The following is a 217,076-nucleotide window of genomic DNA, read 5'->3' as shown; positions in this document are numbered from 1 at the left end:
GAAGGCCGCTCGGATTTCTGCTATTTTTTTGTCTTTTTCTCATTTCATTCCAAAAAAAAGCGGTACCGGACATATCCGGCACCGCTTTTTGTTTCAAGAAGAGCTTTTTAGACAGCCCCTCATTTCTGCTTTCAGGATTATGTAGGAGTTTAACGTTTAAAATCAGCTGAAACCCGCCCATTGAGGCGGGTTTCAGCTTGTGCGTTTCCTTAATTGTCATCCATTGTAGAGAGGTCGCCTGTCGGTTCGTCAAGCTCCCAGGCCTTTAAGACCCGTCGCATGATTTTACCGCTGCGCGTTTTTGGAAGCTTATCCTTAAACTCGATCTCACGTGGGACTGCATGAGCAGCAAGTTCCGTTTTAATAAATTTTCGGATTTCTTCCTTTAGTTCATCTGATTCTTCTTCACCGGATCGCAGCGCTATAAACGCTTTAATGATATGTCCGCGAATTTCATCGGGCTTTCCGATTACGCCGGCCTCCGCAACAGCAGGGTGCTCTACAAGTTTGCTTTCGATTTCAAATGGTCCTACTCGCTCACCCGCTGTCATTATGACATCATCGTTACGGCCCTGAAACCAGAAGTAACCGTCTTCATCGCGGTAAGCTGTATCACCGGATACGTACCAGCCCTCAATAGCAAAATATTCATTAAATTTCGGTTCATTGTTCCAAATTTTTCGCATTTGAGAAGGCCATCCGGCTTTAATCGCGAGGTTGCCCATTTCATTTGGCGGCAGTTCATTGCCGTGGTCATCGATGATCGCAGCATCTACACCAGGAATCGGCCGGCCCATTGAACCAGGTTTGATCGGTTCGGATGGGTAGTTGCAAATCAGCATCGCTCCTGTTTCTGTCATCCACCATGTGTCGTGAATGCGGTGCTGGAACACATCCCATCCCCAGCGGACAACTTCAGGGTTTAGCGGCTCACCGACGCTTAAAATGTGCCTCAGCGAGCTGAGATCATGTTTTTCGAGCGTTTCTTTAGGAGCTGCCATCAGCATCCGGAAGGCAGTAGGAGCGCTGTACCAGACCGTTACTTTATATTTATCGATCGTACCGTACCAGTCATCTGGAGAAAAACGGCCGCCACGGACAACGTTAGTCGCTCCGTTAAGCCATGGGCCGAATATCCCGTAGGAGGTGCCTGTCACCCAGCCAGGGTCGGCAGTACACCAGTAAACATCGTCCTCCCGAAGGTCTAGTACCCACTTCGCTGTTTGATAATGCTGCAGCATCGCGTGGTGTACGTGATAAACGCCTTTTGGTTTGCCAGTTGAGCCTGACGTATAGTGCAGAATAAATCCATCTTCAAGGTCGACCCATTCCAACGCGCTGTCATCCGTTGAAGCCGCTTTCATTTTTTCGTCGAGTGAAACAAATTTATCTCCAGCAGGCAGGTCCTGATCGCCGGCTACGAGGATATGTTTTAATGCAGGCAAGTCCTCGTGCGGAATGCGGGAGACCAAATCCGGAGTCGTCACAATCGTCGTCGCTTCGCTGTCCTCAAGACGGGCGCGAACAGCGTCCTGCATAAATGCCTCAAATAGAGGACCAACCACTGCACCGACTTTGATTGCTCCCAGAAGAACAAAATACAGCTCTGGTGAGCGGGGCATAAAAATAAATACCCGTTCGCCTTTTTCGACACCCATTTCTTTAAACATATGCGCAGCCTGGTTCGTTTTCTCCTTCATATCCTGAAACGTGTAGCGTTCGTCCCGGTTCGCATCTGAATAAAGAAGAGCCGTCTTGTTGCCTCGCCCTTCGTCTACGTGCCGGTCAATGGTTTCATAAGCAATATTAACCTTACCTGTCCTGTGCCAGGAGAATGCTTCTTTTGTTTGCTCCCAGTCAAAGGATTCTCGCATTTTCTCGTAGTCTTCAAGCTGGTATGTACCTTGTTGCGCTTCTAGAACTTCCATGCGGACACCTCCAGTAAATGTTAATACTTACATAGCCATCATAACGATATCATTCAGAAAATTCAATCGTTACCATTGTTTTTTCTTTCCAAAAGACGGTGCTGTCTTGATTTTACAAGCAAAAATAGGTAACGTTAAAGATGTATTTTATCCATTGTAAGTGTTTACATATTATGTCTCGGGAGGCGTTAGAACGTGGAATTCAGGACAGAGAAGGATACATTAGGCGAAATCCAGGTGCCAGCTGACAAGTGGTGGGGTGCCCAGACGCAGCGAAGTACAGAAAACTTTAAAATCGGTGCAGAAACAATGCCGCGTGAAATTACAGATGCATTTTCCGTACTGAAAGAAGCTTGCGCTGCGGCCAACGCAGATCTGGGCAACATGGAGGCTGAAAAAGCAGACATGATTCAGACCGTCTGCCAGGAACTGCGCGAAGCTAAAAACTATGACCATTTTCCACTCGTTGTGTGGCAGACGGGAAGCGGAACGCAGTCCAACATGAATATGAATGAAGTAGTTGCTTTCCGCAGCAACGAAAAATTCCGTGAGGGCGGTTCTGAATTATCCATCCACCCTAACGATGATGTAAATAAGTCACAAAGTTCCAACGATACATTTCCGACTGCTATGCATATCGCAGCTCTACAGGAAGTGCATGCCAGACTGCTCCCAGCTGTTAAGCAGCTCAGAACAACCCTTCGAAAGAAAGCAGAGCAGTTTGACGATGTGATTAAAATTGGGCGCACGCATCTTCAGGATGCAACACCGTTGACGCTTGGGCAGGAAATGAGCGGATGGGTGCATATGCTGGACAAATCAGAGGAAATGATTCAACAGTCTGCAGAGCAGCTTCGCCACCTTGCTATTGGCGGTACAGCAGTTGGCACCGGGATAAATGCCCATCCAGAGTTTGGAAAACGGACGGCGGACCATATTTCCAGAATTACAGGCGTAACGTTCCACTCTTCAGAAAATAAGTTTCATGCATTAACCAGTCACGATGAGATCGTGTACACACATGGGGCGGTAAAAGCTCTGGCTGCAGACCTGATGAAAATTGCAAACGATGTACGCTGGCTGGCAAGCGGCCCCCGTTCAGGCATTGGGGAGATTACGATCCCTGCTAATGAACCAGGCAGTTCCATTATGCCAGGCAAAGTAAATCCAACACAGTCTGAAGCACTTACGATGGTTGCCGTACAGGTGATGGGGAACGATGCAGCGATTGGATTTGCTGCCAGCCAGGGAAATTTTGAGCTGAACGTCTTTAAACCAGTCATCATTTACAATTTCCTGCAGTCTGTCCGCCTCCTCTCAGACGCTGTTCTTTCCTTTGATGAAAAATGTGCAGCAGGAATTGAAGTGAATGAGGAAATTATCGAAAAGCATGTACGCAATTCTCTTATGCTCGTTACAGCACTGAACCCTCATATCGGATATGAGAAAGCGGCAGAAATTGCGAAAACGGCATTTGCAGATAATAGTACACTGAAAGAAACAGCAGTCAAGCTCGGCTACTTAACTGAAGAACAGTTTGATGAATATATTGATCTGGAAAAAATGGTAAGGCCAAAAGCATAATGATTCCAGTGATCGATCTACATTGTGACGCACTGCTGCAGCTTCATACGATGCAGCCGCCTTCATTCGAGAGCAGTCAATTGGCTGCGTCAGGACCGTCATTAATAAGCGGCGGCACGAAAATGCAGCTGTTCGCTATTTTTATTGAACCTGAAACACATAGCGAAACGAAGTTTATCCATGCGTTGGAGCAGGCAGAGCTGTTTCACAGCTGTGTCAGCCAGTATCCGGGCATGAGAGCTGTTCAGCGCTGGGAAGACGTTCACAAGCTGCAGAAGGGCGAGACTGGCGCGCTATTGACGCTTGAAGGCGTGGATGCAATCGGAGGAGACATAGGCAAATTGAGAACGCTGATTCAGCTCGGCCTACGTTCGTGCGGACTGACTTGGAATGATGCCAACTTAGCTGCCGATGGTGTAGGAGAACCGCGCGGAGGCGGATTAACGCTGTTTGGACAGGAGATCGTCAGTCTGCTGAATGAACATAAGCTCTGGACCGACGTCTCTCATTTATCCAAGCGAGGATTCTTCGATGTGATGAGGGACGCCGAGCTTCCAGTCGCTACGCATTCTAATGCAGATGCTGTTCATGCTCATCCCAGAAATCTGGATGACGAGCAGTTGAAGGCGTTGTTTGAGCGAAAAGGTTTGTGCGGAGTTGTCTACAGTCCCGAATTTATCGGAGGCGGCAAAGAAAAGCTGTTAAAGCATGTCGATCATATGCTCGAAATAGGCGGAGCGGAATGCTTAGCGCTTGGCTCTGATTTTGATGGTTTAACAGAATATCCCGTCGGTTTGGAGAATGCCTCGTGTCAACAGCTGATGGCGAAGCTGCTGGAGCGTGAGTTTGGTAAAGAAACAGCAGAAAATATTTGCTGGAGAAATGCTGAAGCTTATATGCTTCGATCTGTATAAAAGCTGCGGCTGCCTATTCTGGGCAGCCGTTTTTATTAGCTTAAAGAGCCTTATAAGGATGTGTATCAGGCTCGACTCTAAGAAGACGGAAGCTCAACGCAGATTGCATGCCTTGTAGCTCTGACCATGATAGGATGGAGCAAAGGAGGGGGCGCACATGGAAAAGAAAGCTATATTTGCCGGGGGCTGTTTTTGGTGTATGGTAGAACCATTTGAGACACAGCCGGGAATCGAAAAAGTGGTCTCCGGCTATACCGGAGGCAGAACAGAAAATCCAACGTATGAAGAAGTATGTTCAGAAACAACTGGCCACTTGGAAGCAGTGGAGATTACGTATGACCCTGAACAATTTTCCTATGAGCGGCTGCTGGAGCTGTTCTGGCAGCAGATTGATCCTACCGATCCGGGAGGTCAGTTTCACGACCGCGGTGAATCGTACACAACCGCTATTTTTTATCATGACGAGAAGCAGAAACAGCTTGCCGAAAAATCAAAGCAGCGTTTGAACGAAAGCAAACTGTTTTCTAAACCGGTCGTCACGTCTATCCGGCCTGCAGAAACGTTTTATGAAGCTGAAACCTATCATCAGCAGTATTACCGGAAACATCCGCTTCATTATAAAATGTATAAAAAAGGAAGCGGAAGGCAGGATTTTCAACTGAAACACTGGAGGGATCAGGCATGAAGCGCGATTTGAAACAAGAGCTCACGGATATGCAGTACAAAGTAACCCAGCAGGATGGTACAGAACCGCCGTTTCAAAATAAGCTCTGGGACTTCTTTGAAGAGGGGTTGTATGTTGATATCGTATCAGGGGAACCACTGTTTTTATCAACAGATAAGTTTCATTCTACTTGCGGCTGGCCGAGCTTTACAAAGCCGGTGAGCGAAGAAGCGGTGGTTGAAAAGACGGATACGACGCATTTCATGGTGAGAACGGAAGTACGGAGCGCCGGTGCGGACTCACATTTAGGCCACGTGTTTCCGGACGGCCCTCCGCCCGGGGGACTGCGTTATTGCATCAATTCGGCCTCACTCCGTTTTATTCCGCTTGATCAACTGGATGACGAGGGATTTGGAGATTATAAGTCAGCTATTGCAGCAGGACGTTCAGAATAACAAACACGGTGCTTTCTGGATGTGGCAGCATGCAGAGTCCGTGGCAGTGATGCAAATGTAAATAAACGCCTGTGCCATTACCGGCACAGGCGTTTATAAGTTATCCATAAAGTGGAATACGATTAAATGCGGCGTAAAGCTCATGTTTTCTCGGCAAGGCGGTATTGCCAGGGTGCTTTGGATAAAAAGGGGAAATTGATTCTAATCCTTCCCGCTTCATCGTTTTGTACAGGCGGTCAATGACAGCGGAGAGGGACTCGCCACGGCGACAATTCTGGACACACCAAATCATCATTTGGGCGAGGGCTTCTGTTTGGGAAGGGGAAACGAGCTGTTCAACGTTGTGTAAATCCACCGTCCCCTTTCCAAACAACAGCGTATTTTTTCCTTTAGCCTGAATTTTCTTTTTTGGGTGCCACCGCTTTTTCATGGCATTCGCTGGAAAAGGTCTGGACGTATTTACCGGGAAACCACGTCCTTCCGGGTGGAAGTGGTCTGCTGGAAAAGACGCGGCAATTGCTTTCGCTTCGTTCGTCCGGTCGAAAGGAACATATTCATCCATTACAATTACATGATCTGCAGGTTCAAAATAATCTCCAGAGCCCCCCAACACCAGAATGGATGAAATGCCATTCTCTTCATAAAGCGGTCTTATTCGGTCTACGAACGGAGTGATCGGCTCTTTATCCGGACTGACGAGCTGCTGCATTCGGGAATCACGGATCATAAAATTTGTTGCGCTTGTATCTTCGTCAATCAGAAACAGCCGGGAGGAGGCCTGCATTGCTTCTGCTATATTAGCTGCCTGAGACGTACTGCCGCTTGCATCCTCCGTTGAGAAATTAGTAGTTTCTTTATTGCCTGGAAGTGTGTTGATGAAGGCTGATATATCGACATTCCAAACGCTCCGTCTGTCTTCAGCCCTTATTTTTACGGCGGTTTCGTCTGTCCAGACGAGTTCTCGGCCATCTTCTGCTTCATGATTATAAACTCCTCGTTCCAATGCCTGCAGCAGCGTACTTTTTCCATGATAGCCGCCACCGGCTATCAGCGTTACTCCTTTTTTTATAAGCATCCCTCTGACTTTTCCGCGGTGTGGAAGATCAAGCTCTATCGCTTGAGAAGCGGGGCTGATAAATGGCACAGCATGTTTCATGGGCTTGGCAGAGATGCCGGAGGCGCGGGGAAGGATCGAGTCATCCGCAATGAACGCACACCCTCCAAGCGCCGCTAGATGTCTGCGCCCCTCATCCTGATCATCCTGCAGATGAATCGCATCCTGAATCTTTTCTCGCGTAACAGACGAAATAGCGTTGCGTGCGGTTTCCGGGAGCTGCTCAGTGAGTAGCTCTGCAGCTTTTATCCCAAGAATTTTCCGGCCTGAAGCGGGAAGGCCTGTCGACAGTCGAAATTCTACAGCGTCCGGTTGAAACGAAACAGAAGTTCGATCAATTACTTCCGGACCAGGTGCATCAATCATGATCATGCCGCTTTTACCGGTTCCGGATACGGACTTTTGATTTTTGGCTGCATCACTGCAAGCCTTTGAGAACAGATGCTTGAGGCTGATCGTCCTCGAAAGGGTGGAAAAATCCTCTTCCTGCAGTGCTGTCATTTTCAACGGAACCTTTATCCGTACTCGTGAAGGTGCAGCAAATGGGTCTCCCTGCACATAATCAACGGCAAGTTCGATTCCATCAGCTGTTTCGTACGAACCTGCAATCTGCTTAAGCTTCGCATAAGACTGGCGATCCAAATGCTCCAGTTTTTTCTTAATTTCGTTCATGTGTTTCATACGAGGACCTCCTTTGAAAATGAGAGAAATAGAACCAATACGTTTCTGTCATCCCCTGTGTTTTCTTATTTTCGATCATGTATAATAGAGACATGCGGGCTAGTCGTGAACGAGCCTGAGCATCCACTGGAATACCCTAATGAACTTCACCATAAACGCGGAGGAACAGCATGAAGAAACTTCGGATCATCTGGCAAAACCTTTTTGTCCTCGTTTCTGCAGTCCTGGCATTGTTTTTAGTTTTGACAGCAGCTGCCGTTTTTTTATGGCAGTCAACAGAAGAAGGAAGACTGCCGGCAAAAACAGCAGTCGTTCTCCACGCGATTAATCATAATCTGGTGGATTTGGATATTAATATTAAGCCGCCAAGGATTGTCACCGGCGACAGCCCCGGCGGTACAAGTTTATTAAGAGAGGATTTTTATATCCCGGTACAGGGGGAAGCACAGATTCCTGTCCGCATGTATCGTCCTCAGGGCGAGGGACCGTTTCCTGTCATCATGTATTATCATGGTGGTGCATTTATGGAAGGGTACGGTGGATTGGATACACACGATAATATTCTTCGCTCCCTTGCTTCTAGAACCGACAGCGTCGTAATCGCCCCGGCATACCGGCTCGCGCCGGACCATATTTTTCCCGCTGCTATAGAGGACAGCTACACCGCTCTCCAGTGGGCTTTTGCAAATGCAGAGTCGTTCCGGGGGGACAACAGCACGATTTCAGTTATGGGGGACAGCGCCGGAGGGAACATTGCAACGGTTGTCTCGCAAATGGCGAGAGACCGTGACGGGCCTGATATCGCTTCTCAAGTATTGCTCTATCCATTGACAACGTTTCAGGATATTCCGCTTGCTTCGAGGGATGTGTATGACAGCGGCTATTACCTGCTGTCCCGATCTGTCATGTATAAAGCACGCGATACGTACACGCCGGAAGAATGGATGTGGAACCATCCATATACGTCTCCGCTTCAAGCCGATGATTTAAGCGCTCTGCCTCCTGCTTTGGTACTTACTGCTGAGTTTGATCCGCTGCGGGATGAAGGGGAACAATACGCCCGCAGGCTGAGTGAAGCTGGAGTACCAGTAAAAGCATCGAGATACAGAGGCGTTATGCACGGGTTCGTATCGTTTTATGAAGTGATGCAGACTGGCAGAAACGGACTGCAGGAGGCGTCGGCTTTTTTAAATCAGGCGCATCACGGAGCACTCGTATTCAGAGACCAGTATGAACTGCAGGTCAAACAACCGCCACAAGGGATAGACAGAGTCAGGGAGCAGACCGAAGCTTTTGCTATTGCTGCTTACCTGCTCGGAAGAACAGGGGCGGATCTGCTTACTACACAACATATCAGGGGGCGAACATGGATCGAATAGACAGTCGTTATTTTCGAATGGGAATCCGCATTTTTGCGGTTTCCCTCCTCATATTTGTTCTTATTTACAGCGCCTATTATTTATATGTCTATATGAACTGGGGACTCCGTGAAGGAGTCGGCTATTTATTGCTTTCAGACGGCATTTTTCTGCTGCTCCTGCCAGTCGCAGTGCTGCTTTTCTTTTTGCACTGGGTGGGATGGTGGCTGGCAATGATTGTCTTTACATATTTTTTAACAGCAAAAGTAGTTGGGATCGCTGCTAACTTCTTTTTGCTCCAAGCCGGCTTTATTATAGATCAGGATGGCGGACTGCGATGGGGCATCGAATTATTTTATCTGTTTTTATATGCTGGAATTTTAATTTTTTTAGCATTGAGACCAATTAAATCAGAGTTAGGCGTACACACAGGAAAAATGAAAATTCCTTCTTTTTGGAAAATTTTCCCTCCAGCAGTGCTTTTGTATGCTCTGCAGTTTTATGCGGCGTTTCAATTGATGAATTAGAAAGGTGATAGGTAGTGATGAATCTGCAAATTAACAGGAACGTAGAAGCGATTCAAATTTCCGGAATCCGTCAATTTTTTAACAAAGTTCAACAGGTTCCGGATGCTGTTCAGCTTACGATCGGCCAGCCGGATTTTCCAACTCCAGAGCATATTAAACAAGCTGCAGTGAGGGCGATCGGCGAAAATAAAACGAGCTATACTGCGAACGCAGGGACTATGGCGCTTCGGAAGGCAGCCAGCAGCTGGGTCCATTCCCACTACTCGCTTACATATGAACCTGAGTCTGAAGTGATCGTCACAGCAGGTGCTTCTCAGGCAATCGATACGACTATGAGAACTATTTTACAGCCTGGGGATGAAGTGATTCTGCCAGCTCCGGTTTATCCGGCCTACGAGCCGATTATTCGGCAATGCGGAGCTGTACCCGTTTACGCTGACACGCGCGAAACGGCTTTTAAACTGACACCGGATCATATTAAGCAGCTGTATACTGCTAATACGAAAGCGGTTATGTTGCCTTACCCTTCAAATCCGACTGGAGCGGTACTCACAAGAAGCGAAATGGATCGTTTATATGATGTGCTTCGTGAGAAAGATTGCTTCGTCGTTACCGATGAAATTTACAGTGAACTCACGTTTGACGGACCGCATATTTCAATGGGAGCGTATCCCGGAATGAAAGGAAAAACAATCGTGATTAACGGGTTGAGCAAGTCACATTCCATGACGGGCTGGCGTATTGGTTTTATATTTGCTCCTTCTGAGATAGCGAAGCATCTGCTGAAAGTCCACCAGTATACAATCAGCTGTGCAAGCTCTGTATCTCAGGCTGCCGCGGAGCAGGCTTTAACAAAAGGACTCCGAGATCCTGAAGCGATGAGGGAAGTATATCAGGAGCGGCGCGATTACTTGTTTAACCGACTTCAGGCAATGGGAATGGAAGTACAAAAGCCTGGTGGAGCTTTTTATTTGTTTCCTTCGATTACAGGCTCAGGATTGGACGCAGATGATTTTGCGGAGCGGCTTTTATTTGAAGAAAAAGCGGCAGTAGTGCCGGGAACTGCTTTTTCTGCATGCGGTGATACATTTATTCGGTTGTCCAGTGCTTATGCAATGCCCGAGCTGAGGGAAGCAGCCGACAGGCTGGAGCAATTTTGGAATAAGGTGACGTAAGTATGCAATACTTTCGTCGTTCGGGGGCTTTTAGCGCAAATATGAAGAAAGCGTATGATCGAAACAGTCAGCATTATTACAGCGCGGAAATGATGCTCGCTGATTGTCTTATCCGAATATATGAAGACAAAGAATGAGAGGCTGCAGGTTTTTCATCTATTTATTAATATAGGAAAGAACTGAAACCCTTGTGCATAAAGGGGATATAAATACACAATTTAGGAAACTAACCTTTGAGGATGATCATGAATAATGGTAAAATAAGCTTGTAAACGCTTCACAACTTTACAGCGTCAGGAATACATATTTATTTTCACTGGAGGTAGCAGACATGGGAAGTGATTCAATCAACCACAGTCGTGGATGGACGCAGTTTTATGGTCCGAACCTCGGGTATATGCTGGAGCAGTTTGAACAGTATCAGCAGGACCCGGATGAGGTAGAGGAGGAGCTGCGGCAGTTTTTTAGAAAGTGGGGGGCTTATCGGGAAACGCCTGTTAACGGTCAGTCAGCTGTTCAGCCGGCAGAGGCTGGACCTGAAACTTACTACAAAGCTGTAAACGCGATGAAACTTGCCGAATCAATCCGCAGAAACGGACACTTAATGGCGGATATCGTGCCGGTAAGACTGGACGAGCAGAAAGAGATATTCAGCTATGATGAATTCGACCTGACAGAGGAGGATCTGCGTTCAGTACCGCCGGAGCTGCTCTCTCCACACTACCATGAACAGCTTTCCGACGGACTGGAAGCAGTGGAGCATCTGAAAAAGACGTATACACAAAGGCTTGCTTTCGAATTTAAGCAGGTACATGATATTGATGAACGCCGCTGGCTGTTTCAAAAAGTGGAGTCGGGTGACTATATACCGAACCTCACGAATGATGTTCGAAAGCAGCTGCTGCAGAGGCTGAATCAAGTAGAAGGCTTTGAACACTTTATTCATAAAACATTTAAGGGTCAGAAGCGCTTTTCGATCGAGGGTCTGGACACGATGGTACCGATGCTTGATGAAGCTGTCAGCGAAGCGGTCGCGGACGGTGCAGAAAAAATGATGATTGGAATGGCTCACCGGGGCAGACTCAATGTACTGGCACACGTTCTCGGGAAGCCGTATGAGCTCATCTTCAGTGAATTTCATGATGCACCGAACAAGGATCTAGTGCCTTCAGAAGGATCGGTAGGAATTAACTACGGCTGGACAGGTGATGTAAAGTATCACCTCGGTGCAGATCGAGAGATTCATGAGGAAAAGGCAGATGCGACGATAACACTCGCAAACAACCCGAGCCACCTCGAATTCGTTGATCCAGTTGTGGAAGGACTGACCAGAGCGGCTCAGGACGACCGCTCGAAGCCTGGCAAGCCGGTGCAGGATATGGATAAAGCGATGCCGATCTTAATTCACGGTGATGCAGCATTTCCTGGTCAGGGAATTGTGGCGGAAACGCTGAATCTAAGCAGACTGAACGGCTACGCGACAGGTGGAACGATTCACATTATAGCGAATAACTTAATCGGTTTTACGACAGTCAGCGATGATTCCAGATCAACTACGTATGCGAGTGATCCGGCAAAAGGGTATGAAATCCCCGTTATTCACGTAAATGCGGATGATATTGAAGCGTGTGTGGCTGCAATGCACCTTGCGTATCTGTACCGCAAAGAGTTCCATAAAGATATCGTGATTGACCTGATCGGCTATCGTCGCTACGGACATAACGAAATGGATGAACCGCTGGCAACACAGCCTCAGCTTTACAAAAAGGTAAAGCAGCATCCTACTGTTTATCACATATACGGAGAGCGGCTCGTCGATCAAGGCGTCATGTCGAAAGAGGATTTCGACAGTATGCGGGATGAGTTCCTTGCTGAGCTGACGGAGCACTTTGAAAATATTAAAGGCAATAAGCGTGAACACATTGACGGGGACATGAATCCGCCTGAATATGTGGAGGACAGACTGGAAGGCATCGAAACAGCGGTGCCGGAGGAAGAACTGCGCAAGATCAACGAGGAGCTGCTTGAATATCCGGAAGATTTTAATATCTTCCCAAAGCTCGAAAAAATTCTGAGCCGGCGCACAGAGTCGATGGAGTCTGATGGGAAAATTGACTGGGGCCATGCGGAAACACTTGCATTTGCATCGATTATTACAGATGGCACACCGATCCGTCTGACTGGTCAGGATTCTGAGCGGGGTACGTTCTCTCAGCGTCATCTCGTTCTGCATGATTATGAACAGGAAGGCGTTCACTATCCGCTTCACGCTTTGTCAGATGCGAAAGCCTCCTTCACAGTACACAACAGCCCGCTGTCAGAAGCTGCATGCGTCGGGTTCGAATACGGCTATAACGTACAGTCTCCTGAAACACTCACAATTTGGGAAGCACAGTACGGGGATTTCTCCAACGGCGCCCAGGTTCTATTCGATCAGTTCATTTCGAGCGGAAGAGCAAAGTGGGGCCAGAAATCAGGGCTTGTTCTCCTGCTGCCTCACGGCTATGAGGGACAGGGGCCAGAGCATTCAAGTGGTCGAATGGAGCGATTCCTTACGCTCGCAGCAGAGAATAACTGGCACGTAACGAATTTGACGAGAGCCAGCCAGTATTTCCATCTCCTGCGCAGACAGGCTAAAATGCTGAAAGAAGAAGTGATCAGACCACTCGTTTTAATGGCTCCGAAAAGTCTTCTGAGAAACGAAAATGTTGCCTCTTCTCTCGATACGTTCACAGAGGGAAGTTTCCAGCCGGTTCTCACAGTCGATGGATTGGCTGAAAAAGCGAAAAAAGTAAAGCGGGTCGTATTTGCTTCTGGTAAAGTAGCTGTCGATATGGAAGAGCACCTGGCAGAGCTTGACTCTAAACCGGACTGGCTGCAAATTATTAAAGTCGAGGAGCTGTATCCGTTTCCTCGCAGACAGATTAAAGAAATAATGGATGCCTATGAGAATCTTGATGAAATTATGTGGGTTCAGGAAGAACCTCAAAATATGGGAGCGTGGCACTACATCGCACCGCACCTGCAAAGCTTGACGAACAATGAGATTCCTGTAGAATTCGTCGGCCGCCGCCGCCGTTCCAGTACGGCTGAGGGTGACCCTAAAGTACACAAACTTGAACAAAATCGCATTATTGAAGAAGCAACAAGCCGAGAATCCGAAGGGAGTAATGATTGATGCTGGAAGTAAAGGTACCGGAATTAGCTGAGTCAGTCACGGAAGGAACGGTTGCCGAATGGTTGAAGCAGCCGGGCGATTACGTTGAAAAAGGTGACGACATCGTCGAGCTTGAAACAGATAAAGTAAACGTGGAAATTTCTGCAGAAGAATCCGGAGTGCTGAAGGAGACAAAAGCAGAAGAAGGAGATACAGTAAAAGTAGGCGACACTATTGCGGTGATCGATACCGATGCTTCAGAAGGCAGCGGCTCCGAAGCTCCTTCTGAAACGACAGAGGAAAAGCCGGAACCAAAAGAAGAGAAAAAAGAAGCAGAACAGAAAGAAGCGCCAAAAGAAGCGTCCGGATCCTCTGATGAGTCAGAGTCCGATGAGCGCGTGATTGCTTCTCCAGCAGCTCGAAAGTACGCTCGTGAAAAAGGAATTGATCTGCACGCGGTCAGCTCCCGTGATCCGCTTGGACGTGTACGTAAAGAAGATATCGACGCGCATCAGGCTGGAGGAGGCAAAGGGTCAGCTGAAAAGAAAGAAAGCAGCTCCAAAGAATCAGATGAAAATCCACTGAAGCCGGTTAAGCGTGAAAAAATGTCCCGCCGCCGTCAGACAATCGCAAAACGACTGGTGGAAGCACAGCAGACGGCTGCTATGCTGACAACGTTTAACGAAGTGGATATGACGAACCTGCTTGCTCTCCGCAAGCGCTGGAAGGATCGCTTCCAGGAAAACAACGATGTAAAACTAGGATTCATGTCATTTTTCACAAAAGCGGTTATCGGTGCTCTAAAGCAGTATCCTTATGTGAACGCAGAGATTGACGGCGATGAGGTCGTACTGAAAGACTTCTATGATATTGGAGTGGCGGTATCAACTGACGACGGTCTCGTAGTTCCAGTTGTACGCGATGCAGATCGCCTTGGATTTGCGGGCATTGAAAAGGAAATTGGCTCTTTAGCTACAAAGGCACAAAACAAAAAGCTGAAGCTGGATGACCTCCAGGGCGGAACATTCACGATTACCAACGGCGGTGTGTTTGGCTCCCTCTGGTCAACTCCAATCCTGAATTCACCTCAGGTTGGTATATTGGGCATGCATAAAACACAAATGCGTCCGGTAGCAATCGACAATGAGCGGTTCGAAAACCGTCCGATGATGTATATTGCTCTATCTTACGATCATCGAATTATTGACGGTAAAGATGCTGTAGGCTTCTTAGTAAAAGTAAAAGAATTAATTGAAGATCCAGAACAGCTTCTCTTGGAGGGCTGATTAGACCAATGAGAAATGCCTATTATCGATCATCGATAATAGGTATTTTTTGTTGGGGAGACATATACTAATTGCCCAAAGTTTTCAACATGGTTTCGGTCAAGCTGCTGTATTCGTTGCAAACAGGTGTACAGCCGGCCATAATAAGAAGCAGAGGTGATGACCGAATGGAACAGGTGGACGTACTCGTAATCGGTTCAGGGTTTGGCGGGTCTACTGCAGCTGCGCTGCTCGCGGCTGAAGGGCGCAGCGTGGCATTAGTCGAGGCTGCAGCTGAGTGGGGTGGAAGCGCAGGGAAGTTTCAACGAAAGAACTTTCGTTTTCCGGTAGGCGCCACTCTTGGTATGGGATATGAACGGGACGGCATCCACGACAAAATTAACAGGCGGCTGGGAATAGAGATTGAAAAACGTCCGCTCCACACCGTTATGAATGTAGCGATAGCGGACAGAGTCTACCCTTATTATCAGAACCGGGAGCAGTTTCTGCGAATGTGGGATGCAAAGCTGCCACACGCCGCACCAGCGATTCGGTCCTTTTATAGAGAAGTGTGGCATATAGCAGGGTTGCTGCGCCGTCATATGGTTCATTTTCCTGTTGTTCCGCCTGCTACTTTTCATGAAGCAGAAGCCCTCTTGAAAGGTTTCCACCCGGCAGTGCTCCGCTGCATCCCGTTGCTTCAAAAGCCTCTTGGATTCGTAATTGAAAAGCATGGTCTTCAGTATCAACAAGATTTTATGCATTTTTTAAATGGAGTGCTGCTGGACAGTATGCAAACAGAGGCAGACGCATGTTCTGCGCTGCTTGGATGCACGGCACTGGACATTTATCACAGAGGGGCCTGGTACATCGAAGGAGGACTTTACCGACAGATCGAAGCTCTGATACAATCCTGTAAATCAAATGGCGGGACTGTAAAAAAAGGAAGGCGCATCGTCGGCATTGCCCGAACTGAATCCGGATTATGGGAAGCGGAAGATCACAAAGGAGGACGCTGGCAGGCGGCAAATGTGGTGTTGAATACCACTGCTGAAGATGCTGCGTCGCTGCTGCCGGCAGAGGACCGGGTTAAGCTGAGCGGTCGATTGCGGCGTAAAGCGGGAGCCCAGTTTCAATGGGGCGCATTTACAATGTACCTTGCGTTAAAAGATACGCTGACTGAAAAGACGCCGCTGTTTCACCAGTTTTTAGTGAATCCCGACAAACCAGCAGAAGCCGGGAATCATTTTTTTGTATCGATTTCTGCTGTCTCTGATGCGCATCGGGCTCCGGCAGGGTATAGAACGGTAACGGTTTCTACACATATTAATCCAGACCACTGGAAAGACAAAACCGCTTATGACCGGTATGCCGCTGCGATAAAGAAAGCGGTACTGACAAAGCTTGAAGCAGTATTCCCCGGTTTTACAGACGAAGCGGTACACATGTTCACTGCTGGACCAATGGCATGGCAGCACTACACACGCAGAACCGGCGGTAAAGTAGGCGGGTTTCCGCAAACCCCTGACAATGCACTTTATCGAGCCATTTCTCACAGAAGCGGCATTACAGGGCTCTGGTTATGCGGAGACAACATTTTTCCAGGAGCTGGTTCGATCGGCGCCTCGAGCTCAGGAGTTCATTGTGCAAGATCCATAATCGGCCGCCAGCCCGTCTAATGACAAGTCGAAGCGGGAGTGACTATTTTTGACAGATGACCACAATCAGACTGGTAAGAATCAAGAGAGACAGGAAGAAAAAAAGGAAGAGCTGTTTTACGATGGGGAGAAGTATTTAACAAGAGAAGAATTTTTTAATCCCCCTGATCCGGTTGAACCGGAGCCAAAAAAGAAAATGAAACGTGGTTTAAAGATTACTATTGCGTCCATTGCAGCAATCGCTTTACTGGCGAATGTAATGGCGGTATGGCCGCAGCTGATAAACATTCCAGCTTTTCATTTTTTAAGCAATGCCTATGAACTGAGAGGCGACGAAGACGTGCAGGATTTTCAACAGTCAATTGTCGTCATTCGTTCAGGTGATGCCAAAGGAACCGGTTTTGTATTCGATGATGGCAGAGTCATGACAAATCAGCACGTAGTTGATCATGATGCTCCGATATCGATTCATTTTGAAGATGGCACGTCCTATCAAGCTGACATTGAGCTTGAGAATGAGGAGATTGATACGGCTGTGCTGGAAGCAGACTTTTCGACGGAGGAGCATCCCTCGCTGGAGATTGGGAGCGGTTTTCGTCAGGGGGAAGAGGTTACGATAATTGGAAATCCCCGCTTTTTCAATTTTGTACCGAACTCGGGCATTATAGCTGGTTACCTGGAATCTGCACAACCTGAGCCGGTGATCGCACTCGACGCACCAGTTTACAGAGGAAGCAGCGGAAGTCCGGTTATCAATGCCTCTGGAGAAGTAATCGGGGTTGTATATGCAACGACTAATAGAGACGGAGAACGGTTTGGGCTGGCTGTCGATATGGAAATTATTAATCAGGAGATCCTCAGGTGACTTGCATTTTCTCTGTGAAGCTGAGATAATGGCAGATGGTCAAAAAAGATTGGAACTACTGATTACGGTAGATTAGTAAAGAAAAGAGGGTTAACATGAATAAAGAGTCTATTTACAGCTATACGCTTCCGGCTCTTGAAGACTGGTTTACCGGGCGCGGGCATAAACCTTTCCGGGCAAAACAGCTGTGGGACTGGCTTTACCGCAAACGAATTGACGATTTTAATGAAATCACTAATATGAAAAAAGATGTGTTGGAGGAATTAAAAGAAACCTTTACGCTCCAAACACTTGAAGTCCATTCCAAGCAAGTCTCCAAAGATGGAACAATGAAATTTTTATTCCGTTTAAAGGATGGTAATCTGATTGAAACGGTATTAATGCGGTTTGATTACGGTTCCTCTGTGTGTGTCACAACTCAAATCGGCTGTAACATTGGCTGCAGCTTCTGTGCAAGCGGTCTTCTGACAAAAAGCCGCGATTTGAGTGCAGGCGAGATTGTCGAGCAGATCATGCATGTGCAAAAAGCAATGGATGAAGAGCAAAAAGAAGAACGTGTCAGTCATATCGTCGTCATGGGCATCGGAGAACCATTTGATAACTACGATAATTTGATGGCTTTCTTACGCGTTGTGAATAACGACAGCGGTCTTGCTATCGGCGCCCGGCATATTACCGTATCGACGAGCGGCATTATTAAACGGATCTATGACTTTGCAAATGAAAATCTGCAGGTGAATCTTGCTGTTTCTCTGCATGCGCCGAACAATAATCTGCGTACAAAAATTATGAAAATTAACAAAGCGCAGCCGATCGAGAAACTTATGGAGGCTGTTGATTATTATTTAGAGAAGACAAACCGCCGTATCACATTTGAATATATTTTGCTCGATGGTGTGAATGATGGAAAAGAAGAAGCACTGGAACTGGCTGAGCTTATTAAAGATAAAAAAAAGCTTTCCTATGTCAATCTGATCCCGTACAATCCGGTAGATGAGCATATTCAGTATGAGCAAAGCCGCAAGAGTAATATCCTCACCTTTTTTGATACGCTGATGAAAGCGGGGATCCAATGTGGAGTCCGTCATGAGCAGGGTTCTGATATCGATGCTGCCTGCGGACAGCTGCGAAGCAAGCAGATGAAAAAAGACCGTGAGAAGAAAAAGCAAATGCAATAAACTTCTATGAACAGTCCGCCCCGAGCGGTCTGTTTTTTTGATTCTGTCGTACTTAGTGGACTATCTCTATTATATCGGCATAAGAGGCGGAACAGGTCAGTATCTTCAATGGGAAAAATAGAACAAGCTTGCCTATGTATCCAGGAAAAGGAAGCTGATTTTTCAACGACGCAAACAAGAATATCTGCTAAACTGATGTAGAATATAAAATACACAGCAGTATGTCAGGAGTGGATGAAATGAAAGCAGTGTTATTTGATCTTGATGGCACAATGCTTCCAATTGATACAGAAGCGTTTGTAAAAGCTTACATGAAAAAGCTTGCTCCAGCTGTCCAGCACCTGGTTCATCCGGATCAGTTTGTTCAGGCTCTATGGAGAGGCACAGCAGCGATGCAGCAAAATCTGGATCCTGCCAAAACGAATGAACAAGTATTTATGGAAACATTTATTCCGGAAGCAGGGGTTTCGCAGCGTGAGATTGCACCCGTGCTGCATACATTTTATGAAGAAGAGTTTGCTTCATTACGGCCAGAGGGGCTTCCTTCCACAAAAGCAGCAGATATTATCGTTGCTGCGTCTCGACAGGGATTAGTAACAGCTGCTGCTACAAATCCTGTTTTTCCGGAAGCAGCCGTACGCCATCGATTGAATTGGGCAGGGATTGACTGCAGCTCTCTCGATTTCATCACGTCTTATGAGAACAGCTCGTTTACAAAACCGCATACACAATACTATGAAGAGCTCTGCGATCGAATGGAAGTAGCTCCGGAAGAGTGCATAATGGTGGGAAATGACGTTCAGGAGGATATTGTTGCTGGGAGCATCGGCATGAAAACGTACCTTGTTACGGGGTTTGTGATTGACCGGGGAAGCCCTGCATACAAGCCTGACGATACTGGTACGCTTGACGATCTGTTTCGAGACATTCAGTCAGGCACGGGATTGTTTAAATAATAGACTCTTTATGCAGCAGGATTTCCTGCTGTTTTTTCATCATTTAATCAAGAGACGTGGTAAACTAGCTTTAGAAGTCTGACATCTGAAAGGAGCTGGATAACATGAAAAAAATTGCTGTATTGACTAGCGGAGGAGATGCTCCGGGTATGAATGCTGCAGTCCGTGCTGTGGTCCGCGCTGCACTGTATTATAATTATGAAATTTATGGGGTGAAACGCGGATTTGAGGGACTGATAAAAGGAGATTTGGAGCAGCTCAATGCTTCTTCAGTGGGAGACATTATACATAAAGGTGGAACATTTTTAAAGACGGCTCGTTCTAAAACGTTTATGACGCCTGAAGGGCGAAAACAAGCGATCGATCAGCTTCATGCCTTAAATATAAGTGCGGTCATCGTAATAGGAGGGGACGGGTCGTTTCGTGGCGCAGAAGCATTAAGCCGAGAAGGAATTCAAACAATTGGTATTCCTGCTACGATTGACAATGACCTGGGTTATACAGATTTTACGATCGGATTTGATACGGCAGTCAATACGGTCCTGCGTGCAGTGACAAATATCCGCGATACGTCGAGCAGTCACGAGAAGACGACGATTATTGAAGTGATGGGAAGAAACTGCGGAGATCTTGCCCTTTATGCAGGAGCAGCTGGCGGTGCAGAGAGCATTATCGTTCCTGAAAAGCCATTTACGGTACAGGAGATTGCGTACAAAATTCGAAAAGGGCGTACAAGAGGCAAACTGCACCATATTTTGATGCTTGCTGAAGGTGCTGGAAGCGCTACAGAAATTCAACAGAAGCTGGAAGCGGAAACTGGGGAAAAATCAAGAATAACAGTGCTTGGCTTCATACAGCGCGGTGGTGATCCAACTGCAGCGGATCGTCTGCTCGCAAGCAGAATGGGATTAAAAGCAGTCGAGGCATGCAGGGACGGTGCAGACAGTGCTGTGATTGGCATCGACAAAAATGATTTGACGGTTACCAACATAGATGAAGCACTGAAGCGCGGTAAAAAAGATGACGGAGAATTGACAAGATTGACCACAATCCTTTCAACATGATGAATACAACATGGAGCAGCTCTGTGCCCGGCAGCTACCGGCAAGAGCATTTTTGCGAAATGTTTATGATTATCCTCAAGCGTGAATACTGTATGTATTCACCTATTGGAGGGAGCTATCAATCATGAATGAAAAAAAACAGGCTTATTTCAAAGACAAATTAGTAAAAAGGCGAAGAGAGATTTTGGCTGACTCTTCAGAAACAGAAGAGAGTGAAGAGCTTTCCAACTATGACAATCATCCGGCAGATCAAGGAACCGAATTAGCTGAGCGTCATACTGAGGCCGCCTTGGAGCAGCAGCAGCAGGATGAGCTGGCTGAAATTGACGAATCTCTCAACATGATCGAGAATGGGACGTACGGAACCTGCGTTGTCAGCGGAGAGCCAATTCCTGAAGAACGGCTGGAAATTATGCCGCACGCTAAAACGACGGTAGAGCATGCCGAAAAGCGGGACAAACGTCAACGGCCGGTAGAAGAAGAAGTAACAGACCCGCTGCATGAAACAACGGCAAGAGGATCGCTGCGTTCTGATTTTGCTGAGGAAGCCTATGGACACGGAAGCTCAGATTCAGATCAGGACAAATAATCCCCTTATTTAACATCATTTTGTTTAAGCTGCAGCCGCTGAATAAAAAAAGACTATGGCAGCATCAGCCATAGTCTTCCGTTTTTTGCACCCGCTTTTTTTTCCAAACGGAAAAAATAATCAAAAACAAAATGTATAAAATAATTGCGGCAATGATTAAATTGGAATATTCAATCATAGCATTGTAGCGGGTTACGGCTATCAATGATACGAGCATGACAGTGATCAAAATAGCATACTTGGGAACTGGAACGTTCTTAAGGCTAGGAACCGGGATCCGGCTTACCATCAAAATGCAAAGCAGCATATAAAGAGCGGAAATAGCTGCCTGTGGAATGGCGAAATTAAAAAATGTCAGCAGCGCAATAACGCCGCCTGCTGCTGTGATCGGCACGCCGGTAAAATAGTTTTTTTGAGTGCTGTCGGTATCAATATTGAATCTGGCAAGCCTAATCGCCCCAAAGATAGGGAAAATACCGGTGAGAATCAGCCCTGTCCAGCCGAGGTCGCTGAAGGTAGTCCCATAAACAAGCATAGCAGGTGCAACCCCAAATGTGACGATATCCGCGAGGGAGTCCAGTTCTTTGCCAAAGGATGATTCCACTCCCAGCTTCCGAGCTGTCCATCCGTCCATACTGTCTAACATCATGCCGATAATAATAAATACAGCTGCATTTTGATAATCACCTTTTGCTGCAGCTCCAATTGATAAAAATCCGAAAAATAAATTTGCAAGCGTAATGCCGTTCGGCAGATGACGAATCAACCTGTCTGCCTCCTTTCAACCGTTTAACTGGAAGGTATTTAAACTTCATTAAGGCCGGTAGTAGTCATTATACACGATCTACAGACTGGACGGTACAGAAGTTTAGTCGGCAAATGGATAATGCTGTGATAGGATAGAATAAACAGCATGTTGGAGGGATACGATGAAGGAGACAATGAAGTTATTTACATTAAATTCTAATCGGGAACTTTCAGAAGAGATTGCCCGCGAGCTTGGCATGACGCTCGGTAATTCTTCAATAACAAGGTTCAGCGATGGCGAGGTACAAATTAATATCGAAGAAACGGTCAGAGGCTATGATACATATTTAATTCAGTCTACCTCTGAGCCCGGAAGCGAATACATCATGGAGCTGCTGATTATGATCGATGCTTTAAAGCGTGCATCAGCTCAGTCGATAAACGTAGTGATCCCTTATTATGGCTACTCGCGTCAGGACAGGAAAGCACGATCGAGAGAGCCGATTACGGCCAAATTAATAGCAAATTTGCTGGAGGCAGCGGGCACGACGCGGATATTAACAGTAGATCTGCATGCTGCTCAGGTACAGGGCTTTTTTAATATTCCTGTGGACGAGCTGCGCGCAAACAATCTCCTCTCTGATTATTTTGCAGAGAAAAAATTGAATGATATTGTCGTTGTAGCGCCGGAAAATGCTGGAACAGCAAGAGCGCGCCGCTTAGCTGAACAACTGGATGCGCCGATAGCATTTATCGACAAACAGCGTAAGAACGCGCCGGACTCTGTTCACGGCATTAATATTATTGGGGATATTCAAAATAAATCAGCTATTATCATCGATGACATGATTGACACCGCTCGCACCGTAACTTCAGGCGCACAGGCACTGATCGAACTGGGAGCCGCCGATGTTTATGCATGCGCCACCCATGGTGTGCTTTCAGAACCGGCAGTTACCCGTATTCGGGAATCTGCTCTGAAAGAAGTTGTCCTAACGAACACTGTCCGGATCCCTAAGCAAAAGCGGGACGAAAAAATAACGGTACTTACCGTTGGTCCGCTTGTAGCAGAAGGAATCAGAAGGGTACAGGAAAACGAATCTGTCAGCACGCTGTTTGACTGACAGTCAGGAGGCGTTTGATGCCGAAGTCAAAGTGGTTCTTATTTTTATACAGTGTCGTGTTAATTCTTTTAGCAATAAATTTGGCAGTAGAAGTGCCGTTTGTTTTCCGGCCTTTTGCAATTGCCTTTTCATCGCTTGCCCCCGTCATTATTGTCGGAGGAGTTCTATACTACATCCTGCGTCCTCTCGTCAGGCTGCTTGAAAAGTGGATGCCCACGGTCGTGTCCATCTTACTTATATTTCTTGCTTTTTTAGGAGCGGGAGCAGGTGTCGCTGCATTGGTTGGTCCTATTCTGGTTCAGCAGACAGAAAACCTGATTGATAACTTCCCGAACATCGCTACCGGTGTCGAGAACTGGATCAATGATCTGTTGACGCATGAATGGGTCACGATGCTTCAAAATGAACCGATTCTGGAGGACTTCGATCCCTCTGTTATTACAGACAACCTAACGGATTTCGCGAGCCAGTTTGGAGGCAACCTGCTCAGTGCACTCGGAATGGCATTCAGCGTGGTGACAGTGCTCGTTCTTTTACCGTTTGTCCTCTTTTTCCTGCTGAAGGACGGCGGGAAATTTCCGGAGAGCGTTCTCAGCAAGCTTCCTTCAGATTCACAGGATGAAGGGCAGAAAATTATGAGCGATATGGATAGCACGCTCAGTGCTTATATTCAGGGACAGGCAATTGTCAGTGTGTGTGTCGGTATTCTGTCTTATATCGTATATTTGATCATAGGACTGGATTATGCGGTTGTTCTGGCGCTCATCGCAATGTTTACGAACCTGATTCCATTTGTAGGGCCGTTTATCGGCACGATCCCCGCCGTCATTGTAGCGTTGTTTGATTCGCCAATAACAGCACTGTGGGTCGTTATAGGTATTATCATTATCCAGCAGATTGAGAGCAACCTCATTTCGCCCAACGTCATGGGGCATAAGCTGAAGGTGCATCCGCTAACGATTATTCTCCTGCTTTTGATAGCGGGCAATCTGGCTGGATTGATTGGATTAATCCTTGCTATACCAACGTATGCTATTTCTAAAGTTATCGTTCAAAACGTTTATCGTCTTCTCAAACTTAAATATCCAGGACTTAACTAACCGGTTCGATTGATCCGTACAGGAGGCGAAGCTATGTGGGCAGTCTGGAAAGAGTATGCACTCGAAATCAAGGAGGAGTGGTCACGGGATGACGTGCCGCTGCTGGCTGCGGCACAAGCCTATTATTACGTGTTATCTGTCATCCCATTAATGATCCTTCTTTTAGCTATTTTGCCGTATTTTCAGCTGGATCCGGACCAAGTATTATCATATGCAGAAGAATTTTTACCTGGTGCGGCAGTCGATGTATTTGAAGACACAATAGTCGATGCTGTCTCTGAACCGAATGGAGGACTTCTTACTGTAGGAATATTAGGAACGATCTGGTCAGCATCCAATGGTATGAATGCGTTTATTCAAGCGATAAATACAGCTTTCAATGTGACAAAAAAACGTTCTTTTTTAAAGCACCGCGGCCTTTCTATTTTGCTTACGCTGCTTTTGCTTTTAAGTCTTATCACTACGCTGTTTTTGCCGATATTTGGTGAAGCCATTCTTGGAGCCGTTCAGCAAATGGCAGAGCTGCCTGCTCAAACGGAGCTGCTTATTCAGGCAGGCAGATGGATTATAGCCCTTCTCGTTGTTATCACCATTTTAACGGCGCTGTATACGGTGGCTCCTAATATGAAAATACCGTTTAAAAGCGTTATCCCCGGTGCAGTCGCTGCGACAATCGGGTGGATGGCTGCATCCTATGGTTTTTCGATCTATATTAGCAACTTCGGTAACTTTTCTGCTACTTACGGCAGTTTGGGCGGCATGATTATTCTAATGCTGTGGATGTTTTTAACCGGAATCATTTTGCTGATTGGGGCAGAAATAAATGCTATTCATTTCAGACGACAGCAAGGAAGATAGGAACATACAAAACCACCGCCGATTCGGCGGTGGTTTTGTTGATTATACAGCAGAGTGCAGAATGCGATTTGCTAGTACTCCTGCAACTACTTGCTCTTCAAGTGGTGTGAGCTTTGTAATCGGCAGTCTGACCGGGCCTGCAGAAACGCCGATCATGCTGAGGGCAGCTTTAACCGGAGCAGGGCTCGGTGCACAGAACATTGCATCCATAAGCGGTACGAGTTGTCTGTGGAGACTTCGGGCTTCCTGATGACGTCCCTCATCGAATAAATCTAGCATCTCTTTCATAGCGGAACCAGCTATGTGCGAAGCAACTGAAACAATACCGGATGCGCCTATTGCGTAGGCAGGAAGCGTCAAACTGTCATCGCCGCTGTAAAGAGTGAATCCTTCAGGAGCATCTGACATGACAGCGTTCATATGGTCCAGGTCTCCGCTTGCATCTTTTATCGACACGATATTGTCCGCATCCTGAGCCAAGCGGATCGTTGTTTCCGCCGTCAGGTGTACGCCCGTTCTGCCCGGGACATTATACAGCATAACCGGAAGCGACGTCGCTTCCGCGACTGCCATAAAGTGCTGATACATCCCTTCCTGATTTGGTTTGTTATAATATGGAGCAGTCAGCATAACAGCATCCGCGCCAGCCTGTTCTGCAAGCTGTGTCAGCTGGCAGGCAGCGTACGTGCTGTTCGTACCGGTGCCTGCAATAACCGGAACTCGGCCTGCTGCGGCATCTACCGTATTCTTGAAAAGAGCTGCTTTTTCTTCGTGGCTGAGGGTAGGGGCTTCCCCAGTCGTTCCGCCGGCAACGATCGCGTTTGAACCAGTGTCAATTAAGTGCTGAACGAGCTCCCGAAGCTTTTGAAGATCGATGTGACCATTCTCATCAAAAGGTGTAACCATTGCGGTGATAATTCTGCCAAAATTCATTGTATCCCTCTATTCAATAAGATAGTTGAATAGAGCTAAATCATTGGCCGAAAAGTTAAAAAAGCAGCAGGCGGAGGGCCTGCTGCTGAAAATAATCCTTCCAGCGTGAGATAGCCCTTCACACAGCATTAGCTGTATGACAGTGCTGCACCTGTTCGGTGTCAGCCCCAGCCTCAGCCTCCGGGAGAGGATCAGGCTTCGGCGCCGCTTCCTTTCAGCTGCTTTCAAAGAATCCCCTGATTCTCCGGCAGCTTACTCATAAAAGGCGCACCTCTAAACTCACTTCAAGTGTTGAAGTAATGTGTAACTGTTGACAGCGTATCAGACTGTGGCTGAAGTTGCAAGCAGGTAAATAAATTTGTCACGTCTACTCTGCTGTTTTAAAATAGCGATAGCCTGTCGGCACGAAAGGAGTTTCTTATGGAAAACTATTTTATTATCGGCGGAGGCATCCTGGGTGCTTCTACCGCTTATCATCTGACGCGCAGCGGCTGCAAGGTAACGCTGTTCGATGCAGGTCATAAAGGACGTGCAGCTGATGCAGCAGCAGGTATCATCGCACCATGGGTATCCCAGCGCCGCAATAAAAAATGGTATGCAATTGCACGTGGAGGAGCTGTCTATTATCCGGAGCTGATCGACATGCTGCGCGACAGCGGGCAGGAAGGCGCAGGATACCAAAAAGTTGGCTCTCTCCATCTGCATGATATAGATGAGAGGCTGGATCATAAGCACCGCCATCTGCTGAAGCGTCAAGAAACAGCTCATGAAATGGGGAAGATAACGCTGCTTAACCACGCAGAAACAAGAGCTTATTTCCCAGAAGCGCACGAGCGTTTTCAATCCGTTCATGTGGAAGGATCTGCCCGTGTGAACGGAGCAGAACTGAGAGAGGCCCTGCTGCAAGCAGCGGTCAATGAAGGCTTACATCTCGTTCATGATCATGCAGCTCTCCACCTGCAGAACGGCAGACCTGCAGTAACTGTCGGTCCTGAAACATTTTATCCAGATAAGCTGATCATTACTGCAGGTGCCTGGACTCGTCCTCTCCTCGAGCAAGCAGGCTTTGAGAGCAGAAGTTCTGTACAAAAAGGACAGATTATTCATCTCAAGAAACGGGACGAAAATAAGCACTACCCAGTTGTCATACCGCACGGAGAATACTATCTGATACACTTCGGAGGAGGAAACATGGCTTTTGGTGCATCGAAAGAAGAAATTACCGATTATAATACAGAGGTCTCTGCAGGCAGTCAGGCAGAATTGCTTCAAGCGCTCCTTCATGTAGCGCCAAGTCTTGAGAATGCAGAAATAACCGGTGTCCGTACAGGCCTCAGGCCGTTCACTCCCGGATTTTTACCTGTCTTTGGACCGTTGAAGGGCGGATCGGATATTATCGTAGCGGATGGACTGGGAGCTTCCGGCTTGACTTCCGGCCCATACCTCGGTAGAGAGCTTGCAAATCTGGCGACTGGACAACCGATGGAGCTTGATCCGGCTGATTATCCGCTTGAAAAAGCAGCAGCTGATACGATTTTAGATTAGAGAGCATCGAAAACGGATATAGGAGGAAAAGGAGCCACTTTATGAATGTTCAAACGCTAATTAAAGCCGCTGCAGTTATTGCGGCGGCTGCTCTTCTGATTTATATAAATGCTACTTATTTGAATTTTGAAGCGGAACAGCTGCAGGACTTTTTTCTGTCATTCGGACTTCTTGGTCCGGCCGTATTCGTGTTGATGTTCGCAATGAGGCCGTTTCTTCTCTTTCCCGCCTCTGTCATGGCAGTAGCCGGGGGACTGGCCTTTGGACCAATCATCGGTCCGGCTGCCACATACGCAGGGTCCCTAGCTGGAGCGCTGCTGTCTTTTCTGTTTATTCGTAAATTAGGGGGCAGAAAAAAGCAAAAACTTTCCGGAGCTAAACGAGAGGTTATAAAAAAACGAATTGAAGAGAACGGCATGTTTTACATCATTTCTTTGCGAATTCTTCCAGTAATTAATTTTGACTTGGTAACGTACCTGGCTGCAGCATCCTCTATTAAACTGAAAACGTTTCTCGGCGCTACAATGATCGGTATTATTCCGGGCACGCTGGCATTCAATCTCCTTGGAGCATCGCTTGCGGATTTAAGTGCAGGCATGATTGCTGCAACAGCCGGAGTATTCGCTGTCGCGCTTATTATTCCTTATATCGTAAAACGAATGCTGAAAAAGAAAAACGTTGACCTAGAAGAACTAACATGACAGCTTATGAAGAAGGTGGTTCTGTGGAACAATTCCAAGTAGTAGTGATTGGCGGAGGCGTTGGAGGGCTGACGCTTGCTCTCCGGCTTGCGCAGCAAAATACAAAGGTGCTCGTCATCGAAAAAGATAAAAACCCTGGCAAAATCTATAAAGGCGAGCTGCTTCAACCAAAGTCGCTGCTTCATTTCAGAGAAATGGGGATCGACCATCGTATTGTAAAGACGAGTCACCCGCTCCCGACTATTCATACCTATGAAATGAAAGAAGCAGCGGACGGGACGGTAGAGGAAAGCATGTACATTCCGCTTCATTATGACCGCCTGCCTGTAACCTTTCCGGAAGCACGCATGATACCTCACGAAAAGCTGAAAAACATCATTTTAGAGGAAGCAGTTAAGCATGATTCGTTTCATTACTGGAATCCAGCGGCTTTTCAAAAGTTTACGTCGATGGACAGTAAAGTGAAACAATTCAATCGGGCCATGGTGAAGAAGGATGGAGAGGAAGTTGAGATACAGGCTGATTTCTTTGTAGGAGCTGAAGGCAGGTCGTCGCTTATGCGCAAGGCAATGGAGCAGCAGCTTGTCACTACACAGTATAACCATCACTTTCTTACAGTAACATTCCCGAGACCGGAAAACTACACAGAAGCTAGAATGTACGCTTCACACAAATCGTTTATCGGATTGTTTCCGCTTCCTGATAATGAAGTACGGTGTGTCCTGCTGATCAAACCAGGTGATTATAACAGGATGAAAAAGGAAGGCCTGCACACGTTTTACGATCCAATTATTCAGTTTGAACCGGAGCTGAAAGACTGCGTCACGCAGATCGAATCATGGAAGAAAATACAGCTCATGATTCCGATCCGTCATAACATTCACGAATATGTTCAAGGGAATGCAGCGATTATTGGAGATGCCGCTCACGCCGTTCATCCGATGGCTGGTGAGGGAATGAACCTGGCTATTCAGGATGGGGCGATTCTTGGAGATTTACTGAACTGGATGTTTGAAACGAATAATCTTGAGCCTAAGCATTTGCGAATGTTTGAGAAAGTAAGAAAAAAGAGGGCAGACCGGCTGTCGCTGCTCAGCCATTTTTCTGCGCTCGGGTATGCTTGGTCATTTAAGTGGTATCAGTGGGGCCGGATGTTTGCGTTGAAGCGCTTTGAACGACATCCGATTCTCCACTATAAGCATATGCTGAATATCTCCGGGGTGGGCTGGTGGATGTATACGCCAATGGACGCTGCCCGGTTTTTAGGTCCTTCTTCTATGTACATGCGATCCAGGTTTAAAAAGCGCAGTCAAAAAGCAGTTTTCACTGATCAGGATGATTATCCATGGCGTAAAAAAAGACAAAGCTCTGAAGAGGACTGACCCCTTCTGAGTGAAAATGGTATTTGAATGATGACTGAAAAGCCGGTACAGCTTCCGACCTGTACCGGCTTTTCAGCGTATCGATCACATAGTTGCAAGTAAAGCACCCTTCATTAATCTTTATTTGGAAACACTCACTTACCGTCTGATGTCAACCGGATCTTTCCCTAACGCTGATCTTTAAGATATGAGCCAGCCGATTTCAGCAGCTGAGACGATTATTGAAACACTTGATAAAGGGTTGGCACGAGCTTGCAGCAGTCGAATTGCCGCTTTTGTGCGTCGTGATGTTTTCGAAAGGGTGCGCCAGTGTTCAGCAGCGTTCCCTAATGGTGTTACGAGCAGCCCGAGAACCCTTCGCATACGCATGACAGACGGCAGAACGTGGAAATAGCCGGACGGGGTGTCTAAGGCTTCTTAAGAGAAGCCTGTGCCCGAGTGAGGCTTTGCCCTCCTGTATGTTTGCTGATTTAATAAACGCTTAATACACCTTGTGAGGTAGCTGAAGATACGTCTACTGCAGGATAATAAGCCAAGAGGATTGGCAGGAGTACGAATAGCGGTTAGGCATAATGAGGTGGTTAACAGACTGGAAGAGTTCTCGCTCAGGCTTTTGACGTGAATGGTATGGATGAGCTGAACTGTCATCTCAAGTCGCACGGGCAAACGGAATATGCTAAACTGGAAGTACGAACGTATGCTTGTATAAGGCAGAGGGAGGTCGCCAAATGGCACTTACAGTTATAGGCGGAAGAGCAGGTACCGGCAAGACAGAAAATATGCTGCAGCGATTGATCAGTCACGTGAAGCAGGATCCTGCAGGCCCGCCGATTATACTGCTTGTTCCTGAACAGATGACGTTTCAAATGGAGCGTGAATTGCTTCAGCGTGCAGGAGGGGCCTTGACGCGAGTCCGTGTATTCAGTTTCACAAGGCTTGCCTATCACATTTTGGAGCTCGAAGGCGGCATGATCCATCCTCAGCTGAGTAAAGCAGGAATTCACGGATTGCTCAAATCAAATGCAGCTGAATCAGGAGATCAACTGAAGCTGTTCCGGACCTCCTATGAGGCTTCCGGATTTATTGATCAGGTAGAAGAGATGATGACGGAGTGCAGACGCTATTCGGTAACGTGCTCCAGTCTTGAAAGCTTATTTCACGAGCTTCAACAAAAGACAAATAGATCAGCACTGGAAGAAAAACTCGTGGCTAAGCTGCATGATTTTACATTGATTCAGCGTAAAACAGAAGAACAGCTGGAAGGCCGATTTATTGAGTCAGAAGATTTGCTGAGGCTGGCAGCTGAAAAACTTCAGTCAGGGCGAACAGCAGAAAATTGGCTTGTTTTTGCTGACGGCTTTCATGAACTGACGCCAATCGAATTAGAGCTGCTCGTACCAATCATCGCTCAGACAGACGTTTGGAGCGCTGTCGTTGCTGATGAAAATAGCTGGGAAGAACCGGATCCACTTCATTTGTTTTTCAGATCACATCAGCTCGTACATAAATTAAAAGCAGCTGCTGAAGAGGAAGGGGTTCCGTTTTCAATCGAATTTGCTTCCGGGGGGAGACGTTCAGAAAAGCCGGCACTTCAGCATCTTGAAACATCTGTCTTTCGCTACCCTCCGCAAACAGCGGAAGAAGGCGAAGGAGTAGAAATCTGGGAAGCGGTCAGCCGCCGAGCAGAATGTGAAGCAACCGCGCGTGAAATAGCACGGCTTGTCAAAGAGGGAAAACGGTACAGGGATATTGCGCTGATCACGAGAGATCTTGAGCTGTATGGTCCCGTTTTAGAAACAGCTTTTCAGCAGGAGCGTATTCCTTACTTTCTTGATCGAAAGCGGCCTGCTAAGGAACACCCGCTTTCCGAGCTGATCAAATCTGCGTTGGAAACAATTGAATTTAACTGGCCTTATGAAAGTTTTTTTCGAATGGTTAAAACCGAATTGTTTTTCCAAAAGGACGTGACACGTTCAGAAATCGATCAGTTTGAGAACTACCTTCTGGCAAGAGGCATCAAGAGCTGGCGTTGGCGAGAAGCTGTTAGCTGGGATGACGCTGTTGAATCGGCTGGGGAAGGTTCTGAGCGTACGATGGAAGATATCCGGCAGATAGCCTTGCATCAGATGACCGCTTTTGAAAAAAGTATGAAGCAAGCTGTGTATCTTTCGGATTATGTGGAAGCAGTCTATCAGTTGCTCACTGCATTGGGTGTGCCGGACAGACTCGCTTCATGGCATCGGTTACGAACAGATGAAGGCAAGCCGGAGCAGGCAGAGGAACATCAACAGATTTGGCGTGAAATTGTCAGGCTGCTGGACGATTTACACGCTGTCGGCGATGGACGGAAAACAGAGCTGCACGTCTTTAGAGAAACGATGGAAACCGCTCTTGATGCATTAACCTATTCGATCATTCCTCCAGCGTTTGATCAGGTGCTGATCGGAGATGCAGAGATATCCAGAGTTCAGCAAGTCGATGCGTTATTTTTGATTGGCATAAATGAGAATGTTTTCCCGAAAAAGCTTGAAGAGCATTCCTTTTTTCAGGAAGAAGAGCGTGAACTGCTGGAACAATCTGGAGTAGAGCTGGCTCCAGGCGTTAATGCACAGCTTCTGCATGAGAATTTTCTGTTTTACCGTGCTATTTCCCAGCCGGCTGAGAAATTATACTGTGCATATGCGATTGCAGACGATGCCGGTAAAAAGCTTCAGCCGTCGTTGTTCATCGAACAGCTGAAAGAAAGACTCCCAGCTGCTCCTCGCTATGTAAAGGGCACAGTCCCTGAGGATGAGAGCGGACCGGCAGCAACTTTCATTACGACACCGGAACGAACCGCGGGATTGCTTGCGCTTCAGCTGCAGCGTTATAAAGAGGGATACTCACTTGATCCGGTCTGGTGGTCAGCCTATAACTGGCTCGCTCGGAATCAGAATGATACACGCTTTGCGATGCTTCTCGGGAGTCTGCACCATGAAAATAAACCTGTCAGCCTCTCTCAAGGAGCAGCTACCGCTCTTTACGGAAAGAAACTAAAGGCGAGCGTTTCCAGGTTTGAACAGTTTAATGCTTGTCCATTTTCACAGTATGCACGGTACGGGTTAAAGCTGCGTGAACGTGCGCGCTATAAACTTGAGGCACCGGATATCGGGATGCTGTTTCATGATGCACTGAAAGAAGTATCCGAACAGCTCCAACAGCGCTCCACAGATCCCGAAAGCCTCCGTCAAGAAGAAATTATCCATCAGGCAGAGCAGACAGTAGAAAAGCTGGCACCGGCCATTCAGAGAGACATATTACGCAGTTCGGACAGATATGCCTACATTCTTCATAAGTTAAAAGCAGTTGTGGCACGAGCAGCGGTGATGCTGAACGAACAGTCGAAACGATCTCATTTTATTCCGGCAGGCTGGGAAGTCGGCTTCGGTTCAGGCAAAGAACTGCCGCCGTTGATGATTACACTCGATTCCGGAGCACTTGTGGAAATATCTGGAAGAATTGACCGCGTTGATCGAGCGGATATGGATACGGGCACTTATCTGCGTGTCATTGATTATAAATCCAGTGATAAAGATATTAAGCTGGAGGATGTCTATTACGGGCTGGCCCTGCAAATGCTCGTCTATCTTGACGTGGTGACGAGCTTTGCAGTCAACTGGCTGCACGTGGAAGCGGATCCGGCAGGCGTTCTGTACTTCCACGTTCACAATCCGATGCTGAGAAGCGATCAGAAAATGACGCTTGAGCAGATCGAAAAAGAACTGTTAAAGGCGTTCAAAATGAAAGGGCTTCTGTCTGCTGAAGAAGGAGCGGTGGATGCTCATGATCACACCTTGAAAGAAGGGGCATCTGATATAGCGCCTTTGTATGTTAAAAAAGACGGCTCTCAAGGGGCAAGGTCTAAAACGATTGCAGCTGAGCATTTCAATCTGCTTCGCGACTATATCAGGGGAAGCATGAAGCGCTATGCTGAAAAGATTATGGATGGCGATACATCACTGAAGCCTTACCGAAAAAAGCAGGAGGTACCGTGTACGTATTGTGCCTACCGTTCCTTCTGCCAATTTGATCAATCGCTTCCCGGTAACAGCTACAGAGTCCTTCCAGAAAAAAAGCAGGACGATATTATCGAGCTGATGAAGCAGGAAGGAGACAACAGCCATGACAGCTAAAAAATGGACTGTTTCCCAGCAGCAGGCAATTGAGCAGCGGGAAGGCCCGATTCTCGTAGCCGCCGCGGCCGGCAGTGGGAAGACAGCCGTTCTCGTCGAACGTATTATTCAGCGGCTTGTAAGCGGAGAGCTTGAAATCAGTGAAATTCTCGTTGTGACCTTTACGAATGCAGCAGCTGCTGAAATGCGCCAACGGATCAGCAAAGGACTGGAAAATGAGTTAAAGAAGCGGCCGAATTCACCTCTTTTACGAAGACAGCTGAGCCTGCTCTCCAGGGCAAGTATTTCTACACTTCATGCCTTTTGTAAAAGCGTACTGCAAACCTACTACTATGAAGCTGGGGTCGATCCGCGGTTCCGGCTTTTAGATCAAACAGAAGCCCTGCTGACGGAAGATGAGGTAATAGAAGAATTGTTTGAAGATGCATACCGGGACGATGACCGATTTTACAGCCTCGTTGACTATTTTACCGGTGACAAAGATGATGATGCGTTAAAACGGCTGATCTTGGATTTATATCATTTCTCTCGTGCTAATCCGTATCCAGAGAAGTGGCTCGCGAATATGGTTGACGTCTATCGGTCTGCCTCAGACGAGCCGGAGTGGCTTCATGACGCTCAGCAATTTGTAAAAGACCGGTTTCAGTCGCTCAGCGCATTATATGAGCGGATGCTTGTTCTTTGCCGGGAGGAAGACGGCCCGCAGGCTTATTTGCCAGTATTGGAAGAAGAGGCCGGGACCATAGACCGGATCCTTGCAGCAACAGACAGAGAAAGCATGAGGCTTCTTGCAAGTCCATCATTTAAGCGGCTGCCTGCGGTGAAAAAAGCGGATAAAGAGCTTCTTGATGCTGACAAACAACATGTGGTAAAATCCGGCCGCGATACAGTTAAGGACGAATGGAAGAAGCTTTATGAACAGTTTTTGAAAGAGGAAACAGAATTCGTACTTGATGACATGGCCGCTGCAGCACCACTTCTTGAGCTGCTGGCTGAGTATACAACCAGCTTTGCGGAGCGCTACGAAGCGAGGAAGCGATCGGTTAATGTGCTGGATTTTCATGATTTGGAGCACTACTGTCTGAAACTGTTCGGAGAAGAAACAGATGCTGTGCGGTCTTACCAAAGACGATTCAAGGAAGTCCTCGTTGATGAGTATCAGGATACAAATTTCGTTCAGGAAGAATTGCTGCTGCGAATTACCAGCGCAGACTCGATGTTTATGGTCGGTGACGTCAAGCAGTCCATCTATCGCTTTCGACTTGCGGAACCCGGCTTGTTTTTAAGTAAGTTTCACCTTTACGAAAAAGATGGCGCGGGGACCCGTATTGACCTTGCCGCCAACTTCCGAAGCAGGCATGAAATTCTGGGTGCGGTAAATGATCTGTTTCGAAAATTAATGAGTGAGCGTCTCGGAGAACTTGATTATGACGAACGCTCTTTTTTAAGGCAGGGGGCAGAGAATGAGCCGAGTCTGGAGAGGATGGAGCCTGAGCTCGTCATATGCAGCCGTGAAGGCGATGGGGATGAAGAGGACGCAGAAGCTGCACGATTAGAAGCAAGAGCTGCAGCGGTGAGAATACGCCGTATGATCGACAGCGGCTTTATGGTTATTGATAAAGAATTAGGCGTTCAGCGCCCGGTACGATACAGCGATATAGCTGTGCTGATGCGATCGATGCCCTGGGCCGAAACCTACGTTGAAGAATTCAGTCTTTATAACGTTCCGCTCTATGCAGATCTGTCTACCGGCTATTTTGATGCGGTGGAAATTCGCGTGATGCTGAGCTTGCTGCAAATTATTGACAATCCCTACCAGGATATACCGCTGGCGTCGGTTTTACGTTCTCCAATAGGCGGATTGGATGAAGAGGCGCTGGCTCATATCCGGGCCTGTCATCCGGAGGGGTCGTTCTTTACTGCTTTAAGAATGTACGCAGGAAACAATCCGGATAGCCGGGCAGCCAGCTTTTTATCTGAACTGGAGATCTGGCGCAGCGATGCGGTAGAAAAAAGCCTTGCCTCGTTTATTTGGCAGCTGTACAGTGACACCGGCTACTTAGAATATTGCGGAGGTCTGCCCGGTGGAAGGCAGCGCCGGGCTAATCTCACAGCTCTTTATGACAGAGCCGTTCAGTACGAAACGACCTCCTTTCGGGGATTGTTCCGCTTTTTGCGCTTAATCGAACGCATGAAAGAAAGAGGAGAAGATTTAGGCAAGGCGGGAGCAGCAGGCGAATCAGAGGATGTTGTTCGTTTGATGACGGTGCATAAAAGCAAAGGACTTGAATTTCCAGTCGTTATGCTGGCCGGATTAAATAAAGGATTTAATTTCCAGGATTTAAATCAATCGTATCTAAAACATAAAGAAATGGGACTGGCTGTCAGACTTGTTGACCCGGACAAGAGGACATCGTATCCAACTCTTTTTTATTACGTTATGCGTGAAAAACTCAGACGGGAGCAGCTGGCAGAAGAAATGCGTGTTCTCTACGTCGCCATGACCAGAGCAGAGCAAAAGCTTATTTGCACATTAAGTGTGAAAGATACAGCAAAAGCAGTAGAAGCTTGGAAGATGAGTGTGGAAGGCAGCAGGGTAGCGGAGGCTTCCTTGCTTAAAAGCGGCTCACCAGCTGACTGGCTCGTCCCTGTTTTAATGACGTACCGCGCTAATTTAACGCAGTTTGCTCCGGAAGCGCCGCTCCATGAAGCAGAGTCCGGTACTCGCTGGATTATTTCTTCAGAGAGCGTTCAGACCCTGCCTGCGCCTGAGACAGAGAATGGAGACGAGGAACGAAAAAAGCTTCTTCAACACGTTCAGAAGCTGGAACCGTTTGCAGCACCCGAAAAAGAAATTCAGCATTCATTGGAATGGCGGTATGAGCATGCTGCAGCAGTTCGCACACCGGTGAAGCATTCCGTTACGGAGTTGAAGCGGATGCAGGAGCCGGATCCATATGCGAAACTCATTACGACAAACAAACAGGAACTTGCAGAGAAACCTTCATTTGCTTCAGCTGAACAACAATCCGGTGCGGATATCGGTACGGCTGTGCACACCGTCATGCAGTTTATTCACTATGCTGATTTCGACAGGGATGGTATCCTGCAGGAGTTGGAAAGGCTCGTACAGGAGGAGAAGCTGACTAAAGCAGAAGCTGATGCAGTACCGCCCGAGTGGATTGAACGTTTTTTCAAAAGTGACACTGGTCTGGCGCTTAGAAAAGCCCGCTACGTCTATCGGGAGCTCCCGTTTAATATTCGTATTCCGGCATCCGGCTTTTACCCTAATTGGACGGGACCGGATGAGAATTTGTTTATCCAGGGGATTATAGACTGCGTTTACCAAAACGAAAATGGGGATTGGGTTATTCTGGACTATAAGACCGACCGCGCTCAGGATGCAGAAAGCTTAAGGGCTCGGTATCATTTTCAATTAAAGATGTACCAACAGGCACTGGAAGAAGCGTGGGGACAAAAGAACACGGAAGCCGTGATTATCGCCATGCGTACTGGAGAACGTATACGTTTGGAGGAAAAATAAATGCGTATCCTGCATACAGCAGATTGGCATATCGGCCGTACCATTGAGGGGCGGGATCGAATAAACGAACACGAAGCGATGATGGAGGAATTGCAGCGGATTTGCAGAGATGAGACGATCGATGCGGTCGTTATGGCAGGAGATGTATTCGATTCCGTTAACCCGCCTGCAAGAGGTGAAATGCTTTATTACGATGGCATGGAAGCACTAAGTGATGGAGGCCGCAGACCGGTCATCGTCGCAGCAGGAAATCACGACAGCCCGGAACGGCTGGAGGCAACAAGTTCTATCATGAAAAGGCTGAATGTGCACACACGTGCATTTCCGGGTATCGAACCTGTGAGTGTTCAGACAGAGCGCGGACTACTGCAGGCAGTGGTAATGCCGTATCCGTCGGAAGCGAGATTAAAGCGCAGACTTTCAGACGAACTTAACGAATTTGATTTGCGGGAGCAATACGACCAGGCTGTCAGCGGACTTTATCAAACTCAGCTCCGGCAGCTTGACCCCCGCGCTCCAATTATCGGAGTTTCCCATTTATTCGCAGCGGGAGGAGCTGAGACAGATTCTGAACGTCCGATTCAACTGGGCGGAGCTTACACGGTTAAAGGCACGAGCCTCCCAGCTGTGGATTATCACGCAATGGGACATTTACACCGCAGCCAGGCTGTCAAGACGGCGCCGGCTCCTTCTTATTATTCTGGTTCACCAATGGGTTTTAGCTTTTCAGAGCGTGCAGATATCAAATCTGTGTCTATCGTGACGCTTGGAGAAGAGGATTCTCCCAAAGTCAAAACCGTCCCGCTTTCCTGCGGGAAACCACTCGTGAGATGGAAGGCGGAAGCTGGCGCGCAGCAGGTGCTGCAATGGATGGATGAAAAGCGAGATGCTGGTTCCTGGCTGGAAATTGAAGTGCATACAGATCAGCCGCTGTCAGCTGAAACCGTTCATCACATGAAAAAAGCGTATAATGGCCTCCTATCTATCATTCCTATTTTTCCGGATAGAGACCGGGACGTGGAAATCAGGCGTCGGGAGCGTCCAATAGAGGATCTATTTACAGAATTTTATAAGAAACAGCTGGATGGTGCGGAACCGTCTGCTGAACTTAAAGAGTTGTTTTTGCGAATGGTGGAGGTGGAGGACCATGAGGCCGCTCAAACTGACGATTAAAGGGTTACACAGCTTTCGTTCCGAACAACACATTGATTTTGAAGCACTCGCAGGCAGCGGAGTATTTGGAATATTTGGCCCGACCGGCAGCGGGAAATCCAGTATTCTCGATGCTTTAACTCTTTCTTTATATGCAAAGGTAGAGCGCGCGCAGAAGTTTGATGGCATCATGAATCAGCATGAAAAAGAGATTTATGTCCGATTTGATTTCATGCTTGGAAGCGATACGTACGCAGTTGAACGAAATTTTAAAAAAGATAAGGAAGGCGCTGTTAGACAGACATCCGCCCGTTTTATGTGCAACTCTCTTGTAGAAGCAGAAAAAGCGAAAGACGTGAACGAGGCGGTTGGAAAACTTCTTGGGCTCTCCTCGGAGGATTTCACAAGAGCAGTCGTTCTTCCACAGGGAAAATTCGCAGAGTTTTTATCCTTAAAAGGGCAAGACCGCAAAAAAATGCTGCAGCGGTTGTTTCAGCTTGAAAAATATGGGGACGAATTAAATAGAAAAGTATCTGCTTCCAGAAAACAAATTGATGCATCATTAAAACAGCTGGAAAGTGAGAGGGACGGACTTGGTGCCGCCGATAAACGTGCAGTTGAAGAAGCTGCAAGCGCTCTTCATGAAGCCGAAGGTGAGAAAAATCTGCTTACGAGCCTGCATCAGCGTGCAGAGGAGCTCGCTGGTAAACTGGCTGACCAATGGAACAAACAGCATAAGCTGGATAAAGCTAAACAAGAGCTTCATCAGCTTCAGCTAAAAGAAAATGAGATGCAGGAGATGAAAGCCTGGATTGAGCGGGCCCGGCTTGCAGCGCGTTTAAAGCCCTTCGCTGATGAATGGACAGAAGCCAATCATGCCCAACAAAATATTGTAAAATTATTCAAACAAGCTGAGGCCGGTTTACAAACAGCGGAAAGAAAACGAACGGAGCTGCTTGCGCACGCAACGTATACGAAAAAAGAGCTTGAGCAGCAAAAAAGCGAAAAAGAGGCAGCTATTTTAAAGCTTGAAGCTCTTCAGGAAACGGACCGTGAAAAATCAGAATTGGAAAACCAGCTTCGAAAGATACACGATGAGCTCGACATCAGTCTTAAACGCGAGCAGGAAGAGGGGAACGAGCTTCAAGCTGCGGATACAAAATTTCAACAGGCTGAAGAGCTGCAGAACCAGTTGGAACGAGATGTACGTGCGTACGATGAACAGCTCAAGCCATTAGGTGACGTGAGGACTGCCTTTGAAGAGGCAGAGTCGGTGAGACAGGCGGAGAGCAAGGCTAAAGAAAAAGCGCAAGCGCTGGAGGAATCCGAAAAGAGGCGCTTTATGGCATCAAAAGCTGCAACCGATCAGGAATCAAGACAGCTTGAAGTGGAAAACCAGCTAAAAACAACCGGCAGACAGCTGATCGCCGCTTACAATCAAGTTTCTGAAATCGTTCATCACATTCATACACATTTTGTGAGCAGTCAGGAGAGCCAATGGATTGAAACACATCGAGAGCGCGTAGAACGAGGAAGCCCGTGTCCCATTTGCGGGCACTCGTCTCTTGCATCCTCAAACAACGTGTCTTCACGAGAAAAAGAAGATTTCCCTATGCAAAAGCTGTTAAAAATCCGGTCGGATATGGAAGTAAGAATCGAAAATTCCCCCGTTTTACTGCCTGAGGTAGTGCACCAAGAGGAAGAACCCGTTCTTGATCACATAGAAGAAAAAGTACAGGCCTGGCATCGATTAATTTCCATCTGGCAGCAGAAGGTAAAGGATCAGCAAAACGCGTCCCAAGCATATCGCGATTTGAGCCAGCGTCTTCAGACTGAAGACCAATCCTTGAAAGAAGCTCAAGCAGCACATTTGTCAGCTCGCAATGAAATGCAAATGAAGCGGGAGAAATGGCAGCAGACCTATCATGCACACAGCTTGGATACTATCGCTCAGGCGTATCAGACGCTTGCGGAATTAAAAGAGAAGCGGGACAATACGGCAGAACGGATACGGAAGAGCTACGATATTATTTCCGCTCTGCAAACAAAGAAATGGCAGGCTTCTGAAAAGAAAACTGCATCATCGACCAAGATCCATCAGCTGCGGGATAAAGAAAAAGATATTCATGAGCGCGTAGCTGTCTGTGAAGCACGGATAAAGTCTGTGGCCGGCAATGAACTACTTCAAACTAAATTGCTGAAGGAGAAACAAGCGTTGTCGACATGCTGCAAAAGCCTGTCAGACCTGGAAGAAAAAATCACTGCAGCTGCTGAAGAAATGGATGAAAAAAAACTGGCGTTCCACAGCGTATCAGAGCGTAAAACAGCGGCTGATGCAAGAATCAGCAGAGCTGAACAAGCGTGGCACAGCCACGCAGGAGAGAGGCTGCCTGATGATGTATTGTCTGCTTATGCAGAGCCGTCAGAAGTAGAACATCAGTTCGAGGCTGTGCAGCAGTATGAAGAAAAGATGAAGTTGATGGGAGACCGGGTCAATAGCCTGAAACGTGAAATTGGCAGCCCGGTTACAAAAGATGCCTGGATGCTTGCTGAGGACAGAAAAACAGCGCTAAGATCGGATCTGCGTGATGCAGAACATGCTGAAGGAAGAGCGCATCAGCTTTATGAAGACAGAGCAAAGCGGTTTGAGCGGTTTGCAGAAGTTGTAAAGGAAGAAAAGCGCCTTCGGCATGAGGCAGAGCTCCATCAGCAGCTGGAGCAGGTGCTCAGGGGCAAGCAATTTGTTGAATTCCTGGCGGAAGAACATCTTTATCACGTCTGCCGTGAAGCCACGGATGTTCTGAAAAAGCTGACGAGGAGCAGGTACGCAATTGAAGTGGATCAAAGCGGCGGCTTTTTGATCAGAGATGACAGCAGCGGTGGTATTCGACGCCCGGTATCCAGTTTATCAGGAGGAGAAACGTTTTTGACGTCCTTAGCGCTTGCGCTTGCGCTCTCAAAATCCATTCAGCTGAGAGGGCGCTACCCGCTGGAATTCTTTTTCCTTGATGAAGGATTTGGCACACTGGACAGCGGCCTTTTAGAGACTGTTATGGAAGCTTTGGAAAAACTGGAGCTTGAAGCGGGGTCGGTAGGTGTTATCTCACACGTACCGGAGCTGCAGGAACGCCTTCAAAAAAGGCTGCGTGTAATCCCGGCTGTACCTGGCGAAACCGGAACGCGGCTTGTAATAGACAATTAACGGCAGACTGGCTGACTGTGAAGGGTGAAAAGCAACTGACGGCAGCGATGTCTCCATAGAGAAAAAGACAAACGATTTAGCAGAAAACAAAAATGCCGGCTCCCATTCGGGAGCCGGCTACAGGCTGTTGATAAAGTCAATTTATTTACATGTTTATTCGATTGATTGACTTTCCCCTCTGTTTACCGGCGGAAGCTTGCCGTGGGCTTGCCTTCAGCTATTTCTCAGGATAAACCTCTGAGAAAGGATCTTCAGACTGCGCTAATTCCACAGGCGTCCCCGCCGGACACAAAGGGAAAATGAATTTGTTTGATGGAGAAAAACGTTTCATCCCGATTCGACATCGAAGCGCTGCCTAACGAAAGGTTCCCTCTAGATGGAACAAGCTCGTGTGAATCATCACCAGGGTTTTAACCGGACAGCCAGCTGCTAAATCGGAGGAAACTCGACTCCGAGAGGATCAGAACGAGGCGAAGATCCAGCGCTTCTGACGAAAGGAAGAAGCGGTTAGCTGAGGCCGTTCCCTCTGGAAAGCGAGTGTCCGCAGATGCAGGCAAATGCAAAGTCATTCACCTGAAATGACTTTATCAACACTCTGAAGCCGGCTCCCATTCGGGAGCCGGCTAAACCTGTTAGACGGTTTTTGCTTTCAGTCGTTCTTCCACGTATTCTTCATAGGTAATTTCTTTGTCATAAACGCCGTCATCTTTTAATTCAATGATGCGGTTAGCAAGGGACTGGTTAAACTGAAAGTCGTGGCTTGCAAATATCATAGACCCTTTGAAGTCGACAAGACCGTTGTTTAACGCTGTAATGGATTCTAAATCCAAATGGTTTGTCGGCTCGTCAAGCACTAGCACGTTTGCTCCGGAAAGCATCATTTTTGAGAGCATGCAGCGAACTTTCTCGCCACCAGAAAGGACAGCCGGACTTTTCTTCGCTTCTTCACCGGAAAAAAGCATGCGTCCCAGAAAACCACGTACAAACTGCTCGGACTGATCTTCTGGGGAATACTGGCGGAGCCAGTCGATTAAATCAGATTCCTTACCGGTAAAATAGCTGGTATTGTCTTTTGGGAAATAAGACTGACTGGTTGTAATCCCCCATTTGTACGTGCCTTCATCAGGCTCGATTTCACCAGTTAAAATTTGCATTAATACCGTTTTAGCTTGTTCATTCGGGCCTGCCAGAGCTACCTTATCACCAGGATTCAGCGTGAACGATACGTTTTTGAAATACGTCACACCATCAATCGTTTTAGAAAGGTTCTCCACCGTAAGAAGATCATTGCCGATTTCACGCTCCGGTTTAAAGGCAATATAGGGATATTTGCGGGAGGACGGGCGGATGTCTTCCAATTCAATCTTATCCAAAAGTTTCTTCCGGGAAGTGGCCTGCTTCGATTTAGAGGCATTTGCGCTGAATCGGGCAACAAAATTTTTCAGATCATTAATTTTTTCTTCTTTCTTTTTATTCCGCTCCTGAGCCATTTTAAGAGCGAGCTGACTGGATTCATACCAGAAATCATAGTTTCCGACGTAAATTTGTATCTTACCAAAATCAAGGTCTGCAATATGCGTGCAGACATTGTTCAGGAAATAGCGGTCGTGGGAAACGACAATGACTGTGTTCTCGAAGTTAATCAAAAATTCTTCAAGCCACTGGACAGCCTCCACATCGAGGCCGTTCGTCGGCTCATCAAGTAGAAGAACTTCCGGGCTGCCGAAGAGAGCCTGAGCAAGAAGGACCTTTACTTTATCGCCTTCACTTAAAGCATTCATTGTTACATAGTGCTTATCTTCTGAAATGCCTAATCCTTGAAGCAAAACGGCTGCATCAGACTCAGCCTCATAGCCGTTCATTTCTGCGAATTCACCTTCTAGTTCAGCTGCGCGCATGCCGTCTTCATCGGAGAAGTCGGGCTTCATGTAAATTTCATCTTTCTCTTTACGAACGTTATAAAGCTGTTCATAGCCCATCATAACGACTTCGAGAACCTGTTCCTCTTCATAAGCATAGTGATCCTGCTTTAACACAGCAAGCCGGGCATCTTTTGCCATGGAAACGTGACCGGACTGTGAATCTATTTCACCGGACAGCACCTTCAAAAACGTTGATTTACCTGCACCGTTAGCACCGATCAGGCCGTAGCAGTTTCCTGCAGTAAATTTGATGTTTACATCTTCGAACAATTTTTTATCTCCAAATCGGAGACTGATATCTTGAGCTTGAAGCATATTAGTTTCATCCTCTTTCCTTAGACATACTGATGAGGATTATACCATTTACGAGAGTAAATTACGACAGTGATTTATACATGGTTTTAAAATGACATTTTTCGGCTATAGTTTTAAAGTGGGTATTCTAAGGAGAAATGAGTGAACAAGATGAAGAGCATGAGTTATATACAGAGAGATCAGCTGCTCTTTTTAACTGAACAAATGGTCCATGCAGATTTAAACAGTTCGTGGCACGAATTTGCTATGCTGTGTGATCCTGGAACAACTGCCTCAGCATACGGTGATCTGCTTCAAAAAGAGCGAAGCTTTCAAATTTATTACCGTCATAAATTGACATACGAAGGAAGCTTAATATGGAAGGCTTCTGAAAGCCTTGAGAAGCCTGAAGATACGTATTTGCAGGTTCGTTACAATAAAATTCGCCGAGGCAGCACAGAAAATTCACTTGTAAATGATTATGTGTTCAGCATTCGTCTGGCAGATTGGCTGTCAGAACGGGGAACATCGCTTTCGTTCGGAAGCCTATACGATCCTGACGAACTGAACGATTACAATAAAAAGCGCATTGATGTTATTCTGCAAAAATGGGGATTTTCAAAAGAACTTGTTATTCCCTTTGAAGCTCCAGATGCAGGACTAATTGAACAGCTGATCCAACGAGTTATTTCAACCTCTATCCTCGTAGAAGCTTGCCGAAAACAAGCCTCTGCTAATGTCTCTGTAACCGGGTAACCAATCAAGCGTCCGAAACGTATCATGAACAGCCTGCGTCAGGTTAAAAGCCTGTTGCAGGCTGTTTTCAACGTTGATCCGCAGTTGCCCGATGTTCTAATAAACAGGTAAACTAATAGAGAAGGCAGGTGAAGAACATGCAAAGCTTAAATGAGAAAATAATGGACGTGCTTGAAAAAAGAAGGGTGTATGATAAGTGGCTGAAACATACGCTGCTCCTTTATGAGAAAAATCATTACGTACAGCTGCGTCAGCAGGCAGTTGAGCCGCGGCAAGAAACGTCATTTAGTCTATATGAAGCTGGATCAACAGCAGATGAGCACGCTGAAGGGGAGCAATTATACAGCCGGTACACGGATGCTCATATAAAAGAACTCCAAAAAGAGCTAATGGCTGAATATACGATGTACAAGGAGCATCTAAAGCAGGTGGAAACCGTTGAAGCAGAGGAAGAACAGCTTGCTGTCATGAAGGAATCGCTGATTGAAGACAAGGAGTCATTCTGGTCTGACAAGCTCTATGAAGCTGCTGCATCAGAGGTAAGAACGATGGGTGCCATACAAAATTTACGTGAAGCGGTTGATGCAGGGGAGCAGGCTTATTATTCCCTTGAAGAAGTGATGAAAGCATTTGACAAACAGGCGGATTGGACCCCTGCGGCGGATTATCTGGAAGGAGCCGTTCCTATCTTTTTAAAAGGTATTCATGTAGGAAATGTACTGAGAGCCCTTCACAGGGCAGACCGGCATTTGAGACAGTTCCGGGATGAGATCGAGAGTTTGCCGGATTACGGTTCAGATGTAGATCCGAGTGTCTTTCATGATCAAAATGAAGATGTTTTTGAAATAGTTCTCCGTATGTGGCTGTTGGAAAAGGATCCATCGAACGCATCGCTGCTTCCAGCTGAACTGCAGGATCTCGTCTCAACCTCCGTCAATCGTCTGAAAACAGATCTGCGGCAAAAAGAACAGGAGAAGCAGACTCTCTCTGAAAAACGTATCCAGCTCTTAAAGGAAGCTTGAGTCATGAAATTGTTTGTGTATGGAACGCTGATGACCGGAGAAGGAAACCATTTCTTTTTACGACGTGCCAAGCTGCTTAATCGTCAAGCAAGAGTAAATGGAAGCCTGTACGATACTGGACTAGGCTATCCAGCGCTTGTTAGAGGAGCGGGAGAAGTATGGGGCGAGCTGTATGCGATTACCTCATCACAGCTTCCCGCTATCGATGAGCTGGAAGGCTATCAGGATGGCCGCACATGGAATCTGTACTCCCGGGAGACAGTTGACGCTTTTACTGAAAACGGAACGGAGAGAGCGCTTGTTTACTATTACAATAAACCGGTAAAGGCAGAAAAAAGGATTGCGTCCGGGAGCTGGAAAACCCACCGTATATCCGGCAGCTGACAAAGCTTTAGTATGCTGGAAGTGCCGCTGTATTCCTGTTGAATAAACATCATCTGGGCGAAAGTGAACGCCTTTTGAAGCAAGATGAGCCAAAATATCCTGCTCAGAGCACCATCAATACCGAAAAGCTTCCGGCAGTCGCTGGAAGCTTTTCTCGTTTATGAACAGGGAGCCTGCATCAGTTGGTTACCGATTAATTGTCATGAGCGATACTGAAGAGATTTTTTGGAACTTGATTATACGGAGTTATTGAAATTATTGGCCGCGGGCCATTTGATTTGTCCTTCCCGTCCCGAGGAATCGAGCATAACAGAAAAAGAATGCTTCGTATAAAAATGAACTAAGCGATCTTGATGGTCATAATCCCGCTCTTTCAACTGTCCCCGGATCTCAGGAATGTTTTTTTCTTCGGCTTTTTTCTTTAAGTGTTTCATGATGATGGATCCAAATCCGGAATCAGCCTCTCCACGTATGTCGTCAATATAAAGAGCGTCCTGCTCATAAGTTCCATGCAGGGAAAAATCCCAATGGCCCCGGTGCGGAAACCGGCAGTCGTCAGCCATGATTCGAAACGTTTTCCCGTCGTCGTATTCATAAACGATTGTCATCACACTGTGCTTCGTCTGTTCGACACCGCGGATATCGAACCGTTTTGCGATTGTTTCAAGGTTTTGCTGCAGGCGTAAAAACTGCGTTTGAAGTTCATCATACGCGTGCGCCAATTCCAATTCGGGCAATTCGGTAGTTGGCTGCTGCTCAAATGCAGATTGCATATGCGGCACCTCCTGCGTAAAAATAGTACGTGTTCAGCCTCACACTCAAATATTGCATTCTACTAAAGGTGCGCAGAGTTTTCAAGTCAAAATCTTTTTCTTTTTCACACGTTGATTTTATAATGAACGGTGAAGAAAGCAGGTGACGTGATGAAAATCAGCATAGAAGCACTTGAAGGCAGGGGCGATGCCTACCAGTTTGGATTAAAACAGGCAGAGCGGTTAAAACAAACCGTTCTTTATCATAAGCACGTGCGCAGACGAAAAAAATCAATTCGACGGTATACAACGGATTTTCTTGCGACGAAAGCTTGGATACAGGAAATCTCGCCAGACCTTTGGGCTGAGCTTGAAGGCTTGTCGGAAGGACTTGGATGGAGGTTCGAGGATATTGTTCACGAATACGCCGGCTACCAGCAGTCGTGGATCAAAAGCGGCTGCAGTGCTTTAATGGGAGAGGGGATTTATGGGCGTAATTATGACTACCATCCGAAAACGTATGATGGACGCTTCGTCATGTATCAGCCGCTGTCCGGATATGCATCCGTCGGGTTTGCCCAGCGTATCATTGGCAGAATGGATGGTATGAACGAAAAAGGTCTCGCGATCGGTTATCATTTTGTAAATAGAATCTCTCCCGAAGACGGATTTATTTGCTGTTCTATTGCAAGGCTGGTTTTAGACTCCTGCGCCTCTGTTCCTGAAGCAGTCAAGCTGCTTCAGGAAATTCCGCACAGGCATTCATTTAATTATTCGCTGGCCGATTCGGATGGTCGTACGGCTGTTGTAGAGGCATCTGCGAAGGGTGCTGTTGAACTAAATCACAATGGCGGTGCCTGCACCAATCATTTCCGGGCAGAGGAAAAGCAGCGCGAAAATCGTCATATGACAATGGAATCGGAGCAGAGGCTGAGAAGACTGTTCGAATTAAAAAAAACAGCAGCTGCGCAAGCCGGCACGTTTGAGCTGTTGAACAGCACGAAGCATAAAATAGCAAAGAAAGAATACGGAAACTGGTCCGGTACGATTCATACGGCGGTCTATGATACGACTAATCTTCAAGTAACAATAGGCATTGGCACAGACGCTGTTCCCGTTGTAATCTCATTTTCCGACTGGCTGAAAGGCAGCCGTTTTATTGTAAAAAAGCTTAGAGGACAAATAGAATTTGAGGATGGCATGGAGCATCTGGGGATACAAGTCCCCGAAAGGAGTTAATCTCATGGCACAGCGCAGCGCTGAAGATATATTGAACTATCTTGATAAAGCTGAAGTCGCCTCTGTCGGCACCTCCAATATGGGCAAACCTCGGCAGCGAATGATGCACTTTGCTTCAGACGAGCGATTTCATATTTACCTGTCGAGTATGAAAGGTGATCCCAAGGTTATCCAGTGGAGTAACATTCCGGAAACGGCGATGCTGATTCATCAGGGCAGCACCTTTATGGAAATGGAAGAATGTGAAATAATCGGTCGCGCAGAGATCGTCCGCTCAAATGAGGAACGCGAACGAGCGGTTCACCTGCTCCAGCATCGTTCTCCGATTGTAGGAAGCTTTGTCGAGCAGGATGCTGTTGACAGGCTTGAATTTATTAAAATTGTCCCTTCTGTAGTGAAATACCGATTTGTTCCTGAAATTTTGCAGGGAGAAAAACCGACCGTGCTGGATGTTGGACAAGCGTCAGAAGCAGGCAGTGACATGCAGGATTTAATATCCAGAGCCTCAGTTTGGAAGGAGGCGCTCCGACCTCTATCACTGACAGCCTCGCTGGTGCCAGTCTTAGTAGGTGCTGCTGCGGCCTTCGGTCTTGCCGGGCTATTCAGCTGGACTTTATTCTTGTTAACGTTATTTGCAGCACTCGCGGTACAGGCTGGAACGAACATGATCAATGACTATTTGGATGCAGAAAGAGACGCTGAAAACACCGGCTCCCTTCGTCCATTTACAGGCGGATCCCGAATGATTCAACTAGGCCTTATTCAAAAACAGGACATGGGCTTTTTCGGGGTTTTACTTACTGCGGCAGCTGCAGTCGTAGGAATTGGTTTGGCTGCTGTCTCTGGACCGCTTCTGCTTCTGCTGATCGCTTACGGGCTGACAGCCGGCTTTTTCTATACTGGCAGGGAGGGACGATTTTCCTTCATTAACGCCTTTCCCGGCCTGGCCGAGTTCTTTATTGCGACAACGTACGGTGCGGCTATGACGGCCGGTACCTTTTATATTCAAACCGGGTATTTCTCGGCGGAAATATGGTTGTTATCGATTCCGATCGCGGCACTTGTTACTAATGTGCTCCTCATTAACCAGTTCCCTGATGCTGAGAGTGACAGCCGTACCGATAAGCGCACACTTGTCGTTCGGATTGGACGCCGTCAGGCAAAAAACGTAGTCTTTGGATTATTCGGCTTAGCTGTCGTATCCGTTCTTTTACTTCCACTTGTGACAGCTGTTTCGTTTAGCTTTTATCTCGTTCTGCTGGCTGTGCCGTTTTTATTTCAGGCTGTCAGGTATATTCGTGCACATTATGACAGCAGTGCGACTGATTTGGTGCCGGGCAACGCTCATACAGCTATATTTCACTTAATGACAGGACTTTTGGCTGCAATTACGCTGATTATGCCGAATATTGGAACACTGATATCCCTGGCACTTTTCGCAGCTGCAGCCGGATTTGTTTTCTGGGTATGGCGTTATATTGAGAGACAGCGAAAAGTGATGGCAGATTTTAAAAAGGCTTTCTCTACAGCTTAAATGAGCCAGCGTGCTGAAAGACCTCAGTCACATATGAGCTTGTCAACAATGAGTTATGATTTTCAGCCGGAGCCGTCCTGATCAGGACTCCGGCTTCTTTTTGTAAATACAGCTTTAACTCCTTAGCTGCGATAATCTCATCGTCACTTCCGATCAGCACGCTTATTTTCTCCCATGGCAGCTGCTTTAAAGCGGCAGGTTTCTCAATGAAGCGCCCCATCATGTATTCATACGTGATGGATTTTTTGATGACTTCAGAATAAGGGTTAAACGGCTCCAGTCTGGAGGGAATATCAATAACAGGCATACGCCGCAGCAGGTTTAGCCCCGTTCGATCTAAGATACCTGCGGCAGCCGCACGCTTCATATATAAGCGGTACATTCCGTCATCTGATTCATCATTTCCATTTTGATAAACGGGAAGCGTAGGATGAAGGAAAGGAGCCAACAGCACAAGGTGAATCACAGAGGCGGGCCAGCCGTGCTGTTCGATTAATCGTAAAATGGTTCCGCATCCCATGCTATGCCCGGCAAGTATCAGTCGTTTTCCTTTTGTATGACGCATTACCTCAGCTAAATCTTCAATCAGCCGGTTGCGGTTTGGAGTGTGAATGAGGCTGTCTTTACCTTCATATCCCCTCAACACAGGAAAAAAATGAGCGGCATTCCAACCTGCTCTTCCAAGTTCGAGCGCTCCGGCCTGCATCGTATCTAAATCTGACGTGATGCCGTGGACCCAAATCACTTGTATGTCAGGATTACGTTCGATTGTATAAAGTGTCAAATCGTTTTTGTCAGTAGTTTTAATAATATACCTGTTCACTGTTTTCGCTCCTCGTACTGAAATTGATGTTTACATTTCGATGGAAACGTGAATATAAAGAAGTGTTTCTACTATACCTCAGGAGGGATTTACGATTATGGCAGATAAAATGTTTTCCACAAAAGCAACCGCTCAGGGAGGAAGAGAAGGACATGTAACCTCTGACAACAAAGTAGTAGACGTTGATTTAAAAATGCCGGATAACAACGGCATTCCAGAAGATGCATCCAATCCGGAGCAGCTTTTTGCAGCCGGCTACAGCGCCTGCTATGATGGCGCCCTCAATTTAATGGCTTCAAAAGCGCAGAAGGACATTACGTCTGAGACGACTGCCGAAGTAAGCCTGCTGAAAGACCCGGAGGATAACGGATTTAAGCTCGGCGTAACACTTCATGTTCATGTGAGCGGAGTGTCTCAAGAAGAGGCAGAAGAACTGGCACACCGAGCTCATGATTTCTGTCCTTACTCCAAAGCTACCAGAGGCAATATTGAAGTCGAGTTACAAGTTACTTCCCGCTAGCAGAAGCTTGAAACCTTTTTTATAAGCAGTAGCTGCAGCCGTCCATTACATTGGGCGGCTTTTTCTGCTTCATTCCTTTTGTTTTTCTGAAATCCGAAAACAAAAAGAAGCAGGTCATGTAAAAGCTTATTCATGCCTTACAGCGATGAATGCTATATAATCAAGTTACGGGAAAAGAGGTGACATCATGAAAAAATGGCTTACGGGCGGATTTTTACTTCTGGTTGCTGTACTTGGCTTTATTTTTATTCCTATTATGTATGATTATTTCATGAATCGGTCTTACGGAAGCGAAGCAGTGGAAGCAGATGTGGAAGGACCATGGGAGACAGCGGTGTTTGCGGGAGGGTGTTTCTGGTGTATGGAGCCGCCCTTTGAAAAGGTAGAGGGCGTAGACAAAGCTGTATCAGGGTATACGGGCGGTCCGGAAGAAAACCCTTCGTATGAGGACGTCGCTTCAGGAGAAACTGGACATGTGGAAGCAGTCCAGGTAACGTATGATCCTGAGCTTGTCAGCTATGAGGAGTTACTGGAGATTTACTGGAGACAGATTGATCCGACAGATGATGAAGGGCAATTTGTAGACCGGGGCTACCAGTATTCGCCGCACATTTTTTATCAGAATGATGAAGAACGGGAAGCGGCTGAAGCTTCAAAAGAAGACCTGGAAGCAAGCGGCAGATTTAGTGATCCGATCGTCGTGGATATTCGGGAGCTGGATACATTTTATGTGGCAGAGGATTACCACCAGGACTTTTATAAAGAAAATCCTGTCCGCTATGAATTTTACAGGTCGAATTCAGGACGGGATGAGTTCATTGACGATCACTGGGGTGAAGAAGCAGAGTATGAAACAGCCGGATCATCGAACCTTCCGTTTTGGCGGCAATATGAGCCTGAAACAGAGGAAGAGCTGCGCGGAAGGCTGACAAACCTTCAATTCGAAGTAACTCAGGAGGATGCTACAGAGCCAGCCTATCACAATCCATACTGGGACAACACGGAAACAGGGATTTATGTTGACATCGTTTCCGGAGAACCGCTTTTTCGTTCAAAAGATCAATTCGATTCCGGCACTGGCTGGCCGAGCTTTACAAAGCCGATTGCAGAGGAGTTTATTGAAACGAAGGCAGACTGGTCCATGCTGATCAAACGGACGGAGGTACGGAGTGCCTATGCTGACTCTCATTTAGGGCATGTTTTTGAAGATGGTCCAGAGCCGGATGGACTTCGTTACTGTATGAACTCAGCGGCTATGAAATTTATTCCGGTTGAAGAGATGGAAGCTGAAGGGTATGGAGACTATATTGACATTGTGGAGCAATAACTAAAGGTGGGGTTGGATGTCTAAAAACGAATTTGCTACTTTTGCAGGAGGCTGTTTCTGGTGTATGGTACGGCCGTTTGATGAAGAGCCTGGTATTGTAAGTGTTGTATCTGGCTATACAGGAGGAGATACAGCAGATCCGTCTTATGAAGAGGTCAAGCAAGGTACGAGCGGACACAGAGAAGCAGTTCAAATTGAATTTGAACCGGCAGTTTTTTCCTATGAGAAGCTGTTGACCATTTACTGGCAGCAGGTGGATCCTACAGATGACGGCGGCCAGTTTTTTGACCGCGGCTCTCAATATCGTACGGCGATTTTCTATCATTCGGATGATCAAAAGGCCGAAGCTGAAGCATCGCGGGAGCACCTTGAGAAGCATGGACCATTTCAAAAACCTATTGTAACGGAAATTCTGCCTGCTCAAGCATTTTATCCTGCTGAAGAAGAGCATCAGAAGTTTTACAAAAAAAATCCGGAAGCGTACCAGCAAGAACGGATCGACTCTGGACGTGAACGTTTTATTCAGGAAACCTGGAACAAATAACATAGGTACCCAAATGAAAGCACAGGCTTCTGCCTGTGCTTTCGCGTGAATAAAGTCAATTTAAATGAATAACGTTGCATCTTTCTTTATCTGCGGACACCCGCTTTCCGGATGGACGGGCTCAGCTTTCCCTCCTGCTGTCGGAAGCTCCGGATCTTCACCTCGATCTTGATCCACCGGAGTAGAGGCCCACCGATGTCAGCAGCTGGCAGGACATTTCAAAAGCCTGATTATGTTAGGTTCGAGCTTCTTAGGAAGTGATGGAACCCTGCCTATGATAGACTTTATTCTCAAATTGATGATGACGAACGATTATGTAGATGGTTTATTCGGCAGGCTGTAGTTCAACTCCGTTCAACGAGTATGCCCGCCCAATAAAGTCGTAAGCGTTCATCATTGCATAAGAACAAAAAGAGCGATATACTATAAAAAAGTAAGTGGAAGGAAGGAAGATAGCATGAAGCTGATTAAAGGAATTCACCACGTTTCTTCGCTCACTGCAAATGCAGCCGACAATTATGCATTTTATACAAACGTCTTAGGCATGCGCTTAGTTAAAAAAACCGTCAACCAGGATGATCCGAGCATGTATCATTTATTTTACGCAGACCGCTACGGCTCTCCCGGAACAGATTTCACATTTTTTGAAATACCGATGGCCGGGAGAACACACCGCGGCTCTCAAAGCATCAGCAGCACCGGATTACGCGTCCAGTCAGATGAAGCAATATCCTTCTGGAAAAAAAGACTGGATGCGCTTCAAATTACAGTTGGCGACCCGGAACAGAGGGCTGGCAGGCTCACCCTCGCGTTTGAAGACCATGAGGGACAGCGGATCCGCCTTTTTTCTGATCGGAACGGTGCCGAAACGCCTGCTGGAACACCGTGGGAGCATCCCGATATTCCTGAAGAAATGGCAATTATCGGTCTTGGGCCTTCCGAGCTTACGGTCCGTTCACTATCTAAAACAGAAAATGTGCTGCTGAACGTTTTGTCCTTTACGAAAATATCTGAGGAAGAAGTAAAAGAAGGGACACTCATCATTTATTCAACTGCATCTGGAGGCAATGGCGCCGAAGTGCACGTGATCCAATCGTCTGAAGCGAAGGAACGTCCGGGAAGAGGAAGCGTACATCATGTTGCTCTAAGGGTAAAAGATGAAGAAGAGCTTCGCACGTGGAAACATACGGTGGATGAAGCAGGTTATGCAAATTCAGGCATTGTGGAACGCTATTATTTTACCTCGCTGTATTTCCGTGATGGCAATGGAATATTGTTTGAACTCGCAACGGATGGACCCGGATTCCATATGGATGAGCCGATAGAGCAGCTCGGTGAAAAGCTTGCCCTGCCGCCTTTCCTCGAACAGAGGCGCGATGAAATTGAACAGAAGCTGAAGCCGATTAAGGCTGAGTGATAATGATGCCGCAGACTGGTTCTGCGGCATTTCTATTGGCAGATCCATTTCATCAGAGTCTATCTGGACTGTACAACTTTTGGAAATGTACGGTAAACTTACGTTATCAATGTGTGACAGATCACGACGGTTTTACTGGTTATCAGAAAGGAGGCAGCCATTCATGGATATAATGTCCGTCCTGCTTGTGCTATTGTTTTTTGCTAATATATTGTTCGCTGGCATTATTATTTTTATTGAACGAAAAGATGCGACGGCTACTTGGGCCTGGGTGCTCATCCTCTTCTTCATTCCGTTTCTTGGCTTCATCATCTATATATTTTTAGGCCAAAATTTGACTCGAAGGCGGTTATTTGATTGGGAGGGTATTAGCAGAATTGGAATTACCGATGTGCTGAAGCATCAGATCGAGCAGATTCGCAACCCGTCTTTTTCGTATCATAATGACAATATCGATCCTTACAGGGATATGATATATATGCATTTGATTAATAACGACGCTATTTTGACAAAGAATAACGACATAGATGTTTTCTCTGATGGTCAAGATAAGTTTGAACAATTGAAGCAGGATATTCGGGAGGCGCAGGATCATATTCATATGCAGTACTACATATTTCGCCATGATGAATTAGGCAAAGAGCTGATTCAGCTGCTTGCAGAGAAAGCTGCTCAAGGAGTTAAGGTGCGCATTCTCTACGATGAGCTTGGGTCCAGAAAACTTCGCAGACGTCATTTTGATCAGCTGACAAAAGCAGGAGGAGAGGTCGGCGTCTTTTTCCCGTCTAAAATTGCGCTGATTAATATCCGACTGAACTACCGGAATCACCGTAAGCTGACGATTATAGATGGAGCAGTCGGATACGTAGGCGGTTTTAATGTTGGGGATGAGTATCTGGGGAAAAGCAAGCGTTTCGGTTATTGGAGGGATACCCACCTTAGAATCACTGGAAATGCAGTTGATCCGATGCAGACACGGTTTATCCTGGATTGGAACCAGGCGGCAAAATCTCACGCGATTGCCTATGAGGCGAGGTATTTTCCAATGAAGCAGAGTGAAGGCAATGCTGCAGTACAGATCGTTTCCAGCGGCCCTGACTCTGAGTGGGAGCAGATTAAAAACGGGTATATTAAATTGATTAACAATGCAAAAGAGTCCGTCTATATTCAAACACCATATTTCATCCCTGACCAAAGTCTGCTGGATTCAATCCGGATTGCATCATTATCAGGGAAAGATATTCGAATCATGATTCCGAGCATGCCGGATCACCCATTTATATACTGGGCGACACTTTCACATATCGGACAGCTGATGAAAAGCGGTGTCAGTGTGTACATTTATCAGCGCGGCTTTATACATTCTAAAGTTGTAGTAGTGGATCGGGCAGCTGCTTCTGTCGGCACCGCTAACATTGATATGCGGAGCTTTCGGCTGAACTTTGAAGTAAATGCCTTTATATATGATCAGCTTACCGCTGAAAAGCTGGCAGCTGAGTTCGAACAGGACATGATGCATGCTGATAAACTGACTAAAGAGAAGTATGATGCACGGTCTAAGGTCGTCCGCTTTAAAGAGTCTATTTCACGGCTGCTTTCACCTGTTTTGTAGTTCGTTCACTATATGCCTACTGGTGCTGCAGCATCTTGCAGGGCTTTCTCTGAAAAGGAGATCTTACGACGTTGATGGTTAAAATAACAAACGGAATAAGCGAATAACTAGCGAGCAGCACAGTTTTGTCGATTAAGCGTTCTCCAGGAGAACGCTTTTTGTTTGCCTGAAGTACAGAACAAAAGCCGTAATGTATAAAAAATCATAATAACTTATAATTATTATTGCATATTAATAAATCTATAAGTATAATAATGAATTAATTCATCATTCATAAAGGACGTGACAGGATTGAAACAAGCAGCGGTTGTTGGTGGAACTGGATACGGAGCCCTTGAGCTGATCCGAATTTTAGAAAATCATCCTTTTCTGGAGCTCACTACGGTCATATCTCAGTCAGAAGAAGGAAACGATATAGGGGAGCGCTATCCGCATCTCCAAACAATTCGTACCGATTCATTCAAAAATATGGAAGCTGCTGCGGCGTGCGACGTTATTTTTATTGCAGCTCCTGCTGGAGTAGCAAGCAAACTGATTCCAACGCTTTCAGCAAGTAAAAGCCAGATTATCGATCTATCTGGCGACTTGAGGCTTGAAGACAGTGACGTATATGAAGCGTGGTACGGTCTGGAGCCGCCGGATAAAGCGATGCAGCAACATGCCGTTTACGGGCTTCCTGAAGTAAACAGGGAGACTATACGGGAGGCACGGCTCATCTCTAATCCAGGATGTTTTGCAACTGCTGCTATTCTCGGGATGTATCCAGCGGTAAAACAGCAGCTGATTGAGCCGGGCACGATCATGATGGATGGCAAGACAGGCGTTTCGGGTGCCGGACGTAAAATGTCTATGATGACCCACTTTTCCGAGACGAATGAAAACATAAAAGCGTATCGTACCGGAGCACACCAGCATGTGCCAGAAATCGAAGAGCATCTTGGAAAAGCTGCTGGCATCCAAACACCTGTCTACCTGCAGACGCATTTGATGCCGATGACGAGAGGGATTATGGTCACTTCATACGGTCGACTCGCAGGCTCGGCTACCGAACTGCAGCAGGCTTATGAAACAGCTTATGAGCATGAACCGTTTACCCGCTTTCGAAAAAGCGGTCTAATGCCGCAGACAAAAGATGTATATGGAAGCAGCTACTGTGATATTGGTGTATTCGCTGATGAACGCAGCGGTACGCTGATGACGGTCGCCGTTATTGATAATTTAATGAAAGGGGCGGCAGGTCAAGCCGTTCAAAACTGCAACATTATGAATGGATGGGCTGAATATTCCGGTCTACAAATGGTACCCCAATATCCGTAAGGAAAGGCAGGAGATTAGAATGACGCTGGTCAATATCGTTTCATCTATCAATATAAAAGGCGGGGTGACGAGTCCAAAAGGTTTTTTTTCAGGAGGCACTCATTGCGGCCTAAGGCGCAAGAAACTCGATTTCGGCTGGCTTTATTCCAGCGTTCCTGCAAAGGCAGCTGCCGTATATACGCAAAATGCGTTTCAGGCAGCGCCGCTTAAAGTGACGCAGGAATCGATTGCTGAGGAGCAAAAGCTGCAGCTGATCGTCGTTAACTCGGCCAATGCAAATGCCTGTACCGGTAAGCAGGGGCTCGAAAACGCCCGTTTAACCCGGAAATATGCCGCTGAAGAAGCTGGTCTGCCTGAACATCTGGTTGCTGTTCAATCAACTGGATTGATCGGCGTGCAGCTTCCAATGGATAAAGTCGAAACAGGAATTCGCTCGATAAACCTTGAATCACAGGATGCAGCTTCATTTGAACGAGCGATTTTAACGACAGATACATGTACGAAGCATGCTTCTGTCGAATGCGAAATTGAAGGGAAGCAGGTTACCATCGGCGGAGCCGCAAAAGGCTCGGGCATGATCGATCCAAACATGGCCACAATGCTCGCTTATATTACGACAGATGCGGATGTGTCACAAGATGCACTGAAAAGTCTGCTAAAAAAAACCACGGATAAAACCTACAATCAAATCACGGTGGACGGTGATTCATCCACGAATGATACGGTTGTCGTTTTAGCAAATGGAGCTGCCGGGACAACTGAATTCGATGAGTCTCATCCTGAATGGGGTGCCTTCGAAGAGGCGTTTACAAAGCTGTCACAGGAGCTGGCTAAAAAAATTGCCAGAGACGGTGAAGGGGCTACAAAGCTGATTGAGGTTCAGATCGAAGGGGCAGCGACTCCGGCAGATGCTGGAAAAATTGCTAAATCGATTATTTCTTCAAACCTGGTGAAAACGGCAATTCACGGCGCTGATCCAAACTGGGGACGGATTGTATGTGCGGCTGGATACAGCGGAGCGTCAATGAAATCTGAAGCAGTGGACGTGTACTTAGGTCCAATCCAGGTTGTTTCCGAAGGGCTGCCGCTCGACTTTGATGAGCCGGAAGCGTCTGCTTATTTAACGCAGAGCGATATTCATATAAAAGTAAAGCTTGAGGATGGAACAGGCGCTGCTCAGGCGTGGGGATGCGATCTGTCGTATGAATACGTCCGAATCAATGCCTCGTACCGAACGTGATGTAAAGGAGGTTAACAAATGGATTATCTCGTAATCAAGCTTGGAGGCAGCACGATCGAGGAACTTCCCGGCAGCTTTTTTAATGAAATAAACGCATTGAAGCAGGCAGGCTGCTTCCCGGTGATCGTTCATGGTGGAGGACCCGCCATCAACCGGTTGCTGCAGGATCGCGGCATCAGCGCTTCTTTTACGGATGGGCTGCGTGTTTCCACTCCGGAAGTCGTTGAATCTGCTGAAATGGTACTGAGCGGATCTGCCAATAAACACATCGTCAAGCTCCTGGAAAACGCAGGGGTAAAGGCGGCAGGAATCAGCGGCGTCGATGCCGGGCTGTTCCAGCCTGTACCAGTGAATGAAGTCCGATACGGACAGGTAGCCTCTGTTGAACAAGTGGATCCACATTTGATCAAGTTGTTGACAGCGGCAGGAATAACCCCAGTTATTTCACCAATTGCAGCATCAGGCACGGTAACGTATAACATTAACGCGGACGAAGCTGCCGGAGCCTGCGCATGTGCCCTGGCTGCTCCGCTGTTGTTTATTACAGATGTTGAAGGCGTGATAGACGGCCGATCCGGTGATCTTTGCCGGCACCTTGATCCAGAAATGGTAGAAACACTGATTCATGACGGCATTATTTATGGTGGGATGATTCCGAAAACAAAGGCTGTCCTTCGGGCTCTTAACGAAGGGGTTTCAGAAGCAGTCATGGTAAATGGTTCGAACGGTAATGCGCTGTTAAATTACTTTCACAAAGGTGAGGCCGGTACTATTTTCCGAAAGGAGAATATCTATGCAGAATATTAAGCAAAAGTCTCCGCTCATGAACACCTACGCCCGTTTCCCAATCTCTGTAGCGAAAGCTGACGGGAGTTATTTGACGGCTGATGACGGCACCGACTACTTAGACTTTACATCAGGAATTGCGGTATGCAATCTCGGTCATCGTCCCAAGGTGGTGCAGAAAGCAGTCGAGAATCAGCTCCAGGAATATTGGCACGTATCTAATTTATTTCAGCAGGACATTCAGGAGCGTGCAGCGACTTCCCTCATAAAAGGCACTCATTTGGATCAAGTCTTTTTCTGTGGAAGCGGAGCAGAAGCCAACGAAGCTGCGATTAAGCTTGCCAGAAAATACTGGTTCGACAAGGGGGCGCTTCAAAAATCGGAAATTGTAACCTTTGAACAGTCGTTTCACGGCCGTACGGGCGGTGCTATGGCAGCAACAGGCCAGAATAAAATTAAACATGGATTTGCACCACTGATGCCCGGATTCACGCACTTACCGTTTAATGATACGCAGGCCATCACGAACATAAATCCGCAAGTAACAGCTGCTGTCATGCTTGAATTGATTCAAGGTGAAGGCGGAGTCGTACCTGCTGACCAGGAATGGGTTAATGAACTCGTCCATTACTGCAGAACACACGGCATATTGATCATTGCAGATGAGATTCAGACCGGCGCTGGACGAACCGGCTCCCTATATGCGTTTGAACAGTTCAACGTAAAGCCAGAGATTGTTACAGCTGCGAAAGGCATTGGATCCGGTTTTCCGGCAGGTGCCTGTCTCGCCTCAGCAGAGGTTGCTGCTTCCTTTTCTCCAGGAACGCATGGGACAACCTTCGGCGGACATCCTGCAGCTTGTGCAGCAATAGAGGCGACAATGGGTGTCATTCAGGAAGAGGGATTTCTTAAGGAAGTCCAAGATCGATTTGCTATATTTCGCAAGCAGCTGGAACTGCTGGCATCTTCGTACAGTCAAGTGAAGCAAGTACGCGGAAGCGGCGCAATGATCGGCATCGTCGTAGAAGAGGCCGCCCCATATTTGCAGAAGCTTCGAAACCGGCAGATTCTGGCGCTTCCGGCAGGTCCGCAGGTGATACGCATTTTGCCGCCGCTGACAGCTTCTGATGAAGCATTATCGACGTTTGTTCAACTATTTGAGGAGATTTTACAAGAAGGAGAAATTAGTCATGACTAACGCTTATCTAATATTGGATACAGGGGATGTGCTGGCAGGAAAAAAAATCGGCGCTGATACGGAAAGCTCCGGTGAACTCGTCTTCAATACCGCAATGACAGGCTATCAGGAAATGATGACGGACCCATCCTATAAAGGGCAGCTGCTGACGTTTACGTATCCACTGATCGGCAACTATGGTTTTCAGGACAAATTTAATGAAGGCGGCGCTCCAGCTGTGGAAGCGGTCGTGACAGGTTCTACCGGGTGCGATGAGCGTGCAGAAGAGTTTGACGCCTATTTGCAGCACCACGGTATCCCTGGCATGACTAATGTTGATACACGCAAGCTCGTGAAGATTATTCGTACGAAGAAAACGGTGAAAGGCTTCATCTCCGTCAATCAGCCCGCTGCTCCCGTTTTTCATTTTAATGAGAATCCTGTCCCGGAAGTGTCTGTTCAGGAACCGGTCGCATTTCCTGGTGAAGGCCCTCATGTTGCTGTATTGGATTACGGCTGTAAATCATCTATCGTTCATTCACTTCTGGAGGAAGGGTGTGCTGTGACGATGATGCCGCATTCGAGTTCAGCAGCTGACATACATGCATTAAAGCCTGACGGTGTATTGCTAAGCAATGGTCCTGGCGATCCGCTTAAGCTTCAAAAGGAGCTGCCTCACATTAAAGAACTGACGGAATCCTATCCGGTTCTCGGCATCTGTCTCGGGCATCAGCTTATTGCTTTAGCCTATGGAGCAGAGTCGATAAAGCTGCCGTTCGGCCACAGAGGCAGCAACCATCCGGTCAGGCATATTCCGGACGGGAAAGTATACATGTCTTCGCAAAATCACGGGTATGTTGTCAGCGAGCCGTCAGACGAAGCATTTCCTTTTGAACGGCTTTTTGAAAATGTGAATGACGGCACATGTGAAGGGTTCAGGCACAAGAGTCTTCCGGTGCAGTCTGTCCAGTTTCATCCTGAGGCTCACCCTGGTCCAAGCGACACGCATTTTATTTTTAAGCAATTTATTAACAGTCTGGTTTCTGGAGGTAGCAAAGTATGTGCAGCAACATAAACACCGTTTTAGTGATCGGGTCAGGCCCGATTATTATCGGACAGGCAGCAGAATTTGATTATGCAGGCACGCAGGCTTGTCTTGCATTAAAAGAAGCCGGCAAACGGGTCATACTCGTGAATAACAATCCGGCTACTATAATGACGGATACTGCATTTGCAGATAAAACGTATCTGGAGCCGCTGACGGTTTCCACGTTGGAATCGATTATTAAAAAGGAGCGCCCGGACGGACTGATCGGGACGCTCGGCGGCCAGACAGGCCTTAACCTGACAGCCAAGCTCTACCGTTCAGGTATTCTGGATGCATATGGAGTAAAGGTGATGGGCACGTCAGTGGAGTCGATTGAGAAAGGGGAAGACCGGGAGTTGTTTCGATCACTCATGATCGAGATTGAAGAGCCTGTCATCGAATCTGAAATCGTTGAGTCAGTGGAAGCAGGACTTCATTTCGCAGCGTCTATCGGCTATCCAGTTATTCTTCGTCCGGCTTATACGCTAGGCGGAGCAGGCGGAGGATTCGCACACAGTGAAGAGGAAATGAAGTCGATGCTTGCGTATGCACTTAAAGAAAGCCCGATCCATCAAGTACTCGTGGAAAAGAGTATCAAAGGATGGAAAGAGGTGGAATATGAAGTCATGCGGGATGCAAATGACACCTGTATCATCGTTTGTAATATGGAGAACATGGATCCGGTCGGGGTCCACACCGGCGATTCGATCGTCGTAGCACCTTCTCAGACGCTGACAGACTCACAGTATCAGATGCTGAGAGAATCATCGTTGAAGGTAATCCGTGCGCTTGATGTGGTAGGCGGCTGCAATATTCAGTTTGCGCTGCACCCAGAGACGGATGAATATGCGATTATTGAAGTTAATCCGCGTGTCAGCCGTTCATCAGCGCTTGCTTCGAAAGCGACCGGATATCCTATCGCAAGAATTGCCGCTCTTACAGCTTGCGGACAGACGCTTGACCGAATTCCCAATCCGATTACCGGAAACACGTTTGCTTCCTTTGAGCCGGCGCTCGATTATATTGTTGTAAAGCTGCCAAGGTTCCCATTCGATAAGTTTTCCGAGGCAGACCGTTCCCTTGGCACACAAATGAAAGCAACGGGCGAAGTCATGGCTTTGGAAAGAACGTTTGAAAGTGCATTTTTAAAAGCAATGAGATCAATGGAAACCGGAAGTCACAGCCCGAGGCATCACCTGCTCGCGAGCTACAGGGAGGAAAAACTGAAAGAGATGGTAATGCATCCTGAAGACCTGCGGGTTTACGCTGTTTATGAACTGCTCATCCGCGGCTGGCGTCCCCAGCAAATAACGGATTTGTCAGGTATTCACCCCTGGTTTTTAACTCGTCTCGAAAAGCTTTGCAAGCTGGAGAAAAAAGCAGCTTCGCAACAGCTTTCGACAAGCCTTTTAACAGAACTAAAGCAGGCAGGTTTTTCAGATAAACTGATCGGTGATCTGCAGGGCGTATCAGAATCAAAAGTGCGTCAACTGCGAAAGGACGATAATCTGAAGCCCGGGTATAAGCTGGTGGATACGTGTGCAGGAGAGTTTGAAGCGGTCACCCCGTATTATTATTCCACCTGGCATGGAGAAGACGAAGTGACGCCAACTCCTGCTCGAAAAGTCCTTGTCGTCGGATCCGGCCCGATCCGGATCGGACAAGGCGTTGAATTCGATTACTGCTCTGTTCATGCTGCTGAAGCAGTGAAAGCACTCGGTTATGAAGCTGTCGTGATTAATAATAACCCGGAAACAGTCAGCACAGATTTTAATACTGCTGACAGGCTTTACTTTGAGCCGCTTACAGCGGAAGATGTCATTCACGTTGCTGAGAAGGAACAGGTTGAAGCTGTCCTGCTGCAGTTCGGCGGTCAGACAGCGGTTAATCTGGCTCAGGCGCTGGAGGAGCACGGACTTCCGGTAGCCGGCACATCAGCTGACGCAATAGAACTGCTGGAGAACCGGGAATCCTTCTATCACTTGCTTGATCAACTGAATGTTGCACATATTAAGGGGACTACAGCGGATTCAAAGGAAGACGTGCTATTAAAAGCTGAAAAAACGGGCTATCCCGTTCTAGTGCGACCATCCTACGTGATCGGTGGTCAGGCCATGTATATCTGTCATAACGAGCATGACCTTCAAGCATACCTCGACCGGCTGGAATGGACAACAGATGCGCGATGCTGGCCGCTGATGGTGGATGCTTTTATCGCGGGTAAAGAGTTTGAAGCTGATGTAATCAGCGACGGGACAAATTTGTTTATTCCTGGATTTATGGAGCACGTGGAGCGGGCAGGCGTCCATTCAGGTGACAGCTTTACGATTTACCCTTCAACAACGATTCCTGAGCATGTGAAAGCTGAAGCAGCACACATATGCGAGTTAATTTGCAGAAAAGCTGGCGTTTCAGGAATGATGAATATCCAGTTCGTATATGACAATGAAGTATTGTATGTCCTGGAAGTAAATCCGCGGGCCTCCAGAACGGTCCCTGTTATCAGTAAAGTGAGCGGCACAAACCTGGTCCGTGAAGCAGTGGCTGCTCAGCTGCATTTTAAGCTGAGTAAAACCGGACTTATCGATGATCTACCGCATATCACGGTGAAAGCACCCGTGTTTTCGTCGGCAAAGCTCAAGCAGGTTGATCCGATGCTCTCGCCTGAAATGAAATCAACCGGGGAAAAAATAGGCATTGCAAGTACGCTCGCAGAAGCAGCTGCTAAAGTATTGGATGCAAACAGCCTTCAAACGTGCTATATCAGCGCAGCTGACGCGTGGAAAATGGAAACGGCGGATCTGCCGCTTGAACATCTTGAACTGTTTGCTTCTAAATCTACAGCAGAAAGTCTTCGTGCCAATAACTGGCATGTAACAGACATGTCGCTGGATGAAGCAGAGCAGGCAGCAGCAGAAGGAAAGCTGGATGCTGTTCTTAACGTCCCCACCGCAGGACGCATGGCGGAGTCAGCCGGATTCCGCTTAAGGCAGACATGTATCGCTCATGGAACGATGCTGTTTACTCACCCTGACACGTTTCGGTTTTACCGTACTTACGCCGGGACCGCTCATGAGCCGCTCGCCGTGCAGGACCTGTTTATAAAGGAGGAAATACAATGATTAAAACAAAGGTACAGCATCATTTAGAAGTAACAGATTTAACCGCTGACGAACTGCATCAGCTGCTGGATGAGGCAGCTGTATTAAAAAAACAGCATCATGAGAAGCTAATTAACAAAGAGTTGGAAGGGCAAACCTTGGCAATGATTTTTGATAAATCTTCTACGAGGACCAGGGTTTCGTTTGAAGCCGGAATGACACAGATGGGGGGGCACGCTATTTTTCTCTCCCCGGAGGATACACAAATCGGACGCGGCGAATCTGCAGCAGACACCGCCCGGGTTCTGTCAGGGTACGTAGACGCCGTCATGATCCGTACGTTTTCTCATGAAATGGTAGAGGAGTTTGCAGCCTACAGCAGCGTTCCTGTCATAAACGGGTTGACCGATACCCATCATCCTACTCAAGTGCTTGCGGATCTGCTTACGATCAAAGAGCAGAAAGGAACCTTGCAAGGATTGACTGCAGCATTTACCGGGGACGGCTACAACAACATGACACATTCACTTATGCAGGGAATGGCACTGGCAGGAATCGACTTTCGTGTGGCGTGCCCGGCAGGTTATGAGCCGGATCAGACGATTTTAGAAAAGGCTTCTGCATTAGCCGCAGCTCATGGCGGATCACTGATGATAACGAAAGACACAGAAGAAGCAGTCACAGGTGCAGATGTGTTGATTACAGATGTATGGGCCAGCATGGGCATGGAAGCAGAGGCTGAAACTCGTAAAAAGACATTCATGCCGTATCAAATAAACACAGAGCTGGCTTCACTAGCCGCGGATGATTATATATTCATGCACTGCCTGCCTGCTCATCGAGGAGAAGAAGTGACAGCCGCTGTGATCGATGGCGCACACTCCGTTGTATTTGATGAGGCAGAGAACAGACTGCACGCACAAAAAGCACTCCTCAAAAAATTAATGATTTAATTTCTTTTTTTGTTGCATTATGCATAAAGATACGTTAGTATCTATATAAATACTAATTGAGGAGAGGTTTTACACATGAGCAAAGGAAAAGTAGTACTCGCATATTCAGGCGGACTGGATACGTCAGTCTGCATCAAATATTTGCAAGAGGAATATGGATATGAAGTAATCGCGCTGGGGCTGGAAATTGGAGAAGGGAAAGATCTCGAAGCATTAAAAGAGAAGGCACTGAAAGTAGGCGCGGAAAAAGCAGTAATCATTGATGCCAAGGAACTGCTGGCAGAGGAATACCTGCTGCCCGCTCTCCAGTCCAATACGCTTTATGAAGGCAAATATCCGCTTTCATCTGCTTTATCCCGACCGCTTATTTCCAAGCTGCTCGTAGAAGTAGCTGAAGAGGAAGGTGCCGTCGCAGTAGCACACGGCTGCACAGGAAAAGGAAACGACCAGGTTCGATTCGAAGTATCCATTCAGGCGCTTAATCCCGATTTGGAAGTGATTGCGCCAGTTAGAGAATGGGGCATGAACCGTGAAGAAGAAATCGAGTACGCGAAGAAAAAAGGCATCGATGTACCGGTAAATGTTGAAAAGCCGTACTCGATTGACGCGAACATTTGGGGAAGAGCCTGCGAAGCAGGGGTGCTGGAAGATACGTGGGCAGAGGCACCGGAGGAAGCTTTCGACTGGACAGCTTCTATTGCAGACGCACCGGATGAGCCTGAGTACGTCGAGCTCGCATTTGAAGGTGGTAAGCCGGTCTCTATAAACGGCGAGAAAAAATCGTTCGTTTCCATTATTCAAGAACTGAATGTGATCTGCGGCAAGCATGGTGTCGGCAGAATTGACCATATCGAGAACAGACTCGTGGGCATTAAAGCAAGAGAAGTGTACGAAAACCCTGGCGCTCTTGCGCTTATCAATGCACACAAAGAATTAGAGTTTCTGACGCTTACAAAAGAAGTGACACAGTTTAAAACAACAATCGAACAAAAATTCACGCAGCTGATTTACGATGGTCTGTGGTATTCTCCATTAAAGGATGCGCTTTACGGATTTATTTCCGAAACACAGGCGCAGGTTAACGGTAAGGTAAAGCTGAAGCTTTGGAAAGGAACGCATACAGTTGTAGCGAGACACTCTGAAAACAGTCTTTATAACGAAGGGCTCGCGACGTATTCCAAAGGGGACGCGTTCGATCATCACGCTGCACTTGGCTTTATTAAACTTTGGGGGCTTTCGACGAAAACGTATTCCCAGGTTAATCAGAAAAAGCCGGTACTCACTTCCGAAACGTAAGGATGTACCGCCGCTTCATACCGGAGCGGCGGTATTTTCCTGCCAGAAGCTCTATTGGCGTTTCGATGAAAGAGCTGGTAAAGTAAATGTCATCAAAACGAAATGAGGGATTGATTATGTCTAAGCTCTGGGGCGGAAGATTCACTAAAGATACAAATAAGCTTGTAGAAAAAGAGACAGCATCGATTCAGTTTGATCAAAAGCTGATGGAATACGACATTCAAGGAAGTATTGCACATGTTACCATGCTTGCCAAACAAGGGATCGTTTCAGAGGAAGATAAAACCCTCATCATAGAAGGCCTTCAAGCTGTTAAGAGCAAGATTAACAATCAGGAACTGGAATACAGTGATGAAAATGAAGACATTCACATGAATATCGAAAAATTCCTGATTGATGAAATCGGTCCTGTCGGTGGAAAGCTTCATACAGGAAGAAGCAGAAATGATCAAGTGGCGACCGATATGCATTTATATTTAAAAGACCATACGAAAGCAGCGGCTGCGATGATTGAAGATGTGCAGCAGGCGTTAGTCGCGCAGGCAAAGCAGCACGTCGATACGATCATTCCTGGTTACACCCATTTACAGCGGGCACAGCCAGTTTCGTTTGCCCACCATCTCCTCGCTTATTTTTGGATGCTTGAGCGGGATAAAGGACGATTTCTCGACAGCTTAAAGCGAACCGATCTCATGCCGCTCGGAGCTGGAGCACTTGCAGGAACCACATTTCCGATAGATCGGCATTATACAGCCGAACAGCTTGGCTTTGATGCCATTTACGAAAACAGCATGGATGCAGTAAGTGATCGGGATTTTATTCTGGAATTTATGGGAGCAGCCTCAACGCTGATGATGCACATTTCCAGATTGTCGGAGGAGCTGGTGATCTGGAGCAGTCAGGAATTTCAGTTCATCGAGCTTGACGACTCGTTCTGCACCGGATCTTCCATTATGCCCCAAAAGAAAAATCCGGACGTACCCGAACTGTTACGAGCAAAAACAGGACGCGTTTATGGCAATCTCCTGGCACTGTTGACCGTGTTAAAGGGGCTGCCTCTTGCCTATAATAAAGACATGCAGGAGGACAAAGAGGGGATGTTCGATACGGTAGAAACACTTACAGCTTCCTTGCAGATGCTCGCTCCGATGATCGGAACGATGCAGGTACGCACGGAGAATATGAAACAGGCGGTTTCAGAAGACTTCTCAAACGCTACCGATATCGCGGACTATCTTGTCAACAAAGGGACGACTTTTCGGGAGGCGCATGAGATCATCGGCCGGATCGTACTTACAGCGATTCAGAAAAACAAATTTCTGTTGGACTTAGACCTGGAGGAATATCAGTCGTTTTCGGATAAATTTGCAGAAGACATCTATGACGTGCTTAAACCGCAAAACGTCGTGGCAGCCAGAAGCAGCTACGGAGGCACTGGTCAGAATCAGGTGCTGATTCAGCTTGAACAGGCCGAAAAAGTGCTACATCAGCAACAGTAAGCACTGAAAAGATATCATGTTTAGTTCAAGTGATTAATCATGGAATTTTCAAACTATTTCATGTTCTTCTATCTCTTTTCGTGATACAATATATCACATTATCCGATTTTTTAAAGAAGGAAAGAGAGGCATGCTGACGATGGAAGCGACAGTGGCAATTACAGAAGCGAAGCACAAGAAGGGAAAGCCGGATCCGGAAACACTTCAATTCGGCAAAACATTTACTGATCACATGTTTACGATGGAGTATGAAGAAGGAAAGGGCTGGATTAAACCTGAAATTATTCCATATGCACCGGTTGAAATCGATCCGGCTGCAATGGTTCTGCACTACAGTCAGAGCGTATTTGAAGGGTTGAAAGCTTACCGCAGTCCTGAAGGGGAAGCTGTGCTTTTCCGCCCGGACGAAAATTTCAAACGATTAAACCGCTCAAACAGACGGCTCAGCATACCGCCGGTGAATGAAGAACTGCTGATGGAGTACCTGCTCCAGCTGCTTGAACTTGAAAAAGAGTGGATTCCAGATACTGAAGGAACATCGCTGTATATAAGGCCGTTTATTATCGCAACCGAACCAAGTCTTCAAGTAGCTCCTGCGAAGGCCTATAAGCTGTTTATCATTTTATCTCCTGTAGGGTCTTATTATCCGGAAGGGATTCATCCGGTCAGCATTATGGTTGAAGACCACTTTACCCGTGCAGCCCGGGGAGGTACTGGAACTGCAAAAACAGGAGGCAACTATTCAGCCGGCTACAACGCCCAGGCGAAAGCTTCTGGAGAGGGGCACGCACAAGTGCTGTGGCTTGACGGTGTTGAGAAGAAATACGTCGAGGAAGTCGGCAGCATGAACGTGTTCTTCAAAATAAATGGGGAGATCGTGACGCCCGAGCTCAATGACAGCATCCTTCAGGGTGTCACGAGAAAATCTGTGATTGAGCTGCTGGAGTACTGGAACGTTCCAGTGTCTGAGCGGCGAATATCAATGGAAGAAGTGCTCGCAGCCTACGAAAATGGTGAGTTAGAGGAAGCGTTTGGTTCTGGTACTGCTGCGGTGATCTCCCCGATCGGTGAGCTCACTTGGAAAGGAACACCGATGATTATCAACGGCCGAAAAACCGGTGAAATCACAAAATCGCTTTATCAAACGCTGACAGGCATTCAGACTGGTCAGGTAAAAGATCCGTTTGGGTGGACGAGAACGATTTCTTAGCACTGCTGGAAGAAGGGCTTACCTGTTCATCGGGTAAGCCCTTCTTTCGTAAAGAAACGCAATGTAAGAAATCACCGTTTTGTGCTAGTATGGAGGGGCAGAGGAGAGATGTTCGATGGATATATGTATTATCCCATGTGGAAAAAAGAAAATTTGGGATGTGGAGCCTCAGACTGGGGCCGTTAAAGCATCAGAGGCATATATTGGTACGCTTCACCGGAAATGTCAAGCATATGCAGATCTCTTCACAGACAGCTACCGGATTTTATCTGCACGACACGGTTTTCTTCACCCGGATGATCTCTTGTTTACCAATTATGATGAGACATTTGGAAGTCGCTCAATGAGCGTAGCAAGTGAGAGTCTTTCCCATCAATTTTCGCAGCTGCCTTCCGAAAAGCGCATCATTTTGCTTACCGGTAAAAAGTATGAAGAGAAGCTAAAACCGCTTTTGCAGCGCGAAACGGTTCTCCGTCCATTAAGTGGTGCACGGGGCATTGGTGATATTCTGCATCTGCTTCAGGAGGCGGTCGATGCACGTATACCGCTGCACAGAGAAAGGTGGGAAACTGATGCAGGTTGAGTCGATGAAGCCGATCGTTGGTCCTGAACCTAAGCTTTTACTTGTTGGATCAATGCCAGGAGTGAGGTCGCTTGCCGAGCAACAATACTACGCACATCCTCGTAATCATTTTTGGAAGATTATCGGTGATCTGCTAGGGTGTTCGTTATATGATGCTTCCTATCAGACGAAGCAGAAAATTATGATGGATCATCACATTGCAGTGTGGGATGTGCTTAAACACTGCGAAAGAGAAGGAAGCCTGGATCAAGCTATACGCGATGAGGTTCCCAATGATGTACAATCGTTTCTTCGAGAACATCCGCACATACGGACGATAGGCTGCAATGGCAGAAAAGCATATGAGTCCTTAGTTCGACACCTGCCCACTCATAATGAAGTTTACATAAGTTATTTACCGTCAACTAGTCCGGTGCCAGGTCGGAACGTAAAGACATTTGAGCAAAAACGGGATGCTTGGGAACAGTTATTTAAGGAGGCTGCTATCATTGAATGAACACCTTGTTTTAATTGACGGTTTTAATTTACTCAGCAGAGCCTACTTCGCGACCTCATACGGGCGCGATGACCATCAACTGGAAAAAAACAGCGGGGGCCGGTATATACATGCCCTGAAAGTATTCTTCTCTAGAATCAGTAATCTGCAGGAACGGTTTCCCGGGGGGATCGTCATCGCCTGGGATGCGAAACGGGAGGACACGATTCGTAACCAGGATCACCAGTTTTATAAGGCCCAGCGCAAAGACCTTCCAGCGCCGCTTATTGAGCAATATCATACCGCTACTGAAATTTGCGCTGATATGGAATTGCATCAGATGCAGGTAGCAGGGTATGAAGCAGACGATATTATCGGAAGTTTCACAAGAACATCTCTGCCCGTTAAGAAAGTCATTTACAGCAATGACAAAGACTTGTTTCAGCTGCTAACTGAAGAAACGGATCAGCTTTTCGTGCAAAAACGCAAAGAGATTCACTATCAGCTCCATCACTTCCAGGAAGACTACGGAATTCAGCCGGCACAGTGGATCGATGTAAAAGCTCTGCTTGGGGATCCTAGTGACAATATTCCGGGCTGCCCCGGGGTCGGAGCCAAGGCGGCCCTTCCGTTGATTCAAATGTATGGGAGCGTCGAGGGCGTTTACCATCACTTAGAGGAGTTGGATCCGGCCTTCAACCGCTACAGAAAAAAGCTAGAGAATGGCCGTGAATCTGTCATGATCAGCCGTGAGCTTGTTGAAATTCACTGCGACCTCCAAGATGTACATGCCGTGGATTTGGATACGCTGCAATCCCCGTCTCAAGCTCAATTTAGAAATGTACTTGAGCACTACCAAATTCTAAAGGACCCGTTTACACTCTCTTAAGGAAGGAGGCAGTTCATTCATGCGAATCGTTTCGATATGTCCAAGCAATACGGAACTGCTGCACTACTGCGGTCTCTCGACTTATCTGTGCGGAGTAGATGATTACTCGGACTGGCCGTCAAGCATTACTGGACTTGAGCGGCTTGGCCCGGATTTATCAATCGACCTAGATAAAGTCGAGGCACTTAACCCGGATCTTGTTTATGCATCGCTGTCTGTTCCGGGGATGGAGAAAAACATAGAAGGCTTGAAAGACCGCGGAATACCGTATATGACGGTAACGAACCCGGAATCAATGAGCCAGGTAGGGGAGGTTCTGCTTGAAATTTGTGAAGCAGCAGGTCTTCATCAACGGGGAGCTGATTTGAAACATCAATATGAATCCTTTTTAAACCATTATCAGTCATTAGCGGATACGATCACTTCAAGAAAACCCTCCTTGTATTGGGAATGGTGGCCAAAGCCCGTCTTTTCTCCAGGCGGGCGCAATTGGCTGACTGAGATGTCTGCGCTCGCAGGAGGCATTAATATGTTTCACCATGATGAGCGTGCAAGTGTCAAAACAGACTGGGAGGACATTCGCGAGCACGATCCAGATGTAATTCTCGCAGCCTGGGTGGGGGTGGAAACAGCTAAAGTGAATCCTTCCGTAATTAAGAAACGGCCGGGCTGGACAGATATGCAGGCTTTGAAAACGAACCAGCTTCATGTGATGGAAGAGCCGTTTTTCTGCCGGCCGTCACCAAGACTTATGATCGGACTGGCAAAGCTTGCATACCTGCTGCATCCAGACGTTTATCCGGAGCCTACCGGGCGCGAGGATGAAAAGCTGCTGCAGGAAATTTAATAATTGATAAATCGTGCTTTGACTTCCGCTGATGGAAGCGGGCACGATTCTTTTTTGCCAAAAATCCTGTACCGGTTCCGAGCGATCCAGTCGTATAGACGATCCGAAAAAGGCAGGAAGGGGAGAATTCTGCCAAACGTATAAATTCCGTGCAACTGACGGCAGACTTCAGCTGCAGCTGAAGCTTTATAAAATACGCGTCCGTCCGAACGAATAAAGACGATAGAGTCGACTTCAGAGTCAATTTCAAATTCTTTATGAAGCTGCTTCGCCTTATCACTCTGCAGTGAAACGAAATAGATCGGTTCTTTCGCATTGTGATTTAATATAACGGTAACAGCCCCATCGCACAAGCTGCATTCCCCGTCATACAGCAGTAAATGTCTCATGCCCATCACCTCGCCATTCTATTCCCCTTAACAATTATATGCAATCATACCTTAAGTCTCGTTTTGTATGATACATAGGTGGGTTGACTCTTTTTAAATTATCATTCAATATGAGATTAAAAGAATGATTGAAAGGAGAGTGCTTTATGGGAGGGAATCACAGGTCGAAGCCTCGAGAAATGGAGCCAATTAAGAATAAAGCAGATCTGGAAAGGTGGAAACGGGAACTTGCGAAGCAGAGCGATCGAGATTACATGCTTGGGCTGCTGCTATTAAACACTGGTATGAGACTGTCTGAAGCGCTTCAGCTTCGGGTTAGGGATGTGAGGGGAAGGGAGAAGGTCCGCATAAAAGCGGACCAGGAATTCGTGTATCCTCTCCATGGCGCCGTCCGAAAACTGCTTGCTGCGTACACCTCAAATATGGATCAGGATGATTGGTTGTTTTCGTCCAGGAAAGGGGGAGGGCCTCTTCAGCGGGATCAGGCATCAAAACTGTTGAAAGGGTGCGCGCAGAGGGCGGGTATTCCTTCTTTTGGTGTTCACTCGTTACGTAAAACGTTTGGGTATCATTACTATCAGGCCTCAGGTGACGTTGAATTTCTGCGAAAGTTATTCAGGCAATCCTCTCAAAGTGTTACGTTGTCATACATAGGTGTGATCGGGGAAGGGGCGGATTCGCTCGACGATACGTTTAGTCTGTAGTCTATATTCAGCTTCCTTATCCATCCGAAGACAATACAACATAGAAGCAGTCGTGTTATCGCGGCCGGTGCTTATCATTTTCGTGCATTTTACTTTGTAGTTACTTTGTAGTTTATTTTGTATGTGGATAAAACAGCGTATGGGATCGGCTGATTCTTCACAGTTGTCAGAAAAGTGTGGATAACCGGCAGGCTGTGAGTGCGGATTCGATAAGAAAAAACTCCCGCTTCAGGCGGGAGTTTTGAATGGCTCAGGAGGACGTAGTTGACTGGTCCTGTATCTGCAGCGCCTCTTTTATACACGTTTCAATAATAGCAAATCCTTCATCGAGTGCATCAAGCGGAATGTTAAGTGGAGGGAACAGCTTAAAAACTTCATCATTTCCGCCTGCTGTCTCCAGTATCATCCGATGCTTGAAGGCGTGTTCTGCTACTAACTCAGCAAATCCGTCGACATCTGATGCAATTCCCTGCATAAGGCCGCGTCCTTTGCGCCGGCCTGTCATGTCAGGATAAGTTTCGACCATTTTTTCCAGGAAAGCGGTCATTCGTCTTCCGCGTTCCTGTATGCCTTCTTCAAAAGCAGGGTCACGCCAATATTCCAATGCCTCCGAGGCTGTAACAAACGCCATGTTATTTCCTCGAAACGTCCCGTTATGCTCACCCGGCTTCCATTTATCAAGCTCCGGTTTAATCAAGGTAACGGCTAACGGGAGTCCGTATCCGCCGATCGACTTCGATAAACAAATGACATCCGGTTCGATTCCTGCCGGCTCAAACGAAAAGAATGTCCCAGTTCTGCCGACACCAGCCTGGACATCATCGATAATGAATAAGATCCCCCATTCACGGCAAATCTCCTGCAGCTTACGGATCCAGCCCATCCTGGCGGCGTTAATGCCACCTTCCCCTTGTACAGTTTCAAGAATGACTGCAGCAGGGATCGCAACGCCGCTGCCATTGTCTTCTAAGAACCGTTCAAAATATTTCAGGCTGTCCTGTTCGTTTCCGGTAAACTGATCATAAGGCATGGTAACCGTATGGTTAAGCGGAATGCCTGCGCCTTGACGTTTCATCGAATTCCCGGTTACAGATAAAGCACCGATAGTCATCCCGTGAAAGCCGTTCGTAAAACTGATGATGTCAGTGCGGCCGGTCATTTTGCGGGCGATTTTTAATGCGCTCTCTACCGTGTTTGCTCCTGTCGGACCCGGGAACATCATCCGGTATGTCATTCCGCGCGGTTTTAAAATAACGTCTCGAAATTTTTCCATGAAATTTACTTTAGCATCTGTTGCCATATCAAGGGAGTGGGTGATCCCGTCGTTTGTAATGTAATCAAGCAGTTTCTGCTTCATGTTTTCGTCATTATGTCCATAATTCAATGCTCCAGCCCCGGAAAAAAAGTCTAGGTAACGCTTGCCTTCTTCATCCCAGATTTCGTGGCCTTTTGCCTTAGTAAAAACTGCAGGAAAGCTTCTGACATAACTCCGTACACTGGATTCTACATCCTCAACCAGCTTCAGCTTTTCATTCATACTACTCGTCTCCTTTCAATTGGACAGACAAGGGCAGGGGACCGATTCGATAGGTATATTCTGTTGCTGCATCCCCCGGTAAGATCTCCTCCGGGAACGTTTCCCGTATCGCATAAGATGTTGAAAAAGAAGCTGCCAATTTTTTGAACAGAGCTTGTGAAGCCTTATTGTCTGCGGTAATAGTCGCCTCGACGTAGCGGACATCTTTACATTGGCTGCGCTGCAGAAGTTTTCGCAGCATGGTAAATGCCAGACCCTTTCCGCGTTGGCCAGGGTCAACGCCGACCTGCCAAATAAACAGCACGTCCGTTTCATCAGGCTTAATGAATCCTGTTATGAATCCGACGACTTCTTCATTCTCAATGGCTGCTACACAAGTATCGGCAAAATACTCTGCCATCATGATGTACTTATACGCGGAATTAAGGTCCAGCGATGTTTTTTTCGCCAGCTCCCACATCCCGCTGCCGTGCGACCGGTCCGGTTTGACACAGCGAAGGGGAAGAGCAGTCGAGGAATCGTCCATATGAAGCCCCCTTTTCAATAAAAAGATTCGACAAAGATAGATTCCCTTTATTAAGTGAAACTAAGCCTCAATATGCAGGAGGGAAGGCGCAAAAAAGAACCCAGCTGATGACTCAGCTGGGTTCCTGTTTTTAAGTGACTAGTTTTTCGCTGCTAGCTTTTTACGTTTTTCTTCACGTTCGCGCATGCTCTTATCGAGCACTTTCTTTCTTAGCCGAATTGATTCCGGTGTAATTTCGCAGTACTCATCTTCATTTAGAAATTCAAGCGCTTCTTCAAGAGTGAGAACTCGAGGACGCTTCATCGTTACAGTCTGCTCCTTGGTAGCGGAGCGGATGTTCGTTTGCGCCTTCATCTTCGTGATGTTAACAGTCAGGTCGTTGTCGCGGTTATGCTCTCCGACAATCATGCCTTCGTATATATCTGTTCCAGGCTCAAGGAACAGGATACCGCGGTCTTCAACCTGCAGCATGCCATAGCCGGTTGATTTACCGGTTTCCATCGAAACGAGAACGCCTTGACGTCGCCCGCCGACATACCCTTTAGCAACAGGGCGGTAGCTGTCAAACGAATGGTTGATAATACCGTAGCCTTTTGTCTGAGACATAAACTCAGTAGAATAACCGATAAGCCCTCTCGAAGGTACGAGGAATTCGAGGCGGACCTGACCGTCTCCTTTATTGATCATGTTGAGCATTTCGCCTTTTCGCTCACCAAGAGATTCCATGACAGAACCGGTATAGTCTTCCGGCACGTCAACTTGAACGCTCTCAAACGGCTCGCAGTCAACACCGTCAACCTCTTTAATAATAACTTCAGGCTTGGATACCTGCAGTTCGTATCCTTCCCGTCTCATGTTTTCAATGAGGATGGAAAGATGAAGCTCACCACGGCCTGATACAGTCCAGGCGTCAGGGGAGGAGGTAGGATCAACGCGAAGGCTGACGTCGGTTTCCACCTGCGTAAGCAAACGTGCCTCGATTTTACGAGATGTGACATAATCACCCTCACGGCCGGCAAACGGGCTATTGTTTACGAGAAACGTCATTTGCAGCGTAGGCTCATCAATTCGCACGACTTCCAGGCGCTCCGGATTTTCAGGAGGGCAGATCGTATCACCGACCATAATATCTTCAATACCGGCTAGTGCAACGAGATCACCAGCTTCTGCAGATTGGATTTCCTCTTTCTTCAATCCGAAAAAGCCGAACATTTTCGTAATGCGGAATGATTTTTCCGAGCCGTCTTGTTTCAGGAGTTTAGCTTGGTCGCCGACTTTCATTGTACCTCGAAAGACGCGTCCGACACCGATCCGGCCAAGATAGTCATTATAATCAAGCATAGTTACTTGAAATTGGAAAGGTTCCGTTGTGTTATCAACCGGAGCCGGCACGTGTTCCGTGATTGCATGGAACACAGCGTCCATGCTTGGCTGCTGGTCCTCGGGAGTCATACTGGAAGTACCGTTGACAGCAGACGTATAAACGACCGGGAATTCAAGCTGATCTTCGTCTGCATCAAGCTCGATAAACAGATCAAGGACTTCGTCAACGACTTCATCCGGACGGGCCATAGGCCGGTCGATTTTATTTACCACTACGACAGGGGTAAGCTTCTGTTCCAGTGCCTTTTTCAGCACGAAACGTGTCTGGGGCATACAGCCTTCAAATGCATCTACGACTAGAAGAACGCCGTCCACCATTTTTAAAATTCGTTCAACTTCGCCGCCAAAATCAGCGTGTCCGGGCGTATCAAGAATATTAATACGCTTATCTTCAAATTTCACCGCTGTGTTTTTAGCGAGAATGGTGATTCCTCGTTCTTTCTCAATGTCATTGTTGTCCATTGCCCGTTCAGATACCTGTTCATGATCGCCGAAAGTGCCTGACTGTTTTAGCAGTTCGTCTACCAGCGTTGTTTTCCCGTGGTCAACGTGTGCAATAATGGCGATGTTCCGTAAATCGTTTCGTACTTTCATGCTTCGCATACGCTCCTGTCTTCGATAAGTTTACATCCGTACAAGTATAGCATAAAGAATGCGAAATAACACGTCGTACTTTTTCAGAAGTAGGAGGGCAAGCGTAGTTAATAAGAAAGACTACCTTTACACTGTCCATTTCCTTCAACGAGATATTTTACGGTAGTCAGCGCCTGAAGTCCCATAGGACCGCGTGCATGGAGCTTTTGAGTGCTGATGCCTACTTCCGCCCCCAGGCCAAACTCGAAGCCGTCGGTGAATCTCGTAGAAGCATTATGGTAGAGCGTGCTGGCATCAACAGTTTGGAAAAAAAGGTCTTTTGCTTCCGGATTCTCAGTAATGATCGCTTCAGAGTGCTTCGTGCCCCATTTACTGATATGTGCGCATGCTTCATGCACGTCCTGAACAATTTTAATGGCCGCTGTCAGGTTTAAATATTCCGTCTCCCAATCTTCTTCTTGAGCAGCATACACTCGTTGGTCCAGTGAGGTTGTTGTTTCACAGCCTCTGAGTGTTACGCCGTGGCTGCTTAATGAATCAATGAGCTCAGCTAAGTGCTGTTCAGCCCAGGAAGCCTCGACCAGAAGTGTTTCAGCAGCGTTGCAAACAGATGGTCGCTGCACCTTTGCATCTACCGCTATTTTTCGTGCAAGCTCCGCATCCGCATCCTTATCAATGTAGACATGACAGTTGCCTGCACCAGTTTCAATAACCGGAACGTGTGATTCACGGACGACTTTATTAATGAGCTCTTTACCGCCTCTTGGAATGAGAACATCTATCCATTCAGAGGCCTCCATTAATTCTGTCGTGGCAGAGCGCTCTGGTGATTCAATCAGCTGCACGGCTTCTTGTGGAAGGGAGGAATTCTGCAAACCTCGTTGTATGGCCGCGGTAAGAGCTTTATTCGTGTTGATGGCTGATCTGCTGCCTCTCAGCAGGACAGCATTTCCCGTACGAAGTGCAAGAGCACTGATATCTGCGGTAACATTTGGGCGTGCTTCAAATACAGCCGCAATCACACCGAGCGGTACAGATACTTCCCGGATCGACAAACCGTTAGGCCGCGTCCAGCTGCGAAGCGTGGTGCCAAGCGGATCTTCTAATTCAGCAACAGAAGTCACGGCGTCCGCAAGATCTGCAAGCCTCGTATCGTTTATTTCGAGTCTGTCCAGGTAAGCAGCATCACGCCCGGCTTTTTCTGCTTCAGCGAGATCCAGTTTGTTCGCATGTAATATATGTTCCTGCTGCTCCAAAAGGACAGCAGCAATGGCATACAGCAAGTCTTGACGCTGCTGATCGGAAGTGGTGCTCAGCTTTATCGATGCCTGGCGAGCTGCAGGAGCTTTACGTTCTACTTCTGTCATAATACGTCTCTCCTTTATAAGGAATTAAAATAATGTGTCAGCTGAAAGAAACCCATTCGTCCCGGTGCACAGCAATTGCTGCTTCGCTGTTCGTATCAGCCAATTGCATATGATCAATGAGCACACGGCCTCTGCCTATTTTTCGCGATCCGGCATATACATCGACGATGTCCCCTCTGAAAAAGTCACCTTCGATTCTGCTGATGCCAACAGTCAGCAGGCTGGCACCGCGGTTTAGAACAGCATCAGCAGCTCCTTCGTCGACAAAAAGAGAGCCCGACGCTGAAGCGTGATAAGCGATCCACTGTCGGCGGGTCCGCATAACGCGGCTGGACTTGCGGCGGATGTAGGTACCGGTTCCATTTCCTTCGCTTGCCTGAATCAATTCTTCTGTACTGCTCAATGTGCCGACATACGCCTCCACTCCTGTATCAGCAGCGGCGCGGCATGCCGACAGCTTTGTACCGATGCCGCCGGTTCCAAGCGCAGATCGGGACGGTGCACGTAAAAGCTGTTCTGGAATGGTTTGGAGTTCGTCGTATTTGAATGCTTCAGGATCTTCCTTGGGATCTGCTGAATATACACCGTCTGCATCGGTAAGCAGCATGAGCAGATCAGCGTGCATCGCACCACTTACCAGGGCGCTAAGCATGTCGTTGTCTCCGAAGGTCAGTTCATCAACAGCCGTGGAATCATTTTCGTTCAGAATAGGAAGGATTTTTCTGCTCAAGAGCTCTTCGATTGCTGCATGAAGATTCTGAAAGTTCTTTTCCTCTGTAAAATCCGAGCGTGTCACCAATAGCTGGGCAGGGATGATATTGTAATGCTGGAGCTGGAACCGGTAATGCTGCATTAAAAGTGCCTGGCCAGCTGCAGCAGCAGCTTGTCGTGCCCGGACGGTTGCAGGTCTGGAGGCATAGCCTATATCCCGGAAACCGGCCGCTACTGCTCCGGATGAAACGATGAGCAGCTCATGTCCTGCATGCCGAAGTCCAGCGATTGCGTGACAGAAAGCAGCCATTTTGACAGGGGAGAGCGTGCCATCTCCTTCTGTTAATGAGCTGGAGCCTATTTTAAGTACAATACGTTTTCGTTGCATCTTAGCTGACATCCTTTCCGGTACAAACAGCAGAGGCCCCCGTCCTGAAAAAGGACGGGGGCCTCCCGCGGTACCACCTTTATTGGTCTTTACAGACCCTGCTTTCCAGTTTCTTATGAGGTTGTCCGTTCCGAGCAGGTTCAGACTCATCGCACCCTGCACTTCTTTCAGCCGTGAAAGTGCTCTCTGCTAAGGGGGAGAGGAGGCATACTTATCTCAAACGGGAATGATTAAGATATATTATTCAGAAAAATTGGATATCTGTCAATAACCTTTGCAGAAAAGGTGCCGTTAATTGATAAGAGATTGAAGAGGGGCAGGGATTCGGCCTCCGCGCTGCATCATTTTATCTGACTTAAATGGATTCAGGCCCATCACCGGAGCACGTCCTAAGAGACCGCCAAACTCGATCATATCTCCTTCTTTCGCCCCCGGTACAGGAATGACCCGAACAGCAGTCGTTTTCTTGTTGATCATCCCGATTGCCATTTCATCCGCGATTAAACCGGAAAGAGAAGCGGCTTCTACGTTACCGGGAACAGCAATCATATCGAGACCGACAGAACATACGCTCGTCATGCCTTCTAATTTGTCTAGAGAGAGCGCTCCATCCTGAACACCCTTGATCATTCCGTTATCTTCTGAAACCGGTATAAATGCGCCGGAAAGACCGCCTACATAAGAGCTTGCCATCGCACCGCCCTTTTTTACAGCGTCATTCATCATGGCAAGTGCTGCAATCGTTCCATGGGTGCCGACGCGCTCCAGTCCAATTTCCTCCAAAATTTCAGCTACGGAATCATTGGCAGCATTTGTCGGAGCGAGTGAAAGATCCATGATCCCAAAAGGGACCCCAAGCCGGTCAGCGGCTTCTCTTGCCATCAGTTCACCGGCTCTCGTAATTTTAAATGCTGTTCGTTTAATAATGTCAGATACCTCGCCGAGGTCGGCATCCGGGTGCCGCTTTAACGCGTGAAGCACGACTCCAGGACCGCTTACACCAACATTCAGCACTTTATCTGCTTCGCCAGTACCGTGAAAAGCACCGGCCATAAATGGATTGTCTTCCACGGGGTTGCAGAATACGACGAATTTGGCATTGGCGAGGCCACTGTTGTCGGCGGAAAGATCAGCAGCCCGCTTAATGATGTGTCCTAACCTTGATACAGCATCCATATTAATGCCCGCTTTCGTTGTAGCGGCAGACACAGAGGCGCAAACGCGTTCCGTCGTGCTAAGTGCTTCCGGGAGGGCTTCAAGCAGCACCGCATCGCCTTTGGAAATGCCCTTATGGACCATTGCGGAAAATCCGCCGATGAAGTCTACACCTGTATCGCGTGCTGCTGCATCCAGCGTTTCTGCCAGTTTGATCGCGTCTTCTTTTGAGGCTCCGCCAAGAAGCAGCGAGCAGGGCGTCACAGAAATTCGTTTATTCGCAATAGGAATGCCGTACTCCTGTGAAATATCGTCCGCCGTTTGGGTAAGGGTGGCAGCTGACGTTGTTATTTTGTTATAAACATTGGCACGCATAGCTTCCTGTGAATCTCCTGCACAGTCCATCAAGTTTATGCCTAGCGTAATAGTGCGGATATCAAGCTCTTCCATTCGCACCATTCTGATTGTTTCCTGAATTTCATTGAAGCCGATATTCATGACAGGGCCCTCCTTAAATTCTGTGCATATGCTTAAACAGATCTTCACGCTGAATATGAATAGTCAGACCGAGTTTTTTAGCTGTCTGTTCCAAAGCTGCTTCAATTTCCTGCATTGATGCTGTCTTCGACAAGTCTACGAGCATCATCATCGTGAAAAAATCCTGCAGGATCGTTTGGGAAATATCGAGTACGTTAATTTTATGCTCCTTCAGCACAGCGGTGACATCAGCAATAATGCCAACTTGATCTTTACCTACGACACTAATGACGGCGCGAGTTGATTCCATGATAAACATCCTTTCTGCTTTTCAGTCTAACTGCATCAAAAAAGCCGGCAAAATGCCGGCATAAACATACAAACCGCCTTCTGGCAGCTGTATCTTCTGTCCGGGTGCCTGAGATTGTGAACCCTTCGGCGCTGCCAGCCGGCAGTCTCTCCAGAAGCTGCTCCAGCTGTAGTAACCCCACAGCCTTCGTTGCAACGTATTAACAGATGATAATAAACCTATCAGGCCCCCGCTAATTCGTCAAGGACTGCGTATTCTGGTATATTTAAGAAACACGATGTCAGGCAGAGGAATGATAGGGTTGTTCAATCAGATAATTGCCGCTCTCACGATCATCATCGCTGTATTGGTGGGATTATTTATGTACGTATATTATTCAATCGAAGAAGGAGCAGAGTCAACTTGGGAGTATCACGATTCTGTTGAGGAGGCAGGTTTCAGCAGAGAGGCGCTCGATCAGGCAAGAATTTATTACGATTCGATTAACAGCACCTCGCTAATGGTGATTTCTGAGGGGAAAGTGCTGTTAAGCTGGGGAGATGTAACGAAGAATACGAATGCGCACTCTGTCCGTAAAAGCTTTCTATCAGCTTTGTTCGGAATTGAAATTGATCGAGGAAATGCTGCTCTGACTGATACGCTCGAGCAGCTGGAAATCGATGATCAGCCTCCGCTTACGACAATTGAAAGACAGGCGCAGCTGTCGCATTTGATGTCTTCGAGCTCTGGAGTATACCTGCCTGCAGGAGAAGAATCCTGGGGAATGCGCTTTGCAAGGCCATCCCGGGGGAGTCATCTTCCTGGAGAGTTTTATTATTACAATAATTGGGATTTTAATGTTCTTGGGACGATTTACAACGCTATTCCCGAACGTGATGTGTTTGTAGATTTCAATGACCGCATTGCGGAACCGCTCGGAATGGAAGATTTTGATCTGGCCAATACTAATTATAAATATGAGAACCGCCGGTCACGTCATCCCTCATACTTATTTCAGCTCTCAGCAAGAGATATGGCACGATTCGGTCAGCTTTACTTGCAGAAGGGGGAGTGGAATGGAGAGCAGATTGTTCCGCAATGGTGGATCGAGGAAAGCACGTCTGTTCAAAAAGAAGTACCTTCCAATACGGTGTTTGACTACGGCTACTTATGGTGGACGGCTTCTGTTCCTCCTTACAGCGATTACAACATGTACTCTGCAGTGGGGCGCTACGGCCAATCGATTGATATTATTCCAGAGCTGGATCTCGTTTTTGTGCACAGGGTCGACAGCAACAGATTGGCGTTTCAGCTGACACGAAGTGCGGTCAACGACTTGCAGCGTTTGCAGCTGCTTCAGCTCGTGCTTGATGCCAGGCGGTCTTAAACGCACGAACGCGCAAGAAAAAATCCCTTCAGGCTGCACGTGCAGCCTGAAGGGATTTTTATTGAGGTGATTTATATGGAGCACCGATTTGACCAATGATCATGTATCCGTATTTCCATTTGTTCATCATTATAATGGTTGCGATGGAAGCTGTCAGGCTGAAAATAAATAAAATGATAATGTAAAAGAAGCCGATTGGCAGCGGGTACAGCTGAAATAGAAAATCAAGCAGAAAAATATAAAAATAGTGAAGCAGATAAATGCCAAATGAATAGCGGCTGATAAATTCAAGGAACGGCGGCAGTGCTTTCAATGTAGATGTAATATAAAACAGAAAGAAGCTGCACATCAGCGTATGAATCAAGATATCGGTCCTTTTTGAGCTGTGCACGGTGAGAATCCCCGAATGATAGAAAAATAAAAGCATCGCACTCGTTAACACAGGTCCAATGATGAACAGCACCCGCCATGAGCGGATAAAAGCGGAAAAGCGTTCAAAGTGCATCCCGGCATAGTAACCTACCGCAAAATAAAACACCCATCCAAACATTGGCACCCAGTAAAATCGCTCCCAAATGTACTCGCCGTACAGAAGACCTTCAGGCGGAGAAGAGTAATTAAAAAAAAGTAAATAAGCGGCGTTAATACCGAAGGCGACTGGAAGCACGATAGATGGTTTCCATCGCTTCAGTCTGGAGTGAAGCAAATAATGGACCAAATAAAATTGAAAAATAATTAGGATGAAGTAGCCGTGGTAATCACCGACAACGATATTCAAGGCGACTTTTGTAAAGCCTGTCTGAATCCCTTGGGCGAAAAAAGGCAGTGCATAAAAAATGCCCATCACTACGAATGGAATTAAGATGAAGCGTAGCCGTTTCTTCAGGAAATAATCCGGAAGCTCCCGGTTCCGGTACGAATATGCAATTAAAAACTCGGATATAAAAATGAACATCGGCGTACCATAGTACAAAATCATTTGAATGGAATCAAAAAAAATGGCAGAAAGTTCTCCCATTTCACGGATTGTCATGGAATCGATGCCTATGAAAATACTGTGAAGAAGAACGATACTTAAACAACCGATGCTCCGCAGTACGAAGATTTCCTTAATCATGTCTGCGGGCCCCTTTCCTGCGAACGTCATGTGTCAGCTTATAACATATCATATTTATTCCGGCAGCGTCATCCGTCTCTGCCGGTCGTAACTGGAGGGAAGAAGATTGAAGCATTTTTCCGTTTACGCAACACTCATGTTCGTCATGATCGTGTGGGGGTTGAATGTCGTAGCAGTGAAATACCTGGTAGACGTCATGCACCCTGTTCAAATGCAAGGAGTTAGAATTGGAGCGGCCGGAATTGCTGCGCTCGCTATTCTATACGTATTAAAAGAGTTGAAGAAGCCGAATCGAAAAGAAATCCTTCTGATTGGAGCAGCGGCATTATTTGGTCAAGTGCTGCACCATTCTCTATTGGCGTGGGGATTGCTAAATACAACTGCTGGCAATGCCTCCTTAATACTCGGACTCATCCCGGTTACTACCGCTGTTTTTGCAGCAGTTCTGCTGCGTGAGCGGCTGAACCTTCTCCGTATAGTGGGTATTCTTATAGGGTTTTCAGGCGTGATGCTGATCATTATTCCGTCTAACGAAGCATTGAGTGCTGCAGCCGGCGGCGATCTGCTGATCTTTCTTTCTATGATCTCCCAGGCATTCTCTTTCATTTTAATTCGACAAGCATCGATATCTCTTCCGGCTGGTGCGATGACTGCGTATATGCTCTTGGCAGGTTCGATTGTTCTGATCGGGCTCAGCTTTGTAACAGGAGGGGGAGAAACAGTTTTTCAACCTCATACTGCAGCTGTCTGGACCGTGTTTTTCAGTTCTGCTCTGCTGGCTACAGGTGCCGGTCACATCTTATTTAACCGGGCTATTCAAAAAATAGGCCCTTCCCAGACGGCGGTGTTTAACAATTTCGTTCCATTTTTCGCGTTGGGCGGCTCTTGGCTTTTTTTAGGAGAAACGATTACGGTCTATCAGGGTGCCAGCTTTTTGCTCATCGTTATAGGAGTATTACTCGGAACAGGGTATGCAGAATACCAGTATAAAAAGTATAAATATGCGAATTGAGGTGATCGCAGTCAGAGAGCGCTTACACGACTGGAGGCCGTACATTTCCTTGTCTGTCACTTATAAATGTCCGTGAAATACCATGTTATATTATCTGACATTTTCGTTGTGTCAGAAAATTCCGGCGCTATACTGAGGTACATAGCTGTTGGCACATTAGCTGACAGAAATAAACTCAGGGAGTGTGAATGGGATGGACGAATTGTTTCTCATGAATAATGTATGGATTATCGTATGCTTTGCTCTAGTCCTGCTGATGCAGGGGGGATTCATACTCCTCGAGGCCGGATCGACGAGAATGAAAAACGCCGGGCATATTGCCGGTAAAACGATTTTTACAGTGGGGATTGCATCACTTGTTTTCTGGGCAGTCGGGTACGGTTTTATTTACGGGGAAGGCAACTTGTTTATCGGAATGTCTGATTTCTTCTATGGTGATTTTGAATCTACCGTAGATGGCCTTGCCGGATCTGTTGACTTTATCTTTCAGCTGGCATTTGCAGCCATCGCGCTGACGATCGCATTTGGCGGATTTGCAGAACGTGCGAAATTATCTGTTTATATTCTATTTGCTATCGCATTTTCCGCATTCATTTACCCGGTCGTCGCGCACTGGATCTGGGGAGACGGGTGGCTTGCGGGACTTGGCAAACAGGACTTCGCTGGATCTACAGTCGTGCACTTAACTGGTGCTTTGGCGGCACTTGCAGCAACGATTATCTTAAAGCCGCGTATCGGGAAATTCAACAGCGACGGCACATCCAACAATCTTGCTGGTCACAACCAGGTGTATACAGCTCTTGGTGTGCTGATTCTCTGGGTAGGCTGGTTTGGATTTAACGGCGGATCTACGCTTGGCGTGGATGGTGCATTTTTCGGATACGTCGCGCTTACAACTCAGCTTGCAGCAGCAGCGGGTGCGATTGCAGCAATGTTTATCGTTTCTGCGATGACTGGAAGAAATGATATTCCGACGATGTTAAATGGTGCGCTCGCCGGACTCGTGGCTATCACTGCTTCAACGGCATTTGTCGCCCCTTGGGCCGCCGTTATTATCGGTGTAATCGCCGGCTTGATTGTACATTTCAGTATGGTGTTTTTTGACAAAGCAAAAATTGATGATCCGATCTTTGCTCTTTCTGTTCACGGTGTTGCAGGTATTTGGGGAACTCTTTCAACCGGATTTTTCGCCACTCCTGATCTCGCGGCGATGAACGGCGGCCTTCCGGGATTGTTTTACGGTGGTGGTCTGACTCAGCTTGGTGTTCAATTCACAGGGGTAGCTGTTTCAGGACTGTACGCATTTGCAGTTGCTTTCATTATTTTGAAGGTGCTGGACAAGGTGCTTGGCGGCCTGCGCGTATCTGAAGAGGAAGAGCTTGTGGGTCTTGATATGAGTGAGCACGGCAGCTACGGTTATCCGGAGAACATGGAGAAGGCATCAGAAACCGTGAAGAAGCACGGTGCCTGATGGAGCAAATAACCGCTTCAAATAATCCGTTCCTGCAGGGAATTTCCCTGCAGGATCCTTCCGTTTCCTGGGAGGAAGTAAACGTATGGCACGACCGACGGATAGAGCAGCTGTTTAAGGAACAACTTTCCCTATTCGAAGACGATCATGGCCCGCTTCCTTCCCCGTGCTCATTTTATGTGATGGGCAGTGCAGGGAGAGGCGAACAGGCAGCCTTCAGCGATCAGGATCACGGGATATTGTATGAAGGAAAGAACGATAGCGATGCTTTTTTGAAGCTTGGTGAACGCGTAGCAGAAGCGCTCTATCACGCGGGGTATCCGTACTGCGAAGGCAAGGTGATGAGCAGCAATCCGCTCTGGTGCAGAAACCTGTCGTCTATGGAAGCGCAGCTGTCCACATGGCTGGATCAGCCCGACTGGGAGGCTGTCCGGTATTTAATGATTTTCATGGACGCGAGAACGTTGTCGGGATCGGCCCATGCTGAAAAAATGAAGCAGATCATTACCGATTCTGTTCGCTTCAGGCCTGAGCTGATGGATCGAATTATCGCTAACACAAGCTTTCGACGCAAGCGTCGCAACATGTTCGGTCAAGTTATAACGGATATCAAGGGGAATATTAATTACAAGGAATCCATTCTATTTCCTTTCGTACACGCTGCCCGTATTGGCGCGGTGTTTGAAAAAGTAAACGAGCAGCATACGCCCGCCAGGCTGCGTGCGCTGCCGCCAGCATTAAACGGTGAAGCCGCAGCGCGGGTTTTTGAAGAGGCACTTTCATTTCGCCAGCAGCACGTAGCGCAAGAAGACTCGTACGAAACGATTCATTTGCTTAACATGAAAAGCTTAAAGAATGAAGAAAAAGAGAAAGTAAAGCAGTTTATGAAAGAAGGAAAGCGGCTCTATCGGAACGTAACGGCGTATTACAGAAAGCGTGATAACGGATGAACATGCTGGACAGATGGAGACGTTCGCTCGGCGCACTTGCTGGTGGAGCTGTCTATGATCACAAGGGAGGAAGCAGCGCTGGAGCTGCGGCTTATGCGAGACAGCTTGAGCGGGACCGCCGTGATCATAAAGAGCTGACGATCCCGCTTCAGGAGCTGCCAGTAACTGTAGTAGACCTGGAAACGACCGGTTTTTCACCAGCTAAAGGAGACAAGATTCTGTCTATTGGAGCGGTCAGAGTGGAAAAGGGGCAGCGAACCTCCTTTTATTCACCAATTTTTACTGAAAACCCGCCTGAGCCTGTGTTAAAACTGACTGGATTGACCAAGCAGGAGCTGATAGACGCACCGCCAGCTGCGGAAGTGGTAAAGGATTTCCTGTCGTTTTCAGCGGAAAGTACGCTAGTAGCGCACCATTCAGCGCATGAGAAAGCCTTTTTAAATCATACGCTATGGAAGCTTTACCGAATGAAGCTTTCAAGGCGGATCGTCGATACGAGATTCGCAGTACTGCATATCCATGAACTTGAACACGCAGTAACACTTGAGGAGTTTTGCCGCTACTTTGATGTAGTGCCTGAAGGTCGGCATCACGCTTTACTAGATGCAAAAGCAGCGGCCGATATCTGGACTGAGGCGTGCTCATCCTGTATGCAGAACGGCATCTATACATTAGCTGATATGTATAAGGAAGCTGCAGCTAAAACTTAATTACGTATCCAGCAGCTCACTTGGCAGCCGGTGTTCCGATTATTTCGGACACCGGCTGCTTTCATAGCAGCTTCCCGCAATATTAATCGAATAACGGGTCGGACGTCTTCCGTTTTCTTCATATTTTGCAAAGGTAAAGGAGAGTATTCAAGCAGAGAGCGCTTACATATGCGATTGATTGAAATAGTTACAGCAACGCTGTTTTCTCCAGCGGCTTCCTGTGATAAGATTAGTCATAATATTTTGAACGAAGAGGAGCTTCTGCCATGGAAAAGACCGAACAGAGCGTGCATGTGAAAGATATTTTGGTGGCGCATCAAGCGTTGAAGGATGTAGTGGTGAAAACGCCTCTTCAGCGGGATGCTATTCTTTCTGATAAATATGAAGCAGATGTTTATCTGAAACGGGAAGATCTCCAAGTCGTCCGGTCGTTTAAACTGCGCGGTGCCTACAATTTAATGCAGGGACTATCCGAGCAGGAGCTGCAGCGGGGAGTCGTTTGTGCAAGTGCGGGTAACCACGCGCAGGGTGTCGCATACTCCTGTAAAGCACTCGGCGTGCGTGGGAAAATTTTTATGCCGTCTACAACGCCACGTCAAAAAGTGTCGAGAGTCGAGTTTTTCGGCGAGCCGTTTGTGGATGTTGTGCTCACAGGTGATACGTTCGACGATGCATATGCCGCCGCAGATCAGCTCAGACAGGAAGAGGATATGACATTTATCCATCCATTCGACGACGTCCGGACCATCGCAGGCCAAGGCACGGTAGGAATGGAAATTTTAGAAGACATTGACGTTCCAGTTTCCCACGTATTTATGGGAATCGGCGGAGGAGGTCTCGTTTCAGGTGTCGGCACCTACTTTAAAGAGATTTCCCCTTCTACTAAAATTATTGGCGTAGAGCCTGCCGGTGCTCCCGGTATGAAGACGTCGCTGGAACGAGGAGCGGTTACGTCGCTCGCTAAAATCAACAAATTTGTGGACGGTGCAGCTGTCAAAACAGTCGGTTCGATTACGTACGATATCTCGAAGCGGATTGTAGACCGTATTTCGCTGGTAGAGGAAGGTCATGTTTGTTCTACCATGCTCAATCTATACAACGAGAATGCGATCGTAGCAGAGCCTGCCGGCGCCCTTTCCATCGCGGCACTGGACGAGTATCGTGATGAAATCCGGGGCAAGGCCGTTGTATGTGTCGTCAGCGGCGGTAACAACGACATTGACCGTATGCAGGAAGTGAAAGAGCGTTCGATGATCCATCAGGGGCTCAAGCATTATTTTATCGTCAACTTCCCGCAGCGAGCCGGTGCTCTTCGCGAATTTCTTATTGATGTGCTCGGGCCGACTGATGATATCACCCGGTTTGAATACACGAAGAAGAATAATCGTGATAAAGGACCGGTATTGTGTGGAATTGAATTAAAATATCGGGAAGATTACAGTTCACTTATTGACAGAATGGACAAAAAAGGGTTTGCTTATATAGAAATCAATAAAGATGAAGATCTGTTTAATCTGCTTATTTAATTGGAACGTCAGGAAAGAGCCGGTGCTTCTGCGACGCTAGTTCGCGAAATTTGGCTCTTTTCTTTTTGCGTTCACGCAGCAATCAGACTTTACAGGAGGCCAATTATGAATCAGCAACCGATATCCGGATCCGTCCATAACGCGGAATTTGTCCGGCATACGAAACAAGGGGTATTCGTGTCAGCGGGGGGTCAGGAATTTTTGCTTCCTGAAGCAGAAATTACAGGACCGGTAGGTAAAGAAGTACGCATTTTTGTTTACGAAACGAAGGCGGGCAAACTGCAGGCCACGATGAATATCCCAACGATTACGACAGAAGCCTATGACTGGGCTTACGTCGTATCAGCGATCGATGCCGGCGTATTTGTGCACATCGGGCTTGAAAAAGACATTCTCGTATCAAAGGATGATCTCCCGGAAGATAAAACGCGCTGGCCGGCAAAAGGGGATAAGCTGTTTGTCTGTCTCGGACACGACCGTAAAGGACGCTTAAAAGCGCTGCCTGTCTATGAAGCAGTGATCGATGCTGAGCGTGATAAAGCAGACCGTAAATGGTACGGTACAACGGTAAAGGGGCACGTGTATTCCATCAAAGAAGCAGGCTGTGCAATGGTGACAGAGGAAGGTGTGCGGGCATTTATTCATGACAGCCAGCTTGTGTTTGCCCCTCGTTTAGGCCAGCTTTTAGAAGCTCGCGTCATCGACGTTAAAGAAGATGGCACAATTAATGTAACGCTTCGTGATGAACGCACCGCTGCTCAGGCAAAGGATGCTGAAAAAATAATGGAGATCCTGGAACAGCGGGGCGGTCAAATGCCGTTCACCGATAAATCGACTCCGGCAGAAATTGAAGCTGCTTTTGGGATGAGTAAAGCGGCATTTAAACGCGGTCTTGGTAAACTGATGAAAGAAGAGCGGATTACTCAGACTCCCGGACTTACTGAAAAACGATCGGATTCGTAACCTTGCGCATGCCCCCGTTCATCGGTATACTAATGTCAAACGTACGTTCGGGAGGCGCCTATGTATTTAATTATTGCAGAGAAGCCGGATCAGGCTTCCAAACTCGCTGCACCATTTAAGCCGGTTCGTCAGAAGGACCATCTGCTCTTGCCACCCTCTCCGGAATTTCCGGAGGGGGCAGCTGTCGTATGGGCTCTGGGTCATTTGGTCGAACCGATTCCGCCGGACGGATACCGAAGCGACTGGAAGCGGTGGTCGCTTCAGACGCTTCCTATGATTCCGGAGAGATTCGAATACAAAGTGAAACGCTTTAAAGAATTTCGAGTAATTGAACGATTTGTGCGCCGGTCTGATATCTCGCTGATTATTCATGCAGGAGATGCAGAACGGGAGGGGGAAGCGATCATCCGTCTCATTCTTGATCAAATTAGTGTAAAAAAACCGTTGAAACGGCTTTGGGTGCAGTCACTCACTCCAGGAGCTGTACGTCAGGCGTTTAAGCAGCTGACGGATGACCAGGAAACCTATCCGCTGTATGAAGAAGCTGTCAGCAGAGCCTATGCGGACTGGCTTGTCGGAATGAACGCCTCGAGGCTGTATACGCTGCTGTTCCAACAGTCCGGTTCGACGGACGTATTCTCACTTGGAAGGGTGCAGACGCCTGTCCTTTGTATGATAGACGAGCGTGAGAAAGAAATAGAATCGTTTAAGCAGGAAACGTACTGGGAAGTGGAAGCGTGTTTTCAGGCAGCCGCAGGTTCGTACCGGGGCCGCTTGAAAACGAGGGATGGAAGCTATGCATTTTCAAACCAACAGCAAGCTGAGACAGAAGCTTCTGCAGATCGTGGATCAACTGGCAGAGTAACCAAGCTTGAAGAAAAACAGAAGCGTATCCCCCATCCTCTCCTTTATACGCTTTCCTCACTGCAGGCTGAGGCAAATAAGGCATTTAAATTTGCACCTAAAAAGACGCTGGATACAGCTCAGCGGCTGTATACGAAAGGTCATATTTCTTATCCGCGGACGGATTCTCCCTATTTGCCTGCAGAAGAAGCGGAAACCGTTAAAAAAGCTGCCGTTCAGCTGGAACAACAATCAAACTACGCAGCTTATTTCCCGCTTCCGTTAAAAAGCCTGCGGTCGAACAAGCGCTGTGTTAAACCGGAAAAGGTTACGGATCACTACGCCATTATCCCGACAGAAGAAGTGCCAGGGCCCGATAAGCTTTCTCCTGATGAACGCAAGCTCTACGATATGATCGTGAAGCGGGTGCTGGCTGCGCATTATCCGCCACGGCTTTCTGACACCAAGAAAGTGGAGACGACCGTTTCCAGTCAAGCTGTATATGCTTCCAGCTTTGAAACGATTATCGATGAAGGCTGGCGCAAGGTGCTGCCTGTGAAATCGCAGGATCGCAGCGGCCCGCCGCTCCAGAAAAACGAAGAGGTACAGGTTGAGAGCGTAGAAACAGTTGAAAAACAGACGCAGCCCCCTAAACGCTACACAGAAGGTGATTTGATCACGTTAATGAAAACATGCGGGAAACTGCTGAGCGCAGAAGACGCGTCTGTTTTAAAGGAGACCGAGGGAATCGGCACAGAGGCCACGAGAGCAGGGATCATTCAGACGTTGAAGCAGCGGGGCTATATTCACGTCAGTCAAAATAATGTGTATGTCGACGATAAGGGGCGGGCGCTGGCCGCTGCAGTAGCTGGAACGCTTCTTGCCTCACCCGAAATGACAGCAAAGTGGGAAAAACGATTAAAAGAAATTGGCGCAGCTGAAAAAGGGTCTGCCTATTTCATTGAGCAGGTGACTGCTTTTGTACGCCACCTTGTTGAGACGGTGCCGAAACAGGCGGAACGTCATCCCTTTCCAAAAGCAGGCTCAAAGCGGACTGCTAAAAAAACAGCTAAAAAACCGGCCGGAGCTGGTGCATGCCCGCTCTGCGGCGGAGCCGCCCTTGATTACGGCGCATTTGTCGGCTGTTCAAACTATAAAAAAAGCAACTGTACGTTTACGATCTCCAAAACCATTCTTCAGAAATCTATCCCTAGAGCACAGATTAAAAAGCTGCTCAGTTCCGGGAGCACGGACTTGATCAAAGGATTTAAGCGAGGAGAAACGACCTTTCAGGCCCGTTTGACGTGGAACAACAAACAGCAGAAAATCCAGTTTGATACAGTGCCGGATACTCAAAAATAAACGGATTTGCATTTCCGGCACATTAATAGGTGAAATAGAAGCTCGTTTCTGATTTAATAGAAACTGGAAAAGGTTTATTACGTTTTGATAGAAAGGATGACACCATGAAACATCTGACATTGGAAGGCGGAAGAATTTACACCGAAGCCCGTCTGAAAATAGAAGGCGAGTATCGCACTATTCATGTCATGATCGATACCGGTTCCGCAAAAACCGTTCTCAATGAGTCCCTTACTGATAATCCTGTTCTGGAAGCTTTCAGCATCGGCCCGTTGAAAGTCAGCGGCTACAGGGCTGAACTGCAGCCGATGGAAGCAGACGGAATCATCGGATTGGATTTTCTTTCAAAGACCGGTGCGAAGCTGAATTTTGATGCGATGACGATTTCGAGCTCCAGAACGTAAACGGTTGATTTATGCCTGGATAGAAGGTATTATTTGCAATGATTACTGTCAAAAAGGAAAGGGGAAAGCGGAATGTCGGAAGAACAGCAGGAAGTATTAGTGCAGTCAGGCGACCAGGTGCTTGTTACTGCAGGTGAATATAAAGGAGAACTTGCAAAAGTGATCTCTCCCTATACCAATTCAATTTCGATTGAGCTGGAAAAGCGAGATGCAGACGGAACGAAGCCAAGAACCGTCCTGCGTCATTCAGAGTATGAGCTCGTGGAAAAAGCGTAAACGGTAAAAAGGCTGTCTCACATCAATCGATGAGACAGCCTTTTTCGGTTACAGAAGATTGAATGCGTGAAATGAGTAGAGCAAAAATCCGGAGGCGATGGCGCTTGCTGTGACAAATAGAGCATTCTGTCTTGACAGCTCGATTGGGCGCACACCGATCAATCTCGCTGTCATCAGCATTTGACCTGAGAACGGAGAAACTTGGGTAGCGCATGTCCAGCTCAGCACGAGCAGCATCGCTGCATATTCAGCGCTCATCCCTGCTGCTTCATAGTTGAGAGATCCGCCCACGCCGATAATAATCACGACGGGATGGATTCCGATCATGGCGAGCACCGCAGTAGCTGCCATGATCATAAAGCTCAGCAGCAGAACAGATCCTCCGGTCAGATCGAGGAGAACTTCTGTGACAACTGCTCCTGTCTCAGTGAACGACAGCGCGGTTCCAAAGAAGCCGGCTGCAATAAACACTGCGATTTCATTTTTCAACCTGGAAAAGGCACTGCTTATGTAACCGGCTGATTCGCGGAAAAAACCAGGAAGTTCTCCTTTCAGGCTTGCATAGATCATCGGAACGAGCAGTCCCAGCCAGCTGACAATGGCAATCATTGACTGTTCCGCAAGTCCATACCAGGTTAGCGATAAGGTGACAAAAATTGCCGCAAAGCGCAGCAAAGGCAGAAGGCTTGCTTTTCGTCCTGATTCTGCATCATTTACGGAAGGAGGATCATGGGTAAAGCGCAACGTTTTTAAGAAGAGACCAGCAGATATGCTGTAAATCACCGCGAGACTCAATCCAGCCCAGCCAATAGAAAACCATGACACGTGAAAAATGGACAGCACAAGGCCGATATTGACAAAATAGGGTGACCAAAGCATGCACGCTGCGAACCCTCTCATTAAGTGAACTGTCAGTTTTTTGGGATGAAAAGACTGGAAGCTTTCATCAGCAATCTGCCTGATCAAAGAGATTGCTCCAAAGTTAAGCAGCATGCCGGTTGTCAGCATCAGGAAAAAACTGGTCCGATACGGTTTTGACCCTTTTTCCCGTGCTCGTTTGACGATGACCTGCTTTAAATCTTCCAAATATCCGGTATAGCTCATGTACCAGCCTATGATAGGTACGAACAAAAAGAGTCCAAGAATGTTAACATTAGCCGAGAAGCTTTCGATCCAAACAGTGAATGGAAGAGACAGCTGAACGTGAAGGACCGCTCCGGTTATCAGCAGCAGACTGATGATGATGCGGGCAGGGAGCGAAATATAAAGCATGCTGATTAAAAGCAGCAGCGCCGCAAGAATCCCGTACAAGACGTACATCTCGAGGGGAGTCACGCTGTCGATTAAGTAAAGCAGGACCATCAAATAAGCAGCAGGTCCTGTTAATTTATGTACGATGTCCGGCATAGTGATAGTCCTTTCCGTATAGACTGATACCTATTTTAGCATGTGAAAGGAGAAGATGCGTTATGAAGGGCAGAACGATCCTCATCACCGGCTGTTCGTCCGGATTAGGGCGGTTTGCGGCCATGAAGCTTGCTGAAGAAAACGACGTCTATGCAACCGTTCGAAACGCCGCCCAGCAAGCTGACTTGAAAGCCTGCGGAGTGACGGTACTTCTTGGAGATGTGACCCATTCAACAGACAGGCAAGCTTGGTTTCATACACTTCAAGAGCAGAGAGGAAAATTGGATATGCTGATTCACAATGCAGGCATCTGTGAAGGAGGTGTCCTCGAGTCAATCAGCGAGGATCGATTCGAGCATCAGTTTCGCGTGAACGTAACGGCAGCGGCAGCGTTGTCGAGCACAATGCTGCCGCTGCTCAGAGAAGCCTCCCCATCAGCGATCGTTCATATCGGCAGTATCAGCGGCAGGACAGCATTCCCGGGTCTCTCTGCTTACGGTGCCTCTAAAGCGGCTCTTTACGGGATGAGCAGAAGCCTTCATATTGAATTAGCGCCTCAGCAAATTGCCTCGGTCTACGTTGAATTGGACAGCATGCATTCACGTATATGGCAAAAAGGCGTCGACAAAGCGACCCTCTTGAAAGGTCCCTACAGAAAACTCGAACAAAAACTGTCGGCTAACGCCTCAGAAATTCGCAAAAGTCCGGAGAAGTCAGGGCTTTTGACGTGTATAATGAACATAGGCCGGCATACGAATCCGAAGCCGCTGTACATATGCGGACGCAAATCAATTTTTCTCTTTGTGCTGAACAAACTGCTTGGCGAAGACAATATCACCCGGATGATGACCCGGATGTTCCGATGAAACACGATGGAGGGAGTGACAGGCTTTGGAACAAATGACGCTTGAACTGACGGACCTGGAACGGGAACGTCTGAAAAAAATAGAAAGCAAGCAGCAAAACGGCATATTCGAGCTGGCGTTCTGTGGACATTTTTCTGCAGGTAAATCGACGCTGCTTAATGGGCTGCTCGGTGCCGAGGTGCTGCCGACGAGTCCGATTCCAACGAGTGCAAATATTATTAAAATCGCGAAAGGCGAGACTGCGCTTGAGCTTGCGGGTCCTGACGGTGCCGTACTGAAGCGTTTTAACCAAGAGCTGCCGTGGGATAAAATTGGAGAATGGGGCAGAGACGGCGAACGAATTGAGCATATCCGCATTAAAGCGCCCATTTCCTTTTTGTCTGAGAACGGGGTAATCGTGGATACGCCGGGCGTGGATTCCACAGACCCCACTCATGCGTCAGTTACGATGGAGCAGCTTTATTCAACCGACGCTGTCTGTTACGTCATGGACTATAACCACGTTCAATCAGAAACGAACTTGCACTTTTTAAAGCAGCTCTCACAGGCAGCTAAACCGGTGATTATGGTGATCAATCAGGTCGATAAACATCATGAAGCGGAGCTGTCCTCAAATGCATTTCTGGAACAGGTGGAAGAAACGCTGCGGCTTTGGCATATTCAGCCGACTGCTATTTATTTTACGTCAATGAAGGTGCATGATCATCCGCTGAACCAATTTGACGAGCTGCGTGCCAAGCTGTTTAACGTTTTTCAACAAAGCAGCTCGTTTTCGGATTCCGCTGAGGCAGCTTTACGAAAAGGCTTCTACGAATCGCTTTCCGAGAGAATTCGCCACGATATGGAGGAAGCGCGTGAGGCAGTTTATGAACAGGCAGCGGAAAAAGGCTATACGAAGGAAAATGTACTCGAATTAGAAAGCCTTGCGCTTGAAAAAGAAAGGCTTGATCATTTTGCGGACGATGTAACCGAAAAGTACGAAGATGCATTAAAACGTTTATATGAAAATGTCCATCTGCTTCCTTATCACACAATGGAGCTATTAGAGAATTACGTAGAATCGAGACAGTCGGGCTTTAAGGTTGGACTGCTGTTCAGTTCTAAAAAAACGAAGGAAGAACAAGAGAACCGCCTGCGGCAGCTTACCATTGAAATCAATGACAATTTAAAGTCCCAGCTGCTTTATTACATCGAGGATTATTTCCGAAATGTGCCAGTGCGAAGCCTGCAAAATAAGGATACCTTTCTTGAGGAAATGAACAAGCTGGATATAACGATTGAACCTTCATTTATTGCAGATAAAGTTACGTCTAAATCAGTGAACCGCGAATATTTGTATACCCTCTCCAAGCAAATGAACAGTGAAATCGTTTCTTCTGTTAGAAGACAGGCGGACAAGCTGCTTCAGCTTTACATTGAGGGATTGGAAGAAAAGATGGCAGAGGAAAGCCGCATCCTTGCTGAAAAGATGAATCAGTTTTCAACCATTGAGTCGCTTCATCAGCAAATTTTATCTATCAACGATAAGGAGATGGAGCTGCTTGAGCAGGCAAAAGTTCATAAGCCGCGCTCTGGAGCTGTAAAGCCGTTGCGGGATTTGATTGCAGATACAGCCTCTGCTGAAATACCAAAAGATGATCAGGATATTTGGAAAGACGTTGATTTGTCTGTGAAGCCGGAGGGTGCGAAGCGCCAGACTGTCTCCTTCAGCGAAGAACGGCTCTTTACGCAGCAGCCTGTTCAAGAAGCAGAACGCACCCGGGAGTGGGCAGAAGAGCTTACTGATTCCGTCATTACGGCTCGCGCAGCAAAACGGATTTTGAGGGCTGCAGACGCGGTGACGAAAGCTGAGTATACCGTTTCGTTGTTCGGGGCATTCAGCGCGGGCAAATCCAGCTTCGCAAATGCACTGCTGGGGGAAGCTGTCATGCCCGTTTCCCCTCATCCAACGACAGCAACAGTAAATACCGTCCGGAAGCCGGAGGGCGATCACCAGCATGGAGCTGCGGAGATTATTTTTAAAAATCGAACGGAGCTTTCAGATGAAATAAAATCAGTAGCTCAGTCGCTGCAGCTGGAGCTGGACATTGATTCACTGCCTAAATGGAATGCCCGCTCTCTCGGGAATTTGTCGAAGAGCAGAAAAACAGCAGCAGACTATTTATTAATTCTGCAGACGGCAATAAGAGAACAGGGGAATCTGCTAGGAACTGTAAAGGTTGAAAAAACAGACAGCCTGGCGCCGTATACCGCGGTTGAGCAGACCGCATGCCTCATTAAAGAAATTCAGATATACTATTCATGCAGACTTACAGAAGCGGGCATTACTCTCACGGATACGCCGGGCGTTAATTCGATACATGGACGTCATACGAACGTAGCTTATGACCAATTAAAGCGCTCGGACGCAATATTTTATCTTACGTATTACAACCATGCGTTTTCTAAATCGGATGAGTACTTTTTACAGCAGCTCAGCAGCATCAATCAATCGTTTACCGACAATAAAATGTACTTTGTTTTAAATGCGTCCGACCTGGCTCGTGACGAAGCCGAGCTCAGTGAAGTAGAAGAGCATGTCGTGTCACAGCTGAGACGCGGAGGCTTTTCTGCCCCTGTGCTATACAGCGTTTCCTCGCGCGGCGCTTTTGACCGCTCGCTGGAAGATGACTCGTTTGCTCAGTTTGAAGCTCACTTCTATGATCAGATTATCGCACAGCTCAGACAGATTGCGGTCGACGTGATGCACGATCGAGTTCGGGAAGCAGAACAGGAAATGACGGAATACGTCCGGCTTATGAAGAGTCCGGAACGTACTTTGCTCTCTTCCCGCCGCGCTGAAAAAGTAAATGCTGCTCTTGACGAGATAAAGCACGAATCGTTTCAGTACATGATCCGTGATGCGAATAAAGAACTGGAGCAGCTGGCTCTTTATTTGCGAAAACGAATGCAGTACGTGCTCAATGATTATTACGGAGAAGCGGTCAATGTCTCTGTACTTCAGGCTGAATCCAAGCGTGAGTTGCAACAGGAACTCACAGAAGCTGTCAGCCACTGGGCAGCCTCCGGAAGAGAATTTCTGCGGCAGGAGTGGACGGCCGCTGCTGTGAGGCTCGATTATGCGGTTCAGCGTATCGTCAGAAGATGGTTTGAGGAATATGAAGCGGAATTAAAGGCGCGTCTGGAAGGGATCTCAATCGAGCAGCCGCCGGTTTCCGTTCAGATTGATACCGCACTCCCTGCGATCCAGCTCGTCGACGATGCTGAAGCATATAAAAAATATGTGAAATCAAAGCGCGATTTTTTCGAACAAAATAAATCGAAAGAGCTGAAAGAGGCGTTGCTGAAAGAAGCAGAAGAAAACGTAACCCTCGTTCTCAGCAGCCAGGAACAGCAGGCAAAAAAGGAGCTTTCTTCACGGCTGGAAGAGCTGTCAAGTCAGTGCCGTAATACGGTAGCGCAACAGCTATATGAAGAGAAAGAACGGCTGGAACTGCTGAGCGATCCGAATCAGCTGATAGTGTTGGAACGAAAGCTCGCGGAGCTGCCGGCTCCTGAAGAGAAAGGAAGCTTCATATGAGTGCATCCGAAAATATGATGATCTATGTTATTCCAGCTTTGATTATTTGTATTATCGCGCTGGTCTGGACTATTCAAGTCGCGAAAAATCCGGAAGATGAAGGCTATGATAACCGTAAGAAGCAAAAGCTGCATTTTGGTTTGCTGATCGGGCTTTATGCCCTTGGTTTTATACCAGCTATCGCAGGTGTAGTGCTGTACTTTTTTTATTGGTAAAAAAGGAGATGGATGAGGATATGACCGAGATTAAACTTGCCGTTCTCGATATGGATGGCACCTTGTTGAACAGTCAGGATCACGTATCAGAAAAAACCAGGTCTGCGATAGTTGAGGCATCGCGAAAAGGCGTTGACGTTATGATCGCCACTGGCCGGTCGCTGCCGGCAGCAGAGGATCATGCAAAATCACTCGGTCTGAATGAATACATCATTACAGGCAACGGCAGTGAGATCTGGCTGTTTCCCGGACCTGAGCTTGTCGACCGAAGACCATTAAAAACAGATCTTGTTGAAGTGATGTGGGAGTTGAAGCAAACGTATAATGCGAGGCATTGGGCGGCGTCTACGTCAAAGGTGTGGAAGCGCGAAATGCCTGAAAACATTGGCTCTGAAGAATGGCTTAAATTCGGCTATGATCTTGATGATTTTCAGGTTCGTGAAGCGATCTTAAAGGAGTTAAACCGCTACGATGGATTGGAGATCAGCAACTCTCATCCGTTAAATATAGAAGTAAATGCAGCAGGTGTTCATAAAGCAAATGCGATTGAACAGGTTTTAAAACGCAAGAATTTGGACATAGCTCAAGTAATGGCGTGCGGGGACAGTTTAAATGATATTAAAATGATTCAGCGTGCCGGAGCAGGAATTGCAATGGGAAATGCCCAGGATGAAGTGAAAGAGCATGCTGATTTTATTACCGGCACTAATGATGAAGATGGTATTGTACAGGCGTTCAAACAGTACGGTGTGATCTCATGACGAAACAGTCGAAAGGCATCCCGCTGCCGGTGGTTCGAGCAACGCAGGCAGTCATTGCAGCTGGTTCGTTTGCAGGCGCCGTTATCCATCCTTACTATTTGGCTGCGGCATTACTGCCGGCAGCCTCGATCGTTCTGCTCCGCTGGAATCCGCTGGCTAAACCGGTTATGAAGATTGCCGGTGCCAGAAAAAGATGGGCGGAGGAAGAAAAGGCTCAGATGCTGTTCAATCAATCGATTGCGCTGACCCTCCTTAGCTTGTCTGCTATCTTGTACGCAGCGGGGCTCCCTGTATGGGCGATGATCGCGGCTTTAATGGTAACAGCTGCATCAACTGCTGCATTATGTGGATACTGTATTGGATGCAAAATACGTTTTAAATGGATGATGTGGCGTCATCAGCGGAAACAAGCTTCCTGATTATGTTTTATTTCTCACAAGATAGGGAATATACAAAACATGAACAATGATTAAACACAACGTTTAAGAGGTGGTTGTTTTGTATATTATTCCTGAACCATTACATCCTGCTATTGTACATGTTCCAGTAGCGTTATGGGTCGTGGGCACCCTGTTTGTCCTGCTGTCACTCTGGCGTCCGTGGTTTTACGACCGGGCAGCTCTCTGGGTGGTAACTATCGGGACAATTGGTGGCATTATTTCCTACCAGTCCGGTGAAGCTGCTGTCGGAACGGCTATCCAGATTTACGGTGATTCCGTCGGAGAATTTTTAGGACTTCATCAACAGTACGCACTGTACTCGCTGATTGCCTATATTATTCTTAATATCGGGATTGCATTCAATATTATCAAAGATAGCACGTATATTCGGTGGGGGCTCGCCCTGCTGGCAGTAGTCGGCGCTGTACTCGTTTTCCTGACTGGTCACTATGCAGGACGTATGATGTATGACGGGATATAAACACCAGGAGGTGCCGGAATGGCTAAAAAATATTTTACCGTCGAACAGGCAAACAGACTAATTCCTATGATAAAGCGCGAAATCGAACAGCTTAAATCGATTCAGGATGAGTTTGATGAGAAATGGAACGTGTATCATTCGATAAAAGATAATAAAACGGAGCACGTCACGACTCAAACCGGCTATTTGTTTAAATTGGAATGTCAGCTTGAGTTTATTGAAATGCAGGCACAGCTCCACGTATCAAATATTCAAAACAGCGGAGCGCAGCTGAAGGGAATTGAACCAGGTCTCGTAGATTTCCCGTCGTTTAAAGGGAAAAAAGAAATTTTGCTCTGCTGGAAAGAGGGCGAAGACCGGATTGCTTTTTATCATTATCCGAAGGATGGATACGAGGGAAGACGTCCCTTATAGTAAATTAGCCTGACGCTGCATATACTGCAGCGTCTTTCGCATGGAGGAATGACGAGTTGAAACGACAGTTATGGATCGCCGCTCCACATCTCAACGTACAGCGGGGGAACAAAGTAACAGCAGACCGTATCGGAAAAGCTGCTGCATCAGCGGGTTTCAGCGTGACGAAGCTGGACAGCACTGAGGAAATAGACAAGAAAGAAAGCAAAGCGCCAGCGCTTGTTCATGGATTTCACGCATATAAATTTTACCCGGTCCTGCAAGCACTTCCGATAGATACCCCTTTCATTATTACGATCACGGGAACGGATATTAACAACGATTTGAACGATCCTGACCGGCGCTTCATTGTAAAAGAAGTGTTGCAGCGGGCATCGCTTATTCATGTATTTGACGAGTATATGAAACAGAAAATCCCTAAAGAGTTTCAAGCCAAGACAGAAGTGCTGCCTCAATCGGTCCCTTATGTGGACGTATCCTCAGCGTCAGCACCTCCGCCGTTTAACTTATTGATCCCGGCGGGAATCAGACGTATCAAACAAATCCCTGAAGCAGTTACAGCTGTTGCAGAAGCAAGAGAGGTGATACACGAGCTTACTCTTACAGTAGTAGGGCCAGTATTGGAAACAGACGAAAAGACCAAACTTGATCAACTGGAAGCCGAATTCGACTGGCTGACCGTTATGCCGCCGGTTGATCAGTCGGATATGAAGGAATTGTACGAATCTCATCATGCTGTCATTAATTACTCTCTAAGTGAAGGGCAGTCTTCTGCACTTTTGGAGGCAATGGCAGCGGGGCGACCTGCTTTAGTTTCTGATATCGATGGCAATAAAGGCGTCATTCGGCACGGATATAATGGATTTGTATTTCAGGATCAGCCGTCATTCATACGGTCATTGATCAGCCTGCAGGACAGAGATATTTATGAGGCACTTTCAGCAGCCGCTTTAAAAACAGCCCGGACGAGACACGATCCTGCTGCTGAACAGCGAACGATCACCAGATGGTATAACACTCTTGCGTGATCTTCGCAATCGATGAAGGATCATGATAAAGTATAAACGTAGGTAAAAAGAAATTGAGACGGAAATGGAGTGACAATCATGGCAGACCAGACAACATTTAGAAGTATTATGGGAAATTATCCGACCGGCGTAACGGTCGTCACTGCAACAACTGCTGAAAAAGAACCAATAGGACTTACGGTTAATTCATTTACATCTGTGTCAATGGATCCGATGCTTATTTCATGGGCGATCGATAAAAATGTATCGACACACGATGAGTTTGTTCATCAAAAAGGCTTCGCGGTTCACACCTTAGCAGCTGATCAAGGTGATGTATGTATGCTGTTCGCAACGAAAGGTACCGACCGGTTCAGTCAGATAAACTGGGAAACATCATCCAGAGATCTGCCTGTTATAGCTGGATACAGCGGACTGCTGGAATGCAGCGTATTTCAAACTATTGATGCTGGTGATCACACGATATTAATCGGCAAAGTAGAAGAAGCGGCAGATTCCGGCAAAAAGCCATTATTGTATCATCAGCGCACGTTCGGAGCTATTCCCGAAGCATTTTACGAAAAGTAAAGCAGAGAGGGCGGGATCAAAACTGCCCTCTCTTATAAATCTAATTCTAGTTTACATAATATAAATTATGCGAACCAATAAGGAATAATTGAAATCTTGTATCAGAACTAAAGAATACTTAAGAAATTGAGACAGAATAAAATTTTAATCAGCTGTCAGCTTCATTAAACTGATTTTATCAATTCCAAGTTCATCTGCCGCATCTTCATATGTCATCATTTCAAGTAAATAATGTGCTTTCGCTTTTCGGACAGCATTCGTGGTTAACGGAGTTTCCATTTGAAAGTACTCAGATATTTTTCGGAGGTTTATTGTAAGCGTCATGCGCTGCAATGGTTTCTCTTTGCCGCTGCGGTCCGTTGATGACAATAAATATATAAAGCTTTGTCTTGTTTCTATAAACTTGTTCAATGTGTCAGCCCGTTCATTTGCGAATGTTAAAATTCGTTCATGTGACGGCTTGCTGACGTATATCTTAACTTTATCTGTTTCAGCAATGATCTCATTCATCTTGATCGCAAATTCATCAGGTCTTAATCCAGCTGCTGTAAGGATACATATGCATTTCCGCTTTAACGGTTCCTCAGATGCTAAGTAAGCAGCCTCCATTGTTAAAAGCTGATCATAGGTTAAAATGTCTTGATAGTTTTTTTCTATTGGTACATAAGCAATTTTTTGTGCAGGATCAACGGCTACTTTTCCTTCATGCCATGCGTAATCAAAGAAACGTTTCATTATACTGATGATTTTATTAATCGTCTGAGGCTTGCTGTCAGTTCTGGAGCGTAAAAAGTCTTTAATATCAGCCGGAGTTATCTCTACTAACTCTTTTTTTCGCTTATATTTGGCATCGATGAAAGCGAAAAAATAAGTTAAATAGCGTACATGCTCATCAATTGTAATCGTTTTGTACCCTTTTTTCTGTAAATGAACACTGTATCCAAACGGCATATTTCAACCTCCCCTTTATTGATTTTTTAATATTTTCAGAAATATTTACAGTGGTATATTACTGTATACTATTATGCAGTAACAAATTTATCCGCAATGGATAGAACGGGAAGGCAGCTTGCATTGCCTCCCCCTATCCGGTCTACTTTTGATATATCCAGACGTCGTTAATGCCATTGTTTGCGCCCACATCTACAATGAAACTTCCATTGGTATAGCGATCGCTCGTTCTTATTTTGCCTACGTCGTGCTCTACGACTGCTCCGTCTTTTGTCTGGATCACTATCGTTTCCGTTCCGTTGACTGATGCAGTATACACAACCCTGTGTGGATTCTTTTTCAATTCCTTTAAGACTCGCACACCTCGGGAAGCCCTCGAGCCGGTTTCTAATACTGACCAAGCCATTCGTTTGACAGCACCGCGGCTTGTCACAATCAGCAATGAGCTGCTGCCGTCACTTGAGCTCACCCCTGCAACGGTATCGTCTTCTTTTAGATTGATCGCCTTCATTCCGCTTGTACGCTGTCCAGTTGGATTTACTTCATTTTCAGGAAAGGACAGGCTGTAGCCCTGATGTGTCACAATGGTAACAGCGGTACTCCCATCTGTCTCTAAAACCTGAACAAGCTCATCGTCTTTTTTTACTTTAACAGCCATCAGCGACTTAGAATGACGCTGTGCTTCATACTCTTTTACTGGAGTTCGCTTAATAAGACCGTTCTTCGTAACAAACGTATAAAAACCTGTTGCTTCTTTAATTTGCTTTACCACACTCACGGCTACAATACTGTCCTGGCTGTCGATAGTAATAACGTTAGCCAAATGCTGGCCAGCGTCTTTCCATTTCATTTCAGGAAGCTTGTGAACAGGAAGATAGGCATATGAGCCGCCTTTTGTGAACAAAAGCAACGTATCCTGTGTATTTACTTCTCCGCTGAAAAGCAGTCTGTCTGATTCTTTCATTGACGGTGGTTCTCCGTTAGAGGCCGAAAAGCTGCGTATGCTTGACCGCTTTAAATAACCCTCTTTCGTTACAGAGATTTGCACATCTTCAGGAGGCACAAGCACTTCCATATCAATTTTAATTTCTTCGATTTGAGCCTCTACGTCTGTTCGGCGCTCATCGTCAAATTCTTTTTTTATGCTGCGCAGTTCTTTTTTCATTTCTGCTGACAGCTTTTTATCTGAATCGAGCAGCGCTTCCCACGCAGTGATATTTTTTCGAAGCTGCTGCGCTTCTTTTTCAAGCGTTGTGATGTCCGTATTCGTCAACCTGTAAAGCTGAAGCATGACAATGGCTTCAGACTGCGCTTCCGAAAAGCTAAAGGCATCCTGAAGCTTGCTGCGGGCATCCTGTTTGTCGTTGGCCGACCGTATGACTGCAATGACTTCGTCCAGAATAGAAACTGCCTTGATAAGACCCTCGAGCACATGTGCACGTTCCTTTGCCTTTTGCAGATCATGATTGGTTCTCCGGACAATAAAGTGTTTCTGGTGAACAAGATAAGCTTCGAGGAGCGTTTTTAAGCTCATAAGCCTTGGCGTTTTATCTGCAATCGCCACCATATTAAAGTTGAACTGCGTCTGCAGATCTGTCGCTTTATACAAATAATGCAGGACACCTTTTGCATCGGCATCCTTTTTCAATTCAACGACGATGCGCATGCCGGTGCGGTCTGTTTCATCCCGCACTTCCGCAATACCTTCAACCTTTTTGTCAATGCGAAGCTCATCCATCTTCTTAACGAGCGATGCTTTATTAATTTCAAACGGAATTTCTGTTATAACAATTTGTTCTCTGGAGCCTCGAAGTGCTTCAATCTCAGCCCGGCCTCGCACAACTACTTTCCCGCGACCTGTTTCGTAGGCCTGTTTAATTCCTTCTACGCCTTGAATGATCCCGCCTGTTGGGAAATCAGGCCCTTTTATCGCTTCCATCAACTTATCAATGGTAGCATCCGGCCGGTCAATCAGCATAATTGCAGCATCCACAACTTCACCAAGGTTATGCGGCGGAATATCGGTCGCATAGCCGCTTGAAATACCTGTAGATCCGTTTACTATTAAATTTGGAAACGGAGCCGGCAACACAACAGGTTCTTCCTGCGAATCATCGAAGTTCGGCATGAAATCAACTGTCTGTTTGTGAATATCATGTAACATCGTCTCCGAAAGTTTCGCCATTCTGGCTTCTGTATAACGCATAGCAGCAGGAGGATCGCCGTCTACGGAACCGTTATTTCCGTGCATTTCCACGAGCGGCATCCGCATTTTCCAATGCTGGCTCTGACGGATCATCGCTTCATACACAGAAGAATCTCCGTGTGGATGATAATTACCAATCACATTTCCTACTGTTTTTGCAGACTTTCTAAAAGGTTTGTCTGACGTATTCCGATCTGCATACATAGCGTATAGAATTCTACGCTGTACGGGCTTAAGTCCGTCTCTAGCGTCTGGAAGCGCCCTGTCCTGAATGATATATTTGCTGTATCTACCAAATCTGTCTCCGAGTACTTCCTCAAGCGGAAGGTCGAGGTATCGCTCTTTCTCAGCCAAAACTAATCCTCCTCAGTTACATGCAGACTATCATTTTCCAAAATGTTGCTTTCTTCGTCGAGTCCGAAAGCAACATGTTTTTCAATCCAGTTTCTTCGCGGTTCGACTTTATCTCCCATTAAGGTCGATACGTGCTTCTCAGCGCGCGCAATGTCATCCAGCGTCACACGCACGAGCGTGCGTGTATCCGGATCCATCGTCGTTTCCCACAGCTGAGTCGCATCCATTTCACCGAGCCCCTTGTATCGTTGAACCGTATAGCCCTTACCGACAAGCTTCATTGCCTCCTGAAGGCCTTCTTCATTCCATGCATATTCAACTTTCTCTTTTTTGCCGGAACCTCGGCTAACCTTATAAAGAGGAGGCAGTGCAATATATACTTTGCCCTGTTCGATCAGCGGCCGCATGTACCGGTAAAAGAACGTAAGCAGAAGCACCTGAATATGAGCACCGTCTGTATCAGCATCGGTCATGATCACAATTTTGTCATAATTAATGCTGGTAACATCAAAATCAGCGCCCACGTCTCCGCCAACCGCATAAATAATGGTGCGGATCTCTTCATTTTTCATGATGTCCGCAAGCTTCGCTTTTTCAGTGTTGATTACTTTTCCCCGTAAAGGCAGGACGGCTTGAAATTTGCGGTCTCGTCCCTGCTTGGCCGAGCCTCCGGCAGAATCACCCTCTACCAGGTACAGTTCATTTTTAGCCGCATTTTTACTCTGTGCCGGAGTCAGTTTCCCTGAAAGCATAGCATCTTTCCGCTTGTTCTTTTTCCCGCTTCTTGCTTCTTCACGTGCTTTTCGTGCAGCTTCTCTGGCCTGGGACGCTCGTACAGCTTTACGTATTAGAGCGTTACTGAATTCCGGATTTTCTTCCAAGTAGTACATCAGCCGCGACGTGATTACCTGATCAACTGCTGTACGTGCCTGTGAAGTGCCGAGCTTGCTCTTCGTCTGTCCTTCAAATTGAAGCAGGTGCTCCGGCACGCGGACCGATAGAACTCCCGTAAATCCTTCGCGAATGTCACTTCCGTCCAAGTTTTTGTCTTTCTCTTTTAACAGAGCAAGTTTTCTCGCATGTTCATTAACCGTTCTCGTGACTGCCGTCTTAACACCGAGTTCGTGTGTACCGCCGTCTTTCGTTCTCACATTGTTGACGAATGAAAGAATGTTTTCGGTGTAAGCGTCATTATACTGAAAAGCAAAGTCAACCTCAATTTCATCCTGCTTGCCTTCCATCGACACGACGTGGTGAAGGGTCTCCTTCCCTTCGTTTAAATAGTCAACGAATGCTTCAAGACCGGTCTCGTATAAAAACGACTCTTTTTCACCGCTTCGCTCATCGTGAAGCGTCAATTCGATCCCTTTCAAAAGAAAAGCTGCTTCACGAAGACGCTCTGCGACCGTATCATAATGAAAACTGCGCTGTTGAAAGATTGCCTCATCCGGTTTAAATGTTAAGATTGTGCCGGTTTTTTTAGACGCTCCTGTTTTTCTCAGAGTCTCTGCCGGCTTACCTCCGTTATGGAAGGTCTGTTCGTAAACAGCTCCGTCCCGATGAATGACAACTTTGAGCTTTGAAGAAAGCGCATTTACTACCGAGGCTCCGACACCATGGAGACCTCCGCTCGTTTTGTAGCCTCCTTGACCGAATTTCCCGCCGGCATGAAGCACCGTTAAAATCACTTCCGGAGTCGGTTTACCCATGGCATGCATGCCGGTTGGATACCCTCGTCCATTATCCTGAATCGTCACAGAATCATCTTTATGAAGCGTCACTTCGATTTTATCTCCATATCCCGCTAATATCTCGTCAACGGAGTTATCTACTATTTCAAATATTAAATGGTGAAGTCCGCGGTGATCGGTGCTGCCGATATACATACCTGGTCTTTTTCTGACGGCCTCAAGCCCCTCCAACACCTGTATTGCTTCATCATTATAATCAAACGTCTGTTTAGCCACTGATCGTAACCCCTTTCCTGCAGGTCCTTGTGCCTGTCTTACTTTACCACACTTTCCATTCCGTATCACGGCTTTCTCTGTATCTATTATTAGCGCAAAGGCATAACACTTGTCAAACGTATGTACGCATTTTCAAGAAAAATTCTGCGGATCTATCAGCCACTTTTACGTGGCTGAAACGGGAAAAAACCTGAAACAGGACATTTTACCCGCTCCAGGCTTATTATTGGGATTGTCTATCTATCGATTAAGAGGTGCAGATATGACGGTTAAACGGTATTGCGAACACACATTCTCAATATTACTTTTTGACCAATAGAGCATGGTCAACTTTTATACAGGAATCCATGACAACTTGTTTTCCGTTTTCTTCAAGCTTTTCAGCTGTTTTACGATCAAAAACACCCAACTGGGCCCAGAATACAGGGATAGATGTCTGCAAAAATTCGTCTGCCAGCTCCGGTAAATATTCACTGCGGCGAAAGACGTTTACTAAATCGACATCCGCAGGGAGCTCTTTGATCGAGGTCAATGCACGTTCGCCCAGCGCATTCTCTATCGTCGGATTAACAGGAATGATTTTATAGCCTGCTTTTTGCATCGCTTCAGATACTTGATAAGATGTTCTGTGCGGTTTATCTGAAAGTCCAACTACGGCAATAACCTTTGCCTTTTCTAACAGCTCCCGCTTTTGTTCCTGATTCAGCATGTATAATCCTCCTATTTAACAATCATAACAGGGCATTCTGCCCGTTTTGCCACCTTATGCGAAACGCTTCCGAGCACCATCTGCTGAAACTGATTTAAGCCTCTGCTTCCAATAATAACAAGATCCGCTTTATCTTCGTTCGCTTCTCGAACGATCGCGGGACCCGGCTCACCAAAGATGTGCTTGACATCGTAAGGCACTTCTTTGCCCTGCAAGTAATGTTCCATTGATTCGATTCTTTTTTTTCGGTGTGAAGGTATATCTCTGGGACGCATTTCTTCATCCATCACATCTGTTCGAGTCGGGAGATCGTCTATGACGTGAATGAGTGTAATATGAGCTCCCTCTATACGCGAGGCAATGTAGGCTGCCTTTTCACAGGCTCTCATTGCGTGTTTGGAACCGTCTCCTGCAAGCAGAATGTGCTTAAACATATTGAGTTCCCCCTTCATATGCCGGACACCGGCAAATTCGTTACTCTCTTTATACTTATTCACCATCAGCCGGCAGTAACCCTGCCTCGGTCAAATAATTTTCTGCGACTACGCGAGCATCCGCATCGTTTTCGTCAACCTCGTAATTCATCTCCATCATTTCTTCTTCCGTAATCATTCCTCCAAGCTGGTTTAATATCGGTTCCAGCTCCGGGTAGTCGAGAAGCACATCCTCTCGTAACAGCGGCGCTCCGTTAAAAGGAGGGAAAACATTCTCATCGTCTTCTAAAGCTACTAGATTGTACCGAATCATGTAGCTGTCAGTTGAATACGCATCAATAACATCGACATCTCCGGCTACAAGAGCCTCAGATCGAAGACCTGGATCCATCGTCTGAACGTCGGCTATATCCAGACCATAAGCCTCCTGGATACCGGGATAGCCGTCTGTTGCCCGATCAAAAAATTCAAACGTAAATGCTGCTGTCAGCTCATCCTCAAATTCGGTCAGATCCGAAATTGTTTCGACTCCCGTTTCCGCCTGAAGTTCCTCTGTTACAGCTAACGCATACGTGTTCTGATAGGCCATTGGCTCCAGGAAGACGAGCCCGTATTCATTGAACATGCCGTCTCTCGCTTGAACAAAAGCTTCCTCCTCATCGTTGGAAACCGGTTCTTCGTTCAGCAGATTTGTAATGGCAGTACCTGTAAATTCAAAGTATCCATCAATATCCTCATTTAAAAGTGCCTGAAACACGATGTCCGTCTGTCCTAATCCTTCTTCAAGCACCACTTCATAGTCGGTTTCTTCCTCGATTAGCAGCTTGTACATGTTTATAATGATTTCCGGTTCTGCTCCTAATTTTCCAGCTAGCGTGATTTGCTCTGCTTGCGTTCCGCGCCCATCAAATGCCTGATAGACGTTTGGAACGGCTACGACGAGAATAGCTGCTGCGACCACAGCGAATATCGGGCGGATAGATGACCCGCTTGCACGCTTCTCCGTTACTCTTAGTACGGCATCAAATAAAAGAGCAAGCAGAGCAGCAGGAATGGCGCCCATCAAAATATAATAATTATTGCTTCTGTTCAACCCTGTCATAATTAAATCCCCGAGCCCGCCGGCCCCGACTAATGCTGCGAGTGTTGCCGTTCCGACGATCAACACCATGCCCGTACGGATCCCTGCCATAATGGTAGGCATGGCAAGTGGCAGCTGCACCTTCATCAATTGCTGCTGATAGGTCATTCCCATTCCCCTCGCAGCTTCCGCAAGCGCCGGGTCTACCCCTTTTACGCCCGTATACGTGTTCCGCAAAATCGGCATCAGGGCATAAGCAGAAAGAGCAATAATCGCCGGCGTTGTCCCAATTCCGACAAACGGAATAAGAAACCCGAGCAGTGCAAGACTGGGTATGGTCTGAATAACCGCCGTCGTGCCAATAACAGGCTCTGCCCCTTTTTTGTACATGGCGAGAAAAATCCCGAGCGGTACCGCGATAAAGACGGCAATAAGCAAAGAGATAAGTGACATTTCAATGTGCTGCCATAGGGCGGTAGTCAGCAGGTCGGAGCGGTCTTGAAGCAGCTGAAAAAACGCTTCGATAGCTGTCATATTCCGTCATCCCCTCTCCCGTGGTCTGTAAACTGCTGCACAAAGCTTGTCAGCTGTTCCAGGGTCACATGCTGATCCAATTGATCGAGCGTTAGAGAAGATACCTGCTTCGAACGCATCAGCTGAAATGCTTCCCGAACTGTTTTCTGGTTTGAGATGGATGGACCTGCTCCCCCTGGTTTAGCGGTGATCGCTTCAAGCGCCATATCCCAAGGAGACGTCTTTTTGCCGATGAAGGATGAGACAAACTCATCAGCGGGATTGGCGATCAGTTCCCCGGGCGAAGCAATCTGAACGATTTTACCTTCTCTCATCACCGCAATCCGGTCACCGAGCTGCAGGGCTTCCTCCATATCATGAGTAACAAACACAATCGTTTTTTGAATTTCCTGCTGAAGCTTGGCAATATCCTGCTGAAGCTGGCTGCGCGAGATAGGATCAAGCGCACTGAACGGTTCGTCCATGAGGAGAATATCCGGATCGCCAGCCAGTGCGCGTACGACTCCGATCCGCTGCTGTTGACCGCCTGACAGCTCAGCAGGCATTCGGTCACGATACGTCTCAGGATCAAGTCCAACCATATGCAGCAGGTCATCGATCCGGCTGGATATCGTGTCTTTTGACCAGCTTTTCAGCTCAGGGACGATCGCAATGTTTTCGGCAATTGTCATATGGGGAAAAAGTGCAATCTGCTGAAGCACGTATCCGATTTCCCAGCGAAGCTTATGAATATTTTTTGAGCGAATATCACTGCCGTTAATGGATATCGTTCCGTCTGTGGCATCAATCAGCCGGTTGATCATTTTCATCGTGGTTGTTTTTCCGCAGCCGCTTGGACCGATTAAAACGAAAAATTCCCCTTTTTCCACAGTAAAGCTGCTCCCGGAAACTGCTTGTGTCCCATCCGGAAACGACTTTGAAACTTGATTAAATTCGATCATTCGTTCAGCCCCTGTTCTGCTTTATTTGTGCCTGGAGGTCCTGCGGCTATGTATAACTGGCACAGGATGTCATTCTATTCCTTTTTTTGACCTGAACTAAACAGCTTACAGCTTGATTCCTGGCTGAACGGGTGAGACAATACAGGCAGGTGATAAGCTATGAGTACTTTTACAGTTTCTAAAGAAGCAGCCCAATTCTACAAAAAAGAGATGCAGCTTGCAGATGGTGAAACCGTCAGACTGTTTGCAAGAGTCGGCGGCGTTGGTTCAGGAGGTTTCTCTGCGGGAGTTGAAAAAGGCAGACCAAGCCTTCCCGGCATCCAAGTCGACCAGAGTGGCATTCATTTTTTTGTGACCGATGAGGATATGTGGTATTTCAGAGGCGTTGACGTATCGTTTGATCACGATATGGGAGAGATAGTTTTTCGCCGCAGTGGACGCGGCGGCATGGATTATCCTGGGCATGAAGCAACCTAACAAAAAAACCTTCCTCTTGGAAGGTTTTTTTCGTCGCTCCAGGCAGCTTATCCGCCGACTCGGTGCATTTCTACTTTTTTACGAGATGCTGTGTGCTTCAGCCGGTCTTCAGAATACTGGTCTTGCCTTCCGGTCCAAATTTTCGCAACAGCATCTTCTATTGATTCGCTTCCGTTTCTCAGCAGTTCTTTCAAATCATGCCCTTTTGAGGCAAATAGACAGGTAATGAACTGTCCATCAGCGGTAAGTCTTGCTCTGTTGCAGGAGGCACAAAAGGCATCTGATACCGACGAAATAACACCTATCTCACCGCTTCCGTCTCTAAATCGGAAGCGGGAGGCTGTTTCGCCTGTGCTGTTAGCCGGTGCCTCTTCAAGCGGATAAACATTGTGAATTTTATCCACGATTTCTGCTTTCGACAGCACGTGATCCAGCTTCCAGCCGTTTGCATTTCCAACGTCCATATATTCGATAAAGCGGACAATTATTCCAGTGCCTTTAAATCGTTCAACCATTGGAAGAATGTCTTCTTCGTTCATTCCTTTTTTTACTACCATGTTTAGTTTAACTGGCAGACCCGCTTCCCGGGCGGCATTGATTCCATTAAGCACGTGTGCAACTTTGAGGGTACGGCCTGTAATCGCCTGAAAACGACTGTCATCAAGCGAGTCCAGGCTGACAGACACCCGGGATAGACCGGCCTCTTTTAATGCATGTGCTTTTTTGGGGAGCAAAATACCGTTCGTCGTCATCGCGATATCATCTATTGATGTTTCCGTCCGCAGCCGCTCAATTAATTGAGTCAAATTTTTTCGTAAAAGCGGCTCCCCGCCAGTGATGCGAAGTTTTTTTAAATCAGCAGTCGTCCGGCATGCATGTACAATTTTCACAATTTCATCGAACGTCAGGAGTTGGTCTTGGCCGAGAAATGGAAAATGATCATCAAATATTTCTTTAGGCATACAATACCGGCACCTGAGATTGCATTGATCGGTAACAGAAATTCTCAAATCCCGGAGTGGTCTGTTCCGCTTATCTGTCAGCATCGGCCTCAGCCTCCTTCTGCGCCAATTATAAAGGGCAGCCCGTAAGGTTGTAAACGGATTCCTCCTTATTTAGGCAGTCTCTCTCCCCAATATTGGTAATATTGTGTTTTCAAGCTGCCGTTGTAAAGCTTGCGGCGTTTCGTCGCTTTTTTTCCATAAAGCTCTTCAAATTTTTCATGTGTGGCGAGAATATACGCACTCCAGTAAGGGTATTTGCTCATAATTGCACCCAATTCACGGTACAGGTTCTCAACGTATGGCAGATCCTGCATTCGTTCGCCGTACGGAGGGTTGCCAATCAGCACACCTTTCTCACTCTTCGGTGAAAAGTCGCGGAAGCTCATCTGTTTGATATAAATCTGGTCAAAGAAGCCGGCTTCTGTCGCATTGTATCGAGCCAGTTCGACCATTTTATGATCGATATCAGAACCGATAATCTCAAATTTCGCGTCGTAGTCAGCCAAATCTTCTGCTTCTTCGAGCGCCCGCTCATATAGCGCGCCGTCATACCATTCCCATTCAGAGAAGGCAAAGCTTCGGTTCACTCCCGGGGCAATATTTTGAGCGATCATGGCTGCCTCAATTGGAAGAGTCCCGGAGCCGGTAAAGGGATCATGGAACGGAATGTCCGGATACCAGTTTGCAAGTTGAATTAAGGCCGCAGCAAGCGTCTCTTTAAGCGGTGCCTGGTTATGACGGGTCCGGTAGCCCCGGCGGTTCAACCCTTCTCCGCTCGTATCAAGCGTTAGCTGAGCCGTATTTTTATGGAGCGCAACCTCCACGCGGGTCATTGGTCCAGTTTCCTCAAACCACTCGATTGGATACACCTGCTTCAGCTTTTCGACAATGGCTTTTTTCGCGATTGCCTGACAGTCTGAAATGCTGAATAAATCCGATTTGACACTACGTCCAAGTACTGGAAATTCAGAATCCTTGCTGATAAAATTCTGCCACGGCAGTGCTTTAGTCTTTTCAAAAAGTTCTTCAAAGGATCGTGCTTCAAATTCGCCTACTAAGAGCTTGATTCTGTCAGCAGTTCTCAGCCAAAGATTTGCTCTGGCAATCCCAAGGGCGTCTGTTTCAAAGCGCACCCTCCCGTTTTCAATCGATAAATCTGTAAAACCAAGCTTCTTTAATTCTTTAGCAGCGAGGGATTCCAATCCCATCGTTGTCGTTGCAAGCAGTGTGTAAGTAGTCATGCTTTTCCTCTCCCGATCTGTAGTTATCATTTGAAAAAAGCCTCCACGCTGTATGCACGTGGAGGCTGACATTCCGTAAAGACACCATCTGTGTTCTGTAAGCCATGTTCTGTACACCGTACTGCAAACGGGAGTCACCCTCGTACCGGTGTGGTAATCATCTGTCTGCACTGCCAGAAGCAGCGCCTTCTGATCCGTTTGATTCCTTCACAGAAGTGCCCCTACCAAATTTTGGGTTTCTCACTCGCGGGGTTTACCTCGTTCCACCTCTTTCGTTTCCAAAAGAGCTTCGTCACTGTGGCACTTTCAAGAAGTTTCTGCCGTATCTGAAACAGACGTAGGCATTCCTTCTGCCGTCAGCCTTAAACAGGCTGCCCTGGCTTATGGTTTCGCCAGGCGCGGACACTACAGCCGTCTCAGGCTGTGCGAGCATGGACTTTCCTCTGTTCCTGTTAAGAAACAGCGATCACCTGAACACAGATGGACGTTGAAAACAACGAAACTAATCATATCACAAATTAATGCCCCTGTATAGATACTGCATCACGCTCTAAGCGCTTTTCGGGCCAGTGCATCTGCCTCCCCGTTTTTACTTGAAGGAATCCATTTAACGAAAACATGGTCAAATTGTTTGGAGCTGGCATCAATTGCTTTTAAAAGCGAGTTAAATGATGGATTCTTTGCATAGTTTTTTTCGAGCGAATCGACCAGGATTTTAGAGTCCGAGCGAATCGAAAGAATGGATACATCAAGCTCCGTGCAACGTTTGATTGCTTCCAGACACGCATGAAACTCCGCTTCATGATTGCTCATCACCGGCAACGGCACAGCATAACGGTAGTGCTCTTTTCCGGCTTTAATATAAATTCCGGCTCCTGATGGTCCAGGATTCCCGGCTGTTGCTGCATCGATATAGACTTCCGCCATCATTATTCGTTCAGCTTGCTCCCGAAAACGTGCTTTTCAAGATTGGAAAGCCGGCGTAAAATATCGTAGTTTGTATTTCCAGCAGCAGGCTGCGGCTTGGACTGAACACGGGATTCAGTTCGAGCCGGCTGGGCATATTTCGCTTCCTCCAGGTCTTTCTCCAGCTGTTGAATATGTGTCTCAAACGCTTCATAGTCCTTGATGATTTCATCGAGAAACTGATCCACTTCGTCCTGATTATAGCCTCTCATGCTGGTTTTAAATTCTTTTTCATAAATATCGTTTTTAGTCAGCTTGTTTTTTCGCTCCATATAGGTCACCTCATTACCGTAATACTCTCATTTTTTCAGACATCCTGCTTTCTGTCAATTCCAGTCATCCAGCTCGTCCCGAACAGCATCTTCAATGTCGTCAGGGGTGATATAAATAACCGGATATCCATCCTGCTCCTGTCTTGCCTCTGCTGCTTCAAGATAGAACGAAGGCGTGCCGGGCTTTTCTGTGTCGTATAAAAGCAGCATTAAGTCTGTCTTCGCTACAATAAACTGGTTCTTTTGTTTTAATTGTGCCGGAGACTCATAAGGTCGCTCTGTAATCCAGGCCTGATAATCACTTTCTTGCCAGACAGTCTGATACAGCTCTTTTACCGCTTCCTGATAGCGCTCCTCCTGCTGCTGAAACGGAGCTAGCACAGCAAGCTGAATATGAAATCCGTCTCTCTTCATGTCGATGACGGCTTCGCCTGCCCAGAGTTCAACTCCTGCCTGACCGCTTATCACGACCCATTCCACGCCGTATTCATCTACTGCAGCTTCTATCTTTCTGCGCAGCGCCTTTTTTAAGAATGGCAGCTGCTCGTGACGTTCATTGAAAACGCCGATTTCGTGAGGCTTATAGCCGCTGATTGCCATAGATACTGCCATCTTTACCTCCATTTCCAGCTGGTACAGCGAGTAAATGAAAAGCTGCTCCGAAGAATCAGAATTCTACGAAACAGCTCATGCATTACTGAAAAAATACGACTGTGCCACAAATCACCGCAAAAAACATCGCTACTAATACTTTCGGCATACTCTTCTCTCCCTGCTGCTTGTTAACCACTATATATGTTAGCCAATAATAAGCAGAAAAGCAATACTGTACTTACCTGCGTCGCCTCTTTTTCTTCATCATGGATTCATGCACGAGTGTCCCAATGGAATTACACCCTTTCACTTCTGCCTGATCAAGCAGCTTTTCAAGAACCTCTGCGGTAATCACCGCATCATTAAGTGCATGGTGACGCCTGATTACAGGCATATGAAAGTGCTGAATGAGGCCGTCGAGACTGGCATCTGCATCAGGATAAAGCAGCCGGGCTGCATGAAAAGAGTCAAGTACATAAGGCCTTAAAACCGGGAGCCTCCAACGTCTGCAAAGCACCTGCAAAAACCGGACATCAAAGCTTGCTGGATGTGCAGATAAAAAACTTCCCTGCGAGAATCGAAGGAACTTAATAAGCATTTCCGGGAATACCATTCCGTTTGTCTTTATCTGCTCGTTATCGATACCCGTTAGCCCCGTGATCGACTTTGGAATTGTTCGGGCAGTCTGCACAAGTTCATAAAACTGATGATTTGGCTGGCGGATCGGCACAGCTCCAATGGAAATGATGTCATCTCCAAGAAATGGATAAAACCCTGTAGTTTCCACGTCAAACACGACAATATCAGCGCTGGAAGGGGTGGTCGTGAAATCCGGCAGCACCTGATTAAAGCGGATCACGCTGTTTTTTGCTTCCTGCATTGTCTCAGGATTTGCACGCGCCCAATCGTTCCGGTGTTTTAAAAACGGCTTGACGGAAGCTGCGGTCGAGCGCAGGGCGTGAAACCATGTCATGGCTAAATCCCCCTGCTGCGCTGAAAACTTAATTCACTCATCTGCTGCATCCGTTTCGCTACAATGAGCGCTTCCTTCAACTGGCGCCGATCTTCTTTTTCCAGCTCCATCGGAGACAATTCATTAGACAGTGGTCTGTCATGCTTGAGCTGGAAAATATTTCTGCGAAGACGGTGGTACAACAGCACATCCATTGCCAAGCGAGCATTCTTTACGTCGCGCGGATGAAAGACTTCCAGTTTTTCCAGCTGATCGAGTCTTGCGGAAGTTCCCGCCTCTTTAATCCCGTACCGGATTGCAAAGATTCGCACACCATTCACGATCTGCATCAGCGCCGATTTTTTTAAATCGATTGTCTTTTGTTTGCCTTTAAGCGTCAGCCTTCCGAACGTATTTACAGGAACTCGAAAGCGGATCGTATCCTTCATTAAGTAAGCGTGAAGCAGGCCTGCCTTTTGTATTCGCTCGGTAATTTCATCACGCAGCGATTCTGCAAGCGTAAAATCTCCGTACACCGGTCGGTAATCGATAAAAATGGTAAAATCACGAACTTCTTCCGCATCGCTCTCCTTTGCCCAGCGGTAAACTTCGCGCTTCCACTCATCTATTTCCCTGCACCAACGCCGTTCTCTGGCCATGATGCCGCCAGGGCATTCAGGAAATCCAGCTTCAACGAGCGCCTGATTTACTTTGCCGGCAAACCGATGAAAGTAATCCTCTACTCCCCGCCAATTATCTAAATGTTTGTAATTATCCAGGATAAGTCCGTTATCCTGATCACTGCTGAATGCTTGTTCTTTTCGTCCCTGGCTTCCCATAACGATAAAACAGAATTCAACCGGCGGGCTTCCGTACCCTTCTTTTTTCATTTGCTGCAGACAGAGCTGAATCATTCTCCGATGTATTTGGTCATTGTAGCTGGAAATAAATTCAGCCACTTCTGTCGGGTGCGTCCGCTCCTCAAGCAGCGCTTCTGTAAATTCGATAAACGAGCGGTGATGGTTGGGTGATACAGAAGCCGCATCACGGATGGTTTTCGCATGCTGAAGCGTATAGGATAAATGCAGATAGTGTGAATCCTGCAGCTGCAAAAATGATTCTGCTGTAAGCATACCTGCCGGTTTCTCTCCCCGCATTACCGGAACGATATCGACATAATCATCCTTAAAGAAAGTCAATACTTCATAAGAAAAGGCATCCTCTTGAATGGTAACCGGCTGGTCGTCCATCCAGCGTGAAACTTCTTCCTCGCGTGCCCCGTGGAGCAGCCCGCGAATCACCCTCTGCTGCGTTAACACACCTACAATTTCGCCGCGGCGGTTTGTGACAATCAGCCCTGCCGCATGATGCGAGGCAAGCAGTGTGGCGGCTTCATCAAGCGCCAGCTCCCGTCTGCATGTCAGCGGCCGCTCCATGATGGCATTCACCCTTGTGCGGAAAAGTCCAATATTTTCCCGGTCTCCTGCGCTTCGTTCTTTCTTTATTTCATCATAAAGTGATTTCATCCTGTCTCCAATGTTAGACAAAATGACTTCACTAAATGTTTCGTTTTCTCCCATTAATTCCAGCAGAACTTCACGCCTGATTTTAATCGTGTCACACGTTTCCAATGCCTTTACAGAGAAATTCATGCTTCCTCCTGCGAGCAGAATCATGACACCAATTAAGTCACCTGGATAATAAAACCGAACCGAGATATCTTTCCCGTCTTCCCGGTGTAGTATATTTTTCGCAAGTCCGCTTAACAAAAAATGAATTTCAATTTCTTCCTCGTCTTCGCGAAAAAGAAATTCATTTACCTCAAAAGAGCTTCTGACCGTTCTGTCTGCTATCCGCTGAAACTGCTCGTCTGACAGCAAATCGAATGGAAATGATCGTCTCATCATCGTCGTTTGTTCATTTAAAGATTGATTCATACGCGCTCCCTTCTAATACGATGCACCGCTGCGTTCGATCCTTTGACGCCGCTTCAACAGTTTTGCAGTAATGACAGGCTCCGGATTCAGCTGAAGGCCTTTTTGCACCGCTTCGTATGCAGCTTTCGTATTTTTCAATCGTCTTTCTTCGATCTTCGCCAGCTCTTCATAGTGCACGGCTGAAGGACTTGGAAAGCTTCGAATAAGTGCTGAAGCCTCCTCATACTGCTTCATTCGCTGCAAATGCTTCACCTTTGGAAGCAGTTCTTCAGCAGGCAGATGAATAGCCGGAACTTTGTGCCAGAATGGAGCTGCTTGCTCCGGATGCTTCAAATGATCCCACCAGCGAGCGCTTACAGAAAGTTCTTTCGCATCGGCAGCTCTTTTAGGAAAGAGCACTTTTTCAGCGAGAAGCACATACAGCTCCGCCAGAACCCGCACATCATGATCGTGGTGGTCGACAACTCCTGCGAGCTGCAGGGGATCTCCCTTTTCCAAATAATCAAAATAAAGCAGTGGTGCGAGACTTCCCGGCGTATCGTTTGTTCGCTTTTGCTGTAAAATATGTTCTTCGATGATTGATAATCTGCAGGATGGCAGGCGATCTTTCCAAAACCTTCTTGCAGCATGCAGCAGATCAATATGACCGGCTTCAGGGAGTAATGGTAGCCTGTCTCGTAAAAAAGCATGCCTTGATTTTACTTGCGGCCAGTCAAATGATTTTCCATTATAAGAGACAATAGTATCTGAAGCAGAAAAATCGTCTAAAAAACCTGCTAAAAAGGCCTGTTCATGCTCAGGCCCAGTCAACAAATGCTGCGTGACTTCCAGCGTGTGATCGACAAGACGGGCATATCCAATTAAGAAAATTTTTGTGCCAGCACCAGAGGCCAGCCCGGTGGTTTCAGTATCGAAAAACAGCAGGCTTTCCGGCTGATCGTGAAAACGAAGCGGATGAGCGTGGTGATGCAGCTCCTGCCATCTGCGGTGCACTGTCTTCATGCGAGTAACGAGAGATTCTGATACCGGATACTCCCGCTTTCGCCGATAGGAGACCTCCCCGTCCAGATAGAACGGATAAAATCCGATGGATGAGAAATCCGTTTCCTGATCCGGTATCACCGTCCGATGTTGGTCGGATCTGTCTTCTATTCCGCTCTTCATACGCTTCAGCTTATGTTTTAGCTTCATTCCAGTCCCTCCATCAACTTCCACATTACGTCTGCCAGGCGCTTTTTGACATTCCAGTCTTCCATTCCCTGTGTTCCCGTACAAGCAGGGCAACCATGACTGCAGGGACAGTGATCCACATAATCAGCCGTTTTCGACAGAACGCGCTCTGCCTGCTGGAAAATCTTCTGAGCAAGACCGATGCCGCCAGGATAACTATCATACAGATAAACGACCGGTCTTCCTGAGTGAACAGCTTTTACTTCCGGAACGGCATGTATATCGCGTTTATCACACATAACATGAACGGCTGCAACGTGAGAAAGAGCATGACAAAATCCTATCAGCAGCTGCTCGATTTCTTCGTCGTTTAAATCATCGAAAAATTCCGGTTCAAACTCCAGCATAAAACCGTTTGTATGAAGCTCAAGCTCCGGCAGATGGATCGGACCCGACCCAATATTCTCATACGTATCAAGCTTAATTTTTTTGAAAATTGTTGCCATCGCAGTTACCATAACATCTCCATACTGCATGGAACATATTCCGGTATCCCTGTTCTCATCTATGTCGAGGACGGTAAGCTTTACGGCTAAGTTGGCGTCAGTGAAATAATCGACTTCCACTTCCCGGACGTATGCTTTTTTTTCATCCCAATCGAGAAGTTCTACCTGATGCTGTACCCCCTCATGAAGGTATACCGCTTCATCGTGCAAAAGCGTCATGGCACTGAACGTATCCATTTCGCCGATTACTTGCGGTGTGCCTTTTTTCGTACGGTCAATGATTACAACGTTTTCCTGAGCAGCGGAACGGAGGCTGATCTCGTGAGCCGGAAATGCATCACTCATCCAATGCCACGTGTCATGACGATGATGGAGAACGCGCATTTCCGTCAAATAGTCCAGTAATTCAGCGGTATCTTCAGGCGTAACATCATCAAATCCTTCCGCTTCTTTAAACGGCAGCTCATAGGCAGCACATTTTATATGATCAGAAAGAATGATGAGGTTATTCTTATTGATTCGCGCCGTCTCGGGCGTATGATCAAAAAAATAGTCCGGATTTTGGAACACATATTGATCGAGCGGGGATGCGCCGGCAACCATGATTACAACCGACTCTCCCTGTCGCCGGCCGGCCCGGCCTGCCTGCTGCCAGGAAGAAGCAATCGATCCCGGATAGCCTGTCATAATACACACTTGCAGCTGCCCGATATCCACACCTAGTTCAAGCGCATTTGTTGAAACAACCCCTATCGTTTCTCCGCTCCTTAGACCTTTTTCAATTTCCCTTCGCTGACTTGGAAGATAGCCGCCGCGATATCCTCTGATCGACTGTTTTAACAGATCGTCCTTGATTAAATGCTGGAGGCGGCTCAAAATAATTTCAACACGAACTCTGCTTCTTGCGAAGACGATTGTCTGCACCTGATTTTTCAAAAATTCTGACGCCAGATCATTAACGACTTTCGTAGCGCTCTTCCGTATATGAAACTGTTCATGTATGATCGGCGGATTATAAAAAATAATATGTTTTCTCCCGCGCGGGGCGCCGTTGTCATCAACGAGACGGAAAGGCGAACCTGTCAATTCTTGCGCAAGCTCTACAGGATTAGCTATTGTTGCAGATGTACAGATGAATGTCGGACTGCTACCGTAATAAGCACAAATTCGTTTCAATCTTCTTATCACGTTCGCGACGTGTGAACCGAATACTCCCCGGTACGTATGCAGTTCATCAATGACGATTGTTTCAAGATTTTCAAATAACGAGATCCACTTTGTATGATGAGGCAGCACCGCAGCGTGAAGCATATCCGGATTTGTGATGACGACATGCCCTGCTTTTCGCACCTTTTGCCGAAGTCCGGCCGGTGTATCACCGTCATACGTATAGCAGTTTAATCCATTTTCCAATTCATCTGCGAGTTCGTTTAATTCAGTCATCTGATCTTGAGCGAGCGCTTTTGTCGGGAATATATAGAGCGCTCTCGCCGACGGATTCATATGGAAACGCTGTAGGACCGGTAAATTATAGCAGAGCGTTTTTCCCGAAGCAGTCGGCGTAACCGCTACGACATTTTCTTTGTTGGCAGCAGTATCATATGCCGTTCGCTGGTGACTGTAAAGAGACGTCACTCCGCGACGGTGCAGCCCATCTATCAGGTGCTGTGGCAGCTGATCTGGAAACGAGCTGTACTTCGCTTCTGTTTCTTCCATCGTATGCCAATACTCTACTTGAGGATCCAGCTTCAGCTCAGCGAGCAGATCCTGGAGATTTTTACGAAACATCATCTTAACGGTTCCTTTCCTCTGTAATAAAAAAACGGACGTCAACACTCGATTTTCTTCAGTGTAACCGAATATACGTTTGGACTGCAACAGCAGCCTTTCGTACAAAACAGACCCGATCCATGAAGGAACGGGTCTGTCAGAAAAAAGGGAGCTGGTCAGATCTGTTGAGCAGCTGCTGGCCGTTCGCGCGCAGCGCTTCAATTATACCCGGCAGCGCTTGAACGGTTACTTTCTTTTCGTGAAGCAGGATGATGGAATTCGGTTTTGCTGCTGATGCTCTGTCTACGATCAACTCTGCGTTCATCTGCGGATCCCAATCATAAGAGGACGTGTTCCAAAGGATCGTTTCCAACTTTAATTCCTCAGCAGCGTCACGAACAGTTCGGTTCAATTTTCCATATGGCGGCCTAAAATAAGTGACAGATTGTCCTGTCAGGTTCTCAAGCTCCCGCTTTCCAGTACGTAATTGGTAGCGCACGCGGTCAGGGTGCTGTTTGGTCAGATCAATATGATGATGGGCGTGTGTTCCAATTACGTGGCCGGATTGGAGTACCTTATCAAATGGACGCTTATGATGCAGGAGATGCCCCTGCCAGAAAAAAAGTGCCTTCACATGATAGTGATTCAAAATGGAAACGATCTCTTCTGTCTGCCTGCCTGGACCATCGTCGAACGTAAGCAAGATACAGCCGGTATTCCCTGGAAGGGTGCTCCACCCTTTTTCCGCTTTGAAGTTGACCTCAACTCCATCAGAGACGATTCATGGACTTTGATTCTGCTTCATCCTGAGAGAGCTCCTTTCCATCTTCAACTTGAAGCCATTGACGCACCGCTTCTTTAGCTGAACGCTCGACTTCGAAATTCAGCTCCCTCCTGTAAGGAAGGATTGTTCTTGCATGAGCAGGATGCAGTCCAATGACTACTGTCGAAATACCGAGCTGTTCCAAAATCAACAAAAAGTCACGAAGTTTTCCTACTGAAGAGCGATCAATGATGCCTACCCCTGTAAAATCAATTAACAGACGCTCCGGCTGCGCGAGATAAGTGCGGCTTAATACATTTGCCTGTATAGCCTCCAGCTTTTCTGATGATAAGTCACCAAAGAGCGGCACTATACCAAGATTTTCAGTAAGCTCAATAAAAGGACCGGACAATTTGTTAGACCGTTTAACTGCTTTCGACAGACTCTCACTCTTTTCGAAAAGTTCAAAATTTGTTTCTGTCAGTCTGCTCTGAAGCTTTTCAAGTTTGTCAGCGACCTGCAGATAGTTGTTCGAAGCAGGCACCAGAAGCACGCTCCAGCCTTCCTCTATTTTTGAAATAAAAAGTTCAAATAAACGAATGCCTGTATCTGTCACTACGTTCAGCTCCGACCGTTCAATCGATGCTTCAAATAAATAGCGGCACTTTTTAAGGCTGCCTTCATCAGCCAATGCATCAAAATAAGCCGGTTTTTTCGAAAAAAAGCGGGACGGATCATGCATCTCAAGTACGGCTAACTGCTTATTCAACTTAAATAACGGAAGTGGTATTAGATTGTTCATTCGCTTCATCCCGTCCAGTTCTCTCAGTAGTCTTAAACCACGCCGTAAGCTCATGTAAATCTTTTAAAAACGTCGTTTTTGCTGCAATTGCTGAAAAGTCGAATTTCGAAACGAGTCTCCCGCCTACAAGAATATCTGCCCCGTTGGACTGCTTATGAAAACCTTCTAGGTACCTGCTGAGCTCCTCAGCCCGGTAACTCAAGGAAAACGAAAGACCAATCACCGACGGGTTCCATCTCGACGCTTCTTCTAAAGCCAGCTCCACGGGCAGGTCGGACTGCAGAAATTTAACATTCCATCCGCGTTCCCGGAACAGAATAGACACCATTTTTAATCCAAGGTAGTGCTTCTCGTTCTCCATTGAGAAAAACAAGGCCTTTGGATCCGCGTCTATCTGCTTCGACTGACTGACAAGCTCATATTCCAACTGGGTTAATACAAAATCACACACCCCAGTGGCAAGGTGTTCCTCCGCTACCGTGATATCCCCTTGCTCCCATTTGTAGCCGATTGTATACATGCTAGGTGTAATAAGATCTTGAAACAAGGCGAGGCGGCCGTTTTCTCTTCTAACATCACGGACGATCGAAAATGCAGCCCCATGATCACCGTCCAGCAGAGCCTCTGTAAATGCTTGTGTTTTATTATTCATGAGGGGGTCTCCCTCCTTGTTGGATAATAGTCATGCAGCCGCATGATGCAACTGATGTTTTATAAGTCTATCATACAACAGCACCCGATTCTACTGGACGTGTACGAAGGTTATTTTAAAAAGTCATGTATTAGTTTCCGGATGTGAGTATCAAGGGAGGCAGACTCATTTAGCAGCTGGTGACGGCCGTTTTGGAGCAGGACAATATCCGGCTTTTGTATTTTCTGCTTAAAAAAACGCATATTTGTTCTCCAATCAACTGTGGTATCTCTCATACCCTGTAAAATCAGGACGTCATCCTGATAAACCGGCATGTTATCCATGTCACCATGCCAGGCAGCAAGAGCCTGCAGCCAGCTGTTATAAATCCACCTGCCTTGAAGCGGATCTCGTTTAATAAATTGATTGTAAACCCGATCACCTGAATTTTTTTTAAATCGCCTTTTCTGACGGCCTTTCCATTCAGGCAGGACCTTCAGTGCCCGCCTGGCCGCTTTGTAATTAAACGGGAAATACAGCGGTGCAGCCAGTACGAGGCGGCCCAGCTGATTTTTTTGCGATTGAGCTGCCTGCATCAGGATAGAAGCACCGGTACTGTGTCCAATGCCTGCTGCTGGATATATGCCTATATCTCCAGAACAAACAGTTGCAAGCTGAACCGCTTCAATATAATCATCAAACGTCTTTATTGTTCCGCGATGGCCTGCTGACTGACCGTGTCCAGGCAGATCTATCGCAATTACACAGTAGCCAGTCGCTACAAGCCAGTTAATAACTCTTGACAACCCGCCAGTGTGATCCAAAAATCCGTGTACGACGAAAATTGCAGGGTTGGAGTGCACTCCAAACACCTGCATGAAAACCGGATGCTTTCCCGGGGTATACCCGCATCGGTAATACATATCATCAGCCGGCAGCTGATAATAGTCTAAATAAGCTAAAAGCGCCGGATGATGACGATGCGGACATTCCTCTTTCAAACTAAGATTTTTCTGTGCAATACTGCTGCCGTCGTACACGCTCAGGTAGACCCCTTCAGTTCTTTCAGCTTGTCGACGAGTGCTTTCCCGTATGCCGGTAAATCCGGGGGGCGCCTGCTGGAAACCAAGTGACCGTCAACTACAATTTCTTCATTTACCCATTCAGCACCTGCGTTCATCATGTCATGCTTAATTCCCGGTGTACTCGTTACTTTTTTACCACGGAGAATATCTGCTGAAATGAGTACCCAGCCTGCATGGCAAATTTGACCGATGAGACGGTTATGGTTATTCATAAACGTAACCATATCCAGTACATCCTCATAACGTCGTAATTTATCAGGCGCCCATCCTCCTGGAATCAGTATTCCATCATACTCTTCGATTTGAATCTGCTCAAATGAAAAGTCAGACTGAACCGGAACCCCGTTTTTTCCGATATACGTCTTTTCTGCTTCTTTACCTGCGATGTGGCAGATTACACCTTCCTCCTGCAACCTGTAATGCGGATAAATTAATTCGGAATCTTCAAAGTCATCTTCTATCACGGTTAGAATTTTAGTCTCTTTTAATACCACTTGTTTTTCCTCCCTTTATAAATACGTTTTCTCATTTTCCTTACCCTGGTTTGCAGCGGAACTAACGTCCGCATCTTTATTAAGGAAAGTTAAAGTTGCATATCCTGATAAAGTTCGTCTAAAAACCGAACAAGGAAATCATGCCGACGCTCAGCCTCTTTTATGGCGGTTCTTGTATGAAGCGTGTCTTTTATTTTCAGTAATTTGTCGTAAAAGTGCTGAACTGCACTTTGTCCATCTCCAGTTAACCGGTGGCCTCGATCTCCGGCAAACATGAAGCACCTGGCTATCCCAATCGCACCGATGCTGTCCAGGCGGTCCGCATCCTGTACAATTCGTCCTTCAATTGTTTGAGGTTTACCGCCTTTCGAGAATGAAATTCGTACACATTCCGACTGGACCTCGTTTAATAAATCGGTGATAGTAGGGAATTGCGCCGTTAACTTGGAGAAAGCTTCCATGCCGGAATCAACGTCTAATTTGTGATCACCAACATCGTGCAGGATCGCAATCAATTCTGTCTTCTGAGGTAAGCCGTCTTCTTCCAAGCATATTTTCATTGCTGCATGATGCACACGTTTCGTATGTTCAATATCATGTCCGCTTGCATCGTGCTTAAAATACGTATCAGCTGTATGCCAGGCTGCGTCAATTAGACTGTTCGTGTAAGGCATTAGTCAACTCCTGCGTCGTATTATGTAAATAAATTGCTGTCAGCATTTCCACTTAATAATTTTCCAGTTACAACGTGAATGTATCCGTTCATTCGATAAAACATTGGTATTTTGTAAATTGTACCAGAGTTAGTTCTGCTGTAAACAAAAAAAGCTCCCGGCATGCCGGAAGCTTTTCACGGGTATAAATGATAAAGCCTTATCGTGCTCGAGCAAACGTCATCTCCTGGTCACACTCATCGCACTGCTGAACGTAAGACTCGTGCATCTCATCCAGCTGGTTTCCACACTTTGTACATTGCTTCGGGGGCAGGTTTCTGAAAAACTCAACGCTGGACATCATCATAAGGTAATCCCTCCAATAATTTATGTTATTTGTATTGTATTATAACAGAATTTAAAAATCAACCCCTTTTATATAACATTTTTTTAAAAATAAGTGTATGTTTTTACGATTCCAACCCTGACGGCTTATTTAAGCCGTTCTCCCTTATTGAACTGTTACAAAACAGTTGTTTTCTGAACGTCAATCTGTGTCAGCTCCATTAAAAAAAGCAGAAGCCTATTTATAAGGCTTCTGCGGACATCAAAAATGGTATTGGTTTTATATGAGCGAAGAGGATCACACCTTCTCTATAACCAGCAGATCATTTACAGCTCCGATCAACTGATTTATTTCCGGTTTACTGATCTGTGCATCTGCTCCGACTGCTTCACCTTTATGAAACAAATCTGTTGAAATCAGGGAAGAAAAAATAATAACCGGCAGTTCCCCATGCTCCTTCACCTTTTTTGTCAAATGGTGTCCATCCATTTCCGGCATTTCTATATCTGTGATCAGCAGCTGGAATCGGCTGCTGTCTTCCTCCAGGAGGTCCCATGCTTTTTTGCCTGAAGAAGCGATTGTAAGGCGGCTGAATCCTGCGCTTGATAACGTATCTTTCAAAAGCCGCTGCAGCATCGAAGAATCCTCCGCTATTAAAATCGAAGCGTCTGCGCTCGCCTCTGCTGCTAAATTGTCTGGTGCTCCGATAAAGCCTGTTGAAGGGAGAATGTCATGAACGATACGCTCATAATCGAGCATAAGAATCAGTTTTTCGTTCAGTTGAATAATTCCCGCAGTCATTTGTTTATCACCGGATTCAAGTTTATCCGGACTTTCAATCTGTTCCCACGATACCCGGTGAATGCGGGATACAGTCGTTACTCGGAATGCGGCCTTTCGATTATTTAACTCTGCAATAATAAATTTACTTTCTGATTTATCATGTTGGTGGTTTCCAAGCACCTGTTCAAGATTGATGACGGGGATAATTTCTCCTCGTATATCCGCAATACCTTCACAATCCGGATGGCTGTGCGGAAGCGGCGTAACTTGTTCCGGCTGAAGTATCTCCCTGACTTTCATAACATTTATACCATACAGAGCTCCTGCCGCCTTAAATACAATTATTTCCAGCTCATTCGTTCCGCTTTCTAAAAGTATATTAGATTGTGTCATAACATCCTCCTTCGATATACTGAACATCTAGTTGTCTCAGAGTTTATATCGGAAGAATCATCTCACATTTTAAACTTTATACGCAGTACTTCAGCTGCAGTTTGGAAAATGACGTTTGATTTGGAACCCATTTCATTTTATAATAGTACAGACTCGAGAAAAAATTGGAGGTAGGCATTCATGCTCAGTAAACTTTTTCCATTTAGCCTTACATTATTCATTCTCATGCTTCTTCCTGCTGTAACCGTATTCGCAGAAGAAAACGGGGAGGGCGGAACAGGATTTACGGAAATTATTTTTACGATCGTCGGTGTAGGAGCTATTGTTCTGTTTATATTTTATATGTTCAGAGACAACGCAAAATAAAACTGTACATACGGATAAACCCGGACTGCCGCTTAGACAGTCCGGGTTTTAAGATTAGCCTTCAAAAGGTTCAAGTATTTCCACATTTTCGATAATGACATCTTCTTGCGGCATATCTGCCCCTTCTGTCTCTACAGATGCGATCTCATCTACTGTATCCATCCCGGATACTACATGACCAAACACGGTGTGACCTCCATCTAAATGGGGTGTGCCGCCTGCTTCAAGATAGTATTGAACTCGTTCTTCAGAAAAACCGCTGCCTTCAAACATTTCCTCTGAAAGTTGATCTTGGTCAGCATGAACAATGAAGAACTGGCTGCCATTCGTGTTAGGTCCGCTGTTAGCCATGGATACTGCCCCTTGAAAATGGGCAAGCGATTCATCAAATTCGTCTTCAAATGGCTCTCCAAAGGCACTTTCCCCACCTGTACCAGTACCGGTAGGATCTCCTCCCTGAATCATAAAGTCTTCAATTACCCGATGAAAAATGATCCCGTCATAATAATCATCCTCGGCAAGGGTGAAAAAGTTCTCAACTGCCAAAGGCGCCTGCTCCGGGAAAAAGACTATTTCTATATCTCCCAATGATGTTTCCAGAACAGCACGAGGATGGTCTGCCAGATCACCATCCATTTGTGGCATTTCAATGGATGCTTCTTCAAGGTTTTCCTCTTCCTCTTCTTCCGCTTCCTCAGCTTCTGAAGCGGTCTCCTCATTGCTGTTCGATTCATTGATCTCATTATTCTCTGTATTATTGTTATCCGCGCCTCCGCACGCAGTTAAAAAAATACTTAAACTTAATAATCCCACTGTACGTTTCATCCAGCATCTCTCCCTTCAACGTCTTATTTTACTGGGAGGGTGCAGGAAAGACAAGCGGTTTTATACAGACTTCATTTTCGTAAAGACTTTTTTTGCATTAGCATAAAACACTTTTTCATGATGTTCCTTCGGGATCATAGATTTGATAAATGAAATGTATGGTTTCATAGGTACAAGAGGCCAGTCTGAGCCAAACAGCAGCTTGTCGTAGCTGTCAGCAAATGCAAGTGCATGCTTAAAGTGGTCGAAAAAATGCGGGGTTTGTACAATTCTCGTGAGCTCTTTTTCATCCCCAACGATAAGACCGGATAAATCTGCATAAACGTTTCGATTTTTATAAACTACTTCTGCCCCATCCAGCATCCACGGGTCTCCAAAGTGAGCTAAAATAAATGTAACGTTTGGATGCCTGACGGCGACTTCATCTATAGCAATCGGATGTGCATATTTCAACAGTCCTTTTTCAGAATACGTATCTCCTGTGTGAAAAACGACAGGTACCCGGTACTTTTCAGCAAGTTCATAAATCATGCGATACCTGCTATCCATCGGATCCACGTAATAATACCCTAAATAAAGTTTAATGCCGACTGTTTGAGGATGCAGGAGTTCTTTTTCGAGTCGCTTTATTTCAGACGGTGTCATGCGGTGCGGGTTCACTCCGGCACAGGAATAGACGTTCGGCAAAGGACGGCTCAGCATATTTAATCGCATCGGGGTTGCGGCATCTGGATCGGGAAACCCATCGCCGCCTTCCAGCTCTTCCAGCCCCATACCGATGGCTGCAGAGATACCAGCCTCCTGCATTTCTGATTCCAGCCCTTCGATCGAATAGTGAACGTGTGAGATCGTCTTCGCTGTTTTCAGAAAACGATCAATGTACGAAAGATGAATGTGGGCATCGATGATTTTCACAACCGGTCTTCTCCGGTTTTTTCATCCTCCAGCCTCGCCTGCTCGTAAGCATTGGTGAGCACACCTTGTATGGAGCGCCCGCGATCCTTCTTACGTTTTCTAAATTCATTGTACAGCTCTTCACCAGCGTATCCTTCGTCCAGAAGTGTGCGAAGCAGCATATCAGAAAGATCTTCTTTCTTTGCAACAATTTTACCTTCTATATGAACTACAATGCTGTCATTCAGTTTAAACACATCACGGATCATACAGTACACAGTGGCAGGATCATTTGTTTTTTTGGTAATGGTTACTTCCGCCATAAATCGTGTCTTATCTAAACGATAGCCTTCGAAAAACGATTGCAGACTCACATCTGTTACGGCCTCAAGCAGCCAGTTTTTGTCAGCCTCTTCTTTATTTATAATCAATCCATCGACTAGCGGGATGTGCCGGCCCTTAACGGTTTCGCCTTCCTCCGGAGGATTTTCAAATAAAATAGTCATGGAACAAAGCCGGAATGTTTTCATACAAAACACCGTCCTTATGAAGAAAATAGTTTTTGCTTGCCGGTCTTGTAACGAAGCCAGCAGCTTTTTACAGTCTGCCAGGTTAAAGGAGTGATATTCATGTTAAGGAAAGCGGATATTTACTTTGATAACAACATACAACAAGCGAAGCCGGGCGATCATTATATTGTGCGCATCAACCAGGACCCGCAGTCATTAAGGCTGACCCCTGCATCATTAACGCACGTATGCTCGCATTACAATGTCGTCGTGCTTCACTTAAACATATCGACTAACGATGCGTTTCAACAAGGCACCAGCGTCAGTCGAACAGCTTTCCTGTATGAGCTGTTTCTTCATGCAGCTGAACCGTACGGCACTGATGTTCAAGTAGCTTCTGCAAGCTTACCGAAAGAAAAAGCTGCAAAAAAGCACGTCACTTCCGTGCAGACGTGGTTTGAGAAAACAAAAACTCCTGCATCGTATTTATCGAGAAGCTACTTTACGTTTTTACCGAAGCTTTTTCACTCGTTTATTCTAACGAAGCAGCACGAAAACACAGTTCTCATAAAAATGTTTGGGAAAACAATGCTTCACTTGGAGCATGATCCAACCCCGTTCTCCCCAGAAGTTGATGCATGGATCGTAAAAGGCGGACTGCTTTCTCACAGAGACAACCGCTCCAAAGCCCGTCTTTGGTTTATGAGATCGGATTTGAAGCCTGGTTTAACATATGCAGCAATCACTCACTTCCAACCAGCCATGCCGTGGATGCTTTACAAACTCATCCAGGCTCCGCTTCATCAATTCGTTATGAAGCAGTTCGCTGAAAAAAGATACAGACTCAGCCGTCGTTTCCGACGGGATCCGCGTCACTCATCAACTCCGAACTAAGAGCATTTTCTAAAACCGGCCGGAATTCATCCAGTTGAAAACTTCCGGCCGCAATTGCTCCTGAGCCGGCCGCATAAACAGGAACAATACTCCTCTCTAATTTAAATTCACCAGGGTCCTGAAACAAAAATGGGAGGCCGGCTCGCGATAACTGCTGCCGGGATTGCACTGCCATCTTATCGCGGTGATGCGTCCAAGGAAACTGTGATAGTTGATAGAAGCTGTACACAGCACCGGCTGCCGGGATAATTGCTGCGACAGGCTCATCAAACAGTAGCACGCCGCTTCCTGCTGCAAGAATTCCTACGGATGCTATAAAGGTGCCTAGAATCATCGTATGATCGACTGCATAACCTTCTCTAACAAGGTCCTCTTTGATTAGTTCCTCGTACCGTTCCAGTTGAAGACTAAATTCACCACGACGCGATTCATCTGCCAATTGGAAGCGGATGTCATCCGGCGACAAGCGGCCATCTGTCGCGTAAGAAAAAAGCCACTTCAACAAAAACGTTTCGTGTGCCATTCCCTGTTTCGGACGAGAAGATTGTAGAAGGACAGCGCCCGTTCCAAGCTGAACCGGTACAATCCACTGCCGCTTTTGCAAATAGCTGAGCATGTCCATTAATGCACGTGCAGAATGGGTTTTTTTATAAGCCTGCACGTACATAGCCGGGGTAATACGCGGACCGGGACGAAGCTGTTGTTTGGCTCGGTAGAGCACGATAACAGGACTGATGGCTACCATAAGACTTACTGCTGCGTAAATCAGGATCATACGAATTGCTCCTTTCTCCGGTCTATAAAAAACAAGACAACAAAACCAGCTGCAAACAGCACATAACCAATAAGGTAAAATACAAACATGTCAGTGTTTCCAATCCAGACAGGAGCTGACAGCAGCGACAGCATCCAGACCATTGATGCATTCCCCACAAGCGTTGAGAAAAAATAAGTTCTCTTCGATATTCGGGAAACCGCAGCCGCTGCAGAAATAAGGTTACTTGGCATAAAAGGGAGGCTTCTCAGCAAAACAATGCCGTAAAAGGAATACGATTGTATCAGTCTCTCTGCGCGGGCAAACCTGCTCCTATTATTTCGCCAGAAACGCTCATAATACCTCCCGCCAAATTCATGCACAATTGAGAAGCAGAGCAAGGAACCGGCAGCTGTGCCGGTCAGGCTGTAAAAAAAGGCTTCGGGAACAGGAAAAAGAAGAAGATGCACAGCAATAATCACGATAACTGGGAAGAGTGTAAACAATTGCTGAACAATAATGAGCGGAATGGTTAACAACAAAAAATAATACCGATTCGCTTCCGCCATCATGATAATTTCATCCAGCTCTTCATTTCGCAATAGAGATATCGTATCCCATTGAACGTACATTAGCAGAAAAAGTGCTGTAATGACTGCAGCATATATCCATTTGCCTATACTCATTTGCCCCCCTCCTTTTAACAAATATTGAATACATATCCGACGTCTTATACCCAGTATAATCGAACCGAAACGGTTTCACGACTCTTGAGGCTCAGCTTGATGCTTTCTGTAAAGCAGCGATCCAATAAAACCGGCAGCGGCCATGATCGCCATAAGCACGTATAAGAACCGTACGTCAGCTGCTTCAATAACAGTTCCCCCAACCGAAGAACCAATTACGCCGGATACTCCAAAAAATACAGAAATTAAAAGTAAATGTGCTGTCGACATCAATTCTTTCGGCGCCAGCTTTCCTACATACTGAATAGCTGTTAAATAAAGCATGGCAAATGCGATACCATGTGTCGGCTGAATAAGCAGTATCATATAAGGGTCCTGTGCAGCGGCCAACAGCGCCCATCGAACGGTATAAACCGCAGCGGCGATAGAGATCAGTGTAAGGGGCTGATATCGCCTCATCCAATACACACTTCCTGCAAACATTGCTGCTTCCGCTGAGACACCAATAAACCAGGCCCAGCCGATAAGTGCCTCGTTTCCGCCCAGCTCTACCATATAAAGTCCGATAAAGGTGTCATTCATCCTGTGAGTTAAACTGATGGAGAGGATAAATGCTAAAAATAGCAGGAGTTCCCTGCGTCCGAGCAGTTTAAAGGCATCTTTCAGTGATGCTTTTTTAGAAGCTGGCACGCTGTCCGGTGAGCGGAATGCCAACAGAAACGCTCCAGTAATAAACAGCAAAAACACATAATAGATCGATTGAATACCCGTATAGCTGAGGACATACCCACCGCCAAGTGAAGCAGTAGCAAATCCAATAGAGCCCCACATTCGGATGCTCCCAAACGATATTCCGGTTTCTATTGCTTTTTTTTGAGCGAGGCTGTCACCCAGACCTCCGGCTGGAGATAAAAACGAGAAAAACAAGTAAACGGCTGGAATAAGCAGCAAAAACTGCTCAAGCTGAAACATGACTGCTCCTACAAAAGCGGCTCCTGCCAAACAAATCAGGAGAATCAGACGAACTGTTTTCCATTTATCGCTCATAAAACCCCAGAAGGGCTGTGCAGCAATAGCAGCTGCAGGTCCTACGGCCATTAACGTACCTATTTCAGACGGGGATAAGCCCATCGATTGAAAATAGACTGGCAGATAGCTGATAATGATCGTCATTGACGCGTGAAAAAACAAAAGTGTGCCCTTTAAATTATGAATCGCATTCATTGCTGTTCCTTTCAGCTGTTTCCGACTAGGGAACAGCGTTAACATTGAAAAAGCCCGTATGTTTAGTCATCATAACGGGCTTCAGTCTTGTCCATTCGGTGTCGTCATCTCATCATAAATCTGCTTTTTTTGCAGAAAAAGAGCGATTTGATTATATACTTTGAAGTAAATGTTTCATCCTCAGCTTGATTCTTACATCCACATCTTTATCACGTGATAACCGCTTGCTTACATGAACCAATTTTGTTCATACAAAAATAACGGATCTACATCAATAAATAAAAAGTGGTCACTGTGAAGCGGATGCGAATACGTAAGAATCAGCTCATTTGTCTCAATGTCTCTGTATTTATCTGACAGCATGCCATTGCGGTTGAATGCCATTCGTGACATATGATCGAGAAAATAGACTCTCCAGCTCCAATTCTTCCCCTTTGCCTGGTCATCCTTTTTCCATTCTCCGGAACGCTTCGTCCAGTTAGCGGACAGCTGGTAACCGTACTCATCACAGATGTACATTCGAAAGGCTTCCTTATGGAACGTGCTTGCCGCATCTCTCATCATTTTTTCAGAATCTTTTGTTTGCACGAGCTGACGCAGGTTATCATCCATCCGCTTAACGAATTCCCGTTCATGCTTCAGCCTGCGGCTGTGGCGGTCAATAAAGCTGTGAATGTCAGCTCGAACGGTTTGCTCGAAAACGCTGCTATTCAGTACCTCTTGTACTTCCCTTCCAAAGTATTCTCCCTGATAATAATAGCCGCCATATCTCCACGCAACATGAAACTGCTCTGCGTCTTCGATCCCTTTAAAATGAAGCGATGCGCCAATTTTTCTCGCAAAATAGGAGAGCGTATCAAGTATTTCACTGTACGTAGTGTAGGAACTGGACGTTTTTAAATCGGAAACATCTATTTTTATGATATTAGGTTCTAACTTAGCAAACTGCTCCAAATGTGTATCCGCAATTTTTATGTTATCAAGACTGACTTCGTAGCCGGAGGCCTTTAAGTACAATATCGAGTGACTTAATTCATCAAGACGCCCCTCGAGCCCGGCTGAGTTTATTTCCACGACAAACTGACTTGCCTCAAGCCCCCACCCTTGGAATTCCTGCAGCAGCTCCATCAAATCTTCAATGGCATCCAATTCAGTAAAAACTTCCGGCAGCATATTCATAAACAGCTTTACTGCTTCCTGCTCATTTAAAAGCTTTTCAGCGGCAAGCCTGTACAGCTGCTTATCCAGTTCCCATTTTAGCGAGATATCATTATCAGCGGAGGTGAAGAAGGCTTTTAACGGAATGGTTTCCCCATTTTTATGCATGCATCCAATCACTTCATATCCGGCAATTCGGTATTTTTCAGCACCGATTATCGGTTTAAGCGCCGCATCGATTGAATTATAATGTTGTCGAATATCATCTTCATTCATTGACTGAGGCCCCCTTCAACAAAAGTGAGAATTCGGACCGCTTCTTTATATGGAAGTGGCGAAGCTCCTAGAGATTCTCCTGGTCTGCCGAAAGATTCGTGGTGATAATCCGTCCCGCCTGTTTTTAAAAGGAGCCGGGAATCGGTTTCTGCTTCTTCCGCCATTTTTTGATAACGAACTATGTCTTCAGCATGATGATCACGATGGTAAATTTCAATGCCGTCCAGCCGGCAGTCCCGAAGCCATTCGCTGACTGCGGGGTCCAAGCCGTAATATACAGGATGAGCGATAACAGAAAAACCTCCTGCTTCTTGAATCAGGGACGCTGCCTCAAGCGGATGAACTTCTTCCCGCTTCGGCACGTAACAGGGCGCCGAGGAGCCGACATAGCGACTAAATGCATCTTGAATGGAGTGGGCGAACCCATAGTGTACCAGTGCTTTGGCTAAATGAGGGCGTGCTGGAACAGACCCTGTGACGAACTGGAGGACATTTTCTTTCGTTAAGGATGCCCCTTGCTTACGGCACAGCTCCAGCATTCTCTCCATCCGATCCGTTCTGTCATCGCGCATTCGTTTAAGATAGGTCTGAAGTATCGTGCTGGTTTCATCAAAACCGTATCCAAGAATGTCGACGCTTACGCCATTAAATGAAGCAGAAAGCTCTATACCGTTAATAAAGGTAATGCCTTTTTCTCTGCATGTCATTCGTGCCTTTTCTAAGCCCTCTGTAGTATCATGATCCGTTAGAGACATGATAGTCACTCCGGCCTGCCACTGCTTGATAACAAGTTCTTCAGGACTTAAGAAGCCGTCTGAACAAGTGGAGTGACAGTGAAAATCGGCGCTGCCTGTCACCCCTGCCACCAGTAATCGTGAACCGTCACAGGCAGCTGCCGCTTGTGCTCCGTCTGAAGGTAGCGCTGTTCAAGGTTTTCTCTGGCTTCCGGCTCAATTTCTTTGCCCTCCAGATAATCGTCGATCTGTTTATAGGTAATGCCCAGTGCTTCTTCGTCTGAGAGGAGCGGTCTGTCACTTTCCAAGTCTGCTGTAGGTGCTTTTGTGTATAGTCTTTCCGGCGCCCCCAGTTCTTTTAACAGCAGCGCGCCTTGGCGCTTAGTAAGCCCGAAAAGCGGTGCAACATCGCATGCGCCATCACCAAACTTCGTATAAAAGCCAGTTACTGCTTCAGCTGCATGATCAGTACCAGCTACGAGGCACTGATAGTGGGCTCCCAGATCATACTGCACCTTCATACGTTCTCTAGCTTTCGTGTTGCCTCGGATAAAATCGGAAATGTTTTCATCTGTAGCTGCTTGAAATGCATTTACAGAAGCATCGACTGCTTCTTTTATATTTACTGTCACTGTCTTAGATGGTGCAATAAATTCGAGTGCCTGTTCAGCATCTTCTTCATCCTGCTGAACACCGTAAGGAAGCCGTACAGCAAGGAATGTAAAATCCGCATGTTCTTCTTCTTCATTAAGTTCATTAACTGCAGCTTGAATCAATTTACCGAGCAGGGAGGAATCCTGCCCGCCGGAAATTCCGAGCGTGTACCCTTTCATTCCGGACTTCTTCAAATATGCTTTTAAAAAATTTACTCGTGAACGGATCTCTTCTTGCACATCAATTTCAGGCTTTACTTGAAGCTCGTGAATGATTTCTTTTTGAAGATTATGCATGCTACCTCATCCTTTCATGGTTACTGCCTGCTCTCATCCGGAGCTTCAGCAGTTTTTCAAGCTCTCCCTCTTGTTCTAATATACGGAATTCATCGGCTCCAATTAAATCAAAATGCGGATAAAGCCTGTCTTCATGAATCCACGTCTCATGCAGTCCATAAGTCAATCCCCATTCAATCAGCCGGCCTCTGTCCGAACAGGCTGCCTTCGTAACGGTATTATACTGTGGAAAGCGTTTGTCATACCAGAAGTGTGTCAGAAAGGCTACGTTGCCGGAGCGGACGGATCGCTTCCATGCAGCCAGCTCTTGTTTGGTGACCCCGAAAGCCATTCGTTCCTCATCCCTTTCCTAAAGCCTTCTCCCATGCGTCTATCATACCACGAGCTTTTATGGGTGTGAAAAGGACTGAACCGCTTTTTCATACACCTGATGCCAATGGGGATATTTTTTCTTCATGCTTCGCGGACGAAAACGATCAGCATCAACCAGCACATGTTCACTCTTACCGGTCATACAAAGCCTTTCTCCAGCACTGATTTCGTAGCTGTATGTAACACGCAGTCCGTTATAACTCGCGACTCTCGTCTGCACCGTTACCGTATCTCCGAATTTTGCGGGCGCTTTATAAGACGCCTCAATGGAAGTCACCGGGGCGAGTATGCCCTCTTCTTCCATATCATGGTAAGGAATGCCAAGCTGGGCCATCAGAGCTGTACGTCCTACTTCGCACCATATGAAATAGTTTGCGTGGTAGACGACACCCATTTGATCGGTTTCTGCGTAGCGCACAGGAATCTCCGTTTCATTTATCATCATGCTTCCTCCTTCAGTCTGGTGAAATCGGCCATCATAAGCTCATTGATACTGCGTGATTCATTCTGCAGATAAGCAGCAGCGTGCTGCTGTACAGCTTCACTGACTGCATCTTTCATATCCCTTGCGTTCCCTGAGAATGTTTTCCCGTTTAATGCCTCGCGAAGCTGTTCTGCCGTTTCGTTGCTTACCTCATACCCGAACTTTGAGACGTGATGCAGCAAGATTCGATGAAGCTCATCCGTCCTGTATGGAGGGAACTGAATTTGTTTTTTAAATCGGGAAGTAAGACCAGGATTTGATTGAAGAAGCTTTTGCAGCGGCTCTTCATACCCTGCCAAAATAACGACCAGGTTTTCACCATACTTAGTCATTTCTTCTACAAGTGTATCGACAGCTTCTCTGCCGAAATCGTCACCCGGACGATAAAGCGAGTAGGCTTCATCAATAAACAATACTCCTCCGAGAGCTTTTTTAATTATTTTTTTTGTTTTCAATGCCGTTTGTCCCGAATAACCAGCCACCAGATCGGCCCGGCCTGCAGTGATTAAATGTCCGCGCTTAAGAAAGCCAAGCTCTCCCAATATTTGCGAAAAAAGAGAGGCGACAGTTGTCTTACCAGTTCCAGGCGGACCGGTAAATAACGAATGAAGCTCTACTGGGACAGGAATATAGCCTTCATCTCTTCTGCGCTGCTGTACCTGTGCAAAAGAGGCCAGTGTCATTACTTCACGCTTCACCTCATTTAGACCGATTAAGTTTTCTAATTCAGCCTGGGGTTCCTGATTGATGGCTTCAGTTGACTTACGAAAAGAGGCCGGCTGCAGAACTGCCAAATTATCTTCTGTAAAAGCTTGCTGCTCAGCAGCTTCCGCCCCCTGAGTGAAAACTGCCTGTCGAATGATTTCCTCCGCAGTCCTCGCATTTCCAAAACTTTCGTCAACCATTTCTTCTTCAAGACGCTGACGAATGATCGGATAAGTGTCCTCGTGCAAGATAAAGTCATTGTCCAGCGCAGCTTTTTCAGCTATTTCAATTAGCTCTTCCATGCTGTAATCAGGCAGGTGAATAAAATTCTGCTGCGGAAAACGGCTGCGAAGTCCAGGATTAGCCTCCAGAAAACCTCGCATGTCATCTTCGTATCCGGCGAGAATAACTGCAAATGTACCCGCAAACTCTTCACTCGTCATCGCTGCAACAAGTGTATCTACAGCTGTTTGGCCGTAGTCTGACCCGGAGCTGTCCTGACGAAAGAGCGTATGTGCTTCATCAATAAACAAAACACCTCCTGAAGCCTGCTCAATGACCGCTCTCGTTTTTTCTTCTGTCTGCCCTACAAATGCCCCGACGAGCCGGGATCGATCTGCCTCGACAACCGATTCTTTCGGAAGCATGCCAAGCTGATGATAGATGCTGGCAAGCAGCCGGGCAACAGTCGTTTTTCCAGTGCCGGGATTCCCGGTCAGAATCATGTGCAGACTTCTTGTGTTGCTGCTGTAGCGGCCAGTTCGCTCCCGTTCCTGTTCAAACTGCAGATAGAAAAACAGCTGTTTCACTCGGTTTTTAACTGAATTGAGACCGGTCATTGCTTCGAGTTTCACAAGTGCATCCGGCTGATCGTTCTGATGATCTTCATACTGGCTGTTCCATGCATCAGCCAGTTTCATAACCTCGTGAAGCTTTTGATCCAGCTCATTTTTAGCGCTTTTAGAGGCATAAATGCCGCTGATTGATGAGCTGTAAGCTTCAGCAGCATCATACGCCTCTTTTACGGCTTTCGGCATCTTATCCAGTAAGCCGGTAATGATAGTAACCGTTGCAGCTTCCTCGCTGTCATGATCGATTGAACAAACCTTTTCTGCTTTCAGCTGATACGACTGGAACATGTTTAATGTTTTTCTAGCCTGTTCTAACTGATGCTTCATTTTTTCTGCTGATTTCTTCTTTCCCTGCGCGTGATCAGTTTCTCTTATTTTGGGAAATCCTCCGGCAAACCAATCCTGCTCAAACACACGGTAGAGTAATTTTTGCACGGTGATGCACGCATTTTCTGATGGCTCTCCATGCTCGAATACATCATTTAAGTAGGCATCTGCCCGGTCATCCATCGTTTGTTTACGAATATACCGGGCAGCAGCAGCTAAAGCCTTCCATTCTTCTTGCGCAGGATCATCGGTTGGAAGAGATGATAATATACGGATAATTTGATTTTCGTTTAACAGCTCCAGAGGCTGATGCTGAAGCTGTTCGAGCTGTTCCATTTGATTCACGTGATGTCCACCTTTCTGTGTATCGTTTTACGAGGCTTAAAGAATGGATTATACTGTATGAGTACCTGAAGGAGGAAAGAAAATGCGTCAAAAATGGCTTATGATCGCGCTGACAGCGGGTGCTGTACTATTACTTTGGATTTACCGTAACGATCTGCTCCTTTGGATTGAACAAGCTGACGCTTCTTCCATAATCCCTGTAACGGTGATTGCCGTATTCATGTCATTATTCCCCGTTATTCCATATCCAATCGTTGGAGGCGTGATCGGAGCGGCTTACGGGCCTGCTGGAGCGCTTATCGTTTGGTTTGGCTCAACTGCAGCCTCAATTATTTTTTTTATGATGGTCCGCTACGGCGGGTTTCAGGCTGGTGGAAGAAAGCTGATTGCCAAAAGCAAATACAGCGACAAGATCACCCTTATGTTCGAAAAAAATGCGTTCATGGTGCTCACAGTTCTGCGAATGATACCAGTGATCCCTTCGATTATTCTGAACGCTTACGGCGGAATAAGCAGGATTTCGTTTTTTATCTATTCCATCGCCTCTGCTATCGGTAAAATACCGGCTATGATTTTGTTCGCGATGATTGGTCATTCAATTGTAACAAATCCAATTGAACTTCTATATATGGCAGTTATTTATATCATCTTTTTAGCGATCGTTTACGTCATTTACCGGCGATGGATCCGTCCGGCCGAAAAAATGCCTCAAAGCGGCGTAAACTACATACCCGACAGCCCCGCCGACCGTATTTAAGATAACATCATCCACATTCGCAACCCGGTAGGTAAACAGGTATTGAACCGTTTCAATAAATGTCGAAAGAACAGCAGCTGCGGCTGCTGTTTTGATGAAGCCCACTTTTCGTAAAAGCTTTCCACGGTTCAGCAAAGCCGGGAAAAGCAAGCCGAACGGAAGGAAGAGAAGAACGTTTCCTCCGAGGATAATTAGCGGATCCAGCCAGTTTTCACTGTATACTGCAATCCGGTAAATACTTAAAAAAGGCTCCAGATTATAGTTGCGTCCTCCCGGGCCCTGTAAACCGAATGATGAGCCGTGATTCCATGCCAGGAATACAATATAAAAAAGAATGCTTATGTATGCTGTAAATGTAAATAAGAGAAGCGGGCGCACCCGCTTCAAGCGTTTTTTATTCATCGATCATACCTCCATGCACGTTCCCCTCCTATTATGGATAACATCCAGGTGTTTGACAAGAAACAAGGTGCTGCACCGCTTGAATAACCTCATCAAGTGCATGCTGTCGTCTCGCAGATGATCAGAAAGAACCTCGTCGGACTGCCGGCATCATCTTCAACAGGTGCATAATTTAAGACCTGCGTTATTTTGAAGAATGAGTCAATAGGCAGTCAGGCAGCCAGCGTGGCCGACGGCAGCTTCGTATATGGTCGATAAGCAGATTCAGCTTCTGTTAACGTCAGCTTCTTCATTTAACGCATTTATTATATGCGAAGAGCTTCTTATACTGAAGTGCCCCTTTTGCGACATATCTCGAATACTTTAGTGATTCCAGTTCACCAGGGACGATTAAGACAGTCTGAAGATGCAGTGCTGTACAAATATGCGAACAGCATCAACGCACGAGCGGAGCCGGACCGGCTTTTGAAGGCTTCTTATGAGAAGCCTGTGTCCGAGTGAAGCCGCGCCATCCTCCCGCGCCATTATCCCTGCAGGAAGGGGTCACCCTGAGTAATAGCTGAAGGCCAGCCCACGCCAGGCAAGGTAAGCAAAAGAGAAAGTCAACTAAACGAATAAACATGTAAGTTGAAAGACTTTTTCAACAGCTTGAAGAGGCCCTCCAGATGGAGGGCCTCTCATGTTACCGGCATTACCCGGCTGCTTTACCTTTCTGTTTTAGTTATGCTGAAGTGTGTTGCGCAGTACCATCTGGAGAATGCCTCCGTGACGGTAGTAGTCAATCTCCACTTCACTGTCGAAGCGAGCAAGAACTTCAAATTCTGTTACTTTTCCGCTCTCTTTGTCAGTCGCCGTAACATTTATCATATCACGAGGCTGAATGTCATTCGTGATGTGCACATCGATGTGCTCAGTCCCTTTTAGACCAAGTGAATCTGCGCTTTCGCCCTGCTTAAATTGAAGCGGCAGTACGCCCATCAGAACGAGGTTGCTTCGGTGAATCCGCTCGAAGCTCTGTGCAATAACAGTCTTAATACCGAGCAGGTTCGTACCCTTTGCTGCCCAGTCACGGGAGCTTCCCATACCGTAATCATTACCAGCAAGAACAACGAGGCCTGTATCTTCTTCGCGATACTTCATGCACGCGTCATAGATAGGCATCACTTCACCTGTAGGCCAATGCGTTGTATACCCGCCTTCTGTACCAGGAGCAAGCTGGTTTTTAATACGTATGTTGGCAAATGTACCTCTCATCATCACTTCATGATTTCCTCGTCGGGAACCATAAGAGTTAAACTGGGAAGGCTTCAGCCCTTTTTCCATTAAAAACTTTCCAGCCGGGCTGTTTTTTGCAATAGCACCTGCAGGTGAAATGTGATCAGTCGTAACAGAATCACCGAGCTTCGCCACCGGTCGAAGTCCAGTCAATTCCTTCACGTCCTCAGGTTCTGGAGACAGGTTTTCGAAGAACGGCGGGTTCTGAATATACGTAGACTCATCATCAAATTGATAGAGATCACCATCTGGTGTATCAAGCTTGTTCCACTGCTCATTGCTATCAAATACGTGTGCGTATTCCTGCTTAAAGAGTTTTGGATCAACTGCTTGCTCCATAGCATTCTGAATCTCTTCGTTTGAAGGCCAGATGTCTTTGAAGTAGACCTCTTCTCCGTTTGCATTCGTAGCTAAAGGCTCGTTATAGAAATCAATATCTACTGTGCCTGCGAGAGCATACGCTACTACAAGCGGCGGAGAAGCAAGATAGTTTGCTTTTACCAGCGGATGGATTCTGCCTTCAAAATTTCGGTTACCACTCAGGACGGAGGCAACAGTCAGATCTTCATCCGCAATGCCTTTTTCAATTTCTTCAGGTAGTGGCCCGCTGTTACCGATACAAGTCGTACATCCATAACCGACAAGATTGAATCCGAGTTGATCCAAGTATTCCATCAATCCTGCATTTTCAAGATACCCCGTAACTACTTTTGATCCAGGCGCCAGACTTGTTTTTACATATTCAGGTACATCAAGTCCTTTTTCGACAGCTTTTTTAGCGAGCAGACCTGCTCCAAGCATAACGTGCGGGTTTGATGTATTGGTACAGCTTGTGATTGCAGCGATCGTGATAGAGCCGGTCCCTAAAACGGACTTCTTGCCATTTGGATGTGTAACCTCAGCCTGCTTGCTGATCTCTTCAGGTGAAAGACCAAAGCCTTTGTTGCTGACAGGTGCAGTAAGAGCCTGCTGCCACTCTTTTTTCATATCAGCAAGTCTGATCAGATCCTGAGGTCGTTTTGGACCAGAAAGGTTTGGCTGGATAGCACCAAGATCAATTTCCAATACATCCGTAAATTCCGGATCTTCGCCGCCCGGCGTATAGAACATCCCGTTTGCTTTTGTATACGTTTCAACAAGATTGACGAGTTCTTCGCTTCTGCCTGTAAAGCGCAGGTAGTTGAGCGTTTCATCATCTACTGGGAAGAATCCGCAGGTAGCACCGTATTCTGGAGCCATATTGGAGATTGTCGCGCGGTCGGCAAGCGTCATATCTGCCAGACCAGGTCCGTAAAATTCTACAAATTTACCTACTACATTCTTTTCACGGAGTGCCTGCGTTACTTTGAGAGCAAGGTCGGTGGCCGTAGCTCCTTCCGGCATCGCACCGGTCAGGTTCACACCGATCACTTCCGGTACCGGGAAATAGGAAGGCTGCTGAAGCATGCCTGCTTCGGCTTCAATGCCTCCAACACCCCAGCCTAAAACACCAAGACCGTTAATCATCGTAGTGTGGCTGTCAGTTCCAACAAGCGAGTCAGGAAATGCGATTGTCTCCCCGTTCGCATTCTCATTTTCCTGCACGACGTTCGCCAGATACTCAAGGTTTACCTGGTGCACGATTCCGGTTGCAGGAGGCACAGCACGGTAATTATCAAGAGATTTCTGAGCCCAGTTTAAAAATTTATAACGCTCAAGGTTTCTTTCAAACTCAAGCTCCATGTTTTTTCGCAGAGAATTTGCGGAACCGAAGTGGTCGACCTGTACCGAGTGGTCAACAACGAGGTCTACTGGAATGGCAGGATTGATTTCTTTCGGATCTCCACCAAGATCAGACATTGCTTTACGAAGAGACGCCAGATCGACAACCGCTGGAACGCCTGTAAAGTCTTGAAGAATAACTCTGGATGGCTTAAACGGAACATCGACATTTTTAACTTTGTCCGTTCCCCAATTAGCGAGGTTTTCAACGTGCTCTTCCTTAATGACTCTTCCATCATATTGACGGAGTACAGATTCGAGCAGAACCCGGACGGAATAAGGAAGTTTTTTTACATTCCCAATACCAGCTTCTGTAATGGAATCCAGATCATAGTAATGGTATGTTTTCCCGTTTACTTCAAATGATTTTTTCGAATTGTAAAGCGTTTTTTCTGATGACATATGTATTCCCTCCTCTGAGATAATCATATAATACATTTTCAAAATTGTCTAAATCCTGAAAACACTGGTATGAACCCAGTCATCCATTATTATGAAGTGAAAACGAATACAATGCAAGGTCATGTGCTTACTTTTCCGCATCGAGATTCTGGAGTGCGGCTGCCAACTGGATGAAGTCTTCTTTTGCAATTGTTCTGAAATCCAGCAGATAGTGCTCCTGGCTTATTCTTCCTACTACAGGGATCTCAGCTTCTCTCAATTTTCGTTCCAGCTCATTTGTCTCCAATAACGGATTTTTGATGGACAAGGCGAAAGAAGGAATTTCCGTAACAGGCATCGTCCCTCCGCCTATTTTAGATGTCACAGGAACGATATCAAGCTCTAACGTTTGAAATGCTTGATCCTCCAGGAAAGATACAATGCGTTTCTTTACGTCTTCAGATGTCGCTAAAATATCCCGGACTACCGGAATGTGTTCGGCTGGACTTCCGTAACTGTATTCAAATAATGTAGCCTCAAGCGCTGCCAGTGTAGCCTTATCAAGACGCAGCACTCTGGCCAGCTGATGGCGGCGCAGCTGATCAATGCATTTCTTTTTCCCGGCAATTATGCCTGCCTGAGGACCTCCAAGAAGCTTGTCTCCGCTAAAACTTACAATGTCCGCATTTTTAACAGCTGTCCGGATAAGCGGCTCCTGTCCAATATTATGCTGCTGAAAATCATAGAGTGAACCGCTTCCCAGATCGTCATAAATAATCACGCTGTCTGGAACAGCCTCTTTTAATTCAACTGGAGCTACAGATGCTGTAAAACCCTTTATAGCAAAATTGCTTGTGTGCACCTTCATGATCATAGATGTAGCTTCCGTCACGGCTTCCAGATAGTCGCTGAGATGTGTTTTGTTTGTAGTACCTACTTCTTTTAAATGAACTCCGCTCATTTCCATAATCGATGACACTCTGAAAGAGCCGCCAATTTCGACTAATTCTCCGCGCGATACAAGGACGTCCCCTGGAGCCGCGAGTGCTTTAAGTACAAAAAAAACAGCCGCTGCATTGTTATTCACTGCCACGGCCGCCTCTGCTCCGGTTGCTTTACAGATTAATTCTTCAACGTGACTGCCGCGGGAACCTCTTTTCCCGTTCTCCAAATCATATTCAAGGGTCGAGTAGAACCCTGCCGCCTCCATCATATGTGCCAAAGCAGCTTGACTTAATCTAGCACGTCCAAGGTTTGTATGAAGCACTGTGCCCGTTCCGTTAATAACTCTTCTTAAACTGAACGGATGCTTCCGCTGTGCCTTAATAAGTTTAAGCTTAATATCATCAAGTAACGTTTTTTTATCTGACGGCATTTTTTCACCCTGTAAGATAGAGGTTCTCGTTTTGGTTACTGCCTCTTGAACAAGTTCCGTTACATAGGCTCTTGTCATACCGCCCTGTTCAAGCTGACGCACTTCCGGCTCTTCTAGCAGTCGATTCACAGAAGGCAGTAAACGCAGCAGCTGTGCTCGTTCTTCATTCACGCCTCGTTCAGCTCTTTCCTCTTCTTCTCATCCTGATAGACACCGTAAGAATATATACTGGCCCCTGCAATAACCAGCAGTTTAAGCAACAATTTAGCCATTTCAATCACTCCTGTTTGCTTTTTAGTTTTACTATTACCTCCGAAGCTTCCGGAAACCGTCCCGACTCCAGCTTTGAATAGATTTTCACATCATCTGTAAACACTTCAAACGCCCCGCCTGATGACGGAATGAGCTCTACTTGATCAATTTCCCGCCTCAATTCATTAAATAGTTCTGCCGCGAAACTCGCAGCCTTTGGCGCATAGTTTCACTGCATACAGAATTCAATTCGGATTCTCATCCATCAGCCCCCCTGACATCCTTCTTTACATGTTATTCTAGTGTATTGCTTTATCCTGGTCAATTGCAGCGTTATAATGAGAACGTACGTAAAGGAGAGGAGGACTTGAAATGACTATATTTCATAATGAAAAACGTTTAACGCAAATGACAAAGAAAGCTGGTTGAGGGTGCAAAATTGGTCCTGAGGACCTGACGCAGGTTCTGCGTCATTTGCCTAAAGATAATGGTAATGAAAAGTTGCTGGTAGGAATCGATACAAAAGATGATGCCGGCGTTTATCAGCTTACCGATGATACTGCTCTAGTGCAAACTGTGGACTACTTCACTCCAATCGTTGACGATCCTTATATGTTTGGACAAATTTCAGCGGCAAACGCACTGAGTGACGTATATGCGATGGGCGGAACACCGGTCACCGTACTGAATATCGTCGGATTTCCGATTAAAAAACTTGATCCTTCCATTTTAGCAGCCATTTTAAAAGGTGCATCTGATAAAGTGAAAGAATCGGGAGCTGTCATTGCAGGTGGACATTCAATCGATGATCCTGAACCAAAATTCGGATTGAGCTGCACGGGAACGGTGCATCCTGACCGTATTTTCCGTAACGTAGGTTCTAAGCCTGGTGATGCCATTGTGCTAACGAAGCCGTTAGGTGCCGGCATTTTAACAACTGCCGTTAAGTTCGGCAAAGCTTCCGAACAAGAGATTGATCAAGTTCAGGAAACAATGGCTTGGCTCAATAAAGAAGCTGCCGAAAAGCTGGCTGCTTACCAGCCAACCGCTGTCACAGATGTGACAGGATTCGGTTTGATCGGCCATGGATATGAAATGGCGGAAGGAAGCGGCGTCAGTTTCCACTTTGACTTTATGAAAATACCGTTTCTGCCAGGTACATCAAGACACGCTAAAGCAGGAACCATTCCTGGCGGGACAAAAGAAAACATTAAATGGCTGGAAAATGAAACACAGTACAGCCCTGCAATGGAACCGCACGAGAAAGCTGCTGCTGCAGATGCCATAACGTCCGGCGGACTGATGATCACGATGAATAAAGAAGAAGCTGCAGCTTACATCGAGGATATGAAAGATTCTAAATTTCCTGCTGTCATTGTGGGATATGTGACGGAACCATCCGAAAAAACGGTTCACATCCACAAATAAGGCAGCCTCTGCGTACTATCAATATAGAGCCGTCCGCTTTGGACGGCTCTATGATTCTATCGACGACTTTTAAGTTAAGCAGTTCAAACAAAAGTTGACGGGTCGGACCAGATCCGATCTCCTTCCTTTCGCCTCGTCCATCCCTGCCGGTCAAACGATTCCAGCAGTGGGACGAGGTATTTTCTCGTGATTCCTAATGCTGCCTTCGCATCCTGCAGGGTTAACGTTTGCGGATATTTGTCATAAAGCCGCCCTGCAGCGGTTTTTACGGCGGAATAATGAAATAACAGATCGTCGGCCGCTTCAACAGCAATATCTTGATTGACCAAAAAATGCTTTAACTCTGTCATCCATTTTTCTGGGATACCTGCTTTTGCACTTATCGTCGAGAATGTTTCCGGCATCAGCTCTGCTTCAGCTAGCGCAGACTCCACCTGCTGCATTCTTTTTTCCCACTCTTTCGGATAGTGAGCCTGATGAGTTATTGCAGAAATAAACCTTCCATCAATACGATAATTGTCTTCGGACGTCCCTATGCGAATCAGCGCCTCCGATATTTGTTTGGCATATGGAGAAGAACCAGCAGTCTCTGCAATATCTTTTCCCCGCCTCATTGGATAAGCTTCGTGAAACTCTTGCAGCTGAGCAGTAACAGCACGAACAGTTCGTTCCAAATGATGTTTTGTATAGAGCCATTTCCCAGTTTCTTTAACAAGCTCTTCATTCAGCGCCTCGTTTATCTCTTCTTCAGTGAACGCCCCCTTTTCTTTGACAGCTTTTCTTTCAGAAGGACCGGATTGATTTAAAAAGAGCTCGAGACGCTCTGCTGGCGTTCCTTTTGCTTTCTCTGCTAAAAGTGCAACTGTTTTATCTCCAAAGCGGTACTTAGAGGCTGCAGGATCAATTACTTCACCTCCGCCTATTGTTTCCGGAGGAGTTGCCCGTCTCAAAATAAAGCGGCTTCCTTTCCAGACGGCTGCTTCCGTATCAAGTTCAAGCTGGCAATAGACCGTTCCCTCTGTTCCAGGCTCCAGCTTATTCCGGTCAAAATAAACAATCCTGCCGGTTACTTCCGTAGTCCCCGTGAAAAATTTAATTGTTTGCCGTTGTTTTAACGGGTATTGAAACAACCTTCCCGGTCTCATCCAGATGTCCAGCCGTTTAGTGGGAGGAGTTATTTCAGAAACAAGCACCGTACCTCTGCCGGCCTCATCTGTGCTTATGCCATGAAGATTCAATGCGGCCCTGTCTCCGGCGTGTGCTGCAGGCAGTTTCGTGCCGAATGACTGAATCTGCTTCACTCGTGTTTCTTTTTTGTTTGGAAGAAGGTAAAGGACATCTCCTTCAGTCACCGTTCCTGAATGGATCGTTCCTCTCACGACCGTGCCGTGACCGGTTACTGAAAATGATTGGTCAACCGGCATTCGGAATATTCCTCCCTCTGTCCGGAGCTGTGCACGTAAAGCAGTGCGCTGTGCTGACTCTCTCAAAGCATCCAGCCCTTCTCCTCTAACTGCATCCGTCACGACCAGTTCCGCCCCTTCTAAAAATGTTCCGGCACAAGCTTCACGGATATCTTCTTCAACCAGATCAAGCATCTCGTCATCCGCTTTTGAGGATTTTGTAATGACAATAATGCCTAAATCAATCCCCAGCAGTTCCAAAATGATTAAATGCTCCCTCGTTTGAGGCATAACTCCCTCATCTGCCGCAACCGTAAGCATAACGGCATCAATACCAGCTACGCCTGCAATCATTTGCCGGATAAACCGCTCGTGCCCGGGGACATCAATGATTGCAGCCCGGACACCTTCAGCGATCGTCCAGGGGGCATAGCCAGGTTCGATGGATATCATCCGTTCCTTTTCTTCACTTAATCTATCGGTATCTACGTGGGTTAATGCTTTCGTTAACGTTGTTTTTCCATGATCGATGTGACCTGCCATACCAAATGTAATAAACTGTGTCATCTGCCTCACCACTTTCGTTTTCCTGCATGCATCATAGCATTTCAGGAAGCATATTTGCATCCTATTGTGCTTTTCGAGTATAATTGTCTACGACGCAGTATTACATGGGGCCGGCTGTGTAGCTGGTGCTTACCTGGGCCTTCAAAGCCTTTTGGGAGGCGCGTGCCGTCTCCGGTGGGTTCGATTCCCACACGGTCCCGCCAACATCTGCATTAGATTGAAAAGAAAGCAGGTGACGCTCCGTTGGAAGATATATTTATGTGGTTTATCCTGCTGTGGTCGATACTCGTATTTGTACTAGTTGCGATCGGCGGATATTTTATGTTCCGTAAATTTTTGAAGAAAATGCCAAAAAAAGATGGTAAATCCATTTTGGATTGGCAGGACTACTATATTGATAAAACGCTTCATTTGTGGACCGACGATAAAAAAGCGCTCTTAAATGAATTAACTGAACCCGTCCCTGAATTATTTCGTGATATCGCCAAACAGAAAATTGCCGGTAAAATTGGCCAGTTTGCGCTTGAAGAAAAGGCTGACTATTTATCACAGGAACTTATTATAAAAGGTTATATTGCTGCGACGCCTAAACGGGATCATAAATTTCTAAGAAAGAAATTGAAGGAAAAAAATATTGATGCTGCACCTTATGAAAAATATTTCAGGCAATCTCCTGAACGAGGGACGTCATCAGCTGTGTAAAAAAGCAGAAAGCCGCCGGATCAAAACGATCCGGCGGCTTTCTGCTTTAGTAATTGGATATTCAGGCTGAGCCGGCTGGTTCCTGCAGCGGTTCTTTTTCCTGCCGGCCGAGAAAATCTTTTTGGACACGCCGGAATTTCACATACATAGCAATTCTCCAAGGCAGCAGCATTCCAAACGCGAGAAGGAAAAACATTCCCGCAAGCACTTCATATGAAAAGTAAATACCAAGTGCAAGCTTGACAACAAGTCGTACTCCCAGCAGTCCCATCAGAATAACTGGAAACCACTTGGATCGTTTCATGTAGACATCTCCATGTCGAATTTCAAATGACGATGTTTTAATTAGAATAATAGAAAATAGCAATCCTACTGTAAACGCTTCAGCTGCCTCCAGCCAGGTGATCTGCTGAACCGGCGGATATAAAAACATAAGAAAGCCGGTAGACATCGCTGCGGGCGGTATTAAAATTTTCTTTACCGACGCAGGTTTTTTCATGGCTCTCATACGAATTACTACAGCGGCACAAGCCATCAGAAAGGCAGCTACTGCAAACAGCACTGCATACATAGCGCTCCCCCCTATCGCACTCCCGCGTTCAGTATAGCATATTCAGCGAGCCAGATGCTTCCCTGAATAAACAGTAATGGGACAATAACCTGCCTGCTATGTTTTCAGTTGATCAGCCTGCTCTTCAACCGCTTCGCTGATCGCCTGGAGAATTTGCTCCTGCGTCATGTCTTCTATATGCACAGGATAGATCCTCTCGTTCTCGGTATACTCCTGCTGCTTATGTGAATATCTAGGATCATAATAAGAGGTCAGTAATTCTTCAAAAATGGCAGCGTAGTCATCTTTTTGCTCGGCAGCTTCGATAACTTCAAGCGAATAAGGCTTGAGTCTTTTTTTCAAGCGATCCAATGCCTGTTTAAACGATTCCGCGTTTTCTGTTGGCTTATATTCCTTCAGCAGATACGCAACACGGTTTTTCATGGAATCATGCAGCTCTACATATGCGCCTTTTTCTTTTATTTGCTGAAGCCATTCCGGCAGAACAATAGGTCCGATCCGTTTGCTCTCTGCTTCCATAATCATATAAGGGAAATGCTCAAGATTCTGCAGTTCTTTCATAAGCAGCCATTCAAACTGCTTTTGAGACCGTTTTTCTAATCCAATGTGACCGAATATCGAACCTCGGTGACTAGCGAGGCCTTCCAGATTTAATACGGGCCATGACTTTTTTTGAAGCTCTTCCAGCCAAACCGTTTTTCTAGTGCCGGTATAACCTCCAATTACAATTGCCTTCCATGGCAAAGTGGACAATCGCTCCAGTTCGACCTGCACATATCTTCTGATTGAGCGTATTCCGCCTTCCAGCTGGAGAACCGGCAGCTTCAATGAGGCAAACAGGGAGACAAAACTTCCGCTTCGCATCCCGCCTCTTGCACAGGCTATAACGACTGGTTTTGCTCCGTTTTCCGTCAGTTCTTTTATCGTCTGGTAATATTCCGGAAGCTTTTCAGCAAAATGTGTAATTCCGATATCTTTTGCACGCTCGGGGTCCACCTGCTTATACGTAGTGCCGACTTCAACGCGCTCCTCGTCCGTAAAGAGAGGAAGGTTAATGCTTCCCGGATATGAAAAATGTGCAAATTCTCCCGGTGAGCGGACATCAACAACTGGCAGGTTTTTCTCCAGCATTTTTGTTACCTGTATGGAGGGAAGTTCAAGGGTACTCATCGTTTGTTCACCTGCTCTTTCAGTATCCCCGGATATGAAAAAAGCTGTTCGATCAGCTCGAACAGCCACCCTTCTTCCGGGTTTCAAATGCACGTTCAGCAGAACAAATCGCTTTATTTATCGTTCGCGTTGTTCATTGCTTTCATCATTTGATTAATTTTCTTTTGAGACGGATTCATGCCCATCTGCATCATCATCACTCGCAGCATTTTTTCATTAATCGGCGGATTCTTCTTCATATAATTCATCATATATTTTCTCGCGATGAAAAAACCAAGTGCAATTCCTGCCAGTAAAGCGATGACAATTAACAATATCGCAAGCCACAGCTGCATCGCCTGACCCTCCTTCTACTCACAATTCCTAACCTCCATTAGTATACATGAGAGCAGTCCATTTGCAAAGAAGCTTTTGGACAGGATTCGCTATTTATCAGCTAAAAAACAGATGGTCTGATTCAGCTCAGACCATCTGGAACACGGCACTTATTTGTTTAAAAGCTGTTTAAATCGGTTTACAACGTTGTCTGTATGGAATCCATACTCCTTCATAATCTGATCACCTGGTGCTGAGGCACCAAATGTTTCAATCCCGAGCACAGACCCTTCTGAACCAGTATAACGCTCCCATCCAAGCGGAGAAGCTACTTCAATAGCCAGTCGAGCCTTCACATCGGATGGCAGTACAGATTCTTTATACGCATCTGACTGCTTGTCAAAGCGGTCCCAGCTTGGAACAGATACAACTGATACAAAAATGCCTTCTTTTTCAAGCGCAGACTGTGCATCCACTGCTAGTGACACTTCTGAACCTGAGGCGAGCAGCAGGCCGTCTGGACGTCCATTTGCTTCGCTAATTACATACGCGCCTTTTTTAACACCTTCCAAAGCTGAATCCTTTGACCCTGGCAGCACTGGCAGGCCTTGTCGAGTCAGCACGAGTGCGGTCGGATGATCCTTAGATTCAACAGCAAGTCTCCAGGCCGCAGCTGTCTCATTGCCGTCAGCAGGTCGAATAAGGGAAAGCCCTGGCATCGCACGGAGAGATGGAAGCTGTTCAACCGGTTCGTGAGTTGGACCGTCTTCCCCAACAGCGATACTGTCATGTGTAAAGACAAACGTAGACGGAATTTTCATCAAGGCTGCAAGCCGGACTGCCGGTCGCAGGTAATCAGAAAAGACGAAGAATGTAGCGCCGTAAGGTTTAACTCCCCCGTGAAGAGCCATGCCATTAACGGCAGCCGCCATTGCAAATTCTCTTACGCCGAACCAGATGTTTCGTCCTGCGTAGTTGTTGCGGCTAAAGTCTTCTTCACCATTCAGCATCGTTTTATTGGATGATGCAAGGTCTGCAGACCCTCCAAACAGATTAGGTACCCGGCCGGCAATGGCATTTAGCACTTCGCCCCCGGATGCTCTTGTAGCGGATTTATCGCCTTCCTCATATACAGGGATATCAACATCCCAGTCTTCCGGAAGCTCGTTGTGAATCGCTCGTTCGAGCTGTGCGCCGAGCTCGGGATATTCTTCTTTATAAGACGCGAAAAGATTGTTCCACGCCTCTTCCTGCTGCTGTCCTTTTTCTTTCTGACTGTTGTAATGCGCTTTTACTTCGTCAGGAATATAGAACGGTTCTTTATATTCCCAGTTGTACGCTTTTTTAGCAGCTGCAGCTTCTTCTTCTCCAAGCGGAGCACCGTGGGAAGCCGACTTCCCGCTCTTGTTCGGAGACCCGTACCCGATAACTGTCTTTACTTCAATCATCGATGGACGATCATCCGCTTTCGCTTCTTCAACAGCTTTTGTGATTGCTTCAAGGTCATTGCCATCCTCTACGTACAATACATGCCATCCATACGCACGGTACCGGTCAGCTACGCTTTCAGAGAATGACTGGTGCAGATCGCCATCCAGTGAGATGTCGTTGGAATCGTAGAGAACAATCAGTTTACCGAGTTTCAGGTGTCCAGCGAGAGAGGCCGATTCAGCCGAAACCCCTTCCATTAGATCACCATCTCCACAGATCGTGTACGTATAGTGGTCGATCAGGTCGTATCCAGGCTTGTTATACACTGCGCTAAGGTGCGCTTCAGCCATCGCAAAGCCCGTAGCCATCGCAATTCCCTGTCCAAGCGGTCCAGTAGTTGCCTCAACGCCGGGGGTGTGCTTATATTCAGGGTGGCCAGGAGTACGGCTGTTGAACTGTCGGAAGTTCTTCAAATCATCAAGCGTTACATCATAGCCGTGCAGGTGCAGCAGGCTGTAAAGCAGCATGGATCCATGACCTGCTGACAGGATGAATCTGTCCCGGTTAAACCAGTCAGGATTCGCCGGGTTGTGCTGCATAAATTCAGTGAATAACTTGTACGCCATCGGTGCAGAGCCCATTGGCATACCCGGATGTCCGGAATTAGCTTTTTCAATGCTGTCAATTGATAGGGTACGGATCGTATTAATCGACAGTTGATCAACGGAAGTGGTCATTGTCATGAATTAACACCCTCACTTTGCGTTTTAATTTACCTTACTCGTTTTATGATATATGTTTCGCACCGGTTAGACAACCAGAAAACGAAACTTTGCACACAATTGTACGTACGTCTGCAGGCTGGCGTATCGTTGACAGGCGCGGGTTCAGTCTATTTGTTCATTCAATGAACAAATAGACTGATAAAAAACCATTCCTTTATAAGAATGGTTTATCTGCTAATGAATAATATTGTTGTTCCGTTTTTCCGCTTTCAGCTTTTCCGGCGTTACATCATTTCCTTCTTCATCAACCACTTTAACAGAGCTCAGTTGATTACGAAAACTGCTGCGAACGTTTTTTAAATATTCCTGGCGCAGCTCTTTTTGTTCTTTTTGTTCTTTGATAGATAAACCGTCTGCCTTAGCTTTTTTAGCTAATAGGTTAATCCGGTCGAGTTTTTCTTTACTGATCACCTGTAACATGCCTCCAATTATAAATAATAGGTTCATTTTACCGGTTCACAGAATCGTTTTCAAGCAGTCTGCTCTCATGCACGTATTCCCGGTACCTTCTATGAGCAGTAGCTTTGGAAACCGTAAATCCAAGCCCACGCATCATGACTGCAATCTCATGAAACGTCATTCCGTTGTGACGAAGCCGGACGATTTCCTCTACCGGGACCTCCATTTTTTTACGGCCGCCGAGGCGATGCCGTTCCAAATTATTGTGAGGTTTGTAGCCGCCATCAACCGCCTTCTTCATCCCGCGCTTGATCTTCGCATTTTGAAGCTTGCGCTGATATTCTTCGACAAGCGATACAATTTCCAATACCATTGAATCAGTCTCTGAAACTTGCAGCTTCCCATTATCCTTAATGGAATAAACAGTGCAGTCATATTTACGAAGCTGGTGCAGTAGAGCCATCCTGGCATTCCCTCGTCCAAGCCGGGTTTCATCCTGAATAAGCAAACAAGCATCTTCAGTTTCTTTCATTCCCTCCAGGATCGTGAGAATCCCAGGCCTGTCGACGTCATAACCGCTCGCTTCCTCCCGTTCAATTTGTACCGTATTCATTCCCCATTCTTTTGCAGCTGCCGCCAGCTCTTCTTCCTGCCGTGCCAACGAACTTTGCTGTGTTTCTTTTTCAGTGCTTACGCGGCAGTATATAAAAGCATTCACTCTGATGCCACTCCAATCCACTCGCCTGGCACGGTTAATGATTGTCCAGGATAAATTGTTTCATTGTCCAGCTCATTTTCCTGCTTCAGCCAGTATACGGTTTCTTCCAGCTTCATGTCCAGCTCTTCAGACATAGAATCAGCTACAGTCCAAAGTGATTCACCTTCCTTCACCACGTGTTCGCCGTCGGCCGGCATAACAGGATGATCTTCTCCGGTTACCCCGGCTGCTGAGAAAATAGCAGCTGCTGCAAGTAGTGATGTTACTGGTCCTGTGATGTTCCAATGCCTGATCATAACTGTTCGCCCCTTTGTTCGCAGGAATATTTGTTCGTACATTCTATAAACAGCTTACAAGGAACGAACGTTCGTGTCAACATTAAAATAGAACGAACGTTTGCGAAACCTTTGTTCTCATGCTATACTTTTCCATAAGGAAATATAAGCTCGAATGTTTCTAACCTAAAATAATGAGGTGTTTACATGACGAAATTATCCACCCGGCAGCAGGCGATCCTCGATTTTATCCGGGATGAGGTCAAGGATAAAGGCTATCCTCCGTCCGTCAGAGAGATTGGTGAAGCAGTCGGTCTCGCTTCCAGCTCGACCGTTCACGGCCATCTTTCCAGATTAGAAAAAAAAGGCTTTATTCGTCGCGATCCTACAAAGCCGAGAGCGATTGAAGTTATTGGTCAGGAGGGTGACCAGTCTATTGCGCATACCCCGTCTATCTCTGTTCCTGTAATTGGTAAGGTAACGGCCGGGCAGCCGATAACCGCGATTGAAAATGTTGAAGAGTATGTTCCACTTCCGGCTAGTCTCGCACAGGATGAAGAATCGTTTATTCTGGAGATTTCTGGTGATTCCATGATCGAAGCCGGTATATTCGACGGTGATTACGTCGTTGTACGCCAGCAGGCCCATGCGGATAATGGAGATATTGTCGTAGCCATGACCGATGAAAACGAAGCTACTGTCAAACGTTTTTTTAAAGAGAAGGATTATTTCCGCCTTCAGCCGGAAAACGCTTCTCTCGAGCCGATCATCTTAGATTACGTTCAAATTCTCGGTAAGGTTGTCGGGGTGTTCCGCACGCTTCATTAAACGGGAATAACCGATGACTGTACAGCAGCGCCTCCTGAACAATCAGGAGGCGCTGCTGTTTTATGCGGCTAAATTCACAAAAGAAGAGCTGTCCGGATGCGGACAGCTCTTCGCTATTCTTAATACGTCTGGATGTACTGCTCGCGCTCCCAAGGGTGAACCTGGGTGGCAAACATATCCCACTCAATTTCTTTCGCTTCAATGAAGTGTTCCAGAGCATGGCTTCCGAGTGATTTCGTAATCGTCTCGTTTTTTGCCAATGCTTCAATCGCTTCTTTCAGTGATGCAGGAAGCGCCTGGATGCCTTCTGCTTCACGCTCCTGTGCATCCATCGCATAGATATTGCGGTTTGTTTCTTCTGGCGGAGTAAGCTTCTTGCGCACCCCGTCAAGGCCTGCTGCCAGAAGTGCTGCCATTGCCAGATACGGATTAGCTGCAGGGTCTACGCTGCGTACCTCGATACGTGTGGAAAGACCACGTGAAGAAGGAATACGCACGAGCGGTGAACGGTTACGCATGGACCATGCGATGTAGCAAGGTGCTTCATAACCTGGTACGAGTCGTTTGTAGGAGTTAACGGTTGGATTCGTAATGGCAGTAAAAGCATCTGCATGCTTAAGAATACCAGCCAGGAATTGCATAGCTGTTTCACTCATGCCAGTTTCTGTTGACTCATCATAGAATGCATTATCTTTTTCACTGCGGAAAAGAGACATGTTTGCATGCATTCCATTACCATTCACACCGAAAAGCGGCTTTGGCATGAATGTAGCATGCAATCCGTGTTTACGCGCAATTGTTTTAACAACGAGCTTAAACGTCTGGATGTTATCAGCTGTTGTAACAGCATCCGCGTATTTGAAGTCAATCTCATGCTGACCAGGTGCTACCTCGTGGTGGGAAGCTTCAATTTCAAAGCCCATATCCTCCAGTTCAAGCACGATGTCGCGTCGGCAGTTCTCCCCAAGGTCTGTAGGCGCAAGGTCAAAATATCCGCCTTTATCATTAAGTTCAAGAGTCGGCTCTCCGTTTTCATCATTTTTGAACAGGAAGAATTCCGGCTCAGGTCCAATATTGAAGTCGGAGAATCCGAGATCTTCTGCTTCTTTAAGTACTTTTTTAAGAATTCCGCGTGGATCACCGGCAAACGGCGTGCGGTCTTTATCCGGGTTGTGAACGTCACAAATCAGACGAGCCACTTTTCCTTTTTCGGGAGTCCAAGGGAATACAACCCACGTTTCAAGGTCCGGATGAAGATACATATCGGATTCTTCAATTCGAACGAAACCTTCGATGGAGGATCCATCAAACATCATCAGATTGTCGAGCGCTTTTGGAAGCTGGTCCACCGGGATTTCAACGTTCTTGATGATTCCCAGCAAATCAGTGAACTGTAGTCGGATAAACTTAACGTTTTCCTCCTCAGCCATTTTCATTATGTCTTTTTTAGTCGTATTGCTCATGTTTATATTCTCCTCCTTCGATAATCTGAACAGCTTCAGGTAATTCTGAAAACTGCGATAGTTGTATCCTACCGAACTTTACGAGTGATGAAAAGGTGATTGTCAGATAATCTAACAGGGAAATTTTCTGACAATCAAAATCGTGGTTCATGTGCTTTTGACTGAAATCATCGCCTTTTATCTCACCTATAATCCATCTTCATCTGTTTTTCTCGTGTTCTCTGCTTATTCCATTTGACACAGCTGCAGCAGCCGCTTCCGTTACTGCTGTTTTTACATGTTCAAACGTGAGCCCGCCCTGGACATATGCTCGGTAAGGCGGTCGCAGCGGCCCGTCAGCTGAAAGCTCAATACTTGCGCCTTGAACAAATGCACCGGCTGCCATAATGACATCGTCGCTGTATCCCGGCATTGGAGAAGGCTGCGGGGTGACATGCGCATCTACTGGGGAATACTGTTGAATTGTTTGGCAGAAGGCCGTCATTTCTTCGGCAGAGTTAAAATGAACAGACTGTATTAAATCTGTGCGCGCTTCACAAGCTTTCGGGTCGACGGTCATCCCTGCTTTTTCGAGAAGAGCTGCCGTGAATACAGCTCCTTTGAGTGCTTCGCCAACGACATGAGGAGCAAGGAAAAAGCCTTGAAACATACCATGCAGGACTCCTGTCGTCGCGCCCCCTTCTGCTCCAATTCCGGGAGCTGCAAGGCGATTTGCACACTTCTTCAGCAACTCATCCCTCCCGCAAATATAACCTCCGGTAAGCGCTAAGCCTCCCCCCGGATTTTTGATCAGCGAACCAGCGATTAAGTCAGCACCTGCGTGGCCCGGTTCTTTATCTTCCACAAATTCACCGTAACAATTATCTACAAACACAATTACATCCGGATAAACGGCTTTTAGCGATCGAATGACCTGCTCCATCTCTTTTATTTTTATGGAAGGACGATCTCCATACCCTCTGGAACGCTGGATTCCGATCACTTTTGTTCGGTCAGTTATCTGCCTTAACACTTCATTAACATCAATGCTGCCGTTTGTTAACTCAATTTCTCTGTACGATATATTGTAATCCTTAAGAGAACCGCCCCCAGCTTCTCCTTTTAATCCAATCACCTCCTCAAGCGTGTCATAGGGGCGGCCCGTGATATAAAGCAGTTCATCACCAGGCCGCAGCACGCCGAATAAAGCGGTGCTGATCGCATGAGTACCAGAGACAAACTGGCTTCTGACAAGTGCTGATTCAGTAGCAAATACATCGGCATATATTTCTTCGAGCTTATCTCTTCCCGCGTCGTCATATCCATATCCTGTAGACGGCGCAAAATGAAAATCAGACACCTCCGCTTTTCGGAATGCATTTAACACTCGCTTTTGATTTGTTTCTACCGTTTTACCTATTGTGAAAAACCGTTCCAACAAGCTGCGGTGGACAGCTTCACTCATAGCAGTAATCGTAGATCGTTCCATCATAATAACAGCCGGTTAAGTCTCCGGCTTTTCCCTCCTCTTTCTCATCACTTCATTGGCTATAGCCGTCTCGGCAGGTGCGTAGCCAGAAAATTCATATTCATCGGTCGTTTCATTGAAAGTTTCATTCGTAACAATTGTTTCCTGTTTTAATCGATGCAGAAATTTACCTTCCGAAGCTGCAAAGCGGACGACGTAAGGAAGAAATTGTGCCTTCAGCTGCTGCTCAAGTTTTTGAAACAGAAGCGCAATATCATGGGGATCCTTTGCGCTGACTGCAATTGAGTTTCCGGAACCTGCTGACGGAACATGAGGTCCTTTTATTAGATCTTTTTTGTTATAAACCGTCATTGCAGGTACAGTCCCAGCGCCAAGCTCGTCTAACAGCGAATGTACCGAAGCTTCATGGTTGTCAGCATCTGCGTGAGAAGCGTCTACAATATGCAGGAGAAAGTCCGCTTCCTTCACTTCTTCAAGAGTTGATCGGAATGCGGCTATGAGCGTTGTCGGCAGTTGTTGAATAAAACCAACTGTATCGGTTAATAAGAACTGAAATCCTGAAGGCAGCTTGACTTTTCTCGACAGCGGGTCCAGTGTCGCAAACAGCTTATCCTCTATAAACGTTTCGCTTTTTGCCAACTGTTCAAGCAACGTCGATTTACCGGCATTCGTGTAGCCTACCAGGGCGATTTGAAAGACCTCTTTTTCTTTCCGGTTTTCCCTGTAGCGCGAACGGTGGCTTGTCACTTCATTCAGCCTGCGTCTAAGCTCGGCCATCCGGCTTCGTATATGGCGCTGGTCGGTCTCGAGCTTCGTTTCACCAGGCCCACGTGTTCCAATTCCGCCTCCAAGTCGCGAAAGGGACGTTCCCTGGCCTCGCAGCCTCGGCAGCGTATAGCTTAACTGTGCAAGTTCAACTTGCAGCTGACCTTCTCTGGAATTGGCCCTTTGAGCAAATATATCCAAAATCAACTGCGTTCGATCAATGACTGCAGCTGGCAGAGCTGCAGTCAGGTTTCGCAGCTGCGTTGGCGAAAGTTCATCATTGAAGATGATGAGCCCGGCTTCATGCTCTTCGGCTGCTGCTGAAAGCTCCTCCACTTTTCCTGGACCTATGTATGTTGCTGCACGAGGTGCCTTTAACGTCTGAATGACCCTGGCCACCGGTTTTCCCCCTGCAGTTTCTGTCAGAGCCGAAAGCTCATCCATCCGGTAGTCGAATGATTGTTCACTTTGCTGCTGCTTACGTACACCTGTTAATATGACCGTTTCGTAATGACTTGTCATTCTCCGCCTCCTTTAAAGCTGACCTGCAGAAAAAAACCCGGCATGAACCATTCATCCGGGCTCTCTTCATTAAGACGAGGGAGCAGGTTTATCCTGATTAAACTGGACGTTCCTTTGAGGGGAAAAAGTAGAAATGGCGTGTTTATAAACGAGCTGCTGTTTTCCATCTGTGTCGAGTATAACGGTGAAGTTATCAAAGCTTTTAACAAGTCCACGCAGCTGAAAGCCGTTCAGCAGGAAAACGGTAACCGGAATGCTTTCTTTACGCAGTTGATTAAGAAACTGGTCCTGAATATTAACTGGCTGCTGTTTCATATTGCTCTTCCCCCTCCTGAATAAATCAGAATGATTGTCTTGGCGGACCGGCAAAACGGGAGATCTCACCGATAACCGCTTTTTCTCTTTCTTCCCTGTCCCCGCTCAAATCAAACCACGTTACTGGCAGCTTATTCCGAAACCAAGTAAGCTGCCGCTTTGCGAATCTGCGCGTATTCTGCTTTAGCTGATTGAGGCAAGCATCCAACTCCTGTTCACCGCGAATATAAGGGAACAGCTCTTTATAACCGATGGCCTGGGAAGCCTGCGCATTCATTCCGCATTCCGCATAAAGCTTTTCAGCTTCCTCTATAAGACCGGATGCAGCCATCAGCTCAACACGTCTGTTGATCCGGTCGTATAAAACCTCGCGATCATGAGCGAGGCCGCAAAGTAAAAAGCGGTAAGGACTTTCCTTTGCAATTTCTTCTATGCTGGATACGGGCGCTCCCGTTACTGCATTAATTTCAAGCATTCGAATGACTCGCTTTACATTATGAGGATGCACTGTTTCTGCTCCAGCAGGGTCCGTTTCTTTCAATTCTTTATATAGAGCGGCCCCACCGTATTTATGAGCTTGATCTTCAAGCTTCTTTCTGACTTCGGGGTCAGAATCGGCGGAAGAAAACTGATAGCCGTAAAGCAGACTCTGAATATAAAGTCCTGTTCCTCCGCATAGAATTGGCGTTTTACCTCTGCTGCGAATATCTCGAATCGCGTCTGCTGCCCCCTGCTGAAAATCGGCTGCCGAAAATGATCCGCACATAGGCACAACATCGATCAGGTGATGAGGAATTTGCAGCAGCTCTTTTTCAGTCGGTTTTGCTGTTCCAACGTTCAGACCTCGATAGATCTGCATCGAATCTCCGCTTATAATCTCGCCATCAACTTCCGCCGCAGCTTTTAACGCAAGCTCTGTTTTTCCTGAAGCTGTCGGTCCCGCTATAATAATCAGTGTTTCTTTTTTCACTTTAACTCATCCCCGCAATCTATATAGCCGTAGTGAAATGAGGCGTGCTTCCGGTAAAGCCGCTTGAAGCCCAATTGATCAAAACGACTGCTTGTATAATGATCTTTGAGAATGAGTCTGCTGGCTGCGACCCGTTCCGCCTCTTTTATAAAGTGAAGGTCCGGCTCCCCATGATCAGCAAATTCCCGCAGCGGGTCGATTGCCGCGGATGAAGACACCGGTTTGTCAAACATAGGATCCAGATAAACATAGTCAAACTGATTATCTTCACACGTCTTTAGAAATGCTTCGGCACGAGCATTTATGAGCTTGATTCGTTTTGCTGCGTCGTTAAATGGAGCATCCAGCTTCTCAGCCATGTGAATACTTTCATGCATTAAAATATAAATCGGCCAGCTGCTTTCAAGCGCCGTTATGTTAGCGCCATTCCATGCCATCAGCAGACTGTCGCTGCCCATACCAAATGTACAGTCAAGAACGTCGGCACCGCTTATTTCGGGCATAAGACGAATCAATGGGTCCAAGCTGCCGTTTTGCTGATCGTGCACTCTTAAATGAGCTGAACTCGGATGGAAGGTCAGCGGCCGTGTATTTTCCGCTGCATAGAGACGAAGGCTGCCGCCCCCAGCAAGAAATGCCGGACGTGCACGCACGGTGTTGGAAAAAGAGCCGTGCCTTTCACAGAATTCCAAGCCGTATCGATGTGCAAAATTCTCCGCGTACGGCCGGTACCGTTCAGCGTTTTTTCTGCCGGTTGTTACAACGGGGATGTCCATCAGTTCATCACCCGCTTAAACATTTTTTCTATTTCATATGTGGAGAAATGAATCATCACCGGGCGGCCATGCGGACATGTATAAGGGGCTTCACATTTTCTCCATTGCTCCAGCAGCCCTTGCATCTGCGTGTGAGGAAGACTGTGGTTAGCTTTAATGGATGCTTTACAAGCAAGCAGTGCTGCTGCGTCATTTCGAAAAATGGAAAGATCAATTTTACCTGATTTTGTCACGTAATCAATCAGCTCATAGACCGCTCTTTCTTCGCCGCCTTTGGGAAACCAAGTGGGACATTCCCGAACAAGGTAAGATGAAGTTCCAAACGGTTCCAAATAGATACCCGATTCTTCAAGCTGGGTACGATATTCGTTCACAGCCGCAGCTTCCCGCGCGGCTAAATCAATTGTAATCGGAACCAGCAATGTTTTCAGTTCTCTTGCGGGTGAAGCGAGTTTTTTTAAGTAATACTCATAGTTGATCCGTTCCTGAGCTGCGTGCTGGTCGACCAAGTACATGCCGGTTTCATTTTGACCGATAATATACGTTCCGTGTAATTGACCAACGACCTCCAGCGATGGAACTGAGGGCTCAGGGAAGTCTTGCGGTTCAAGGAACTTACCGTCCTTTTGAGCATGTTCTGCGCGCTCCTCTTTTTCTGAAGAGTTCGATTCAGGGGATGGACCGGACATCTCGTCAAAATCGGTTGTTGACTCAGTCGTTTTAGAAATAGATGCCTCTCTCGCCGGCTCGCGCACAGCATCTGATTTAGCAGTTTCTTCTGGATAAAAAGAAAGCGGTATCGCTTCCGACTGCTGTTTTCGCATCGAATGTGCAGCATGTGTGACGGTAGGGATTAAATCAGTTTTTTGCCACAGTTTCACTATTTCCTGCTTCATAAAATGGGCTAGCTCTGTTTCTTTACTAAGCCTTACTTCAAGCTTCGACGGATGAACATTTACATCGATTAGTGAAGGATCCAGTGTAATATGCACACAAATAATAGGATAGCGTCCGATAGGCAGAAGTGATTTATACCCTTCCAATATGGCACGGACGACTACCTGACTTTTTACAAATCTGCCATTCATAATGACGGTAATATAAGACCTGCCGGCTCTAGCATGCTCCGGGAGGGCTGCGCAGCCCTTTATTTCAAAATCAGCATTCGATGCGTGAAACTCTTTCATCGACACAGCTGTCCGTGAGCCGTATACATGTCTCATGACGTTTAATAATTTTCCATCGCCTGGTGTTGAAAATTGCTTTTTCCCATTATGAAAAAGCTCAAATCTCGTTTCGGGATGAGCCAATGCCATTCGGTTGATGACATCGGAGATATGCCCTGCTTCTGTCAAAACACTCTTCAAATGCTTCAATCGGGCGGGAGTGCGGTGAAAAAGCTTCTGAACTGTAATATCCGTTCCTCTGCGCGGTGCAGCGGGCTTTCGTTCCTTCAGGATACCATCGCGATACAGCAAAGTTTCCCCATCTTCTCCTTCATCTGACGTTGTCATCTGCAGTTCAGAAACAGAGGCGATACTTGGAAGAGCTTCCCCGCGAAAACCCAGCGAGCGGATTCGAAATAAATCTCTGTCCGATTGAATTTTACTTGTTGCATGGCGTTCAAACGCGGTCTCACGATCCTCGCGTGAGATGCCTTGTCCATCATCCATGACCCGCAGACGGCTGATGCCTCCTTCGTCTGCTTCCACGCGGATGGAAGCTGCAGAAGCATCAATAGCATTTTCTACTAGCTCTTTCACGATAGAAGCAGGTCGTTCTACAACTTCACCCGCTGCAATTTTATCTGCGAGCAGGCTGTCCAGCTTCTGAATGCGCTTCATTCTCATCCTCCCCCTTTATTTGACGCTGCAGCTTGTCTAAATACGTTACCGCTTCGATCGGTGTCATGTGAAGGAGATCGACCTTTTTCAGCTCTTCCAGCACGGGGTGTTCGGTTTCCGCTTCCGGAAACAGTGAAAGCTGCTCCACCTGCTGCGTTTCCTTCGTACGTTTACGATTTCGTTTTTCAAAGGTCCGTAATATATCATCTGCTCTTCGAATCAGTTCATCCGGCAGCCCGGCAAGTCGCGCTACGTGAATTCCATAACTTTTATCGGCAGGACCTTGCTGAATGCGGTGCAGAAATGTCAGCACCCCGTTATCTTCACGAGCAGTTGCATGGACATTTTCTAGACGGCTCAATTTCTCAGCAAGCACTGTAAGCTCGTGGTAATGAGTAGAGAAAAGCGTGACTGCCCCGATTCGATTGTGAATGTACTCGATAACGGACTGAGCGAGTGCCATTCCGTCGTAAGTCGATGTCCCTCTTCCGATTTCATCGAGCAATATCAAGCTTCGAGACGTCGCTTCATCGACTGCACGCCTCGTTTCATTCATTTCTACCATAAATGTACTCTGCCCGGAGGCAAGATCATCCGCTGCGCCGATTCGAGTAAATATGTGATCGAATAAAGGAAGCTCTGCCTGATCAGCCGGAACAAAAGAACCTGCTTGAGCCATAATGACAATCAATGCCAGCTGACGCATGTACGTACTTTTACCAGCCATATTCGGACCCGTAATCAGCAGCATATCCTGCTCAGAGGTTAGTTGAAAATCATTTTCGATATAAGCACCGGCATCAATTACAGATTCAACCACCGGGTGTCTCGACCTTGAAAGTGAGATGTTTTTTTTCTGGTTAAACACAGGCTTTACATAGTGATGCTGTTCAGCTGCTTCAGCAAAACTTTGAAGCACGTCCAGGGAACTTACTGACAAAGCGGCAGACTGCAGCTGGGGAATGAATGTTTTAACATGATTCCGAATAGCTGTAAACAGCTCATATTCCAGTCGTCCGCTTTTATCTTCCGCTTCAAGAATCACTTTTTCTTTTTCTTTTAATTCAGGTGTGACATAACGCTCCGCGTTTGAAAGCGTTTGTTTACGTTCGTACCGGCCTTCTGGTAAATGATTTATATTAGCTTTCGAAACTTCTATATAATACCCAAATACTTTATTAAAGCCGATTTTTAATGACTTAATGCCTGTGGCCTGCCTCTCCTTTGCTTCGAGCGAGGCGATCCAGCTTCTGCCGTTTGTCATAGCGTCTCTGTATTGATCCAGCTGCTGATCGTATCCATCCTTTATGACGCTGCCTTCCGTAATGGAAACCGGCGCCGTTTCCGAAATGCTCGATTCGAGCAGTTCAATCAGCTCATCCGGCGGAACCATTTCAGCAGCCAGCCTGGAAGCTGGCCCGCACTCAAGCGAGGTGAGGACACTTGCAAGCGGCTGCAGCTGCTGCAACGATTTTTTCAGCTGCAGCAGTTCACGGCCGTTTACTGTACCAAATGAGATCCTGCCGCTTAATCGTTCCAAATCGTACACGTGCTTGAGCAGTTCTCTGATTTGATCACGCTCCAGAAACCGATCCAAAAGCTTTTCTGTAAGCAGATGTCTCTCTTCAGCATCCGACTGACTGTACAACGGCTTTTCGAGCCACCGCTTCAGCCTGCGTGTCCCCATAGCAGTCTGCGTATAATCGAGCACACCGAACAATGAGCCCGCCTTGCTTCTGTCTCTCATCGTTTCTGTAATTTCCAAATTACGTTTCGAGTAATGATCGATTTGTAAGTATCGGGACGGCGTATATTCTGCAAATCTCTGCAGGTGTTCAAGGCTCCTTTTTGCGGTCTGATACAGGTAGGAGGTCAGCAGGGAAGCTCCTGCCTGCAAGTCTTCCGGTAGCTCCGCTGCCTCATCAGCCGTGTCAGCTGGCGCCGGCAAATGTGTAATAAATGCCTCAGTGCGCTCATTTATTATTTCGGAAAGAGAGCTTCCTTCTAACAGAATAACCTCTTTTGGACTGTACGAAAGCAGCTCTTCAACCGCTCTGGTGACAGTTCCAGCTCTGCATGCATAGGCTTCACCCGTTGTTAAATCTGCTGCAAATACGGAATACGCTGCGGCCTCTCCAGTCATAGCGGCGACATACTGATTGCGGGCATCTTGAAGACCATTCCCCATAATCGTGCCAGGAGTGATAATCTGCACAACTTCACGTCGAACGACACCCTTTGCCGTTTGAGGATCCTCTGTTTGTTCACAAAGAGCAACTTTATATCCTTTTGATACGAGCGTATTAATGTACTGTTCTGCCGAATGGTGCGGAACTCCGCACATTGGTACGGCTTCCTCACCTTTCCCTCTTTTTGTCAATGTAATTTCCAGTTCTTTTGCTGCCAGGTCCGCATCCTCGAAGAAAAGCTCATAAAAATCTCCGAGACGGAAAAATAAAAATGCATCCGCGTGCTTTTCTTTTATAGCTAAGTACTGCTTCATCATCGGAGTTGTCTGTACCATACTATCAACCTTCCGTATGTATCGTGATATAAAAACTGCTGTTCATGCCCCCTTAGAGGCTGAACAGCAGTCAGCAGCGGATCAGCACCCGTCTGAGAAGGGACTTTTCGTCGTTGTGCCTTTCAAAACGTCTCCGCCGGTAGATTCAATAATTTTCTGCGTGACTGTATTAGAGATTGTATTACTCACCATTTGCAAAAGTTCATTCACTTCCATTTGGGACTGCTTGAACTCCTGTACGAGTGGAATGTTATCAAGTTCATCTTGAAGAGCATCTATTTTTTCGTCTGTTGCCTTCAAGGCTTCTGTTTTATCGTAATGCTTTAGGTTAACCGCTTCTTTTTGCAGGGATTTAATTTTAGCGATAATTTCCTGAACGCGCAGGTGGTCGTTGATTTGCAGTTCCGCACGCTTGAAGAAATCCACTTCCTCGGTTTCCGAAATCTTCTCTGCCAGATTTCGCGCCTCATTCATGATGTCTTTCTTTGTGTAGTTACTCATCAATTATTCACCTCTGCCAAAGCAGCTGCCTCTCCGTTTAGGGACCAGGTTTTTGCTTCTGTAATTTGAACGTCCACAAGCCGGCCGATCCATTCTTTTGGACCTTTAAAGTTAACGAGCTTGTTCGTACGTGTTCTTCCGCTTAGTACATCCGGATTCTTTTTGCTTTCTCCCTCAACCAGTACTTCCATGACCTGGCCTTCGCAAGCTTTGTTTTTCTCAGCTGATAATCTGTTAACCAGTTCATTCAGACGGGCGAGACGCTGGCGCTTCACATCATGCGGAACATTATCCTGCATCTTCGCAGCCGGTGTTCCATCTCTTGGAGAATAGATATACGTAAAAGCGCTGTCGTACTCCATTTCTTCAACAAGAGACAGCGTCTCTTCGAATTGCTCCTCCGTTTCGTTTGGAAATCCAACGATAATATCTGTTGTAAATGAAGCATGAGGAATAGCGGCTTTAATTTTTTGAGCCAGCTCAACGTACGATTCACGAGTATATTTCCGTGCCATCAGCTTTAAAACAGCATTGCTTCCACTTTGTACGGGCAGATGAATATGCTCAACCAAGTTTCCGCCTTTAGAAAGGACGTCGATTAAATGATCATCAAAATCTCGCGGATGACTGGTGGTGAATCTCACCCTCGGGATATCGATTTTACGAATTTCATCCATCAAATCCCCTAAGCCATAGTCAAGATCTGCTAAGTCTTTTCCGTAAGCATTAACATTTTGTCCAAGCAGCGTAATCTCTTTATAACCATTTCTGGCTAAGTGCCGGACTTCTTCAATGATGTCTTCCGGTCGTCTGCTCCGCTCTTTTCCTCGTGTATAAGGCACGATACAGTACGTACAGAATTTATCACAGCCGTACATAATGTTCACCCAGCCCTGAATTTTACCTTTACGCGCTCTGGGCATGTTCTCAATAATGTCGCCTTCTTTTGACCATACTTCAATGACCATTTCCTTGCTCATGACCGCTTGTTCGATAAGCTGCGGGAGTCGGTGTATATTATGCGTGCCAAAAATTAAGTCTATCTGCTGGTGCTTTTCAAGGATACGGTTTACTACGGATTCTTCCTGAGACATACAGCCGCATACCCCTATAATCAGCCCTGGGTTATCACGCTTCAAACTTTTCAGGTGCCCAATCTCTCCAAATACCTTATTTTCAGCATTTTCCCGGATGGCACATGTATTGATTAAAATGACGTCTGCTTCATCTACAGAAGCCGTTGATTGAAAGCCCATATTCATAAGTATTCCGGCCATATTTTCCGAATCATGCTCATTCATCTGGCATCCGTAAGTACGGATAAGAAACTTCTTACCCGATCCGATTCCCTGCATGGAGTCCGGCACTTCAAAGTCATAATGTATTTCAACATTTTCTTTTCCACGCTTTTTCGCCTGCTTCAAATCCGGCGGACGGTATGTGGTTTGAAAATACTGGGAATAATCTTTTTCCTGGCCCAGTTGTTTCTTTTTTTGTTCTTCATTCATAGGATGCATAGCTCCTTTATTTAAGTAGACTGTCAACCTATAATTATAAACGGTTGTCGAATGAAGGACAAGCCTTTCACTCAGGTTTTACCATTGTGTAATCGATCACAAGACAAAAAGGACCCGGCACGATGGCAGGGCCTCTCAATAGGTGAACCTGTGTTTCTATTTAGTCAAATAAAAGTACCAGTATCCTCTTTAACCTGCGTGTGACCTATCCAGCATTCAAAAGCACCGTATAGAAGCCATTGCAAACAGCAGACCAGAAAGCCGAATTCGTTTAAGCGTCTGCGGATCATGATACGTTATTCACCATTAAACATGTCTGCTGTAGTGAAAGATAATACACTGACAGCCTGTTACTTAATGATACCGAGTTCTTTGCCTGCCTTTTTAAAAGCTTTCAGCGCTTCATCCAGTGTGCTTCGGCGGTGCTCAGCTGTTACGATGGTTCTCACTCGGGCCTGGCCTTTTGCTACTGTTGGAAAAGCAATTCCTTGAGCGAAAACTCCGTACTCGCGAAGTTTATCTGAGAATTCATGAGACCTGCGCTCGTCGCCGACCATCACAGGTGTAATTGGGGTTTCGCTTAGTCCAATATCAAAGCCTAATTTCTTCAAACCTTTTTTCAAGTAATTCGTATTATCCCATAGCTTTTCAATCAGCTCCGGCTCTTCAATCAAAACGTCAATAGCTTCACTGCAAGCTGCTGTGACAGCAGGGGGATGGGACGTGCTGAACAGGAACGGTCGCCCTTTTTGAATCAAATAATCTCTTACAGCCTGCGTACTGGCAATATAGCCTCCGAGTACACCGACAGCTTTACTAAGCGTTCCAACCTGAATGTGAACACGGCCGTTTAGATCAAAGTGGTCAACAGTACCTCGTCCATTACGGCCTAAAACGCCACTTGCATGGGCATCATCTACCATGATCATCGCGTCATATTTTTCACAAAGTTCGACGATTTTTGGCAGTGGTGCAATGTTGCCGTCCATAGAAAATACTCCATCTGTCACAACAAGCCGGCTTCTATAGTCACTTGAAGCCTGCAGGGCTTCTTCCAGACTCTTCATGTCAACGTGCTTATATATTTTGCGGTCTGCTTTCGTCAGGCGGATTCCATCAATAATCGAGGCATGATTCAATTCATCGGAGATAACGACATCCTCTTTAGACAGGATCGAAGCAAGCACAGCCTGATTGGCCGTAAAACCGGATTGCAGAACGAGTGTTGCTTCCGTATGCTTAAAATCAGCAAGCTTCTCTTCAAAGTCGTTGTGCATGTTAAAAGTTCCGGCAATCGTTCTGACAGACCCGGTTCCGGCGCCATATTTTTCAACCGCTTTAACGGCTGCCAGCTTCAATCTGGGGTGGGTGGTGAGACCTAAATAATTGTTTGAAGAAAGCTGGATCAATTCGCGCCCATCGATCGTTACTTTTTCAGCCTGTTCCGATTCAATTGGTACAAGTTCACGAAATGTTCCAGCATCTTTCATATCTTGCAGTTCTCGTTCAATATGTTCAAAGCCTTTCATCATTAAAGCACTCCTTTTCTATTCTACGGGTGTAATACGACTTTACCACATTTTCCTTGCAGCATGAGATCAAAGCCTTTTTCAAAGTCTTCGAGTGGGAAACGGTGGGTAATGATCGAAGCGGCATCCATCTTTCCGGAACGAAGCAGACCGGCCGTCTGCTGCCACGTTTGAAACATTTTTCTTCCGGTAATCCCCTGCACCGTTAATCCCTTGAATACAATGTCATTGGTAATGTCAATCTCTACAGGTCTGACGGGTAAGCTCAAGATAGAAATTCTACCGCCATTGGTAGCCATTTTAAAACCCTGATTCATCGCCACTGGATGACCGCTCATTTCACATACGATGTCGACTCCTCTGCCGCCAGTCATCTTCTTAATATAGTGAACCGGATCCTGCTCTAGCGGATTTATCGTAAAATCTGCACCTTGTGACTGTGCTAATCCAAGCCGGTACGGATTGAGATCTATTGCAAATACTTCTGCTGCTCCAGCTGCTTTTGCAACAGCACAAGCCATCAATCCAATAGGTCCGCATCCAATCACAGCAGCTGTTTTACCAGCTGTTTCGCCCGCAAGCACTGTGTGAACGGCGTTTCCCATCGGTTCTTGAATACTGGCTTTGTCCCAAGGGAGAGACTTCTCGTTTTGCCAAATATTTTCTTCCGGCAATACTACATATTCGGCAAAGCAGCCGTCCCGGTCTACCCCAATAATCTCCGTCTTCTCGCAAATGTGAGCATTCCCGCTCATGCACTGCGGGCACCTCCCGCAGACAATATGGGTTTCAGCAGACACATGATCCCCAACCTGAACACTTTTTACAAGGCTCCCTGTTTCCACGACTTCTCCAGAGAATTCATGACCAAAAATATAAGGTGGCTTGACCCGGCTGGCTGACCACTCATCCCATTCGTAAATATGTACGTCTGTTCCGCAAATAGAGGTTGCTCTCACTTTAATTAATACATCCTGTGCTCCACATGAAGGTACAGGTACCTCTTTTAAAACAGCACCTCGAGCTTTATCCTGTTTCACAACCGCTTTCATTGTTTTTGTCATAACGTCCCTCCTCACATCTTGCTTTATCGTACCATGAAATAATGTGTCTCACAAGCGTACAGTCTGCTATATGAGGACAGTCTTTTCAAATCATGGACAACCGCGTTAACCAGTGAAAAGGAACAAAGAAAATACCGCTTCGATGATGCTTCAAACGTACCTTTAATCAAGATCCTGTTTCACTGCTCTTTTTTCGAACAGCGATCTTATACTAGGTTTTTTACATAAGAAAACCCGGACATGGCATCTGTCCGGGTGGAACTGCGCGTATTATCGTGGCTCGACAATCAACTTTATTGCCGTTCGTTCATCACCATCAATAGTGATATCCGTAAAGGCTGGGACGCATATTAAATCGATGCCGCTTGGCGCCACAAAACCTCTTGCGATTGCCACTGCTTTAATTGACTGGTTGAGAGCGCCTGCTCCGATCGCCTGTATTTCAGCAGTCCCCCGTTCACGAATGACGCCTGCAAGTGCGCCTGCAACGGAATTAGGATTAGATTTAGCAGAAACTTTTAAAATTTCCATGTAGGGACCTCCTTTTAAATAGTAAACGTTATTTAGTACGGCTCAAATTAGCTGGTTGGAGACTGAAGCTTTATATCTTTCTAATCATGTACCACTTTCTGCCCCGTTGCTAAACCTCTATTTAAATGGCTTCTGCTTCGTCCCGCTGTATATGATAACCTTATTAGGTTTGATGCATCGTTTCTCTGCCTTCGGCTCTCTAATCAAAAAAAGGCTTATCATCATTTATTTGAATTGGTTTGATAGACGTCGCTTTTCCGCCAGCCTGGTCTACTTCTATGAAAACACCGTTTAGCTGCGTTTTTCCTTCTTCCACCTCAAACCGGGCAGGCAGCTGCGTCAAAAATCGGTTTAGAACCGCTTCCCGCTTCATACCTAATATGCCATCATAGGGTCCTGTCATACCTGCATCAGCTTGAAATGCTGTACCTCCCGGTAATATACGGCTGTCGTTAGTAGGTACATGCGTATGCGTACCGATCACAGCTGTACATCTGCCATCAAGATACCAGGCAAGCGCCTGTTTTTCACTCGTGGCTTCTGCGTGGAAATCAATAAATATGACAGGAGCGTGTTGTTTTGCTTCTTCAATAAGCCGATCTGCAGCGTGGAAGGGATTATCAAGGGGCGGGAGAAAAGTAGTCCCCTGCAAATTGATCACAACAGCCTTATTTTTACCTTTCCCGATCACTTTTAATCCGCTTCCTGGTGTCCCGGAAGGAAAATTGGCCGGTCGGACAAGATAATCTGCTTCTTCAATAAACTCAAAAATATCCTTTTTGTCCCACGTGTGATTACCCATTGTAAGTACGTCTGCTCCAGCTTGAAGCAATTCATGATAAATCTTTTTTGTAATCCCTTTTCCGTGTGCTGCATTTTCAGCGTTAACAATCGTATGATCTGGACGGTACTTCGCCTTAAGCTTCGGCAAGTATTCACCAAGCATTTCTCTGCCGGGAGACCCGACGATATCGCCGATAAATAATATTTTCATCCTCTTCCTCCTCTGCTGACGGCATGAACGTGCAGCTTTATTATCATCCAAGAAAAAAAGACCGCCATACAGAGCGGTGCTCCGCGGTCGGTCTATTTTTACTACTTTGCATATTCAACCGCTCTTGTTTCTCGAATCACGGTAACTTTAATGTGACCCGGATAGTCAAGCTCGTCTTCAATACGCTTCGTAATGTCTCTCGCCAGCCGGTAAGAATCTTCATCAGAGATAGTATCCGGTCTGACCATAATTCGAATTTCGCGTCCAGCTTGAATAGCATAGGTTTTTTCAACACCATCAAACGACTCTGAAATTTCTTCGAGCTTTTCCAGTCGTTTAATGTAAGTTTCAAGCGTTTCACGTCTGGCTCCCGGACGTGCCGCCGAAAGTGCATCCGCAGCTGCGACGAGAGTCGCAATAACGGAAGTGGCTTCTGTATCACCGTGGTGAGAGGCAATACTGTTAATAACGACCGGATGTTCCTTGTACTTAGTACCGAGCTCCACTCCGATTTCTACATGGCTTCCTTCCACTTCATGATCAATGGCTTTACCAAGATCATGCAGCAGGCCGGCACGTCGGGCAAGCTGTACATCTTCTCCCAATTCTGCAGCCATAATTCCGCTTAAATGAGCTACTTCTACAGAATGCTTCAGTACATTCTGACCATAGCTCGTACGGAATTTAAGACGCCCGAGTATTTTAATAAGATCCGGATGTAGATTATGAATTCCCATTTCAAATGTCGTCTGTTCACCGTATTCCCGAATCATCTCATCTACTTCGCGACGTGATTTTTCAACGGTTTCTTCGATACGGGCGGGATGAATTCTGCCGTCCTGGACCAGCTTTTCCAGAGAGGCTTTGGCAATTTCCCTTCTGATCGGATCAAATCCGGATAAAATGACAGCTTCCGGTGTATCATCAATGATCAAATCAATCCCGGTCAATGTTTCTAAAGCACGGATGTTACGGCCTTCCCTGCCGATAATCCGTCCCTTCATCTCATCGTTTGGAAGATTGACGACGGAAACAGTAGTTTCCGCTACATGATCTGCGGCGCATCGCTGTACAGCAAGCGAGAGAATTTCACGGGCGTTTTTGTCCGCTTCTTCTTTTGCTCTCGTCATGTAGTCTTTAACAAGAACGGCTTTCTCATGAGTCAGCTCATTCTCCATTGTTTCCATAATAATGTCACGGGCTTCATCCTTCGTAAATCCGGATATACGTTCGAGCTCCTGCTGCTGCCTGTTAACAAGCTCCTCGACTTTGCTATTCATGTCGTCGACTTCTTGCTGTCGCTCCGACAGCTGCTGCTCCCGTACTTCCAAAGACTGTTCTTTTTTGTCTACAGATTCACTTCTGCGATCCAGAACTTCTTCTTTCTGGACGAGACGGTTTTCCTGCTTTTGAACGTCGTTCCGACGGTCGCGCAGTTCCTGTTCAGCTTCCAGACGAATTTTATGTGCTTCGTCTTTTGCTTCCAGGACAGCTTCTTTACGGCTGGCTTCCGCCTCCCGTTTCGCATCATCTATCGTCTGTTTCGCTAGCATTTCCGCACTGGAAATTTTCGCTTCAGCAATAGATTTACGCACAAAATATCCAACAAAGAACACGGTTACTGCAGTGAATAGCAAAATGAGGATTTGTGTCGTAGTCACGCTTGACTCACCTCCTCACAGCTATTTCTGTAGTAGTACTGTTTCATCAAATAAAACAAATTATAGGGTAGTAGCACGATTTCACAAAAAATCCAGGTAAAATGGATTCCGACGCTTTGCAAAAACGTGTACTCGTTAATTGTATGCTTCATTCTTAGTCCTGTCAAGCTTTGGAAAAGTGAGGAAACGCTGCTGCGAAGCGAGTTTGAGCACTTTTTTCAGTGGATTGATTCAACTGTTTTACTTTACGTTTTCTTCTGTTGCTGAAATAACAGCATCTTTCAACCGAGATCGATAGACGGGGCAAAAATAGACGTTCTTTGTTTACCTTCGCAGTTATCTGCCGCTCCATTCTCCCGTCAGTTCATTCGCTTAGTAGATAGGGCTAATTCCTTTTTTAACCGTTTGATTCCTTCCAAAACTGGTTAGTGATTGATACATTCAGCTTCAGGAAGCTGCCGTCTGCAGCTGCTATATTCAACTTGATGGTGAGTCGAAATAGCCGAACTGGTTCATGAGTGATACAGTGTATCATCACATAAGCATGATTCGATCTGATTCATTGACTCTGTGTACAGAAAGAGAACCGCTGCGTGTTTACAGCGGTTCTCTTATAAAGCTCAGTTTATCAACAGTGTTTTATTTCAAATCAAGCGTATCTTCCTGCTCCTCTGGATCTTCAGGAGCCGGCACTTCGATTGGTTCCAGCAACCCATGATGTTCACGAATCTTTCTGTCAATTTCCTGCATGACATCATCATTTTCTTTAAGATACTGCTTCGCATTTTCGCGACCTTGTCCCATACGCTCCTCGTTATACGAATACCATGCGCCGCTCTTTTGAATAATATCAAGTTCAGAGGCGATATCGATTAATGATCCTTCCCGTGAAATACCTTCCCCGTACATAATGTCCACTTCAGCTGTACGGAAAGGAGGAGCTACTTTATTTTTAACTACTTTAATTTTCGTTTTATTACCAATCATCTCATTGCCCTGTTTCAAGGTTTCTGCCCGTCGTACTTCAAGGCGCACAGAGGAGTAGAACTTCAGGGCGCGTCCGCCTGGCGTTGTTTCAGGATTTCCGAACATAACCCCGACTTTTTCACGGATCTGGTTAATAAACATAGCAATTGTGTTCGACTTGGATACAGCACCAGAAAGCTTACGAAGCGCCTGAGACATAAGACGTGCCTGCAGACCGACGTGACTGTCTCCCATTTCGCCCTCTATCTCTGCTTTTGGTACAAGTGCTGCTACGGAATCGACTACGATCATATCGACAGCGCCGCTTCGAACAAGCGCCTCTGCGATTTCGAGAGCCTGTTCCCCTGTATCAGGCTGTGACAGCAGCAGTTCATCAATATTAACACCCAGCTTCTGAGCATAAACCGGATCAAGCGCGTGTTCTGCATCAATAAAAGCAGCCTGACCGCCATTCCGCTGCACTTCTGCAATTGCATGCAGCGCTACTGTTGTTTTACCAGACGATTCCGGTCCATATACTTCAATCACTCGGCCTCGCGGATACCCGCCGACTCCGAGGGCAATATCCAGTGCGAGCGTTCCGCTGGAAATAGTGGAAACACGGCGGTCCGTCTGCTCTCCGAGTTTCATAATGGACCCTTTACCGAACTGCTTTTCAATTTGCTTAAGCGCCATATCAAGCGCCTGTTTACGATCTGACACGTGAACATCTCTCCTTTGAGTGGTCTATTCAAACGTCCGGCAGAACTGCTCCGGCCGGCGTACTGCAAACACCCGTTCGCTACTTATCAGTATATAGAAATCAGGCCGCCCCGTCAAATGAAAACGGGGCGGCCAATAGAATTAATTTATTTTCGGCTCGGGCGCGGCTTTGCCGGCTCCAAATTGATTTTTGCACCGCCGACGCGGGCATATTTCAGGCCTTCGTATACAAAAGGAGCGGACTCCTGAGGAACTTCCATAAATGTGAAGTTCTCAAAAATGTCAATTTTCCCGATTACTTTCGGGCTGATCCCAACGAGTCTGGAAACATCGTCTACCAGTTTTTTAGGTGTCATATCGACATTACGGCCAACGTTGATGAAAAACCGCGTCATGCCTTTCTGGGCTCCAGTTTCCCCAAAATCGTAACCTGCTGAAGTTGTTTTCTCATCATGGCTGTAAAAAGCAAGCTTCATAAGAGAGCTGACAACTTTATCGGCAGGATATTCGCTTAGAAGTTCTGCAACCAATTCAGCATAAAGCGCGTCATCCTGCTCATTATCCTCAATCAGTTCTACAATTTGATGCTTCCATGCTGCTTGCTGCTTTTCCACAACTTCTTCGATGGATGGGATGCCTTTTGCAGGAATTTGCGATTTGATTTCTCGTTCGATCGAACGAAGATGTTTCATTTCTCTAGGCGTCACAAGAGTAATGGCAATTCCTTCCTTACCTGCACGACCAGTCCGGCCAATACGATGGACGTAGCTTTCCGGATCCTGTGGAATATCAAAGTTAATAACGTGAGACACGTTTTGAACATCGATTCCTCTGGCAGCAACGTCCGTTGCAATCAGGAATTCAATTGTACCTTTGCGGAACTTTCTCATAACAACGTCCCGCTGGGACTGCGTGAGATCGCCGTGAAGTCCGTCGGCAGCATATCCTCTTGCCTGCAGAGATTCCGTAAGTTCGGCCACACCTTTTTTTGTACGGCAAAAGATAATTCCAAGCTCAGGCGTCTCGCTGTCGATAATTCGGCAAAGCGAATCAAGCTTGTTTTTATCAAGAACTTTGTAATAAACCTGTTCGATTAATGGAGCAGTCATTTCGCCCTTATCAATCGTAATGTGTTCAGGATTATTCATATAGCGTGAGGAAAGCTTGCGGATTGCCGGAGGCATCGTCGCTGAGAAGAGCAGACTCTGGCGCTCCGTATTCGCATTTTGAAGAATCTTTTCAATATCATCAATAAATCCCATATCCAGCATTTCATCCGCTTCGTCGAGAACCAGCTTGCTTAAGCGGTCAAGCTTCAGCGTACCGCGGTTAATGTGGTCAAGAACTCGTCCTGGAGTTCCAACAACAACCTGGACACCCCGCTTGAGCGATTTAATCTGATGACCAATAGACTGTCCACCGTATACCGGCAGCGTCTGAACTTTGTTGAATTTAGAAAGCTTTTGGAATTCACCGGCAACTTGAATCGCCAGTTCTCTTGTCGGCGTTAAGATAAGTGCCTGTACATGCTTTTGCTTGGCATTAATATCGTTAATAAGCGGGATCCCGAATGCTGCAGTTTTTCCAGTACCAGTCTGAGCTTGACCAATTACGTCGCGCCCTCCCAAAATTACTGGAATTACTTTTTCCTGAATTGGAGACGGTGCTTCAAATCCCATCTCTTTTGTTGCTTTTTTTAAACTTGAGCTAATTTCAAATTCATCGAACTTCATTACCATTATTCATCCACCTTTTTTATTTCGTAACTCTTGAAACAATAAATAAAGACCTTGTTTCACCGCGTACGTACGAATTCTGTTTCTGCTGCCCCCGATATTTACAAAGTGTGAAACCGTTTTGTCAGGGGTCGCTATGCCAATAAACATCTGTCCAGGTTCATATCCTTCGAGAGGATCAGGCCCTGCCGCACCTGTAAAGCTGATTCCGTAGTCAGAGCTAAATACGCGACGGCATCCGTCCGCCATCGCCTCGGCGCATTCTGCGCTGACTGCTCCGTGTTCTTCAAGAAGTGTTTCTGATATCCCGAGCGTCTGCATCTTGGCTTCATTACTATAACATACGATTCCGCCGGGGAAAATCATAGATGCTCCGGAAAAGGAGGTCATTGTATCTGCAAACAGCCCGCCTGTAAGGCTTTCGGCTGCACTAATACTTTTTTCTAGTTCACGCAGAAGTTCAGCTGTGACCTGCTCAATCTGGCTGTCGCCTTCGCCGTAGCAATAATTTCCGACTCTTGCGAATATCTTCTCCTTTAGCTCGCGAAGCATTTCTTCGTTTGTTTCTTTGGAAGGGCCGCGCACAGTCAAACGAAGTGCTACTTCACCGTCAGAAGCAAGAGGTGCAATCGTTGGATTTGTTTGGTTGGTGATCAGATCATCCAATTTTTCGGTTAATTGAGATTCTCCAATTTCGTAAAAACGTAAAACATCTGACTGAATTTGCTGATCTTCCATTCCGTTACGCAGCTTTGGCAGCGCATACCGCATAAACATTGTTTTTAACTCTCTCGGAGGTCCGGGAAGCAGCAGAAACTGCTTTCCCTGATGCTCTAAGAACGAACCGCAGGCGAGCCCTTCATCATTTGGGAGGACATCAGCGCCTTTGAGGGACAGCGCCTGCTTTTTATTGGACTCCGAAACACCCCGGCCACGGGCCTCAAAAAACGATTTCAGCTTATCGAGTGATTCTTCATCCACTTTAAGCGGGAGTCCAGTAAATGCAGAGAGTGCATCTCTCGTTAAATCGTCTCTTGTTGGCCCAAGCCCGCCGGTCAAAATGATAATATCAGACCTCTCGGCAGCCGTTTGAATGACATTTTTCAAGCGTTCCTCATTATCACCTGCGGTCTGGCGGAAGTAGACATTGATCCCGGCCTCAGATAATTGTCTGGATAAAAACGTTGCGTTCGTATCATCAATTTGTCCGAGCAAAAGCTCGGTCCCGACTGCAATTATTTCTGCATTCATAGTGATATCCTCCTAATCCGAAGACGTTAAAACGTGTTTGTTCTTCACGAAGTAGTCCACACCTGAAAAAACAGTCAATACAACAGCAGTATAAATCATGATCGTGTCGAACGGTATGCCTGCTAATTCAAAAAGAACATTATGAAGCAGCACGGCGGAAGCAGCAACAATCTGACTGACCGTTTTCCACTTCCCCCATATGCTTGCAGCGATTACTTCGCCGGATCCGGAAGCGACCAGCCGAAGTCCAGTTACAGCAAACTCTCTGCTCAAAATAACAACAGCAGCCCAAGCAGGAAACATATCCATTCCTGTTAATCCGACAAAGGCGGCTGTGATCAGCAGTTTGTCAGCCAGCGGATCCAGAAACTTGCCCATATTCGTTACTAAATTGTATTTTCTCGCATAAAATCCGTCCAGCCAATCTGTAGCCGCTGCAACAATAAAAACGAGCGCAGCCAGAAAATGGGAAACTGGAATTTCAGCTCCCAGAAGCATAAACGTTCCCCAGCCAAAATCTATCAGCAGAAATATCATAAAAACAGGAATAAGAAAAATGCGTGAAATAGTGATTCTATTAGGTATATTCATTACGATCCTCCTGTTCCACGACCTGAACGACTATGAGCCTTACTCATCTTAACAGACAATGGAAGTATTTGCGAATCTATCATAAAAGAGGAAAAAGTCCGTCCGGACGCTACCGGAGCCGGACCTTTCCGCCTATGAATTATCCTGTTGAATGATGATTCTCTGATGGTGATCTTCTGATTCATAAATCAATTCTTCTCCGTTAATCAGAAGCTCAGCTGTTACCGTACTTCCCATGTTAAACATGATTTCCTCATGGTCGCTGAAGTCAAAGCTTTCCGAATCTCCATCGGCATGCTCTTGCTGATAAAGCTCTTCTCCTTCTTCGTCGAGAATCTGGATCCAGCTCGGACCTGAGAAGCTCAGTTCGACGTCAAACTCGTCGGCTTGAAGCGTATACGTATAGCTGTTTCCCTCAGACCCCTCAAATGCCAGCTCCGAGCCTGCATCTGAATCCTCAGGCTCGTTGAGTCCATCATTGTCGACATTGTTGTTTCCATTGTTTCCATTGTTTCCGTTGTTTTCAGCAGGATCCGTTTCATTGTTCTCATTAGCTTCGCTATTCTCATTTTCAGCAGCATTTTCTTCATTTTCAGGTATGCTGTCATCCACATTTACAGCTTGCTCTGATTCAGGATCGACCGGGGCTGCTTCGTTATCCTGATTAAAAAGCCATACTGCGAAACCAACTGCACCAATAAATAAAATAGCGAGAAGCGTCGGCACAAGTGAAGAGAAGGCTGATTTTTTCGTACCTGATGAGGAGGAGGCTCTCGTCCGGGCGGTTCTTGGTGGAAGTTCCTGTACTTCGCTTCGTTTCGGTTTAGGGAGCTCAGACTCGTGCTCTTCAAATATTTTGTTCGGATCAAGCCCAACCGCTTCTGAATAGCTCTTCACGAAAGCCCGCGAATAAAACTCTCCAGGCATTTTGGAAAAATCGCCTTCTTCAATTGCTTCCAAATACCGCTTTTGAATCTTTGTAAGCTGCTGAAGCTCGTCAAGAGAATATCCTTTTTCGAGTCTAGCAGACTGCAGTCTTGTTCCTAGTTCTGACACGGTACACACCTACTAACTTCATTTAATATACCCTCCTCTTTCATTTAAAAAGAGGAATAATCCTGTTCAACCTGTTCATAGGAAATGACTTGATTCTCATCACTTCTCAGCTCAATGATGTAGTCAAAATCATCAAGCGTGTATTCAGTTGTCCTTACAAAGATGTCAGGATGCTCTACAACTTTCGTGGCTGGGAGACGCATCATTTCCGACACGAGCATACGGTGGCGTTCAGAGCCTCTCATCGTTGACACGATTCCATCGATGATATATATATTATCTTCCAGCATTTCATCATCGGCAAGCTGGCTCCGCATCGTTTGCTTCAGCATAGTGGACGATAAGAAAGACCATTTCCTGTTCGCACACACACTTGCAGCGACCACTGATTCCGTTTTTCCTACTCTCGGCATCCCGCGTATGCCGATAAGCCGGTGTCCTTCTTTCATAAACAATTCTGCCATAAAGTCTACGAGAATCCCGAGCTCGTCCCGTACAAACCGGAATACCTTCTTCTCGTCTTCATCCCGTTCAATATAGCGCCCATGCCGCACGGCAAGCCTGTCCCGCAGCTTTGGTTCTCTTATTTTCCGTAAAGTGATAATATCCATCGTTTCCAAAATAAATGTCAGCCGCTTGATCGCCTCGTCACTTTTGCTGAGAATAAGCATGCCTCTTCTTCTATGTTCAACCCCGTTAATGGTTAAAATATTAATGCTCAGCATACCAAGCAGAGAGGCTATTTCTCCAAGCAGCCCGGGACGATTTTCGTGAATTTGATATTCCAGGTACCATTCTTTTCTTTCCATCCGGTATTCCCCCTTCACAAGGAGTACTGACGAGCATTCCAGGCTAATTTCATCATAATCGATTGAAACGCTGTTGAAAAGTAGTTATTTCCATATACGGCACCAACTTTACGTATGCCACCCGCCATTGACGTGAATAATCTGACCGTTCATGTAGGATGACTGTTCAGAGGCCAGAAATTTTACTGCTTGTGCTATTTCTTCGGGTCTTCCGAGTCTGTCGGCCGGAATTTCTTCCTGAATCATTTGCTTTTCTTCTTCCGTATAAACCGACAGCATAGCTGTATCTACAGCACCTGGAGCTACAGCATTTACTTGGATATTGCTTGCTGCAAGCTCTTTGCCGAGTGATTTTACCAGTCCATGCTGTGCTGCTTTCACCGTGGAATAAACCGTTTCCATTGCTGCACCCGTTTCACCCCAAATGGAGCTGATAAAAATGATCTTTCCCTCCCGCCGTTTAATCATGTGAGGGGTTATCTGCTTCAAGAACAAGACGGGGCTTTTACATGCTACGTTAAACGCAGCTGTCCAATCAGATGCATCAGTATCCTGAAACAGAGCGGGTGATGAATATCCGGCACAGTGCAAAAATACGTGAATATGCTCAGCCGGGAATGGCGGCAAATCCTTATCGATTGACAGATCATGCTGATAAACAGCTACTTTGGTAACAGCAGAGAGCTTCTCAGCGGTTTGCTCGAGCAGGTCTTTGTTTACATGACAATGCAGGAGCAGCCGGAACTGAGGGGCTAATGCTGCTGCGCACGCTCTGCCAATAGCTCCAGATGCACCTGTTATAAAGGCTGTCGGACGATTCACCCGGCTGCTTCCTCGCCTGCAGGAATCACTTTAGACACGGTCATCTGGTTATCGAATTCCAGTGTAGACTCCAACAGTTTCTCAATGTAGCTGAGTTGAAGAGATTCCAAAACTGGAACGACCTCGAAAAGATTCATCCCATTAAAATAATACCTGGTAAATTGGTTGGCAATGTACTCGGGTGAATTTAGGGCACGCAGAAAAAAGCCAATTTTCTTTTTTTTCAATCGCTCAAAATGAGCTGCTTCCACCCCGTTTTGTTTCAGAACAGAAAGTTCATGCTTTAATGCCTGAACGAGATCATCCGGTCTTGACGTTTCTCCGCCAGCAGCGAGAAAACCAAATTCTTTCTCAGACGTGTAATCAAAACTGAAGCTTTCGTTGATCAGCCCTTCTGCGTACATCCGCTGATAAGCCGGTGAACTTCCGCCAAATGCAAGCTCCAGCATGAGCTGCATACCCAGCTCATGCTGCAGCAGGTCTCTGCCTTCGAGCCCCGTTGAAGGCTGTTTAATCCCAATTAAACATCTTGGCGTCTGCACGGACAGTGGAATAACAGCTTCTGCCTCATTAACTTCATTCGGTTCGTCCGGAAGGATTCTCTGTGGCGGGTTTGCTTTAGCAAATCGCTTAGCCGACTGATTACTGCGAATGAGCGTCATCATTTTCTTCGGTTCCAAATTTCCTACTACAAAGAGGACCATATTCGATGGGTGGTAAAAGCTCTCGTAGCACGTGTATAAATCATCTTTTGTAATTTGATGAATCGAGTCTACGGTTCCAGCTATATCGATTTGTACGGGGTGACGCTGGTACATGCCTTTTAAGAGACCGAAAAAATTTTGCCAATCCGGATTGTCTTCGTACATTTTAATTTCCTGTTCGATGATCCCCTTTTCCTTTTCTACAGACTCATCTGTAAAATAAGGCTTTTGAACAAAATCGAGAAGGGTCGTCAGATTTTTCTCTACGTTTGCAGTCGCAGAAAATAAATAAGCCGTTCGCGTGAAGCTTGTGAATGCATTCGCAGATGCTCCCTGTGCAGAAAACTCTTGAAAGACATCACCTTCTTCACTTTCAAACATTTTATGCTCCAGAAAATGGGCAATTCCATCCGGAACAGTTTTTTCACTGCCATCACCAGCAATAAAATGATTATCAATAGAACCGTAATTAGCTGTTAGCGTAGCATACGTTTTATGAAACCCGGATTTAGGCAGCAGAAATACGTCAAGCCCGTTATCCAGTTTTTCATAATAAAGCTGTTCCTGAAGCTGATCAAAGCTGATTTTTTCCATTTTGTCACCCTTTCCCGTGCAAGAAGTATATCGTATCAAGCTCAAGGGAGGCCGCCGCAGCTTTTACGTCTGCTGACTGAACTTTATCAATTTCGGTGATCCAGCTGCCTGCATCCCAATCCTCACCAATCAGCGCACCGTGATATTCAAGCTCAACTCTGCCGCGCGGAGAATCCATCGTTTCCAGCAGCTGATTCCGCAGCACGGCCTTTGACTTAGCTACATCCTCCTCAGAAAACTCCCCGTTCTTTAAGTCATCAAGCTGCTGCAAGATGATCGACAATGCTTTATCGTACTGAGCTGTTTCAATACCTGCCATTACAATTACTAAACCTTTATGACTTTCCACTCTGGAGGCTGCATAATATGCCAGGCTTTCTTTTTCCCTTACATTTGTAAAAAGCTTGGAATGTGGAGCACCGCCAAACAGACTGTTCATAACCTGCAAGGCAAAATAGCGTTTGCTGCCGAAAACAACCGGCGTTCGGAAACCAAGATGAAGTTTGGCCTGGCTGATTTCATCAGTTTCTTTTACTTCGCGCACTTTTTCAGGCTTTTTAAATTCAGTTTGCAAAGGTGCCAGCGGCCTGCTGCTGAACTGCATAAACTGCTCCACATACTGTATAATTTCCTGCTCCCGAACATCGCCTACAACGTATAAATCAATGCTGCTGTCTTTTAAGAGCGCCTGATGCGCTTCGGCAAGCGATTTACCTGTAATCGCTTCAAGCTGCTGCTCATAGCCGAGCACAGGCAGAGAATAAGGTTCTCCTTCACACATCTCTTCAGCGAGACGTTTGTTGGCATAACGCATTTTGTCATCTTTAACGCCTGCAAGCTTTTGAGCGTGATTCCGTTTTTCTTCCTGAACTGGAGTGTCGGGGAACGCCCCCTTTTCATTCAAGTTTGGATAAAGGGCTACGGAAGCGAGCATTTGAACCGCACGCTCTGTCAACGGCACTGCTTCATTTAAAAACTTCTCGTTCGCTACCTCCAGCTTGAATGATAAAATATGATGCTCACCCTTTTTGACTGCATCCGCTGTAAGATGTGCACCGTACATTTCCTCTAATGCTGCTTGAATAATTTCCCGAGACGGAAAATGTCTGCTCCCACGTTCCAGCACTGAAGGCAGCAGCGCTTTTTCTGTTAAATACTCTTTTTGGAGCGGTGTGCGCAAGTGCAGCACAAAGGTCGTAGTTTTAAACGTTATGCTCGGTATAACCGTTGTACGCACCGGCTTTGTTTTATTTGCTTCTGGCATAATCGTCCGCCTCCTAAAATACCCGTTTTCGTAATACGTGAAATTTAAATTTATCGGCACGAAAATAGTTCACCGAATAAAGCACAGCGCGCTCCTGATCATCATAATGCATTTGCTTTAAGACAAGTAACGCTGTTTCAGGGTCACACTGGAGGAGCTCGGAGACGTGTTCATGATATCCGAGCGGCTCCAGATCCGTCATGGCATAAGCTATTGTAATTCCATTTTGTTCCAGCTGATTGAAGATGGACTCATCTCCTCGCGATACCGGATCCGGGAGCAGGTTTTCCGGAAGCTTATCAAGACAGTATACTACCGGATCTCCATCCGCTGTCCGAAGCCGCTCAATCTTCATTACCTGCTGAAGATCTTCCTCGTGAAAACGTTCCTTGTCTTCTGGTGTCGCTTCTACAAACCCAGACGAAAGAAAATTAGTTCCTGGCTCCCTCCCGCCGCGGCGAATCATATCGGTGACACTAAACAGCTCTTCGATTCCCGATGAAAAAAGCGGCTTCGTATGAATGAACGTTCCAACCCCATGACGCCGGACAACGACACTTTCATCTTCCAGCATGCGAAGCGCTTCACGCAGCGTCGCCCGGCTGACACCCAGCTGCCTGGAGAGCTCGAACTCAGAGGGCAGTCTTTCTCCGGCTTTGTAACGGCCTTTTTCAATATCCTCTTTTATTTTATCGATTACCTGCAGATAAAGCGGTCTTGAATCGGATTTTATCAACGTAGATGCCTCCTGCCATTAGTTTTGACGCTTCTCCCTCGTTAATTACTATGGTCGTCTTCCCGTCTGGCCGCCAACACCTCACGGGGCTTACTTCCTTCGTAAGGACCTACTATACCCTGCTGTTCCATTTCATCGATCAGCCTCGCAGCACGAGCATACCCGACTCGAAAACGCCGCTGCAGCATCGATACAGAAGCTGTCTGCATTTCTGTTACCAGCGCAACAGCGTCTGGGAACAATGCATCGTCAGATTCAGCACCAGTTGTTTCCGGTTCGTCATCTGGAATCATATCTTCCGCGTATTGAGCCTGCTGTTGTTCAATACAGTGCCTTACTACCTTTTCCACTTCTTCGTCACTTAGAAACGCCCCTTGTATACGGACCGGCTTCCCGGACCCTACAGGCATAAAGAGCATATCTCCTTTTCCGAGCAGCTTTTCCGCTCCCGCTCCATCAAGAATCGTTCTGGAGTCTGTTGAGCTCGAGACGCCGAAAGCAATTCTGGAGGGAATATTCGCTTTAATGACCCCGGTAATGACATCGACAGAAGGACGCTGCGTTGCAATGATCAAGTGGATCCCCGCTGCCCGCGCCATTTGAGCAAGACGGGTTATGGCATCCTCCACGTCACTTGAAGCAACCATCATCAAGTCAGCGAGTTCATCGACAAGCACGACAATATATGGGAGCGGAGAATAAGGCTCCTCTCGCGTTTCATTTTCTCGGTGAATGTGCTGGTTATACCCTTCTATATTACGCGTACCGGTCGCCGCAAACAATTCATATCTTCTTTCCATCTCATTAACGACCTTTTTAAGCGCCTGTGCTGCTTTCTTCGGTTCTGTTACAACTGGTGACAGCAGATGAGGGATCCCGTTATAAACATTGAGTTCCACCATTTTCGGATCAATCATCATTAATTTCACTTCATGCGGCTTACTTCGTAGCAGGATGCTGACAATGATACCGTTAATACATACACTTTTTCCGCTCCCAGTTGCACCGGCAACGAGCAGATGCGGCATTTTATTTAAATGAGCGGCAACAGCTTCTCCGGATATATTTCTGCCAAGTGCTATGGCAAGTGGATTAGACTCCGTTTTCATCTGCTGCGAGTCAATTACCTCCCGAAATGTAACGAGTGCTACATCCTGATTCGGAACTTCAATCCCAATAGCAGACTTTCCCGGGATGGGCGCCTCCATTCGAATGTCCTTTGCAGCAAGTGCTAATGCAAGGTCATCAGAGAGATTTACTATCCGGCTTACTTTAACCCCCGTGGACGGATATACTTCATATTTAGTGACTGCCGGTCCAAGATGTACCTTAGTCACCTTTGCCGAAACGCCGAAACTTGCGAGCGTTTCTTCCAATTTTCGGGCGTTTTTTGAAAGCTGAGAATGCTCCTTTGACTGGGTTTGTTTGGAAGGGGGAGCGAGCAGGTTAACAGACGGAAGCTTATAATCTACATTTTCGCTTTCCTGAACAACGAGCCCCTGCTGTTTAGTTTCCTCAGGCACTGATTCTGCCGGCTCTATTTCCTTTTTCTCGTCCTGCTGAAGAGGTTCTTCATATGCAGTAGCTGTAAAATCATAAATAAGCGGTTCCTTTTCCTCTGACTGATGCGGTTCTGCAGAAAGCTCTACCGGTTTCTCATCTTCGGCAGCATAGTCTTCCGCTTCAGCAACCGGGTTATTCTTTGACTTACGCTCTCGAAATTTCCGTTTTAAGGAGGCCGAGACAGAAGCAAAGAGCTGCTTTATTTTTTTGCCTATGCGTACAGCAGCCGGCTTTTGTTTTTCTGCGCTCCATTTCATGATGTCGATAATTGATTTACGGCTTGCTACTACTGCCCCTGCTGCAACGAGTACCATCGCAAGCATGATAGCCCCGGGAGCGGCAGCGAGTACAGCAGCACTTTCAAAAATCACTACTCCAGCAACTCCGCCATGAAATCCTTCGATTTCTCCAAAAGATGCGGATTGGAGCTCAATCCCATTCTGCACGCCATCTGTGTAGCGTCGGCGAAACGGCAGCTGCAGCAAACTGACGATTCCCACTGTTGCTAAAAGGACCCCCGAGGCTGTTCTGGATAAAAGAACCGGAAATGCTCGTTTCCACATGAGGAAAAGTCCAAGCAAAAATAAAGCTGCAGCAGGAAGCCAGTAAAGGCTTCCTGTAACAAACCTAAACATGTTTTGGCCCGTTTCGCCGATCCATCCCAGCTGAAACAGGATCAGGACCGCAGTGACAGCTAAGAGAACGCCGGCTCCTTCAAACTTGAGCAGGCGTTTCCACTGCTGCTCTCTTTTCGTAGGTTTTTTCTTTCTTTTTTTCGTTGCCATATGTATCCGACCTTCCTGCTATCCTGCTGTTAAAACAAACAGTGCCCCCGCAATGCAGGTACCTGCAGGGAGACACTGTCGACATTCATTAGGCTTCCATAATAATTGGCATAATCATCGGTCGGCGCTTTGTTTTTTCGTACAAATAGCGGCTCAGCTGATCCCGAACATGGCTTTTCAGCTGGGACCACTCCGTTTGATTCTGCTCCATTGCTTCTCCCAGAGATTTTTTTACGAGTGATTCTGCTTCATTAATTAATGCTTCAGATTCGCGCACGTAAACAAATCCTCTGGAAATAATATCCGGACCTGACAGAATTTCATTATGTTTTTTATTAAGCGTCACGACTACTACCAGAATCCCATCTTTAGAAAGAAGTCTTCTGTCCCGAAGTACAATGTTACCTACATCTCCAACACCGAGACCATCAATCAAGACATGACCGGAAGGGACTTTAGGTCCACGCTTGCCCTTCCGCTTTTGAAATTCCACCGTTTCTCCTTTTTCCAAAAGGTAGATGTTATCAGGATCTACATGAACAGAAGCTGCAAGCTTTTGGTGGGCATACTGCATTCGATATTCACCGCTTACAGGAATAAAGTGTTGAGGCTTTACAACGTTTAACATCAGCTTCAGTTCTTCCTGGCTGGCATGCCCGTTTACATGTATTTTCTTTGTTTTTCCGTATACAACATCTGCGCCTGTACGGGAAATTAAATCAATCATTTGAGAAACGAGCTTCTCATTGCCGGGTTTTGGCATAGAAGACATAATCATTCTGTCCTTATTTTGAATCTTAAACAGCGGATGAGAACCTTTGCCCATCTTCATCAGATCGCTCATTGGCTCTCCCTGTGTTCCTGTTGTCAGAACAACCAGCGCATCTCTGTCGAGTGACTTGATTTCTTTTTTCGAAATAAGCACGTCTTCGTCATCGGTCAGATATCCGAGTTCAAGTCCAAGATCTACAGCCCGCTCAATTGCTTTTCCAACGACCGCTACGTTGCGTTCTTTTTGAGCTGCAGCGTCGATAACCTGCTGGATTCGATGCAGATGTGTGGCATAAACGGCAACAATCAATGCCTGCGGTGCTTCGTGAAAAGCATCTTTAAGCCCTTCGGCTACGATTGACTCAGATGGGGTATAGCCTGGTACTTCAGCAGCAGAACTGTCAGACAGCAGACAGAGAACACCCTTCGACCCAATTTCTGTAAGTTTATCGATGTCCATAGTTTGTCCATCAACAGGATTCTGATCAAATTTAAAGTCTCCAGTGTAGAGAATCGGTCCCTGAGAAGTATGAATGACAATTCCGAGTGAATCCGGAATACTATGATTCGTTCGGAAGAAACTCACTGGTGTTTTTGCAATGCGGACCTTGGAGTCAGCGTGTACTTCATGAAACTTTGGCTTCTTTTTAAGCTTTATTTCGTCGCACTCATCTTTAAGAAGTGCAAGCGTAAACTTGGAACCGTAAACCGGAACTTTGATTTCGCGCAGCAGATATGCTGCAGCTCCAATATGCTCTTCGTGACCATGAGAAAGAATAAGAGCCTGAACCCGATCCTTGTTCTCTATAAGATATGACATATCTGGAATGACGATATCGACACCAAGCATGTCGTCTTCCGGATGCATACAGCCTGCATCAAGAATAAAGATATTTTCATCCAGCTCCACCACGTAGAGATTTTTGCCGGATTCTCCCAGCCCTCCCAGGGCAAAGATTTTAATTTTGTCGGTCTGTTGATTTGCCAAATTAATTCCTCCTGTATCAAAAGTTCAACTGTGTAGATGTTCATTATTCAGTAAATGCGACAGCAGGCGTTTTAACACGCATCAAAAATGATTACCGGTCCACCAGAAAGAACGTCTGTCTCCTCAGACGTTCTCTGGACATGCACTGTTTCCACACTCATTTTTTACTCTGCTGACCAAGCCGATCTGAACCTCTTTTATAAGTATACATGAACGAGGCGCAGGTTCACAAGCTGGACTTCCAGTTTCATGAGCTGTCCTAACGTATATGACACGTATACTCGATCTTTCTTCGCATTCATTTGTACGTATACCTAGATCTTCTTTTCTACATGCTGGAAGGAGCACAGAAAGATCAATAGAAAAGAGCCTGTACCGAAATCGATACAAGCTCAGCTTCTTGACGGATTAATATTCGAAGAGCGTCAGCTGGAAAATCTGCTCATGCTGGATACATCATTCAAAGCACGCTGCACGAGAGCTCTTTCTGTTTCATCGAGTGCTACTAACGGAAGCCGAACTCCGCCTGTGTCAAATCCTTGCATACTTAACGCCGTTTTTAACGGGGACGGGCTTGGTGCGATAAACATCGCTTTCATAAACGGAACGAGCTTCTGATGCATCGAGGCCGCCTGATCCGGTCTGCCTTCTCTGTAATGAGCAATCATCTCCTGCATTTCACGGCCGATGATGTGGCTCGATACCGAAACAATGCCGTCTGCTCCAACGGCAACAGAAGGAAGCGTCAAACTGTCATCACCGGAATAAACGGCAAAATGATCCGGCGTTCCTGCTACGAGAGCTGTCAGCTGGTCAAGATTGCCGCTTGCCTCTTTAACTGCTGTAATGTTTGGAACCTCGGATAATGCGATGACAGTTTCGGGCAGGAGATTCACCATTGTTCTGCCAGGCACGTTATAAACCATGACCGGAATTGATACTTTTTCAGCAATGGTTTTAAAATGCTCATACATCCCCTGCTGAGACGGTTTATTATAATAAGGCGCTACCAGCATGATTCCATCTGCCCCGTCTTTTTCAGCCTGAATCGACAATTCAGCTGTCGCACGGGTGTCATTCATCCCTGTTCCTGCAATAACCGGAATGCGGCCGTTTGCCACTCTGACGGTTTCACGGTAAAGCTCAGCTTTTTCTTTCATGCTGAGTGTGGCAGATTCTCCCGTCGTTCCTCCACTGATGACCGCTTCTGTACCTCGCTCAATCAACAAATCTACGAGAGGTCCGAGCTGATCAAAATCAATAGCACCTTGCTGATTAAATGGTGTAATCATCGCTGTTACGACATTTCCTAGTTTCATCTGTCATCCTCCTCATTCAACCTGCGCTAAGCGTTGTTGTCCGTTAAAAAACTGTCATGAAGTACATTAACCGCATTGCGCAGCTGCGGACTGCTTACAAGCACCCAAATGGTCGTGTGGGAATCTGCTGACTGAAGCACATGAATGCCCTGCTGCTCAAGTGCTGTCACTATTTTGGCTGCAATGCCGGGAACACCGCTCATGCCTCCTCCGACAACCGCGACCTTCGCACATTGGTCCGTCCATGTTACGTCATGAGGGAGATCTTGTAAAGAGTCAAGAGCCTCAGTACGTTTTTCGGACGGAATCGTGAAAGTCGCAAATTCAGGGTGGATCGAAATAAAGTCAACAGATATTCCAGCTTCAGCCATCGCAGTAAATACGTCTGCTTTAGGATTAGGCCCTGCAGCTTTTATCTGACAGACCTTATCTTTATGTGTCACCGCTGTTACTGGTCTTTCTTTTACGTCCTGTCCAGCCGCTCCGTCAATCGTTGACCGAATAATCGTGCCTGGTCCATCCTCGGAGAATGCCCTGATGCGAAGCGGTATTTCTGCCTGCATCGCAATTTCTACTGCTCTCGGATGAATCACCTTTGCGCCTTGGTACGCCATGTTGCTCACTTCGGCATATGTAACAGCCTTGAGTGGTTTCGCATTTCCGGCTATTCGAGGGTCAGCGGTCATAATACCTGCAACATCCGTAAAAATATCAACCATTTCAGCCTTTAAAGCTGCACCCAGCGCCGTAGCAGAGGTATCTGATCCGCCTCTGCCAAGCGTTGCTGTCGTTCCCTTCGGAGTCATTCCCTGAAATCCTGTTACAACAATAACGTCCTTATCCTTTAAAGCACCTTCCAGCGCGGCAGTCTGCATTTCCGTTATACGCGCATCTCCGTAAACTTCATTCGTTCGAAAGCCTGCTTCGGCTCCCGACATGGCTCCAGCTTTTACACCTTTATGCTGCAACAAAGCTGAAAAAGCGACTGACGATATTGTCTCGCCGCATGCCATAAGCATATCCAATTCTTTAGCTGATACAGCAGGCGTATTACCGCCTGCCAATTTCAGCAGTGTATCCGTTGCGTAGGGATCTCCACTTCTTCCAATAGCAGATACTACTGCGACTACTTTAAATCCATCTTGCAGTGCGGTTAAAATGTGTTCTGCACACTGATTTCGCTTTGCTTCAGTCTGTAAAGAAGAACCGCCGAATTTTTGAACGATTAGTTTCATGTCTGCATCACCATCCCTATTATAATCCTGCTTTCCGCCAGCTACAAGAAGGGAAATCAAAAACGTACGCCTTTTATCGTTTGTTCACCGAGTTAAACAAAAATAATCCCGGCCTGTTGAGGCCGGGATTGCAAACAGTTTATTTAAGCAGCCCTTTTTGAATTAAAGAAAAAGCAATTTGAACAGAGTTCAGAGCTGCACCCTTCAACAGATTATCCGCTACAATCCATAAGTGGAAGCCTTTAGGATTATCAAGGTCCTGCCTGATTCGTCCAACAAAAATGTCGTCTTTACCTTTCGAATCAGCGGCAAGCGGATAAAGCTGAGTAGATGGGTCATCCTGAAGCGTGATCCCGGGAGCTTCCTGCATCAATTCTTTTAATTTTTCAACGGTTAATCCTTCTTGCTCGGTTTCAATATAAACCGACTCCGAATGACCCGTTTCAACCGGCAGTCTCACGCATGTAGCAGCGACGTGCATAGACGGCTCTTCCATAATCTTTTTCGTTTCGTTGATCATTTTCATTTCTTCGAAAGTGAATCCGTTATCTGTAAACACATCAATTTGCGGAACCGCATTGAACGCAATCTGATAATGCTTCTTATCTCCGGAAACGGGCAGTACCTTTGGGTCTATTTCTTCCCCATCAAGAATCTGTCTCGATTGTTCGTACATTTCATCCACGGCATCAGCACCTGCACCAGATACTGCCTGATAGGTTGAAACAACAAGCTTATTCATTCCGAAAGCCCTGCGGACAGGCTCTAGGGCTGCTACCATTTGAATAGTAGAGCAGTTCGGGTTGGCGATAATGCCATTATGCGCCTCAAGTGCATGTTCGTTTACTTCCGGAACCACCAGCGGCACATTTTCATCCATTCGAAATGCGCTGGTGTTATCCACTACAATTGCTCCGCGCTTAACGGCTTCATGCGCCAGCGCCTTTGAAACGGAACCGCCGGCTGAGAAAAGAGCAAGCTGAATGCCTTCAAACGATTCAGGCTTTGCTTCTTCAATCGTAATTTCAGATCCGCGGAATGTTTTTATTTTTCCAGCTGAGCGGCTGGATGATAGAAGTTTTAATTCGTTGACCGGAAAATCGAGCCGGTCGAGCGTTTTGAGCATCTGTTCCCCAACTGCTCCTGTTGCACCTACTACTGCTACGTTAAATGTTTGTTGAGACATATGAACCCCTCCGTCAATTTAATCAGAACACTCTAATAGTTTAGCAGTCCTTATTAGACTCTGCACACGTGAATACAGTGGATGAGACAGCATGAACAGGCGTCAGAAGCTGTCAGCACTCAACAGCTGTACGATTTCGCAAGGAGTCGGGCAGGGAGCCCGCTGTACTAACGAGGGAGACAGCCGGATTATCGTGCAGTATCAAGCGAGCTGTCCTTTGAATTGTCTGCATTGAGACAGCATCAATAGCCTGTACCATTTCGTCGATCGGCAGGCTTCTGCCAAGAAACAACTCATTTTTAGCATTTCGGTTCATGCGGCTGCTGGAGCTTTCCAAGCTTAGCAGCAAATTACCTTTAAGTTGTTCCTTAGCATTCGCCAGCTCTTTTTCAGTCAGCCCATTTTCCTTAACATCATTGGTAACCCGCTTAATGATATCGACTGTTTCATTTAAATGCTTTTCATGCGTTCCTGCATAGATGGTAAGAAGACCAGTATCCCGAAATGCCTCGTGCATGGAATAAACGGCATAGGCGAGCCCTCGCTCTTCCCGGATTTCCTGAAACAGCCTGCTGCTCATGTTACCACCCAGCACGTTATTTAACAGCACAGCGCTGTAAATAGCATCGTCGGTAAGGGAAACACCTTCATAGCCAAAACAAAGATGTGCCTGCTCGGTCTTTTTCTTTTTGGTTAAGACATTCCCCTGAAACTGCGGCTTCTCAAGCGTGAGCGGCTCTCCATGATGTGCTGAATTAGTAAACGCTTCTGTAACCTGTTCCACAAGCTCTTCCGTAAAGTTACCTGCAATTGAAATAACAAGCCGCTCTCCGCCGTAATGGCGTCTCATGAAATCTCTGAGCCGGCTTTCATTAAAAGAAGCGAGTGTTTCTTCTGTGCCGAGGATCGGTGCTGCAATTGGGTGATTGCCATATGCAGCCTCGGCCAGCATTTCATGCACGAGATCGTCCGGCGTGTCGTCATACATATGAATCTCTTCAAGTACGACCTGCTTTTCTTTCTCCATTTCATCAGCATCAAAGCGGCTCTCAAAAAACATTTCTGTTAAGAGGGCCACAGCACTGCTGGCGTGGGTGTCCAAAATCTTTGCATAATATGCTGTATATTCTTTGGACGTCATCGCGTTTACGTATCCACCCATTGCATCGAAAGCTTCAGCAATTTCAGAGGCAGATTTATGCTTTGTACCTTTGAAAAGCATATGTTCAATGAAGTGGGCAGAGCCGTTTTCTTCAGGCTGTTCGAACCTGGAACCAGTGCTCAACCAAATTCCAGCCGAGACCGACCGGATAGATGTGTCCCGTTCCAGGACCAGCCTCACATTGTTCGAAAGCGTCCGTTTTTCCATTCCAACCATTCCTCCAGCCTTGTAATAACCGAAAGCCCGCCGGAAGCTGTGCTCCCAGCGGGCCGGCCCGGCTATAGCTAATTATTTATCCAGCATTGCTTTACGGGAGAGGTTTACTCTTCCTTGATTGTCGATCTCAGTGACTTTTACCATTACTTCATCACCAAGCTCCAGAATATCCTCGACTTTATTGACGCGCTCATGTGCAAGCTGAGAAATATGCACAAGTCCGTCTTTCCCTTTGAAGAGTTCCACAAAGGCACCGAACTTCTCAATGCGTTTTACTTTACCGAGGTACGTTTGTCCAACTTCTACATCGCGGACAAGGTCTTCAATTGTCTTTTTCGCTTTTTCATTGGCAGCCGCATCCGTCGAAGCAATATAAACGGTACCGTCCTGCTCGATATCAATCTTCACACCTGTTTCGTCGATAATCTGATTAATTGTTTTTCCGCTTGGTCCAATAACATCCCGGATTTTATTCGGATTAATCGACATCATCATAATCTTAGGTGCGTATTCACTTAAGTCGGTGCGCGGAGCGGAGATTGCCTCCATCATATTTTCAAGGATTTTCATACGTCCCTGCTGCGCTTGCGCTAATGCTTCCTGAAGCACCTGTTTGTCGATTCCATCGATCTTAATATCCATTTGCAGAGCGGTTACCCCGTCCTTCGTACCGGCTACTTTAAAGTCCATATCCCCAAGTGCATCTTCCATGCCTTGAATATCGGTCAGGACCTGTACGGAATCTTCATGTTTAACAAGTCCCATTGCAATACCGGCTACCGGTGCTTTGATCGGCACTCCAGCTGCCATCATAGCAAGTGTGCTGGCGCATATACTTGCCTGTGAGGTAGATCCATTGGACTCCAGAACTTCTGACACCAGGCGGATCGTGTATGGGAATTCTTTCTCAGATGGAATTACCTTCTCCAATGCACGCTCTCCAAGAGCACCATGGCCAATTTCCCGCCGGCCCGGTCCACGTATTGGCCCTGTTTCCCCTACGCTGAAGAGAGGAAAGTTATAATGGTGCATGAAGCGTTTCGATTCTTCAATTCCTAGTCCGTCCAGCACCTGGACGTCACCCAGAGCCCCCAGTGTACACACGCTGAGTGCCTGCGTCTGACCACGGGTAAACAGACCGGAACCGTGCGTTCGCTGCAGTATATCAATTTCTGAAGCGAGTGGACGAATTTCATCAACTTTACGGCCGTCCGGACGAATTCCTTTTTCCGTAATGAGCCTGCGCACCGTCTCTTTTAACAGCATATCCAAAATCTGCTTTACTTCCCCGGTGCGGTCTTCTCCATCATCTTCCGGTTCAAACTTCTCCAGAATATCATCATATGCGTTTTTCACAGCGGTATCGCGTTCCTGCTTATCGACTACGGTTGCTGCCTCTTCAATCAGGTTTCCGGATGCTTTACGAACTTGTTCCACAAGTTCCTCGTCATGCTTCAACAGCTTTACATCCATCTTAGTTCGTGCCACTTCCTGTGCAATTTCTTCCTGAAAAGCAACAAGTCGTTTAATTTCTTCATGGCCGAATAAAATGGCATCCAGCATGACATCCTCTGAAACCTCATCAGCGCCAGCTTCCACCATATTAATTGCATCTTTTGTACCGGCTACGATCAAATTGATGTCGCTCTGCTCCATTTGGTCGGTCGTCGGATTAATGAGAAATTCACCTTCTACGCGTCCGACAGTAACACCTGCAATCGGTCCGGCAAATGGAATATCCGAAACAGACAACGCCAGGCTCGAGCCTACCATTGCAGCCATCTCCGGAGAACAATTCTGGTCATTACTCATAACAATGCTGATCACTTGAACATCGTTACGAAAGCCGTCTGGAAACAGCGGACGGATTGGACGGTCAATCAATCTTGAAGTCAAAACCGCATGATCACTCGGGCGTCCTTCCCGTTTAATGAAGCCGCCTGGAATTTTACCGGCTGAATAAAGTCTTTCTTCATAATTAACAGTCAGCGGAAAAAAAGGCAGATCCTTAGGTTCCTTTGAAGCAGTAGCTGTAGACAGCACGGTTGTATCCCCGTACCGGACCATCACTGCACCGTTCGCCTGCTTGGCAAACTGGCCGTATTCTACAGTCAGCTCACGGCCGGCCCATTCTGTTTTAAACACTTTCTTTTCTGTGGCCATATTATAAATCTCCTCCCGCCTGCATGATGCAGGTTTCATCATCAGTGTATGTATAAGTAAAACGTCTGCGTCCTTTAATTCCTCATTCATCATATCAAATAATCAGCACCGTGAAAAGCTGACAGTACCGCTAAAAGCACAATAAAAAAGAGCGGGAGAGACTCCCGCTCTGACCGTCTTATCGACGAAGACCAAGCTTATCAACCAAAGCACGGTAGCGGGTAACGTCTTTCTTACGAAGATACGTAAGAAGGTTACGGCGCTGACCAACCATCTTCAGCAGTCCACGACGGGAATGATGATCCTTCTTGTGGGTACGAAGATGCTCGTTAAGTGTGTTGATCTGTTCTGTAAGGATAGCTACCTGAACCTCTGGGGAACCGGTGTCGTTTTCATGTGTCTTATACTCAGTAATAAGCTCATTTTTACGCTCTTGAGTCAATGCCATCCAAATCCACCTCCTGAAACTTTTTTTAATCGCCTGCAGCCCAGCGTACGTCGGTGAATCGAAGCGCCGCGCTGTGGTTCGACTCATTTAATATACATGACTTGCCCGCTTGTTGCAAGAGCAGAGCCTGAAATATTAAGAATTTCGTTCTGATGTAAGGTGCATATGCTGACGTGCCTCTTCTGCATCAGCAGCAATTTGCTGCTTCAACTCTTCAGCGGATCCGAATTTCTTTTCTGCCCTGATGCGTTTCAAAAACGAGACGTAACACTCTTTACCGTAAATATCCCCATCGAACTCAAACAAGTGCACTTCAAGTGTGCGGTCCCCATTTGATGTAAACGTCGGGTTAATACCGATATTTGCAACTCCATTATAAATCGTTCCGTCTACCTCCGCTTTTACCGAATACACCCCATTCGCCGGCGCCAGCTGCTTCTCAGGAATTGCAACATTTGCTGTAGGAAAACCGATCGTGCGTCCACGCTTAGCACCGTGTACGATTAAGCCTCTTATTTCATAGCGCCTTCCGAGCAGCAATGCAGCTGTTTCCACGTCCCCTTCATGCAGACAATTACGCACAGCAGTCGAACTGATTTTTTGTTCATCTTCCAGATAAGCGTCAACTGTTTCCGAACTGACTTTTCCCCGGCTGTGAAACGGAAATGTATCCATTGTTCCTTTTCCTTTATGCCCAAACGAATAATCAAAGCCTGCTGTCACATGTTTAATTTGGAGACCAATAACATATTCGTCCACAAATTGCTGAGGCGTCAATGCTGCAAATTCAGGGCTGAATGTTACCAGGAACAAGTAATCAATGCCTTCATCTCGCAAGCGGGCAACTTTTTGTTCCAGTGTCGTTAAATATTCCGCCTCTTCGCCACGTAATACTTCTTTCGGGTGCGGATAAAAGGTCATTACCGCTTTTTTCAGTCCTTTTTCATCTGCTGTTTTGCAGGCAGCTTGAATTACCTGCTGGTGACCGCGGTGCACCCCGTCGAAAAAACCAAACGCACAGGCAGACGCCTCCAGCTTCTGAGGCTGAATCGGATGTTCGAGTTCTATTATTTCCATCACTATCACCTCGGCTGATCAGCAGTTCTGATCATTTTTTCTGGTTTCATGCTGCCTTCCCGTTTTTCATCTCGTTTGTATAAGGCCAGAAGCCGACCGCCGCTTCCGTGAAGCGCAGCAAACGCTGCTTCATTAGTGAAATCTTCAGGGAGAGGCAGAATGGCACCTTGAAGTACTTTCTTTTCCATTTCTTCAGATACTGTGATCGAGGGAAAATGAGAGGTTGCCTCTTCCATAGATACGAGATAACGTTCTGGATTTTCTGACGTTTCCAGCTGGTCGAATGTCACACAATGGCTGCCCGAAATACTGCCAGAGGCGGTTCTTGTCAGCGCGGACATATGAGCTGCATATCCTAATTTCCGGCCAATATCGACTGAGAGCGTTCGAATATAGGTGCCTTTGCTGCACAAACAGCTGAACGTAAAAGAAGCTGTCTGTGCCGCCTTCTTTACTTCAGAGGTCCGATTGAGATGATAAATAGTAATGTCACGGACCGGCCGCTCTACTTCCAGTCCTTCACGAGCATATTCATAAAGTCTTTTTCCTTTGACTTTTACGGCTGAATACATTGGCACCTGTTGGCTGATCACACCTGTCAGCTCCGTCAAAACTCGATCTGCTTCATCTTCGGCAGGCTTTACCGTAACAGGAGTCTGCTCTGTGACGACCCCATGACTGTCCTCTGTATCTGTAGAAAAACCGAGAGTGACTTCCCCCTCATACTGCTTAGAGACACCGGTTAAATACTCCACGAGCTTCGTGGCGCGTCCTAGGCAGACCGGGAGAACGCCTTCTACTTCTGGGTCGAGTGTACCTGTATGTCCTGCTTTTTTTGTTCCGTAAATACGCCTGATTCGTTTTACAGCTTCAAAGGATGTCATTCCCGCAGGTTTCCACAGCGGAACAATCCCGTGTAAGTCACTCATCGTTGATCTCCTCCGGCTCTGATTTAATCTATGTAAGTAAAGGAAGGGTATATCCCCTCCTGTAGATGGAATATACCCTTTGGGGCGTTCTGCTATTCTCTTTCTTTCATTTGTTTAAGCAGGGTTTCAATCCTGTTGCCCCGTTCAATGCTTTCATCAAATTCAAACGATATTTCAGGAGTTTTACGAAGCTGCACTCGCTTTCCAGCTTCTGAACGAATGAAGCCTTTGCCTTTTTCAAGAGCGTCCAGCGTTTTTCTGCGCTCCTCTTCTTCTCCATATACAGTAACGAAGACGGTCGCCTGCTGAAGATCTCCTGTAATTTCCACGTCGGTCACCGTGATGAAACCGATACGTGGGTCTTTCAGCTCTCGCTGAATAATATCAGAGATTTCTTTTTTCAGCTGTTCAGCTACTCGATTCGCGCGAACGTTACCCATCAATAACCACTCCTGACTTTCTAAATTACAGCCATTCCCAGGTAACAGAGGAAATCTCGAGTTCAGGACGGGAATCCAGGTAATGCAACACCCGCTGAAGCTCTTTTTCCACGACTGCTCTGCTGCTGCTTACAGATACTGCTACCCATTTTACGCGCTGCCAAACATCCTGATGTTCCGTTTCGGCAAAGGCCGCGTTAAACTTTCTGCGGATGTGATCCGCACAGCTTTTCGTCACAGCCCGCTTTTCTTTCAATGACTGCGGATCGTAAAGCAGAGCTTCTATCGTGACCGCTCCGATCATGTGCGTTTAATTTCCTCCATGATATAGGCTTCAATGATGTCGCCTTCCTTCACATCATTAAAACCGTCAAGGGTAATACCGCACTCGTAGTTTTTCGCTACTTCTTTAACATCATCCTTGAAACGCTTCAAGTCCTGCAGGGATCCCTCATGAATGACGACACCGTCGCGAATCAGACGCACGGTAGAATCGCGTGTGATCTTTCCTTCTGTCACATACGAACCTGCGATTGAACCGATACGCGAAACTTTAAAGACTTGTCGAACTTCAGCCTGACCGATGACTTTTTCTTCGTATTCAGGGTCAAGCATGCCTTTCATCGCCGCTTCAACTTCTTCAATTGCAGCATAAATGACGCGGTGCAGGCGAATATCCACGTTTTCCGCATCAGCTGTGCGCTTAGCGTTTACGTCCGGGCGAACGTTAAAACCAATCACAATAGCGTTCGAAGCGGAAGCAAGAATGATATCCGATTCTGCAATCGCACCGACACCAGTATGAATGATATTTACTTTAACGCCTTCGACCTCTATTTTTTCAAGGGAACCTTTCATTGCCTCTGCCGAACCTTGAACGTCTGCTTTGACAATAATATTGATATCTTTGATTTCACCTTGCTGGATTTGATCAAACAAATCATCCAGGCTCACAGTGGAATTTTGTTTCCGGCTGGCAACCTTCTCACGCATGGAACGGGTTTCCCCAATTTGACGCGCCTTCTTTTCATCTTTAAAGACTTTAAACTGATCTCCAGCCTGTGGAACATCGTTCAGACCGGTGATCTCAACCGGCATGGAAGGTCCTGCTTCTTTAACCCGGCGTCCGATATCGTTCACCATTGCACGGACTTTTCCGTACGTATTCCCGACGACAATAGCGTCTCCAACACGGAGCGTTCCGCCTTGCACGAGCAATGTTGCAACAGGACCACGACCGCGGTCAAGCTCCGCTTCGACAACTGTGCCGTTTGCTTCTTTATTCGGGTTTGCCTTCAGTTCGCCTACTTCACTGACCAGAAGAATCATTTCAAGCAGTTCATCGATTCCTTCACCCTGAATAGCCGAAACGTTGACGAAAATCGTTTCACCGCCCCAGGCTTCTGCAACGAGACCGTGTTCAGTGAGTTCCTGCATGACGCGGTCCGGGTTGGATCCTTCTTTATCAATTTTGTTCACAGCTACGATAATCGGTACATCAGCTGCTTTAGCATGATTGATCGCTTCGACTGTCTGAGGCATCACGCCGTCATCAGCTGCAACGACAAGTATTGTAATATCCGTTGCCTGAGCACCTCGTGCACGCATAGTTGTAAAGGCTGCGTGACCTGGAGTGTCGAGGAACGTAATCTTCTTGCCGTTTTCTTCTACTTGATAGGCACCGATATGCTGAGTGATACCTCCAGCTTCACCGGCTGTCACTTTCGTGTGGCGGATGCTGTCCAGGAGTGTTGTTTTACCATGGTCGACGTGACCCATGATTGTAACGACAGGAGACCGCTCCTGAAGATCTTCCGGTGCATCTTCTTGAATCATATTCTCAAATTCAGCTTCATCCACGACAATTTTTTCTTCTACTTCTACGCCAAATTCCTCACCGAGAAGCTCAATTGTCGTATTATCAAGTTCCTGGTTAATCGTTGCCATAGTACCAAGACCCATTAACTTCTTGATAATTTCAGACGGCTCTTTATTCAGCTTGCCTGCAAATTCAGCAATCGTAATTGGAAGCTCGTACGTGATAGATGCAGGCATTGCCGGCTTCTGCTTCTGAGGCTTCGGTCCGCCTTTTCTGCCGCCGCCCCGGCTGTTTTGCTGGCTCCGGTTATTTTTCTGTCCAGGTTTTTTGTTCGCGTTTGGTTTACTGTTGTTTTTTTGTTTCACGGGTGCATTCTCACCACTTCTCTTAGGTTTGGAAGATACTTTTTTCTCGTTTTTTCCTTCCAGCTTATCTATTGTATCCTGAGTAATCACGCTCATGTGGTTGTTGACCTCAATGCCCATTTTCCCCAGTTTAGTAATGATCTCTTTACTGGTAACGTTCTTTTGTTTAGCATATTCATAAATTCTCATTTTGCTCATAAACGTACCTCCTATATATCAGGACAACTCCTGACCGTCAGAGAGCTTTAAAAATGCTTTGGCAAAACCCTCATCCATAATGGCCAGCGTCACCCTCATTTCTTTTCCGACTGCAGCTCCGAGATCTTCTCTCAACCCGGCCTGCACAATCGGTACATGATAAAAACGGCATTTATCCGTTATCTTTTTCTTCACCGCATCTCCTGCATCTTCAGCGAGCACTACCGCTGATGCTTTTTTGGCCTGAACAGCTTTAACAACGAGCTCTTCCCCCGTGGTTAACTTGCCTGCGCGCTGCATAAGTCCGAGAAGATTCAGCTGCTTTTGACTGATCACAGCAGCTGCTCCCGCAAGTGAAGCCGGCGCATTTCCTCGTACAGAGAAGCCGGAACGGATGCTTTTAAATGCCGGTCCAATACCTGCTTTTTCTCCGCCTGATTAATGATATCCAAATCGCTGGACACATAAGCTCCCCGGCCGGACTTTTTAGAAGTCGGATCCAGAACAACTTCCCCTTCTGGAGTTCGCACGACACGAATCAGCTCTTTTTTAGGTTTCATTTCCTGAGTGACAACGCACTTTCGCAGGGGTGTTTTTTTCTTGCGCATGGTTAAATCCCCTCCAGCTTAGTTATCTTCATTGAGCCAGTCGGCTACACTGTCGTGTTCCTCTTCCGACTCTGACTCTTGAACTGGTTCAGCATCTTCGTCAAGAAGCCCGAGCTCTTCAGCTTCCGACTCACTTTTAATGTCGATTTTCCATCCGGTCAGCTTGGCAGCAAGCCTGGCATTCTGACCGCGTTTTCCAATTGCTAAAGAGAGCTGGTAGTCCGGAACGATTACTTGCGTCATTTTTTCTTCTTCATTCACCGTTACCTTTACGACTTTTGACGGGCTGAGGGCGTTAGCTACGTATACCTTCGGGTCTTCAGACCAGCGGACTATATCAATCTTTTCGCCGCGCAGTTCATCGACAATTGTTTGGACACGCTGTCCTCTGGGCCCTACGCAAGAGCCTACCGGATCAATGTCTTCGTTCTCCGCATGAACGGAGATCTTGGAACGTTCGCCTGCTTCACGGGAAACCGATTTTACTTCTACGGCGCCATCATAAATTTCAGGAACTTCCAACTCAAAAAGTCGTTTTAGTAATCCTGGATGCGTGCGGGAGATCATAATTTGAGGACCTTTTGTCGTTTTTTCAACCTTCGTAATATATGCTTTGATCCGATCATTGTGCTTGTAGCTCTCAGTCGGCATCTGTTCGCTTAAAGGCATGAGTGCTTCCACTTTTCCAAGATCCACATAAATGAAACGGTGATCCTGACGCTGCACGATTCCGGTCATGATATCTTCCTCGCGGTCGATGAAATCAGAGTAAATGATGCCTCTCTCGGCTTCACGCACGCGCTGGGTTACGACCTGTTTAGCCGTCTGGGCGGCAATTCGTCCGAAATCGCGCGGTGTTACCTCAATTTCTACGACATCGTCCACCTCATAAAGCGGATTAATGGAATGCGCTTCTTCCAGCGAAATCTCGAGCCGTGCGTCAAACACCTCTTCTACAACCTGCTTCCGGGCAAAAACCCGAATCGAACCGGAATCACGGTCGATATCTACACGCACGTTTTGCGCAGAATTAAAATTTCGCTTATAGCCGGTGATCAATGCCTGTTCAATCGCTTCCAAAATCACCTCTTTATCAATTCCCTTATCTTTCTCAATGGTCGCAAGGGCTTCCATAAATTCACTGTTCATGGAGCTTTAATCCCCCTTTCCAAATTTAACAGCGGCCTTGCCGTCTGTATGGTTACATAATGACAGCAAGCCGCGCTTTTGCTACTTGCGCGTAAGGCACCTTCTTGACAACTTTTTTGTGCATTTGCTTTACTGCAATATGAAGCGTATCATTTTCAAAATGCTGAAGCTCACCTTCAAACACCTTATCTCCTTCTACTGGAGCGTACGTTGTAACATGTACATTCTTTCCAACAGCTTTTTCGATATCCTGCTTTTTCTTTAGTGGACGTTCAGCCCCAGGCGAAGAAACTTCCAGATAATACGCCTGTTCAATCGGGTCTTCACTGTCCAGTGATTCACTGAGCCGTTCGCTGACTTTCGTACAGTCGTCTAAGTCGACTCCATGATCGGAATCGATGAAAACTCGCAAAAACCAGTTCTTTCCTTCTTTTTGAAACTCAACATCTACCAGTTCTAGTTCCAGCTCTTCCAAAATTGGAGCTGCAAGCTGCTCAACTGCCTGCTGAATAGTACGGGACATAGGCAAACCTCCTCATCTATCTTCTGTATTGAACAAGTTTTTTGGTCTGCAGCTGAGCTCAGCTGCTTTTCACAATGTCCATTTACCGCAAAAGAAAGAGTGGGGATGCCCCACTCTTTCCTACGTTCGTATCCCGATGTCTGTATTTAATATACCACAGCGGTTATCAGACTGCAAACGAGCAGAAGGTTAAAAGAGAGACAGCTGATTGGAATCCGGAAGCCCTTCAAGACATCCGTGCTCATCCAATCTCTCCAGTACGCTCTTCGTAATCCGGCTGCGTTCCCGCAAATTTTCTTTCGAGAGGAATTCGCCATCCTCTCTGGCTTTTTCTACAGCGATAGCAGCATTCGTTCCTACACCGTTGATCGCATTAAATGGCGGAAGGAGCTTATCACCATCCACTTGGAATTCAGTTGCTTTAGACCGGTACAAATCCACTTTTTGAAAGCTGAATCCGCGTTCACACATTTCAAGCGAGAGTTCCAGTACGGTTACCAGGCTCTTCTCTTTCGGTGACGCATCTAGTCCTTTACCGTGGATCTCCTCGATTTTTTTTCGGATCGACGCTGACCCATTAATCATCGTATCCAAATCAAAATCATCAGCGCGTACAGTAAAGTAGGCTGCATAAAACATCATCGGCTGATGGACTTTAAAATATGCAATTCTGACAGCCATCAATACATAAGCAGCTGCGTGAGCCTTTGGGAACATATATTTGATCTTCAGACACGAGCCGATATACCAGTCTGGTACACCGTGCTTTTTCATTTCTTCGATCCATTCCTCTTCAAGGCCGCGTCCTTTTCGTACAAATTCCATTATTTTAAAAGCAAGAGGATGATCAAGTCCTTTATACATGAGATACACCATAATATCGTCCCGGCAGCCTATTACGTCCTTAAGCTGACACGTTCCAGCTGCAATTAGGTCCGCGGCATTATTGAGCCACACGTCCGCACCGTGAGAAAGCCCGGAAATCTGAACCAGCTCACTAAAGGTGGACGGGTTCGTTTCTTCAAGCATCTGCCTGACAAACCGGGTTCCAAATTCGGGAATACCGTATGTTCCAGTTTTACAGAGGATTTGATCCGGTGTTACGCCTAACGATTCAGTGCCGCTGAACAACTTGAATACCTCAGGATCATCGACCGGAATCTTTTTAGGATCCATCCCGCTCAAATCCTGCAGCATTCGTATAACGGTTGGATCATCGTGTCCTAGAATATCGAGTTTAAGCAGATTGTCATGAATAGAGTGAAAATCAAAATGAGTTGTTTTCCATTCAGACTCCCGGTCATCTGCCGGAAACTGGATTGGAGAAAAGTCGTAAATATCTAAATGGTCCGGAACAACAATGATACCGCCGGGGTGCTGGCCTGTCGTCCGCTTGACACCTGTGCAGCCTTGCACGAGCCGGTCAATCTCTGCGCCTCTCAGCTGAAGCTCTTCATCGCTTTCATATCCTCTCACATAACCGTATGCTGTTTTTTCTGCTACCGTACCGATTGTTCCGGCGCGGTAAACGTACTCTTCACCAAACAGAGCTTTTGTATAGTTGTGCGCTACCGGCTGATAGTCACCGGAAAAGTTCAAATCAATATCCGGTACTTTATCTCCTTTAAAGCCGAGGAAGGTTTCAAACGGAATGTCGTGCCCGTCTTTATCATAAGCGGTTCCACACTTTTCACACGGTTTATCTGGCAAGTCGAATCCGGATCCAACACTGCCATCATTAAAGAAATAGGAATGCTTGCATGAAGGGCAAACATAATGCGGAGGAAGCGGATTTACTTCAGTTATTTCGGTCATAGTGGCGACAAAACTGGAGCCGACTGATCCCCGCGAACCAACAAGATACCCATCGTCGAGTGATTTCTTAACGAGCTTTTGTGAAATAAGATAGATGACCGAGAAGCCGTTTGAAATAATGCTCGTAAGCTCTTTTTCCAGGCGATCCACGACTAGTTGAGGCAGGTCGTCACCGTAGATCGATTTTGCGCGGTCATAGCAAAGCTGACGCATCTCGTCATCGGCACCCTCTATATGCGGTGTAAATAAGTCGTCCGGAATCGGTTTTATCTCATCGATACGATCCGCAAAAGCCTGCGTATTCGTAACGACAATTTCCTTAGCCTTCTCTTCTGGCAGAAACGAAAACTCAGCCAGCATATCATCAGTCGACCGAAAATGCACTTCGGGAAGGGTTTGTCTGTTCAGCGGATTCGCTCCTCCTTGAGAAGCAATCAGCACTTTTCGATAAACAGCATCTTCTTTATTTAAATAATGTGCATTGCCTGTCGCACAGACCGGTAGTCCTGTTTCTTCTCCAAGCTTCACGACCTGCTTCAAAATATCTTTCAGTTCGAGTTCATCGCGAACAATTTCACGTTCGACCAGATGACGGTAATTTCCAGGTGGCTGGACTTCTAAAAAGTCGTAAAACTCAGCTGTATTTTTTGTTTCTTCAAGGCCCTTCTGCATTAATGAATCGAACACTTCCCCTTTATCGCACCCCGAGCCGACAAGAATTCCCTCGCGGTTTTTCTGCAATACTGACCTTGGTACTCTCGGCACCCGGTAAAAATAATCGATATGTGAATACGAAACGAGCTTATACAGGTTTTTCAACCCGTCTTTTGTTTGTGCATATATCGTACAGTGATAAGGACGCTGTTTTTTATAGTCTTCTGGAGATCCCTGTTCGTTCAAATCAGCTAATGATGTGATGTCTTTCTCCAAGGCATCTTTAACCATTTTCCAGAGCAGATGAGCAGTGGCTTCTGCATCATAAATCGCTCGGTGGTGAGAGACAAGCTCTATATTGAACTTTTTACAAAGCGTGTTTAACCGATAGTTTTTAAAGTGCGGATAGAGCATGCGTCCTAATTCGAGTGTATCAATTACAGGATTCTTCACTTTATCCAGGCCGGCTTTTTGATAGCCGGCGTTTAAGAAGCCGATATCAAAACTTGCGTTATGGGCAACGAGCGTGTCACTGCCGCACCATTCTCTAAAGGAAACCAGAACTTCGTCAATCGCAGGCTGCCCTTCAAGCATATCATCTGTTATACCGGTCAGTTCAATGATTGTCGCGCTTAGTTTCTCACCTGGATCGGCAAAAGATTCAAACTTATCGATAACCTCCCCATTTTGGATCTTAACGGCCGCCAACTCAATAATCGTATTATAAACGGCTGACAGACCGGTTGTTTCCACATCAAACACAATATACGTTTCTTCTTTCAAGTCGCGCGGCTCCGGATTATAGGCAATTGGGACGCCATCATCGACGAGATTAATTTCTACTCCGTACAGTATTTTTATATCGTGCTTGCTGCCTGTAGCATACGCTTCCGGAAAGGACTGCGCAACCGCGTGATCAGTGACTGCGACAGCAGGCATTCCCCATGAAGCAGCTCGCTTCACGTAGTCACTTGCAGATGCGACAGCATCCATCTGACTCATTGTCGTATGAAGGTGAAGCTCTACGCGCTTCTCGTTATCAGCAGCCCTGTCCTGAGGAGGCTCCCTGCGGATTTCATGAAAATCACGCGCCATCATTGTCAGATCCCGAATGAACGTATCGTACTGTACCGGACCTCGGGCACGCATCCACATGCCTTCTTTAACAGCTTCCAGTTTAGGAATGTCTTCTTTATCATTTGAGAATACTTTGATCAGCATTGAATCGGTATAATCCGTGATTTTAAAGGTTAAAAGCACGCGCCCGCTCTTTAATTCTTTTGTTTCTGCGTGAAAGACGTAACCCTCTACCGCAATGCGACGCTCTTCTTCAATAATTCGTTCCAGAGGAGTAATTTCGTCCTTGATGGCTGTTCCAACCGCAACCCGTTCTGTCTCCTGAATTTCCTTCGCTCTGGATTCCTGCTTCTTTTTCTCAAGCATCGCTTCAACGACCTTGTGATGATCCTCTTCCTGCTTTTGCTCTTCGAATTTTTGAATTTCTTCTGTATCGCCTTTCACACGGGAAGTGAAGCCCCATTCTGGAAATCCGCATTCACGCAGGAGACCCTGCAGCGGCTCTCTGACCCTTCGATTCATGAGCTCTGCTTCAGTATCATTAAGGACATCTACAACGATTTTATTATGGTCGATATCAGGTGTCTGTGATTCAAGCCGCTTTATTAATCCGTTCGTTGCATGCTTCAAACGCTCGAGGAAGTACGGCCAATACGAGGCAAAGTGACGTTCTGCACCTGTCTGGTCACTTGTTCGAATATACATGTGTACATCAGCTATATGCGACAGCCCATTCACAACCCGGCTTTTTAGCAGCTCGTAGGCAGGAAAAGGCATTACGTGCGGCACATTTAAATACAAATGCCACTGACGGTTTTTTTGATGAATTTCCAGCTTGCCGATCGAAGCTTGATCAGCGTAAGCCTGCATAAATTCCTCTGGCATCTGAACCTGTTTCATCAGCAGCTTGAACCGCTCTTTCCGCTGTTCATCTTCCATGCTCAAAGCGGTCACTCCTTTCTAATTGAAAAATGCGATAGATAAGGGAGCTGTCCGCAGTCTGGGCGGACAGCCCCCTCCTATTAGTCTTTACTCGGCTACATGTCCATTAGTTCGTTCAGGCGGGATGCCAGCTGATCGACATGCAGTTCCTCAGCTTGCCCGTCTGCTCGCTGCTTTAATTCCACATACCCTTCCTCTGCTCGTTTGCCAACTTGTACTCGCAGCGGAATACCAATAAGATCCGCATCCTTAAACTTCACCCCGGCACGTTCTGCCCGGTCATCGTAGAGGGTGTCCAGGCCGGACTGACGGAACTGCTCATAAAGCCGGTCTGCCAAGTCCCGCTGCTCCTCTTTTTTACTGTTTATTGCGATCAGATGTACATCGAAAGGTGCACAAGCTGTTGGCCAGACAATTCCATTCTCGTCATGATTCTCCTCAATTACTGCTGCGACTGTACGTGAAACTCCAATGCCGTATGAACCCATTACTATCGGCTTTGCTTTACCCTCCTGATTTAAATAAGTAGCGCCAAGCGCTTCACTGTATTTGGTACCAAGCTTAAACACGTGGCCAACTTCAATGCCTTCTTTGAACCGAATCGTTCCATTCCCGTCCGGAGAAGGATCCCCTTCTTTAATAACGCGGAGATCTTCATACCGATCAGGTGTAAAATCCCTGCCCGGATTCACATTGATATAGTGAACGTCCTCTTTGTTCGCTCCAGTACATGCATTGACCATGTATTGCACAGCGTGATCAGCAACGATTCGCAGTTCGCCTTCAATACCGACAGGACCTGCTGAGCCAGGAACCGTTTTACCTGCTGAACGAATCAATTCCTCAGAAGCCGCCTCTACTTTACCGGCATCCAGCACATGCTTGAGTTTGATATCGTTTGATTCGTGATCGCCGCGCACGAGCACCATCACAAGCTCTTCATCTACTTCATAAAAGACTGCCTTGATGCACCGCTCTGCTGGCAAATCAAGATAATGTCCGACGCTCTCAATCGTTTTCTGTCCAGGGGTCTCCACTTCACTTAGATCTTCTGCTTCACCGCTCTGCTGAGTGTAATCATTCGCGCAAGGAGCAATTTCAATATTGGCAGCGAAATCAGAACCATCTGAATAAGCAATGGTATCTTCGCCAATGTTCGTTAATACCATAAACTCATGTGTGTCTTTACCGCCCATCGCGCCAGAGTCAGCAATAACAGCTCTGAAGTTAAGTCCAAGACGCGTAAAAACATTCGTATACGCTTCATACATACTTTGATAGCTCTTATCCAAACCATCGAAATCTCGGTCAAAGGAGTACGCGTCTTTCATCAGGAACTCTCTTCCGCGTAAAACACCAAAACGGGGTCTGCGTTCGTCACGAAATTTATTTTGAATTTGATAGAGCGTCATCGGTAGCTCTTTGTAAGAGCGCACATCGTCGCGAATGATGGATGTGATCACTTCTTCATGCGTCGGGCCAAGTGCGAATTCGCGCTGGTGCCTGTCTTTAAACCTCATTAGCTCCGGTCCGTAATCTTCCCACCTTCCAGATTCTTTCCAAAGTTCAGCCGGCTGGATCGCCGGCATAATCATTTCCTGTGCACCGGCGCGGTCCATTTCTTCACGTACAATCTGCTCCACCTTACGCAGAACCCGCCATCCTAACGGCAGAAATGAATAAACGCCGGCTGAGCTTTGCCGGATCATTCCGGCTCTCAGCATCAGCTGGTGGCTGACTGCATCAGCGCCGCTGGGATTGTCGCGAAGCGTTGGAACTAAGAACGTTGTTTGTCTCATCTATGACACCTCGATCAGCTATGTATTTTCCAAACCGGCTGTGTAAGCCGGCCCGGATTAAATCTGCTTCATTTATTTATGCGTTTAAACGGTTCAAGCTATTATTCAGCCTGCTGAAACTCAGGAAAAGATTCGATTAATGTCGTTCCAGGTTACTGCTATAACTAGCAGCATCAGCAGTGCGAATCCGACCAAGTGAACAAAACCTTCTTTTTGAGGGTCTATCGGCTTACCTCTAACTGCTTCCAGTCCGATAAACATCAGCCTGCCCCCATCGAGAGCCGGCAAGGGCAGTAGGTTGATGATACCTAAATTGACACTTAAAATGGCAGCCCACTGAATTAATACAAGTACTCCCATCGCCGCCACTTCACCAGTGTAGTTATAAATTCCGACAGGCCCTGCAAGTGCATCCAAACTAAATTGGCCGGTGACCAGCAGGCCAAGTGCTTCGATGATTAATTTCGTATATTCATATGTTTGAGTAAACCCAAAAGCAAGCGCACCGGTCAGCGTTCGTTCCGTTGGTGCAAGCACCCCGATCACGCCAATATCATCCGCTTCAGGAATTTCCCGAATTTCCGTTGTCATCGTGACGTCGAAAGTTTCGCCGTTTCGAGCTACGGTGAAATCCATTGTTTCATTCGGTGCTTCCTGAATGATCCCAGTCATATCCTCCCAAGTGCTGACCGCTGTTCCATCGATCGTCTGAATGACGTCACCTTCTTCGAGACCCGCTTCTTCCGCAGGTCCTTCTTCTGAAAGCCCTCCAACTACCGGCTCATTGACTGGCAGGCCGGCAATAGCAGCGTAAATAATCAGCAGGAATACTGCAAGAACGAAGTTCATCAGCGGTCCGGCAAAAATAGCAGCGGCGCGCTGAGATACCGTTTTCGAGGAGAATTGACGATCGTATGGAGCTATTTGTGTCGCCTTCTCATCATATACATATTGAGCCTTCCGGTCGAGGCTGTACGTAACAGGATCTTCCTCTTCTTCAACGTATCCACGTACAAACAGATCATGCTCCATATCAATCTGTTCCACCTGCATCACTCTGCAGTCTGGATGCTTGGATTTATTATTAATGATAAGTTTCTTAACGAGACCTTCATCATTAAATAGTAACCCGACTTCATAGCCGGGCTTTATTTGCACAAGTTCTGGATCTTCTCCTGCCATTCTGACAAACCCGCCTAGCGGAAGAAGCCTGATCGTATACGTAGTTTCGTTGCGGTCGAAGCTGAAAAGTTTCGGTCCAAACCCAATTGCAAACTCACGGCATAAAATGCCGGCTCGCTTCGCCACAACCAGGTGTCCCCATTCATGAATGAAGACAAGCAGACCGAAAATAACGATTACCGCTAATAAGGTGTTCATTTGCTTACACTTCCTTTATCCGGAGGCCTGCGCAGCAGTTCGAATGCGCGTCTCCCTGTCAATATCAATAATTTCTTGCAAATCAGGCTCGGTCACTCGCGAATGCCGTTCGAGTGCCTGTTCAACGAGCTCATCAATTTCTAAAAACGTAATCTTTCTATTTAAAAACATGTCAACAGCTGCTTCATTTGCCGCGTTGAGTACGGTCGGCATAGAGCCTCCCGCCTTGCCGGCTTCCAGAGCCAGCTTAAACGCTTTATACCGGTTTAGATCAAGCTGACTAAAATGAAGCGTTCCTGCTTCCCAAAGCTTTAATGGCCGGCTGCCCTGTATCGGCATCCGTTCCGGACAAGTTAGGGCATATTGAATCGGAACGCGCATATCAGGTGTGCCAAGATGTGCCATTACGCTGCCGTCCACATACTCCACCATCGAATGAACAATGCTTTCTGTATGAATCAGAACATCGATTTTTTCATAGGGCATATTAAAAAGCCAGTGCGCTTCTATCACTTCCAGCCCTTTGTTCATCATGGTCGCCGAATCAATTGTAATTTTTGCGCCCATGCTCCAATTTGGATGATTCAATGCTTCGTCAACCGTTACACCCTTAAGCTCCTCCCGGGATTTGTCCCGAAAACTGCCTCCGCTGGCAGTTAAAATAAGGCTTTTAACGTCCTGCTTTCTGCCGTGCAGGCATTGATAAATCGCTGAATGCTCACTATCAACCGGAAGCAGCTCAACGCCTGTCTCTCCCTGAAGTTTTTTAACGAGGTGACCAGCTGTTACGAGCGTTTCTTTATTCGCAATGGCGATCGTTTTACCAGCCCGCATAGCGGCAAGCGTCGGTTCCAATCCAACTCGCCCCATCACTGCGTTTACCAGAACGTCACCCTTGCTGCCCGCATTCGCACAGGCTGAAAGTCCCTCCTCTCCCGGGATTACTTCCGGTTTGTAAGTAAGCAGCGGTTTGAGCTTTTGAGCAGCTTCATGAGATCCCGCACCAATCACTGCCGGACGAAATTCATTCGCCGCTTCTGCGGCCGCCTCTGTATTTTTTCCAAAAGATAAGCTTTCCAGTTTAAAATGCTCCGGATTGCTTCTAATAATATCCAGCGTCTGTACCCCAATGGAGCCGGTAGCTCCAAGCAGATGTACGTGCTTCATATGTGACTGCCTCCAAATTCTTAATATGCCGTTGTTAGCGGCTAACCGGTACCGTCATCTTAACAGTCCCGGGCCTGCCCGTCTATTGCATGCAATCAGCCTAGCAATCCAAACAAGTAAAGCACCGGCATGACAAAAATCAAGCTGTCAAACCTGTCCAAAATACCTCCATGACCTGGAAGTACCTGTCCGGAATCCTTCACTGCGTAATGCCGCTTAAATGCTGATTCTACGAGATCACCGAGCTGTCCTGCCGTGGAAACAACCACAATACCAGCTACCGCTGTCCATACGTTTGGATACACAGGAATAAAATAATAATAGATCATCCCCGCCGTAAGCGCCAGTGCAATACCGCCAAGCGACCCTTCAATCGTTTTTTTCGGACTAATTTCCGGCCACAGCTTCGTTTTACCGAAAGCTCGACCCGCAAAATAGGCTCCGGAATCTGTAGCCCATACGAGAATCAGGATGAAGAAAAGTAACTCCATTCCATTATCCAGAAACCGAGCGTACATGAAATAATAAAAACCAAATCCGACATAAACGGATGCCAGCACGGTGAATCCAGCTTCATCAAAAGTAAATTTATTTTTAGATAGCACCGTTAAAGCGAGCAGACAAATAACAAGCAGCAAAAATAGCTCAAGTCTGTCTACTTCCCACGGCAGCTGCACAAGAAGCACATCCGGCACAACAAGCAGCAGCAGCAAAATAAAGCCTACTGCCCCTTTGAATGAGAATGGCTGAATCTGCTTCATTTTCAGCAGCTCTCTCATGCCGATGAGCGCAAGCGCGGTAACTAGTATGATAAACGCGGCTCCCCCAATGTAAATTAACCCCAGAAAGCCAGCGCCGGCTATGACTCCTGTAATAATGCGCTGCTTCATAGTATCCTCCTCTAAACACCGCCGTAGCGGCGCTGCCTGTTCTGATAAG

The 217,076-nt window shown here is 46.6% G+C and carries 188 protein-coding genes, 1 tRNA gene, 1 other RNA gene, 1 pseudogene and 2 riboswitches (1 of these 193 cut by a window edge); of the genes and pseudogenes, 77 read left to right on the top strand and 114 right to left on the bottom strand.

Going from position 1 to position 217,076, the window contains the following annotated elements; all coding sequences use genetic code 11:
- Positions 1–209: 209 nt before the first annotated feature.
- On the bottom strand, positions 210–1,928 hold the full coding sequence (gene acsA, locus ACSZLD_RS04055; protein WP_377908463.1) for an acetate--CoA ligase: 1,719 nt from the start codon (positions 1,926–1,928) through the stop codon (positions 210–212).
- Positions 1,929–2,123: 195 nt separating this feature from the next.
- Here acsA and fumC point away from each other — a divergent pair, with 195 nt between their 5' ends.
- The 4 genes from fumC to msrB (ACSZLD_RS04035) all read left to right on the top strand — a co-directional run bounded on the left by fumC (position 2,124) and on the right by msrB (ACSZLD_RS04035) (position 5,545).
- Positions 2,124–3,512 (top strand): class II fumarate hydratase, encoded by a 1,389-nt coding sequence (gene fumC, locus ACSZLD_RS04050; RefSeq protein WP_444684299.1) that lies wholly within the window; start codon positions 2,124–2,126, stop codon positions 3,510–3,512.
- On the top strand, positions 3,512–4,426 hold the full coding sequence (locus ACSZLD_RS04045; protein WP_377908461.1) for a dipeptidase: 915 nt from the start codon (positions 3,512–3,514) through the stop codon (positions 4,424–4,426). The genes fumC and ACSZLD_RS04045 overlap by 1 nt, the downstream gene beginning before the upstream one ends.
- A 157-nt stretch (positions 4,427–4,583) precedes the next feature.
- On the top strand, positions 4,584–5,111 hold the full coding sequence (msrA, locus tag ACSZLD_RS04040) for a peptide-methionine (S)-S-oxide reductase MsrA (protein WP_444684298.1): 528 nt from the start codon (positions 4,584–4,586) through the stop codon (positions 5,109–5,111).
- Positions 5,108–5,545 carry a peptide-methionine (R)-S-oxide reductase MsrB gene (gene msrB, locus ACSZLD_RS04035; RefSeq protein WP_444684297.1) on the top strand — a complete coding sequence of 146 codons (438 nt, stop codon included), beginning with the start codon at positions 5,108–5,110 and terminating at the stop codon, positions 5,543–5,545. Before msrA (ACSZLD_RS04040) ends, msrB (ACSZLD_RS04035) begins: the two co-directional genes overlap by 4 nt.
- A gap of 100 nt (positions 5,546–5,645) precedes the next feature.
- Here the strand turns inward: msrB (ACSZLD_RS04035) and ACSZLD_RS04030 are convergent, their stop codons facing one another.
- A complete protein-coding gene (locus ACSZLD_RS04030) occupies positions 5,646–7,340 on the bottom strand; it encodes an ABC-ATPase domain-containing protein (protein WP_444684296.1) in 1,695 nt (564 codons plus the stop codon).
- 170 nt (positions 7,341–7,510) lie between these two features.
- Here ACSZLD_RS04030 and ACSZLD_RS04025 point away from each other — a divergent pair, with 170 nt between their 5' ends.
- From ACSZLD_RS04025 to ACSZLD_RS03975, 11 genes are all read left to right on the top strand, one after another.
- Entirely contained in the window at positions 7,511–8,719 is a 1,209-nt protein-coding gene (locus tag ACSZLD_RS04025) for an alpha/beta hydrolase (protein WP_377908456.1), read from the top strand.
- Entirely contained in the window at positions 8,707–9,225 is a 519-nt protein-coding gene (locus ACSZLD_RS04020; protein WP_444684295.1) for a hypothetical protein, read from the top strand. Before ACSZLD_RS04025 ends, ACSZLD_RS04020 begins: the two co-directional genes overlap by 13 nt.
- Before the next feature lie 17 nt (positions 9,226–9,242).
- Positions 9,243–10,400: an aminotransferase class I/II-fold pyridoxal phosphate-dependent enzyme gene (locus tag ACSZLD_RS04015; protein ID WP_377908454.1), complete on the top strand. Its 1,158-nt coding sequence runs from the start codon at positions 9,243–9,245 to the stop codon at positions 10,398–10,400.
- Between the two features lie 331 nt (positions 10,401–10,731).
- Entirely contained in the window at positions 10,732–13,578 is a 2,847-nt protein-coding gene (locus tag ACSZLD_RS04010) for a 2-oxoglutarate dehydrogenase E1 component (protein ID WP_444684294.1), read from the top strand.
- Positions 13,578–14,843 (top strand): 2-oxoglutarate dehydrogenase complex dihydrolipoyllysine-residue succinyltransferase, encoded by a 1,266-nt coding sequence (gene odhB / locus ACSZLD_RS04005; RefSeq protein WP_444684293.1) that lies wholly within the window; start codon positions 13,578–13,580, stop codon positions 14,841–14,843. Before ACSZLD_RS04010 ends, odhB begins: the two co-directional genes overlap by 1 nt.
- A gap of 167 nt (positions 14,844–15,010) precedes the next feature.
- A complete protein-coding gene (locus ACSZLD_RS04000; protein WP_444684292.1) occupies positions 15,011–16,501 on the top strand; it encodes a phytoene desaturase family protein in 1,491 nt (496 codons plus the stop codon).
- 28 nt (positions 16,502–16,529) lie between these two features.
- A complete protein-coding gene (locus ACSZLD_RS03995; protein WP_444684291.1) occupies positions 16,530–17,345 on the top strand; it encodes a S1 family peptidase in 816 nt (271 codons plus the stop codon).
- Between the two features lie 95 nt (positions 17,346–17,440).
- Positions 17,441–18,523, top strand: coding sequence for a dual-specificity RNA methyltransferase RlmN (rlmN, locus tag ACSZLD_RS03990; RefSeq protein ID WP_444684290.1), 1,083 nt, complete (start codon positions 17,441–17,443; stop codon positions 18,521–18,523).
- Positions 18,524–18,762: 239 nt separating this feature from the next.
- The gene (locus tag ACSZLD_RS03985) at positions 18,763–19,479 is read left to right on the top strand and encodes an HAD family hydrolase (RefSeq protein ID WP_444684289.1); all 717 of its coding nucleotides are present in this window, start codon (positions 18,763–18,765) and stop codon (positions 19,477–19,479) included.
- A 104-nt stretch (positions 19,480–19,583) separates the two neighbouring features.
- Positions 19,584–20,543 carry a 6-phosphofructokinase gene (pfkA, locus tag ACSZLD_RS03980; protein WP_444684288.1) on the top strand — a complete coding sequence of 320 codons (960 nt, stop codon included), beginning with the start codon at positions 19,584–19,586 and terminating at the stop codon, positions 20,541–20,543.
- Positions 20,544–20,667: 124 nt separating this feature from the next.
- Complete coding sequence (locus tag ACSZLD_RS03975; protein ID WP_444684287.1) at positions 20,668–21,132, top strand: TraR/DksA family transcriptional regulator; 465 nt, start codon at positions 20,668–20,670, stop codon at positions 21,130–21,132.
- Between the two features lie 64 nt (positions 21,133–21,196).
- Here ACSZLD_RS03975 and pssA read toward each other — a convergent pair whose 3' ends face one another.
- Positions 21,197–21,898 carry a CDP-diacylglycerol--serine O-phosphatidyltransferase gene (gene pssA, locus ACSZLD_RS03970; RefSeq protein ID WP_377908445.1) on the bottom strand — a complete coding sequence of 234 codons (702 nt, stop codon included), beginning with the start codon at positions 21,896–21,898 and terminating at the stop codon, positions 21,197–21,199.
- Positions 21,899–22,061: 163 nt separating this feature from the next.
- On the opposite strand from pssA, the gene ACSZLD_RS03965 reads away from it, so the two are divergent.
- From ACSZLD_RS03965 to ACSZLD_RS03955, 3 genes are read left to right on the top strand one after another with little or no spacing between them, the layout of a single operon-like run.
- Entirely contained in the window at positions 22,062–23,003 is a 942-nt protein-coding gene (locus ACSZLD_RS03965; RefSeq protein WP_377908444.1) for a ribose-phosphate diphosphokinase, read from the top strand.
- A 17-nt stretch (positions 23,004–23,020) separates the two neighbouring features.
- Positions 23,021–24,103 (top strand): AI-2E family transporter, encoded by a 1,083-nt coding sequence (locus tag ACSZLD_RS03960; protein WP_444684286.1) that lies wholly within the window; start codon positions 23,021–23,023, stop codon positions 24,101–24,103.
- Positions 24,104–24,136: 33 nt separating this feature from the next.
- Positions 24,137–24,961, top strand: a complete 825-nt coding sequence (locus tag ACSZLD_RS03955) for a YihY/virulence factor BrkB family protein (protein ID WP_377908442.1) — start codon at positions 24,137–24,139, stop codon at positions 24,959–24,961.
- 42 nt (positions 24,962–25,003) lie between these two features.
- On the opposite strand, the gene dapA (ACSZLD_RS03950) is transcribed toward ACSZLD_RS03955, so the two are convergent.
- Positions 25,004–25,894: a 4-hydroxy-tetrahydrodipicolinate synthase gene (dapA, locus tag ACSZLD_RS03950; RefSeq protein WP_377908441.1), complete on the bottom strand. Its 891-nt coding sequence runs from the start codon at positions 25,892–25,894 to the stop codon at positions 25,004–25,006.
- A gap of 103 nt (positions 25,895–25,997) precedes the next feature.
- A riboswitch (Lysine riboswitch) is annotated at positions 25,998–26,178 on the bottom strand.
- 136 nt (positions 26,179–26,314) lie between these two features.
- On the opposite strand from dapA (ACSZLD_RS03950), the gene ACSZLD_RS03945 reads away from it, so the two are divergent.
- From ACSZLD_RS03945 to ACSZLD_RS03915, 7 genes are all read left to right on the top strand, one after another.
- Entirely contained in the window at positions 26,315–27,439 is a 1,125-nt protein-coding gene (locus ACSZLD_RS03945; protein ID WP_444684285.1) for an NAD(P)/FAD-dependent oxidoreductase, read from the top strand.
- 41 nt (positions 27,440–27,480) lie between these two features.
- Positions 27,481–28,140 (top strand): TVP38/TMEM64 family protein, encoded by a 660-nt coding sequence (locus ACSZLD_RS03940; protein ID WP_377908439.1) that lies wholly within the window; start codon positions 27,481–27,483, stop codon positions 28,138–28,140.
- Positions 28,137–29,522, top strand: coding sequence for an FAD-dependent oxidoreductase (locus ACSZLD_RS03935; protein WP_444684284.1), 1,386 nt, complete (start codon positions 28,137–28,139; stop codon positions 29,520–29,522). Before ACSZLD_RS03940 ends, ACSZLD_RS03935 begins: the two co-directional genes overlap by 4 nt.
- 728 nt (positions 29,523–30,250) lie before the next feature.
- Entirely contained in the window at positions 30,251–33,694 is a 3,444-nt protein-coding gene (addB, locus tag ACSZLD_RS03930) for a helicase-exonuclease AddAB subunit AddB (RefSeq protein WP_444684283.1), read from the top strand.
- Positions 33,684–37,238: a helicase-exonuclease AddAB subunit AddA gene (gene addA / locus ACSZLD_RS03925; RefSeq protein WP_444684282.1), complete on the top strand. Its 3,555-nt coding sequence runs from the start codon at positions 33,684–33,686 to the stop codon at positions 37,236–37,238. Before addB ends, addA begins: the two co-directional genes overlap by 11 nt.
- Positions 37,239–38,411 (top strand): exonuclease SbcCD subunit D, encoded by a 1,173-nt coding sequence (locus ACSZLD_RS03920; protein ID WP_444684281.1) that lies wholly within the window; start codon positions 37,239–37,241, stop codon positions 38,409–38,411.
- Complete coding sequence (locus ACSZLD_RS03915) at positions 38,386–41,592, top strand: AAA family ATPase (protein ID WP_444684280.1); 3,207 nt, start codon at positions 38,386–38,388, stop codon at positions 41,590–41,592. Before ACSZLD_RS03920 ends, ACSZLD_RS03915 begins: the two co-directional genes overlap by 26 nt.
- Before the next feature lie 632 nt (positions 41,593–42,224).
- On the opposite strand, the gene ACSZLD_RS03910 is transcribed toward ACSZLD_RS03915, so the two are convergent.
- A complete protein-coding gene (locus ACSZLD_RS03910) occupies positions 42,225–43,829 on the bottom strand; it encodes an ABC-F family ATP-binding cassette domain-containing protein (protein WP_444684279.1) in 1,605 nt (534 codons plus the stop codon).
- A gap of 159 nt (positions 43,830–43,988) precedes the next feature.
- On the opposite strand from ACSZLD_RS03910, the gene ACSZLD_RS03905 reads away from it, so the two are divergent.
- The 3 genes from ACSZLD_RS03905 (at position 43,989) to ACSZLD_RS03895 (ending at position 45,970) form a co-directional block, all read left to right on the top strand.
- Complete coding sequence (locus ACSZLD_RS03905; RefSeq protein WP_377908432.1) at positions 43,989–44,564, top strand: hypothetical protein; 576 nt, start codon at positions 43,989–43,991, stop codon at positions 44,562–44,564.
- A gap of 137 nt (positions 44,565–44,701) precedes the next feature.
- Positions 44,702–45,586 (top strand): hypothetical protein, encoded by an 885-nt coding sequence (locus tag ACSZLD_RS03900; protein WP_377908431.1) that lies wholly within the window; start codon positions 44,702–44,704, stop codon positions 45,584–45,586.
- 3 nt (positions 45,587–45,589) lie between these two features.
- Entirely contained in the window at positions 45,590–45,970 is a 381-nt protein-coding gene (locus ACSZLD_RS03895; RefSeq protein ID WP_377908429.1) for a gamma-glutamylcyclotransferase family protein, read from the top strand.
- A gap of 236 nt (positions 45,971–46,206) precedes the next feature.
- On the opposite strand, the gene ACSZLD_RS03890 is transcribed toward ACSZLD_RS03895, so the two are convergent.
- Positions 46,207–46,743 carry a hypothetical protein gene (locus ACSZLD_RS03890; RefSeq protein WP_377908428.1) on the bottom strand — a complete coding sequence of 179 codons (537 nt, stop codon included), beginning with the start codon at positions 46,741–46,743 and terminating at the stop codon, positions 46,207–46,209.
- Positions 46,744–46,893: 150 nt separating this feature from the next.
- Here ACSZLD_RS03890 and ACSZLD_RS03885 point away from each other — a divergent pair, with 150 nt between their 5' ends.
- Together ACSZLD_RS03885 and menA are read left to right on the top strand one after the other, a co-directional pair.
- Entirely contained in the window at positions 46,894–47,961 is a 1,068-nt protein-coding gene (locus ACSZLD_RS03885; protein ID WP_444684278.1) for a C45 family autoproteolytic acyltransferase/hydrolase, read from the top strand.
- Positions 47,962–47,965: 4 nt separating this feature from the next.
- Complete coding sequence (gene menA, locus ACSZLD_RS03880) at positions 47,966–49,495, top strand: 1,4-dihydroxy-2-naphthoate octaprenyltransferase (protein WP_444684277.1); 1,530 nt, start codon at positions 47,966–47,968, stop codon at positions 49,493–49,495.
- Here the strand turns inward: menA and ACSZLD_RS03875 are convergent.
- Positions 49,485–50,318, bottom strand: a complete 834-nt coding sequence (locus ACSZLD_RS03875; protein ID WP_444684276.1) for an alpha/beta fold hydrolase — start codon at positions 50,316–50,318, stop codon at positions 49,485–49,487. The two genes, menA and ACSZLD_RS03875, sit on opposite strands and share 11 nt — an antisense overlap.
- Positions 50,319–50,415: 97 nt before the next feature.
- On the opposite strand from ACSZLD_RS03875, the gene ACSZLD_RS03870 reads away from it, so the two are divergent.
- From ACSZLD_RS03870 to ACSZLD_RS03780, 19 genes are all read left to right on the top strand, one after another.
- The gene (locus ACSZLD_RS03870) at positions 50,416–50,838 is read left to right on the top strand and encodes an organic hydroperoxide resistance protein (protein WP_377908424.1); all 423 of its coding nucleotides are present in this window, start codon (positions 50,416–50,418) and stop codon (positions 50,836–50,838) included.
- Positions 50,839–51,025: 187 nt separating this feature from the next.
- Positions 51,026–52,165: a peptide-methionine (R)-S-oxide reductase MsrB gene (gene msrB / locus ACSZLD_RS03865; RefSeq protein ID WP_444684275.1), complete on the top strand. Its 1,140-nt coding sequence runs from the start codon at positions 51,026–51,028 to the stop codon at positions 52,163–52,165.
- 16 nt (positions 52,166–52,181) lie between these two features.
- Positions 52,182–52,709 (top strand): peptide-methionine (S)-S-oxide reductase MsrA, encoded by a 528-nt coding sequence (msrA, locus tag ACSZLD_RS03860; protein WP_444684274.1) that lies wholly within the window; start codon positions 52,182–52,184, stop codon positions 52,707–52,709.
- A gap of 457 nt (positions 52,710–53,166) precedes the next feature.
- Positions 53,167–54,126 (top strand): ring-cleaving dioxygenase, encoded by a 960-nt coding sequence (locus ACSZLD_RS03855; protein WP_444684273.1) that lies wholly within the window; start codon positions 53,167–53,169, stop codon positions 54,124–54,126.
- Between the two features lie 163 nt (positions 54,127–54,289).
- Positions 54,290–55,738, top strand: coding sequence for a cardiolipin synthase (gene cls, locus ACSZLD_RS03850; protein WP_377908419.1), 1,449 nt, complete (start codon positions 54,290–54,292; stop codon positions 55,736–55,738).
- 282 nt (positions 55,739–56,020) lie between these two features.
- Positions 56,021–57,055 (top strand): N-acetyl-gamma-glutamyl-phosphate reductase, encoded by a 1,035-nt coding sequence (gene argC / locus ACSZLD_RS03845; RefSeq protein WP_377908418.1) that lies wholly within the window; start codon positions 56,021–56,023, stop codon positions 57,053–57,055.
- A gap of 13 nt (positions 57,056–57,068) precedes the next feature.
- Complete coding sequence (argJ, locus tag ACSZLD_RS03840) at positions 57,069–58,295, top strand: bifunctional glutamate N-acetyltransferase/amino-acid acetyltransferase ArgJ (RefSeq protein ID WP_444684306.1); 1,227 nt, start codon at positions 57,069–57,071, stop codon at positions 58,293–58,295.
- 18 nt (positions 58,296–58,313) lie between these two features.
- Positions 58,314–59,102 carry an acetylglutamate kinase gene (gene argB, locus ACSZLD_RS03835; RefSeq protein ID WP_444684272.1) on the top strand — a complete coding sequence of 263 codons (789 nt, stop codon included), beginning with the start codon at positions 58,314–58,316 and terminating at the stop codon, positions 59,100–59,102.
- Positions 59,089–60,279, top strand: coding sequence for an aspartate aminotransferase family protein (locus ACSZLD_RS03830; RefSeq protein ID WP_444684271.1), 1,191 nt, complete (start codon positions 59,089–59,091; stop codon positions 60,277–60,279). The genes argB and ACSZLD_RS03830 overlap by 14 nt, the downstream gene beginning before the upstream one ends.
- On the top strand, positions 60,272–61,333 hold the full coding sequence (locus ACSZLD_RS03825; RefSeq protein WP_377908415.1) for a carbamoyl phosphate synthase small subunit: 1,062 nt from the start codon (positions 60,272–60,274) through the stop codon (positions 61,331–61,333). Before ACSZLD_RS03830 ends, ACSZLD_RS03825 begins: the two co-directional genes overlap by 8 nt.
- Positions 61,318–64,467: a carbamoyl-phosphate synthase (glutamine-hydrolyzing) large subunit gene (gene carB, locus ACSZLD_RS03820; protein WP_444684270.1), complete on the top strand. Its 3,150-nt coding sequence runs from the start codon at positions 61,318–61,320 to the stop codon at positions 64,465–64,467. The genes ACSZLD_RS03825 and carB overlap by 16 nt, the downstream gene beginning before the upstream one ends.
- Positions 64,464–65,399 carry an ornithine carbamoyltransferase gene (argF, locus tag ACSZLD_RS03815; RefSeq protein ID WP_444684269.1) on the top strand — a complete coding sequence of 312 codons (936 nt, stop codon included), beginning with the start codon at positions 64,464–64,466 and terminating at the stop codon, positions 65,397–65,399. Before carB ends, argF begins: the two co-directional genes overlap by 4 nt.
- 75 nt (positions 65,400–65,474) lie before the next feature.
- On the top strand, positions 65,475–66,695 hold the full coding sequence (locus ACSZLD_RS03810) for an argininosuccinate synthase (protein ID WP_377908412.1): 1,221 nt from the start codon (positions 65,475–65,477) through the stop codon (positions 66,693–66,695).
- 116 nt (positions 66,696–66,811) lie between these two features.
- Positions 66,812–68,194, top strand: a complete 1,383-nt coding sequence (argH, locus tag ACSZLD_RS03805) for an argininosuccinate lyase (RefSeq protein WP_377908411.1) — start codon at positions 66,812–66,814, stop codon at positions 68,192–68,194.
- A 139-nt stretch (positions 68,195–68,333) separates the two neighbouring features.
- Positions 68,334–69,404 (top strand): branched-chain amino acid aminotransferase, encoded by a 1,071-nt coding sequence (locus ACSZLD_RS03800; protein WP_377908568.1) that lies wholly within the window; start codon positions 68,334–68,336, stop codon positions 69,402–69,404.
- Positions 69,405–69,519: 115 nt separating this feature from the next.
- Positions 69,520–69,987 carry a DUF6884 domain-containing protein gene (locus tag ACSZLD_RS03795; protein WP_444684268.1) on the top strand — a complete coding sequence of 156 codons (468 nt, stop codon included), beginning with the start codon at positions 69,520–69,522 and terminating at the stop codon, positions 69,985–69,987.
- The gene (locus ACSZLD_RS03790) at positions 69,938–70,483 is read left to right on the top strand and encodes a DNA-deoxyinosine glycosylase (protein WP_444684267.1); all 546 of its coding nucleotides are present in this window, start codon (positions 69,938–69,940) and stop codon (positions 70,481–70,483) included. Before ACSZLD_RS03795 ends, ACSZLD_RS03790 begins: the two co-directional genes overlap by 50 nt.
- Complete coding sequence (locus tag ACSZLD_RS03785) at positions 70,476–71,351, top strand: 5'-3' exonuclease (protein WP_444684266.1); 876 nt, start codon at positions 70,476–70,478, stop codon at positions 71,349–71,351. Before ACSZLD_RS03790 ends, ACSZLD_RS03785 begins: the two co-directional genes overlap by 8 nt.
- A gap of 19 nt (positions 71,352–71,370) precedes the next feature.
- Positions 71,371–72,198, top strand: coding sequence for a cobalamin-binding protein (locus ACSZLD_RS03780; RefSeq protein WP_444684265.1), 828 nt, complete (start codon positions 71,371–71,373; stop codon positions 72,196–72,198).
- On the opposite strand, the gene ACSZLD_RS03775 is transcribed toward ACSZLD_RS03780, so the two are convergent.
- Entirely contained in the window at positions 72,195–72,587 is a 393-nt protein-coding gene (locus ACSZLD_RS03775; protein WP_444684264.1) for a thiol-disulfide oxidoreductase DCC family protein, read from the bottom strand. The genes ACSZLD_RS03780 and ACSZLD_RS03775 overlap by 4 nt on opposite strands.
- 146 nt (positions 72,588–72,733) lie before the next feature.
- On the opposite strand from ACSZLD_RS03775, the gene ACSZLD_RS03770 reads away from it, so the two are divergent.
- Positions 72,734–73,291 carry a tyrosine-type recombinase/integrase gene (locus ACSZLD_RS03770; RefSeq protein WP_444684263.1) on the top strand — a complete coding sequence of 186 codons (558 nt, stop codon included), beginning with the start codon at positions 72,734–72,736 and terminating at the stop codon, positions 73,289–73,291.
- 250 nt (positions 73,292–73,541) lie between these two features.
- Here ACSZLD_RS03770 and ectB read toward each other — a convergent pair whose 3' ends face one another.
- The 7 genes from ectB to ACSZLD_RS03735 form a co-directional block, all read right to left on the bottom strand.
- Positions 73,542–74,828 (bottom strand): diaminobutyrate--2-oxoglutarate transaminase, encoded by a 1,287-nt coding sequence (gene ectB, locus ACSZLD_RS03765; protein ID WP_444684262.1) that lies wholly within the window; start codon positions 74,826–74,828, stop codon positions 73,542–73,544.
- Between the two features lies 1 nt (position 74,829).
- Entirely contained in the window at positions 74,830–75,354 is a 525-nt protein-coding gene (gene ectA, locus ACSZLD_RS03760) for a diaminobutyrate acetyltransferase (RefSeq protein ID WP_377908402.1), read from the bottom strand.
- A 138-nt stretch (positions 75,355–75,492) separates the two neighbouring features.
- A complete protein-coding gene (gene typA, locus ACSZLD_RS03755; protein ID WP_377908401.1) occupies positions 75,493–77,331 on the bottom strand; it encodes a translational GTPase TypA in 1,839 nt (612 codons plus the stop codon).
- A 107-nt stretch (positions 77,332–77,438) separates the two neighbouring features.
- The gene (locus ACSZLD_RS03750) at positions 77,439–78,698 is read right to left on the bottom strand and encodes a glutamate-5-semialdehyde dehydrogenase (RefSeq protein WP_444684261.1); all 1,260 of its coding nucleotides are present in this window, start codon (positions 78,696–78,698) and stop codon (positions 77,439–77,441) included.
- 37 nt (positions 78,699–78,735) lie between these two features.
- Positions 78,736–79,797 (bottom strand): glutamate 5-kinase, encoded by a 1,062-nt coding sequence (gene proB, locus ACSZLD_RS03745; RefSeq protein ID WP_444684260.1) that lies wholly within the window; start codon positions 79,795–79,797, stop codon positions 78,736–78,738.
- Between the two features lie 291 nt (positions 79,798–80,088).
- Positions 80,089–81,450: a PFL family protein gene (locus ACSZLD_RS03740; RefSeq protein ID WP_444684259.1), complete on the bottom strand. Its 1,362-nt coding sequence runs from the start codon at positions 81,448–81,450 to the stop codon at positions 80,089–80,091.
- A gap of 13 nt (positions 81,451–81,463) precedes the next feature.
- Positions 81,464–81,739, bottom strand: a complete 276-nt coding sequence (locus ACSZLD_RS03735; RefSeq protein ID WP_377908397.1) for an ACT domain-containing protein — start codon at positions 81,737–81,739, stop codon at positions 81,464–81,466.
- A gap of 86 nt (positions 81,740–81,825) precedes the next feature.
- Positions 81,826–81,903, bottom strand: a riboswitch (glycine riboswitch).
- Between the two features lie 197 nt (positions 81,904–82,100).
- Between ACSZLD_RS03735 and ACSZLD_RS03730 the strand changes: the two genes are divergently transcribed.
- Positions 82,101–83,105 (top strand): serine hydrolase domain-containing protein, encoded by a 1,005-nt coding sequence (locus ACSZLD_RS03730; protein WP_444684258.1) that lies wholly within the window; start codon positions 82,101–82,103, stop codon positions 83,103–83,105.
- A 58-nt stretch (positions 83,106–83,163) separates the two neighbouring features.
- Here ACSZLD_RS03730 and ACSZLD_RS03725 read toward each other — a convergent pair whose 3' ends face one another.
- Positions 83,164–84,222: an acyltransferase family protein gene (locus tag ACSZLD_RS03725; RefSeq protein WP_377908395.1), complete on the bottom strand. Its 1,059-nt coding sequence runs from the start codon at positions 84,220–84,222 to the stop codon at positions 83,164–83,166.
- A gap of 106 nt (positions 84,223–84,328) precedes the next feature.
- On the opposite strand from ACSZLD_RS03725, the gene ACSZLD_RS03720 reads away from it, so the two are divergent.
- From ACSZLD_RS03720 to ACSZLD_RS03680, 9 genes are all read left to right on the top strand, one after another.
- The gene (locus ACSZLD_RS03720; RefSeq protein ID WP_444684257.1) at positions 84,329–85,234 is read left to right on the top strand and encodes a DMT family transporter; all 906 of its coding nucleotides are present in this window, start codon (positions 84,329–84,331) and stop codon (positions 85,232–85,234) included.
- A gap of 193 nt (positions 85,235–85,427) precedes the next feature.
- Positions 85,428–86,705, top strand: coding sequence for an ammonium transporter (locus ACSZLD_RS03715; protein ID WP_444684256.1), 1,278 nt, complete (start codon positions 85,428–85,430; stop codon positions 86,703–86,705).
- Positions 86,705–87,655 (top strand): DUF294 nucleotidyltransferase-like domain-containing protein, encoded by a 951-nt coding sequence (locus ACSZLD_RS03710; RefSeq protein ID WP_444684255.1) that lies wholly within the window; start codon positions 86,705–86,707, stop codon positions 87,653–87,655. The genes ACSZLD_RS03715 and ACSZLD_RS03710 overlap by 1 nt, the downstream gene beginning before the upstream one ends.
- The gene (locus ACSZLD_RS03705; protein ID WP_377908390.1) at positions 87,652–88,365 is read left to right on the top strand and encodes an exonuclease domain-containing protein; all 714 of its coding nucleotides are present in this window, start codon (positions 87,652–87,654) and stop codon (positions 88,363–88,365) included. Before ACSZLD_RS03710 ends, ACSZLD_RS03705 begins: the two co-directional genes overlap by 4 nt.
- A 266-nt stretch (positions 88,366–88,631) precedes the next feature.
- Complete coding sequence (gene ilvA, locus ACSZLD_RS03700; protein ID WP_444684254.1) at positions 88,632–89,891, top strand: threonine ammonia-lyase IlvA; 1,260 nt, start codon at positions 88,632–88,634, stop codon at positions 89,889–89,891.
- A gap of 105 nt (positions 89,892–89,996) precedes the next feature.
- Positions 89,997–90,854: a CvfB family protein gene (locus ACSZLD_RS03695; RefSeq protein ID WP_377908386.1), complete on the top strand. Its 858-nt coding sequence runs from the start codon at positions 89,997–89,999 to the stop codon at positions 90,852–90,854.
- 60 nt (positions 90,855–90,914) lie between these two features.
- A complete protein-coding gene (locus ACSZLD_RS03690; protein WP_444684253.1) occupies positions 90,915–93,059 on the top strand; it encodes a type IA DNA topoisomerase in 2,145 nt (714 codons plus the stop codon).
- Positions 93,060–93,163: 104 nt separating this feature from the next.
- Positions 93,164–93,463 carry a pepsin/retropepsin-like aspartic protease family protein gene (locus tag ACSZLD_RS03685; RefSeq protein WP_377908384.1) on the top strand — a complete coding sequence of 100 codons (300 nt, stop codon included), beginning with the start codon at positions 93,164–93,166 and terminating at the stop codon, positions 93,461–93,463.
- Between the two features lie 72 nt (positions 93,464–93,535).
- Positions 93,536–93,739, top strand: a complete 204-nt coding sequence (locus tag ACSZLD_RS03680; protein WP_444684252.1) for a KOW motif-containing protein — start codon at positions 93,536–93,538, stop codon at positions 93,737–93,739.
- Between the two features lie 48 nt (positions 93,740–93,787).
- On the opposite strand, the gene ACSZLD_RS03675 is transcribed toward ACSZLD_RS03680, so the two are convergent.
- On the bottom strand, positions 93,788–95,146 hold the full coding sequence (locus ACSZLD_RS03675) for a hypothetical protein (RefSeq protein WP_444684251.1): 1,359 nt from the start codon (positions 95,144–95,146) through the stop codon (positions 93,788–93,790).
- A gap of 62 nt (positions 95,147–95,208) precedes the next feature.
- Here ACSZLD_RS03675 and ACSZLD_RS03670 point away from each other — a divergent pair, with 62 nt between their 5' ends.
- The 9 genes from ACSZLD_RS03670 to ACSZLD_RS03630 all read left to right on the top strand — a co-directional run bounded on the left by ACSZLD_RS03670 (position 95,209) and on the right by ACSZLD_RS03630 (position 103,498).
- Positions 95,209–96,012, top strand: coding sequence for an SDR family NAD(P)-dependent oxidoreductase (locus ACSZLD_RS03670; RefSeq protein ID WP_444684250.1), 804 nt, complete (start codon positions 95,209–95,211; stop codon positions 96,010–96,012).
- Positions 96,013–96,046: 34 nt separating this feature from the next.
- Positions 96,047–99,592, top strand: a complete 3,546-nt coding sequence (locus tag ACSZLD_RS03665) for a dynamin family protein (RefSeq protein WP_444684305.1) — start codon at positions 96,047–96,049, stop codon at positions 99,590–99,592.
- A complete protein-coding gene (locus ACSZLD_RS03660) occupies positions 99,589–99,807 on the top strand; it encodes a hypothetical protein (RefSeq protein WP_377908379.1) in 219 nt (72 codons plus the stop codon). The genes ACSZLD_RS03665 and ACSZLD_RS03660 overlap by 4 nt, the downstream gene beginning before the upstream one ends.
- Before the next feature lie 20 nt (positions 99,808–99,827).
- Entirely contained in the window at positions 99,828–100,568 is a 741-nt protein-coding gene (locus ACSZLD_RS03655) for a Cof-type HAD-IIB family hydrolase (protein ID WP_444684249.1), read from the top strand.
- Complete coding sequence (locus ACSZLD_RS03650) at positions 100,565–100,987, top strand: DUF4395 family protein (RefSeq protein WP_444684248.1); 423 nt, start codon at positions 100,565–100,567, stop codon at positions 100,985–100,987. Before ACSZLD_RS03655 ends, ACSZLD_RS03650 begins: the two co-directional genes overlap by 4 nt.
- 79 nt (positions 100,988–101,066) lie before the next feature.
- The gene (locus ACSZLD_RS03645; protein ID WP_377908373.1) at positions 101,067–101,489 is read left to right on the top strand and encodes a DUF2231 domain-containing protein; all 423 of its coding nucleotides are present in this window, start codon (positions 101,067–101,069) and stop codon (positions 101,487–101,489) included.
- 18 nt (positions 101,490–101,507) lie between these two features.
- Positions 101,508–101,903 carry a DUF2203 domain-containing protein gene (locus ACSZLD_RS03640; protein ID WP_377908371.1) on the top strand — a complete coding sequence of 132 codons (396 nt, stop codon included), beginning with the start codon at positions 101,508–101,510 and terminating at the stop codon, positions 101,901–101,903.
- Positions 101,904–101,959: 56 nt separating this feature from the next.
- Positions 101,960–102,931, top strand: coding sequence for a glycosyltransferase family 4 protein (locus ACSZLD_RS03635; RefSeq protein WP_444684247.1), 972 nt, complete (start codon positions 101,960–101,962; stop codon positions 102,929–102,931).
- A 78-nt stretch (positions 102,932–103,009) separates the two neighbouring features.
- On the top strand, positions 103,010–103,498 hold the full coding sequence (locus tag ACSZLD_RS03630; RefSeq protein WP_377908367.1) for a flavin reductase family protein: 489 nt from the start codon (positions 103,010–103,012) through the stop codon (positions 103,496–103,498).
- A 144-nt stretch (positions 103,499–103,642) separates the two neighbouring features.
- On the opposite strand, the gene ACSZLD_RS03625 is transcribed toward ACSZLD_RS03630, so the two are convergent.
- From ACSZLD_RS03625 to ACSZLD_RS03595, 7 genes are all read right to left on the bottom strand, one after another.
- Complete coding sequence (locus ACSZLD_RS03625; RefSeq protein ID WP_444684246.1) at positions 103,643–104,449, bottom strand: tyrosine-type recombinase/integrase; 807 nt, start codon at positions 104,447–104,449, stop codon at positions 103,643–103,645.
- Positions 104,450–104,591: 142 nt separating this feature from the next.
- Positions 104,592–107,009 carry a DNA topoisomerase IV subunit A gene (gene parC, locus ACSZLD_RS03620; protein ID WP_444684245.1) on the bottom strand — a complete coding sequence of 806 codons (2,418 nt, stop codon included), beginning with the start codon at positions 107,007–107,009 and terminating at the stop codon, positions 104,592–104,594.
- A gap of 2 nt (positions 107,010–107,011) precedes the next feature.
- Complete coding sequence (parE, locus tag ACSZLD_RS03615; protein ID WP_444684244.1) at positions 107,012–108,976, bottom strand: DNA topoisomerase IV subunit B; 1,965 nt, start codon at positions 108,974–108,976, stop codon at positions 107,012–107,014.
- A gap of 301 nt (positions 108,977–109,277) precedes the next feature.
- On the bottom strand, positions 109,278–109,685 hold the full coding sequence (locus tag ACSZLD_RS03610) for a CoA-binding protein (protein ID WP_377908359.1): 408 nt from the start codon (positions 109,683–109,685) through the stop codon (positions 109,278–109,280).
- Between the two features lie 11 nt (positions 109,686–109,696).
- A complete protein-coding gene (locus ACSZLD_RS03605) occupies positions 109,697–110,119 on the bottom strand; it encodes a universal stress protein (RefSeq protein WP_444684243.1) in 423 nt (140 codons plus the stop codon).
- Positions 110,120–110,174: 55 nt separating this feature from the next.
- Positions 110,175–111,734 (bottom strand): ABC transporter permease/substrate-binding protein, encoded by a 1,560-nt coding sequence (locus tag ACSZLD_RS03600; protein WP_444684242.1) that lies wholly within the window; start codon positions 111,732–111,734, stop codon positions 110,175–110,177.
- On the bottom strand, positions 111,731–112,675 hold the full coding sequence (locus ACSZLD_RS03595) for an ABC transporter ATP-binding protein (RefSeq protein ID WP_444684241.1): 945 nt from the start codon (positions 112,673–112,675) through the stop codon (positions 111,731–111,733). The genes ACSZLD_RS03600 and ACSZLD_RS03595 overlap by 4 nt, the downstream gene beginning before the upstream one ends.
- A 159-nt stretch (positions 112,676–112,834) precedes the next feature.
- Here ACSZLD_RS03595 and ACSZLD_RS03590 point away from each other — a divergent pair, with 159 nt between their 5' ends.
- On the top strand, positions 112,835–113,152 hold the full coding sequence (locus ACSZLD_RS03590; protein ID WP_444684240.1) for a hypothetical protein: 318 nt from the start codon (positions 112,835–112,837) through the stop codon (positions 113,150–113,152).
- 47 nt (positions 113,153–113,199) lie between these two features.
- On the opposite strand, the gene moaA is transcribed toward ACSZLD_RS03590, so the two are convergent.
- The 18 genes from moaA to ACSZLD_RS03500 form a co-directional block, all read right to left on the bottom strand.
- Positions 113,200–114,198: a GTP 3',8-cyclase MoaA gene (moaA, locus tag ACSZLD_RS03585; protein ID WP_444684239.1), complete on the bottom strand. Its 999-nt coding sequence runs from the start codon at positions 114,196–114,198 to the stop codon at positions 113,200–113,202.
- A gap of 65 nt (positions 114,199–114,263) precedes the next feature.
- On the bottom strand, positions 114,264–115,397 hold the full coding sequence (locus ACSZLD_RS03580) for a THUMP domain-containing class I SAM-dependent RNA methyltransferase (protein ID WP_444684238.1): 1,134 nt from the start codon (positions 115,395–115,397) through the stop codon (positions 114,264–114,266).
- 93 nt (positions 115,398–115,490) lie between these two features.
- Positions 115,491–115,875, bottom strand: an RNA gene (gene rnpB, locus ACSZLD_RS03575) — RNase P RNA component class B.
- Between the two features lie 65 nt (positions 115,876–115,940).
- Positions 115,941–116,324 carry a reverse transcriptase-like protein gene (locus tag ACSZLD_RS03570; protein ID WP_377908348.1) on the bottom strand — a complete coding sequence of 128 codons (384 nt, stop codon included), beginning with the start codon at positions 116,322–116,324 and terminating at the stop codon, positions 115,941–115,943.
- Between the two features lie 2 nt (positions 116,325–116,326).
- Positions 116,327–116,635 carry a cell division regulator GpsB gene (gene gpsB, locus ACSZLD_RS03565; protein WP_377908347.1) on the bottom strand — a complete coding sequence of 103 codons (309 nt, stop codon included), beginning with the start codon at positions 116,633–116,635 and terminating at the stop codon, positions 116,327–116,329.
- Between the two features lie 54 nt (positions 116,636–116,689).
- Complete coding sequence (locus ACSZLD_RS03560) at positions 116,690–117,247, bottom strand: SLOG family protein (RefSeq protein ID WP_444684237.1); 558 nt, start codon at positions 117,245–117,247, stop codon at positions 116,690–116,692.
- 220 nt (positions 117,248–117,467) lie between these two features.
- Complete coding sequence (locus tag ACSZLD_RS03555) at positions 117,468–118,202, bottom strand: 3'-5' exonuclease (protein ID WP_444684236.1); 735 nt, start codon at positions 118,200–118,202, stop codon at positions 117,468–117,470.
- 2 nt (positions 118,203–118,204) lie between these two features.
- Complete coding sequence (locus ACSZLD_RS03550; RefSeq protein WP_444684235.1) at positions 118,205–120,118, bottom strand: DUF294 nucleotidyltransferase-like domain-containing protein; 1,914 nt, start codon at positions 120,116–120,118, stop codon at positions 118,205–118,207.
- Positions 120,119–120,130: 12 nt separating this feature from the next.
- On the bottom strand, positions 120,131–121,309 hold the full coding sequence (locus ACSZLD_RS03545) for a ribonuclease H-like domain-containing protein (protein ID WP_444684234.1): 1,179 nt from the start codon (positions 121,307–121,309) through the stop codon (positions 120,131–120,133).
- The gene (locus ACSZLD_RS03540; RefSeq protein WP_444684233.1) at positions 121,306–123,585 is read right to left on the bottom strand and encodes a DEAD/DEAH box helicase; all 2,280 of its coding nucleotides are present in this window, start codon (positions 123,583–123,585) and stop codon (positions 121,306–121,308) included. Before ACSZLD_RS03540 ends, ACSZLD_RS03545 begins: the two co-directional genes overlap by 4 nt.
- Positions 123,586–123,721: 136 nt before the next feature.
- Positions 123,722–124,270: a polysaccharide deacetylase family protein gene (locus ACSZLD_RS03535; protein ID WP_444684304.1), complete on the bottom strand. Its 549-nt coding sequence runs from the start codon at positions 124,268–124,270 to the stop codon at positions 123,722–123,724.
- 64 nt (positions 124,271–124,334) lie between these two features.
- Positions 124,335–125,129: an STAS domain-containing protein gene (locus tag ACSZLD_RS03530; RefSeq protein ID WP_444684232.1), complete on the bottom strand. Its 795-nt coding sequence runs from the start codon at positions 125,127–125,129 to the stop codon at positions 124,335–124,337.
- Complete coding sequence (locus ACSZLD_RS03525) at positions 125,098–125,781, bottom strand: cobalamin B12-binding domain-containing protein (RefSeq protein WP_377908338.1); 684 nt, start codon at positions 125,779–125,781, stop codon at positions 125,098–125,100. The genes ACSZLD_RS03530 and ACSZLD_RS03525 overlap by 32 nt, the downstream gene beginning before the upstream one ends.
- A gap of 110 nt (positions 125,782–125,891) precedes the next feature.
- Complete coding sequence (locus ACSZLD_RS03520; protein WP_444684231.1) at positions 125,892–126,800, bottom strand: alpha/beta hydrolase; 909 nt, start codon at positions 126,798–126,800, stop codon at positions 125,892–125,894.
- 2 nt (positions 126,801–126,802) lie between these two features.
- Positions 126,803–127,339, bottom strand: a complete 537-nt coding sequence (locus tag ACSZLD_RS03515) for a type 1 glutamine amidotransferase domain-containing protein (RefSeq protein ID WP_444684230.1) — start codon at positions 127,337–127,339, stop codon at positions 126,803–126,805.
- Positions 127,340–127,428: 89 nt separating this feature from the next.
- On the bottom strand, positions 127,429–128,013 hold the full coding sequence (locus tag ACSZLD_RS03510) for an HD domain-containing protein (RefSeq protein ID WP_444684229.1): 585 nt from the start codon (positions 128,011–128,013) through the stop codon (positions 127,429–127,431).
- A 199-nt stretch (positions 128,014–128,212) separates the two neighbouring features.
- Entirely contained in the window at positions 128,213–128,353 is a 141-nt protein-coding gene (gene yhfH, locus ACSZLD_RS03505) for a protein YhfH (RefSeq protein ID WP_377908564.1), read from the bottom strand.
- A 282-nt stretch (positions 128,354–128,635) separates the two neighbouring features.
- Positions 128,636–129,514 carry a chemotaxis protein gene (locus ACSZLD_RS03500; RefSeq protein ID WP_444684228.1) on the bottom strand — a complete coding sequence of 293 codons (879 nt, stop codon included), beginning with the start codon at positions 129,512–129,514 and terminating at the stop codon, positions 128,636–128,638.
- 180 nt (positions 129,515–129,694) lie between these two features.
- Between ACSZLD_RS03500 and ACSZLD_RS03495 the strand changes: the two genes are divergently transcribed.
- Positions 129,695–129,880: a hypothetical protein gene (locus ACSZLD_RS03495; protein ID WP_444684227.1), complete on the top strand. Its 186-nt coding sequence runs from the start codon at positions 129,695–129,697 to the stop codon at positions 129,878–129,880.
- 54 nt (positions 129,881–129,934) lie between these two features.
- On the opposite strand, the gene ACSZLD_RS03490 is transcribed toward ACSZLD_RS03495, so the two are convergent.
- The 3 genes from ACSZLD_RS03490 to ACSZLD_RS03480 are packed head-to-tail and all read right to left on the bottom strand — an operon-like array spanning position 129,935 to position 132,129.
- Positions 129,935–130,705, bottom strand: coding sequence for a peptidylprolyl isomerase (locus ACSZLD_RS03490; protein WP_377908332.1), 771 nt, complete (start codon positions 130,703–130,705; stop codon positions 129,935–129,937).
- Between the two features lie 60 nt (positions 130,706–130,765).
- A complete protein-coding gene (locus ACSZLD_RS03485) occupies positions 130,766–131,620 on the bottom strand; it encodes an amidohydrolase family protein (protein ID WP_444684226.1) in 855 nt (284 codons plus the stop codon).
- Positions 131,617–132,129 (bottom strand): YwpF-like family protein, encoded by a 513-nt coding sequence (locus tag ACSZLD_RS03480; protein ID WP_377908330.1) that lies wholly within the window; start codon positions 132,127–132,129, stop codon positions 131,617–131,619. The genes ACSZLD_RS03485 and ACSZLD_RS03480 overlap by 4 nt, the downstream gene beginning before the upstream one ends.
- Before the next feature lie 99 nt (positions 132,130–132,228).
- On the opposite strand from ACSZLD_RS03480, the gene ACSZLD_RS03475 reads away from it, so the two are divergent.
- Positions 132,229–133,002, top strand: a complete 774-nt coding sequence (locus tag ACSZLD_RS03475) for a hypothetical protein (protein WP_377908329.1) — start codon at positions 132,229–132,231, stop codon at positions 133,000–133,002.
- Here ACSZLD_RS03475 and ACSZLD_RS03470 read toward each other — a convergent pair.
- The 9 genes from ACSZLD_RS03470 to ACSZLD_RS03430 all read right to left on the bottom strand — a co-directional run bounded on the left by ACSZLD_RS03470 (position 132,953) and on the right by ACSZLD_RS03430 (position 141,859).
- Positions 132,953–133,777: a hypothetical protein gene (locus ACSZLD_RS03470; RefSeq protein ID WP_444684225.1), complete on the bottom strand. Its 825-nt coding sequence runs from the start codon at positions 133,775–133,777 to the stop codon at positions 132,953–132,955. The genes ACSZLD_RS03475 and ACSZLD_RS03470 overlap by 50 nt on opposite strands.
- A complete protein-coding gene (locus ACSZLD_RS03465) occupies positions 133,774–134,328 on the bottom strand; it encodes a TVP38/TMEM64 family protein (RefSeq protein WP_444684224.1) in 555 nt (184 codons plus the stop codon). The genes ACSZLD_RS03470 and ACSZLD_RS03465 overlap by 4 nt, the downstream gene beginning before the upstream one ends.
- 189 nt (positions 134,329–134,517) lie before the next feature.
- The gene (locus tag ACSZLD_RS03460; RefSeq protein WP_377908326.1) at positions 134,518–135,666 is read right to left on the bottom strand and encodes an MFS transporter; all 1,149 of its coding nucleotides are present in this window, start codon (positions 135,664–135,666) and stop codon (positions 134,518–134,520) included.
- A 228-nt stretch (positions 135,667–135,894) separates the two neighbouring features.
- Entirely contained in the window at positions 135,895–137,100 is a 1,206-nt protein-coding gene (locus tag ACSZLD_RS03455; RefSeq protein ID WP_377908324.1) for an EAL-associated domain-containing protein, read from the bottom strand.
- Positions 137,097–137,957 (bottom strand): PHP domain-containing protein, encoded by an 861-nt coding sequence (locus tag ACSZLD_RS03450; RefSeq protein ID WP_377908323.1) that lies wholly within the window; start codon positions 137,955–137,957, stop codon positions 137,097–137,099. Before ACSZLD_RS03450 ends, ACSZLD_RS03455 begins: the two co-directional genes overlap by 4 nt.
- Positions 137,954–138,784, bottom strand: a complete 831-nt coding sequence (gene nadE, locus ACSZLD_RS03445) for an NAD(+) synthase (protein WP_444684223.1) — start codon at positions 138,782–138,784, stop codon at positions 137,954–137,956. The genes ACSZLD_RS03450 and nadE overlap by 4 nt, the downstream gene beginning before the upstream one ends.
- Before the next feature lies 1 nt (position 138,785).
- Entirely contained in the window at positions 138,786–139,115 is a 330-nt protein-coding gene (locus ACSZLD_RS03440; RefSeq protein ID WP_377908321.1) for a hypothetical protein, read from the bottom strand.
- 57 nt (positions 139,116–139,172) lie between these two features.
- Entirely contained in the window at positions 139,173–139,601 is a 429-nt protein-coding gene (locus ACSZLD_RS03435; protein WP_377908320.1) for an acyl-CoA thioesterase, read from the bottom strand.
- Positions 139,598–141,859 carry an AAA family ATPase gene (locus ACSZLD_RS03430; RefSeq protein WP_444684303.1) on the bottom strand — a complete coding sequence of 754 codons (2,262 nt, stop codon included), beginning with the start codon at positions 141,857–141,859 and terminating at the stop codon, positions 139,598–139,600. The genes ACSZLD_RS03435 and ACSZLD_RS03430 overlap by 4 nt, the downstream gene beginning before the upstream one ends.
- 91 nt (positions 141,860–141,950) lie before the next feature.
- Here ACSZLD_RS03430 and ACSZLD_RS03425 point away from each other — a divergent pair, with 91 nt between their 5' ends.
- Complete coding sequence (locus ACSZLD_RS03425) at positions 141,951–142,625, top strand: TVP38/TMEM64 family protein (RefSeq protein WP_444684222.1); 675 nt, start codon at positions 141,951–141,953, stop codon at positions 142,623–142,625.
- Here ACSZLD_RS03425 and ACSZLD_RS03420 read toward each other — a convergent pair.
- The 4 genes and pseudogenes from ACSZLD_RS03420 to ACSZLD_RS03405 all read right to left on the bottom strand — a co-directional run.
- Positions 142,521–143,027 (bottom strand): VanZ family protein, encoded by a 507-nt coding sequence (locus tag ACSZLD_RS03420; protein WP_377908318.1) that lies wholly within the window; start codon positions 143,025–143,027, stop codon positions 142,521–142,523. The genes ACSZLD_RS03425 and ACSZLD_RS03420 overlap by 105 nt on opposite strands.
- A gap of 717 nt (positions 143,028–143,744) precedes the next feature.
- Positions 143,745–146,465, bottom strand: coding sequence for an aconitate hydratase AcnA (gene acnA / locus ACSZLD_RS03415; RefSeq protein ID WP_444684221.1), 2,721 nt, complete (start codon positions 146,463–146,465; stop codon positions 143,745–143,747).
- Positions 146,466–146,592: 127 nt separating this feature from the next.
- The gene (gene selA / locus ACSZLD_RS03410; RefSeq protein WP_444684220.1) at positions 146,593–147,990 is read right to left on the bottom strand and encodes an L-seryl-tRNA(Sec) selenium transferase; all 1,398 of its coding nucleotides are present in this window, start codon (positions 147,988–147,990) and stop codon (positions 146,593–146,595) included.
- Positions 147,991–148,096: 106 nt separating this feature from the next.
- Positions 148,097–148,288, bottom strand: a pseudogene (locus ACSZLD_RS03405) (Rdx family protein); the annotation flags it as partial.
- Positions 148,289–148,443: 155 nt separating this feature from the next.
- On the opposite strand from ACSZLD_RS03405, the gene selD reads away from it, so the two are divergent.
- A complete protein-coding gene (gene selD / locus ACSZLD_RS03400) occupies positions 148,444–149,499 on the top strand; it encodes a selenide, water dikinase SelD (protein ID WP_377908315.1) in 1,056 nt (351 codons plus the stop codon).
- Between the two features lie 83 nt (positions 149,500–149,582).
- Here selD and selB read toward each other — a convergent pair whose 3' ends face one another.
- A complete protein-coding gene (gene selB, locus ACSZLD_RS03395) occupies positions 149,583–151,469 on the bottom strand; it encodes a selenocysteine-specific translation elongation factor (protein ID WP_444684219.1) in 1,887 nt (628 codons plus the stop codon).
- Between the two features lie 106 nt (positions 151,470–151,575).
- Between selB and ACSZLD_RS03390 the strand changes: the two genes are divergently transcribed.
- Together ACSZLD_RS03390 and ACSZLD_RS03385 are read left to right on the top strand one after the other, a co-directional pair.
- Positions 151,576–151,672 (top strand) — tRNA-Sec (locus ACSZLD_RS03390).
- A gap of 55 nt (positions 151,673–151,727) precedes the next feature.
- Entirely contained in the window at positions 151,728–152,171 is a 444-nt protein-coding gene (locus ACSZLD_RS03385) for a DUF2621 domain-containing protein (protein ID WP_377908562.1), read from the top strand.
- A gap of 61 nt (positions 152,172–152,232) precedes the next feature.
- Here ACSZLD_RS03385 and ACSZLD_RS03380 read toward each other — a convergent pair whose 3' ends face one another.
- From ACSZLD_RS03380 to yneA, 7 genes are all read right to left on the bottom strand, one after another.
- A complete protein-coding gene (locus ACSZLD_RS03380) occupies positions 152,233–152,742 on the bottom strand; it encodes a CcdC family protein (RefSeq protein ID WP_377908313.1) in 510 nt (169 codons plus the stop codon).
- Positions 152,743–152,838: 96 nt separating this feature from the next.
- Positions 152,839–153,912 (bottom strand): tRNA 2-selenouridine(34) synthase MnmH, encoded by a 1,074-nt coding sequence (mnmH, locus tag ACSZLD_RS03375; protein WP_377908311.1) that lies wholly within the window; start codon positions 153,910–153,912, stop codon positions 152,839–152,841.
- A gap of 113 nt (positions 153,913–154,025) precedes the next feature.
- Positions 154,026–154,247 carry a YneF family protein gene (locus ACSZLD_RS03370; protein ID WP_147802274.1) on the bottom strand — a complete coding sequence of 74 codons (222 nt, stop codon included), beginning with the start codon at positions 154,245–154,247 and terminating at the stop codon, positions 154,026–154,028.
- 150 nt (positions 154,248–154,397) lie between these two features.
- Entirely contained in the window at positions 154,398–156,395 is a 1,998-nt protein-coding gene (gene tkt / locus ACSZLD_RS03365; protein WP_444684302.1) for a transketolase, read from the bottom strand.
- A 222-nt stretch (positions 156,396–156,617) separates the two neighbouring features.
- Entirely contained in the window at positions 156,618–156,854 is a 237-nt protein-coding gene (locus tag ACSZLD_RS03360) for a DUF896 domain-containing protein (protein WP_377908310.1), read from the bottom strand.
- 37 nt (positions 156,855–156,891) lie between these two features.
- Positions 156,892–157,560, bottom strand: coding sequence for a YneB family resolvase-like protein (locus ACSZLD_RS03355; protein WP_444684218.1), 669 nt, complete (start codon positions 157,558–157,560; stop codon positions 156,892–156,894).
- Complete coding sequence (yneA, locus tag ACSZLD_RS03350) at positions 157,557–157,856, bottom strand: cell division suppressor protein YneA (protein WP_377908308.1); 300 nt, start codon at positions 157,854–157,856, stop codon at positions 157,557–157,559. Before yneA ends, ACSZLD_RS03355 begins: the two co-directional genes overlap by 4 nt.
- A 186-nt stretch (positions 157,857–158,042) precedes the next feature.
- Here yneA and lexA point away from each other — a divergent pair, with 186 nt between their 5' ends.
- Positions 158,043–158,663 (top strand): transcriptional repressor LexA, encoded by a 621-nt coding sequence (lexA, locus tag ACSZLD_RS03345; protein ID WP_377908307.1) that lies wholly within the window; start codon positions 158,043–158,045, stop codon positions 158,661–158,663.
- 119 nt (positions 158,664–158,782) lie between these two features.
- Here the strand turns inward: lexA and glnA are convergent, their stop codons facing one another.
- The 48 genes from glnA to uppS all read right to left on the bottom strand — a co-directional run.
- Positions 158,783–160,126: a type I glutamate--ammonia ligase gene (gene glnA / locus ACSZLD_RS03340; protein WP_377908306.1), complete on the bottom strand. Its 1,344-nt coding sequence runs from the start codon at positions 160,124–160,126 to the stop codon at positions 158,783–158,785.
- A 199-nt stretch (positions 160,127–160,325) separates the two neighbouring features.
- Positions 160,326–161,597 (bottom strand): methionine gamma-lyase family protein, encoded by a 1,272-nt coding sequence (locus ACSZLD_RS03335; RefSeq protein WP_444684217.1) that lies wholly within the window; start codon positions 161,595–161,597, stop codon positions 160,326–160,328.
- 12 nt (positions 161,598–161,609) lie between these two features.
- Entirely contained in the window at positions 161,610–162,881 is a 1,272-nt protein-coding gene (hflX, locus tag ACSZLD_RS03330; protein WP_444684216.1) for a GTPase HflX, read from the bottom strand.
- Positions 162,882–162,950: 69 nt separating this feature from the next.
- The gene (hfq, locus tag ACSZLD_RS03325) at positions 162,951–163,196 is read right to left on the bottom strand and encodes an RNA chaperone Hfq (protein WP_377908304.1); all 246 of its coding nucleotides are present in this window, start codon (positions 163,194–163,196) and stop codon (positions 162,951–162,953) included.
- Positions 163,197–163,221: 25 nt separating this feature from the next.
- Positions 163,222–164,166, bottom strand: coding sequence for a tRNA (adenosine(37)-N6)-dimethylallyltransferase MiaA (gene miaA, locus ACSZLD_RS03320; RefSeq protein WP_377908303.1), 945 nt, complete (start codon positions 164,164–164,166; stop codon positions 163,222–163,224).
- Entirely contained in the window at positions 164,163–164,942 is a 780-nt protein-coding gene (locus tag ACSZLD_RS03315) for a class I SAM-dependent methyltransferase (protein WP_444684215.1), read from the bottom strand. The genes miaA and ACSZLD_RS03315 overlap by 4 nt, the downstream gene beginning before the upstream one ends.
- Positions 164,942–166,786, bottom strand: coding sequence for a DNA mismatch repair endonuclease MutL (mutL, locus tag ACSZLD_RS03310; RefSeq protein ID WP_444684214.1), 1,845 nt, complete (start codon positions 166,784–166,786; stop codon positions 164,942–164,944). Before mutL ends, ACSZLD_RS03315 begins: the two co-directional genes overlap by 1 nt.
- The gene (gene mutS / locus ACSZLD_RS03305) at positions 166,746–169,310 is read right to left on the bottom strand and encodes a DNA mismatch repair protein MutS (protein ID WP_444684213.1); all 2,565 of its coding nucleotides are present in this window, start codon (positions 169,308–169,310) and stop codon (positions 166,746–166,748) included. The genes mutL and mutS overlap by 41 nt, the downstream gene beginning before the upstream one ends.
- A gap of 81 nt (positions 169,311–169,391) precedes the next feature.
- Positions 169,392–169,811, bottom strand: coding sequence for a YlbF/YmcA family competence regulator (locus ACSZLD_RS03300; RefSeq protein WP_377908299.1), 420 nt, complete (start codon positions 169,809–169,811; stop codon positions 169,392–169,394).
- Entirely contained in the window at positions 169,811–171,319 is a 1,509-nt protein-coding gene (gene miaB, locus ACSZLD_RS03295; RefSeq protein ID WP_377908297.1) for a tRNA (N6-isopentenyl adenosine(37)-C2)-methylthiotransferase MiaB, read from the bottom strand. The genes ACSZLD_RS03300 and miaB overlap by 1 nt, the downstream gene beginning before the upstream one ends.
- Before the next feature lie 359 nt (positions 171,320–171,678).
- A complete protein-coding gene (locus ACSZLD_RS03290; protein ID WP_444684212.1) occupies positions 171,679–172,857 on the bottom strand; it encodes a glycine C-acetyltransferase in 1,179 nt (392 codons plus the stop codon).
- 23 nt (positions 172,858–172,880) lie between these two features.
- Positions 172,881–173,921 (bottom strand): L-threonine 3-dehydrogenase, encoded by a 1,041-nt coding sequence (tdh, locus tag ACSZLD_RS03285; RefSeq protein ID WP_377908295.1) that lies wholly within the window; start codon positions 173,919–173,921, stop codon positions 172,881–172,883.
- A gap of 270 nt (positions 173,922–174,191) precedes the next feature.
- Positions 174,192–174,452 carry a stage V sporulation protein S gene (locus tag ACSZLD_RS03280; RefSeq protein ID WP_168004577.1) on the bottom strand — a complete coding sequence of 87 codons (261 nt, stop codon included), beginning with the start codon at positions 174,450–174,452 and terminating at the stop codon, positions 174,192–174,194.
- A 199-nt stretch (positions 174,453–174,651) separates the two neighbouring features.
- On the bottom strand, positions 174,652–175,446 hold the full coding sequence (locus ACSZLD_RS03275) for a TIGR00282 family metallophosphoesterase (RefSeq protein WP_444684211.1): 795 nt from the start codon (positions 175,444–175,446) through the stop codon (positions 174,652–174,654).
- A 101-nt stretch (positions 175,447–175,547) separates the two neighbouring features.
- Complete coding sequence (gene rny, locus ACSZLD_RS03270) at positions 175,548–177,107, bottom strand: ribonuclease Y (RefSeq protein ID WP_377908293.1); 1,560 nt, start codon at positions 177,105–177,107, stop codon at positions 175,548–175,550.
- A gap of 639 nt (positions 177,108–177,746) precedes the next feature.
- On the bottom strand, positions 177,747–178,796 hold the full coding sequence (recA, locus tag ACSZLD_RS03265) for a recombinase RecA (protein WP_377908292.1): 1,050 nt from the start codon (positions 178,794–178,796) through the stop codon (positions 177,747–177,749).
- 146 nt (positions 178,797–178,942) lie between these two features.
- The gene (locus ACSZLD_RS03260; protein ID WP_377908291.1) at positions 178,943–180,535 is read right to left on the bottom strand and encodes a DEAD/DEAH box helicase; all 1,593 of its coding nucleotides are present in this window, start codon (positions 180,533–180,535) and stop codon (positions 178,943–178,945) included.
- Between the two features lie 3 nt (positions 180,536–180,538).
- Positions 180,539–181,783 (bottom strand): competence/damage-inducible protein A, encoded by a 1,245-nt coding sequence (locus ACSZLD_RS03255; protein WP_444684210.1) that lies wholly within the window; start codon positions 181,781–181,783, stop codon positions 180,539–180,541.
- A gap of 12 nt (positions 181,784–181,795) precedes the next feature.
- The gene (gene pgsA / locus ACSZLD_RS03250; RefSeq protein ID WP_377908289.1) at positions 181,796–182,374 is read right to left on the bottom strand and encodes a CDP-diacylglycerol--glycerol-3-phosphate 3-phosphatidyltransferase; all 579 of its coding nucleotides are present in this window, start codon (positions 182,372–182,374) and stop codon (positions 181,796–181,798) included.
- Between the two features lie 132 nt (positions 182,375–182,506).
- Positions 182,507–183,430, bottom strand: coding sequence for a helix-turn-helix domain-containing protein (locus ACSZLD_RS03245; protein ID WP_377908288.1), 924 nt, complete (start codon positions 183,428–183,430; stop codon positions 182,507–182,509).
- A 44-nt stretch (positions 183,431–183,474) separates the two neighbouring features.
- Entirely contained in the window at positions 183,475–184,239 is a 765-nt protein-coding gene (locus ACSZLD_RS03240) for a DUF3388 domain-containing protein (RefSeq protein WP_168004584.1), read from the bottom strand.
- A 108-nt stretch (positions 184,240–184,347) separates the two neighbouring features.
- On the bottom strand, positions 184,348–185,061 hold the full coding sequence (gene ymfI / locus ACSZLD_RS03235; protein ID WP_444684209.1) for an elongation factor P 5-aminopentanone reductase: 714 nt from the start codon (positions 185,059–185,061) through the stop codon (positions 184,348–184,350).
- Positions 185,058–186,359 (bottom strand): EF-P 5-aminopentanol modification-associated protein YfmH, encoded by a 1,302-nt coding sequence (gene yfmH / locus ACSZLD_RS03230; protein ID WP_444684208.1) that lies wholly within the window; start codon positions 186,357–186,359, stop codon positions 185,058–185,060. The genes ymfI and yfmH overlap by 4 nt, the downstream gene beginning before the upstream one ends.
- 4 nt (positions 186,360–186,363) lie before the next feature.
- The gene (yfmF, locus tag ACSZLD_RS03225) at positions 186,364–187,623 is read right to left on the bottom strand and encodes an EF-P 5-aminopentanol modification-associated protein YfmF (RefSeq protein WP_444684207.1); all 1,260 of its coding nucleotides are present in this window, start codon (positions 187,621–187,623) and stop codon (positions 186,364–186,366) included.
- A 13-nt stretch (positions 187,624–187,636) separates the two neighbouring features.
- Positions 187,637–188,359: a GntR family transcriptional regulator gene (locus tag ACSZLD_RS03220; RefSeq protein WP_444684206.1), complete on the bottom strand. Its 723-nt coding sequence runs from the start codon at positions 188,357–188,359 to the stop codon at positions 187,637–187,639.
- Between the two features lie 41 nt (positions 188,360–188,400).
- The gene (locus ACSZLD_RS03215; protein ID WP_444684205.1) at positions 188,401–190,707 is read right to left on the bottom strand and encodes a DNA translocase FtsK; all 2,307 of its coding nucleotides are present in this window, start codon (positions 190,705–190,707) and stop codon (positions 188,401–188,403) included.
- An 88-nt stretch (positions 190,708–190,795) separates the two neighbouring features.
- Positions 190,796–192,466, bottom strand: coding sequence for a ribonuclease J (locus ACSZLD_RS03210; RefSeq protein WP_377908282.1), 1,671 nt, complete (start codon positions 192,464–192,466; stop codon positions 190,796–190,798).
- Positions 192,467–192,891: 425 nt separating this feature from the next.
- Entirely contained in the window at positions 192,892–193,785 is an 894-nt protein-coding gene (gene dapA / locus ACSZLD_RS03205; RefSeq protein WP_444684204.1) for a 4-hydroxy-tetrahydrodipicolinate synthase, read from the bottom strand.
- A gap of 26 nt (positions 193,786–193,811) precedes the next feature.
- A complete protein-coding gene (gene dapG / locus ACSZLD_RS03200; RefSeq protein ID WP_444684203.1) occupies positions 193,812–195,020 on the bottom strand; it encodes an aspartate kinase in 1,209 nt (402 codons plus the stop codon).
- A gap of 139 nt (positions 195,021–195,159) precedes the next feature.
- Complete coding sequence (locus ACSZLD_RS03195) at positions 195,160–196,206, bottom strand: aspartate-semialdehyde dehydrogenase (RefSeq protein ID WP_377908279.1); 1,047 nt, start codon at positions 196,204–196,206, stop codon at positions 195,160–195,162.
- Between the two features lie 112 nt (positions 196,207–196,318).
- Entirely contained in the window at positions 196,319–197,575 is a 1,257-nt protein-coding gene (locus tag ACSZLD_RS03190) for a M16 family metallopeptidase (protein WP_377908277.1), read from the bottom strand.
- Positions 197,576–197,656: 81 nt separating this feature from the next.
- Complete coding sequence (gene pnp / locus ACSZLD_RS03185; RefSeq protein WP_444684202.1) at positions 197,657–199,747, bottom strand: polyribonucleotide nucleotidyltransferase; 2,091 nt, start codon at positions 199,745–199,747, stop codon at positions 197,657–197,659.
- A 178-nt stretch (positions 199,748–199,925) separates the two neighbouring features.
- Complete coding sequence (gene rpsO, locus ACSZLD_RS03180; protein WP_168004595.1) at positions 199,926–200,195, bottom strand: 30S ribosomal protein S15; 270 nt, start codon at positions 200,193–200,195, stop codon at positions 199,926–199,928.
- A gap of 135 nt (positions 200,196–200,330) precedes the next feature.
- Positions 200,331–201,272: a bifunctional riboflavin kinase/FAD synthetase gene (locus ACSZLD_RS03175; RefSeq protein WP_377908273.1), complete on the bottom strand. Its 942-nt coding sequence runs from the start codon at positions 201,270–201,272 to the stop codon at positions 200,331–200,333.
- Positions 201,273–201,277: 5 nt separating this feature from the next.
- A complete protein-coding gene (gene truB / locus ACSZLD_RS03170) occupies positions 201,278–202,201 on the bottom strand; it encodes a tRNA pseudouridine(55) synthase TruB (protein WP_444684201.1) in 924 nt (307 codons plus the stop codon).
- A 92-nt stretch (positions 202,202–202,293) separates the two neighbouring features.
- A complete protein-coding gene (rbfA, locus tag ACSZLD_RS03165) occupies positions 202,294–202,641 on the bottom strand; it encodes a 30S ribosome-binding factor RbfA (RefSeq protein ID WP_377908271.1) in 348 nt (115 codons plus the stop codon).
- Between the two features lie 25 nt (positions 202,642–202,666).
- A complete protein-coding gene (locus tag ACSZLD_RS03160) occupies positions 202,667–202,945 on the bottom strand; it encodes a DUF503 domain-containing protein (protein ID WP_444684200.1) in 279 nt (92 codons plus the stop codon).
- Complete coding sequence (gene infB, locus ACSZLD_RS03155) at positions 202,942–205,023, bottom strand: translation initiation factor IF-2 (RefSeq protein WP_377908269.1); 2,082 nt, start codon at positions 205,021–205,023, stop codon at positions 202,942–202,944. The genes ACSZLD_RS03160 and infB overlap by 4 nt, the downstream gene beginning before the upstream one ends.
- An 18-nt stretch (positions 205,024–205,041) precedes the next feature.
- Positions 205,042–205,359, bottom strand: a complete 318-nt coding sequence (locus tag ACSZLD_RS03150) for a L7Ae/L30e/S12e/Gadd45 family ribosomal protein (RefSeq protein ID WP_377908268.1) — start codon at positions 205,357–205,359, stop codon at positions 205,042–205,044.
- Complete coding sequence (gene rnpM / locus ACSZLD_RS03145; protein WP_377908267.1) at positions 205,356–205,631, bottom strand: RNase P modulator RnpM; 276 nt, start codon at positions 205,629–205,631, stop codon at positions 205,356–205,358. Before rnpM ends, ACSZLD_RS03150 begins: the two co-directional genes overlap by 4 nt.
- A gap of 18 nt (positions 205,632–205,649) precedes the next feature.
- Entirely contained in the window at positions 205,650–206,780 is a 1,131-nt protein-coding gene (nusA, locus tag ACSZLD_RS03140; protein ID WP_377908266.1) for a transcription termination factor NusA, read from the bottom strand.
- Between the two features lie 52 nt (positions 206,781–206,832).
- Positions 206,833–207,303, bottom strand: a complete 471-nt coding sequence (gene rimP / locus ACSZLD_RS03135) for a ribosome maturation factor RimP (RefSeq protein ID WP_444684199.1) — start codon at positions 207,301–207,303, stop codon at positions 206,833–206,835.
- A gap of 189 nt (positions 207,304–207,492) precedes the next feature.
- Positions 207,493–211,788 (bottom strand): PolC-type DNA polymerase III, encoded by a 4,296-nt coding sequence (locus ACSZLD_RS03130; RefSeq protein WP_377908558.1) that lies wholly within the window; start codon positions 211,786–211,788, stop codon positions 207,493–207,495.
- A 98-nt stretch (positions 211,789–211,886) separates the two neighbouring features.
- The gene (locus tag ACSZLD_RS03125) at positions 211,887–213,590 is read right to left on the bottom strand and encodes a proline--tRNA ligase (protein WP_444684198.1); all 1,704 of its coding nucleotides are present in this window, start codon (positions 213,588–213,590) and stop codon (positions 211,887–211,889) included.
- A 120-nt stretch (positions 213,591–213,710) separates the two neighbouring features.
- Positions 213,711–214,970 (bottom strand): RIP metalloprotease RseP, encoded by a 1,260-nt coding sequence (rseP, locus tag ACSZLD_RS03120; protein WP_377908263.1) that lies wholly within the window; start codon positions 214,968–214,970, stop codon positions 213,711–213,713.
- A gap of 15 nt (positions 214,971–214,985) precedes the next feature.
- Positions 214,986–216,137, bottom strand: a complete 1,152-nt coding sequence (dxr, locus tag ACSZLD_RS03115; RefSeq protein ID WP_444684197.1) for a 1-deoxy-D-xylulose-5-phosphate reductoisomerase — start codon at positions 216,135–216,137, stop codon at positions 214,986–214,988.
- A 95-nt stretch (positions 216,138–216,232) separates the two neighbouring features.
- Complete coding sequence (locus ACSZLD_RS03110; protein ID WP_377908261.1) at positions 216,233–217,027, bottom strand: phosphatidate cytidylyltransferase; 795 nt, start codon at positions 217,025–217,027, stop codon at positions 216,233–216,235.
- An 11-nt stretch (positions 217,028–217,038) separates the two neighbouring features.
- Positions 217,039–217,076, bottom strand: partial view of an undecaprenyl pyrophosphate synthase gene (uppS, locus tag ACSZLD_RS03105; RefSeq protein WP_377908260.1) — the end only. The gene runs 727 nt beyond the window's last position; 38 of the gene's 765 nt are visible here — the last part of the coding sequence; its start codon lies off the right edge, out of view — the gene reads right to left on this strand; it ends in the stop codon at positions 217,039–217,041.

This window comes from Alkalicoccus luteus (assembly GCF_052061695.1).
Classification (GTDB): Bacteria; Bacillota; Bacilli; order Bacillales; family Salisediminibacteriaceae; genus Alkalicoccus; species Alkalicoccus luteus.
The sequence above is the reverse complement of the archived record's forward strand: the minus strand, read 5'-3'. Positions and strand labels throughout refer to the sequence as shown.

What these genes read in the sequence shown, in the direction of transcription:
- acsA (WP_377908463.1), bottom strand. Translation starts at nt 1,928, where the DNA reads ATGGAAGTTCTAGAAGCGCAACAAGGTACATACCAGCTTGAAGACTAC.
- ACSZLD_RS04045 (WP_377908461.1), top strand. Translation starts at nt 3,512, where the DNA reads ATGATTCCAGTGATCGATCTACATTGTGACGCACTGCTGCAGCTTCAT.
- msrA (WP_444684298.1), top strand. Translation starts at nt 4,584, where the DNA reads ATGGAAAAGAAAGCTATATTTGCCGGGGGCTGTTTTTGGTGTATGGTA.
- msrB (WP_444684297.1), top strand. Translation starts at nt 5,108, where the DNA reads ATGAAGCGCGATTTGAAACAAGAGCTCACGGATATGCAGTACAAAGTA.
- ACSZLD_RS04030 (WP_444684296.1), bottom strand. Translation starts at nt 7,340, where the DNA reads ATGAAACACATGAACGAAATTAAGAAAAAACTGGAGCATTTGGATCGC.
- ACSZLD_RS04025 (WP_377908456.1), top strand. Translation starts at nt 7,511, where the DNA reads ATGAAGAAACTTCGGATCATCTGGCAAAACCTTTTTGTCCTCGTTTCT.
- ACSZLD_RS04020 (WP_444684295.1), top strand. Translation starts at nt 8,707, where the DNA reads ATGGATCGAATAGACAGTCGTTATTTTCGAATGGGAATCCGCATTTTT.
- ACSZLD_RS04015 (WP_377908454.1), top strand. Translation starts at nt 9,243, where the DNA reads ATGAATCTGCAAATTAACAGGAACGTAGAAGCGATTCAAATTTCCGGA.
- ACSZLD_RS04010 (WP_444684294.1), top strand. Translation starts at nt 10,732, where the DNA reads ATGGGAAGTGATTCAATCAACCACAGTCGTGGATGGACGCAGTTTTAT.
- odhB (WP_444684293.1), top strand. Translation starts at nt 13,578, where the DNA reads ATGCTGGAAGTAAAGGTACCGGAATTAGCTGAGTCAGTCACGGAAGGA.
- ACSZLD_RS04000 (WP_444684292.1), top strand. Translation starts at nt 15,011, where the DNA reads ATGGAACAGGTGGACGTACTCGTAATCGGTTCAGGGTTTGGCGGGTCT.
- rlmN (WP_444684290.1), top strand. Translation starts at nt 17,441, where the DNA reads ATGAATAAAGAGTCTATTTACAGCTATACGCTTCCGGCTCTTGAAGAC.
- ACSZLD_RS03985 (WP_444684289.1), top strand. Translation starts at nt 18,763, where the DNA reads ATGAAAGCAGTGTTATTTGATCTTGATGGCACAATGCTTCCAATTGAT.
- pfkA (WP_444684288.1), top strand. Translation starts at nt 19,584, where the DNA reads ATGAAAAAAATTGCTGTATTGACTAGCGGAGGAGATGCTCCGGGTATG.
- ACSZLD_RS03975 (WP_444684287.1), top strand. Translation starts at nt 20,668, where the DNA reads ATGAATGAAAAAAAACAGGCTTATTTCAAAGACAAATTAGTAAAAAGG.
- ACSZLD_RS03965 (WP_377908444.1), top strand. Translation starts at nt 22,062, where the DNA reads ATGAAGGAGACAATGAAGTTATTTACATTAAATTCTAATCGGGAACTT.
- ACSZLD_RS03960 (WP_444684286.1), top strand. Translation starts at nt 23,021, where the DNA reads ATGCCGAAGTCAAAGTGGTTCTTATTTTTATACAGTGTCGTGTTAATT.
- ACSZLD_RS03955 (WP_377908442.1), top strand. Translation starts at nt 24,137, where the DNA reads ATGTGGGCAGTCTGGAAAGAGTATGCACTCGAAATCAAGGAGGAGTGG.
- dapA (WP_377908441.1), bottom strand. Translation starts at nt 25,894, where the DNA reads ATGAATTTTGGCAGAATTATCACCGCAATGGTTACACCTTTTGATGAG.
- ACSZLD_RS03945 (WP_444684285.1), top strand. Translation starts at nt 26,315, where the DNA reads ATGGAAAACTATTTTATTATCGGCGGAGGCATCCTGGGTGCTTCTACC.
- ACSZLD_RS03940 (WP_377908439.1), top strand. Translation starts at nt 27,481, where the DNA reads ATGAATGTTCAAACGCTAATTAAAGCCGCTGCAGTTATTGCGGCGGCT.
- ACSZLD_RS03935 (WP_444684284.1), top strand. Translation starts at nt 28,137, where the DNA reads ATGACAGCTTATGAAGAAGGTGGTTCTGTGGAACAATTCCAAGTAGTA.
- addB (WP_444684283.1), top strand. Translation starts at nt 30,251, where the DNA reads ATGGCACTTACAGTTATAGGCGGAAGAGCAGGTACCGGCAAGACAGAA.
- addA (WP_444684282.1), top strand. Translation starts at nt 33,684, where the DNA reads ATGACAGCTAAAAAATGGACTGTTTCCCAGCAGCAGGCAATTGAGCAG.
- ACSZLD_RS03920 (WP_444684281.1), top strand. Translation starts at nt 37,239, where the DNA reads ATGCGTATCCTGCATACAGCAGATTGGCATATCGGCCGTACCATTGAG.
- ACSZLD_RS03915 (WP_444684280.1), top strand. Translation starts at nt 38,386, where the DNA reads ATGAGGCCGCTCAAACTGACGATTAAAGGGTTACACAGCTTTCGTTCC.
- ACSZLD_RS03910 (WP_444684279.1), bottom strand. Translation starts at nt 43,829, where the DNA reads ATGCTTCAAGCTCAAGATATCAGTCTCCGATTTGGAGATAAAAAATTG.
- ACSZLD_RS03905 (WP_377908432.1), top strand. Translation starts at nt 43,989, where the DNA reads ATGAGTTATATACAGAGAGATCAGCTGCTCTTTTTAACTGAACAAATG.
- ACSZLD_RS03900 (WP_377908431.1), top strand. Translation starts at nt 44,702, where the DNA reads ATGCAAAGCTTAAATGAGAAAATAATGGACGTGCTTGAAAAAAGAAGG.
- ACSZLD_RS03895 (WP_377908429.1), top strand. Translation starts at nt 45,590, where the DNA reads ATGAAATTGTTTGTGTATGGAACGCTGATGACCGGAGAAGGAAACCAT.
- ACSZLD_RS03890 (WP_377908428.1), bottom strand. Translation starts at nt 46,743, where the DNA reads ATGCAATCTGCATTTGAGCAGCAGCCAACTACCGAATTGCCCGAATTG.
- ACSZLD_RS03885 (WP_444684278.1), top strand. Translation starts at nt 46,894, where the DNA reads ATGAAAATCAGCATAGAAGCACTTGAAGGCAGGGGCGATGCCTACCAG.
- menA (WP_444684277.1), top strand. Translation starts at nt 47,966, where the DNA reads ATGGCACAGCGCAGCGCTGAAGATATATTGAACTATCTTGATAAAGCT.
- ACSZLD_RS03870 (WP_377908424.1), top strand. Translation starts at nt 50,416, where the DNA reads ATGGCAGATAAAATGTTTTCCACAAAAGCAACCGCTCAGGGAGGAAGA.
- msrB (WP_444684275.1), top strand. Translation starts at nt 51,026, where the DNA reads ATGAAAAAATGGCTTACGGGCGGATTTTTACTTCTGGTTGCTGTACTT.
- msrA (WP_444684274.1), top strand. Translation starts at nt 52,182, where the DNA reads ATGTCTAAAAACGAATTTGCTACTTTTGCAGGAGGCTGTTTCTGGTGT.
- ACSZLD_RS03855 (WP_444684273.1), top strand. Translation starts at nt 53,167, where the DNA reads ATGAAGCTGATTAAAGGAATTCACCACGTTTCTTCGCTCACTGCAAAT.
- cls (WP_377908419.1), top strand. Translation starts at nt 54,290, where the DNA reads ATGGATATAATGTCCGTCCTGCTTGTGCTATTGTTTTTTGCTAATATA.
- argB (WP_444684272.1), top strand. Translation starts at nt 58,314, where the DNA reads ATGGATTATCTCGTAATCAAGCTTGGAGGCAGCACGATCGAGGAACTT.
- ACSZLD_RS03830 (WP_444684271.1), top strand. Translation starts at nt 59,089, where the DNA reads ATGCAGAATATTAAGCAAAAGTCTCCGCTCATGAACACCTACGCCCGT.
- ACSZLD_RS03825 (WP_377908415.1), top strand. Translation starts at nt 60,272, where the DNA reads ATGACTAACGCTTATCTAATATTGGATACAGGGGATGTGCTGGCAGGA.
- carB (WP_444684270.1), top strand. Translation starts at nt 61,318, where the DNA reads ATGTGCAGCAACATAAACACCGTTTTAGTGATCGGGTCAGGCCCGATT.
- argF (WP_444684269.1), top strand. Translation starts at nt 64,464, where the DNA reads ATGATTAAAACAAAGGTACAGCATCATTTAGAAGTAACAGATTTAACC.
- ACSZLD_RS03810 (WP_377908412.1), top strand. Translation starts at nt 65,475, where the DNA reads ATGAGCAAAGGAAAAGTAGTACTCGCATATTCAGGCGGACTGGATACG.
- argH (WP_377908411.1), top strand. Translation starts at nt 66,812, where the DNA reads ATGTCTAAGCTCTGGGGCGGAAGATTCACTAAAGATACAAATAAGCTT.
- ACSZLD_RS03800 (WP_377908568.1), top strand. Translation starts at nt 68,334, where the DNA reads ATGGAAGCGACAGTGGCAATTACAGAAGCGAAGCACAAGAAGGGAAAG.
- ACSZLD_RS03795 (WP_444684268.1), top strand. Translation starts at nt 69,520, where the DNA reads ATGGATATATGTATTATCCCATGTGGAAAAAAGAAAATTTGGGATGTG.
- ACSZLD_RS03790 (WP_444684267.1), top strand. Translation starts at nt 69,938, where the DNA reads ATGCACGTATACCGCTGCACAGAGAAAGGTGGGAAACTGATGCAGGTT.
- ACSZLD_RS03780 (WP_444684265.1), top strand. Translation starts at nt 71,371, where the DNA reads ATGCGAATCGTTTCGATATGTCCAAGCAATACGGAACTGCTGCACTAC.
- ACSZLD_RS03775 (WP_444684264.1), bottom strand. Translation starts at nt 72,587, where the DNA reads ATGAGACATTTACTGCTGTATGACGGGGAATGCAGCTTGTGCGATGGG.
- ACSZLD_RS03770 (WP_444684263.1), top strand. Translation starts at nt 72,734, where the DNA reads ATGGGAGGGAATCACAGGTCGAAGCCTCGAGAAATGGAGCCAATTAAG.
- ectB (WP_444684262.1), bottom strand. Translation starts at nt 74,828, where the DNA reads ATGAATGAAAAGCTGAAGCTGGTTGAGGATGTAGAATCCAGTGTACGG.
- ectA (WP_377908402.1), bottom strand. Translation starts at nt 75,354, where the DNA reads ATGGACGATTCCTCGACTGCTCTTCCCCTTCGCTGTGTCAAACCGGAC.
- typA (WP_377908401.1), bottom strand. Translation starts at nt 77,331, where the DNA reads ATGAAAGTACGAAACGATTTACGGAACATCGCCATTATTGCACACGTT.
- ACSZLD_RS03750 (WP_444684261.1), bottom strand. Translation starts at nt 78,698, where the DNA reads ATGACAGAAGTAGAACGTAAAGCTCCTGCAGCTCGCCAGGCATCGATA.
- proB (WP_444684260.1), bottom strand. Translation starts at nt 79,797, where the DNA reads ATGCAACGAAAACGTATTGTACTTAAAATAGGCTCCAGCTCATTAACA.
- ACSZLD_RS03740 (WP_444684259.1), bottom strand. Translation starts at nt 81,450, where the DNA reads ATGAATATCGGCTTCAATGAAATTCAGGAAACAATCAGAATGGTGCGA.
- ACSZLD_RS03735 (WP_377908397.1), bottom strand. Translation starts at nt 81,739, where the DNA reads ATGGAATCAACTCGCGCCGTCATTAGTGTCGTAGGTAAAGATCAAGTT.
- ACSZLD_RS03730 (WP_444684258.1), top strand. Translation starts at nt 82,101, where the DNA reads ATGTACGTATATTATTCAATCGAAGAAGGAGCAGAGTCAACTTGGGAG.
- ACSZLD_RS03725 (WP_377908395.1), bottom strand. Translation starts at nt 84,222, where the DNA reads ATGATTAAGGAAATCTTCGTACTGCGGAGCATCGGTTGTTTAAGTATC.
- ACSZLD_RS03715 (WP_444684256.1), top strand. Translation starts at nt 85,428, where the DNA reads ATGGACGAATTGTTTCTCATGAATAATGTATGGATTATCGTATGCTTT.
- ACSZLD_RS03710 (WP_444684255.1), top strand. Translation starts at nt 86,705, where the DNA reads ATGGAGCAAATAACCGCTTCAAATAATCCGTTCCTGCAGGGAATTTCC.
- ACSZLD_RS03705 (WP_377908390.1), top strand. Translation starts at nt 87,652, where the DNA reads ATGAACATGCTGGACAGATGGAGACGTTCGCTCGGCGCACTTGCTGGT.
- ilvA (WP_444684254.1), top strand. Translation starts at nt 88,632, where the DNA reads ATGGAAAAGACCGAACAGAGCGTGCATGTGAAAGATATTTTGGTGGCG.
- ACSZLD_RS03695 (WP_377908386.1), top strand. Translation starts at nt 89,997, where the DNA reads ATGAATCAGCAACCGATATCCGGATCCGTCCATAACGCGGAATTTGTC.
- ACSZLD_RS03690 (WP_444684253.1), top strand. Translation starts at nt 90,915, where the DNA reads ATGTATTTAATTATTGCAGAGAAGCCGGATCAGGCTTCCAAACTCGCT.
- ACSZLD_RS03685 (WP_377908384.1), top strand. Translation starts at nt 93,164, where the DNA reads ATGAAACATCTGACATTGGAAGGCGGAAGAATTTACACCGAAGCCCGT.
- ACSZLD_RS03680 (WP_444684252.1), top strand. Translation starts at nt 93,536, where the DNA reads ATGTCGGAAGAACAGCAGGAAGTATTAGTGCAGTCAGGCGACCAGGTG.
- ACSZLD_RS03675 (WP_444684251.1), bottom strand. Translation starts at nt 95,146, where the DNA reads ATGCCGGACATCGTACATAAATTAACAGGACCTGCTGCTTATTTGATG.
- ACSZLD_RS03670 (WP_444684250.1), top strand. Translation starts at nt 95,209, where the DNA reads ATGAAGGGCAGAACGATCCTCATCACCGGCTGTTCGTCCGGATTAGGG.
- ACSZLD_RS03665 (WP_444684305.1), top strand. Translation starts at nt 96,047, where the DNA reads ATGACGCTTGAACTGACGGACCTGGAACGGGAACGTCTGAAAAAAATA.
- ACSZLD_RS03660 (WP_377908379.1), top strand. Translation starts at nt 99,589, where the DNA reads ATGAGTGCATCCGAAAATATGATGATCTATGTTATTCCAGCTTTGATT.
- ACSZLD_RS03655 (WP_444684249.1), top strand. Translation starts at nt 99,828, where the DNA reads ATGACCGAGATTAAACTTGCCGTTCTCGATATGGATGGCACCTTGTTG.
- ACSZLD_RS03650 (WP_444684248.1), top strand. Translation starts at nt 100,565, where the DNA reads ATGACGAAACAGTCGAAAGGCATCCCGCTGCCGGTGGTTCGAGCAACG.
- ACSZLD_RS03640 (WP_377908371.1), top strand. Translation starts at nt 101,508, where the DNA reads ATGGCTAAAAAATATTTTACCGTCGAACAGGCAAACAGACTAATTCCT.
- ACSZLD_RS03630 (WP_377908367.1), top strand. Translation starts at nt 103,010, where the DNA reads ATGGCAGACCAGACAACATTTAGAAGTATTATGGGAAATTATCCGACC.
- ACSZLD_RS03625 (WP_444684246.1), bottom strand. Translation starts at nt 104,449, where the DNA reads ATGCCGTTTGGATACAGTGTTCATTTACAGAAAAAAGGGTACAAAACG.
- ACSZLD_RS03610 (WP_377908359.1), bottom strand. Translation starts at nt 109,685, where the DNA reads ATGCTGAATCAGGAACAAAAGCGGGAGCTGTTAGAAAAGGCAAAGGTT.
- ACSZLD_RS03605 (WP_444684243.1), bottom strand. Translation starts at nt 110,119, where the DNA reads ATGTTTAAGCACATTCTGCTTGCAGGAGACGGTTCCAAACACGCAATG.
- ACSZLD_RS03600 (WP_444684242.1), bottom strand. Translation starts at nt 111,734, where the DNA reads ATGACAGCTATCGAAGCGTTTTTTCAGCTGCTTCAAGACCGCTCCGAC.
- ACSZLD_RS03595 (WP_444684241.1), bottom strand. Translation starts at nt 112,675, where the DNA reads ATGATCGAATTTAATCAAGTTTCAAAGTCGTTTCCGGATGGGACACAA.
- ACSZLD_RS03590 (WP_444684240.1), top strand. Translation starts at nt 112,835, where the DNA reads ATGAGTACTTTTACAGTTTCTAAAGAAGCAGCCCAATTCTACAAAAAA.
- moaA (WP_444684239.1), bottom strand. Translation starts at nt 114,198, where the DNA reads ATGCTGACAGATAAGCGGAACAGACCACTCCGGGATTTGAGAATTTCT.
- ACSZLD_RS03580 (WP_444684238.1), bottom strand. Translation starts at nt 115,397, where the DNA reads ATGACTACTTACACACTGCTTGCAACGACAACGATGGGATTGGAATCC.
- ACSZLD_RS03570 (WP_377908348.1), bottom strand. Translation starts at nt 116,324, where the DNA reads ATGGCGGAAGTCTATATCGATGCAGCAACAGCCGGGAATCCTGGACCA.
- gpsB (WP_377908347.1), bottom strand. Translation starts at nt 116,635, where the DNA reads ATGGAGCGAAAAAACAAGCTGACTAAAAACGATATTTATGAAAAAGAA.
- ACSZLD_RS03560 (WP_444684237.1), bottom strand. Translation starts at nt 117,247, where the DNA reads ATGGCAGTATCTATGGCAATCAGCGGCTATAAGCCTCACGAAATCGGC.
- ACSZLD_RS03555 (WP_444684236.1), bottom strand. Translation starts at nt 118,202, where the DNA reads ATGACATGGTTTCACGCCCTGCGCTCGACCGCAGCTTCCGTCAAGCCG.
- ACSZLD_RS03550 (WP_444684235.1), bottom strand. Translation starts at nt 120,118, where the DNA reads ATGAATCAATCTTTAAATGAACAAACGACGATGATGAGACGATCATTT.
- ACSZLD_RS03545 (WP_444684234.1), bottom strand. Translation starts at nt 121,309, where the DNA reads ATGAAGCTAAAACATAAGCTGAAGCGTATGAAGAGCGGAATAGAAGAC.
- ACSZLD_RS03540 (WP_444684233.1), bottom strand. Translation starts at nt 123,585, where the DNA reads ATGATGTTTCGTAAAAATCTCCAGGATCTGCTCGCTGAGCTGAAGCTG.
- ACSZLD_RS03530 (WP_444684232.1), bottom strand. Translation starts at nt 125,129, where the DNA reads ATGAACAATCTAATACCACTTCCGTTATTTAAGTTGAATAAGCAGTTA.
- ACSZLD_RS03525 (WP_377908338.1), bottom strand. Translation starts at nt 125,781, where the DNA reads ATGAATAATAAAACACAAGCATTTACAGAGGCTCTGCTGGACGGTGAT.
- ACSZLD_RS03510 (WP_444684229.1), bottom strand. Translation starts at nt 128,013, where the DNA reads ATGCCTTACACGAACAGTCTAATTGACGCAGCCTGGCATACAGCTGAT.
- yhfH (WP_377908564.1), bottom strand. Translation starts at nt 128,353, where the DNA reads ATGTCCAGCGTTGAGTTTTTCAGAAACCTGCCCCCGAAGCAATGTACA.
- ACSZLD_RS03500 (WP_444684228.1), bottom strand. Translation starts at nt 129,514, where the DNA reads ATGACACAATCTAATATACTTTTAGAAAGCGGAACGAATGAGCTGGAA.
- ACSZLD_RS03495 (WP_444684227.1), top strand. Translation starts at nt 129,695, where the DNA reads ATGCTCAGTAAACTTTTTCCATTTAGCCTTACATTATTCATTCTCATG.
- ACSZLD_RS03490 (WP_377908332.1), bottom strand. Translation starts at nt 130,705, where the DNA reads ATGAAACGTACAGTGGGATTATTAAGTTTAAGTATTTTTTTAACTGCG.
- ACSZLD_RS03480 (WP_377908330.1), bottom strand. Translation starts at nt 132,129, where the DNA reads ATGAAAACATTCCGGCTTTGTTCCATGACTATTTTATTTGAAAATCCT.
- ACSZLD_RS03475 (WP_377908329.1), top strand. Translation starts at nt 132,229, where the DNA reads ATGTTAAGGAAAGCGGATATTTACTTTGATAACAACATACAACAAGCG.
- ACSZLD_RS03470 (WP_444684225.1), bottom strand. Translation starts at nt 133,777, where the DNA reads ATGATCCTGATTTACGCAGCAGTAAGTCTTATGGTAGCCATCAGTCCT.
- ACSZLD_RS03465 (WP_444684224.1), bottom strand. Translation starts at nt 134,328, where the DNA reads ATGATGGCGGAAGCGAATCGGTATTATTTTTTGTTGTTAACCATTCCG.
- ACSZLD_RS03460 (WP_377908326.1), bottom strand. Translation starts at nt 135,666, where the DNA reads ATGAATGCGATTCATAATTTAAAGGGCACACTTTTGTTTTTTCACGCG.
- ACSZLD_RS03455 (WP_377908324.1), bottom strand. Translation starts at nt 137,100, where the DNA reads ATGAATGAAGATGATATTCGACAACATTATAATTCAATCGATGCGGCG.
- nadE (WP_444684223.1), bottom strand. Translation starts at nt 138,784, where the DNA reads ATGCATAATCTTCAAAAAGAAATCATTCACGAGCTTCAAGTAAAGCCT.
- ACSZLD_RS03440 (WP_377908321.1), bottom strand. Translation starts at nt 139,115, where the DNA reads ATGGCTTTCGGGGTCACCAAACAAGAGCTGGCTGCATGGAAGCGATCC.
- ACSZLD_RS03435 (WP_377908320.1), bottom strand. Translation starts at nt 139,601, where the DNA reads ATGATGATAAATGAAACGGAGATTCCTGTGCGCTACGCAGAAACCGAT.
- ACSZLD_RS03430 (WP_444684303.1), bottom strand. Translation starts at nt 141,859, where the DNA reads ATGGAACAGCTCGAACAGCTTCAGCATCAGCCTCTGGAGCTGTTAAAC.
- ACSZLD_RS03425 (WP_444684222.1), top strand. Translation starts at nt 141,951, where the DNA reads ATGCGTCAAAAATGGCTTATGATCGCGCTGACAGCGGGTGCTGTACTA.
- ACSZLD_RS03420 (WP_377908318.1), bottom strand. Translation starts at nt 143,027, where the DNA reads ATGAATAAAAAACGCTTGAAGCGGGTGCGCCCGCTTCTCTTATTTACA.
- acnA (WP_444684221.1), bottom strand. Translation starts at nt 146,465, where the DNA reads ATGTCATCAGAAAAAACGCTTTACAATTCGAAAAAATCATTTGAAGTA.
- selB (WP_444684219.1), bottom strand. Translation starts at nt 151,469, where the DNA reads ATGACACAGTTTATTACATTTGGTATGGCAGGTCACATCGATCATGGA.
- ACSZLD_RS03385 (WP_377908562.1), top strand. Translation starts at nt 151,728, where the DNA reads ATGTGGTTTATCCTGCTGTGGTCGATACTCGTATTTGTACTAGTTGCG.
- ACSZLD_RS03380 (WP_377908313.1), bottom strand. Translation starts at nt 152,742, where the DNA reads ATGTATGCAGTGCTGTTTGCAGTAGCTGCCTTTCTGATGGCTTGTGCC.
- mnmH (WP_377908311.1), bottom strand. Translation starts at nt 153,912, where the DNA reads ATGAGTACCCTTGAACTTCCCTCCATACAGGTAACAAAAATGCTGGAG.
- ACSZLD_RS03370 (WP_147802274.1), bottom strand. Translation starts at nt 154,247, where the DNA reads ATGCAGCTGTGGCTTGCGATATTGTTAATTGTCATCGCTTTACTGGCA.
- tkt (WP_444684302.1), bottom strand. Translation starts at nt 156,395, where the DNA reads ATGACCACTTCCGTTGATCAACTGTCGATTAATACGATCCGTACCCTA.
- yneA (WP_377908308.1), bottom strand. Translation starts at nt 157,856, where the DNA reads ATGATCAGGCATTGGAACATCACAGGACCAGTAACATCACTACTTGCA.
- lexA (WP_377908307.1), top strand. Translation starts at nt 158,043, where the DNA reads ATGACGAAATTATCCACCCGGCAGCAGGCGATCCTCGATTTTATCCGG.
- glnA (WP_377908306.1), bottom strand. Translation starts at nt 160,126, where the DNA reads ATGAGCAATACGACTAAAAAAGACATAATGAAAATGGCTGAGGAGGAA.
- ACSZLD_RS03335 (WP_444684217.1), bottom strand. Translation starts at nt 161,597, where the DNA reads ATGATGGAACGATCTACGATTACTGCTATGAGTGAAGCTGTCCACCGC.
- hflX (WP_444684216.1), bottom strand. Translation starts at nt 162,881, where the DNA reads ATGACAAGTCATTACGAAACGGTCATATTAACAGGTGTACGTAAGCAG.
- hfq (WP_377908304.1), bottom strand. Translation starts at nt 163,196, where the DNA reads ATGAAACAGCAGCCAGTTAATATTCAGGACCAGTTTCTTAATCAACTG.
- ACSZLD_RS03315 (WP_444684215.1), bottom strand. Translation starts at nt 164,942, where the DNA reads ATGGACATCCCCGTTGTAACAACCGGCAGAAAAAACGCTGAACGGTAC.
- mutL (WP_444684214.1), bottom strand. Translation starts at nt 166,786, where the DNA reads ATGAAGCGCATTCAGAAGCTGGACAGCCTGCTCGCAGATAAAATTGCA.
- mutS (WP_444684213.1), bottom strand. Translation starts at nt 169,310, where the DNA reads ATGGTACAGACAACTCCGATGATGAAGCAGTACTTAGCTATAAAAGAA.
- ACSZLD_RS03300 (WP_377908299.1), bottom strand. Translation starts at nt 169,811, where the DNA reads ATGAGTAACTACACAAAGAAAGACATCATGAATGAGGCGCGAAATCTG.
- miaB (WP_377908297.1), bottom strand. Translation starts at nt 171,319, where the DNA reads ATGAATGAAGAACAAAAAAAGAAACAACTGGGCCAGGAAAAAGATTAT.
- ACSZLD_RS03290 (WP_444684212.1), bottom strand. Translation starts at nt 172,857, where the DNA reads ATGAAAGGCTTTGAACATATTGAACGAGAACTGCAAGATATGAAAGAT.
- tdh (WP_377908295.1), bottom strand. Translation starts at nt 173,921, where the DNA reads ATGACAAAAACAATGAAAGCGGTTGTGAAACAGGATAAAGCTCGAGGT.
- ACSZLD_RS03280 (WP_168004577.1), bottom strand. Translation starts at nt 174,452, where the DNA reads ATGGAAATTTTAAAAGTTTCTGCTAAATCTAATCCTAATTCCGTTGCA.
- ACSZLD_RS03275 (WP_444684211.1), bottom strand. Translation starts at nt 175,446, where the DNA reads ATGAAAATATTATTTATCGGCGATATCGTCGGGTCTCCCGGCAGAGAA.
- ACSZLD_RS03260 (WP_377908291.1), bottom strand. Translation starts at nt 180,535, where the DNA reads ATGGTAATGAAGTTCGATGAATTTGAAATTAGCTCAAGTTTAAAAAAA.
- ACSZLD_RS03255 (WP_444684210.1), bottom strand. Translation starts at nt 181,783, where the DNA reads ATGAATGCAGAAATAATTGCAGTCGGGACCGAGCTTTTGCTCGGACAA.
- pgsA (WP_377908289.1), bottom strand. Translation starts at nt 182,374, where the DNA reads ATGAATATACCTAATAGAATCACTATTTCACGCATTTTTCTTATTCCT.
- ACSZLD_RS03240 (WP_168004584.1), bottom strand. Translation starts at nt 184,239, where the DNA reads ATGGAAAGAAAAGAATGGTACCTGGAATATCAAATTCACGAAAATCGT.
- yfmH (WP_444684208.1), bottom strand. Translation starts at nt 186,359, where the DNA reads ATGGAAAAAATCAGCTTTGATCAGCTTCAGGAACAGCTTTATTATGAA.
- yfmF (WP_444684207.1), bottom strand. Translation starts at nt 187,623, where the DNA reads ATGCCAGAAGCAAATAAAACAAAGCCGGTGCGTACAACGGTTATACCG.
- ACSZLD_RS03215 (WP_444684205.1), bottom strand. Translation starts at nt 190,707, where the DNA reads ATGGCAACGAAAAAAAGAAAGAAAAAACCTACGAAAAGAGAGCAGCAG.
- dapA (WP_444684204.1), bottom strand. Translation starts at nt 193,785, where the DNA reads ATGAAACTAGGAAATGTCGTAACAGCGATGATTACACCATTTAATCAG.
- dapG (WP_444684203.1), bottom strand. Translation starts at nt 195,020, where the DNA reads ATGAAACTAATCGTTCAAAAATTCGGCGGTTCTTCTTTACAGACTGAA.
- ACSZLD_RS03195 (WP_377908279.1), bottom strand. Translation starts at nt 196,206, where the DNA reads ATGTCTCAACAAACATTTAACGTAGCAGTAGTAGGTGCAACAGGAGCA.
- ACSZLD_RS03190 (WP_377908277.1), bottom strand. Translation starts at nt 197,575, where the DNA reads ATGGAAAAACGGACGCTTTCGAACAATGTGAGGCTGGTCCTGGAACGG.
- pnp (WP_444684202.1), bottom strand. Translation starts at nt 199,747, where the DNA reads ATGGCCACAGAAAAGAAAGTGTTTAAAACAGAATGGGCCGGCCGTGAG.
- rpsO (WP_168004595.1), bottom strand. Translation starts at nt 200,195, where the DNA reads ATGGCATTGACTCAAGAGCGTAAAAATGAGCTTATTACTGAGTATAAG.
- ACSZLD_RS03175 (WP_377908273.1), bottom strand. Translation starts at nt 201,272, where the DNA reads ATGGAAATAATAGAACTCGAACATCCGATTCAGCCTCAGAAGCTGGAG.
- truB (WP_444684201.1), bottom strand. Translation starts at nt 202,201, where the DNA reads ATGAGTGACTTACACGGGATTGTTCCGCTGTGGAAACCTGCGGGAATG.
- rbfA (WP_377908271.1), bottom strand. Translation starts at nt 202,641, where the DNA reads ATGGGTAACGTTCGCGCGAATCGAGTAGCTGAACAGCTGAAAAAAGAA.
- ACSZLD_RS03160 (WP_444684200.1), bottom strand. Translation starts at nt 202,945, where the DNA reads ATGATCGGAGCGGTCACGATAGAAGCTCTGCTTTACGATCCGCAGTCA.
- infB (WP_377908269.1), bottom strand. Translation starts at nt 205,023, where the DNA reads ATGAGCAAAATGAGAATTTATGAATATGCTAAACAAAAGAACGTTACC.
- rnpM (WP_377908267.1), bottom strand. Translation starts at nt 205,631, where the DNA reads ATGCGCAAGAAAAAAACACCCCTGCGAAAGTGCGTTGTCACTCAGGAA.
- nusA (WP_377908266.1), bottom strand. Translation starts at nt 206,780, where the DNA reads ATGAACAGTGAATTTATGGAAGCCCTTGCGACCATTGAGAAAGATAAG.
- rimP (WP_444684199.1), bottom strand. Translation starts at nt 207,303, where the DNA reads ATGTCCCGTACTATTCAGCAGGCAGTTGAGCAGCTTGCAGCTCCAATT.
- ACSZLD_RS03130 (WP_377908558.1), bottom strand. Translation starts at nt 211,788, where the DNA reads ATGGAAGATGAACAGCGGAAAGAGCGGTTCAAGCTGCTGATGAAACAG.
- ACSZLD_RS03125 (WP_444684198.1), bottom strand. Translation starts at nt 213,590, where the DNA reads ATGAGACAAACAACGTTCTTAGTTCCAACGCTTCGCGACAATCCCAGC.
- rseP (WP_377908263.1), bottom strand. Translation starts at nt 214,970, where the DNA reads ATGAACACCTTATTAGCGGTAATCGTTATTTTCGGTCTGCTTGTCTTC.
- dxr (WP_444684197.1), bottom strand. Translation starts at nt 216,137, where the DNA reads ATGAAGCACGTACATCTGCTTGGAGCTACCGGCTCCATTGGGGTACAG.
- ACSZLD_RS03110 (WP_377908261.1), bottom strand. Translation starts at nt 217,027, where the DNA reads ATGAAGCAGCGCATTATTACAGGAGTCATAGCCGGCGCTGGCTTTCTG.